The organism is Acinetobacter sp. YH16040_T, assembly GCF_024605785.1.
In the GTDB taxonomy this organism is placed as follows: domain Bacteria; phylum Pseudomonadota; class Gammaproteobacteria; order Pseudomonadales; family Moraxellaceae; genus Acinetobacter; species Acinetobacter amyesii.
This window is the reverse complement of the sequence record NZ_CP094541.1, coordinates 2,479,293-2,709,978: the sequence shown is the minus strand read 5'-3', so window position 1 is coordinate 2,709,978 and position 230,686 is coordinate 2,479,293. Positions and strand designations below refer to the sequence as shown.

The following is a 230,686-nucleotide window of genomic DNA, read 5'->3' as shown; positions in this document are numbered from 1 at the left end:
TTTGCTCGCTTGAGTGAATTTGCATCAAGTCAGTAATCGTTGTAATAAACCTATGCGGAGAATTTTATGTATCAAATTAATGCCCTAAACCCAAAAGATGAAGGGCATCACACGCGTAAGCGGTTTGGACAGAATTTCTTACATGATCAACGTGTTATTGCCAAAATTGTACGTTCGGTAAATCCGCGTACTGGTGACAATATTGTCGAAATTGGTCCCGGTCTTGCCGCGCTTACATCGCCTTTAATTGGTGAATGTGATGCTCTAACTGTGGTTGAGCTGGACCGTGACTTAGCTGCAGGTTTGCCGGGCCGTGTGCCGCATCCTGAGCGCTTGACCATTGTTGAAACCGACGCGCTGAAATATGACTTTACCGAGCTGTTTGCCGAAGGCCGTCCTCTGCGCGTGGTTGGCAACTTGCCGTATAACATCTCGACTCCGCTGCTGTTTCATCTCTTGGAGTTTGGCGACAAAGTCAAAGACATGCACTTCATGCTGCAAAAAGAAGTCGTGGACCGTATTACCGCTTCACCGAATACTAAAGAATATGGTCGTTTATCGGTGATGATTCAATATTTCTGCAAACCGACGTTTTTATTTGAAGTGCCACCGGGCTCATTTAATCCGCCGCCAAAAGTCACCTCTGCGGTATTCCGTTTAGAGCCTTATGCCGTTAAACCGATTATGGCGAAAGATGAAAAAGCGCTTGCGCGTTTAGTTTCACATGTCTTTACTCAGCGCCGCAAGACCTTGCGTAACAGCTTAAAAGGCATGTTGGTTGAAGATGGTTTTGAAAATGCAGGGGTTGATCCAATGGCGCGTCCAGAAACCCTAACACTTGCAGAATTTGTCGCATTAGCAGATCAAATGGTGGCTTAAATAATTATGACTCGCAATATTCGCTATAACTATGTCATTGGTGATGTTCAAGGCTGTTTTGAAGCATTAAAAGCTTTACTGAAAGAGATTAAGTTTGATGCAGACCAAGATTTTATATGGTTTGCCGGTGATCTCGTCGCACGGGGTGAAAACTCGGTAGGCGCTTTGCGGTTCATCAAAAAATTAGTGGATAGTGAAGTTGCGGCGACGGTACTGGGCAATCATGATCTGACTTTGCTGGCATGCGCTCGCGGTATTAAGGATATCAATCCTAAAGACAATATCGATGATGTGATTCACGCTTTAGAAAGTGATGATTTGATTGATTGGTTACGCAAGCAGCCGCTGTGTCTATTTCCGAATGAGCAAACCATTTTGACTCATGCGGGTATTCCTTTGAATTGGACTGCGCAGCAAACCGCAGACTTGGCAAAGGAAGTGGAAGCGGTGATTGGTCATGACGACTTTGATGTGGTCGATGCGTTTCTTCAAGTGATGTACGGTAAAGAGCCGAACCTATGGTCGGATGATTTGTCTGGTCATGCGCGCTTACGCTGTATTACCAACTATTTGACCCGCATGCGCTTAACCGATGTAGAAGGTCGATTAGAGTTCAGTTTTAAAGATTCACTCGATGACCCTATGCCGAAGGGTTTTAAGCCATGGTTTGAGTTTGAGTCACAAGCAGCTCAGACCCATCAAATTCTTTTTGGTCATTGGGCTGCTTTACAAGGAAAAAGCATTTCAGCAAAAATCCAAAATGTGGATGGCGGATGTGTCTGGGGCAATCAGTTGATGGCCTATCGTTTAGAAGATCAGCACATGTTTGCTGTCGATAATCCTGTAATGTAAGTATTTAAAAATAAAAAAGCCGCATTGATGCGGCTTTTTATTGGTGTGAGGATTAGTCTAAACGAATCCAAGTTTGGTTACGACCTAAGACTGAAACGCCAATACTTGCACGGATCGAAATACGTTTTCCTGTGCTGTTTAAGCGCACTTTAGCATCATAAACTTTGCCAGAAAGAGGGTCGATAATACGACCTTTTTCATAATTATTTGTATTATTAATTTGCTTTAAACCTTTAACAATTTCCATGCCGAGAATCGGTTGGTTGGTATAAGGCGCAGGGCACTTATTACAGTTTTTTTGCGGTGTATAGCCCGGACGTGGTGTAATTTTAATAATTTTACCGGTATAGGTATTATTTGATTCTTTGTGAATCGAAATAATTGCTTTAGCCGCTCCTGTTTTATCGTCAATTTGTTGCCACGTGCCAGCAATGTCATTTGCAAATGCACCATTCATCAATCCGAATGTGCAAAGGCTGAATAATATTTTTTTAAACATAATCGCTTGTCCCCGAGAAGCATGATTTATGAGCACGTATGTTAGAAAGTTTACGAGAATAGTCAACTTTAATTTAAAAATAATTTGAAGATATTCGGAATAAGAAAAACCGCCATGTCGGCGGTTTTTTTACTTGTTTGAGGTTACTCTTGGCGAATCCAAGTTTGGCTACGACCAAGTGCAGAAACACCCATATAGCCACGTAGCGTGAGACGTTTGCCACTGGCATTTAAACGGATTTTTGTGTCGTAAACTTTGCCTGAAAGAGGGTCAATAATACGGCCTTTGTCGTAGTTATTGGTCCCTTCAATATGTTTTAAACCTGTTAAGATATCAAGGCCTAAGATTGGCTTGTTTTTGTAGGGTGCAGGGCAGTTTACGCAGGTGTCGCGTGGTGTATAGCCCGGACGCGGCGTCACTTTGATGATTTTACCCACGAATGTGCCATTACTTTCTTTACGGATTTCAATAATGGCTTTTTGTGAACCTGTTTTATCATCAATTTGTTGCCAAGTCCCTGAAAGGTCTTGAGCAAAAGCTGAACCACTCATTACAGCAGCTAAGAATAAGAGGCTCACTTTTAATTTTTTCATCAGATATTCCCTGTAGGTGGTTCACCTATGTCAAATCAATTTACTGAATAAATTTAAAATTTATTCAGCGCGAATCCATGTCTGTGTACGACCAATCGCGGAAATCCCCAGATATCCACGTAAATGTAAGCGCTTACCATTGGCAGAAATTTTGCCTTTTAAGCTGTAAATTTTGCCTGCTAAAGGATCAATAATTTTTCCTTGAGAGTAGGTGTTTTCACTTTCAAGTTTCAGCCCCTTAAATACATCCATCCCTAAAATAGGCTGGTTGGTATAAGGTGCAGGGCAATTCACACATTTTTCCTTTGGTGTATAACCCGGACGTGGCGTCACTTTGACAATTTTGCCGGTATAGGTGTCTTTGGCATCTTTTCGAATTTCGATCAGTGCTTTAGGCGAACCGGTTTTATCGTCAATTTGTTGCCAAGTCCCTGTAAGATCTTGAGCATAGAGTGCAGAGCTTGTGACTACGGCACCGAATAATGCAGCCCATTTCAAACTTTTTTCGATCATATTAATAATCCTTTATCAATACACTTTGTAAGGGTTTATTGATCATACTAGGTAATATTTGAACTTAGAGCAACTACTCTAAGTATAAATATTTACATTTTATTCGGGAAAGTTGACATGTTGCACAAAAGTGACTTTACCAAAAATGTAACATCCACAGCACATCATTCAATGTGTTGTGGCGTACCCTTGAATTTATATTAAGTTTATTTTTTATACAAAACAATCATTTAAAAGTGATTGCTCAGTCACATATTTTGTAGATAGAGTATGAAAGTTGGCAACCAGATTGCTGTGAATACTGCATTTACCGCCATGCCAAATGCCGCATAGCGCCCAGCAATGCTGCCGCGCTGCCAAGCTTGAGCTGTGCCAATCGCATGTGCAGCAAGTCCTAAGGCGAGTCCTGATGCACGTTCATCATGAATATTTTTAAGTATGATGGGTGAAAATGCTGCACCAATCACCCCTGATAAAATCACAATCAAAATCACCAAAGGAATCGGGGAATGCAACAGCGTGGCAATGTTGATGGCAATAGGGGTGGTCACTGCCCGTGTAGCAAAAGCCATAATGGTTGGATCTGACAAATGCAGCAAATAAGCCAGCCCCATAGGGAGGGCAACGGCACTGATACTGGCAAAGACTAAAATCCCGCCCACGGCTTTTAATGGTAAGTCATCGTAACGCATCGCTGCTAAAGGAATGGCTAGAGCCACCGTGACATAGCCGAGTAAGTTATTGAATAGTGGATTCACCTGCGCCATATAACTTTCATAGGAAATGCCAAACAGATAGAGCATACCAATGACGAAAAACATCCCAATCACAATCACGGGGATTTGCGGTAATTTTTTATTAATGGGTTTTGCGACAAGATAGGCGATCAGGGTAATGATGAATCCAGAGATGATTGAAAGCATGTTGATTCTCCTTATAGCCATTTCTTAGACATTTTTGCGTAGACCCACAGCGGTATGAGGGTGCTGACAAAGAGAACAATCAAAAACATTGGAATTTCATCACCTAAATGCATCATCATCAGCAATGAGCCTGCACTAATGGGTAAGAAGGCAAAGGCACTTTCTTTCATGATTTTATTATTGGTATCGACCAAACTGGCTGGAATTTTGTTGAATTTTCTCCAAAATGAAAGCACGATCAGCAAGCTAATCAGTCCGACGAGATTACCTAATTCTGGGTGACTGAATTGCTTCATGACCCAGACCGCACCTTCACGGAAAAGAATAATTAATGCAAGAGTGCCTATCCAGGCTTTCCAGTCGATGCGCTTGATCCAGTCCATTTTTGTCTTTCGTTAAAATTATACAAATCAAGTTTTAACCGATTTAATCTTTAATTTCAAATTCTTCAAGAGGATGTTGGAATTGTTGCGCACGTGTTCCCAAAATTTCATCAATGGGTAAATGCGCCTGTTTAATCAGTTGTTCTAACTTATGTGGGGCAATGATGACATGCAAAATTAAGTTGCCTTGTTCATCATAACTTTCATTTTGGATCACATTGAGCGCATATAGTTGTGTTCTTAATTTACCATAAGCCGGTTTTAGATGGACTTCAAAGCTTTGAATTTGACCCATTAAGCATTCTTGAACCGCTTGGCGTAATAAGGGTAGACCTTTACCACTATGTGCTGAGACATAGACACGTTCCGGCTGATGTGGCTTGCCATAGATGATTTTAGGATCTTCGCCACTGACATCAATTTTGTTATAAACGCGCAGAATCGGAACATCGACACCAATTTCTTTCAGTACTTTTTCGACAGCCTCGATTTGTTCCATCATGTCTGGACTGCTGGAGTCAATGACATGTAACAATAAGGTCGCCTCCAAGGTTTCTTCTAAGGTGGCTTTAAAGGACTCGACCAATGAGTGCGACAAATTACGCACAAAACCTACAGTATCTGCGAGAACTAAGTTGCCGATACCATCCCAATGTAGACGGCGTAAAGTTGGGTCAAGTGTCGCAAAAAGTTGGTCTGCTGCATAGACATCACTTTTTGCTAAATTATTAAATAAGGTCGATTTACCCGCATTGGTATAACCCACCAATGACACGGTTGGAACAGCAGCTTTTTGACGTGCCACACGACCTTGCATACGTGTTTGGCGGACTTTCTCAAGTTTCGCTTTGAGTTGCCCCATACGGAGCTTGAGTAGCCGACGGTCAGTTTCAAGCAGGGTTTCACCCGGTCCACGTAAGCCAATCCCGCCTTTTTGGCTATCGAGATCGCCACGACTACGAATCAGTCGTGAAGCCATATGTTGTAATTGGGCCAACTCAACTTGCAATTTACCTTCATAGGTGCGTGCGCGTTGAGCAAAAATATCTAAGATTAATTCCGTGCGATCGACCACACGACATCGCATGATGCGTTCAAGATTACGTGCTTGGGCAGGGGTGAGGGCATGGTCAAAGATGACCAATTCTACTTCATGCTCTGCAACCACTTCTGCAATTTCTTCCGCCTTCCCTGAGCCGATAAATAATTTGGCATCAGGCTTAATACGCTGAGCATGCACATGTTGCAGAATATTGGCACCTGCAGATTGAGCAAGTAAGTGGAATTCTTCGGCATCAAGGTCTGCAAGCATTTGTACTGCCACACTGACTAAAATTACGCGTTCACCGCTCGCTTGATGTTGATTTAAATTTTCCACTCAGCACACACTCCTGTTTAAAGATTCATTTTAGGCGAAAATGCAGTGCGAGGGTTAATCTAAGTGAGGGATTAATGGCTAAGTTCTGTATGTCGTGCTATTCAATTAGAGAATGCTTCGAAAGCTCAGCGCCAATAAGAAAAGCACACTCACATATATCAATGAAAAACCAGCAATGGCTTTTAACGCTTGCCATGAAGAAATAGGGGGATTGTCTGAATATGAATGATTCATAATTTTAACCTTTAAAACCGATATAAAAATAATATTTGATTTTTAAAAACGATTAAAATGGAAAAATATTATCTTCGACTTCGGTTTTTATGATCAATGCAAAAAAACTGTCTTCGGTATATGATGATGAAAATTTACGCCAAATTGTGGCATCGTGTCCTTTTAGTGAACCGTTTATGAATCAACCTCAAATCGTCAATACACCGCAAATTAATGTATTTTCAAAATTTTATTTGTATTGTAAAAAAGTCGGTGCAGCAGCTGTTGCCGTGACGCAGGGTTTTTATTTGGTTTATCGTCATCAATTGTATAAAGACCCGAATAACCCGCAAAATACCCGCTATGTGCAGTATTTTTGTCGCAAGTTATGCAAAGTATTTAATCTTGAAGTCAAAGTGCATGGCGAAATTCCACGTCAACCAGCCCTTTGGGTAAGTAATCATATTTCATGGTTAGATGTGGCAGTTTTGGGTTCTGGCGCACGTGTTTTCTTTTTGGCGAAAGCTGAAATTGAAAAATGGCCAGTGCTGGGTAATTTGGCGAAAGGCGGTGGCACCTTATTTATTAAGCGTGGCTCTGGCGACTCGATTAAAATTAAAGAACAAATTACAGGCTTCTTAAAACAAGATACGCCGGTACTCTTTTTCCCAGAAGCCACCACTTCAGATGGCAGCAAAATTAAAAAAATTCATGGTCGTATTTTAGGTGCGGCGATTGAAGCCGAACGTCCAGTCCAAATTTGCTTAATTTGCTATGTGAATCAGGACGGTGAACTCGATAATATTGCACCCTACGTCGGAGACATTAGCTTTGATCGACATGTCAAAAATGTCTTAGAAATGCCGAATGTCACTGCGCATCTCATGACATTGCCCGCAATTGATTCGGCAGGTCATACTGTTGACAGTCTGACACAAGAAGTGCAGCAAAAAATGAATCAGGGATTGGCAGAACTTCAAGCCAAAGTCCTTAAAGCGCCAGTTCCAGTTGAAGCTTAATGAATTAATGATTCAGGCTGCAAGGGGATGCCTTTGCAGCACGATGCTTACATAAAGCCTTCGAGCGGCAACCAAGAGATAAATTTCACTCCTGCTTTTTGCCACCACTTGATTTTCGGTTCACGTGGATAAATACGCTTTTGACCATTTGGCAGCTTAATTTTCCAATTGATCTGTTGGTCTGCATTGAGCACTAACTTATAGGCATATTTACTTAAATTTTCATCCATGGTGTAGTGGACGGCTTTGGCTAAGCGTGGGCTATTCAGTAATACCCCAATTTCAGTATTTAAATATGCTGAACGTGGATCAAAGTTAAATGAGCCGATAAAGACTTGTTTTTCATCAATTGCCATCAGTTTGGCATGCAGGCTTGAACGGCTTAAACCTTTTAGACTAACTTTAGATTTTTCCGCCAACTCTTTGGTATTGGTGTTGAGGTTTTCTGCATCAGGTCTAGAGAGAAATTCATAGAGTTGAACGTCGTGTTCCAAGAGATCTTGACGATATTTGCTATAAAAAGCATGAACCAATGGTACGTCATTGGCCTGGAATGAGTTGGTCAAGACTCTGACTTTTACGCCATCTGCACGAAGGTTTTTTAGGCGTTCAGCCCCTTTTTTTTCTGGGACAAAGTAGGCTGAAACGATATCGACACTTTGTTCCGGTTTATCTAAACGGTTGAGGAGCTGAAAGTTAAGGTGCTCTTCTTTTTTGGCTTTAGATTTGATTTTGCTCGGGGAGTCTTTGACGACTTCGGCTTTGACCCAGTCAAATTGGATTTTATTATTGAGCCAGTCATCAAAGGCATGTGAACGATTGGCTAAGTCCAAATAATTGACCACAGTGGCTTCTTGGTTATAGTCATCGAGTTGTTGTTTGAGACTGTCAAAGCGCAAGCTATAGTGGCGTGGATTAACCAATTGGCGTACTGGAAAGGCATAGTCATCATTCCAATATTCGTCAAAAGAATGAATGATTTCATCGGATGCCGCACCGACCAGCATGACGTCAACATCGGAAAATTGATAGTTATCACTGACGTTATAGTATTGGTTACTCATATTGCGACCACCAATCAGTGCGATCTGATTGTCTGCAATAAAGCTTTTATTGTGCATACGGCGGTTGATGCGTTTTAGATCCAGCACCATATCGACAGGGCGGAAATGTCGGAAGCGGTAGGGGTTATACAGTTTGACATCAATATTGGCATGTTGGTCGAGTGCCATATAAATGCCTTCCATTTTTTTGGCATTGTTGTCATCGACCAATAAACGAATTTTGACCCCACGATCTGCAGCTTTGATCATGGCATGTAGGGCCAAAGCACCAATTTTGTCGTTATCCCAAATATAGTATTGTAGGTCTAAACTTTTTTCGGCTTTATTAATCAGCTCAATCCGAGCCGCTAAGGCCTCTAATGGGTCATAAAGAACGTGGTAACCGGTTAAGTCTGGATTTTGTTCACGTAGCGGCAGCACAATTTTGGCGAGGCTAGTATCGTCTGTAGGGGTATTAAAGGCATATTCCACAGGTTGTGGTTGCTGTTTAGGCAAGGTACTACATGCAGATAAAGTCAAAACAAGGCTACAACTCAGCAAAACCGCCTTAGCGTGGTTGTGTATGAAGGGCAAATTTTGCTGTTTCAGTGTAGCTAAGTTCATACTGTTAGACATACTAAAAAATTTGATTTGAGTATAAGTGTCAGCTGTGAAAAGATAAATACAATGACCGAGTTTTCTTGTTAAACAAATTGTAGAGCAAATGTATGTGGGAATTAGATTCCGTAGTGATGTATTTTTATATCGGATTGGCTGTGTTAGGCGTTTGGGCAATTTCCCAAGCTTGGCTAAGTCAGTCGCGCACGGAAACGATTCATCCATTTAAAGCTTTCGTACATTTGTTGGCATTTTATCTTTCTTATTTACTTATCCCTTTATTCTTCTTTAGCTTTTATGCAGGCTGGAGTGGCTATTATTCACTGCATGAAGCGATTTTTGTCGGTGCTGTTACTGGGCTTTTGTGCTATGCCCGCTTTATCGAGCCGCACATGATTCAGGTGAAAAAATGCCAATATCAATTGCATGAAACACGACAACTATTAAAGCCTGTACGCATTGCTTTAATTGGTGATTTACACATTGGTTTATTTTCAGGTCATGAACGTCAGTTAAAAATGATCGTCGATAAAATCAATGCGCAAAATCCTGATTTGGTCGTGGTTGCAGGGGATTGGACTTACGAGCCAGAAAATAAGTTAGCTGAAGAATTGGCTGTACTGAAAAAAATTATTGCTCCAATTTATTCGGTGAATGGTAATCATGATGAGCAATATCCCGGTCCGCCTATTCAAGCGCTGTTAAAACATGCATTAGAAAGTAATCATGTGGTGGATATCGAAGGGCAAGTGGTGGAATTTAATGAGTTTCGCTTATTAGGCGTTGGGGATTTGTGGGCAGGTAAAGCCGATATGCGCTATTTGCCAGAATTGCCACAAGATAAGCCTTGGATCATTTTGTCGCATAATCCAGATACCGTCGATATGGTACCTAAACTTCCGGGACGACCATTGATGTTGTCGGGTCATACACATGGTGGACAAGTGGAATTGCCATGGTTGACCGATTATGTAATGAAAAAAGTGTCGATTTTAGGTCATAAAAAAGGGCTATATCAGCATGACAATGCAGATGTCTTTGTCACTGTTGGTACGGGCATGGTTGGGGTACCTTTCCGTTTTCTTGTGCCACCGACCATTGATATTATCGAGTTGGTTTAATCAAAAACTACCGTTCATTATCGCTAAACGGTTTGGTGACTGTTCCTCTTGATGAAGAGCTACAGACCTTGCTTTGTTAATAAAATTGAACCGTGCCATTAAACATTTGCTGTTTGAAGTTGAGTGAATGACAGTGTCTTGGAACAGATGATGTGTATTGCTCAGTTGGATCTAAGCTGCATTCATGAATTACATCAAAATGCTGTCAACTACAGAGTATTCATCAGTTCATTGACTCAATTTGAGACATAAAAAAGCCAGCAATAGGTGCTGGCTTTTTTATTATGTGCAGATTAAACCTGATTATTCACATCATCATTTTTAGTTTCACGAATCATTAAGAACGCGATCAATGAAAGGATTGATGCTGCAGTCAGGTAGTAACCTACTGCATATAAACCATAGCCAGTTGCAAGTTTAGTTGCGATCAATGGCGCGAAAGATGCACCAAAAATACCTGCCATGTTAAAGGTTAAAGCTGAACCTGTGTAACGTACAGACGTTGGGAAGATTTCAGACAATACCGTACCAATTGGACCATAGGTTAAACCCATGATCGCAAGACCGATACATAGGAATAAGAACACCATCGCAGTACTGCCAGACTCAAGCATGCTTGAGAAGACTAAGCCAAACAATGCAGATACAACACACACCGCAATCGAAGTCGCTTTACGACCAAATTTTTCTGCAAATACAGCAGAAAGTGGAATGAAGGCAGCAAAACAAAGTGTGGCAACCAGTTGAAGTTTTAAAAACTCTTCACGTGTGTAACCGAGCTGAGTTGTACCCCATTGTAAAGCGAATACGGTAGTTAAGTAGAACACGACGAATGTACAAATCGCGGCAATCGTACCGAGAATTAACATCCCCCAGTGCTTAGTGATCACTTCTTTGAACGGAATATTTACTTCTTTTTGCTTATCCAATACTTTTTGGAACGCTGGTGTTTCATGTAATTTTAAACGAATCCACAGACCGACAATAACCAATAGCGCACTTGCAATGAATGGAATACGCCAACCCCATTGCATAAACTCAGCTTCAGACATGAAGTGACCTAAGGTCAAGAATGAGCCTGTTGCAAGAATAAAGCCGATTGGCGCACCTAATTGAGGGAACATACCATACCAAGCACGTTTGCCTTCTGGCGCATTTTCAGTTGCAAGTAGCACGGCACCTGACCATTCACCACCTAAACCCAGACCTTGACCTAAGCGACAAAGTGCAAGCATGAGCGGAGCAGCGATACCAATTTGAGCATAGGTTGGAAGCAAGCCGATACATACTGTAGAAATCCCCATGGTGAGGAGAGCGGCAACTAATGTGGCTTTACGACCGATACGGTCACCTAAATGGCCAAAGAATGTTGCACCAATCGGGCGAGCAATAAAGGCAATCGCAAACGTTGCTAGAGATTGAATCGTTGCGGTTGTTGGATCTGTACTTGCAGGGAAGAACAGATGCGGGAAGATAATTACAGCCGCAGTTGCATAGATGTAGAAATCGAAGAATTCGATTGTGGTACCTACAAGACTTGCTGTAAGTACGCGGAATTTTGAATTTGTTGGTTGCTGTTCAGTGGCAGCAGCACTTGAAGACGCCATGGTGGACCTTACACTTACTAAAAATAATTGAACTTAGTTTTAAAAGCGTAATCTTTTTAAAAAAGGCGTAATTTCTTAAAAAAATACGAAATACCAACTTACGGACTGCGGAATTAGGGTCACTAAAGAATGCAGTGTCAGTGGGTTATATCACGTAGAGATAAATCGACAGGAAATGTGATCCTGCACCTATCAATACAAAAATATGCCAGATAGCGTGTGTATATCTTACCTTTTTTAAGGCATAAAACAATGCACCGATTGTATAAGATAGCCCGCCAATGATCAGGTAGGTTAAAGCTTGATCAGATAAAAAGCGTTGCATATCATCCATTACTAGTACCGCAAGCCATCCCATCACCAAATAAGCAATCAACGAAATCTTTTGAAAACGATGAATGAAAATTAATTTGAATAGTGTTCCAATTGCAGCAATGACCCACAGTGCAATGAGTAAATAATGCGCTTTTGCGGTAGGCAGTGCGATTGCCAGAAACGGGGTGTAAGTGCCTGCAATTAAATAATAGATTGCGGTATGGTCGAGCTTTTTGTACCAACCTCGGCGCTCAGGAGACTCTGCGAAGTGATATAAACTCGAGGCTGAAAACAATAACAGCATACTGAATGCATAGACCCAAAGTGCAAGCCATTGTCCAGTTGGAAGGTATGAGCCTTTTAAAATCAGTAGGATACCTGCGATGGCAGACAACGCTGCACCGAAAGCATGGGTATAGAAATTCAGTCTTTCTTCAGCTGGGTCATAAGCTAAAAGATGGGGAGCATTCATAACGTATCTTTTATAATAATTTAAATATACACATGTATAGTAATTCAATTTTGCTTTTGGTGTAAGAAGATTTAAAATTGTTTTGCAAATTTATCTAGGTTTATATTATGTCATCATTGGCTTCTCCCTCTACGCAAGAGTAGCAATTTTTAGCAGCCTTTCAGCAAGCCATTGAAACACAGCGTTTTGATCGCATGATTTTGAGTCAGTATAAAGGTGAATTAGACCAATTAGAAAAAATGACCTTGCGAGTCATTTCGCTGCAAGGTGAGTCATTTCTCAGCTGTTTATATCGTTACAAAACTCAAGATATCACCAAAAATTATCCAATCGCATCTGCATATCAACAAGTCGAAAGTTTATTGAGTTGTTGTAAGCAAGCCAACCTGATGACCTTGGATGAAGAAATTCAGCTCAAAAAAAATAAAAAGAAAGCGATGCTAAGCATCAGCAAAAAGCAGCCAGCCTTAGGGAAAATTCCTACGGAGCAGCAAGGACATGATCGAGCGAAACATCGCTATGTCGATCAAAACAGTTATTTCTTACAGCCACTCGGTATTACGGATGCAAAAGCACAAATTATTCCGAGCATGGCACGTAAATGGAAACAAATTAATAAATTTGTAGAAATTTTTTCAGGCGCTTTAAGCCAGATCAAAGAGACCGATCAATCTCTACATGTCGTGGATTTTGGTTCAGGTAAAGGCTATCTGACTTTTGCATTATATGATTATTTAGCAAAACACCAGCAAGTGCCTAAAGTGACAGGGGTTGAGCTAAATCCGAAAATGGTGGAATTTTGCCAAAGCGTTGCGCAGCAGTCGAATTTCAGCCAACTTGATTTTTTCCAAGGCGATGTTCGTACCTATGCGCCTGAGCGCTTAGATGTCATGATTGCACTGCACGCTTGTGATGTAGCAACGGACTTTGCGATTCATACCGGCATTCGATTAAATGCGCAAATGATCATGTGTGCGCCGTGTTGTCATAAAGAATTGCGTCCGCAATTGAAAGCGCCGCAAGTACTTGCACCGATGTTGCAATTTGGCATTCATGCGGGCCAGCAAGCAGAGATGCTTACTGACACGATTCGTGCACTTTTATTGAAAGCATATGGTTATGAAACCAAAGTCTTTGAATTTGTGGCACTTGAGCATACCAGTAAAAATAAAATGATCTTGGCAACCAAACGTGCAGACTATGTCGAGCCTGATCAAGCGGTATTGGCGCAGATCCAAGCTTTAAAAGACATGTATGGCATTCAAAAGCATTCCTTGGAATTATTGTTAAATGATCAATGGGACCAGCAAGATATTGGCTGTAAATGCTAAAGGATGAAGGGATGCAGCAGTTAAATATTCAATTCGGTCCGTGGGAGCAACTGGCATCTGCAGCTCGGCCGATACGTGAACAGGTCTTTATTTTAGAACAGCAGATATCGCCCGAAGATGAATGGGATGCAGAAGATGAGATTTCACTGCATTTTATTGTTCATGATGGGATAAAAGCTGTTGCAACTGCTCGTTTGTTGAAAAATAACAGTATAGTGCATATTCTTATCTGAATGGACACCTAGTGGTACGTAGTATTGAACACTGATTCTTATTCTACTTGGACAGTAGTTTCTCCTTCATTAGTTCACCAGTTCACCAAATCAATAAATTTTATCAATTCATCAGACTCAAATTATTTTCAATATTAGATAGCAGTCTAATCTTTTATCTTACTAAAAAAATCTGGCTCTTTTGAGCTGATCCCATATGTACCATGTCTCCATTTTGCCTGTGGTAACCCAAATTTTCCTAGCTTCCCATTCTCATAATATTCTTGTAAATATTTTCGATTACTCTCATTGCGTTTTGAATCAACTTCCTTAAAGGCCTCTAGAATTTCTGAAGCTATTTCAACATCAATGTTGTTAGTACTCTTAAAGCGTTCAAAATATTGTTTCCATGCTTCATAATTAATTGATTCATCACTACCTTTATTTCCCGAGGTAATAACAGGACCTTGCTCCATCTTAGATAAATTTTCTTTATACTTTTTTTTACGCAAGTCATTAATTTTTGGATTTTTCTTATACCTCGATAAATTATGACTGTAATTTGTTTGTTTGCTATCTTCATGACTTGCTAAGTCATCATATGCTTTCTTTTTCAGTTTGGAGGAATAAATGCGTTCATAATTACCCGCAACTTGTATAGTCTCTTTATTTTTTAATACATAAAACTTCTTTTTACGTAATGGGGCGCGATAAAAATTAATTTGTGCTATAAAAATATTTTTAATTTTTAATACATAGATATACGGATCATAGTAGGAATCTAAGTGCTTTTTATAAAGATCAGGGCTAATAAAGTCGACATTTGAACAATGTGGTAGCGGTAAAGATATCTTATTATTCTTCAAAACCTTACTAGGTTTATCAATTTTTAAGTAAGCAGAACCGATATCCTCTTTAAACCATTGTGCTATAGCAGTATTGAGTAACTGATAAACTACTTCTTTATTTTTTGTTCCTATAATGCAATCAATTTTAGGTTTTAAACTTAGTAAGAAAAAATTAATATTTTGAATATTATTACTTTTCTTAACTTCGGAATATATATAATTTAAAGCATCAAAGAAATATCCCAACAGTTCTTTTGCTTTGGTATCTAGCTTCAAGACTATATTCTCTTGAATGAGCGTATAATCTGCTATATCTTTGTTTTTATCTATATGTTTCATAACCTTACTTTTTTAAATTAAACTCTACGTAGCTTAACCTTCAGCATTTGAGATAATCCAAATACGCTTTAATGGTAATTCAGCCTTGATGTCATCATTCAACTTTTCATAATTTAGAAAAACTTGGTTTAACAAATCATTCTGTGTCCAAAGCCTAACTCTAAAGAAGCTAGAGGCTAATTCTTTTTGTACATTAGATTTAAAGCCACCCCAAGCGACAAATAAGCCTTGCTTAGTATTAAACTTTGTCATCGCTCCAATTAACTTATCTACTGTTGGACGATCTACCTGTCCATCTCCTGATTTGACTTCTACACAAATTTGCTGTTGCCCAAATCCCATGGGGCCATCACCAGCTAAAATATCTACACCACCATCGGCACCTTCTGGACTTTGCCAACAAGTATATCCTTGTGCTTCTAATACTGCTTTGACTAATAACGTTAATCTATGACCTTTAAATTTCGATTCGATCACTTTTCTAATTTGATCTTGCCCTATAAATTCCAAATCAACTGAACTAGATTCATCTGAAGCATCTTCAACGGCAATGTCTTTTTGAACTCCTTCAAATTTTATTACCTGATGTATGTTTTCTGGTTGCCATGCGTTTTTTTCCATTGCCAGTAAACGTTCTTCAGCATTATTTCGCTGTATACGGCAAATAGTCATGAAAGCCCCAAAGCTATACAGAATATCCTGAGAAAAATGAGATCTTGGAATTCCAGTAGCTAACCATTTCACTGAACGTGAATGTTTAAATGGATCAATAGCATCAGGGTCATAGGAATATTCAGAAGTGATAATTCCTATATAAATAACGGGCTGTAGTTTAGAGGGTAGAATAATTCGATCACCAATATTCATCGTATGAATAAATGGCCAAATTTGACTGGCATGATTTGAGAGCTTTCTAGGCTTAGCATCAAGGTCTGTTTTTGCTAGTTCAGCAATTAAATCCCCTCGATTAACAATTTTTTTTAAATCTAAATGTAAGTTATCCCAAGTTACATAAATTCTAGATGAACTCAAAAACCTTTCTTCATATTCACCTTGTGAACCAGCTCTTACCAACCATACAGCCATATAATATTTTTCCTATTTACGCCACAGCACTTTCATTAAACGCTTCAACAACCCCAAATATGTTGTCAGCATCTGCATCACCGAATACACCATCAATCCCTTCATAATGGATCTGATTAAATGGTGGTTCATAAAGCTGCGATGCTTCTAACGTTCCCCGTATGGTCAAGTGCTCAATCACCATTTCTATAAAGCGAATTTGCTTTTCGTTATAAGTTGAACCTTGTAGATACTTAGAGAAAGCCTGTTGTACTGCCTGACGATCCAGACCAACAAGAGAACGAATGAAAAGTGGTAACGGTTTCTCAGTACCAAAGCATTCTTCAAACTTCTCTTTACTTTCCACTTCCTGAGCGTCAAACACAAATCGTTCTAGTTCGTTCAGGTCAGTTGGGGTAAGAGCTAAGCCACGCTTCAATTTGGCAATGGTGATGTGATCTTCATTTGATTTGATGAAGCTTTCAACTCGTTTACGGTATTGAGCAATGTTTACACCACTGGAAACCACAGGAATATCCACTTCTGTTGCTTCACCAATTTCATCATCAAGCATCGAGTACACAATCGTTGAGGTAGATTTCTCAATCAGCTTCACCAATCCCCGAATGCGTTTACGCATCGACTCCAGCATTGGAACAGTGATGCCTTCCCAATAGGCTTCAGTTTGTATTTCTTGAATCAGGTTAATCTGTGCCGCTACCACAGGAATATTTTCTTTAGTTTCCAACTTAGAAGCGATTTCAATCACTTTATTGGCATAGCTTTGAGTTGCTGTATTGTTCTTTTCCAATACTGCCAACTCAAGGTTGTAGCAAAGCATATCAAACAGTTTGGCTTCTAAAGTTTCAGGCTCAAGCTGATTCGGGAGTTTCGAAATGTGTTCTCGTAATGTACCGATGGCAAGATCATCTAAGTTGTTCCAAGCATCATCATTTTTGAAATGTTCAACATGCTCAAGCTCAGACTTTACAATGAAATTGTCATTGTTCATTGACTTCACTTCAGTCTGTAAACTTTGACGCATATCTTGCTGTACAGCTTTTAGCTCTTCTGTGGCATCGTCCTTCGCATTCAGTAAACTCAGGATATTTAAACGTGCTTTAAACAAGCGTTGTCCGAGCGGTTCTGTCGTAGATACAGGCGCACCATCTGGATTTTCATTGAAGTATTCAAAGTTAGAACAGTAGTCAAAGATATAAAATTCTTTTTTATCATCTTCAGGGCTGAACAGTTCTTTGCAGAGTCGTGTGCCACGCCCAATCATCTGCATAAATTTCACTTTAGAGCGCACAGCTTTAAAGAAAACTAAGTTGACCACTTCAGGCACATCAATCCCTGTATCGAGCATATCCACTGAAATCGCAATCTGTGGCTCAGGTAAATCTTTCTTGCTAAAGTCATCAATTAAGCTTTGTGGATACTTAGTGGCATGGGTAATGACACGGGCAAACTTGCCATCATATTGCGGATAGTTTTCATTGAAGCGATCCGCAATAAACTGGGCATGTTTTTGATTGACGGCAAAGATAATGGTTTTACCCAAACGATCACCGCCTTCGGTCTTAATACCATTTTCCATCAAGTGCTTGAGCATTAAATCAATCGTGCCTGTATTAAACAGCTCTTTATTAATCTTGGATGCTGAGACTTCTTCAGGTGCATCTTCATCACCCCAATTTAGACTATCCCAATGTTGTTTTTCTTCTTCAGAGAGTTCGTCATATTTCACGCCTTCACGCATAAATTTCAATGGCACTGAAAATGCTTTCGGTGGTACGAGATAACCATCTGCAATGGCTTGATCGAGGTCGTAGTAATCGGTTGGGACACCGCTTTCTAAGCCAAATAGTGCATAAGTGTCACGATCTACTTCATCTCGTGGTGTAGCCGTTAAACCGACAAGTAGGCTATCAAAATATTTAAAAATCTCACCAAATTTTTGGTATACGCTTCGATGCGCTTCATCAATAATAATCAGGTCAAACATGCCTGTACCGAATTTACGTGTGCCATCGGCATTCATTTCATCAATCAAACCCATCATGGTTTGATAGGTCGAGAAATACACTCGACCAACTTGATTTTTATCTTCAAGTAAATTGACGAATGAAGCATCTTTTAAATTGGCTTTAAAGGCATTGTGTGCCTGATTGACCAATGAAGTGCGGTCTGCAAGGAATAATGCCTTTTGCACTACATTGGCTTTCATTAGCACATCGACCAGTGCAATGGCAGTACGTGTTTTACCTGTGCCTGTTGCCATAATCAGTAAACCTGCACGTTCTTTACGTTGGTAGGCTGCAAGCATGGCTTTAATGGCACGAGTTTGGTAATAACGCTCGACAATGTCCGCATTGATCGGGAAGCTGCTTAAATCAGGGTTGTTCTTACGTCTTTCGATCAGACGTTTGAGTTCTGCCTGCGTATAAAAACCATGTACTAAGCGTGGTGGGCCACCTTGCACATCATTCCAAATTCGGGTTTTGTAACCATTGGTATAGAAAATGACAGGGCGTTGTCCTGTTTGTTGCTCTAAACAGTCTGCATAGAGCTTGGCTTGTTGTTGCCCAATATCAGGGTCAGTTGATGTACGTTTTGCTTCAACCACAGCCAAAGGCAAGCCATTGGCATCATAAAGTACATAATCCACCGCACCTTTACCTGATGGACTCGGCATCCCTGTAACAGGCACTTCTTCTCGAACTGTTGTGCCAATTTCCCAACCTGCTTCTTCAAGCATCAGGTCAATTTTAAGTTTTCGGGTTTCGTCTTCTTTATAGTCGGTATGGTCTTCGATTTTGCTGTTGGCAATTTTGGCTTGTTCGACATCTGCACGTTTTTGAGCAAGTTCAGCATCAATATCGGCAAGTAGTTTTTCACGCTCTTCGAGACTTGCAGAGAGTTCAAAGAGTTTCTGTTCTCGCTCACGTAGCGCTTTATGCTGTTCTGCAAATTCTTTTTCTTTAGTTTCTACTTCTTTTTGCAGTTGTTCTTTGTTGGCGGTAATTTGCTGAGTATTGTCAGCATTTGGTATGAGTTTTGGGTTAAATATAATCGACTGAGAACGGTCTTTTGACGGTGAACCGTAGTTACGCTCAAACCAGACATACATCAAGAAAAGATGCTGAATGTGTCTTACCGTTTCTTCAGTAGTGAGCTGCTTGAACTTTTTCCCATGTACGGCACTATTGCCGACCATGCGGATGTTGTCCATTTTGTCCCAAATATAGGGTGGAATCAGGTCTTTAAATTTGAGGTCGTTGAGTAAGTTATGTAGTGAAGCATCATAAGGCTGAGTCAGTTTTTTATCGTATTGATACAGCCAAAGTACAAGGTTTTCGAGTGATGAACGAGCCGCAGCAAGGGCAAATTGTGGGGATATATACGTGAGCTTTTCGGCTTCTTTTGCGGTGGCTGCCAAGCTTTTAAATTCAGGTTCTAAAAACGAGAAGTTACTCATGTATATACCCTCAAATATTAAATTAAATTTTATAGATTCTTGATATTAAGTAATTTACTTATGTGTTAAAGAAAAAAAGTTTAACATTATTCGAGTGTATTCCATTTTATCTGATGCAACTGTAACACTAAGTTCATCATAAATATTGTCTTCATTTGGTCGAAATTTTGCGACCCCATTGGTTTGATATTGTCCTTTTAATTGATACTGATAATAAACAGTTTGTTGATTCGCTCTTACTATGTGTACAGGTGGTGTTGTCCCACTAAACTTAGTACCATATAGTTGATGATTTTGCCTTGCAGCTTCTGGGAAAAATGGTGTTGCGGCATCAAGTCCACAACCGACACAAGCAGGGACAGCATATAAACTTAGGTTTGACTTTTGATCTGTTGATGCAAGTGCTAAAACGGTGTTGCCATTTACACCAATAGCACCTTCCAATCGTGTCCATTCAGCAGGTGCTAAGATCCATTCTTCTGTTTCAGCAATGTTATATACCCTCATGCTGGCAGCAAGTTTTTTTGGTAAATCCATTGCGAAATAGCACTTTGACTTATTACAACTTGCTGTAGGTCTATGTGGTGCATCAGTTTCATCCATACCCTTAGGGACGCTGATCGAATATGCAGGGACTTGCACACCATTTTTAAATATTGCTGTACCTATAGCGGTTATAGGATGCATTTTTCTTTGTTCATTTACGCTGATATCTATTCTTACAGGAGAAAATGTATATTTTTCAGCAAAACTAGCAGTTGAAAAAAAACTTAAGCCAACGGCTACGATTAATTTAAATTTCATAACTATCCTTGTATTTATAAAGTACCGCTAAATGCTTGGTTTTGTAACGAGCTAAAAAGATTTAAATCTTTTAGTTCCATTTTACTTTTTAACTTACGTGTTTGATCACATATATTTGAAAAATATAATTGTTTTTCCAACGGAGGAATTGGTATTTTTATATTCAACAAATCAGACTTAGTTAAGCTAGGGATTGTTACAGTTTTATTTAGTTGCTCAAAATTAAAAAAATGACAGAACCAAAATAAGTAATCTACTTTTAGTAGATCTTTATTTGGCACTAAACCAAAGGCAGTATCAACATTCCAAAAATTTTCAAACATTAAAATGGGTTTATTGATGTTTCCTTTTCTACCAATGATGACCGACTGCGCTGGAGTAAGCCATTCATTAGCATATCCCATGACTCCACCACTACCACATATTGGGAAAGTACCGTTTTGATCAAGAACAGCTTTTTGATTTTTTCCATTAATGATTTTTAGAGCATCTCCCCATTTAAGTACTTCCCAGCCTTTAGGATTACTTACAGGATCGCCAAACATATCAATAAAAGTCGCTTGTAAAAGCTGATCTAACTTTTCAATCGCTTGCTGACGTTTTTGGCGCAACTCATCCGCTTGATCTAAAATAGAAGCAATTCGGCGTTGTTCTGCGAGTGGTGGGAGTGGGATTTTAATCGATAAACAACGCTCTAAATCCATATTAGAAATATTAGTCGTTTGTCGTCCACAATTACGAGCTAATAATTGAGTGTTAGGTGAATTAAACCAATGGTATAAATAGCGTTGATCTAATTTTTCCTGATTAGCTCGTAAAATTGAAATAAATCCGCCTGCTGTTGCAGAATATTCAAGCTTTGGAATCCAACAACATTTTCCTACAAGATTCCAACTATTCGCTGTGGAAACAAGGATATCGCCTTCGATTAAAAACTTATCTTCATTTTTAACTAAATTAACAGGAACTGATAAAAGGTCATCCTGTTTTAGTTGAACTTGTACATTTGCGGTACGCATACATACGGTTGAACCTTCAGAAAAATTTTCAACCAAATCATTCGGCTTGTATGTAATACCCCGAATAAAATCAGCAACATCACCTAATTTTTGATATTCCAAACTCACTTAAGCATCTCCTTAAGTGTAGCCATTCCTTTTAAAATATCCTGCTCAAGTGCTTCTAAATCCGCCAAAATTTTACTTGGTGCTTCATATTCCACTTGCTCATACACCACTTCCTTATAACGGTTAATCGACAGGTCATAACCATTGGCAGCAATATCGGCTTTATCTACCATAAAGCTTTGCTCTGTGGCTTTACGAGTGCTTTCCGCTTCTAAGTTTTTAAAACGCGCAATAATGTCAGGAATATTATTATTTTCATGCTTAGACGCATCTAGTTCATTACGTTTATCATCCAGCGAATAACCATCTGCCTGCATATCATAAAACCAAACTTTATCCGTACCGCCCGACATGGTTTTAGTGAAAATCATAATGGCAGTTGAAACCCCAGCATACGGCTTAAACACACCTGACGGCATCGAAATAATCGCTTCAAGCTTTTGCTCTTCCACAATCTTTTGACGCAAATCTTTATGCGCTTTCGATGAACCAAATAACACGCCATCAGGCACAATCACCGCAGCACGACCACCTGTTTTTAACAAACGTAAGAACAAAGCTAAAAACAGTAATTCAGTCTTCTTGGTTTTTACAATCGCTTGTAGATTTTTGGCACAGCTTTCATTATCCAAACTGCCTGCAAATGGCGGATTGGCAAGAATTAGGCTGTATTTTTCAGCAATATGTGAATGCGCTTCACTTAATGAATCACGGTTTTCAATACTTGGGTTTTCTACACCGTGCAGCATCATATTCATTGAACCAATACGAAGCATGGTACTGTCAAAGTCATAACCAAAGAAAGTTTCTTCACTAAAGCGTTTCGCTGCTTCAGGGTTGGCAAAAATTTCAGTAGCGTAATGATCGTTTAAGTATTCACTTGCCGCTACAAGGAAGCCTGCTGTACCACATGCAGGGTCACAAATGGTATCTGTTGGCTTCGGTTGCATCAGCTCCACAATCATCTTAATGATATGACGAGGGGTGCGGAACTGTCCGTTTTGACCTGCTGATGCAATTTTACCGAGCATGTATTCGTAAATATCGCCCTTGGTGTCTTTATCATCCATTGGCACATCAGCAACCAAATCCACCACTTTGGTAAGTAGCGCAGGCGTAGGAATGGTAAAACGTGCATCCTTCATGTGATGGCTATAGGTGGTTTCGTCTTCAACACCTAAGTTTTTAATGAAAGGAAAAACTTCATTGGCAACGGTGTTATATAAAGTTGCAGCATCACCCAAAGTCACAAACTTCGACCAACGAAGATGATCTTGTTCAGGCGTAAAAATTGGATGTTCTACAGCAGTTTTTAAGCGGTTAGCTTTCTTTTCTTTGGTGATCTGAATTTCATCGAGTCGGCGAATAAACAGCAAATAGGTCATTTGCTCCATGACTTCTAAAGGATTGGAAATACCGCCACTCCAAAATGCATTCCAAATCTGGTCAATTTTGCTTTTAATTTCGCCTGTAATCACGATATGACTCTCAAATTTCTTTGGCTCTATTCTCTTTGATTTCAAAAGTAAAAGCTATATGATCACATTAAAGACCAGTATAGGTCATAAAATTAAAACACTTTAAATCTGGTACTACTCTATGACTAAATTTAATGAGAAGAATCGAAAGCTTTTAGCAAATGTACATGCAATAAAACAATCCGAATTGTCTAGTTTCTTTGATACCCGAAAATTTATAAATTCAACATTAGCGCATCAGATTGCGGTAGGTGCAGCTCATCACTACAAATTTCATAGTGATAGTACCTACATACAGCAAATACTTTCATTATTTGAATTTGGTTCAATTGATTACTTAAAAGCCGTTAGATGGTTTGAGTATCGTACAAATACAAGCTTAAGTATTGTCGATAGAAAAATTAAGAAGAATCCCGAGAATACCATAAATGATGAGAACTATCAGTTATTTGGGGAGTTTATAAAATCATATAAAGGCTCTTTACCAACGATAAAAGGGAAAGGAACTAATAAAATTGATCCAAAAAGCAAAACATTAAGTAATAAAAAAATGAATGTTATTAGAGAATCTCGGGACTCTTTAGACCTTATAGATGGGGCATCCTCAATGTATATTGGAGGACAACGTGTTTATGGTGGCTATGGCACTGGAAAAAGAAAGTGAAAGAAATGCTTTTTAAGGGAGTAACTCTTTAGGGCTCGATTCCAGAGCTAAAGCGATTTCATAGAGTTTTTCGACAGTAATATTTACTTCACCACGTTCAATTCTCCCCATATAGCTGCGATCTATTCCGCACTGTAGTGATAGAGATTCTTGCGTAATATTTTTCTCTTTTCTTTTATTGCAGATTAATTGACCAATTTTGATGGATAATTCTGACATTTGAGATCAACTGTTTAAAAAACAGAAATATCAGCAATTGAGGACTATACATCCACGGACTATAATCCTCTTTTTATGTAGGTCTATGAAACATGGCAAAAAATTTACCTCTACTTGATCGCTTTTTTGACATTTTTGAAGAACATGAAATTATTGATTGGAAAGCTAATCGTTTTTGGCAGCACATGGAATCAGAATTTTTAGATAACACAAACAAAGTTAAGGGACAGATGTATAGATATTTAAAAATATTTGTACAAAAAGGTTTTTTAGTCGCCAAACCATCTAAAATAAATAAAAGAATATATTTATATAGTGCCTCTGAAAATTTAATTAGTATGCAAAAAAAACATAAAGAAGATAGATTGAATCATGTTTTTGAAGAAAATATTATTGATATAAAAGAAAATTTAAAAAATATAGAGATAGAATTGGATTTTATTAATAAATTAATTTTACAACATTCTGAAATTAGTGAGAAATTAGAAGAATATAAAAATAAAATATTAATAGATTTTAAGAAGTATGAAATTCAATTAAAGACAATTGAAAATTTTGTTAGATTTTGTTTTTAAATAAAAATAAACACCAAATAACAAAAACATATATTTAGTTATATCAACAACTTAAATATAATTTCAGCTTGACAAGAGCTGTTTTTTTATTCTAAATTTAGCTCAAATTTAGTCAAGTTTATTCAAATATGATCAAGTCTATTGAACAGGTAAAAGAAGATTTTTCTTCTACTGGAAAATCGATTGCTAAATGGGCTAGAGATAATAAATTTTCTCCTGATTTAGTATATAGAATTTTTAGAAACAACAAGATTCCAAAACGTGGCGAAAGCCATAAAATAGCTGTGAAGCTAGGAATTAAGGAGCAAAAAGATATGGATTAATTTACATTAATTTTTTATTTAAACTGCAGAAAGTATAAAGACCCATGCGGCAACATGAGTCTTTATAGATTTGTCTTTAACTTGCATGTACAAGACAAATTTATTCTAAAAGACATTGATGCTTTTATCAATGTTTAGGGTGCTTTCTGTCTCTTTTTTTATTATTGAGACTATCAAAATGAAAATACCTGTTGTAGTACAACGAAAAATTTGTGAGTTTTTGGCGCAAGGTAATACGCATCGCCAAATTGCAAAAAGAGTGAATGTATCACCAACAACTGTTGGCGTTATTGCAAAAAAATTAAATGAAATCCAAATGCCCGTTGCTGATGTATTAAATGCCTCTAATCAAGAATTTATAGACATCTTACAAACTGGTGTCGTTAAGAATGTTGAGAAGTGTAAACCCGTACCAGATTTTACATATATCAATGATCAAATGAAGATCAGAGATATGACGCTCAAGCAATTGTGGCTTGAATTTAAAGAGACACACCCTGACTGTGTTTCCTATTCTCGCTTTGCCGAATTGTATAAGCAGTGGTTGAAAAAGCTACACCCCTCTATGCGCCAAAATTTTACTGCTGGGCAGACATTGCTAGTTGATTTTTGCGGTAAAACCATGCCACTACATGATCTTAAATCAGACAAAGTACGTCATGTTCAAATTTTTGCTGGAGTACTAGGCGCTTCAAGTTTAATCACTGCTATTGCATCTGAAACCCAGCAAACACACGATTGGTTAAAATGCTTTACAGCCACTTTTGAACGTATCGGAGGTGTTCCAAGAGAAGTTATTACGGATAACTTAAAGGCTGCTGTTATAAAAACTGGTCGAAATGGTACAGTATTTAATAAAACATTTGAACAATTTGCTGATTATCATAATTTTGCAATATTGAATACTCGCCCACGAACACCTCAAGATAAAGGGCTTGCAGAGGTTTCCGTTCAAATTATTCAACGATCAGTTTTGGTCAAATTAAGAAATAGAAAATTTTTCTCACTTGATGAATTACAAAAAGCTCTTGATGTTGAAGTTGATAAAATCAATCGAGCCATTACGAAACGTTTTCCTGAAAGTCGTTGGGATCGTTTTAATCGTTTTGAGAAAAATGAATTATTATCACTGCCTGCGCACCCATACCCATTTTCAAAATGGATATTTCAACAAACGGTCTCTGAATTTTATCAATTTACAGTTGATGGGAATATTTATTCTGTTCCCTATACTCTAATTGGTAAGAAGTTGGATATTGGCATTACAAGCCGTGAAGTACAATTTTTTTATGAAAATGAAATAATTGCTTCACACGATTTACTGATGGGCTATGGTGAAGCAAGTATTCTAGAAGAGCATATGCCAGCTAACCACAGACTTTATAATACTTTAAGCCCAGCGAGCATTAAGCAATGGGCAAAATCTATTGGAAATTATGTTTATGAGTTTGTTGAACAAGTTTTAAATAAGTCCAAACATCTCGCTCGAAATATTAAATCCTTGAATAAACTGAGAGATTATATTTTAGAAAATAAGCTTGATTCTGTACTCAATCAAGCTTGTGAATATGCATTAAAATACAATCTATTAGCAGTTACAGACTTATTGTATGTGCTAAAAAATCGAAAATATATCCAACCTTTAAACACCACGCAAACGATCAATCGTCCTACCCATGCAAACCTCCGCGGTGCTAATTATTTCGGAGGTGATGCTAGATGACCACAAAGAGTGTTGTTGCACAAAAAATGCAAGAATTAAAGCTAAATGGTTGTTTAGATTGCTTTGTTGATCATTATGATGAAATGATCAATAGTAACAAAACTTCGTTAGAAATTCTAAATGAGTTATTAATAGCAGAGCAAAATGCTGTTAGTAATCGCAAAGTTTTGGCTCTACTTAACAAGTCTAATATAAGATATCCATCAAGCAACTTGACAGGAATTGATTGTTCTAACAAACAAGGACTGACAAGCGATATTTTACAAAGTTTTGCTGATTGTGAGTGGATTAGATCAAAACACAACTTAATTTTTACAGGTGCGACGGGTATTGGTAAGACTTGGTTGGCCTCAGCTTTTGGGACAAATGCATGTAAATTAGGCTTTAAAGTGCTTTTTTATAATACTACTGAGCTATTTGAAGAGTTTAATACTGCGGTACATTTAGGGACTATCAACACCTTAAAAAAGAAATTGCTTTCAAATAAATTACTAATTCTTGACGATTTTGGATTATCACAGATTAGTAACTCATGGATGCCTCATTTTATTAGTGTGATAGACAAACACAGTGACAATGGCTCACTTCTTATCACAAGTCAATATGAAACAAGCATATGGCTAAACCATTTTGCGGATCAAACAGTAGGTGAAGCATTGTTAGATCGCATTGTCCATCGTTCCCATGTTTTTAATTTAAAGGGTGAGTCCATGCGTAAGAAAAGAGGTAAAAAAGTCGAGTAAATTTTAATTTTTGTCCAAGTAAAGTGACACTTTAATTTACATATAAGTTTATTAAAGTGTCCAACTAAGATAAGAATGGATGTTCAAGTAAGTGTTGATTTTGCAGTATAGGCCGTGTTGCTGTTTTAAAGGCCTATCGCGGTCAGGGTGTCGGTAAATTCTTGATGCAAGCCATCATCGAACAAGCGAAATTAGAACAACGTGAATATTTAAAACTATCATCACAAGTGCATGCCATAGCGTTTTATGCCGCGTTGGGTTTTGTTGTTGAAGGTGATGAATATTTAGATTGTGGTATTCAGCATCAAGATATGTATATGGCTTTGGCTTAAATACTTAAAATTCGAAGTTTATAAATAAAAAAACGCTTAATATTTTAAGCGTTTTTTTATTGCATAGATTGGGTCAAAGCTTAGTGGCCATGATCATTCGATGCAGTAGGTTCAGGGCTCATGTCATCCATATGTGCATGTTGTTCTTCAGTCATATGTATATCTGCTGCAGTCGGCGCAGAAGCTTCACGAGCTGCTTGATCAGCTTGCGCCTTTTTCAACGCTTCTTCTGACATCACAGGGGCATTTTTAAATGCATGCTGTTGAGTATTGTCTTTTTTCTGTTGGCTCGGCATATAGTCTGGTTCATTGGTCACAGCAAGCCAGAAAATACCCATGAATAGCGCACCTAAAATACAGAAGATAATCAGTGCTTTCCAGCCCCATGGTGATTTTTCAGGAGAAGTATGATCTGTCATAACAAGCTACTCAATCGGATAAAAAGAAATCAAAAAACTTGTTACTTTATAACATAAAACAGATGAGAGTTCGCGTAAAATCTAGACTTGTTTGCAAACACGCGACTGCGAAGGAAAATCAAAAGGAGCCGAAGCTCCTTTTGATGTGATTGAACAGCAAAATTTGCATGCTCAAAATGAATAATTAAATATTCTCAGCTTTCGCCACTTTGTCTTTCAGCAATTGCGGTGCTTTGAAGCGTTCGCCATATTTTGCTTCTAGTGTATTGGCACGAAGTAACGCTTTTTCCAAACCATATTGATTTAAAAATTGAAGTGCACCACCTGTCCAAGGGGCAAAACCAATCCCGAAGATTGAACCGATATTGCCATCGACAGTCGATTCCAAAACACCTTCTTCTAGGCAGCGTAAGGTATCGAGTGACTGTACAAACAGGAAGCGGTCAATCATTTCCTGTTCAGAAATAGCATTATCTTTCTGCCATTTGCTTAATCCATCCCAGAGATGCTTTTTACCGCCTTCAGGGTATTCATAAAAGCCTGCGCCGGCAGCTTTACCTTTGCGTCCGAACTCATGAATCATCGTCTGAATTACCTCATCCGCACCTGAGCGAGGCAAGTCTTTGCCTTCGGCTTGCAAGGCTTTACGTGTCTCGGCCGCAACATGCTCAGAGAGTGTTAAAGACACTTCATCTTGAATCGCCAATGGGCCTACAGGCATGCCAGCTTTTAGTGCAGCCATTTCAATGCGGGCAGGGTGTACGCCTTCAGACAGCAGACGTAAACCTTCTTGCACAAAGGTGCCGAAGACACGGCTGGTAAAGAAACCGCGGCTGTCATTGACTACAATTGGCGTTTTACCAATTTGCTGCACATAGTCATAGGCTTTGGCTAAGGTTTCAGCCGACGTGTTTTTACCTTTAATAATTTCGACCAATTGCATTTTGTCGACAGGACTAAAGAAATGTAAGCCAATAAAGCTACTTTGATCTTGAGATGCATTGGCTAAGCCTGAAATTGGTAATGTTGATGTATTGGATGCCATCACACCATTGGCTGCCAAGTAACTTTCTGCTTCTTGTGTCACTTTGGCTTTCAGTTCGACATTTTCAAATACCGCTTCAATGATTAAGTCACAGCCTTGTAGGTCGGCAGCATCTGCAGTGGCATGAATCAGTCCTAAGACTTGATCACGTTTTTCTGCACTTAAACGGCCTTGAGTTACTTTTTTATCCAGCAGTTTTTGGCTAGAGGCTTTGCCTTTTTCAGCAGCTTCTACAGAGATATCTTTAAGTACAACAGCAATGCCTTTTGATGCTGTGGCATAAGCGATGCCTGCACCCATCATGCCTGCGCCTAAAATGCCGACTTTAGTGGCTTGCCATTTCACGACGTCTTTTGGTCGGCTTGCACCTGACTTAATGGCATTGAGACCATGCCAGAAGGTGCCGATCATATTTTTAGAAATTTGACCGGTTGCAAGGTAAGTAAAGTAACGTGATTCAATCGTGAGCGCCGTATCAACATCGACCTGAGCGCCTTCAACAGCAGCCGACATAATGGCTTCAGGCGCAGGGTAACAGCCCTTGGTTTTGTCACGTAGCATAGCAGGGGCAATGGCGAGCATTTGCGCCACAGCTGGAGTTGATGGCGAGCCACCCGGAATTTTATAACCTTTTACATCATAGGGCTGCTGTGATTTTGGGTTGGCTTTGACCCACGTAATGGCTTTGTCCATCAATTCTTCAAGGCTATCTGCAGTGTCTTGAATCAGCCCCAATGATTTGGCTTTTTCGACACCAATTTGTTTGCCTTCCATCAAGAGCGGAAATGCATTTTGCAGACCCAATAAACGTACCATACGAACAATACCGCCACCACCCGGCAGTAAACCTAAGGTTACTTCAGGTAAGCCAAATTTCGCTTTAGCATCATTAAGGGCGATTCGATAATGACAGCCAAGAGCTAACTCCCAGCCACCGCCCAGCGCTGTGCCATTTAAGGCTGCGACAACAGGAATGCCACGGGTTTCGATATAACGCAGTTTGGCTTTCATCTCTTCAATCATATTGAAGAATTCTGTCGCATGCTCAGGTGTAGCTTGAATCAGTTCGTCTAAGTCGCCGCCGGCAAAGAAGGTTTTTTTTGCGGAACGAAAAATAATCCCTGCAATATTTTCATCTGCTTGCAGTTTGTCTACCGTTTCAGCCAGTGCCGTGCGGAAATCTGCATTCATGGTGTTGGCAGATTGGTTTGGAGAATCTAAAGTTAAAATGACGATATTGTCGGCATTTTTTTCAAATTGAATTGCGCTCATTTTTATTCTCCTTATACCAACTCAATAATCGTTGCGATGCCCATACCGCCACCCACGCAAAGTGTTGCTAAGCCGCGTTTTTTACCTTGGCGTTCTAGTTCATCCATCAGGGTGCCTAAAATCATGGCGCCTGTTGCACCCAGCGGATGTCCTAATGCAATTGCACCGCCATTCACATTGACTTTGGCAGGGTCCACCTTGAGTTCGGTGATAAAACGCATCACCACAGCTGCAAAAGCTTCATTCACTTCAAATAGGTCAATATCATCAATTGTTAGGCCAGCTTTAGCTAAGGCTTTACGTGCAGCAGGAGCAGGGCCAGTCAGCATAATGGTTGGGTCTGCACCCACCAATGCCGTGGCAAGCACTTTGGCACGCGGTTTTAGGCCTTGTTCTTTGATCGCTTTTTCAGAGGCAAGCAATACTACGGCAGCACCATCAACGATGCCCGATGAGTTCCCTGCATGGTGTACATGGTTAACAGCACCCACTTCAGGATATTTTTGCAAGGCGATGGCATCAAAGCCCATTTGCCCCATCATGGCAAAACTTGGGTTGAGCCTGCCCAAGCCTTCTGCTGTGGTCGTTGGTTTAATAAATTCATCTTTGGCTAAAACAGTGACGCCTGCTTTGTCTTTAACTGGAACGACAGATTGGTCAAAATAACCATTGGCTTGCGCTGCGGCTGCTTTTTGCTGAGAGTTGGCTGCAAAGGCATCCACATCTGCTCGGCTGTAACCTTCAATGGTGGCAATTAAATCGGCTCCAATGCCTTGTGGAATAAAGTCACAGGCCATATTGGTTTCAGGGTCAAGCGCCCAAGGACCGCCATCTGAGCCCATCGGCACACGAGACATCGACTCTACACCGCCAGCCACCACCAGATCTTCCCAGCCAGAGCGGACCTTTTGCGCAGCCATATTGACTGCTTCTAAACCTGAGGCGCAAAAACGGTTGATCTGAACACCTGCCACATCATTGTCCCAACCTGCTGCAATGGCTGCGGTTTTGGCAATGTCCGCACCTTGGTCACCAATGGGGGTCACGCAGCCCAGTACAATGTCGTCTACTGCAGCGGTGTCAAATTGATGTCGGTTTTGTAATTCGTTCAATAAACCGGTCAGTAGGCTAATCGGTTTAACGGCATGTAGTGAACCGTCTTTTTTTCCTTTGCCGCGCGGTGTGCGAATGGCATCAATGATGTAAGCCTCGCTCATAATCCTGTCCCTATGATCTATAAATTTTTATTGGTTTTTTGAGTGTACGGATTAATCAAGCCAGTGCAATGATGAGAACGGTTGAGTCGTTTGATATTTTTGGTCAACGCTTGCTGCTGAATAAGGTCAAAATCAACCTGCATATTGAAAGCGAGGATCGGCTAAGATCAGTTGCTATCGATTCAGTACAAATTGAAGATCAGCTTATGCATAAAAATGTGAAGCGAGTGTTAAAAGGTCTGGCTTGGTTAGTACTAGTAGGCTGCTTAGGTTTTGTATGCTTGATCGGTTTTTATATTTATATGATCTATGGCATTCATCCTTCAGATGAAGGGACTGGCGGCTTAGCCTGTGAGTATGATCGCAATGATCATGTGACTAAGGCAGAAATGTATCGGATACAGGATGGCAAACGCGTGATCACGCCCGTCGATCCAATACTTTGCCAAAAACAACGCGCAGATTTTCCGAAATAAAAAAACCTGATCGAGATCAGGTTTTAGAGAATGCTAGTTTTGATTATTGCTTAGTGATAACCATGCAGTTGACGGTAAAGGCCTGGTGTTACACCGGTCCACTTTTTAAATGCACGGTGGAAAGTACTGGTTTCACTAAAACCGACTTGCTGTGCAACATCTTCAAGCGTTAAGTCTGGGTTAAGCAATAAGTGAATTGCAGCATCTCGACGTAAAGCATCTTTTACACCTTGGTAGCTCTTACCTTCAGCGGCTAAACGACGACGTAGTGTTTGCGGCGATAGATACAGCATTGAAGCAACATCGTTCAAGGTTGGCATTTCTTCGCCAATTTGACTCTTCAGCACATCACGGATACGAGATGTTAATGAATTGGTATTTTTAAATTTAACCAATAACTGTGCAGGAGCCGCTTTTAAGAATTCTTCAAGCGTTTCTTCGTTTTGACGAATGGGTAAATCTAAATAATCCGCTGCAAATGTAATTTCAGTTCGTGGTGTATCAAACTGCATTACAGGTGCAAAAAACAAGGCATCATATTCGTCAGCATGTTCAGGACGTTCATAACCGAAGTGTACGCGTTCTAAAGGCAGACGACGTTCAATCAACCAAGAAGCGAGACCATGCCAAATCATCAGCATACTTTCTGTAATGAAATGGTCTGGGTCCATAGATTTCGGAATTTGAGGAACTAAACGTGCTTCGTGTTTATCACGTTCTAGTGTTACCGACCATTCATCACCAAACAGTTTGTAGAACTGTGAAGACAATTCAAGTGCATCACCGAGTGTTTTTGCATGAATAATCAATTGGCACATAATGGCAAAAGTACCCAAGCGGCGCGGCTGAATATCAAAACCGACGTGTTCGTCTTGGGTCACCATCCACAACATTTTAATAAAACGTGTGTATTGTTCAGGTGAAATACGCGCTTTGGGTTGGCGTAGAAGTTCAGCCTCAATGCCAACATGAGACAATAAAGTTTCGACATCCATGCCGAGACGTTTCACACCAGTTAAGGCTGCGTTGACGAAATGGATACTGATCGTATCACGACTCATGTTTAATCCTTCAGTCTCTTTAATGTTCACAAATGTTTGACCTAAATGACGCTAAAAAAAGAAATCATGGCAATTTACAACAGCGGTTTTACCATTTTTACATGGTAAATTGCCGAAACTATCAAGGTAAATGGCTGAACATGACATTGTTTTAATCATTTTATATTTCTACCATGGATAAAAAATCTACACAATTAGAGAAAAATATCCATGGAAGCTGCTTTAAAAGGATTGAAAGTACTCGACTTTTCGACATTACTCCCAGGGCCATTTGCGACCTTGTATTTGGCTGACATGGGTGCGGAAGTTGTGCATATTGAGTCACCGACGCGTCCCGATCTAGTTCGTTTGATGCCACCTTATGCCAATGGGCAAGCCACAGCGCATAGTTATTTAAATCGCAATAAACAATCCATCGCATTAGATTTAAAAGATCCGAAAAGTATTGAATTGATCAAAGCCAAAATTTCAGATTTTGATATTGTGGTAGAACAATTTCGTCCAGGTGTCATGCAACGCTTGGGTTTGGATTATGCAGTTTTGGCCGAAATTAATCCGCGACTTATTTATTGCTCGATTACGGGTTATGGTCAAACCGGACATTACAAAGACCGTGCAGGGCATGACATCAATTACTTGGCTTTATCGGGCATTTCAGGTCATAGCGGACGCCAAGACAGTGGCCCGCCCCCGATGGGGATTCAAATTGCCGATGTGGCAGGCGGATCAATGCATGCGCTTACTGGCATCTTAGCTGCGGTGATTGAGCGTTACCGTAGCGGCTTAGGACAATATATTGATATTTCCATGACCGATTGCGCCGTAGCATTGAACAATATGGCTGCAGCTGGCGTATTGGCTGCCAATGCGGTAACAGCCGCAGAAACTGCACATCTGAATGGCGGAAGTTTCTATGACTATTATCGAACCCAAGATGGTCGCTATCTGTCTATAGGTGGTTTGGAGCCACAGTTTTTACATGGATTGGCGCAAATTCTAGATTTACCCGCTTTAGCAACGCAAGGCATGTCATTTGATCCGCAAGACCAAACTGAAATTAAGCATGCAATTGCCCGAAAAATACTAACCAAAACATGGGCTGAGTGGAAAAAGATTTTTGCCTCTCGAGATGTCTGTGTGGAACCAGTTTTAAGTTTGGACGAAGCTCTAAATTCACAATTGGCCCAAGAGCGGCATTGGTGTGTTGAAGTTCCGCTACAAGAAGGCGACACAATGACACAAACTCAACTGGCATGTCCGATTAAATTTTCTAGATCAGCATTGATTTATACCCATGTGGGTAAAACTTTAGGTGCGGATAATTGGTTATGAATGGTATAAAAAAAGGTGATAAGTTAAACAATAAAACCTTTAAAATCTCTTAATTAGATAAACATCTATGTAAATATTGAGAGTTGTTAACAAAAAAATAAATAAATTATACAAATGTGAGAGTATTATATGAACTATTAACACAATTGGTATATAGGTCTCCAAATGAAAATAGCTGTGAGTAAACTTGGATCTTTATATCTTAGCCTCGGAATAATGCTTGCGGGTTCAGCAACCCAAGCGGCAACTACTGCAGATGCTTTCAGTTCTGAAAGCCCATGGATGTTCGGTGATTGGAACGGTCAACGAACAGCGCTTCAACAGAAAGGTTACGATTTTAGTTTTAGTTATGGTGGCGAATTAGCCACTTTGTTAGATGCAAAGCATGCTTCTAGTCATAGCACTGAATATGCGGACCAATTCGCGATTGGGGCACATCTCGATTTAGAAAAAATTGCGGGTTGGAAAGATACCGAAGCACAAATCAATATCACTGAACGTAATGGTCGTTCATTGTCTCAAACTTCAGATGCATTAAATGGTCATTTAAGTGCAACACAAGAAGTGTGGGGTCGTGGTCAAACTTGGCGTTTGACTGATTTTTGGATCAAGAAAAAATTCTTAGACCAAAAATTAGATATTAAAGTCGGTCGTTTCGGTGAAGGTGAAGATTTCAACAGCTTTGACTGTGACTTTCAAAACTTAGCACTTTGTGGCTCACAAGTGGGTAACTGGGTCGGTGACCAATGGTACAACTGGCCAGTCAGCCAATGGGCTGCTCGCGTGAAATATAACATTCAGCCTGAACTCTACGCACAAGTCGGGGTTTATGAATACAACCCTGAAAATCTAAAACGTGGTAAAGGTTGGAACTTGAGTACCGATGGTTCTAAAGGTGCGATTATTCCTGCTGAAGTGGTGTGGACTCCAAAAGTGGGGACACAAAAGCTTCCGGGTGAATACCGTGCAGGTTACTACTACAGTACCGCTGATGCCGATGTCATTGATAGCCCAGTAAATGAAAAAGATCACCATCAAGGTGGTTGGATTGTGGCGAAACAACAACTGACAGCACACAAAGACGATGCCTCACGTGGCTTAAGCGGTTTTGTGAATGTCACCGTGCATGACTCAGACACCAACAATGTGAGTGATATGCAAAACATTGGCTTGGTCTACAAAGGTGCATTCGATGCACGTCCTCAGGATGAAATTGCGATTGGTTTAGGTCGTATCAGCATTAATGATGATGTGAATGATGCCAATATTGCCAATAACAGCGTTGATGCACGCGGTCTACAAAGTGAAGAGTATGACGCAGAAATTTACTACGGTATTCATGCGGCAAACTGGCTGACTATTCGTCCTAATATTCAATATATCCGTCACGTTGGTGCTTACAAAAATGGTGAGAATGCGTGGGTCGGCGGTATCAAATTTCAAACAGCATTTTAATTGATGTCCAATTAGAGTTCTTATAAAAGCAATTCGGTAATTCTGAGAAGAATTACGACATTTCCCCCTTGAATTGTTTTTGTAACAACTTCTCTTTGCGACATAAAAACGGTGGTGCGTTGAATGAGTTTCACGCACCAAATACAACATTCGACAATAGAGGTGGTCAACATGAGCAACCCATCTACTGGAACTGGGATGCGAACATTTACCGTCGTTGTGATGGCAATTTTCGCCTTGGTTCTATTGATTGGTGGTATCTGGCTGGCAGTCCTTGGCGGTTCTTGGTACTACATTATCGCCGGCCTGTTAATGCTGGCTTCAGCAATATACTTAAGAAAAATTCAAAACAGTTCTTTATACATTTATGCAGCGTTGATGCTGGGTACAGTGATTTGGGGACTATGGGAGGCAGGTTCTGACTTTTGGGCACTTGCACCGCGTTTTGATATTTTAGGCTTATTGGGCCTTTGGTTACTGATTCCTGCCGTGACACGCGGTATGGAAAATGGCAAAACTGCGAAAATTACATTATCAGGCACACTGGTGATTGCGATTATCGTGATGATCTATTCAATTTTTAATGATCCGCAAGAAATTCACGGTGAAATTAAAAATGCACAACCTCAAACAGCCAAAGCGATTGAGGGTATTGCTCCTGAAGATTGGCCTGCCTATGGTCGTACACAAGGTGGTGTACGTTATTCTCCACTTGCTCAAATCAATAGCGACAACGTTAAAGATTTAGAAGTAGCATGGACTTTCCGTACAGGTGAGTTACCAACAGAAAATGACTCAGGTGAAACCACAAACCAAGTCACTCCGATTAAAGTCGGCAATGACATGTTTATGTGTACAACTCACCAACGTTTAATTGCACTTGATCCTGCGACAGGTAAACAAAAATGGGCATTCGATCCTAAACTTAAAGCGGACAATACCTATCAACATTTAACATGTCGTGGTGTGTCTTATTTTGACGCTGCAAATACCACTCAGTTTGCAAAAAGCTTAGAGAACAAACGCTCGACTTCAACTGAATGTCCGCGCAAAGTGATCTTGCCTGTAAATGATGGTCGTTTGGTTGCAGTCAATGCTGACACAGGTAAAGCATGTAGTGATTTTGGTCATAACGGCGAAGTCGATCTACAAAAAGATATGCCTTATCCGTATCCGGGCGGTTATATCCCAACTTCACCTCCAGTGGTTACTGGCACAACCATTGTGATTGGCGGTTCAACAACTGATAACTTCTCGACTAAAGAGCCATCTGGTGTCATCCGTGGTTATGATGTCAATACCGGTGAATTATTGTGGATCTTTGATACAGGGGCGGAAGATCCAAATGCCATGCCAGGCGAAGGTCAAAAATACTCTGTAGCCTCACCGAATGCATGGGCACCTTTAGCATATGACGAAAAACTTGACATCGTTTATGTGCCAACAGGTGTAGGCACACCAGACATTTTTGGTGGTCACCGTACGTCTTTAGATGAACGCTATGCAAACTCAATGCTTGCGATCAATGCATCGACTGGTAAATTGATCTGGAACTTCCAAACCACGCATCATGATTTGTGGGATATGGATGTACCATCACAACCTTCATTGGCAGATATCAAAGATAAATCAGGTAATATTGTTCCTGCGATCTATGTCTTAACCAAAACAGGTAATGCATTCGTCCTTGACCGTCGTACCGGTAAAGCGATTGTGCCAATCACCGAAAAAGCGGTTCCACAAACTGTAAAACGTGGTCCACAAACTAAAGGTGAGCATTATTCTGCAACTCAACCGTTCTCTGATTTTGATTTAGCACCAAAAGATAAATTGACTGATAAACAAATGTGGGGTGCCACTATGTTTGACCAGTTGATGTGTCGTGTGTATTTCAAATCATTAAACTACGACGGTATTTATACACCACCTTCTGAAAATGGCACATTAGTATTCCCAGGTAACCTTGGGGTATTTGAATGGGGTGGTATGTCGGTGAACCAAGACCGTCAAGTTGCTGTGATGAACCCAATTGGCTTGCCATTTGTCACTAAGTTGATTCCTACAGATCCAAACCGTGAGCAAACTGCGAAAGGTGCGGGTACTGAACAAGGCGTGCAACCGATGTATGGCGTACCTTATGGTGTGGAAATCAAAGCCTTCTTGTCACCACTTGGCTTACCTTGTAAACAACCTTCATGGGGCTTTACTGCAGGTGTAGATTTAAATACACATGAAGTGGTCTGGAAAAAACGTATAGGTACAATTCGTGACAGTTTACCGAAATTGTTCCAATTACCTGCTGTGAAAATTGGTGTACCGGGTCTTGGTGGATCAATCTCGACTGCTGGTAATGTCATGTTTGTAGGCGCAACACAAGATAACTATATCCGTGCAATCAATGTAACGAATGGTGATACTTTGTGGGAAGGTCGTCTACCAGCAGGTGGTCAAGCGACTCCAATGACTTATGAAGCAAATGGTAAACAATATGTTGTGATCATGGCTGGTGGTCATGGTTCATTTGGTACAAAACTTGGTGATTACCTTGTTGCGTATGCATTACCAGATAAAAAATAAGTGATTTTACATCGCTAAATAAAAAGCCCGATTTATCGGGCTTTTTATTGGCTGAAATTCTTTATGTAAATTTATGCTAAGTAATGGAGAAATAATTCAATATATTAATAAATAAAAAGTAAATGACCGGAATCCGCTATATCAGTGAAATTGCGACAGTCTTATCAATAAAATCGCTATTAAATATGTAAAAAACGCATTTTCTTGATAGATAAAATCTCGTTATGCTGTGCATTGTTATAATAGAAATTACTAGCTGTACGCCATGTATTTATATACTGATTTTGACCAGCAACTGGTTAATGAACGTGTTGCACAGTTCCGTGATCAAACGGAACGTTATTTAGCAGGTAAATTGACGGAAGATGAATACCGTCCACTGCGTCTTCAAAACGGCCTTTATGTACAACGTTATGCACCGATGCTACGTATTGCAGTACCTTATGGCCTGATGAATTCTAAACAATTACGTAAAATTGCGTCATTGGCTCAGGACTATGACCGTGGTTATGCGCACGTATCTACTCGTCAAAACATTCAGTTTAACTGGCCTGCACTAGAAAATGTGCCTGATATGTTACAAGAGCTCGCATCTGTTCAAATGCATGCGATTCAAACTTCGGGTAACTGTATTCGTAACACAACCACTGACCAATATGCAGGTGTGGTTGCAGGTGAAATTGCTGACCCACGCCCAACGTGTGAATTGATTCGTCAATGGTCAACTTTCCACCCAGAATTCGCTTTCTTGCCACGTAAGTTCAAGATTGCAGTTTCAGCACTGGAAGAAACTGATCGTGCGGCAACGTCTTTCCATGATATCGGTGTGTATATCGTGAAAAATGAAGCAGGCGAGATTGGCTATAAAATCAAAGTTGGTGGTGGTTTAGGCCGTACCCCAGTGATTGGTAGCTTTATTCGTGACTTCTTGCCACGTGAAGATTTGATTGCTTATTTAGAAGCGGTACTTCGTGTATACAACTTACACGGTCGTCGTGATAACAAATATAAAGCACGTATCAAAATTTTGGTGAAAGCATTAACACCAGAAGTATTTGCAGAGAAAGTGGAAGCTGAATTTGCACATACCATCAAAACTTTAAAAATTGATGCTGATACCTTGGCGAAAATGGATGAGAACTTCACACCATTTGATTACCAAGATTATGCGGATGAAGATTTTGCAGAGCAATTTGCCGCAGAGCCGAAATTTAAACAATGGTTCAACATCAACACCAATGCACATAAAGTCAAAGGTTACCGCATCGTTACGATTTCTTTGAAACGTGCGGGTATTGCACCGGGCGATATGACTGTTGAAGAAATGAATCTGATTGCTGACTTGGCTGACAAATATACCTTTGGTGAGTTCCGTACCACACATGAGCAAAACATTGCGCTTGTTGATGTACCGCAAAAAGATTTGTTTGATCTATGGAAAATCCTTGATCAACATAATCTTGCACGTGCGCATATTGGGTTCTTAACCGACATCATTTGCTGCCCAGGTGGTGATTTCTGTTCATTGGCAAATGCGAAATCGATTCCAATTTCTGAAGCCATTACACGTCGTTTTGATGACTTAGATACCATTTACAATTTAGGTAAATTGGATCTGAACATCTCTGGTTGTATGAATGCGTGTGGTCACCACCATGTCGGTAATATCGGTATTTTAGGTGTAGATAAAAAGGGTGCTGAGTTCTATCAAATCACTTTGGGTGGTAATGCCGACCATGATGCATCAATTGGTGACATCTTAGGCCCATCATTTGCAGCCGAAGTTGTACCAGACATCATTGAAGAAATCTTAAATACTTATCTAGACCTTCGTGCAGAAGGCGAAGAGTTTATTGATACTTACCGCCGTGTTGGCATCCAACCATTTAAGGAGCGTGCATATGCTTAATACAGCACTACAAGTCCTCTCTAAAGATGGCTCGATTGCAGACAATACTTACCAAGTCATTGGTGAAGATGGTGTGTTGCCACAAGGTGACGTGGTTTTAACAGTTGAGCAGTTAGATCAACTTGCGAATGTGTCTGGTAAAAAAGCACTTTTCGTAACGGTGGATGCTTCACCTGAAACCAATGAATTCCCGCTTGACCAGTTAGATGCTATTTTCATCGAATTTGCCGGTTTTAATGATGGTCGTGGCTATTCATTTGCTGCATTGTTACGTCGCCAAGGTTTCCAAGGCGAACTACGTGCGACAGGTGATGTATTCAAAGATGTGTTGAACTACATGAAGCGTTCAGGTTTTGATACATTTGTGGTGAAAGAAGGTAAAGATATTGCTGAAGCTGCTGCTGGCTTAGGTGATTTTACCAATCCATACCAAGCTTCAACTGCTGTGCCGCAAGCGCATTATCAAACAGGTGCTTAAGTGCCTTGATCAATAAAAAAGCCTCCATTCGGAGGCTTTTTTATTGATCGAAATACTTTTAATGAGTGATTATTCATTTTTAAGCTGGCAATTGACCATCCATTTAATACCGAACTGATCGGTAAATGCGCCATAGAGTGCACCCCAAAAGGTCTTTTCGAGAGGCATTTCTATAGAGCCTCCTTTGGACAAGCCATCAAACAGTCGTTTGGCTTCAGCTTGTTCACTACTGTCTAAATTAATCGAAATATAGTGATTGCTGCCTACGGTAAAGGGTTGATTGGTTTGTGCACAAAATTGTTCGTTGACATCAGAGGCCATCAGCACGGTAAATTCATTGATTGGCAAGGAAATATGCAGAATCTTTTGCTGATCTGCATCGGACAAAGAAATGCCTTCCTCAGCAGGCATATCACCATAACGCATCACATTGAGGAATTCTCCACCAAATACAGAACGATAAAAATTAAAGGCTGCCTCGGTATTGCCTTGAAAATTCAAGTAGTGATTGAGCTGCATAAAAAGTCATCCATTTTTATTATGTCGACATTTATTTTAAGAGCCTTTACTGAGCTGTATGTGAACAATTTATGTCTAAAATGTAAGCATAAAAAAACCCTCTTACAGAGGGGTTTTCAGTATCCCTCCTGTATTAAAGGAGGGGTTAGGGGAGGATTAAAGAATATTTCCTCTAAATCACTCTTTACGAAGGGAATCTACAGTGCTTTAAAGCAATTCAATCGCCACAGCAGTCGCTTCACCACCACCAATACATAGCGCTGCAATACCACGTTTACCACCAGTACGTTTTAATGCATGGATCAGCGTTAGGATAATACGTGAACCGGTAGAACCAACTGGATGTCCAAGCGCACAAGCACCACCGTTGATATTTACTTTTTCAGCATCTAATTTAAATTCATCAATTGGGCACATCGTTACCATGGCAAAGGCTTCATTGATTTCCCATAAATCCACATCAGCAACATTCCAACCCGATTTATCTAGAACTTTTTGAATTGCGCCCACAGGTGCAATAGTAAATTCTGAAGGATGCTGTGAATTTGATGCATAAGCCACAATTTTTGCGAGCGGATTTAAACCTTTTGCTGAAGCTTGATCTGCTGATGTTAAAACTAAAGCAGATGCGCCATCAGAAATAGAACTGGCATTGGCAGCGGTAATCGTTCCATCTTTAGCAAAAGCAGGGCGCAGCGTTGGAATTTTTTCGATATTAGCGTTAAAAGGCTGTTCGTCTTTATCGATAATCACATCGCCTTTACGACTCGAAACAGTGACAGGCACGATTTCGTCAGCAAAATATCCCTCAGTAATTGCAGTTTGCGCACGTTTAAGCGAGCGAATGGCGAAGTCATCCATTTGTTCACGTGTATAGCCTTTTGTGTTTGCCATATCCTGCGCAAAAGACCCCATGAGTCGGCCCGTTTCTGCATCTTCTAGGCCATCTAAGAACATATGATCTTTAACGTCACCGTGGCCCATACGGTAGCCAGCTCGTGCTTTGGTCAAAACATAAGGGGCATTGGTCATTGACTCCATACCACCTGCAACCACGACTTGAGCCGAACCTGCCTTAATCATATCTGCCGCTTGCATCACGGCCTTCATACCTGAACCACACAGCTTGTTGATGGTTACGGCACCAGTTGAATCTGGAAGACCAGCTTTACGCATCGCTTGACGGGCAGGACCTTGTTTCAGACCAGCCGGAAGCACACAGCCCATAATGACTTCTTCAACATCTGTCGGTTGTAAACCCGCGCGTTCGATGGCTGCTTTAATCGTAACTGCGCCTAATTCTGGTGCAGTGACAGCGGCTAAACTCCCTTGAAAACCACCCATTGCTGTACGGGCACCATTCACGATGACGATATCAGTCATTACATGTCTCCATTTTCTTATACATTAATTTTTGAATACGTCAGCAGTATAAGTAAAATTGAACAGGAATAAAGCAAATTTAAAAGGCTGCTTTGGACTCACCGGTTCTCAAATTAGCAACTGGTTGGGTTTTCAAATCGTAAATGTCCCATTCGACTTAAGACTGCTCGGATCGGTTGAAGCGTTGATTTCGAACAGTAGTAGAAACTACCATTTGAACCATTGGGTAAACCGGAGCTGGCCTGAAAGGTTAGGCTCGGAATGTGTAAAGTCCCACGCCAAGACAGATCGCCATATTTTAAATTGAGTTTATCTTGCAGCAATATTTTTTCATTTGCGTCGACTTGGCGGTTTTTATTACTGTCAATAAATATGATCAGTCCATTGTTCCAGTTGTTAGGTTGGCAAAGTTTAAAGTCAAGACTAGGACAAATCACAATATTGGAATGATAAATAGTGGCCTGAGCTCGTGCGAATGCATTGTGATTTTGAATAGTCGATTTGATGTTATTCGCTTCTCGCTGCGCCATTAAATTGTTGAAATGTGGTAAAGCTATCGTCACGATAATGACCATAATCGCAATTGAGACCAAAAGTTCAAATAACGTAAAGCCGGTTTCTTTATTGTAAAGCATTGATTTAATCCAAAATTTAATATTATTTTTATATGTCTAATGTTATATGTGTTTTTAATGGCGATATTAATTTTGAGTATAGAATTTTATTACTCAATTTTAGATAAAGCTGTTAAAATGAAAATAGCAAGTGACAATAGGCGATTCACTGCTCAAAATTGAGTAAAAATTTACCGAATTACAACGGAAATTGTAAGTAATTTTGTCAATAATTTACTTGATTAGATTAATCAAGCACTTGGAAAAAGAATAAAGTGTTTGTATGATTCAGCGTAAATAGCTTAAAAAAAAACTGGGGTATAAGAAAGCCTATCTCAGGATAGCCAATTTTTCGGCTTGAGCTTGAACAACAATTGTTATCTCTGGAGGATAAATCCATGAAAATGAGTCGTATTGCATTAGCAATGCTCGTAGCTGCTCCTTTAGCAGCTGCAAACGCAGGCGTAACTGTTACTCCATTAATGCTTGGTTACACTTTCCAAGATTCTCAACACAACAACAGCCGTGGTAACTTAACTGAAAGTCCTGAGCTACAAGATGACTTGTTTGTTGGTGCAGCACTTGGTGTTGAATTAACTCCATGGTTAGGTTTCGAAGCTGAATATAACCAAGTTAAAGGTGATGTAGACGTTGATTTCGGCGAATACAAACAAACTCAAATCAACGGTAACTTCTATGCTACTTCTGATTTGATCACTAAAAACTATGACAGCAAAGTTAAGCCATATGTATTGTTGGGTGCTGGTCACTACAAATACAAATTTGACGAAGCTGCTGCTCGTGGTTTAGCTCCATCTGCACAAGCTCGTGGTACTACTGAAGAAGGTACTTTGGGTAATGCTGGTTTAGGTGCTTTCTGGCGCTTAAACGATGCTTTATCTCTACGTACTGAAGCTCGTGCTACTTACAACATCGATGAAGATTTCTGGAACTACACAGCTTTAGCTGGTCTTAACGTAGTTCTTGGCGGTCACTTGAAACCTGCTGCTCCTGTAGTTGAAGTTGCTCCAGTTGCTCCAGTTGCTCCAGTTGCTCCAGCTCCTCAAGAGTTGACTGAAGATCTTAACATGGAACTTCGTGTGTTCTTTGATACAAACAAATCTAACATCAAAGATCAATACAAACCTGAAATCGCTAAAGTTGCTGAAAAATTAGGTGAATACCCTAATGCTACAGCTAACATCGAAGGTCACACAGATAACACTGGTCCACGTGCTCTAAACGAACGTTTATCACTAGCTCGTGCTAACTCTGTTAAATCTTCACTTGTTAACGAATACAACGTTGACCCAGCTCGTTTATCTACTCAAGGTTTCGCGTGGGATCAACCGATCGCTGACAACAACACTAAAGAAGGCCGTGCTATGAACCGTCGCGTATTCGCTACGATTTCTGGTAGCCGTACTGTAGTGGCTCAACCTGGTCAAGCTCAATAATTCGAGTTTAACTTCGGTTAGAAAAAAGCGGCTCTTTTGAGTCGCTTTTTTTTGTTAAAAATTTAAAAAAGGAGATTTAAATTTGGCTAAATGGCACTAACGCAAAAGCGTTGTTTACTTCTAAATAATCGTTGGATGTAAAAGGATTTATCTATTCATGTGGTAATTAAGCATGTAAAAATTCAAACTATTGTATATTAATTAATCATCTGTTTGCCTAAGAGATTTAATTGAACATAACCAGGTTGTATTTTTATTTTTTATAAAAGCAATAAAAAACAATTATTTATATTTGTATTATCTACAATTTATAAAAAATGAATATTTATATTTTTCATTAAAAAAATATTATCATCGAGATTCATGATGCAGTTAAGAATTATTCTAAATATAGTAATGATTCTTATTCAAATAAAACTAATCTTGAAATGATGAATAATTTTGCAAAAACACACTTAGTCCGTGCGATTTCAATCGCGATCTTAGGGGTGGGTACATCTGCAGCAGTGAATGCAGCAGAGCGAACCGTGCTTGAAACAATTGAAGTTGAGGTGCCAGCCGAAAAGCAGCTTGCAAATGGAAAATTGAAAGCGTAGACAGACCTTGGTGCACTGGGAAATAAAAAAATTGTTGATACGCCATTTAGCGTTGCTGCATATAGTGAAAAGTTAATTGAAGAACAGCAGGCTAGGACAGTTGGTGAAGTTTTAAAAAATGATGCGAGTATCCGTATTACAACCAACCAAGGTCATATAAACGAAAACTTTAATATTCGTGGCTTTGACATCAATCACGATGACATTGCACTCAATGGTATCTATGGTATGGCGCCTTATGGACGCGTACCGACTGAATTTCTAGATTCGGTAACGGTTTTAAAAGGCCCGAATGCCTTAGTTGCTGGGATGTCACCAGCAGGTGGGGTCGGTGGTGTGGTCATCGCTAAAACTAAGCGTGCAGATAAAGAAAAAACTCAAGTTTCAGCTTCAATGGAAGAAGGTGGTTTTTACCAATCAGGTTTTGACGTTTCGCGACGTTTTGGTGCTGAAAAAGAATTTGGTCTACGTGTGAATGGTGCTTATGGTCAAGGTGAGCACATTATTGAAGGCATGGAAGATAAACATGCATCAGGTGCAATTGCTGCAGACTATACAACGGATAAGTTAAAACTTAATTTTGATGCCTATGCGGTACGTGATGATCGTAATGGTGGGTCACCTGCAATGGCCGCGTTCGGCGTGAAAGATGCACATGGTCATATCTATAATGGCGTACTTGATGCGCCTAAAGGCGATACCAATTATTTTAGTAATTTAGAAGGTCATACAGATAGTGAGTTTGTAGGATTAAGTGGTGAATATGCATTCACGCCTGATTTAAATGTGTATGCGGGTGTAGGGTATATTGAAAAGGCCTATAGCGGACACATTTTTGGTACGCGTCTTATCGTAGGGCAAGCTGATGGTCATGCTACTTCACAGTACTATCGTACAGGGTCATCTGAGTCGATTACATCAGCCAATACAGGTTTCCAATATAAGTTTAATACAGGTGCTGTAAAACATGCTGTAAATGTTCGAGCTGATTATTTGACCAAAGAAACAGATCAGCATGTTGCGGCAACACAAGAGAAAATTAATTCAACTAATTTGTATGATCCTGATAAGACTGTAGGAATGCCTTCTGCGTACCCAGTGGTTAAACCGAATTTAGATAATAAATATACTAGCTATACGGTATCTGATCAGATTTCAATGTTGGATGATAAGTTACAATTTATTGTTGGTGCACGTTATCAAGATATCGACACCAAGAATTTACAGAAAAAAACAGGCTATCAAGACGATAAAATATCCCCAAGCTTAGGTATTGTGGTTAAACCATTTGGTGAGAATATTTCTATTTATGTAAACTATGTTGAAGGTCTTTCTGAAGGTGTAACGGTGAATAACGTTGCAGATGCCAACAATAATGTCACCTTTGCGCCATTCCAAACCAAACAATATGAATTGGGTGCTAAATATCAAACAGGTAGTTGGTTAAATACATTTGCACTGTATCAAATTGAAAAACCATCGACGATGTCTTCTGATTATTCTGATGGAATTACCGGCAGTAGTGTTAATCAAATCACAACAGATGATGCAGAAACACGTTCACGTGGCGTCGAATGGGTATTTTCTGGAGAGATTTATACAGGACTAAATCTGATGGGTAGTTTGGCGTATATTGATGCTGAATATACCAAAGCAGCGGTGAAAAGTGGCGTAACTAATCAAGGTAATACGGTATATGGTATTCCTGACTTTACCGCAACACTCAGCTTGGATTATGCAGTGCCGTATGTGGATGGTTTGAATGTCAATGCACGTGCAAACTACGTGAGTGAACAGTACTTAAATGAAACCAATACACTTAAACTGCCAGACTACACAATTTTAGATCTTGGTGCGCGCTATAAAACTCAATTAGGTGGTGTGAACACAACGTTCTTAGCGAATATTGATAACGTGACTGATGAAAAATATTGGGAAGGTACATTTAACTCAGGCTATGCCTTAGTGGGTGGTCCACGTACCTATAAAGTTGGCTTAACATTCGACTTTTAAATAACCAATACACGTCAATTCAAAAAGCCACCTATTTAAGGTGGCTTTTTTTCAAACTAATTGAGCAAGTTATTAGCTTAATGAATGTCTAATTTAGGGAATATATTGCTTCACCACACCATCATCCAGCAGCTGCTGAAAATGTTCAACAAGACTGGTTTCAATATTGCGGTAGCTGATGCCTAGCTCGGACTTACTTTTGTCGGCATTGAAGTAGATTGGAAAACCCATATTCAGCTCAACAAAAGACTTGGAAAAACCTGCCAGCGGGCCAAACAATTTAAATGCGGCTTTAGGCAACTGGTTGCGCGGGAAGGGGAATTTTGGACCAAAGTGCTGGCGCAGAATTTTGCCCATTTCCAGCAGGCTGAGCGTGCCGCCGCTGATAATATAACGGCCTTTTGCATTTGGGTTAAAGGCTGCTTGCAAGTGTGCATCCGCAACATCACGGACATCTACAATGCCATTCCACATCGGCGGTACACCTGCGAGGGTCATACCGTTAGCAAACTGCTCAAGCACTTCAACGCTGCCAGACTTGGTCATCGCAGTTAGTGAAGGGCCAAGAACCAGCGCTGGGTTGACACAAACCAGTTCCCAGCGGTTTTGTGCTTTTTGCATATCCCAAGCTTTGCGCTCCGCCATGACTTTTGAATATGGATAGGGCTGATGGGTTTCAGAGCTGGTGGTGTTCCAGTGAGACTCATCAAATTGGTTATTTGCTGTTTGCTTAATGTCGATCGCATCGCCATAAGTTGAAGCAATACTGGATGTCACCACCACGCGTTTTACAGATTCTGTTTGGTTGACGCTGTTTAATACATTTTCTGTGCCTATTACCGCAGGCTCAATAATATCTTTTACTGCATCTTTATAGTTGGTCACTACAAAAGGGGATGCCATATGGATCACAATTTCACAGCCTTGCATGGCTTCATCAAAGGCATGCGGTGTAAGTAAATTGGCTTCAAACAGTTTGAATGTGCCAGTACTTTGGTTTGCGATATTCTCTAAGTGAGCAAAGCTTTTTTTCTTATTCAGATCGCGTACGGTGGCGTGAACTGTATGTCCTTGTTCAAGCAGATTTTTAATGACCCAGCTGGCAATATAGCCTGTGGCGCCTGTAACGAGTATCGGTGTTGTCTTGGTATTCATGTTCTTCAACTTTAATTGACGCATTTTTTATCATATTGAGAATATTTAGTTTTGTCTTTGATTAATTTGAAAAAATATATTTTTATTATTGAGTTTAATGTGCTCTAAATTCAGCAGAAATCTCATGAGAGCGCTACAAAAGTGATTTTTTATTGATCTTAAAAATGCTCAGATGGGATGAGTGTTGGATAGATGCATATTCTTATGATTATGGGCGCAAAATCTCATAAATAAATGGACAAAGAGTCATATCTAACTTGTGAGCTTTAATTTAAAGCCTAGATCTTAGGTCTAGGCTTCTTCTGTTATTCCCAAGTAGAAATGTCCTACCTAATAACCAAATAGAAATGTCCTATATGGACATTTCCAAGTCAAGCACAGGATTTAGATTTCGTTGTTCAATCGCTGTTTTCTGTGCTTGTCTACGTGGCATCTTTTGAGAACGATTGCGTTTGTTTTGGTGTTCCAGTTGTTCATGCTGTTGTTGAATATGTGCCAGCACAGAACCCAAACGTTTATTCTCAACGATCTCTCTCTGGTTGAGCTGACTTAATTTATCAAAGATGCTGTAATTGATTTTTCTTCCCTGATATTCAATGGCTACAGTACCATCCGGATATTCCAAGAACTCAAGATACTTGCCGACCAATCTTTGATTTTCTTCGCTGTTTTCCAAGATATATACGCATTTATCATAAGTAATCGTCAAGCTGTTCGTGACCCTGCGGGGTTCACGCCAGGTAAAAACATCATCTAATTCTTCGGCTGTTTCAGCGATAGGCCGATGTAGATCCTTGGGATTAAAAGCCATCTTGGCGAATTTACGATTAAATTGCTCAATAAAGCACGGCAGCCACTTATTGGCATCTGCAATTGAACTGATGCCTTCTAAACGCATCTCCTTAATCAGACGATCCTGAAGTGTTCTATTCGCTCGTTCTACACGACCTTTGGCTTGAGGGGAGTTAGCGAAAATGATATCGATATTGAGAGTGCTCAGAACACGTCCAAACTGGGTAATCTTGGTGTCTTTCTTGCTACTTTGATTCACCCTAAAAACTGAATGTTTGTCACTGTAAAATGCCAATGGCTTACCATGCTGTTCGATATATAAACGTGTCGAAATCATATAGTCAAAGGCTGACTCTGACGCACAGAAGCGTAAATGCTGCAAGTTTCCTGTGGCATCATCGATGAATACTAGCAGACAGCATTTAGGTGCTCGACCTTCAAACCAATCATGGTGTGAGCCATCAATTTGGATCAATTCACCATAACAATCTCGGTTATAACGAGGCTGATATGGTCGTTTCAGGCGCTTGCAGCGAGGGATCCATAAATCGGCTGCAATCATCCAAGAACGTAGTGTTTCCACTGAAATATCAAATCCATGAACAGTGGTGAGCTTTTCATGCGCTAAAGTGGGTCCGAAACCATAAAGTTGATCTGAAACAATATTGAGACACTTAAGTCTGAGTTCTTCAGGAAGTTTAGAATTGCTGATTTGGCCACGAGCGGCATGGGCTAATGCAGCGGGACCTTGAGCTTTGTATTTCTGCAGTAAGCGTCTGATCTGACGTTCTGAGATATGAAGTAGCTGAGCAGCCTGAGGTTGAGTTATGCGTTGATCGCAGATTTCTTGCAAGACCGACAATCGTTTAAGTTCTTTATCCGACATAGACACCAACATATCAAACCGTCCGCTTCGATAATCGCAAAAGCGCATATTCTAAAAGCGGACATTTTTACTTTGGAGAAACCGGACATTTCTACTTTGGGCTTACAAGTTAGTATTCGTATAGCGTGTATTATGTTAATTTTAGGGGAACTTAATATTCATTATCCATCTAAATCAAATATATCTAGAGAATCAACATACGGTAAGATCATATAATTATGATCTGATAAATGTCGTTTCAACCTACTACTAGTTTCTTGATTATAAGAATAAATGTTATCTAATTCTTCGAAGAGAGAATCCAGTTTCTCTAAGGTAAAGCTTGGCTTCTTGATAAAAAATAATAAACTCGCACCTAAGCCAACATATTCTAGATCAAAATTCTTATCCAAATATTGGATTAAACTGAAAGATTCAAAAGGAGATAGATCACAACTAAAATATCCATTGAGCTGTGCTGCAAATTTTTCATGATCATTTTCAGAATTAACTAATTTAATTTGAATAACTTCATCTAAAATTTTTTCAGGCTGCTCATTAATTTTTAATAAAACAGATAGGTCTTGATCACTATAATTAAATTTTCCATGTAGATCATGAATGTTCACCTTATTTTCAGATCTTAATAATTGATCAATATGATACTTAACCTGAAATGGCAGGGTGTTGTCATAGCTTATATCTTCATCTTCACCCTCTTCAATAATTTCCGATGTATCAAAATAAAGTCCATCTCCCATCGAAGCATGCATAGACGTATATTCACACTGTCCTATATCTTCTAAAAGCATTAACACTTTCTTAGGAGCATTTTTTGCTTTAATTTCTAAATACAAATTGAGAACATCTTTCCAAGATTTAGATTCACTAATTGTTGCAAAACACAACAATTCTTGAGCCTCATCACTTAAAAGGGGATTTGCTTTCTTTTCGATATTAAGTGTAGTCATAAGATTTTTAGAAAGTTAACTGAAGCCAAGAATTATGTCAGATCTCCTCCATTTAACATAATGGCTGTTATACGAAATGAAAATGTAAGCCCAAAGTAGAAATGTCCGGTTTCTCCAAAGTAAAAATGTCCGCTTTTAGAATATGCACTTTTGCAATTTTCTTAGCGGACGGTTTGATATGTTGGTGTCTATGTCGGATAAAGAACTTAAACGATTGTCGGTCTTGCAGGAAATCTGTGATCAACGCATAACCCAGTCCCAAGCTGCTCAGCTACTTCATATTTCAGAGCGTCAGATCAGACGTTTATTGCAAAAATACAAAGCTCAAGGCCCAGCTGCATTAGCCCATGCCGGTCGTGGTCAAATCAGCAATTCCAGGCTTCCTGAAGAGCTCAGACTCAAGTGCCTCAATATTGTTTCTGATCAACTGCATGGTTTCGGACCCACTTTAGCGCATGAAAAGCTCACCACCGTTCATGGCTTTGATATTTCAGTGGAAACACTGCGTTCCTGGATGATTGCAGCCGATTTATGGATTCCTCGCGCCAAGCGTCTGAAACGCCCGTATCAGCCTCGTTATAACCGGGACTGTTATGGTGAACTGATCCAAATCGATGGCTCACACCATGACTGGTTTGAAGGTCGAGCCCCTAAATGCTGTCTGCTGGTATTTATCGATGATGCCACAGGCAAATTACAGCATTTACGCTTCTGTGAGTCGGAATCAACCTTTGACTATATGATTTCAACACGTTTGTATGTTGAGCAGCATGGTAAGCCTTTAGCCTTCTACAGCGATAAACATTCAGTCTTCAGGGTGAATCAAAGCAGTAAGAAAGACACCAAGATTACCCAGTTTGGGCGCGTACTCAGCACCCTGAATATCGATATTATCTTCGCTAATTCACCACAGGCCAAAGGCCGTGTAGAACGAGCCAATAGAACGCTTCAGGACCGTCTGATCAAAGAAATGCGTCTGGAAGGCATCAGTTCGATTGCCGAAGCCAATGCCTGGCTACCCTGCTTCATTGAGCAGTTCAATCAGAAGTTTGCCAAGATGGCCTTTAATCCCAAGGATCTACACCGGACTGTCACTGAAACAGCCGAAGAATTAGATGATATTTTTACCTGGCGTGAACCCCGCAGAGTCACGAATAGCCTGACGATCACTTATGATAAATGCGTATATCTCCTGGAAAACACGGAAGAAAACCAAAGATTGATTGGCAAGTATCTTGAGTTTCTGGAATACCCGGATAGTACAGTCGCGATTGAATATCAGGGAAGAAAAATCAATTACAGCATCTTCGATAAATTAAGTCAGCTCAACCAGCGAGAGATTGTTGAAAATAAACGTTTGGGTTCTGTATTAGCCCATATTCAACAGCAGCATGAAGAACTAGAACAACAAAATAAACGCAATCGTTCTCAAAAGATGCCAAGCAGACGTGCACAGAAAACAGCAATTCAAGAACGAAATCTAAATCCTGTGCTTGACTTGGAAATGTCCATATAGGACATTTCTATTTGGTTATTAGGTAGGACATTTCTACTTTGGAATAACACTAACTTTTATTTCATATAAATCATTATTTTATGCTGATATGAAAAGCCCTATCATCACAGATTGGGCTTTTTTGTTGATTCTTCATCTTCCACGGTTTTTTTAATGAAATCTAATGCTATAGCAACCAAAAATGTACAGATTAAATAAGAATAGATGTCCACGTGGTTATTGATTTGCAGAAAGACAAATAACAGGTTGGGGGAGCAATTGGGGGGTAAATTCACGTACAATATCAACTAATTTGCAGGTAGATATCCTGCCTTATCAGATGATTCTGTTCTCCCGTTGAATATTGGCATACATATGGCGCAAGCAAAGAAATCTTTTCCGCAGCAAAAGTCGGAATTACATGCACGAAATCTGCACCGTAGTCGTTACGATTTTCCTCAGTTAATCAAGAGCTGTAAGGAACTTGCACCTTTTGTCAGCCCAAATAAATATAATGATTTATCGGTAGATTTTTCTGATCCGCACGCTGTGAAAATGCTCAACAAAGCATTGCTCAAGCATTTTTATGGCATTCAATATTGGGATATTCCTCAAGATTATCTTTGCCCACCTATTCCGGGTAGAGCGGACTATATCCACTATATAGCTGACCTGTTGAGTGCAAACAATAAAGGGCAGATTCCAACTGGACACGCCGTTCAAGTCTTAGATATTGGGGTTGGCGCGAACTGTATTTATCCGATCATTGGTCATCGGAGCTATGGTTGGAAATTTGTCGGCTCAGACATACATGCTGCATCGGTTAAAAGTGCTCAATTTATTGTGGAGGCCAATCCGAATCTGCGTAAAGGGATTCAGATTCGATTGCAGAAGACAGCGAGCAATATTTTCAATGGTGTGATTAAACCTTCAGATCGTTTTGATTTGACCATGTGTAATCCACCATTTCATGCCTCGCAAGATGAAGCCAACGCGACAGCAACGCAAAAATTAAGAAAACTGGGTAAGCCAGTTAATCGGACCAAGGTGGTATTGAACTTTGGTGGTCAAAAGAACGAACTCTGGTGTGATGGTGGTGAAGAACGATTTGTCTGCCAAATGGTGCAAGAGAGTATTCATTTTGCTGAGCAATGCCTTTGGTTTAGTACGCTGGTTTCCAAGAAAACAACATTGCCCGTGCTTTTAAAGGCCTTAGCGAAGAGCGGCGCAGTGGATGTGAAAACCATTAAAATGACGCAGGGACAAAAAGAAAGCCGTTTTGTCGCTTGGACTTTTCTAGATTTAAGGCAACAGCAAGCGTGGAAGAATGCACGTTGGACTTCAGCTTAAGTCTGTCTTCGTTGGAGATTTTCGCCTTGTCTTTGACAGCAATGCATAGGGCATCAATATAAAGTTTCCCATAGCGATAAGCTCAGTGTGTTGAATCAATCAGGAGATATTTTTGCTAAACAAGACGCATTGTTAATTGTTACAAAAAACAGCATCCAGCGATTTTTGATTATTTCGTGTTCTAAATGCCTTAAATTTTCTGCAAGGGCTTCTTTTATATGTGAAAAATGCGCGGAATTGAACTGCAAATGCGTATGTTTATCATTTAAATTTTATATAAATCATAAACTTACAAAAATTATATTTTGCATTCATTTTGAAACTTGTCCATAATATTTGAAAAGGGTATGGAGTGAAGAAAATGCGTGGCAATCCAGAAGTCGTAGACTACTTAAATATGCTGATCGGTGGCGAACTGGCTGCTCGTGATCAATACTTAATTCATTCCCGTATGTATGAAGATTGGGGCTTAAGTAAAATCTTTGAACGTATCGATCATGAAAGCCAAGAAGAAGGCTCACATGCAGATGCATTGATTCGGCGCGTATTGTTCCTTGAAGGAACGCCGAATATGAATCGTGATGATATTGAAGTCGGTACAGACGTTGTGACTTGTTTAAAAGCGGATTTGGCGCTTGAATATCATGTTCGTGAGAAACTTGCACAAGGCGTAAAATTGTGTGAAGAAAAGGGTGACTATGTGACCCGTGATATGCTCCGTCAGCAAATGTCAGATACTGAAGAAGATCATACTTACTGGCTTGAAAAGCAAATGCGTTTGATCGAACTTATTGGTCTACCAAACTATATTCAGTCTCAAATGTAATTTAAAAAATATCCAAAAAACCCAGCTTCTGCTGGGTTTTTTATTGGGCCATGAAAACTATTGTTGTAGTTTTTTAATATCTGCCAAGACTTGCGCCGCATGTGTCTGTGTATTCACACTGGTGTAGTGATAAACAATAATGCCTTTCGGATCAATCAGAAAGGTTTCACGTTTGGCAACTTTCAAAATCCCTAAGTTTCGTACAATACCTAACTGTGTCGCCAGCTTATGTTGGAGGTCGGCAAGAATTGGAAAGGGAAGTCCGAGTGCTTTAGAGAACGTTTGATGTGATGCAACATCATCTAAGCTTGCACCCAAAACAACCGCATTACTTTTTAAAAATTGTGGATATAGGGTTTTAAATTGATTGGCTTCTTCTGTACAACCGGGTGAGTTGTCTTTGGGATAAAAGTACAGAACGAGCCATTTCCCTTGATATTGCTTCAGTTCGTGCCATTTTCCGTTTTGATCTTGTAATTTAAAGTTGGGTGCGGGTGTGCCTACCCATTGTTTTTGTTTGTTTTGACTGGTGCTGAGTATTGATGTTTCGGCAACTGTGATTTGGGTAGTTGCTATTAAAGCACATGTCATGAAACAGATTTTTAGCAATGAAGAAACTTTCATAGAGCATCAGTTTATATTGTTCTTTATCCGATCTTAGCAAATTTTAAAGCGCTATAGGCTAGCTGATTTTATATTTATCAAAGTCGATTTCGAATGTCTTTTGGCAAATCGGTTGATGTGCTGAAATGCCACTATCAAACTTGCTCAGAACTTTTATACTATTTGGAATCGGTTAATTTTAGAGTTTGCATTGAATCAACATATTTTACTTATTACTGGCTGGGGCGGCGGTCGTAAATTACTTACTCCTTTACAGCAGGCATTGATCACACAAGGTTATCAGGTCGAATTATGGAATATTTTTGATGCCTTAAATCTAGAAGTGCTCGAACAGAAAGTTGAATTGGCGCAGCAATTTGATGTGATTATTGGCTGGTCACTTGGTGGTCAATTGGCGACGATTTTGGTAGATGAAATTCAAAAAAAATATCAACAACAAAAAGTGCTGATCACACTTGGCTCAAATCCAAGTTTTGTGGCTCATGAAAAGTGGTCTGCTGCGATGGATCAAGCGACTTTTCAAAGCTTCAAACAATCTTTCGAGCAGGATGCAATTTCGACCCTAAAAAAGTTTGGTTATATGGTTTGTCAGGGTACTTATAGCACCAAGCAAGATTTCATCATCTTGCAAAGTTTGATTCAAGCGCAAAATTTAGATGTGCTTCGAGCAGGATTAAACTGTTTGGAGAAGCTTAATAATGTCAGTATCTTGAAAAACTACACAGGTCATCAATACCATATTTTTGCTAAGCAAGATTATTTGGTTAGTTACAAAGTTGAACGCTTACTGCGTAATTTAGCTGTAAAGTTTTTGGAGACTGAATTGGTTTCTGGCTCACATGGCTTTCCATTGTTCGAATCTGAAGTCATAAGTTGCAAAATCTTCCAATATTTAAAGAAAATAGAACAAATCTCTGAATAGCTGGGCTTTATGGCAATTTATTTTTCATTGGCGTGGGGGTAACATCTTGCCACATTGATGTTTTAGCCTGATACATGGAGTGAGGGATGGTCAATTTAACCGATCTACAATTTGATCAGCAGCATATTTGGCATCCCTATACATCGATGACTCAGCCCCTTCCAACGTTTAAAGTGAAACGTGCGCAAGGGGTAATGATTGAGCTTGAAGATGGTCGTCAATTGATTGACGGTATGTCTTCATGGTGGTGTGCAATTCATGGTTATAACCATCCCGAGCTAAATCAGGCAGTGACCGATCAACTGCAACAGATGTCACATATCATGTTCGGTGGATTGACACATGATCCCGCGATTCAACTGGCTAAATTACTGTTAAAAATCACACCGCCCAGTTTAGATAAAATCTTCTTTGCCGATTCAGGTTCGGTTGCTGTCGAAGTAGCCTTGAAAATGGCAGTGCAGTATTGGGCATCTTTACATCAACCGAATAAAACTAATTTTGTCACACCACGTTCTGGCTATCATGGCGACACTTGGAATGCGATGTCTGTGTGTGATCCCGTGACAGGGATGCATCAAATTTTTGGCCCAAGTTTACCAAATCGAATTTTTGTTCCTGCGCCGCAAGTTGGCTTTGACCAAGCGTGGAATCAGGCGGATATTGCTGAGCTAGAAAAGACTCTCTCTGAACAGCATGCGCAGATTGCAGGCCTGATTTTAGAGCCGATCGTGCAAGGTGCCGGAGGTATGCGTTTCTATCATCCTGAATATTTACGTCAAGCTAAATTACTCTGCGAAAAATACAATATCTTGTTGATCTTCGATGAGATCGCGACAGGTTTCGGGCGTACCGGAAAACTCTTTGCTTGGGAATGGGCCGCAGTTGAGCCAGACATTATGTGTATAGGCAAAGGACTGACGGGCGGTTATATGACCTTATCTGCAACCTTAACCACGCAGAAAGTCGCGAATACGATTAGCCAAGGCGAAGCGGGTGTGTTTATGCATGGCCCAACCTTTATGGCAAATCCGTTGGCATGTGCGGTCGCAGTAAAAAGTACCGAACTGCTGCTGTCTCGAGATTGGCAAGCGAATATTCGACGTATCGAAACACAATTGAAGTTTCATTTACCAGCACTTTCATCGCTTGAACATGTCAAAGATGTACGAATACTTGGTGCAATTGGTGTGGTGGAATTGACCTTTAATGTCGATATGAAAACGCTACAACAGGAGTTCGTCCGTCGTGGCATTTGGATTCGTCCATTCGGTAAGCTGGTTTATGTCATGCCGCCATATATTATTTCTGAGCATGAATTAAAAACATTGTTAGAACACATGGTTGAGGTGGTGAAAAACATGGAGCAGCCAGCATGAATCTGCTCAACCATTTTTCAGAGCAGCTTGATCAGCTGAAACAGCATGGCAACTTACGTCAGTTCACGTCAAATCATCAGCACGATCGTTACATTAGTATTCATGATCACAAAATGTTGAATTTGGCGTCAAATGACTATTTGGGCTTGGCGTCCAATGTTCAGCTTCGTGAACAGTTTTTTGATGAGACCCCGAATAATCAACGTTGGATGAGTTCATCATCCTCTCGATTGCTGACGGGGAATTTTCCAGAATATGAGCAACTTGAATCAACATTAAGTGATGCCTTTCATGGCCGATCAGCACTGTTATTTAACAGCGGCTATCACATGAATATCGGGATTTTACCTGCACTGGCAGACAGTAAAACCTTGATATTGGCGGATAAGTTGATTCATGCCAGTATGATTGATGGCATCCGCTTATCAACTGCGAAATATGTGCGCTATCGCCATAATGATTTGGCACATTTATCTCAGCTTTTATGCAGATATCATGAAAATGAGGCTTTTGAGCGGATCATTGTAGTGACTGAATCGATTTTCAGCATGGATGGTGATGAAACCGATTTAGCTGAACTGGTACGGATCAAAAAGCAATTTTCCAAAGTAATGCTATATGTCGATGAAGCGCATGCCATTGGTGTGCGCGGTGAGCGAGGTTTAGGTTGTGCTGAACAATATCAAGTGATGGATGATATTGATCTTTTAGTCGGGACATTTGGTAAAGCACTGGCTTCAATAGGGGGGTATCTCATCTGTCATGCGATTATTCGTGACTATTTGATTAACTCGATGCGACCGTTGATTTTTAGTACCGCACAGCCCCCGATCTGTATGGCGTGGACAGATTTTATCTTCAAGAATGTTTTAAATTTAAAAGCAGAGCGTCAATATTTACAGCAAATCAGTCAAAGTTTGCAGCGAGCTGTGCAAGACAAAGGTTTTGATTGTCCATCTACATCACATATTGTGCCCGTCATTATTGGCGAGTCGAATAAAACTGTAGCAAAGGCTCAAGCTTTGCAAGCAGCAGGTTTTTATATCATGCCTGTACGTCCACCCACTGTGCCGCAGCATAGTTCGCGCTTACGCATTTCACTCACTGCTCAAATTACACAAACTGATTTGGATCAGTTGACTCAATTGTTGTGAGTGACTTGTGAATAATTTTGAGATTGATAAATGCCAAGTGGCGTTGCGCTTTGCTCAGGCAGGGCACAGCTATGCTGAACATGCCGTAGCACAAAAAGAGATTGCTCAACATTTATTTGAGTTGATGCAGCAGTATTGTCCAAAGTTGCAAAATCACCCCGTAGAAACCGTTTTTGAAATTGGATGTGGCTCGGGGAATTTAAGCCATTTAATGCTGGAAAATATGCAAATCAATCATTTGGTTTTAAATGATCTGTATGCAGAAATTCAACAGCATTTTCAGTCAAGTCCGCAGATTCAGTACAGACTTGGAGATATCGAACAACTTGAATTTCCACAGCATATCGACTTGATCGCATCCAGTTCGGCTTTGCAATGGGTAGGGAACTTTGCGGGCATTGTCGAAAAAGCCTTTCAAAGTTTAAATCCAGAGGCATATTTTTGTTTTTCGACCTTTGGACAGCAGAATTTACAGGAAATAAAAGCTTTGACTGGGCAGGGTTTGGACTACCTCGATATCGACATGCTTCAAGCTATATTAAGTCAAAATGGTTTTGAAATTCTGCATCTTTCAGAGCAGACAGCGGCATTATATTTTGATCATCCAAAGCAGGTTTTGCAGCATTTAAAAGCGACAGGTGTGACTGCGACAGCCTCACATTTTCGTTGGACGAAACAATCGCTCTTTGATTTTTATTCAGCATATCAACAGTTTTCTTTGCGTGATGAAACTGGGCAGATGCGTTATACACTGACCTATCATCCGATTTTTTGTATTGCACGGAGAATGCCATGACAGGGCAAGTTTATTTCATTAGTGGGATCGATACAGGCATCGGTAAAACATATACCACGGGCTATTTGGCTAAAATATGGAATGAACAAGGGGCGCGAACGATCACGCAAAAGTTGATCCAAACAGGCAATGTCGATATTTCTGAGGATATAGAACAACATCGTCAAATTATGGGTACAGGGTTGTTGGTCGAAGATGAAACCAAACTCACGATGCCTGAAATATTTAGTTATCCTGCATCGCCACATCTTGCTACCAAAATTGATGGACGTGACATTGATTTTGCTAAAATCGAATACGCGACAAAACGTTTAACTGAAAAATATGACAATGTTTTACTCGAAGGTGCGGGTGGGTTGATGGTGCCATTAACCACGGATCTTTTAACCATCGACTATGTTGTAGAGAAAAAATATCCTGTTATTTTGGTGACATCAGGTCGTTTGGGCAGCATTAACCATACGATTTTAAGTTTGGAAGCACTAAAAAGTCGTGGCTTAGTGCTTTATGCACTGGCTTATAATTTAAATGATGAATCGCAAGATGTATTGATTTCTAAAGATACTGCTGAATATTTAAAAGCATATTTAGCCAAACACTTTCCAGAGGCGTTATGGATTGATGTTCCAGTGATTCCGTCTGTGTTGATTCCGTCAGTATAAAGAAACAAAAAACCGCTCAAATGAGCGGTTTTTTTATACTTAAGAAATTAAAATTTCTTAAAGCCTTTGTTGTTTCCGCTAAATGCGCGACTTGGCACAGAGTCATTACGACGTTCACGATTGCCAAAATTGTCGTTACGACGTTCACGGTTACCGAAGTTTTCACTGTTGCGATCATTACGGTTATTGTTGAACCCTTCGTTGCGACGCTCTGAACGATTAAATCCATTGCCTTGGAAACCACCTTCAGTACGACCAGTACGACGTTCGCCACGATTGTCTTGATAACCATTGCTTTGTTGTGGCTGGTTTTCGTCACTGTCACGACGTTGTTGGCGTAAGTAACCACCGCGACGTGCTGCCATTGGTTTGTCTTGCATACGTTCAGTACGACGTTTCGCCATACCAAACAGGCCAGTACCTTGACGTGGTTTAAGTTCAACCGACTTGGTTAAGTTGTCAATATCTTGTTTATCTAGCTCGATCCAACGACCAGTACGCAGTTCGCGTGGCAGAATCACTGAACCATAACGTGTACGTAAAAGACGGCTCACTTTTAAGCCTTGAGATTCGAAAATACGACGAACTTCGCGGTTACGACCTTCTTTTACGACCACTTGATACCAACGGTTAATACCGTCACCACCAATTTCAGAGAATGACTCAAATTTTGCAGGGCCATCATCTAAAACAACGCCTTGTAACATGTTATTTTTTAACTGAGGAGTGACTTCACCCATGACACGAACGGCATATTCACGTTCGATTTCGCTAGAAGGGTGCATTAAACGGTTCGCCAGTTCACCGTCATTCGTGAACAGCAATAGACCTGTAGAGTTGATATCTAGACGACCCACCATGACCCAACGATCACCTGTAATTTGAGGTAATTGTTCAAATACCGTTGGACGGTTTTCAGGGTCATTTCGTGAACAAATTTCGCCTTCTGGTTTATAGTAAATCAACACACGGCGACGAATTTCGTCTTCAATTTGGAACTGAACTTTACGACCATCGATGCGAAGCTCATCACCCGGTTCAATACGTTCACCCACTTGGGCAACTTGCCCATTTACGCTCACACGACCAGCGGCAATGACTTCTTCCATATAACGGCGAGAACCCAAACCAACGCGTGCGAGCACCTTTTGCAATTTTTCACTCATGACAGCATAACCTTAGAAATTATCATCAACAGTTCACCTATTTATGACTTCGGTGCATTCGCATCGAGGGCCATAAAAGCTTCCTTGGCATCCTGCAGGGGAGGCAATTGGCCCAATGAGGTTAGACCAAAAGCATTTAAAAATTGAGGCGTTGTAACTAACAACGCGGGTCGTCCTGGGAGTTCACGAAAACCAGATTCTTTAATCCAGTTCCAGTCAAATAATGTACGTAAAATTTGACTATTGTTGCTCACCCCGCGGATTTGCTCAATATCTGCGCGGGTTACCGGTTGATGGTAAGCAATGACAGAAAGAGTTTCGAGCAAGGATGGCGATAAACGAGTTGGTCGTTCAGGCCAGGTCTGTGCAATAATATTACGATATTTTGCACGTACTTGAAAACGGAAACCTTGAGCGGTTTCAACAAGTTCAATTGATCTGCCGTGTTGCAGCATTGAAAGCTGCTGCAAATATTGGCGTAATTCGGTTTTACTGAAACGGTCTTGGAAAGCCTCTTTTAAACGGGCAATACTCACTGCCGCTTCACTGGCAAAAATAATGGCTTCAAGCTGCATCAGAATTTCATGCAGATTATCTTCTGAAGACACCGCAGTCATTTGTTTAAGTTCAGTGTTCATGCACGTGCTCCTTGAATTGCAAGCGGTGCTTCTACACCTGATGCGACAATTTGGACTTTTTGTTGGCGTGTCAGTTCCAACACGGCCATAAATGTCACGACAACACCCATGCGGCCTTGGCTTGGTTTGAGTAAGTCCGCAAAGTCTAATACTTCACCTGACTCAAGCTTAGTTTCAATATAAGCAATACGTTCTTCGAGTAAGACAGGCTCTTGCAAAATTTGGTGGGTAACTGGTTCTGGTCGATTAAAAACACAGAGTATGGCATCACGAAGTAATTGAATGTCATAGCCATCATTGGTTTCGACAATAGTTCCTAAACTGACATTGGTATCGAAAGTATCTCGATCCAATACCGACATTTGACCTAATCTTTCCGCAGCTTGTTTAATGCGCAAATAGGTTTCTAAACGGTCAATCAATTCTTGTTTAGGATCTTGTTCATGTGCTGCGGTCGACTTAGGTTTTGGCAATAATAGACGAGATTTTAAATCGGCCAATAGGGCTGCCATCACCATATAGTCTGCAGTTAATTCAATATCTAGAGATTTCATTGCATCCATATAAGACAAATATTGGGATGCAATCGGGGCAATATCGACTTGTAATAAGTCGAAGCCATTTTTTTGAATGAGGTAAATCAGAAAGTCGAGTGGTCCTTCGAAATGCTCTAATAGAATTTCAAATGCAGCGGGTGGAATGTACAAATCTTCTGGAATAGCTTCTTGCCACTCATCCAAAACGCGAATGTGTGGAGCATCTTCCATAGAATTATGGACAGTTTGGTTCATTGCAATTATAGGCCACGCGAATTTTCAAAGGCATGCAGACAGCTTTTACTTTCGATCTCACATCGAAAGTAAAAGCACAAAAGTTATAGGGAATAGTGTAATGGAAAAATGCGTTTAAAGAAATTACTGAACGGTTGAATTGGGTAAAAAACATAAAATTTATAGGGAATAGGCTTTATTTATACACATGTAAAATTTTAAAGCTATGATATCGATCACAACTTGTGTTAATTATAAATAATACACTCATCAATCCATGAACTTATTTAAGCTGTGATGTCTGGATGGTGGGCGTCTATCATGAAATGATTTGAATGAATTGACTAAAAGAATATTTGCTATGCCACAACAATATAATCAATGGGGTCAGGCCGTAGGGATGACGTTGGCGCAGTTTGAACCTTGCCAGTTCAGATGTAAAACCGAAGTCGGGCACTCTGTTCGACTTATTCCAATGCTGCCAGATCAGCTTGATGATAGTCTTTTACAGCGGCTATGGCAGACAGTACAACAAGAACCTAATGAACGCTGTTGGACGTATTTGCCTTATTCTCAAATTCAAAGCATGCAGCAATTGCGTGATTATTTTCAGCAATCCTTTCATTTTACCGGTTCGATGCATTATGTCATTGAGGTCGGTGATGCCATTGTAGGGTGGATTGGATTGCTCAATGTACGCCCAGCACATGCTGTCATCGAAATTGGTAATGTCTATTTTTCAAGTTTAATGAAGCAATCAACCGCCGCAACAGAAACCATTTATCTATTGTTAAAAGCATGCTTTGCAGCGGGATATAGACGGGTGGAGTGGAAGTGTGATGACTTGAACACGCCTTCGAAAAACGCTGCTTTGCGTTTTGGCTTTCAATTTGAAGGGTTGTTTCGTCAACATGTGATTGTGAAAGGTCGTAACCGTGATACCGCTTGGTTTGCGATGTTAGATCAGGATTGGCCAATGTTGTCTCAAGCTTATGCAGCTTGGCTCAATACAAATAATTTTGATGAGCAAGGGCAACAAAAAATTCATTTAAAAGAATTTATGCAGCTTTATCGCGCTTGAGCAAAAGCCAACTATCAAGACTTTGAGCCTGTTAGTCATATCTTTTTTCAAGTGCAAATTCGATGATGTGCTGGCACTGCGCTTGCGAGCAGAGATTTTGACTTGATCGGTGTTTAAATAGTGATTTGACCGTTGATGCATGCAGAAAGTAAGAAAAAGCCTGCGGCTGTGTTGTCGCTGTTGGTAAAATTAAATTTTTATCTATTGCCCTTAGTTGAGCCGTGGATTCTAAAGTCCAAGGCTCAGTGGCATATATAGCAAAATGATTGAGACTGCTTTGCTCGGAGACACTGAGGTCTGTCGCATTTTGGAGTTTGAGTAAAATCTGAAATAAAGTCATCAGGTCGATTCCTTTATCGAAAGGTGCTTTAACTGCGTTTTGAGCAGATGACCTTTACATGCTGTGCCTCTGATCGGTAACAGCATGTATTTAACAGTACATGCTATTCAAAGGCACTGACATCACCGACACCACGGCGAATCACTTCAGGGTATTCACCTGCAAGGTTTACAACGCTAGTGGTATTTAAAGTACCTAAACCGCCATCAATTAATACATCTATTCGTTTGCCGATTTGCAGTTCAATTTCATAAGGATCATCAATCGGTTCTTTTTGGCCAGGTAAAATTAAGGTCGATGTTAATAAAGGCTCACCGAGTTCTTTGAGTAATAATTGGCAAATCGGGTTGCTCGGAATGCGTAGTCCAATGGTTTTCTTTTTAGGATGCATTAAACGGCGAGGAACTTCACTGGTCGCAGGCAAAATAAAGGTAGTGACCGCAGGGGTGTTATTTTTCAATAAACGATACATGGCATTATCGACTTTGGCATAAGTGGCAATGTCAGATAAATCTGCACAAATAATCGCATATTGATGTTTAGCATCGAGCTGACGAATTTGGGCAATGCGTTCCATGGCATTTTTGTTCCCAATTTGGCAACCGATGGCATAGGCGGCATCTGTAGGATAAACCACCACATCGCCGGCACGAATCCGTTCAACGGCTTGCGTAATTAAACGGGGCTGAGGATTTTCCGGATGTATTCTTAAATGCAACATGTCGTTTTCCTCTTATTATTAAAAGCTCTAGACATTATGTCGCGGTCTATTTGCTTTGTGCAATGTGAAATGCAGTCAAATTGTATAATTTAATCAAGCATTTCACGTTGAAATTCATTCGCCTGTAACATTTTGCCAGCACGTGTACAGTGGCAAATGCATTGGATAAAGCGCCAAGCATCGCGTGGAAGTTTGGCTTCGCCCTTAAAATAAGCCTGTAATTGTGCATAGACATTATCTTTAAAGCTGCTGCCATCTCCTCCTTCACCAGTAAGGTTATCAAGTGAGACACGAAACTTGCGCCCAAAGGCTTTTGCAAATAACCATTCGATCGCTTGCGGCTTAATTTCTACCTGTTCAAAGAGGGCTTGTTGCTCTTTACTACGACCATCAGGTGCATACCAATAGCCTAAATCGGGAAGTAAACGACGTTGATCACCAGCAATAGTCCAATGACTAATTTCATGCAAGGCGCTATTGAAATAACCATGAGCAAATTGAATACGGGCAGGGCCGTTTGAATCAGCAGGAAAGTATTCGGGCTCAAAGTCACCTTTCACTAAGCTCACATTCAGGTGGGAAAACCAATGATTAAAGTGTAAGATGAGCCATTCGACGTGTTCTGTTTCTGTGGAAAGTTTCTCCCAAGCCGAGAGTTGCACTTGGTCGGTTGAAATGTCAGAATCAAGCGTTGAAATTGTGCTCATAAGTGATGAAACATTCACTTCTGTTTGCGGCTGCAACAGATGCATAACTTAAGTTACCCAAATGGTCTGTCTAAATAAGTACAAAATTGTATCTTAATCTTTGACAGAGTACTGATGAATTTGTAGAATTGCCGCCTTAATTATGTCAGCAAATACCTTTCCGGCACAGATTGAGCCGTTTAAATGGGCTGAACAGGGCTTTAAATGGTCAGGAACACTGCCATTATCTCGCTTTGTTCGTATTGCTCGTGAAGCTGTTGGATCAATTGATGATCAATTGATTAACATAGACTGTAAGCTATCAATGGATGCTTATCATCGCATTGTATGGCTAGATGGTCATGTTGAAACAAATGTTCCAATGGAATGCCAGCGTTGTCTGGATACTGTTGAGATCCCACTTGTTTCAAGTTTTCATCTAGCTCTTGTAGATGACGAGTCACTGATAGAGCGCTTGGATGAGGATGCTGATTTCATCGTTTTAGGTGAAAGTGAAGCAACAACCAAAGGTTCATATGATGCGCCTGCGACTGCTGATTTACTCTCACTGATAGAGGATGAATTGTTATTGTTGATGCCTTTGTCACCTAAGCATGACGCTTGTGAACATAAGCATCAACCTGCCGCTGAAGAGCTTGTTGAAGAAAAACGGGACAACCCGTTTGATGTTTTGGCAGGTTTGAAGGGTAAACTTAACTAATTTTTGTGTTATACTCTTGAGTATAAGACAATCGAATTTGTTCTGATCCATTTTTTCGATCTTTGTAAGGAGCCATCATGGCCGTTCAGCAAAACCGTAAAAGTCGCTCTCGCCGTGACATGCGCCGTTCACATGACGCTTTAACCGAGAATGCATTAACTGTAGACCAAGCTACTGGCGAGACTCACCGTCGTCACCACGTATCTAAAGATGGTATCTACCGTGGTCGTCAATTATTCGCTAAAGCATCTGCTGAATAATTGGTGATGTATTAAGCGTCAAGCTTAGTAGAAAAAATGGGAGCGTTAAGCTCCCTTTTTTTGTACCGATTTTTTGTTGCATTTGGCAATTACCAAGACAAAAATTAAGTGTTAAATTTCTGTCCCTGAAACAAGCTTACATGGGATTGTGTTGAATAAATGTCCAAATAGCATAAATTCACCAGTCTTGATAAAGGATTTTTTTATGTCTGCTAAACAACTCGAGCAAGCAGCTCAAGCTACTAAAACTGCATTCGTGTTCCCGGGTCAAGGGTCACAGAAAGTCGGCATGCTCGCTGAACTTGCAGAACAGTTTAGTAGTGTGCAAGCAACATTTGCAGAAGCATCAGAAGTAGTTGGCTTTGATCTTTGGCAAATTGCGCAAAGTGGTGAAGGGTTAAACCAAACAGAATTTACTCAACCTGTACTACTGACTGCCAGTATTGCTTTATGGCGTGTGTGGTTAGAGTTAGGTGGTGTTGCACCGAAATACCTTGCAGGTCACTCATTAGGTGAATACAGCGCCTTGGTTGCTGCGGGAGCGATGAGCCTAGGTGATGCCGTTAAACTGGTGAACCTACGTGGTCAGTTAATGCAAAGTGCTGTACCTGAAGGTCAAGGTGCAATGGCGGCAATTTTGGGTCTAGATGATGCCAAAGTCATGGAACTTTGTGCTCAAGCAGAAGGCTCAGGTTCAGTAGATGCTGCAAACTACAATGCACAAGGTCAAGTTGTCATTGCGGGCGATAAAGCCATGGTGGAAGCGGTTATGGCTGCTGCTAAAGAAAATGGCGGTAAGGCAATCGCACTTCCGGTTTCTGTACCATCACATTGTGCATTGATGAAACCTGCTGCTGAACAGTTTGCGACAGCATTGGAACAAACTGCCATTGAGCTGCCTACTATACCTGTAATACAAAATGTAGGCGCTGAAATCGCGACTGATGTAGCGCAATTACGTCAGGCGTTAACTGCACAGTTATACCAATCTGTACAGTGGACAAAGACCATGCAGTATTTGCAAGACCAAGGTATTCAGTACATTGCTGAATGTGGTCCGGGTAATGTCCTTGCGAATCTCGCAAAACGTTTGCCAAATATTGAAAAAGCATTCCCACTCGACACGAAAGGTCGTATGGAAGATGCACTGAATGCCATTTTAGTGGCAGAAGGGAAAATTGCATGACACAAGAACGCAAAGTTGCTTTAGTAACAGGTGCGAGCCGAGGGATTGGAGCAGCAATTGCTCAGCAATTGATTCAAGACGGTTATTTTGTTGTAGGTACTGCAACTTCAGAAGCGGGTGCAGAAAAATTATCTGCAGCTTTTGCTGAAAATGGTGCGGGTAGAGTTTTAGATGTACGTGATGCAACTGCAATTGATGCATTGGTATCAGACATTGAGCAAAACTTTGGTTCTGTATTGGTTTTAGTGAACAATGCGGGTATTACCAAAGATAATTTGTTACTTCGTATGTCAGAAGATGATTGGGATGACATTCTCAACATTCATTTGAAAGCCGTTTATCGACTTTCTAAACGTGTTTTAAAGGGCATGACCAAAGCACGTTTTGGCCGAATTATTAATATTAGTTCTGTGGTTGCACATTTTGCTAACCCAGGACAAGCAAACTATTCTGCTGCAAAAGCAGGGATTGAGGCCTTTGGTCGCAGCCTTGCAAAAGAGATGGGAAGCCGCCAAATCACTGTAAATGCAGTGGCTCCGGGCTTTATTGCAACAGAAATGACAGAACAGTTAAGCGAAGAAATTCGTAAAAAGATGAGTGATCAAGTGGCTTTAAACCGTTTAGGTGAGCCGCAAGATATCGCAAATGCCGTAAGTTTTCTTGCTTCTGAAAAGGCAAGTTACATTACCGGAACTGTATTACATGTAAATGGTGGTTTATACATGAGCTAAGCGCTCAAGTATAAACTTTCAAAACGATTTAGATTCAATTAAACTAACGGCATTAAAAACGCCACAAGCAATGAGGAGAATTCCTGTGAGCGATATCGAACAACGCGTAAAACAAGCAGTAGCTGAACAACTTGGTCTTAAAGCAGACGAGATCAAAAACGAAGCTTCTTTCATGGATGACTTAGGTGCAGACTCTCTAGACCTAGTTGAATTAGTTATGTCTTTCGAAAACGATTTCGACATCACTATTCCTGATGAAGATTCAAACGAAATCACTACTGTACAATCTGCAATTGACTATGTTTCTAAGAAACTAGGTTAATTTTAGATTTCAGCGATGCTGATTTAAAAAGCCACCATTCGGTGGCTTTTTTTATGCTGAATATTTTGTTTTTACATTAGCTTACGTTTCTGTCACCAACAACAACTCAAAAGCGGTTATTTTTTAGCTATAAAAATAGAGTTTGAACAATAGTTAAATTATTTAAAACAGTAAAACCAACGGAGAAAAACATGGGTCTTTTTGATTTTGTAAAAGGAATTGGTAAAAAAAATACAGCGCCTGCAGAACCTCAGGCAGCGCCAGCAACACCTTCTGAACCATCTGCACAAGAAATTGCCAATAAGTTATTGGGTCATATCAAAGCACTGGGCTTACCTGTAACTGGCTTGTCTGTGAGTTATAACGGGACTTCAGATCTAGCAACAGTGAAAGGTCAGGTGCAAAGCCAAGCAGATCGTGAAAAGATTATCTTGGCGGTAGGGAATATTGATCATGTGGCGCAAGTGGATGATCAGTTGACTGTAGCAACGCCAGAACCAGAAAGTAAATTTTATACAGTTAAATCAGGCGATAATCTTTCTAAGATTTCTAAAGAATTTTATGGTGATGCAAATCAATACAATAAAATTTTTGAAGCAAACCGTCCTTTGCTAAAAAATGCCGATGACATTTTCCCAGGTCAGGTGCTTCGTATTCCTGCATAAATATTTGTGTTTAAAGTAAAAAAAGCCATCTTGTGATGGCTTTTTTTTGTATGCGTGAATGGTGAAGTTGAATATAATGCGGCTGAAATAATTCAAAATAAGAAATCAATGAAACAAAAAATCATCTTTATTTTCTTGCTGTTGCTTGCAGTTGTTGTGTGTTTTTGTCTTTGGCTGCGGTGGGATGAGCGTATTGATCCTCGGGTGCTCAAGTGGCAGCAGTCTGAAATTTCTTATCATTCAAATTACACACAAGAGCCGTATTTTAACTTGCTTGGGCTGAATGCCGCAGATCGGTTTTCGGCATTGAATGTTGGGCGCTATCGTTATCATCAAGATTGGGCATTTAGTTTGTTGGGGCAAGAGCATCAGAATGTATTGGGCCAGCCATTGAATGCGAAGCTAACACGTGAAAAGTGGTCAGAAGAACAGACGAATTTAGTTGCGGAGTTTCAGCAATTGCTGGTCGATGATCCTAATGCAGCTAGCGCATTTGTTGTTGAGCATCATCAGGTGCTCGGTGCGCTGATACAGCAAGAAAAGGTGCCGTTGCAGCGCTTTAACACATGGTTGCAGCATGCAGGCCAATACCGCAGTTTAAGTATGCCGAGCAATTCCGCATATCCAGACTTTAAGTATTTAAATCAGTTGGTGATCCTTTATCAGATCAATATTGCGTTAAATAAAGAGGATAAGCTGGATGCATATATGGCTGAATATCAAAGATTGCAGCAGATGCTTGAGCGCCCGATCTCATTGGTTGAAAGGATGCTGATTCAAAGCTGGCTGGCACGTTATGTTCGAATTATACGTAATGAGCAATTAAAGACTGGACAAGTTGTTTATTTAGAGCCTTTAAGTGCCAGTCAGTTAAGTTTGCGCTCAGCAGCGCAATTGGAAGCCTATGGCGTATATGCGGTGTTGAAGCAGGTGCAGCAATTATCGGACTGGAATACCTCGTTGATGTATTGGTTGTATTTGCCAAATCAAACTGCAAATCAATTGTTTAAGCAATATGAAGAGGCGGCACAGCTATCTGAGCTTTCTTATGATTCGTTTAGGATGCAGGCTGGTCAAAAACAGGGACAGTATTCATCTTGGCATATCAAAAACTATTTGGGCAATACTTTGTCCAATATAGAGGGGGTGCCTTGGGAGCGCTATGTGCTTGCAGGGCACATTTTGAATGATCGTATTATGATTTTTAATTTGTTGAATCAGGGTGCGATTGATTTAACGCAGTTGAATCAAAATAGCCACGGCCGACGTTTCTTTAAGAAAGAGGGGATGTTGTGTGCTGAAGTGCCGTATCCGCGTGAGCAATTTAGAGCACACAATTGGAATATTTTAGATAGCTGTGTGCAGTTGCAGTTTTTGAATATTAAATAAGATAAATAAAAAGCCCCAATGAGTAGGGGCTTTTTTACAGTTGTTTAGAAGCTTGGCTTCACCACAACTAAAATAACCACCGCAAATAAAATCAAAGTGGGCATTTCATTAAAATAACGCCAGAACTTATGCGACTTATAATGTGCATTTTCGATAAGCTTTTTACGGTAATAACCACATACAAAATGATATATCACCAATAGTCCAACCAATCCCACTTTTAAGTAGAACCAAAGCGCTTCATGGTAGTGTCGTGTTGCATCACCCCAATCGACGAGGAAGTGCGCCGTGATCAGTGTAGCAATCATTGCAGGCCACATAATGCCACGGTATAGCTTGCGTTCCATGATTTGAAAGCGCTGATGACTCGTAGCATCATCACTCATAGCGTGGTAGACATAAAGGCGAGGGAGATAGAATAGCGCTGCGAACCAGCAAACAACTGAGATAATATGTAATGCTTTGACCCAGAGGAAAGCATCTGATGGAGCATCCATATATTGACCCTTAAAAGGGCGGTGGGTGTGTGCTTTGGCACCAAAGCGCCAAAGCAGCAAACTTTATATTAAGCTTCCCATTTTTTGAAAACGAGGCAAGCGTTTACACCGCCAAAACCAAAACTGTTACTCATCACAGTATTCAATTTTGCGTCACGTTTTTCAAGTACGATATCAAAAGGTTTTGCACCTTCGTCAAGTTCAGTCACGTTGATGTTTGGTGCAATAAAGTCATTTTGCATCATCAAAATAGAATAAATCGCTTCTTGTACACCTGCAGCACCCAGACTGTGACCGGTCATCGATTTGGTCGAGCTGAGCGGAGGAACTTGCCCTTCACCGAAAGCACGCTCCATCGCTTTAAGTTCAGTGACATCGCCTGCCGGAGTAGATGTACCATGTGTATTAACATAGTCGATGGTATCTACACCATGTTGTTTAGCTTCTTCTAAAGCCATAAGGATACAACGCGTCGCACCTTCGCCCGATGGTGCAACCATGTCAGCGCCGTCAGAATTTGCTGCATATCCGACAACTTCAGCCAAAATGTTTGCACCACGTGCTTGAGCATGTTCAAGTGACTCTAGTACAACGAAGCCACCGCCGCCAGCGATCACGAAACCGTCACGGTCAGCAGAGTAAGGGCGGGAAGCAGTTTCAGGAGTGTCATTGTATTTTGAACAAAGTGCACCCATTGCATCAAATAAAAGACTTTGTGACCAATGGTCTTCTTCACCACCACCAGCAAGCATTAAGTCTTGTTTGCCTAATTGAATCAAATTGTATGCATAACCAATGGCATCTGCAGATGTTGCACATGCGCTAGTAATGGTGTGTGCAATACCTTGCATTTTAAATGCAACACCCACGTTTGCAGTAATGGTGTTGGTCATATTACGTGGTACAAAGAATGGACCAACTTTACGTGCACCTTTGGTGTCTAGAAGTTCTTTCATTTCAACAACAGATGCAGTTGAACCACCACCTGACCCACCCGCAATACCGTAACGTGGATTACCACCGATTTGTTCTGCTGTTAAGCCTGCATTTTCTACCGCAGCCAAAGCTGAGTTGTATGCATACATTGCGCATACGCCCATAAAGCGTTTTAAACGGCGGTCAATACCGTCAAAGTTTTGTTCTGCAGCCGCACTGACATGACTTTTAAAATTAAGTTCAGCATAACTTGGGTTGAAACGTGTTCCAGAAATCCCGTTTTGCAAAGAATGAGTGACATCTTCTAATGTATTACCAATGCATGAGTTGATGCCCATACCAGTGATTACAACACGTTTCATCTACAGATCCTTTATAGGTAGTGTGTGAGCAAGCTATAGAAAGTATACGAAGGAAACTTTCTAAATAGGCGAACTCATATAATTTGATTGGAATAATGATAGCAGAAAGCTTTTTGAATTCTTATGGCAAATCCTATGCCTATTGTTGACTGAGCTAATTTGCAACTTTGCAGCAAAAAACTTAACTTAAAGATACATATTCAAGTTGTGATAAAGTTTGACTACACCTAGTATTTATCAATAATTTCAAGAATAGTTTTAATGAGGTAGGGAATGGTGAAAACGAATAATAAACCAACGGCAGGTCTACTCTCAAACGCCTTTGGAGTGGCTAAAAAGCTCAGTTCTACTGGGGTGTCCATCATTAATCATGTCGCACCCGAATCCGTAACTAAGGTCATTCAACCTCAAAAAAATGGTCAAACCTTGGAGGGTCAGTCAAGGCAAGCGGGCGTATTTGATGTAAAAAAATATGATAATCCTCAGCAAATCTTACGTGAACACGTTCCAAATGTTTCTAGACAATTATTCGGTCGACATTTTAATACTGTAAATAATGTGGCTAATTTTGTTGCTCCTCAATTTAGTGACAAAATTTCTGATTATTTATTTGATCGACTGAATCATTTTAGTTCGGATATTTCATCTGTAGATGCTGTACTGGATGAAGCTGGGGTACGTGATTTAGAAGAGTTGACACAAGATGTCGATCGTTCGCGTCGTATTAGTCAGGCTCTGGGTGAGCAAAATAAATGGATTGCTTCGATTCAAGGGGCTTTAACAGGTGCGACAGGTGTCATTGGTTCAAGTATTGATATCCCTGCTTCACTGATTATGACTCTGCGAGTGATTTATCAAGTTGGACGTTCTTATGGTTTCGACTTAAGCAAAGAAAGTGACCAAGATATTGTTCAGTTTATTTTTAAACAGGTCGACTTGAGTTTAATTGCAGAAAAACAAACTTTGCTTATGGCAATAAAAGCTCTGAGTAGTACGCTACAAAATAGTGATTTGCATCAGTTGCAGCAATTGGTGGGTTCAGATACTGATGCAGCAGCATTGAAAAAATATGTACTAGATGAAAATGGTCAGTTTAAGTGGGCATGGCTCAATCAAATGCCAAAAGTTTCATTGTTAAATCAGCTATCACGATTATCTCCTGTGGCGAGTGTTGGTGTAAGTGTGGTGTATAGTCGCCGTTTAGTGGATGAAGTGAATCAGAAGGCACAGCAAGTCTTTTCTAATGCGCGCCAATATATTTTGCAGCATCAGGATATTAGCTTGTCACCTTTACATGCCTATGAGCGTTCTCTTGAGTTGCTTGCTCAAGCAACACCTAAATTACTAGAAGGTATTAAGGCGAAAGATATTGATTTGGCTGAGCCTGTACTAGATGAGACCATAGATGTTACAGGTCATGAGAGTATCCGCGCAGTAAAAGTCACTAAAAAAGCACAAGTTAAAAACTCTGATGCAGCTGAAGTGGAAGTAGAGCAGGAACAAAAAGTCTCAGAAGGTTTGGAGGCACTTGCGGAGAAAGTTGTTGAGCCTCATGCACCCGGGGCTGCGCAAAAACCTGCTTTAGCTGAAAAAGATGAGTTTGATGTGTTGGAATCTGTACAGCAGGAGGATGTCCCAGTGGAAAAAGCTGCACCCAAAACTAAGCCGCGTAAAGCCAAAACAGCAGCCGTAGATAAAGTTACAAAAAAATCAGCAGATTCTTCTGAAAAATAAACTATTTATTTGTGGGTGAAAAATTGCGCAAATCATGATGAATAAATGTTTTCGATGATCGTATATTGTTGACCAATTTTAAGTCTTCGCTTACAATTGTATGCCCTCAAAAAGTAGTATTTTTTGGGGCTTTTTATTAACGGGAGAATTGCCAAATGGCAACAACAAATCAGTTGATCCGTAAGGGTCGTACAACTTTAGTTGAAAAATCTAAAGTTCCTGCGTTGAAGGCTTGTCCACAACGTCGTGGTGTTTGTACACGTGTTTACACAACTACACCTAAAAAACCTAACTCAGCAATGCGTAAAGTTTGCCGTGTTCGCTTAACTTCAGGTTTTGAAGTTTCTAGCTACATCGGTGGTGAAGGCCATAACCTACAAGAGCACAGTGTTGTTCTTATCCGTGGTGGTCGTGTTAAAGATTTACCAGGTGTACGTTACCATACCGTTCGTGGTTCTTTAGACTGTGCTGGTGTTAAAGATCGTAACCAGTCTCGTTCTAAATACGGTGCTAAACGTCCTAAGAAATAATCTGAAAAGATTAACTTCTTAGTTCGTTAGAACTGCAATCCTTTATCGTCTCGCTTGTCTGATTTCTGCATTTTTTGTGAAAATTCCAAGCGACGTATAGTAAGGCCAGCGAAAGCACATGACACTTTGTGCACCTGCTGGAGTAACCTGAAGTGTCATATTTATTAGGTGTATTAAAATGCCAAGACGTCGCGTAGTTGCTGCCCGTGAAATCCTTCCGGATCCTAAGTTCAGCAGCCAAACAATCGCTAAATTCATGAACCACGTAATGCAAGATGGTAAAAAATCTATTGCTGAAAGTATCGTTTACGGTGCTTTAGACCGCGTTCAAGAAAAATCTAAAGTAGACCCAGTTGAATTTTTCGAGACTACTCTTGAAAAAGTTCGTCCTATGGTCGAAGTAAAAGCACGCCGTGTTGGTGGTGCTACATACCAAGTGCCTATGGAAGTACGCCCATCCCGTCGTACTGCCTTGGCTATGCGTTGGTTAGTAGATGCTGCTGCTAAGCGTTCTGAAAAAACTATGGCTTTACGTCTTGCTGGTGAGTTGCTTGATGCAGCTGAAGGTAAAGGCGCAGCGATCAAAAAACGTGAAGATGTGCATCGTATGGCTGAAGCCAACAAAGCCTTCTCTCATTACCGTTTCTAAGCGGATAAAACAGCCCCTATTCAGGAGGGTGACAAATCAGTTGTCACTGTTTTGTCATCGAATCGCTTTAAGTTGCTATGCAGCTTAAAGCGTCCTGTTTTAAACAACAAAATTTAGGAATGCTAGAAATCATGGCTCGTCAAACCCCAATTTCTCGTTATCGTAACATTGGTATCTCTGCGCACATTGATGCTGGTAAAACTACCACTTCAGAACGTATTTTGTTCTACACAGGTGAGAGTCACAAACTTGGTGAAACTCACGAAGGTTCTGCAACTACAGACTGGATGGAACAAGAGCAAGAACGTGGTATTACTATTACCTCAGCGGCAGTAACATGCTTCTGGAAAGGGATGGGTAACCAATTCGAACAGCACCGTATTAACGTAATTGATACCCCAGGACACGTAGACTTCACTATTGAAGTTGAACGTTCTATGCGTGTTCTTGACGGTGCATGCATGGTTTACTGTGCTGTAGGTGGTGTACAACCTCAGTCTGAAACTGTATGGCGTCAAGCAAATAAATATAAAGTTCCACGTATTGCATTCGTGAACAAAATGGACCGTACTGGTGCGAACTTCTTCCGTGCTGTTGAACAAGTTAAAACACGTCTTGGTGGTAATCCAGTGCCAATCGTTGTTCCAATCGGTGCAGAAGAAAACTTCCAGGGTGTTGTTGACCTAATCGAAATGAAAGCGATTATCTGGGACGAAGCGTCTCAAGGTATGAAGTTTGAATATGGCGAAATCCCTGCTGAATTAGTTGAACTAGCTAACGAATGGCGTACTAACATGGTTGAAGCTGCTGCGGAAGCATCAGAAGAACTCATGGACAAGTACCTTGAAGAAGGTGAGTTAACTAAAGAAGAAATCGTTTCAGGTTTACGTGCACGTACATTGTTGAATGAAATTCAACCAATGCTTTGTGGTTCAGCGTTCAAAAACAAAGGTGTTCAACGTATGTTGGATGCTGTAATTGAATTCTTACCTGCGCCGACTGATGTCGAGGCGATTAAAGGTATCCTTGACGACAAAGACGAAACTGAAGGTTCTCGTGAAGCGTCTGACGATGCTCCGTTCTCTGCGCTTGCGTTCAAAATCATGAACGACAAATTTGTAGGTAACTTAACATTCGTACGTGTTTACTCTGGTGTGCTTAAAGCAGGTAGCCCTTGCTATAACCCAGTTAAAATGAAGCGCGAACGTGTTGGCCGTATCGTACAGATGCACGCAAATGACCGTCACGATATTGAAGAAATTCGTGCGGGTGATATCGCAGCATGTGTAGGTCTTAAAGATACTACGACTGGTGATACATTATGTGATGAAAACAATGTAATTACACTAGAGCGTATGGAATTCCCAGAGCCAGTAATTGCGCTTGCGGTTGAGCCTAAAACTAAAGCTGACCAAGAAAAAATGTCTGTTGCTTTAGGTCGTTTGGCGAAAGAAGACCCTTCATTCCGCGTACGTACTGACGAAGAATCTGGTCAAACAATTATTGCTGGTATGGGTGAGCTTCACCTTGACATTATTGTTGACCGTATGAAGCGTGAATTCAACGTTGAAGCGAACATTGGTAAACCAATGGTAGCTTACCGTGAAACGATCAAAAAATCAGTTGAACAAGAAGGTAAGTTCGTACGTCAAACTGGTGGTAAAGGTAAGTTTGGTCACGTATACGTACGTTTAGAACCACTTGCTGAAGATGCTGGCAAAGATTACGAGTTTGCTGAAGAAGTTGTAGGTGGTGTAGTACCTAAAGAATTCTTCGGTGCGGTTGACAAAGGTATCCAAGAACGTATGAAGAATGGTGTCCTAGCTGGTTATCCAGTTGTTGGCATCAAAGCGACATTGTTCGATGGTTCTTACCATGACGTCGACTCTGACGAATTATCGTTCAAAATGGCGGGTTCTTACGCATTCCGTGACGGTTTCATGAAAGCAGATCCTATCTTGCTTGAACCAATCATGAAAGTTGAAGTAGAAACTCCAGAAGACTACATGGGCGATATCATGGGTGACTTAAACCGTCGTCGTGGTCTTGTTCAAGGTATGGACGATTTACCTGGTGGTACTAAAGCTATCCGTGCAGAAGTTCCACTTTCTGAGATGTTTGGTTACGCAACTCATATGCGTTCTATGTCTCAAGGTCGTGCGACTTATTCTATGGAATTCGCTAAATACGCTGAAACACCACGTAACGTGGCTGAAGGCATCATCGCTAAGTTCCAATCTGGCGGTAAAAAAGGTGACGACGAGTAATCTTTCGATTACTATAAGCCCAAACTAATTCATAGTTAAAAACCAAATGCTCATGCAGTATCCCTGCATGAGTAGTTTAAAAAGGAAGATCTCATGGCTAAGGCTAAGTTCGAACGTAATAAGCCACACGTTAACGTGGGTACAATTGGTCACGTCGACCACGGTAAAACTACTTTAACAGCTGCAATTGCAACTGTATGTGCAAAAAAATTCGGTGGTGAAGCGAAAGATTACGCTGCAATCGACTCTGCACCAGAAGAAAAAGCACGTGGTATTACAATTAATACTTCACACGTAGAATACGATTCTCCGATCCGTCACTACGCTCACGTAGACTGCCCAGGTCACGCCGATTATGTTAAAAACATGATTACTGGTGCTGCACAAATGGATGGTGCGATCCTTGTATGTGCTGCGACTGATGGTCCAATGCCACAAACTCGTGAACACATCCTTCTTTCTCGTCAGGTAGGTGTACCTTACATCGTTGTATTCCTAAACAAATGCGACCTTGTGGATGACGAAGAACTTCTTGAATTAGTAGAAATGGAAGTTCGTGAACTTCTTTCTACTTATGACTTCCCAGGCGACGACACTCCAGTAATCCGTGGTTCTGCTCTTGCAGCGCTTAATGGTGAAGCTGGTCAATACGGCGAAGATGCTGTGGTTGCTCTTGTTGAAGCTCTTGACTCTTACATCCCAGAACCAGAACGTGCTATCGACCAAGCATTCCTTATGCCAATCGAAGACGTATTCTCAATTTCAGGTCGTGGTACAGTAGTAACTGGCCGTGTTGAAACTGGTATCGTGAAAGTAGGCGAAGAAGTTGAAATCGTTGGTATTAAAGATACAGTTAAAACAACTGTAACTGGCGTAGAAATGTTCCGTAAACTTCTTGACGAAGGTCGTGCGGGCGAGAACTGTGGTGTTCTTCTACGTGGTACTAAACGTGAAGACGTTCAACGTGGTCAAGTACTTGCTAAACCAGGTACAATCAAACCGCATACTAAATTCGACGCAGAAGTATACGTACTTTCTAAAGACGAAGGTGGTCGTCATACTCCATTCCTTAACGGTTACCGTCCACAGTTCTACTTCCGTACAACTGACGTAACTGGTGCAATCGCGCTTAAAGAAGGCGTTGAAATGGTTATGCCTGGTGACAACGTAGAAATGTCAGTAGAATTAATCCACCCAATCGCAATGGACGCTGGCTTACGCTTTGCGATCCGTGAAGGTGGCCGTACAGTTGGTGCTGGTGTAGTTTCTAAAGTAACTGCATAATCACTAAATGTGTGTAAAAAAGCGCCTCTTTGAGGCGCTTTTTTTTATGCTTATTCAATGTGATAGGGAAATTGTCTGACAATATTTTTTAAAGCTGTCCTTTAGTGATAATTCACTGTCCTTAACTGAAATAATTACGCTTCAATAAAACCGTAATATGAAATCAAGAAAACCAATAAAAGTTTGAGTATTTCATAACTCAAAAAGGAGTTAGGCATGAACGCTAAAGTAAAGATTACTAATCGAGCAGGTGCAAGTTTCCCTGTACGTCGCATGAATTTTGATTTTGATGCGGTACCAGAGTACTGGATGAACGGCTCAGCTGGTTTGACACATTTTATGACCGCATTATCTGCTTTATTTCCAGCGGGTGAAATGTTCTTTATTGATAGTGTGCGTGCCGTACGTAAACACCCAGCAATCGCAAATAATGAAGCCCTACAAAAAGAAATTAGTGCTTTCATTGGTCAAGAAGCGATGCATACGCAAGAGCATGAGGGTTTTAATGCTTCTGCACAAAAATACGGTCATGATGTCGAAACGCTTGATAAGGCAACGGGTCGTGTTATCCAAGGTGTGCGCAAAGTCTTTGCACGTATTGGTAAACCTGTCGGCATTACACAAGAAATGGTGGATCTAACCGCAACCACGGCACTTGAGCATTTCACTGCAACCATCGCTTCACAGTTATTGGTTAACCCGCATATTCAAGCCTTAATGACTGATGAAACCATGAAAAATATGTGGTTGTGGCATGCGATTGAAGAAAATGAACATAAAGCCGTGGCTTATGATGTTTTTGAAGGTGTCTTTGGTCAGGGAATAAAGGCCTACGCACTCCGTACAGGTTCATTGATTGGCGCAATGGTGACTTTATTCTTCGTACAAAGTTATTTTGTCGCTCGTTTATTAAAAGAAGATAACAAGCTTAATTTTGAAGCATTAAAAGATATTTATACCTATGGTTATAGCCCTTCAAAAGGCATCATCACTGGTATGGGTAAAGAAATGCTGATGTATTTTAAACCAGGTTTTCACCCGAATGATTTAGATACTTCTGGTTTGTTAAAAACGTGGAAAGCATATTTGGGTCTCTAATCACAGCGCTGTGGTGACTTTTTCAGAAGGGCGATGTAAATCGCTCTTTTTTTTATTCAACTTTATAGACAAACTTTTTATAATGCGCATACCCTAGCTATAGAAAGATAAACGAAGATGATTCGTTTGATGCAAGACGCTGATGTCCAGCAGGTTTACGATATCGAGCGCCGCGTACAAAGCCATCCTTGGACCATAAAACAATTTCAAGAATCGATTGCTGCCTATCAAAGTACGGTGATTGAGCGACAAGGAAAAGTTGTAGGTTTTTGCATTTTACAACCCGTTCTAGATGAAGCAAATTTATTGTTAATGGCGATCGATCCGAGCCAGCAAGGCAAAGGATTAGGTTTTCAATTACTCGATGAATCTATTGCCTTACTCAAAAATAAACCCATTCAAATCTTCTTAGAAGTGCGAGAAGGTAATCATCCAGCGATCCGTTTATATGAAAAAGCGGATTTTCATCAAATCGATTTGCGAAAGAATTATTATCCAAATGCCGATGGAACTCGTGAGCACGCCATTATTATGGTGAAGACTTGTGGTGATGATTTTGCAGCTTTATTTAAATAAAGCGGTGAAGAGTGATCAAATTTAAAGAAAGCATTCGTGAATAAACGGATGCTATTATATCGAATATCTTTTGTTTGATCCCTTTTATTTAATAATAGGATTGTTCCAGCCGGAAGGTAAGGTGGTCATCAGGGAATCCCCCAGTTGGCTAATTTCTTCTTGGGTCAGTGGTCGGTTGAGTCGACGCCATTGTCCATCAAGCAGAAGTTCCAGTGGAATGTACTGAGATTTATAATTCATTTTTTGCGAATCGGGCACCCAATAGCCCAAGTAGACATATTGCAGTCCAAGCTTTTGTGCATGCTCGATTTGTTTCAGAATGGCAAAAGTCCCTAGTGAGCGACGGCTTTCATCAGGATCAAAAAAGGTATATACCGCTGAAATACCATCATCGAGGGGATCACAGGTAGATACACTGATCAGTTGCTCATCTAACCACAGCTCTAAAAAGAAACTGTCAGTGCAGCTATTAATTAAAAATTTTTCAAATTGATCTTGGCTAGGTGGGTACATATCACCATCAGCATGCCGCTCATTAATGTAGCGTTCGTACAGCGCATAATGCTTTGCATCGGCATCTTGAGGGCGGCTAATTTTCACCGTTAAATCTTGATTCCGTTTCCACGCTTTTTTTTGCACGCTGTTCATTTGAAATTCATGAACAGGAACGCGAGAGGACAAACATTGGCGACAAAGATGACATTCAGGGCGATAGACAAAATCACCACTACGACGAAAACCCATGCGGGAAAGTTCAGATAATGTGACCACATCAATACGATGGACAGGATCAAGAAAGACCATCCGAGCAGATTTATTTTCTAAGTAGCTACAATCATGCGGAGGCGTGATGTAGTACTGTAATTCGTTCAACAGGGACTTCGGTTGATAGGAATTCATCGTAATATCCCTCTTTTATTGTCATGCGCTGAGACTCGCCCATTGCGCTATTGTTTTACTTGAAAATACACTGTCCTGATACTTTTTCCAATCGATTGATGGTTGTTTAACAACATCTTGTAACGAATTAAGGTATTGTTGGCGAGAAAGTGTACTCGCACCTAAGCTTAAGAGGTGATCGTTGACCAATTGGCAATCAATCCATGGCAACTGATTCTCTTGCCCGATGAGCATTAAGGTGTAAAACGCCATTTTAGAGACATCTGTTCGTGTACTGAACATAGACTCACCAAAGCAGCCATGGCCAATATTGACGCCATAGAGGCCTCCGACAACAGTCTCATTTTCCCAAACTTCAATGCTATAAGCATAGCCTGCTTCAAATAGCGCAGAATATCCCTGAATGATATCTTCTGAAATCCATGTTTCATTGGCATAACTACGTGGCAGTGAACATGAGAGAATCACAGTTTCAAACGCACGATTAATGGTGATCTTATAGTCCATTTTTTTCATGCTGCGTAATAACGATTTGCTCGGATGATAGTCCTGCGGTCGAATAATGCAGCGGGGTTCAGGACACCACCAACAAATCGGATCACCTTCACTGAACCATGGGAAAAGACCGTGACTATAGGCTTCAAACAGTGTGGAAGGGGAGAGGTCAGCACCGATGCAAATTAAGCCTTCACCTTCGGGATCGCATTCAACAGGATCGGGGAAAGTAAATTCAGAAGGAGGGAGTATCGGCATGCCAAGCTTCTTATTGAGGTACACGGATATTTATCATACATAAAAAAGCCGACCATCAGGTCGGCTAATTTTTTAAAATTATTTAGCTAAGCAAATGAATGAAGCAAAAGATTATTCGCCGAGTGCATCAAGGTATTTTTCAGCATCGAGTGCAGCCATACAGCCTGAACCTGCAGAAGTAATCGCTTGACGGTAGATACTATCGGCAATATCACCCGCAGCAAATACACCGGGAATAGACGTTTGTGTTGCGTTACCTGCGGTGCCACTTTGAACTTGGATGTAGCCGTCACGTAAGTTTAATTGGCCTTCAAAAATACCGCTGTTTGGTTTGTGACCAATAGCCACAAACATACCAGTGACATCAACATTTTGAGTTGAATCATCTTGCGTAGATTTAATACGTACAGAAGTCACACCCGTCGTATCACCAATCACTTCATCCACTTGGTGATTCCAGATGATGCTGATTTTACCTTCTTTTTCTTTTGCAAAAAGATGATCTTGCAGAATTTTCTCTGATCGTAAAGTGTCGCGACGGTGTACAAGAGTGACATGAGAAGCAATGTTTGAAAGATAAAGCGCTTCTTCCACAGCAGTATTACCGCCCCCGACAACCATTACTTTTTGGTTTTTGTAGAAGAAACCATCACAAGTTGCGCAAGCACTTACACCTTGACCCATAAATGCAGCTTCAGATTCAAGACCTAAGTATTGCGCAGTTGCACCTGTACAAATAATCAATGCATCACAAGTGAACTCTTCCATATCGCCTTTAAGTACGAATGGACGAACATTGAGGTCAACTTCGTTGATATGGTCATACACTATTTCTGTGCCAAAACGTTCAGCATGCGCTTGCATTTGTTCCATTAGGGCAGGGCCTGTTAAACCTTCTGCACCACCTGGCCAGTTGTCTACTTCTGTCGTTGTAGTCAATTGACCGCCTAATTGAATACCTGCGATGAGTGTCGGTTTCAGGTTCGCACGGGCAGCGTATACCGCAGCGCTATAACCTGCAGGACCAGAACCTAAAATAATTAGACGTGAGTGACGAGCGCTCATCCGTAGAATCCTTTTTTTATATGATAATTTGTGGAATTATACGTCAAAGTTTGAAACGATTGTGTGAGATTAAAGTCGATATTATTGATCATCGAAATCGTTTTGAGCTATATACAATAAAGTTAACAACTATACTTAAATTATCTTGCATCTTTTTTATTGAACAGGTGCATAATAACAGGTTTAGATTCAGCCCATTTTGTTGTGGGTAATGACAAAAACATTCATGAAGAATTGGTTACAGGAACGTATATGACAGCGGTGTCGGGTGCATATGCACAGCGCTTAATAATGACATTATTCCTTGTTTCATTTGGGATATATCTGTTCCTTGCAACAGTCACATATACGCCATTTGATCCGGGATGGATGCATTTATCCAGTGATACTCAGCAAGTTTCAAATGCCAGCGGCGTCGCAGGCGCATGGATAGCTGACTTACTCTATGGATTTTTAGGTTGGGCAAGTCTGCTGATACCTGTCTATTTATTTCTCGAAGCAATTCAAGTCTGGTGGCCACGTAGTTTTCTAAACCGTCCATTTCGCTATGCCGCTCAGTTCTTTATTTTACTGGCAACTTCAAGTTTACTTTTCCTATTTTGGAATGTTCCCGAAGATACTTTAGAAAATGCATCGGGCGGGATTATTGGTTATGAACTGGGTCAAAGTCTTGAACAAATTTTAACGGTCTATGGTGCAGCAATATTTCTTATTGCATTTTGGATCATGTTGTTCACTTTGGCCTTTGGCATCAAGTGGAATAAGACATGGGCAACCATGAAATCGACACCGGCTTATCTCCAAGATTTGTTCTATCGCAATGTCCCTGAAGGAGATACTGCTTTTGACCGTACCGTACCATCTACTAAAAAAGGCAGTGTGACTACTAATGTATCAAAAGTGATTGCACCAGTCACACCCGCCCATGAGCATCATGCTGTAGAGGTTGACCCTGTAGTACGTGATCGTGTTGCTGAGCGTTTATTTGATGATATTGCTGATAAAGAATGTGCAGACAAAGAAGGCAATGCACAGCATTTATCTACGGTAAATTCGCCGGAGACTGCTACACCATCCGATGAAGATTTTGAACATACTTTGGAGAAAGTGCGTCAGCTTGAGCAAGATCAACAACGTGTTGTTGCGACGGGAGAGGTTTGGCGTGCCTTGCATTCAAATGATGACCAACGGCACAAACAAGATATTGATGCTTTACTGAAAGCTGCAGAAGAAGAGCAGCCTGCCAATCAAACTGAATATTTCAACAAAGCAGCAGATGTGCATTTGACTTCTCCGACAGAAGCGGCGCCGGCAGTTAAAAAATCAGTGGATTGGGATGATGATGAAATCTTCGATGAGCTGTTAGCCGCTGTTCCAAATGGTAAAACAGCGACTGATGTGCATAGCCCATTTAATACAGCACAAAGTGAAAGTCCTGCAACGCATTCAAATGATTTTGCAACAGGTACTACTGCAACTGTTGTAGGATTAGGTGTGGCAGCTGCACAAACGACAACGCTCACCACACCGAAAAATATCGGTGCTGAAGCTGAATTTAATGATCTCGATGATTTGCTGGTTGAAGAAGCAGAGCGAGCAATAGAACAGTCACAACCGGTTCGTACAACCAGTAGTTATGCGCAATCTACGCCTTTGGTTCGTGCTGAAATCAATACGCAGCCACAGACTTTTATATCTGACGATGAAAAAGCGTTAATCAGCTCGAATAAAGATGCTTTCCGTGAAGTATGGCAAGAAACAGCAGGTAAGCCTGAAGACATCGATTTAGATCTCGAAGATGATTTTGACTTTGATGCGCCTTTAACCGATGCCTCTGGTCGTCCAATGTCTCGTGCGATGCAAGTGGCACAAAAACGTTTGGATTTACCGACTTTGCCGGGATTGGAAATATTAGATCCTGTAGATCCGAATAAGAAAGTTAATTTTACCGCAGAGCAATTGTCTCGCTTGTCTGAACTTTTAGAAATTAAGCTGCAAGAGTTTAATGTCAAAGCTAAAGTTGTAGAAGCACAGCCGGGCCCTGTCGTGACACGTTTTGAACTAGATTTGGCACCCGGTGTAAAAGCATCGAAAGTGACCAATATTTCACGTGACTTGGCACGCTCAATGTCTATGGCTTCTGTACGTGTGGTGGAAGTTATTCCGGGTAAACCGTATATCGGGATTGAAGTCCCAAATAGTTCACGTGAAATGGTTCGTCTTATTGAGCTGTTAGAAACGCCGGCATACCGTGATCCAAATGCCTTACTTAGTATGGCGATGGGTAAAGACATTTCCGGTAATCCTGTCTTGGCAGATTTGGCGAAAGCACCGCATATGTTGGTGGCAGGTACCACGGGTTCTGGTAAGTCAGTCGCAGTTAATGCCATGTTGTTGTCGATGTTGTTGAAATATACACCTGAGCAACTGCGACTCATCATGATTGACCCGAAACAGTTGGAACTTGCCAACTATAACGATATTCCACATTTATTAACGCCTGTTGTAACCGACATGAAAGATGCGGTGAGTGCATTGAACTGGTGTGTGAATGAAATGGAGCGTCGTTATAAGCTGATGTCTTTGATGAAAGTGCGTAAGCTGACTGACTTTAACCGCAAAATTGAAGAAGCAATGGCCAACGGGGAAGATCTCATCGATCCAACTTGGAAGCCAGATGACTCTGCAACCCAAAGTCGTGCGCCACGTTTACAGCCTATGCCGTTGATCGTAATTGTTGCCGACGAATTTGCCGACATGATCATGCAAGTGGGTAAAAAAGCTGAAGAAATGATTACCCGTCTTGCACAAAAATCACGTGCAGCAGGGATTCATTTGCTGTTGGCGACGCAGCGTCCAACCGTAGATGTAGTGACAGGTTTGATCAAAGCCAATATTCCAACGCGTGCTGCGCTACGTGTCAACAGTAAACTGGATTCACGTACTATCTTAGACGCTGGTGGTGCGGAAGACTTACTGGGCCATGGTGATATGTTATTCCTCGGACCGGGGAAAATTGAACCTGAACGGGTACATGGCGCGTTTATTTCAGACGATGAAGTGAACCGTATTTGTGATGCATGGCGTGAGCGCGGTGAACCGAATTATGTCGATGAAATCCTCACGCCTTATGATGAAGAGCCGACATCTCGCGGTTTTGAAGATGGTGATGGCGGATCAGATCGAGATGCTTTGTATGACCAATGCGTTAGCTTTGTACTGGAAACTCGTAAAGCTTCTACTTCTTCGCTGCAACGTAAATTTAGCCTCGGTTATAACCGTGCTGCACGTATCATCGACCAAATGGAAGAAAATGGTATCGTAAGTAGTATGGGGCCAAATGGTAAACGAGATATCTTGGTCTAAGTCCTAAAACAAAAAACCTGCTTCGGCAGGTTTTTTTATTTTTAGATTGAGAACCTATCTTGGTAGAACATGGACTGGGCCAGTTCGATAAAGGCTTTGCAGGCAGGGCTCATGAGTTTTTGATTTTTTACGGCGAGTCCAATCTGCCGTTGGGTATTTGGAAAGAGTGGACGTTTAACCACATGTGGATGCAACGCCAACAGCTCAGTAGGCATCGCCATATCTGCAACAATAGCAATCCCTTCCTGTAAATTCACCATGTTTAAAATGGTTAACAGTTGCGACATTTGATAGGTAATTTTAGGTTGTATGTAGTGTTGTTTAAGCAGTTTTTCAACATGGGACTGGCTGCCTGCACGGGTCATAATAAAGGGGTAATTTTGCAGGTCTTGGATATCTAAATGACTGTGTTTGGAAACTGAATAACTATCTGGAATCAAGGCAATGAAAATGTCTTGAATTAAGGGGAAGGTGAACAGTTGCGGCTTAGGGAGTACGGCAAAACCAACATCAATCTGACGTTCAGAAATCCAACGAGACACTTCTGCATCGGTACCTTCTTCGACATAGATTTCAATGTGTGGATAGCGCTCTCTATATGCCTTTAATAGCTCTGGAAGCAGATGAATCGAACTAGAAGAACCAAAAGAGCCAATTCTCAGCGTTCCTTGTTGAATACCATGTGCGGCATGCACTTCTTGTTGCATGATTTGTGCCGTATTGATGATTTCTTTGGCATGCAGTAATAACTGCTGACCGATGTGGGTAATGCTAATTTCGCCTTGCTCACGGCTAAATAATCTGACATTCCAATGTTGCTCTAAACACTTTAGGGCATGAGAGACAGCTGACTGAGTAATTCCCAGCTGTCGAGCAGCGAGAGTAAAGCTTTGTTGTTCTGCGACTTTAATAAAAATTTCAAGCTGAGAAAATGTCATTGCCATGAGTAATTACTCATTTTGTTATGAGTCTAGATGAGGATTATATTGTGCTACATAAATGGTTAAAGATGAAATAGCTACTTTATTTCAAGGCGTACAGCATGAATATCGTCGTCGCATTGTTTCCCCTCGTTGCATTAATCGCGATGGGCTATGTGCTTAAATATACACAGTTTGTTCAGAATGAATTTTGGGCAAATTCAGAAAAACTCAATTACTACGTTTTATTTCCTGTGCTGCTTTTTTTGAATGTATCAGCCGTGCAATTGGATATGAACACTGTTTCACGAATGTTGACAGTACTGGTTGCGGGCACCAGTTTGATCAGCATTGTGTTGTGGGGGATCAAGCAGTTTATGCATATTCCCGTGAAGCGTTTTGGCGTGTATATCCAAAGTCATATCCGTTTTAATACCTATATTGGTTTGTCGCTCATGGGTGCTTTATTTGGCTCGACAGGCATGCAGATGTTTGCCATGTTAATTGCCGTTGCAGTGCCCTTAGTCAATATTATTTCAGTCTTGGCGTTTTCAAATTTAAGTGTGAAGCAATTGGGGCAGACCTGTCAGTCCATCGCAAAAAATCCCTTAATTTTAGGCTGTGTTGTAGGGGTGTTGTTTAATTTATCAGGTCTCACTTTATTTAATGGTTTACCCGAGCTGCTAAAAATATTGGCGGCAATGAGTTTGCCTTTGGGTTTATTGTCTGTGGGAGCGGCATTACAGTTTCAGCAAATGCGCGCCGATCTGCGTCGTTTAAGTTTAAATACGATAGGGCGTCTCATGTTAATGCCATGTATTGCTTATCTATTGAGTACTTGGATGGGTTTGACTGATTTTGAGCGGATGATTTTAGTGGTCTTTTTTGCTTTGCCAACTGCATCTTCGTCTTATATTTTGACACGCTATTATCAAGGTGATTCACAACTGATGGCGGCCATTATTAGTGTACAAACCATTGGTTTTGGCTTGATGTTTCCATTGCTCATATTGACCATGCATTGATTATGATGATATTCAATAATGCTAATTTTAAATCAGATAAAAAAGCCCACATCATGCGGGCTTTTTTTTACTCGAAATTAAGCAAATTTTGCCAATACTTCGAGGAAACCTGCGCTTTGACGTGGATATTGAGCAATCACGTCATGAATACGCTGACCTTCAGGATTAGTTGCGTTCACATCACGGCCATCGGCAACGAATTGAGTCAAAAGACGCTCATAGTCATTTGGACGCATATGTTTGAAAGCATGGTAAAGCACGTGAAAGTCGCCATTCACTCCTTCAGGAGGAAGCTGAGTAAGGTAGGCAAAAACACGCTCATCTGACCATTCTTCGTTGAACGTTGCTGGCTGAGATAATGCCATCGCAATCTCCTTGCTGGTTTAAAATACAAAAAGGCAAAAATGAGTACGCAAGTAAAATGGTTTTATTCGCCATCTCTAAGTTAAGCGACTCATTTTATGGTTGGATCTAAAGTTATTTTTTTTATCCCGTTTACTCGAAGCAAAGCTTTTGATCTAACAAAGGAATAAAACTAATCCAGCCCACTCGAAGCAAAGCTTCTCATCTTGCGGCTGGGTAAAGCAGCACTTTACTGATCCAGCCTCACATTTTGCCTTGATTCAATTTACTTGGCTAATCAGAATTCAGATTAACGTTCTTCAGGCAAATTGATATTCATTTCAAGCATTTCAATATTCGCTTCAGAACGAACAGACATTTGAATATGTTGCTCATCTACACCACGAACATAGCGGTTTACTACTTGCATGATTTCTTTTTTCATCATGTCAATCTTGTCTTGGCTGAGGCGTTTACCTAAACCATTTTCAGATGCCACGATGACTTTTAAACGGTCTTTTGCCGTTTGTGCGCTTGAGGGTTTCTCGTCGCTGCTAAAAAGTTTGCTCCAAAATCCTGCCATGATTACGCTCCAAATAGACGTGCTAACCAACCCTTAGGTTTTACCGTAATGTGACGGTAAGGGCGCTCTTCACCAAGGAAACGTGCAACAAGGTCATCATACGCTTGGCCAGCCGCTTCTTCTGTAAACAGAATCACTGGTTTACCTTCGTTTGATGCTTGTAGAACGCTTTTACATTCAGGAATAACACCTAAAGTCGGTACGCGTAAAATATCTTTTGAAATATCATCAATCGTCAACATCTCTTGTTTATCCGCACGTTCTGGATTGAAACGTGTAATACAGAGATGCTTACGGATACGACCTTCGTTTTGTTCTACTTTTTTGGTTTTGCTGTCGAGCATACCAATAATACGGTCAGAGTCACGTACCGAAGAAATTTCTGGGTTCGTCACAATGATCGCTTCATCAGCATGATACATTGCTAAAATTGCACCACGTTCGATACCCGCAGGTGAGTCACAAATAATGTAATCAAACTCTTGAGAAAGTTCGTCCATCACACGTGCTACACCTTCATCTGTTAACGCGTCTTTATCACGGGTTTGAGATGCAGGTAGAATGTAGAGATTTTCAATATCTTTATCGCGAATAAGCGCTTGTTGTAATCGAGCTTCGTTATTCAATACGTTTACAAAGTCATATACAACGCGGCGTTCACAGCCCATGATCAAGTCTAGGTTACGTAAACCCACATCAAAGTCGATCACAACAGTTTTGTGGCCGCGAAGGGCTAAACCTGTTGCAAAAGATGCGCTTGTAGTTGTTTTACCTACGCCACCTTTACCTGATGTTACGACAACAATTTTCGCCACCGAATCCACTCCTGTTATGGTTTAAATCCCCTTTTTTAATTAGGGGTTTGGTGATTATTTATACATTAAAATTGCAAAGCTTCAAATACTAGCTCTTGCTGGTCATTCAAATAAATATGTACTGGCTGTTTGACCACATGAGGTGGAATGTCATCAGCGACACAGTAAGTCCCTGCAATTGAAACCAATTCAGCTTCTAATGAATGGCAGAAAATACGTGCAGCCGTGTTCCCACCAGCTCCGGCAATGACTCTACCACGAGCACTACCATAAATATGTATATTTCCTGAAGCAATTACTTCTGAACCGCTATTAATACCAGCATTAATAATGATATCGCCATGGTCTTGGACTAAACATTGACCTGTACGTAAGATTTCATTGTGATACGACGTAGCATGACGAATGGTCGGTACTTCGACTGCAGCAATTTTATCTTCGGTTTTTTCTTCTGCAGGTGCGGGTTCTTCAACCACTTGTTCGCGTGTCGGTTTAACTTGTTGTAGTTTGCGATCCGCAGGAACTACGGGAAATTGGATAGCACGTGCTTGGTCCGATAGCGGACCTTCAGTGACACCAATCGGTTGAATTTCAATACTAATAAGTAGTTGAATCAGTGCAATTAGTTCTTGATCAACCGTACTTTCAATCACGGCTAATGTTCCGGGTGGAAAAGCCTTTTGGAACATTGGAGTAAGTTGCTGGCGGATCGCATCATGATCATTGGTATCGAGGTGAATGCGAATCGCATTGACCATTTTGCCTTTTATCCGTATATCAGCCATATTGAATCCTTGAGACTTCTAACTATTACTTTTGTGCCGAAGTAGTTATGTTGTAAATAGAGCAAATCCTAGAACAATTTGCATGAATACTCTAGCGGAGTTCGCAATTATTTTTGACTAAGTGTTTATTCTGTAGCTTGGTCCTGTTCCTGCATAATCTGCTGCCACTGTTTTACTTTCACTTGCTTACGAATAGCCTCTAGACTTTCAAAAACCGCAGAGCGAACCAACTCATCCAGCTGGACATTATTTTCGATTTCAATACGGCTAACACGCTGTGAAATGTCTAAATATAGATTGGGTTTTTGAGCCGTAGATGTATTGGGATAAGCCAATGGGGAAATTAAACCTTGGGTAATATTTTCACCCAAACGTTGCCCGATACTTTGAATCTGCTGTTCAATGCGGCTGCCAACGATTGGCACTAAGCGCAATAGCTGCGTGAGCTCGGGGGTATCTTCGATGGCCTGACTGACGATTTGTCCGACATTTTTGGCGATCAATTCACGTTCAGTACGTAGCTCTTTGCTTAAATTTTCTTGCAAAATCTCAGCTAAAACTTGGGTGAACATCTCACGGTGATGCTGCACAAGATTACTAATTAGGTCTTTATGGGTTGTACTGGTATTGAGCTCATGCTTAACACCATCTAACACGGTAAGTACCACACGATCTGACAGTTCTTCCATCACGACTCGATAGTAGAACAATGCCTTTTTCTGCCATGCAGAAGGCACGATTTGATAGCCCATTTCATACAGTCGATAAGCAATAATGCCCGCGCGAAATAAACGCAGGAAACGTAAATGCGGCACAATGGCTAAAATTTCGTACCAATGTATAAACGGGAAGAAGAACCAGCGCTGATGGTGCTTGTTGATGATGGCAATCGCCCAACGCACCAACAGTTCTACAATCAAAAAGATAATGAACCACGCTTCGGTGGTAATCACCCACGGATGCAAATGTTCACGGTAAAAACTCAGCACATCGGGCAGGTGGATACTGTTAAAGAACCAACTGCCAAGATTGCTCATGAGGAAAAAGTTCATGCACAGGCAGAACAAGTTAAAAACAATAATAAACACCATGAATATGTCATAAATCAAAAACAGTTTGAATGACCAACTGTTTGGATTGACATGATGATATTTAGATTTCTTGTTTTGCGGCATGCTGTTCTGCGACATAAAACTTCTTCTTAATTATTCAGTAACTGAGTATTTAGCTTTCATACGAGTAATGAGTTGGTCTTTCTCCGTCCACAGCTCATCTACCCAATGCTGAAATTTTTCACGGAATTCTGCATCATCTTCATAGTTGCCGCCATGCACCCACGTTGGAATTTCAATTTTACGTAAATCCACGGCGATACGCGGAACTTCACCGAGCCAAAATTCGCCATAACCTGGTGCACCATTTGGATAGACGATGGTCATATCCACGAGAGCATCAACTTGATCCCCTAAAATATTGAGTGCCAGTGCTAAACCACCCGCTTTCGGCTTAAGAAGGTTTTGATACGGTGATTGCTGTTGCGCATGTTTTTCAGGGGTGAAGCGAGTGCCTTCCAAATAGTTCAGCAGGGTAAAAGGCTGGCTCAATAACTGTTCACAAGATTTACGCGCTTCTTCCATATCTCGATATTTAAGTTCAGGATTTTTCGCGATTTGTTCTTTGCTGTGTCGTTTCATCATTGGAAAGCCTAAAATTTTAAAAGCTTGACCAACAAATGGAATGAAAATGAGTTCCCATTTGGTAAAGAAACGCGTCAGTGGCATACGGGTTAAACCAAAATATTGGTTGACTGTCGTATCGACCCAACTCTGATGATTACAGGTCATGAGATAGCGACCATGCAAATTTAAGTCGAGGCCTTCATCGATGGTGATATCCCATTTTGTGTTGGGTAAAACGTGATCAATTAACCAGTTATTGACCGTGAGCCAACTGTTGGTAATTTTTATGTTGGTTTCATCAACCTTTTTTGATTTTTTAAAGAGTTTGGTTAGACCCAGTGCTAAAACAGGAGGGCCATGGAAAAAAGTACTGCCTGTCATAATAGAACCGACGGTAAGTCCTTTGCTAATTTTTTTTAGTGTCGGTTGCTTATTTGTTTGAGATGACATATAAAAAGTCCTAGCGGAAATTGTCCAAATAATGATTGATTCTAATAAATATAGTTCGAGTTGATTAAATAAAAAAGGGCATCTGCAGAACTGTGAAGAAATTGTGATGGAATTAACAAATAAATCTCGTATTCATATTACAAATTGTAACTAAACGTTTTATTATTAACAAAAAATCAATGGTTCAGCCATTTGTTTTACTTCATCATTTCAACCATACAACAAAACACAAAGAAGGAGGCATGCAATGCGTGCACTAGTAATTTCGGCAGTAGTTGGGGCAATGGCACTTACTGGTTGTCAAAACATGGAATATGACAAAGCAGCAATCGGTACTGGTCTAGGTGCTCTTTTAGGCGCTGGTATTGCTTATTCTAATGCTGATAAAGACAAAATGGGTCAAGCAGCTGCAATTGGTGCTGTAGTTGGTGGTGGTGCAGGTCTTCTTCTTGATAAGAAAGAAAAACGTCTTAAACAAGAATTGGCTGGTACTGGTGTTGACGTAGGTCGTAATCCAGATGGTTCGATCAACCTTGTTATGCCATCAGTAACTTTCGCAACTAACTCTTCAACTATTCAATCTCAGTTCCAATCTGCGTTGAATGATGTTGCTAAAGTATTGCGTGAAGACGGTACTGCAAACAAACTTGCAATCGTTGTACACGGTCACACAGATAACACAGGTTCTGATGCGATCAACAACCCACTTTCTCAAAACCGTGCAAACTCAGTGAAAAACTACCTAGCGTCTCAAGGTATTTCTTCAACTCGTATTACTGCACGTGGTTACGGTTCAACTTCTCCAGTAGCGGATAACTCAACTGCTGCAGGTCGTGAACAAAACCGTCGCGTAGAAATCTCAGTTTACGAAACTAAATAAGTTTTAGTTCGAAACGAAAGGCCACCCTCGGGTGGCTTTTTTTATGGCATTTTTAATGACCGATAAAATACATTTTGCATTAGGCAAGATCGTTTCAGATGACTATAATCATCCTCGAATTAATAAGAGGAAAGACTATGTCACTGGCAAGTCAGTTGAACGACAAGCAACTTGAAGCAATGAAATACACTCAAGGACCCTTGTTAGTACTTGCAGGGGCAGGTTCAGGCAAAACATCGGTTATTACCCGTAAAATTGCCTATTTGGTGAAGCATTGTGGTATTCCTGCGCACCGCATCACCGCGATGACCTTTACCAATAAGGCCGCGCGAGAAATGAAAGAGCGTGTGACGAAGCTGATGAGCCGTGAAGAGGCAAAAGGGCTGTCGGTTTCTACCTTCCATAACTTCGGGCTAAACATGCTCCGTTTGGAATTAAAAAATACACCGCTAAAAAATAACTTTTCAATTTTAGATGCAGATGATTGCAAACGCATTTTGATGGACTTAATGCATCGCGACAATTTATCCGGTGCAGAAAGTAAAGAGCTGATTGCCAAAGCCATGAAAATGATTTCAGATTGGAAAAACGATCTGATTCCACCTGAGCAAGCGCATACCACCTGTGAAACAGCAGAAGACGTTCAGTTTGCACATCTGTATCAACTGTATGAGCGTAATTTACGTGCCTACAATGCTGTGGATTTTGATGATTTGATTGTCATGCCGACGCGCTTATTACAAGAAAATGCAGAAGTGCGTGATCGTTGGCAAAATCGAATCCGCTATTTATTGGTCGACGAATATCAAGATACCAACACCGCGCAATATATCTTGGTGAAATTACTCGTGGGTGTCATGGGACAGTTCACCGCGGTAGGTGATGATGACCAATCGATTTATGCATGGCGTGGTGCTAAGCCTGAGAATATGGCTTTATTGAAGGAAGATTTCCGTAATCTGAAAGTGATTAAACTTGAGCAAAACTATCGCTCGACCAGTCGTATTTTAAAAGCAGCAAATACCGTTATTGGCAATAACCCACATATTTTCGATAAAAAGCTCTGGTCAGATAAAGGCCACGGTGAAGTGATCCGCGTGATTACTTGTCGTAATGACGATGATGAATCAGAACGCGTCGTAAAAGACTTGATCACGCATAAGCTGATGAACGGTAAAAACTGGAAAGACTACGCCATTTTATATCGTGGTAATTTCCAAGCGCGCGCTCTTGAGACACAGCTCCGCCAAATGCAGATCCCGTATAAATTATCGGGTGGTCAGTCTTTCTTCGCTCGTGCTGAAATTAAGGACTTGATGAGCTATTTACGTTTGATCATCAACCCTGAAGATGACAGTGCATTCTTACGAATTATCAATACACCAAAACGTGCGATTGGCCCTGTGACTTTGGAAAAGCTTGGTCTATTTGCGCAGGAAAGTAATTTATCCTTACTCAGTGCAGCAGGCGACCAGCGCTTAAGTATGGCGATTCCGAAAAAAGCCACAACCCAATTGGCCGAATTTGCGGACTTTATTTCGACCTTTACCCGTGAATTATTAGAAGATGATGAACCTGTTCCGATCATTCGTCGCATGATGATTGAAGCAGGTTATATCGACTATGTTAAAGAATCTGCAGCTACACCTGCGCAGGAAAAAACCAAGCTGGATAATATTGAAGTGCTATATAGCAGTATTCAAAGTTTGATTAACCGTGCAGAAGATGTAGATGAAAAGAACATTGAAAGTGTGATTCGTAAGATGGTGCTGCTCGATATGTTAGAACAGCAACAAGAAGAAGAAGACACCGATAAAGTCAATTTGTTAACACTCCACGCGTCGAAAGGTCTGGAATTTCCATTCGTTTATTTGATTGGTCTGGAAGAAGAAATTCTACCGCATAAAAACTCCATTGCTGCTGACACGGTCGAGGAAGAACGACGTTTGATGTACGTGGGGATTACTCGTGCACGTCAAGGCTTAACTATGACTCTAGCAGAGCAACGTAAAGCCGGTGGTCAAATGCGACAAATGACACCAAGCCGTTTCTTGGACGAACTGCCACAAGATGAATTGGAGTGGTTAGGCCGCAAGAAAAAGCTGGCAGGGGATATCGATCCTAAACAGCAAGCACAGCATTATTTAGAAAATTTACGTGCGCTGATTAAGCGTTAAAGCTTAAAGCGTAGAATATTTTATTTATTTTTTGAAATTCGTTTTATTGAAACAGGAATGAACCATGAAAGTTCAAGTTAAAGTTCTCGACACACGTTTAGGTACGGAATGGCCAATGCCAACTTATGCCACAGCAGGTTCGGCAGGTCTTGATCTCCGTGCATGTGTAGAAGAAACCACCGTAATTGAACCGGGTCAAACTGTTCTGGTAAAAACAGGCCTATCGATTTATATCGAAGATACTAACTTTGCAGGTTTAATTCTGCCACGTTCAGGCTTAGGTCATAAACACGGAATCGTGTTGGGTAACTTGGTCGGTTTGATTGACTCAGACTACCAAGGTGAATTGATGGTATCTGTTTGGAACCGTAGCCAAACGGCATTTAGCCTAGAGCCGGGTGAGCGTTTAGCACAATATGTTTTAGTGCCAGTTGTACAAGCTCAGTTTGATATTGTGGATGAGTTTGAAGCCACTGAACGAGGAGCAGGCGGTTTTGGTCATACAGGTAAAAACTAATCAGCGCAAGACTTTTGATCCAGTGTGTTGACAAGTAAATGCCTACAATCAAGTAGCGAATAAAAAAACCATCCTCGTGATGGTTTTTATTTATATCATTTAATTTAAATTTTTAATTTATTCAAATTCAAATCGATATTTAGAATATTTTGGATCTTATCGGGATTTTTAATTCTGATGAATTTACTTGGTTTATATTTTAGAGGTGAGGGTAAAGAATAATTAGAATTTTGTATATTGGTTTAAATTTGATCGATTTACTATATTTATACACATTAGAAAAATGAATTAAAAATGTTTGAAAAGTAAAATATTTAAAACTAAGGGATGATTTGATAATTTTTTTAATATAAAATATTGATTTAATTTTAAAAATAATTTAGCGGATAAATGTTATTGTAATTTTTAGATCAGTATTTAAATATTATTAATTGATTATTAACTAAAATTGTTATAAAAAAGCTACACTTTTTTTCAGGATTTTATCCTTTAATTAAAAGCTTAAATTCTCAATAGAATTTAAGATTTTTTAATTAATAAAGATGTAATTAGAAGAACATAGTATGGGTTCACTGTTTAGTCACTTTCCGCAACATATTTTTCGTGCATATGACATTCGTGGGAAAATATCGCTCTTAAATGCTGATTTAGTTCAGTCAATTGCTTGTGGCTTAGTCAAACAATATTTAGATGTAGGGCAAAAGAGACTTGCTATTGGCTATGATGCGCGTTTAACCAGTCCAACCTATGCAAAAATAATTCAAAAAGTCTGCCATGAGGCTGGCCTTGAAGCGGAAATTATTGGCTGCTGCTCAAGCCCGATGTTGTATTTTATTGCGGGACAATTTCAAGGCAATGGCATTATGGTGACGGCGAGTCATAATCCAAAATCAGATAATGGTATCAAGTGGATTATCAAAGGTGAGCCACCTTGTCCAGAGATGATTCAACACGTTGCAGTCGAAGCACAAAATTGTTTTTCATCGGAACGTGTGCATTTGATGACTGAACTTGAGCCACACGAAATCAAGCCTGAATATTGTTTGGCTTATCAGAAATTTATTTTAGATGACATTCATTTACAGCAACCGCTTAAAGTGGTGATCGATGGCATGCATGGTTCAGCTGGGCATTGTGCAGCCTTATTATTAAATAAATTAGGCTGTGAAGTTTTGGCATTACGTTGCCAAGCTGATGGACATTTCCCTGATCATGCTCCAGATCCATCACAGCTCAAACATTTAACCCATCTCCGCCAAGCCATACAGCTACAAAAAGCCGATATTGGCATTGCTTTAGATGGTGATGGTGATCGTTTAGTGCTGATTGATGAGACTGGCAAAGTCGTTTCTGCAGATCGATTATTGTGTTTATTTGCTGAAATTTGTTTGACTCAAAAACCACATGCAGAGGTGGTATTTGATGTGAAATGTTCAACAATGATTCGGGATACCGTGTCTGATCTAGATGCGCAGCCTGTCATGATTCGAACGGGCAGTAGTTTCTTGCGAAAATATATTTCCCAATCTAAAGGCAAAGCGGTTTTTGGTGGTGAATACGCAGGGCATTATGTTTTTAATGACGGTCGTGGTGGTGGCTATGACGACGGTCTATATGCTGCCTTAAGGGTCTTAGAATATATTCAAACTCAGGGGCTGACATTGTCAGAAGCTTTGGCGAAATATCCAGAGCGCTTTAGTACCGAAGATTTATATGTCAGTACGCATCAGCATGATCCAGCGGAAGTTTTAAAGCAGGTTGAAGCCAATTCTACGCGAATTCTGGCACAAATCAGTAAAATTGATGGAATACGCCTTGATTTTGATGATGGATTTGGCATCATTCGAGCATCGAATACAGGTGAGTATTTCACTTTACGCTTTGATGCCAACTCATCAGCACGCTTAAAAGAAATACGAGATCTGTTTGTTTCCATGTTAGTTGAGCACTATCCAGACATTGCTCATGACATTCCAGATGCTCAATAAGGAGAGGCAAATGCCACATCAACATACTGGCATCGACAAAGCACAAATCCTGACGGAAGCTTTGCCGTATATTCAACGTTTTGCGGGTAAGACGCTGGTAGTGAAGTATGGTGGTAATGCCATGACCGATCCTGAGCTTGAGAGCTCATTTGCACGTGATATCGTGCTGCTGAAAACGGTTGGTTTAAATCCGATTGTGGTTCATGGCGGTGGTCCACAAGTGGATTCATTCCTCAAACAATTAGGCCGTGAGTCTGATCGTATCGACGGTATGCGCGTGACTGATCCTGCAACGATGGAAGTTGTCGAGATGGTCTTGGGCGGCAGCGTGAACAAATCGATTGTGAACTTAATCAATAAACACGGTGGCCGTGCAATTGGTTTAACGGGTAAAGATGGTAATTTGATCCGTGCGCAAAAATTATTGATGGAAAAAACAGCCGAAGATGGTTCAGTAAAACAGATTGATTTAGGTCTAGTTGGCGAAGTGGTTGGTGTGAAAACTGACGTACTTGAAATGTTTACCCAAAGCGATTTTATTCCTGTGATTGCACCATTAGGTGTAGACGAAGACGGCAACACCTATAACATCAATGCTGACTTGGTTGCAGGTAAAGTGGCTGAAGCATTGGGTGCGGAAAAGCTAATTTTATTGACCAATATCACGGGTGTTTTAGACGAAAATAAAAATCTGCTGACTGGGTTAACCACCCAAGAAGTCGATCGTTTGATTGAAACTGGCGTGATCTATGGCGGCATGATTCCGAAAGTTGGCTGTGCATTAGATGCAGTCAAAGGCGGCGTAATCAGCGCACATATTGTTGATGGTCGTGTACCTCATGCAACATTACTTGAAATCTTTACGGATCATGGTGTGGGTACATTAATCACCAATCGAACCAATGTGAAAAAAGCTTAAGATACTTAGCATTTTTTGATATAAAAAAGCCTCTTTTGAGGCTTTTTTATTATTTATCAGTTGGCTAAGTAACTTTTGAAAAGATCAAATAATGTATTTGCCCTGTTGGATTATAAAAACTCTTACAATGGCGCCGATTTTAGATTTACAACAACTAAAACTGTCATGCACAATAGAGAAATCATAGATTTACTGCTGAAATGATCGATATGTGCCAGCTGCTCGGAATGAATTGTGCGACTCCTACCGATATAACTTTTTCGTTTCGGGGATTTTCGCAGCGAGCAGGAATTACCTCAGATCATTGTGATGGCTTTGGTATCGCTTTTTTTGAAGATAAAGCATGTCGTTTATTTGTCGACAATCAATCTGCTGTAGAGTCTCCGATTGCTGAGCTGATCCGAAACTACCCGATTAAATCTCGCAATGTGATTGCACACATTCGTAAAGCGACACAAGGCAAAATTAATCTTGAAAACTCACATCCATTTAGTCGTGAATTGTGGGGCAGACAGTGGATTTTTGCACATAATGGCGACCTACATGGCTTTCAGCCTGAGCTCACAGGGCGCTTCACTCCCGTCGGCAATACCGACAGTGAATTGGCCTTTTGCTATTTGCTCGAGCAAATGGTGAAACGTTTTGGTTATACCGAACCAACACTCGATCAGGTGTTTGATCTGCTATTGGAAATTTCTCCGCAAATTGCAGAACATGGCACCTTTAATTTTTGTTTGTCGAATGGGCAGGCGCTATTTAGTTATGCGATTACCAAGCTGCATTGGCTGGTTCGAGAGTTCCCATTTCAACCTGCACAGTTGATTGATATTGATGTTGAAGTTGATTTTAGTGAAGTCACCACGCCTGAAGACCGTGTTGCCGTGATTACCACTGAACCCCTAACGCAAAATGAAGTTTGGACAGCATTTGAGCCGGGTGAAATGATTTTATTTCAACATGGTCGTCCAATTCGTGCTGCAAAGACGGTTGTTGAACGTTTAGAACGTGAGCGGCTGGACCCATCTTTAAAACGTGTCACACGTGCAGATCAGTATTAATTTTGAATGAAAGATATTCATTATAAAAATGAATATCTTACACTTTATTGAATTAAGGGTGTTTTCTAAGATATTGAATTGATTAAAAAATATCTTAGCTTTATACTCGGGATTAAATAAATTAACATAATAAAAACAATTGATTACAATGTAAATGGCAGTATTTCAATTAAAACCAACCTTTTTACTTCATTTTTATTTAAGTTCTTTAATTATATGATGAAATTTACGTGATAAGTCCTTCATATTTATAGGTGGTCGTAATGAAAATGAAATGGGTTCCAGAATACAATACTGGTATCGATGTGATTGACGATCAACACAAACGGATTCTTGACTACATCAATGAAATTGATGGCATTGACGCAAATACAGATCGTGATCGTGTAAAACAAATTCTGGAAAACATTATTGATTACACGCAATCACATTTTACCTTCGAAGAATCTTTACAAGAAGAAGCGGGTTATAAATATCGTGTGCCACATAAACGCGTACATGATTTATTTATTAAAAAAATTGAATCTTACCGTGACCGTTTTGAAATGGGGCATGCGATTGAAAATGAATTACATGAAGTGCTTTCAAAATGGCTGATTAACCATATTCAGCACGATGATGCTGATTATGTCGGTGCGGTTAAAGAAAATATGATGGGTATCATCAAAGAAAAAGAAAAGAAAAAAGGCAAAAATTGGTTTGCACGTTTCTTTTCATAACCTCAAAAAATGAAATAAAAACAATTAAATTCTAATAATATCATTTGCGCAGCAAATCACCTTTAAGGTGATTTGCTTTTTGTTTTTGATTTTCAAGGCACAGCAAGGCAAAATAGCGCTAGAATTTTCAAAGGAATTTGTCATGCAGGACAATGCGATGTCGAAATGGTTATCGCCACTGATGGCGTTCTGTTTATCTTTTATCATTATTGCAACTTTAGCACCGGTAACAGGTATTCAAATTGAACGTCAGCTAGATTTCTGGCTGTTGTGGCTAGGTACAATGCTTATTTTAGCTTTACCGCTATGTTATTTGGAAATTGCTTTAGCAAAACGTTCAAAAATTACAGCAGTTCAAGCACTGTCTTCGCTAACACGTGATGCGGATGCTTCACCCAAATGGCGTATAGTCGGTTGGCTTGCCGTAGTATTTATTCCATTTTTAGCAGGTGCCATGCTTTCAGCCGCGTCGCAATATGTGGCAATTTTTACAGCTAATGGCTTTGCCTATAGCATTATTTTGGCTGTCCTTGCGGTCATTGCATTTGCATTGTCGTTTGTACCACGCCAATTTTTAGTGATTTTGACCGCTATTGGTGTGATTGCTGCAGTAGTCTTAGCGAATGTTATGGGAACTGCCTTACCAGAGTGGAAAATGACTGCGCTCGAATTTAGTGAGTGGGGCAATGCAACTGTCTTGGCGCTCGTAGCAAGTGGTTTGGGGATGGGCTTGTATTGGCAGTCAAGTTTACCAGCCGTGAAGCAACAAGAGATTGCAAGCAAAACGGTATTTCCGATTTGGATCGCTCAACTTTTGGCAGTGGTTGCTTTTGCCTTTTTCGCAGCAAAAGCACAAGTATCTGCTTTAGCACTGGTTGTGGGTTTAGTCGCAGCTTCAGCATTGCTGATTCAAATGGCACGTGAACAATTACAACAACGCCAATTGGCCATAGTGGTGCAATGGGCGATTTTATTGGTTGCGGTTTTTGTATGGGCACTGAGCACTGTTGTTCCAGTATTTAATATTGCCTTGTTGATTTGGGGCTTAATTATTTGTCTGATTTATGCGATTTTCGCAGGTTGGATTATGAAGATTAGTCATCTACGTAAGTCAATGAACTTCAGTCATGAAACCTTTTATAATATTTGGCGTATTGCTGTACGTATCGTAGTGCCCTTGTCAATAATATTGGCATTGGTGGCTGTGATTGGGCAGTTATTCTAATGACAGCTCAGTTACAAGTGTGGGTGGCTTATGCGAGCGTGGAACAGCAGATATTAATTCCCCTAATCTTTAATCCCGGTATGACGGTTGAAGATGCTATTGTGCAAAGTGGCATTCGAAAACAAGTAGATTTACCAGAAGTATTAACACTAGGAATCTTCGGGGCGCGTGTAAGCGATTCATCTCAGTTACTTGAAGCAGGTGATCGTGTCGAAATCTATCGTGCATTAACCATTAATCCGAAAGATATTCGTCGTAATCGCGCCAAGAAAAATCCCGTTGGTCGTTATTGTCGAGGCAATCGTTTCAAACAATTGTACTTATAAAAAAAACCCCTAAATTTAGGGGTTTATTTTTATCTGAAAGCGACTATAGTGGTGGCGCAGTTAAAATCGCTTCTTTAGAACCTGGTAAGCCAGGTTGAGACTCTGGAATGGTTTCTAAGCCTTCAATTTTTTGAACGATACCGTTTTGGTCAAAGAAGATTTTTAAGTGTTGACCATGTGCAGCAGGAATCTTGGCTTTTTTAGCATATGTTCCTGGGGTATACTTATAAATGTAGTCCCAACGTAACGGATTCATTGGATCGGCAACAGTTGGACTACCTAGCAAAAAGCGAACTTGTTGGTGGCTCATTCCCACTTGAATTTTAGCCGCTTGTGCTTGAGTTAAAGGTGTACCTTGTGGAATATCAACTTTATAAACGCCCAAGGTTGAACAGCCTACGAGCAATGAAGTGACGAATAACGTCAGCATGATTTTTTGCATTTTGCTAAACTATCCCAAATTAATTATGATGCATTTGATCCAAGGATAGATCATACTGCATCTAAACTTTGTTGCATATTCCAACTTTAATTTTGTTGAGAGACCTTTTTTCATGCCTATTTCAAATCAAGATTTACGTAAAGCTGGACTTAAAGTTACACTTCCACGAATTAAAATATTGGAATTGCTTGAAAATTCAAGACAACATCACTTAAGCGCAGAAGATATTTATAAGACTTTACTTGAACAAGGTGAAGATGTGGGTTTAGCAACTGTGTATCGCGTGTTAACACAGTTTGAAGCTGCAGGTATTATTCAACGCCATCATTTTGAAAACAATCATTCTGTTTTTGAGATTATGCAAGAAGATCACCATGACCATATTGTGTGTCAAAACTGCAATAAAGTGGTGGAATTTACTAATGATGTGATTGAGCATGAGCAACATCAAGTGGCAGAAAAATTTGGTTTCCAACTTACAGGTCACTCATTAAATCTTTATGGCTATTGTGATGCGCCTGAATGCCAAGAAGCATATCGTAAAAAATAATCCGATGCGGATGAGAATGAATAAAAAACAGACTTCATATGAAGTCTGTTTTTTATTTCCGAAAGCATTTAAGCAAAATTAATGTTGACCATCAAAGGTAATATTTGAATTTGCACGCAGTAAATGCTCACCGCCTTCTTCAGACAATTTAATCTGTAGACGCAGGTCATTCGGTGAATCGGCATGTTTGAGCGCATCTTTGTAGCTAATTTGCTTGGCTTTATAAAGGTCATATAAGGCTTGGTCAAAGGTTTGCATACCCAGTTCACGAGAACGCTTCATCAGGTCTTTAATTTCATGCACTTCACCCTTACGGATTAAGTCTGAAATTAAAGGTGAGTTGATCAAAATCTCAATGGCAGCACGACGTGAATTACCATCAATGGTTGGAATCAACTGCTGCGCAACCATTGCTTTTAAGTTCAAAGACAAGTCCATGAATAGCTGACTATGACGATCCGCTTCAAAGAAGTGAATGATACGGTCGATGGCCTGGTTGGCGTTGTTGGCATGCAGTGTTGCAAAAACCAAGTGACCGGTTTCAGCAAAGGCAATCGCATAGTCCATGGTTTCTCGTGAACGAATCTCACCAATCAGAATCACGTCAGGTGCCTGACGTAGCGTATTCTTTAAGGCAACTTCGAAAGAGTCGGTATCAATACCCACTTCACGTTGGGTAATGATACAGCCTCGGTGTTGGTGTACAAATTCAATCGGGTCTTCAATTGTAATTATATGACCTTTGCTATTTTCATTACGATAGCCAATCAAAGATGCCAAAGAGGTTGATTTACCTGTACCCGTTGCACCTACGAAAATGATAATTCCACGCTTGGTCATCGCTAATTCTTTTAAAATCGGCGGTAATTTCAACTCATCCATCGTTGGAATAACGGTTTCGATACGACGCAGCACCATACCTGGCTGGTCACGTTGTTGAAAGGCGCTGACACGAAAACGAGCAGATTTACTGGTATTGCTAATGGCAAAGTTACATTCGCGCGTATCGGCAAATTCCTTACGCTGTTTGTCAGACATAATCGAATGTAAGATTTGACCGACAGTCGGGCCCGGTAACTTAGTCGAGCCAATTGGCAAAATTTGCCCATTGATCTTAATCGAGGGTTCAACATCGGCTGTAATGAACAAATCCGATGCTTTTTTCTCCACCATATAATCAAGTAAGCCGTTAAAATCCATAACGATCGCCCCAAAAAAATAAAAAAATTACAAGAAAGATTCGGGTTGCTTCGCTGCAGTCCGTGCAGTCTGCGTACTAATAATGCCTTTTGCGACAAGATTTTTTAGGCTTTGATCGAGTGTGGTCATACCGTAGTTGGCACCCGTTTGAATCGCAGAATACATTTGCGCAACTTTGTTTTCACGAATCAAGTTACGGATCGCAGGAATACCAATCATAATTTCATGCGCAGCCACACGACCGCCACCATTTTTCTTGAGTAGGGTTTGTGAAATTACGGCTTGAAGTGATTCAGATAACATGGCACGAACCATGTCTTTTTCTTCAGCAGGGAATACGTCAATCACACGGTCAATGGTTTTTGCCGCAGAGGTGGTATGTAGAGTACCGAAGACCAAGTGACCTGTTTCAGCGGCTGTCAGTGCCAAACGAATGGTTTCAAGGTCACGCATCTCACCGACTAAGATAATATCCGGGTCTTCACGCAGTGCGGAACGAAGTGCTTCGTTAAAGCCGTGGGTATCACGGTGTACTTCACGTTGGTTGACCAAACATTTTTTAGATTCGTGTACAAATTCGATCGGGTCTTCGACCGTTAGAATATGGTCATATCGGTTGTCGTTAATGTAATCGACCATCGCAGCAAGCGTGGTTGATTTACCCGAACCCGTTGGACCGGTCACCAGTACGATGCCACGTGGATATTCACAAATATCTTTAAAGATTTGGCCCATGCCAAGATCTTCAATGGTTAATACTTTTGAAGGAATGGTACGGAAAACGGCACCAGCACCACGGTTTTGGTTAAATGCGTTCACACGGAAACGTGCCACACCAGGGACTTCAAATGAAAAGTCAGTTTCTAATTTTTCTTCGTAATCACGACGCTGTTTATCGTTCATGATGTCGTAAACCAATTTGTGTACTTCTTTGTGTTCAAGAGCAGGAAGGTTGATACGACGAACTTCACCATCCACACGAATCATTGGTGGCATACCAGAAGATAAATGTAAATCCGAAGCGTTATTTTTGGCAGCAAAGGCCAATAGTTCTGTAATGTCCATAAAATCCCCGAGATAAAAATTAAATCTTAATTATTTTGATAGAATAATAAGGCTTTCCCACAGCTTAACCAACACTTAGTTGAAGGGCAATGCAAAAAAAGATGAATGAAATGAGAACCTCGTCAATGAATAAACTTCAAGAAGCACGAAATCAAGTCTTGCAGCAAATTGAGCAGGCTTGCCAACTTGCGGGTCGACCACAGCAATCGGTTGAATTGTTGGCTGTATCTAAGACGCATCCTGCTGAAATGCTAAGAGAAATGTATGCAACGGGGCAACGCTCATTTGGTGAAAATTATCTGCAAGAAGCGCTTGAAAAAATTGAGGCTTTGGCAGATTTAGAGATTGATTGGCATTTCATTGGTCATGTACAGCGCAATAAAACCAAACATTTGGCTTCAAACTTTGCTTGGGTGCATGGGGTAGACCGTTTGATTATTGCGGAGCGTTTATCAAGCAAGCGAGAAGCGACGCAAGCACCTTTGAATATTTGCCTACAAGTCAATATTGATGCGCAAGATACGAAGGATGGCTGTCAGCCGAATGAAGTAGCAGGTTTGGTCGCACAGATTTCTACGCTACCGAATTTACGCTTACGTGGACTGATGGTGATTCCTGCTCCAAACAATCCGCAAGCGTTTGCTGATGCCAAAATGCTCTTTGAACACGTCAAAGCACAGCATGCGAAACCTGAAGATTGGGATACATTAAGTATGGGGATGTCAGGCGATATGACTGATGCGATTGCTGCGGGTTCAACGATGGTTCGCGTGGGGACAGCATTGTTTGGCGCACGTGATTATTCAAAATAGGACAGAAGATTCAGCCTGCTTTCAAAAACTAGGCTTATAAAGTGTAAGCACAGCAGATAAATTTTCACAATAGATGAAACCTATGGGTTCAAAGTGAGCCTTTTAATTTGAACTTTCCATTAAAGTTGAGTACAAAATAATCAGGATGTTTTTGATATTGAAGTAATTCACACTTGGACAAATAGGGAAGTTCATGACGGCATATTATCAGTTGATTCAACGCGACGTAGATGCGCAAGGCTGTGTCACGGCACATTACCATTCGACCAATTTAGCACAAGGTGCATGGAATGCACATGAGCAACACATGGCACCAGCTACAGGCATTATTTGTGCTGAATTAGACCGTTTTTCACCACGTCATGATATGCGTATCGGGCGCATTAGCCTCGATATTTTGGGCTTAATTCCTGCTGGCGAGTTTGAAATAATCACGCAAGTGATTCGTCCGGGAAAAACCATTGAACTGATTGAATCTGAAATGCGGGCTCAGGGCAAAACCTGCATTGTGGCACGCACTTGGCGCATGATGACGCAAAATAGCCAGTCCGTGAAAGGTTTGGAGGATGCTGATGTGACTGGGCCAGAAACTGCGCCGATTTGGGACGGTATCCGTCAGTGGCCGGGGGGATATATTCAGTCGATTGAAGCAAGAAGCCATGGGCGCCGTGCAGGTCAAGGCATTGTGTGGCTGAGAACACAGCATGACATGGTTGAAGGTGAGCCGACTGCTGATTTTGTCCGTTTAATGGGCATGGTTGATACCGCCAATGGTATTGTTCCGCGTCAGGATTGGCCATTTGGCTGGGGCTTTCCAAATCTGGATCTACAAATCCATTTGCACCGTTTACCACAGGGACAGTGGTTAGGTCTGGAAACCGTGCAGCAGTATGGAGCGGATGGTGTTGGTTTGAGTAGTTCTGTATTGCATGATGTCCATGGCCCATTTGGGCGTAGTGAACAGATTTTAACGCTACGTCCACTCGGGACGTAGCGAGCTAGAGAAGCAAAAATTATACAGCCTGCTTTAAGCAGGCTTTTTTTAAGATACGATTTGGATGGTGCTTGCACCTGCTCCGACAGGATTGACTTGAATTTGCACAGGGATTCGTTCGTGCATTTCTTGAATATGCGAGATCAATACTACTTTACGGCCTTGGTTTTGCAACTGATCTAGAGCATTCATCACCATGTGTAGACTTGAGGCATCTAGCGTGCCAAATCCTTCGTCAATAAATAGGCTTTCGATTTTCGTTGTTCCTGATGCCATGCTTGCAATGGCTAAGGATAAAGCGAGTGCTGTTAAGAACGACTCACCACCTGAAAGCGAAGAGACAGAGCGAGTTTCGCCATCCATGTCATGATCGATAATGGCTAGACTTAAGGAATTTTCAAGGCGCTTTAAGGTATAGCGCTGTGAAAGTATCGCCAATTGCTGGTTAGCATACTCGATTAAAATATCAAGGTTATATTGCTGCGCCAAATCACGGAACTTCTTGCCCGTTGCATCGCCCATTAAGCTCGAAATTTTATTCCAACGATGTTCTTCAGATTGGATCTGTTGAATCTGATCGGCAAATTGTTTTTGTTTGCTGAGGTTAGAAAAATGAACATCTAACTTACTTTTAAGTTGATCTCTAAGTTCTTGCTGTTCTGCAAGGGCTTTAAGATTTAGTGCAATGACACGCTCGATTTGTAAAATTTGTATTTCAGGCTGTGTTTTTAAATGCTGTTTCAACGTTTCTTGAATAGCCTGAATACCTGCTTGAGCATCTGAATAGGCACGTTCTGCATTTAAAACACGCTGTTTAAGCTGCTGTTCTTGTTCATATGAAATTGCACTAAGTTGCGCTAACAGCGTTTCACTAAATTCTGAATTTTGGCTCATCCATTGTTGAAGCGTATTTTCAACATGCCTCATTTGAGTGACTAATTGTGTTTGCTGGGTGAGGTATTCTTTTAAGCGACTTTGACTGGTTTCAAAGGCTTGACGTACTTGATCGAATGTTTGACGAGCCTGATTGAATCTCGTCTGTAACAGTTGTCTGTTTTGGTCAAAATCATTTAACCAATCATGTGGTTTTTCAACTTGTGTTTGGGTCATCTCAAAAATAGTTTGAATCGCAATATCACTATTTTTTTTGCCCTCAATTGTTAAATTTTCAATAAGATTTTGAGCCGTTTGAATTTTTTCCTGACTAAATTTAATTTGTTGCTGATAGTGCTCAAGCTGTTGTGAAGTTTGATTATATTGAGTATTTAACTCGTGGCGTTGCTTTAAGTAATTTTGACGTTGTTGTAGTGTGTGATAAATCTGTTTAGCCGCGCTTAAAGTCGACTGTTCCCATAATTTTTTTTCTACGTCATTCAACACAATGAGAATATGCTGAATATTGATTTCAGCTTGTTGCACACTGGATAAGTGCTGTGTGGTTTGTTGAATTGAAGTTATGAGTGCATGACTTTGTTTTTGAGCATTTTCATGTGAAATTAAGGCATCTTCAGTTTGTTTTTGCGCTTGTTGTGATTCATTGATTCTTGTCTGAATCAGTTGCGCCAAGGCTTCATGCTGATGTGAAAAATCAAAAGAAATATTTAGAATATTTAATTGTTGTTGAAGCGCATTTTTTGCCTGATCTAGTTGTATTTTTAAGGTCGCTAGCTGTTGCGCATTGGCATCCATTAACGCGGTTTGCTGAGTGGAGGTGGTTTGTAATTTTTGCCAAGCTTCGAAAGCCACTTTTTCCAATGCAAGTGCTTGTTGTTCTTGTTGCGTTTGTAGTTTCAGTAATTCATCAGAAAAAGCTTCTTTTTCTGAATAAGGATGATGGGTACTTCCACAGACTAAACACGCTTCGCCATCGACCAAATCTGCACGCAATTTTTCAATATTTTCCGTATTCAGTAAGCGCTGTTGTTGCAACATGTGTTGCAGTTTTTCACGCTCATTTTTCTGCGTTTGATAGGTAAGTTCGGCCGTTTTTAGCTGCGTATGACTTTGTTTAATTTGCTGAGTTAGTGTACGTTTCACCGTCATGAGATTGTTGTTTTCAGCATCAATATTTTGGAAGCTTTGCCATTGTTGCTGAACAACATTGAGCTGATTTAATTTTTGTAAAAGCTGGTCACGTTCGTAACGTAGTGATGAAATTTTCTGATTGAGCGCATCTTCTTGCCCAAATGTTTGCGTTAATTTTTCAAGTTGTTTTTGTTGTGTCTGTAATTGTGTATTGGCTTGTTGCACATTGCCATAATTTTTTTCAAATTGTGCATAACTTTGAATAAATCGTTGAGTCTGTGTGATATGCGCTGAAAGTGCATCATCGAGTGAGGCAAAGTGATTTGAACTTTCTAGCTGTGCCGTGTGTTGAGCAATATTGGTTTGCAGTTGCTCAAGCTGTTCCTTCATCTGTTTTTCATTGTTGATATGCGGAACAAGTTGGTTTTCAATCTCTTTAAAATCACCTTGCGCTTTGCGTAATTGATCTACCAATACAAGACGTTCAGCAATCCGGTCACGCACCAGTTTAATTTTGTCTTGATGTTGAATCTCAAATTGATGCTGTTGTTTTTGTTCTGTATCTATTTTTTCAAAGATGGTTTTTTCAGCATTGAATTGTTGTTCAATCTCTGAAAAATGCTGTTGTGCATGTGTCAATTGCGGCTGTAATTGTGCAATTTCAAGCTTGATATTTTTTTGTTGAATTACACTTGGGCGTATAGATGAAAAGCGTTCAAGTTGTTGCAGTTGTAGCTTTTCAGGCGCAAGTGCATCAAGTTGTTGTTGCTGATTTTGTAGTTGTTGCTGACGTGCTTGCACATCAGTTTCGTATTTTTGCTTTTGTTCATACCACTGTTGATTTTTTTCGAACGCTGATTTTTCTATTTCCAGCTTTTTATATTCTGTAGAAACCGTATTGAATTGATTCGTGGTTGTTATTAGATCTTCATCAGACAATATTTCAATATGTCCTAAAACATTTTCCAGCTCTTTACGCTGATTGGCAATTTGTTTAGTTTTTTCAAAGGCCAATTGACCAATTTTTCCGAAAATACTGGAATTGGTCAGATATTCCAATAGCTCGCCACGTTCATTATCACGCGCTTTTAAAAAAGCGGTCACTTCTGACTGAGCCAGTAAAACAGCACGAGTAAATTGCTCAAAACTGAGTTGAGTAATGCGTAAAATTTGGCTCTCAACCGCTTTAGTTTTATCTGCAACGACACTGCCATCCGTTAAGCATTTCAGTGAACGCTGTACGCTTTGCAATTTGCCATTTGGGTTTTCACGGGCACGTTTAATTTCCCAACGCGCTGAATAGACTTTTTGGTCTTGGGCAACAAAGCTGAGCTCGGCAAAGCCTTGACCTGTGCCACGGCGTAATACGGTTTGCGGTGAGTTGGTTGGCAACTCTGAACCATCGATATCGATCAGTTTACCATCGCTGTCTTTTAAACGTGGCACACGATTAAACAGCGCCAAACACATGGCATCTAAAATGGTTGATTTACCTGCACCAGTTTTGCCAATAATTGCTACTAAGCCTGCACTGGCTAAAGGCTCAGATTCAAAATCAATAAAATGTTCACCCGCTAAAGATGCCAAGTTTTTAATACGTATAGATAAAATTTTCATGGCAATTCCTTAAGCGTTCACTTCATCTTCAAGTGATTTTTGTGCTTCATCGACCAAACTTAAAAAATCTTTCATTACGGTGTCATCAGCACCATAGCCTTGTTTTTCCCAAAGGTTTTGGAATAATTTTTCAGGCGTAGGTGGATCAAGGTTGATTGCGGCTTGTTGCTGATTATTTTGATCTGAGTTTAAATAACGGCGGCTGATGCGCACCAACCGATAACGGTTCGGCGCTAAAGCCTCTTCAAACTGCTGTCTTAAATTAGGTGCAGGCGGGGTGTCGGTATGGTATTCAATTTCGACATATTCACGCTGATCAATATCTTCAATTTCACCGCTCGCCAAAGCAGATAATTGTGCCAAAACTTCTGGAATTGTGCCTTTGATGCGATGCAATTGCACACTGCGCGGAATTGCTAAGGACCCCATTTGAAAGCGTGATTCATCTGTTTGAGTTGGATCAATACTGATCTCAAGCACTTGGTGCTTATAATTAATTTCACTAAATGACAGGGGAATCGGTGAGCCGCTATAACGGATATGGGCTTGTCCAACTTTTTGCGGTTTATGCAAATGCCCAAGTGCGACATAGTCAATTACATCATCAAATAGGGCAGTCGAAAGCGCTTCTTCATTGCCAATAATAATCGGGCGCTCTGAGTCCGACGTTTCACCGCCTTGCATGTGGGCATGTGACATTAAAATTAAGGCTTGATCTGAAGTTTTACGTGCTTTGGCTTCCGCAATTAATTGCTGATGCACATAGGTAATAGCGTTTTGGCTATTGGTGGTTTGATCATTGAATCCGGTGATCTCGGCAGCCCGTAAAAAAGGTAAGGTTAGACACCATGCCACAATATTTTTGTGTTCATCATAAATAGGCACGAGTAATCGGTCTAAATCGAGCTGACCTTCAGTATTTTTATGGACCACGCCAACAGCTTTGGCATGGTATTTTTCTAATAATGGCTCAACTTGTTCAATACGGTAACCTGAGTCATGATTGCCTGCGATCATCAGGGTTTGCATGTGCGGGGCACGCACATGCGCATCGGCTAAAAATTGATAGAGCTGTTTTTGCGCTTTGGAAGCTGGGTTGATGACATCAAAAATATCGCCAGCTATCAGCAGGGCATGCGGCTGCTTTTGTTCTATTTGTTCGAGTAACCAATGAAGAAACTGTTCGTGTTCGTAGTCACGTGAGTGGTTATAGAAGAATTGTCCTAAATGCCAATCAGAAGTATGAAAAAAACGAACAGTCATGCAAGCCCCCAAAAATCAAAAAAATTGATTGGGGTCTAAAGTATCACAGATGTTCACATTTTCGAGGGTGATTAATCATTCATACGTCAAACTAAGTCGTTCTCGACAGTTACAAGGTCATCAATCTAAGCTGTTACTGTGCATTTGGATCGACTTGTACGAGGCCAAAGGTATTGTGGTCTGGGTCTAAGAAATAGCCTTGCCAACATTGACCAGGAATCGCAAATTTTTCCATGGCAATTTGACCACCCTGCGCCAAAATTTTCTCAGCGATATGGTCGAAATCTTCAACTTCAAAACTACAGGTAAATGCATTGGTGCCGCAGTGCGTTGGTGGAGTCTGAGCAGGGCGTTCTAACAGGCCACCATGAATGCCTTGAGTTTCAATACGGAAGTATTGAATCGGTAGCCCTTCAACTGGGATAAATGACCAACCGAAAACCGCAGAATAAAAGGCCACTTCACGCTTTGGATCGGAGCTTTGAATTTCAAAATAGCAGAGCTGGTTCATTGTTATTACTCTTTGTTTGATGGATTGCACATTTCAAATAGCAGAGATTTGAAATTAGGCTAAAAAATACCAAGAACTAGGAATATAAAATGTTGTTCTAATCCTGTATGTAGATCAATTGTTGTACAGCAGGTGTATTACCTGCATTTGGGGTAGCAGGAGATGCAACATGCCAAATAATCCTTTTGATGAAGAAAAACTTGCAAATAATATGGTGTATAAGACTTTATTAGAGTCTACATTAGCCATTCCTTGGTGTATTGATTGGGACAGTAAAACATTTAGTTATATTGGACCGCAAATTGAAAAGTTACTCGGTTGGAAACAAAGTAGTTGGAAAACGGTAGATGATTGGGCATCACGTATGCATGAGGAAGACCGTAATTATGTACTGAATTATTGTGTTTCGCAGTCGATGGCTGGTATAGATCATGAGGCAGATTATCGCGCACTTAAAGAGGATGGTTCATATCTTTGGATACGTGATGTTGTGCATGTCGTGCGTAAACCAAATGGTGATGTAGATTGCCTCGTAGGATTTATGTTTGATATTTCCGAACGTAAAAAACAAGAAGAACAGTTACAAAAATTGCAACGTCAGCTCGAAGAATATTCATATAAAGATGGCTTAACCGGTATTGCCAATCGACGTTTGTTTGATGACTTTTACCAGCGTGAATGGTTAAACGCAATCCGCACGCAAAAACCGCTGAGTCTAATTTTGATCGATTTAGATTATTTTAAACAATACAATGACTTGAATGGTCATGTGATTGGGGATACCTGTCTGCGTCAAATTGCTAAAAGTTTGGAATCTTGTTGTACACGACCTCGTGATTTAGTCGCGCGTTTTGGTGGTGAGGAATTTGCTTGGATTTTACCAGAAACCAATGAGGCAGCAGCAGCAGTGATGGCCGATAGAATTATGGAGGCCGTGCGTGCTGCACGATTACCGCATAAAGCTTCAGCGGTGTCTGAACTCGTCACACTCAGCATGGGGGTAAAAACCATTATTCCATCAGATCTAGATAATCGAATGCAATTTTTGGATCAGGTCGATAAAAACCTCTATGTAGCGAAAAGACAGGGGCGTAATCGCTATTGTGCTGCATAACATGGCTTTGCTGTTGTGACTTATTTTAAAGTTGCAGCAAGTTTTTAGTCAGTCGATATTTTTATCGGCTGATTTTTTTTGGGTGTAGAATATAAAAATAAAATTCGATGCTAAATGCATGAGGCACAAAATAAAAGACCGACGATTCGAGTGATGATGAAATCGTCGGTCAAAAAATCGATTTTAAATTTAAGTGATGGCTGCTGTTCATACTTAAATTCAAAATGAAGCTTATTGCTTTTAAAAAGGTCACCGAAACATTGTGGATGCCGTCCAAATCATCGGTTGCTACAGACCTTGTACCCTATATAACGTAGCCGTTTACAGATTGGTTGACATGAAAATGAAAAAAAATGCATTTTTTTTTATACTAGGTGTCAACTTCTTCTTGGGTTAAGGTCATGGTGTCTTTAACACGTTATTTTTTCTTGTTTTTTTTCATTTGTTTAATCATGACCTGTATTTGCGGTGTGATCGCTGCATTATTGCCACAGGGTGTAGGTGGTATTTTAACGGTCGTACCCTATCTGATTGCCATGATCGTGGTGTTATTTCGGTTTTTAAATAAAAATCAGAGAGCACCGACACAGGCAGAGCGTAAAAAATTTACCTTAGGTTTTAGCCTGATTTTTTGGTTATATAATTTAGCTTTTGTACTTTTGGGTATCGCAATTTTTTCAAGAAAAGATCCTGAAATTTGGCAAAATTTAATGCTCTATGTTCAACATCCTCAGTTTATGAGTTTAATGGTGATCATGTTGTTACTGATGGCTATCCCTTTGTATTTAATCACCTATTGGTTTTATGGTCCGCAAGCACAGCGGATGGCTGCTCAAAAGTTTGGTGCATAATGCTTGATCATCTGGTGATCTTGTTCTATAGATAATAGTATTATTTCATATAGATAGATAAGAACAAATTATGCATCAGCCCACAGTACTGATGACAGGTGGCAGCGGTTTTATTGGCACACATCTCATCAAGGCACTTTTAGCTGCGGATTATAAAGTGATTGGGCTCAGTCGTATGGCTGGGCGTATTTCTAAATCACCACATTTAACTTGGGTACAGCAGCTCGATCAAATTCCTCATGACAGAATTGATTATGTGATTAATCTTGCAGGTGAAAGTATCGGCAAAGGTCGCTGGACAGAGACGCGTAAACAGCAATTATTAGAAAGTCGGGTCAAAACCACAGAAGCGCTGTATCAATATTTACGTAAACGTAAAATTTTTCCGAAATGCATTATTTCAGGTTCGGCTGTTGGTTATTATGGTATTGATATTGAAGAACAATGGACAAAAGTGTGCGATGAAAATGCTGCACCACAAGCCATTTTTATGTCAGAGCTATGTCAACGTTGGGAGCAAGTCACACGCCAATTTCCTGAACAAAATACCATTATCACACGACTAGGTGTGGTCTTGGCTGAAGGTGGCGGAATCTTACCGGAAATGCTGCGACCGATTCAGCTCAATTTGGTCAACAAAATAGGTTCCGGTCGGCAGCCTTTTGTGTGGATACATATACAAGATGTGATCCGAAGTATGCTGTTTTTAATGAAACAAGCAGAGAAAAAATATGGGTTGCTTGAACCCACGCCAATCGATCCGCATATTTTTAATTTAGTTGCGCCGGAAAAAACGACGCAGGCTCAGTTTGCGCAGATTGCAGCACGTCAATTAGCCAAAAAGCCGTGGCTCAATGTGCCTGCAACTATCTTTAAAATTTTATTGGGTGAGCAATCGCAATTAATTTTAAATGGTCAATTGGTTCAGCCAGTTGCTTTATTACAGCAAGGCTTTGAGTTTAAATTTCCGACATTAAAAGAAGCCTTGCAGGATTTATTGGCTTAGTTGAATTTGACGGATTGACCATTATTCGACGCTTAACAATGCATCTTGAAACAGGCGAGTCGGACTATAGTGGTCTGCATTGAATGAAGGTGTTTCACCAGTCATCAGTTCAGCCAATAACTGAGCTGAAGCAGGTCCCATACATAAACCATTTCTAAAATGCCCAAAATTTGCCCAAAGATTGTCGAAATTTGGTATCTGCCCAATATACGGAATCCCTTCAGGGGAAGATGGGCGCAGGCCAGCCCAAGATTTCACAATTGGAAAGTTGGCAAGCTCTGGCACCATGTCAAAGCATGATTCTTGAATATGCTGTAAGGTTGCATCTGTGGTCTGAGTATCAAAACCACATTGGCGCATACTTGAGCCGCAAACCACATGACCGTCTTGGCGTGGAATTAAGTACATGACCTTATTCATGCACATGGTCGGCAACCAATTTTGCGGGGTTTTAAAGAGAAGCATTTGTCCCTGCACAGGTTGTACGGGTATCTCAATGCCCAGTTGTTCACTCCACGCGGCTGACCAAGCGCCTGTGGCAATAACGAATTGATCTGCTGTATGTTGTTTGCCATCTGCGGTGGTGATGGACTGGATACGATTGTCCGAACGGTTTAATTGGTGGATCAGGCAATGTTCATAAATCTGAACTTTAGGATGCTGCTGTAAATAAGCTGTTAATGACTGCAAAAGTCGCGGATTACGGATGTTGGCTAATTGTGAAAAATAAATGCCATGTGCAAAGCGTGCTGAAATGTGAGGATTAATCTGCTCAATTTGCTCGGATTGTAAATATTCCGCCTGTTGCATGGGATCTTGGTGCAAACAGGCATAATCTAAGCCGATTTCAAAATCATCTTCATCAAAAATCAACATGCCAGTTTCATGAATTTCAAAATCAATCCCAGTCATAGGTTTTAATTTTTCATTCCATTTTTGGTAGCTCTGCTTGCCATAACGTGCGAGCGCATTGACTTCATTGGGATATCGCCAAGGATACATCGGGGAGAGGATGCCACCACCGGCCCATGATGCAGCAGAACCTGTGCGTTGTTGGTCGAAAATCGTCACCGTACAACCACGTTCAACCAATTCCAATGCGCTGAGTAAACCACTAATACCCGCCCCAATAATGGCAATATTCATGTTCTTTTAACCGATGAATGTATGAGTTTGATCTTAACTTCAGCAACGCCGAAGTTTTTCTTCCAAGACTGTTTTTTAAATTTTACAGATATAAAAAAAGCCTTCCTGAACGTTACCATTTCAGGAAGGCTTTGCAGGTTATTTCATGTCTTTCAACATGAGTGCTGCATCTTCAGCAAAGTAAGTCCAGATCCCATCTGCACCTGCACGGCGGCAGCTCATCAGCGATTCGATAATCACGTTTTCAGACAGCCAACCATTTTGAATGGCACCTGCCAACATGGCGTATTCGCCACTCACTTGATAGACAAATGTTGGAACACCGAAATTATCTTTGACTTCACGGACGATATCTAAATACGGCATACCCGGTTTTACAATCACCATGTCGGCGCCTTCTTGGATATCCAGTGCGATTTCATGTAAAGCTTCTGCACGGTTACCGATGTCCATTTGATAGTTATATTTATTGCCACCTTTGAGGTTGCTTGAAGAACCTACCGCATCACGGAATGGCCCGTAAAAGCTAGACGCATATTTTGCAGAATAAGCCATGATGTTGGTATAGATATGGCCATTGGCTTCAAGGGCTTGGCGAATTGCACCGATACGACCATCCATCATGTCACTGGGTGCAACCACATCTGCACCCGCTTCGGCATGGCTGAGCGCTTGTTTAATTAAGCATTCAACGGTTTCATCATTCAGTACATAGCCGGTATCATCAATGATACCGTCTTGACCATGTGTGGTGTATGGATCGAGCGCACCATCAGTGATGAGAACCATTTCTGGTAGTTCTTTTTTTAATAAACGGATGGTGCTTTGGACTAAGCCATCTTCATGCCAAGCTGCTTCAGCCGTTAAACTTTTATCTTCCTGTGGTGTAACTGGGAACAAAGCTAATTTTGAAACACCCAATTCGAGTAAACGTTCTGCCTTTTTTAGTAACAAGTCAGCAGATAGACGCTGTACGTTTGGCATGCTTGGAATATCTTGAGTTTGTTGCTGGCCTGGCAACACAAATACTGGATAAATGAGATGATCAGTCGTCAGTTGAGTTTCACGCACCATAGCGCGAAGCTGGTCATTTTTACGAATGCGACGCATGCGAGTGGCAGGAAAAGCTGGACGATTGAACGTATAGGTCATAACAATCTCATTGATCAGTATTAAACTTTGACTATTGTAGACGCATAATGAGGGTTTGGCGCACCCCGTATTATTTTTTTATTCAATGACAGCGATTCGAGTAGGCTATGACAGATGTAAATAAGAGTTGGACCGGTAATATTGACCTAAACTCGAAGAATGAAATCGATACTTTATTAAATAACATTGCTCAAGCATTTAACAGCTCCCCATTTTTTGTACACAATGCAATGAAAATGACGGTGATCGATGGTCAGATCGAAGCACGTGTGGACATGGCCAGTAATTTAATTGGAAATGTCGCATTCCAAATTTTACATGGTGGCGTCGCGGCAACCCTACTCGACAGTATCGGTGGTATCTCTGCGATGGCAGAATTGTATAAAAAGGCCACAGCTGAAGATCTAGCAGAAACGAGTAAAAAGGTATCTCGCTTAGCTACTGTCGATATGCGTGTAGATTATTTGGCGCCAGGACGTGGACAGTATTTCCTTGCACGAGCTGAAACCTTACGTTTAGGCCGTAAGGGTTGCACTATGCGTATGACCATGGTCAATGATGAAGGTAAAGCGATTGCAACGGCGATTGCATCGTATGCTTATTAAGCCATTTTTAAGTTAACACATTCAAAATGATGAAAAAATAAAGTCCAGTATTGGCAGCAGGGCATGATTTTATCCTGTTGCCGACGAAAAAAAGACTGACGAGTTACATTTTCTATTCTCAGGATATGATTTTTTAGCTTTAAAATGCCGGAAAATTGAAGAAGATAGACTTTCTCACGACACCATTATCTGACAGCAAAGTTGACATGCTTTGCAAAGCTCATGATGCCATGACCAAGTCTGCTAGATTTAGGACAAATCTATGACAGATACCGTTAGTAACCTGCCAGAAACCCCATCTACAGAGCAGCCCACCGATCAGGAATTAAAAGCACGCAGAAAAAAAGGCCTTGGTATAGTGGCTGTATTGATCGTGATTGCTTTGGTGATGTATTTGATTTGGTCAATATTTCTAAATCATTCCGTCAGTACCGATAATGCCTATGTCGGTGCAGAAACAGCGTCGATTACCTCGATGGTCACGGGGCAAGTGGCAGAGGTTTTGGTGAGTGATACGCAGCAAGTGAAAAAAGGCGATGTGCTTGTTCGCATTGATGCTCGTGATGCTGAAATTGCCTTAGCTCAAGCTCAGGCTGAATTACTTAAAGCAAAACGCCAATACAAACAAACAGCGGCGAATAGTAGCTCTTTAAACTCACAAATCTTTGTCAGTGATGATGCGATTCATAGTGCAAGCGCACAAGTCGCCAAGGCACAAGCCGATCTGAATAAAGCACAAGATGAATTACAACGTCGTCAACAATTGGCTGCTTCGGGTGCGATTTCTAAAGAAGAATTAAGCACAGCGCAAAGTGCTGTGAATACCGCTAAAGCCAGTTTTGATGTGGCTCAAGCAGGGCTCGCTCAAGCCAAATCTAGTCAAAAAGCGGCGCAAAGTAATAAAGCGGCGAATGATGCATTAATTCAAGACAGCAATGAAAACTCAACCCCAGATGTTTTAGTTGCGCAAGCACGTCTACAACAAGCCCAGTTAGACTTAGAACGTACACAAATCAAAGCACCTTTTGATGGTGTGGTGACACGTCGTAATATTCAAGTTGGGCAACGCATTGCACCGGGAACGTCATTAATGATGGTGGTGCCAGTCTCTCAGTTATATGTTGATGCCAACTTTAAAGAAAGCCAATTGGCAGGGGTGCAAGCGGGTCAAAAAGTTGAACTGACATCTGATCTGTATGGTGACAAAGTTAAATTTAATGGCATAGTCACTGGTTTTTCTGGTGGCACAGGTTCAGCATTTGCCTTGATTCCAGCACAAAATGCCACAGGAAACTGGATTAAAGTGGTTCAGCGTTTACCTGTGAGGATACGTTTAGATCCAAAAGAGTTGGCAGAACACCCACTCCGTGTGGGGCTGTCTATGGAAGCGACGATTGACTTGAAATCGAAGTAATTGCCTATGAATCAGCAAATGCAAATGACTGACCTAAAAGGTGGTCGTCTGATTCTCGCTGCCTTGGTCTTGGCATTGGCGAACTTTATGGTTGTGCTCGACATGACCATTGCCAATGTATCTGTGCCGCATATTACCGGTAGCCTTGCAGTATCGGCATCCCAAGGGACATGGGTCATTACCTCCTATGCTGTGGCAGAAGCGATTTGTGTGCCATTAACCGGTTGGCTCGCTGGACGCTTTGGTTCTGTACGGGTTTTTGTGATCAGCCTGTTTGGCTTTACAGTATTTTCGATACTGTGTGGTTTATCGACCAGTTTGGAAATGTTGGTGTTTTGCCGAATTGGGCAAGGCTTGTTTGGTGGCCCGATTATGCCACTGAGCCAAACGTTGTTAATGCGCATTTTCCCTCCTGAAAAGCAATCCCAAGCCATGGGGATGTGGGCAATGACTACCGTCGTTGGTCCCATTTTAGGTCCAATTTTGGGTGGTACGATCAGTGATAATTTATCTTGGCATTGGATTTTCTTTATCAATATTCCTGTCGGGATCGGTTGTGCAATCGCAGCGATGCGCTTACTGAAAACGGCTGAAACTCCAACACAGAAATTGAAAATTGACCGCGGTGGTTTACTGCTGTTGGTGTTGTGGATCGGTGCCTTGCAATTGATGTTGGACTTGGGTCATGAACGAGATTGGTTTAATCATCCATTTATCGTGGTACTGGCACTGACGGCATTTGTTGGGTTGATTATTTTCACGATTTGGGAGCTGACTGAGCGGCATCCTGTGGTGAATATACTGCTGTTTAAGTACCGAAGTTTTACCATTTCGGTCTTGGCTTTGGCCTTTGGTTTTGGTGCCTTCTTTGGCAGTATTGTCCTGATTCCGCAGTGGTTACAAATCAACTTGGGCTATACCGCAACGTGGGCAGGCTATCTCACCGCAACGATGGGCGTCGGTAGTTTGACCATGTCGCCAATTGTTGCGAAGCTTGCAACCAAATACGATCAACGTGCTTTGGCGAGTTTTGGTTTAAGTATCTTGGGTGGTGTAACCCTTATGCGCGCCTTTTGGACTACGGATGCAGACTTTATGGCTTTGGCTTTACCGCAAATATTACAAGGTTTTGCCGTGCCATTTTTCTTTATTCCCTTGTCAAATATGGCCTTGGCATCTGTATTGCCACAAGACATGGCATCTGCGGCAGGTTTGATGAACTTCTTAAGAACCATGGCAGGGGCAATTGGAGCGTCGATTGCAGTAACCATTTGGGATGATCACACCAAAGTCGCACGCAGTGAAATGGTCAGTAATTTACATGTTACTGAGGTACAAAACACCTTGGTGAATCATGGAATGAGCTCAGAAGCTGCTTTGGGATATATCTCCAGTTTGGTGGATAAAGAAGCCTTAACGCTTTCAGCCAATCATGTGTTTTTAGTACTGGCGGGTGTCTTTATATTCGCTGCACTCATCATTTGGCTCTGTCCACGACCTAAAGCAGGTGTGGGTGGTGCTCATGCACATTAAATATTATCAAGTATAAAAAAACCGCTCGAATGAGCGGTTTTTTATTGCGCACGGTGTAGATTGAAAAAAATTAAAGGTCCGAGCGCGCCCGTTTAAGTGCAGATTGCCACTGAGCCAAATGAAATTCACGTTGATCTGCATTCATTTTTGGTTCAAAAGCACGTTCTAATTGCCATGAAGCGGCAATTTCATCAAGATTTGAAAACACACCCGCTTTGAGTCCGGCCATTGCGGCAGCGCCCCATGCAGTTGATTCTAAAAGTTTAGGACGCAGTACAGGCACATTTAAGATATCGGCCTGAAATTGCATCAGCATATCATTGCTACTGGCACCACCATCGACCCGGAGTTCTTTAAGTGGACTAGACAGGTCGGACTGCATGGCGGTCAATACATCCGACACTTGAAAGGCAATGGCCTCTAAGGCAGCACGAGCTATGTGGGATTTATTAGTACCTCGTGACATTCCACAGAGGAGGGCGCGGGCATCACTATCCCAATGTGGAGCGCCTAGCCCAGTAAAGGCAGGAACCAGAACCACGCCATCGGTGTGTTCAACTTGGCACGCAAGTTTTTCAACATCACTGCTTTTTTGAATAATCCCTAAACCATCTCTTAGCCATTGCACGATAGCGCCAGCCATAAATACACTGCCTTCAAGTGCATAATGGGTTTGACCTTGAGCTTGCCATGCAAGTGTTGAGAGTAATTTATTATGGCTATATTGAACTTCAGTGCCGGTATTAAAGAGCATGAAACAGCCTGTACCATAGGTGTTTTTTGCTGTTCCTGCTTCAAAGCATGACTGTCCAAATAGCGCGGATTGCTGATCACCTAAAATGCCGGTAATGGGAATGTTTGCGCCAAGTAAACCTGTAGCGGTATCTGCAATATATTCATCTGAACTGATGATTTTAGGAAGGACCGACAGGGGAATATCAAATAATTCTAAGAGTTCTTCATCCCAAGCTTGTTGCTGCAAGTTCATTAGCATGGTTCGTGAGGCATTGCTGGCTTCAATCACATGCTCTGCACCTTGTGTCAGGTTCCACACCAACCAACTGTCAATCGTGCCGAAAGCCACATGACCTTGCTCTGCGAGTTCACGTAGACCTTGGGTGTGTTCTAATAACCAGACCAATTTCCCAGCACTAAAATAGGGGTCGATACGTAAACCGGTCTTTTTGTGAATGAGGTCATTGAGGTTTTGTTGAGTTAGTTGCCCACACCACTCGGTTGCACGGCGGTCTTGCCAAACAATTGCAGGAGCAAGTGGTTGACCTGTGCGTTTATCCCAAACCACAGTGGTCTCACGTTGATTGGTCAGGCCAATGGCTTTGATGTCTTTGGCGAGGATGCGAGCAGAGGCGAGCGCTTGTTGTACGACGGCAATTTGGGTACTCCAAATTTCCTGAGCATCTTGCTCCACCCAACCCGAATGTGGGGTTTGAATATGGGTTTCCCGTTGAGCTGTAGCTTGAACTTGTCCATGTTCGTTAAAAATGATCGCACGACTTGAAGTCGTTCCTTGATCGAGTGCCAATAAATAGCTCATATATTTTTCTTTTGCGGTCTTGAAAAATAAAATATTAACGCAATTATGTAATTAAGCGCAGATCAATGTGTAATTGTTTCGAAATTGCATCGCAATTTTTTGCAGTTATGCTATGATGACGCTACTTTGGGGATGTTTCTGGCTTCGACGCTGGTGATGAAACTCATAGATGCATGTCGAGAGCGCATTTTCTCTCGTAAATCAAATTTGCATATTTTAGTCGCAAACGACGAAACTTACGCTCTAGCTGCCTAAGGGCAGCTTGTCCGCATCCCTGAATACTTGTGGTTAGGGGTCCCGACTGAAGCGAACGCACACAAGTCCGTATAAGATCAAGCCTTGGGGTCTTATACTAAATCTTAAAGGATCGCGATTTGTACCCTGTTCGTCGGGTCACAAAGAGCTAAATCAATAGACGATATCTAAGCATGTAGTATTCTCGAGCGTAGTGCTGGCGGACGCGGGTTCAACTCCCGCCATCTCCACCAAAATTCAAAAAAGTCGAACCTTCGGGTTCGGCTTTTTTTATGATTAATTAAAAACATTTTTTGGTACAACAATGACTCAAGTCCAGCTTCAAGAACTGCAAAAACAACTCTGGAATATTGCCAATACTTTGCGTGGTAAAATGGGGGCAGATGAATTCCGTGATTACATTTTGGGCTTGATCTTCTACAAATATTTGTCTGAAAAAATTCAAAATAATGCCAACGAAATTTTGGCGCCTGATCAAATTAAGTTTGCAGAATTGGTCGAAGATACTGCAAATAATCATGCATATTTGAGTGCTGTGCGTGAAGAATGTCTTGCGAGTATGGGCTATTTCTTAGCGCCACAAGAATTGTTCCACAGTATGGCAACATTGGCTCGAGCAAAAAAATACATTTTGGATGATGTAATTAAAACCCTTAAGGCAATTGAGCAAAGTACGCTGCGTACAGATGCGGCAGATGATTTTTCGCATTTGTTTGAAGACATGGATTTAAGTTCGACTAAGTTGGGAAATACGCCTGATGACCGCAATGAGCTGATTAGCCGTGTAATCGTACATTTAGACGATATTAATTTTGATCTGTCGAATACTGAGTCTGATATTTTAGGCGATGCTTATGAGTTTCTCATTGGTGAATTTGCTTCAGGTGCTGGTAAAAAAGCAGGTGAGTTTTATACACCGCAAATGGTTTCGACTTTGCTTGCAAAACTTGTCACCTTAGGTAAAGAACGTCTACGCAGTGTATATGACCCGACTTGCGGTTCAGGATCTTTATTGCTACGTGTAAAGCGTGAAGTTGGTGATGTGGATGCGATTTATGGTCAAGAAATGAACCGTACGACATATAACTTGGCACGTATGAACATGATTTTGCATGATGTGCATTATTCAAAGTTTGAAATTAAGCAGGAAGATACTTTAAAACGTCCACAGCATATGGAATTGAAATTTGATGCGATTGTAGCGAATCCACCATTTTCAGCAAAGTGGTCTGCGAGTGAGTCATACTTAAGCGATCCACGTTTCCGTGATTTTGGCAAATTAGCTCCAAGTTCTAAGGCAGATATGGCGTTTTTACAGCACATGCTTTATCAGTTAGATGAAAATGGGACTTTGGCGATTGTACTGCCGCATGGGGTTTTGTTCCGTGGTTCGAGTGAAGGGCATATTCGTAAGCATTTAATCGAAAAGTTAAATGTGATTGATACGATTATTGGCTTGCCTGCCAATATTTTCTATGGCACGACTATTCCAACCTGTGTGTTGGTGTTGAAGAAAAACCGTGAGCATAGCGACAATATTTTATTTATTGATGCGAGTAACGAGTTTGATAAGCAAAAGAATCAAAACAAGCTCTTGCCTGAGCATTTAGACAATATTATTGGTGCATTTGAAAACCGTCAGAATATTGAAAAATATGCATATGTAGCGAGTCTGCAAGAAATTGCTGATAATGATTACAATTTGAATATTCCGCGTTATGTGGATACTTTTGAAGCAGAAGAAGAAATTGATTTAGATGCAATAGCGAAACAGCTTCAAGCCTTAGAAGTTGAAAGTCAAAAGACTGATGTAGTGATTGCAGGTTTTTGTAAAGAGTTAGGCATTGATTCTCCGTTTGCGGAGGTAAAGTAATGGCTTCGCCAAAGTTACGATTTAAAGAATTTGATGGGGATTGGTCTAAATCTTCATTACTAGATTTAGCAAAAGATAAATCATTAAATAATGGCGTTTTTAATGATCAAAATAAGGTTGGGAAGGGTTACAAACTCATTAATGTCTTAGATATGTATATTGAACGAGATATTGATGAATCTAGGTTATCTTTATTGGATTTAGATTCAAAGGAGTTTGAACGTAATAAAGTAAAATTCGGGGATATATTTTTTACTCGTTCTTCATTAGTTAAAGAAGGGATTGCTTTCTCGAATGTTTATTTAGGACATAGCCAAGATATTACTTATGATGGACATTTGATTAAGTTGAGTCCTGATTTAGAAGTAACAAGTCCTATTTTTCTAAACTATGCATTAAAGACATCAAACGTCAGGAAGCAATTAATTCAAGGTGGAAAAACAGCTACCATGACAACTATAGGTCAGCAGGAAGTTGGTAAAACAACAGTTGATTTTTCAGATTTAGAAGAACAAACTAAAATCGCTTCTTTTCTTTCCGCTGTGGATGAAAAAATTAATTTACTGACCCAAAAGCATGAACTACTGAGCCAATATAAACAGGGCATGATGCAAAAGCTGTTTAGTCAGCAGATACGTTTTAAAGCTGAGGATGGAAGCGAGTTTGGGGAGTGGGATATAGTTCCTTTGAGTCATTATTTATATACAAGTAAAGTAAAAAATAGAGATTTAAAATATTCAAAACTAGATGTGCTTTCTGTATCGGGCGAGTTAGGAATTGTAAATCAAATAGAACTTTTAGGTCGCTCTTATGCTGGAGTCTCAGTAGCTCCGTACGGTGTTGTCGAGAATGGAGACATTGTATACACCAAGAGCCCTCTCAAAAGTAATCCGTATGGCATCATAAAAGTAAATAAAGGCAAAGCAGGAATAGTCTCAACTCTATATGCTATTTATAAGTGTAAAGAGAATATTTGCCCGGAGCTTATAGAGTATTACTTTCAAAGTGATTTAAAACTAAATCATTTTTTAAAACCTCTTGTTAAAAAAGGAGCTAAAAATGATATGAAAGTGAATAATGATCATGTTTTAACAGGTCAGGTGTCATTTCCTTCCTCTCTAGAAGAACAAAGTAAAATCGTTAATTTCCTCTCTGCTATTGATCAAAAAATTGAAGTTGTTGCACAGCAAATTGAACAAGCCAAACAGTGGAAAAGGGGTTTGTTACAGCAGATGTTTGTGTGATTGTTATATGGTTTTATAAAATTCCTGCATTTATTCAAATGTGGGAATTTTTTATTTAACTGATGTTACGCAGTAACATCAGAAGCGCAATTTGATTCAAATAAAAGTACGATACGCGGTAAGGTCATCCGCAAGTGTTTGAGACAGGACTACATCTATTCAAAAAGGTTTTTGCGATACTTTGAATAAGTAGACGCTAGTGAACGAGTTTTGTCGGTGAGGTGCATTGCACCGCAAGATGGTTTCCTTGCGAAGCACGCTTCTCATTTTGCCGAATGAGAAACAACGTTTCGTAAGAGTATCTCCAGCCGAAGGCTAATCCCTTTATTTAAACCCTAGATGTAAGACTCTGTCGAATAGACTTAAAAAGCATTTTAAAAATGCGTAATTACTTTTACGTGCGTAACATCAGTTATTTAAGAAAGTACTGTAAGGATTCCTAAAAGAAAAAACAGTGATCTGTATCATTAGTTTAGATGTTTATTTGATGAATTTAAAAGATTGAAAAATATAATAAATCTATTAGAATCAAAAGATATACATACCAATAGTTAAAAACTGAGCAGTATTATAAATGTCGACCCAAAAAGAACTTGAACTCGAAAACCAATTTATAGCGCACTTAATAACTTTAGGGTACGAACGTGTTCAGTACAGAAACGAGGCAGCTTTACTCACAAACCTAAAAAATCAAATAGAAAAATTTAACGCACTGACTGCACCACTCACACAAGAGCAATGGGAACAGGTGTGGAATTACCTGAGCAGTGAACATACGATTTTCGGCAAAGCCAAACTTTTACGTGGTTCATATCAGCTTAAACATGATGACGGTACGACCCAAACACTGCGCTTTTTAAGTGATGATGCGGCAAAAAATATTTTTCAAGTGACCAACCAAGTGACGGTTCAATACGGTGAGAGTGGTACAGAAACCAGCCGTTTTGATGTCACGCTATTGATCAACGGTTTTCCATTAGTACAAGTTGAACTTAAGCGTAGTGGCGTAGAAATCGCACAGGCGTTTCACCAAGTGCATAACTACAGTAAAAATGCCTATACATCTGGACAAGGTCTATTTGGATACATCCAGCTCTTTGTCATTAGTAACCGTGTAAATTGCTTATATTATTCACACGGTACGCCGCTGTTTGATTTTACATTTCCGTGGGCCGATGAAAACAACAAAGCAATTAATGATTTGAGTAAATTTACCGAAGCATTTTTAAACGCCGCACATATTACGAAAATGATCAGTAAATACATCGTTCAGCATCAAACCAATGAATGCTTAATGGTGCTACGACCTTATCAAGTCTATGCAGTTGAAAACATGATTCAGCATGTAAAAACCTCAACCGATCATGCCTATATTTGGCATACAACGGGTTCGGGTAAAACACTCACGGCATTTAAAGCCAGTGAAATCATGCGTCAGTTGCCAGAAATAGAAAAAGTAATTTTTGTTGTGGACCGAAAAGACCTAGATAATCAAACCACTAAAGAGTTTAATGCCTTTGTTCCCGACTGCGTAGACCAAACGACCAACACCAAAACATTGGTCGAACAGCTCATCGGTAAACGGCTGAATTCACGAAAAAATGAAAGCAATATACTCACAGATAAATTGGTCGTGACGACTATTCAAAAGCTGAATAACGCAATTACACTCCCTAAATTCAGAGAATTGATCGCCGATTTGGCAGATAAAAAAGTCGTATTTATTTTTGATGAATGCCACCGCAGTCAATTTGGTGATACTCACCAAAATATCAAACGCTTCTTTAAGCAGGCGCAAATGTTCGGCTTTACAGGTACGCCTATTTTTCCTGTGAACTGTCAAAGCATTGGTGGGGTGAAATACACCACAGAATATCTATTTCCTAAACGACTGCATAAATATGTGATTGTCGATGCGATTGCAGATAAAAATGTTCTACCTTTTCAAATTGATTATGTGGGGCAATTTACCGCAAATCAGGTGAATGCAGGTGATGAAAAAATACAAGGCATCGATACTAAAGAGCTGTATGACAACCCTGAGCGCTTAGAAAAAATTGTACGTTATATTTTAAAAAATCATGACAAAAAAACGGCAAAACGCGAATTTTGTTCAATGTTTTGTGTCAGCTCAGTAGATGTCCTGCTTCAATATTATGCAATATTTGCCAAAGTCCAAGCAGAGTTGGTTGCAGAAGCGGACAAGAAGGAAGAAATTTATACCCCTTTAGTGATTGGTACGATTTTTTCTTTTGGAGCGCAGGACACGACAAACGACGCCAATGACTCCACAACAGGTACGATTTCTGAAGAAGAACTTGAACAGCCGAGTCAAGTTGATATGGGGCGTAAAGCGCAACTTGAACGGATCATTGCAGAATTTAATACGCGCCATCTGACTAGCTATAACTGTGACGAAGGATTTTATGAATATTATAAAAATCTAGGTGATCGCGTTAAGTACTTCAAAGTCCCTAAACCACCTAAAGAAGTTGGGGAGTTGAAAGGTCCGCCAATTGATTTGCTGTTGGTGGTGAATATGTTCCTGACAGGTTTTGACTCATTGCCACTTAATACGATTTATGTCGACAAAAACTTAAAATATCACGGTTTAATTCAGGCTTTTTCGCGTACAAACCGTATTTATAAACCAACTAAAGCTTTTGGTAATGTCGTGTGTTTTAGAAATTTAAAGCAGGCAACAGATAAAGCTCTTTCTACTTTTGCCGACGACCAAAATTTTGAACCAGTGATTGTGCCACCGTTGGATCAACAATTAGCAGAATTTAATAAGTGTGTTAGTGAATTAAGAAAAATAACACCTGAGTGTCAGTCAGTAGATGATCTAAAACTCGAAAGTCAGCAGTTGCAGTTTATTCAAGCTTTTCGTGATGTGATTCGTCTACATTCACAACTGAAAATGTATACAGACTTTGATGTTGATAAAGCAGTTATAGTGCCGCAAGAACTTGAAGACTATAAATCTAAATATAAAGATTTGTATGACAGAATAAATAAAGGTACAGCAGTTGAAAAAGATTCAGTGCTACGTGACGTGAATTTTGCTTTAGATTTTATTATTAGTGATTATGTAAATCAGGATTATATTTATACATTATTAAATATGATTGCTGCTGCGCCACCATCTTCGATTCAAAGGGCTAAACAGCAGCAACAACTCCAATCTTTACTCAGTAATGACCGAAAAATGTATAAAAAAATGGATTTGATTCAGAAGTTTATTGATGAACAAATGCCACGAATGCTGAATGGTCAAAGTGTTCAAGATGCATTTAAGCAGTTTTGGGATGCAGAAAAACAGCAAGCCTACGATGTTTTTTGTAAAGATGAAAATCTTGTGATTGATGAATTTAAAAAAGTGGTTCAACGATTTGATTTTACTGAACGTTTTCCGCACGCACATGAAATTCGGCCATTACCAAAAACCAAGCCTTCAGCACTGGTGAGTAAAGTGTATTTTGAGGGATTGCATCAGAAAACCAATGCGATTTTAGAAAAATATGATTTACGGATTTAAACGTTAAGCTAAGTTATGAAAAATATTTGCTTAAAAGGAGGGTTCTTTTTTTATGGAATTTAAGAACCTTATCCTGTTTATTCAATAATTGTATGATTAAATTTCTTAGAATAAATATGATTTAAAAACAAATCACAAAGTGAGGCGAAAATTAAATTTCGCGCCAAACTTCATTCTTATCTTTCAATGAAATCATAAAGTTAAATTTGTCATCATTACTTACCAAAAGACCTTCTGGCGTTTGCATAATCACTTTTAGAACGGTACCAGTTTCAAACACCAAAGGACTGCAATTTTCTTTATTTAATGTAATTGGTTTGAGTAATTCAACAATTGCACTTTCCATTTTACTTCCCCAAGCATAGGTTGTTAATTGAACTTAGCATATTATTGGTGAAGAAACATGTTTTGTAAATGACGTGAGCTACATCGCAGAAAATATTTTAGAGAATTCCATAACTTAAGTTTAAATAATGGTTAAATAATTTATGGATTTTAATTTGTTGATATCAAAGAAAATTTATAAAATTACAAATTTTTTAAGTGTATCTGTATGCTTAAGATGCATTTTTAGTTCCACAAACAATGACCAAATCATCAATATGGCTTGATCAATAAAGGAATTTAAGGCAATTTTCAGTTTTCATGCTTAAGCTAACCGAATGATGTGTCATCTTGTATTTGATTGTTAAATTTCAGATTAAACAGCGTTAAATATTCAATCTGAACAAGAAAATTAATGAAATAAAACTTATCATCAGCAACTCAAACTAAAAACAAAGATTCAGGGAAATGTAGGACCAATGTTTAAATCTTTTTTTCCAAATCCAAAATGGTTTTTTGGATCATTCCTTCTATGGTTCGTAATCAATATTGTCTTGTGGTATAGCGGTGGTAATAGTTGGGGTACGATATTTGGTTTACCTGCAAATTATCATATTGCAGAACTACCTATTGGTGTCAGCCGATTTTGGAGTCCCAAATTTTTATGGTTCTATGTTTGGTTTTTTGTAGCAACGGCGCTTTTTGCAGCCTTTTGGAAGATCAAATCAGATAATCCTTGGCAGCGATGGTCAGTGTGGGGAACCGCACTTATTCTGTTTAATGTTTGGTTTAGTGTGGAATGTAATGTCGTGATCAATGCTTGGTATAACCCATTCTATGACCTGATCCAGAAAATGCTTTCAGGTGGTGGGGGCGAAGTGACGATGCTATATTCTGAGATACTGACTTTTCTCTATGTGGCCATGGTGTATGTCACACTGGCTGTATTGAACCTGTTTTTCGTCAGTCATTATGTTTTTCGTTGGCGTACTGCAATGAATGACTTTTATACTGCGCATTGGGAAAAACTGAGAACCATCGAAGGTGCCTCACAGCGTATTCAAGAAGACACGATGCGTTTTGCGAGAACCACAGAAGGACTTGGGGTTAGCTTAGTTGAATCGGTGATGACCTTAATTGCATTTCTACCTGTGCTGCTAACTTTATCAACACATGTAAAGAAATTACCTGTCGTGGGGGAAATCGCCTATGCATTGGTTTGGGCGGCAGTCCTTTGGGCAGTATTAGGGACGGTTATTTTAATGCTGGTGGGTTATAAACTACCGGGTTTGGAGTTTAATAATCAAAAAGTCGAAGCGGCATATCGTAAAGAGTTAGTTTATGGTGAAGATCATGCAGATCGAGCAGACCCTTTCACATTAAAAGAATTATTTACTAAAGTTCGTTTTAATTATTTTAGACTGTATTTCCACTACGCTTATTTCAATCTGGTTCGTATTTGGTACATGCAACTGGATAATATTTATGGATATTTTATTTTGTTTCCAAGTATTGCAGCGGGAACAATTACGCTCGGTATATTAATGCAAATTTTAAATGTCTTTGGGCGTGTACGTGATTCCTTCCAATACCTGATTTCCTCATGGACAACCATTATCGAACTGATTTCTATTTATAAGCGTCTAAGAGCATTTGAAGAAAAAATTAACAATTGAGTTTATAAATTTAAAAAAAACCTGTAATAAAATGCAGGTTTTTTTATGACTTTAATTTTAAGTTAATATATTTCAATAAAATCAATAGATTAATATTTTTAGATGAGCTGTTTTTTTACTCGATTCCATATTGTCGCTCGAATCATGGATAGGCCCAGCTTTATATTATTATTAATAATAGAGGCTTGTTCTGATGGCAGATTTGATAAGCACATAGCGATACATAAATGCTTGCGAAATAACCTAAAAGGGAACGATGATGACCGTTCACCAAGGATAAACAAATACACTTAAATAAAATGTGAAATTCATCAAGTTAAAATGAAGAACATGTGTATGCATCTCAAACGTGTACGATTTTAGTGATTAAATTTATAAAAATAATAAATAAAATCAAAATTATAAAATTGTGAAAGGCACTGAATTACGCTATTTTTTAAAGGTGAAATTTTTGAGATTTTTGCTGTGAATTTAAAGGCAATGTTATGGGTGGGGAGTATTGGATTTGCATTACATGGTTGTACAACCATGCAGAGTTTAAACCCAAATTCATTTAATCATTATGCATCACCACAAGACGTGATTAATCAAAAAGGGCTAAATAGCTCAAATGGGAAGGCGAAAGAATACGTCTATGATTGGGGGCCACAAAAGAAAAATATGGAAGCAGAATCAGTTATACCCAAGCAAAATATGAGCAGTTACTGCCAAGCCAAAAATGGCAAATTTATTCAACTGAATAAAAGCAATTTGAACCAAGTCAAAAATGCATGGAGTCGTAAATTATTAGCGACCTATAGCAGTATAAAACAGGGCACAGGCGTATTTCAGTGTAGTCAGGCAGATGGACAACGCTGGATGGTTGCAATTGAACCCGTTTCAGAGCGTAAATCGAATGACCGTTCTGAAACCCGCTTAGTGAGTTTGTATACAGCAATTATTGGACCCGAAGAACGTCGCAAAAACTATAATAAACAAGAAGAAACTGTAGCTAAAAAAGCCACACCAAGCAAAGCAAAAGCAAAAGCAACGACAACAAAAAGCAATGCGAAAGATGAAGCAAAAAAAGAAGTAGAGACTAAAAAAGAAACCAAAGCCAAAGAGCCTGAAAACAAACCTATAGTGAAACCAGTTGCTGAAACATCTCAGCAGATACAAATGCGCTTATATGTGAATGCACGACGCGATCTGAATGCCGGAAAAAACCAAGTCACCGCTTGTAATAATGCACAGCGCGCTTATAGCTATGGCAAATTAAATGGTGCAAATGCCAATAGAGCCTATGCTGAATCAGGTATGCTCGTTGCAAAATGCTTAACCTCAGTGCCTGCATATAGCAAAAGTTATCCAAACGCCAATGCAAGAGCAAAAGGCATCCTACAAAACTTAGCGACCAACTATAACCACGCAGGGGCAAAAAATATGTTGAATCGTATGAAATAAACTTCAACAGGATAAAAGCCATTTGGGGAAATAAGCTTTTATCCTGATCCAATGATGTACTCAGATAAAATTTTAAAAAATAATAAGGAAAAACCATGAGTTCAGTAAATGAAACTTATTTTAATGCACCATTATTTGACCGAGAATTAACAGAGATTACAGTCAATATCGAGCAAACACCCTTCTTTTTGAATGATCGTGGGCATCCAACATATTTAGCATCACTTGGGGCAGGAATTCATTTAATTACCGAGTCAGCCACCAATGCGAAAATGACGATGGGAAATCCCTACGATGTGCCTTCCGAAATTTCGACTAAAATTACCAATTGGGGGGAGCAAACGGAGCTTGAATTTGAAGGGCAACACTTCGAGTTTATGCCATTGGTTGCGACCAGAGAAACCGCTGCAGCTTTTGGTATCACCTTAGTTCAGGCAGGTGAAGCGATTCAGATTCATTCAAATCAAAAACGACTGTCAGATATTCAATATGAATATGGCATGATGGCAGGGCATTATTTACCTTATGAAAATGCAACATCAAATTTAAATGGCTGTAAAACTTTAACGCCATTTGTCATTACTGATTTAGAACATCATGACTTTCCGCATATTTTTAGCGCGACCGATCAGGATCAATTGCCACTGGTCATCTCAGTAGGACGCTATTTTCCAAATCTAGGCAAGATTTACTTGGCAGATTTATGGGTCAATCCGGGAGATGTTCTCTACATTCCTGCGAAGCCAAAATATTCGAATCCTGAGTTTATTGACCTCCATAATAATCGTAATGCAGCACTTGCATGTTGGCGAGGTGACAGTAATAAATCGACATTGACCACCCATAGTTTGCTCGATACCCACGGACATTTTTACTGGTATTGGAATAGAAGGCCAACGATTCATCCTCTCATCTATGCACCGACTAGCAAAAATGAATAGTTGAGTTACATAGACCAAACAGCAAATACAGCACTTCATGATAAAAAGGTGACTCAAGCTTTTGGGAGTTTGGTCTATGGCTTACGGTTTATCTAATAAATTACATCTACGTTTTTCACGACCAGCAGGTTTGGCTGTATTGACGCTCATGATGCTTGGGACGACGCAAGTGAGTTTGGCGAGTCCGACGGTCGATCAGCTCAGTCAATGTTTAGTGAAATCGACCACTGCTGCAGATAAAACGGCGGTTCTACAATGGACCTTTTCTGCATTGGCAGCGCATCCAGATTTAAAACAATACAGTAATGTCAGTGATGCGCAAAAAACGCAACTCGATAAAAATCTGGCTCAAGTGATGCAGCGAATCTTGGTTGAGCAATGTTCTACGCAAACGCAGGCCGTAATTAAAGCCGACGGTCTACAGGCTGTAGGCGAAAGTTTTCAAGAGCTTGGTAGTATCACGGGGGATGAAATATTAAAGACGCCTGAAATTAAACAACAATTACAAGGCGTACTGCGTTATGTCGATTTAAATAAATTGGTGACCAAATTTTTAACCCCAGAAATTTGGAATAAGTTAGGTGTGGTTCGTTAATTTTATTTTGAGTAAATAAAAAATGCTCCTTTTATACAAGGAGCATTTTTTATGGATTCACCCTAAATGGATGATGATCCAATTTGCTTTAGTTTGGTGGCTAGAGCATTAAATGGTAATCGTTGCGCCTAATGCTTTAACAAACTGGGCCATCCATGCAGGATGAGCAGGCCAAGCAGGAGCAGTAACTAAATGACCGTCGGTCACTGCATCCGTGACTGCAATATCGGCATACTGTCCGCCTGCCAATTTGACTTCAGCGGCACAAGCCGGGTAAGCGGAACAGGTGCGGCCTTTGAGTACATCTGCTGCTGCAAGGATCTGTGCGCCATGACACACGGCTGCAATTGGTTTTTTCGCCGCGTCAAATTCGCGTACGATTTCGATTACACGATTATTCATGCGCAGGTATTCCGGTGCACGACCACCTGGGATCACCAGACCAACATAGTCTTCGGTATTTACCGTACTAAAGTCATAGTTAATGGCAAAGTTATGGCCGCGTTTTTCGCTATAGGTCTGGTCACCTTCAAAGTCGTGTATAGCAGTTGCCACTGTGTCACCAGCTTTCTTGTCTGGACAGACTGCATGTACGGTATAGCCCAGACCAGTTAAAAACTGGAATGGCACCATGGTTTCATAGTCTTCGGCATAGTCGCCAACCAGCATCAGAATTTGTTTAGACATGTTGTTACCCTCTAATTATCTATGATTTATATGAGAAATTTGTTTTTATTCACCATAGCACAGGCAGATTGTGGATTTAAGACGCTTATTGTTCACTTTAGTCGTAGCTAGATAGGTCCAAGATCAGGCAACAAGAAACAGGTTAAAAATCAGGTTGATTTTGCAATGTAATAACAGATGAACTGTCATGCTTTGTGGTACAAAGAACAGACTGTTAATGGAGTTTGCTTATGTCACGCTGTGTTTCCCCTGTACGCCACAGATTTTCTAAAATTGTTCGTTCTACGCTGATGGTAACTGCCTTGTTGGGAACAGTGCAAATGGCAAATGCAGGACCAACGGTCGATCAGTTGAGTGACTGTTTGGAGAAGTCCACCACAATTGCCGATAAAACTGCTGTAATGCAATGGACCTTTGTGGCTTTGGCTGCACATCCAGACCTGAAAGCATTTAGTAATGTGTCTGCTCAGCAGAAGGAAAGTCTGGATAAGAATCTGGCATCGGTATTACAGCGCATCTTGGTTGAGCAATGTTCGGCACAAACTAAGGCAGTGATTCAGGCAGAAGGTTTGGAAGCGGTGGGTAATAGCTTTCAGGCTTTAGGTCGTAGTACAGGTGAGGAAATTTTAAAAAATCCGGAAGTGAATAATCAGCTGAAAGGTGTGCTGCGTTATGTGGATTTGAATAAGCTAATCACCACGTTTTTGACACCGGATATCTGGAATAAGTTGGGTTCGATCAGAGGGAAATAAGGTATCTGTCGGGCTTATCTGAAGATGGCAGCGATGATTTTAATCAGCCAATAAATGGGATAGAAAATAACTTCTATTCCATTAGCAAATCCTAGTCCTCGCTGTTTTCTGCGAGGTTCTGGTTGCATTTCAGAGAGCCACTTACGGCATTTTGGAATCAATAGCAAAATGATGATGATCAGCGCAAATATGCCAATGGCGATCTGAATGATAAAGAGTAAAAGTTCAGGCGTCATTTTTGTTTTTCTTTGATGTTTTTGATTTTATAGCATAAATAATAATCCTTTTTCAACGATCACTTGCACTTTGTTTTTAGAGGTACTTCTCCCCTATGAAGCAATGCTTTAAAACTTGCTCAGGGGAGGGAACCTCGCATATTAAATTGATCAGATGGCAAAGTCTCCCTTTTTTAAAGGGAGACTTTTACGGTTTAAATGATCTTATTTCCAGTTACTTGGGAAGCTAAATAAATCTAAGCCAAAAGTTATTGGAAGTAGTAGATAAACAGATATGACAGGCTTTGTTGCACAAACCTATCTGTAAAGGCTTTTTCAGCGATATAATTTTCAAATGAAGAAGCCTACACACAAAATCTACCGCACAACCAATTGGCCCGCATATAACCGAGCACTCATGAGTCGCGGAAATATTGCCCTTTGGTTTGATCCTGCTACGCAATGGTATGCGCCATCAAAAGGCAAACAAGGGCGAAATCAAACCTACTCCGACGCAGCTATCCAATGCTGCTTAATGATTAAATCCTTATTCCGTCTATCTTTACGTATGGTCACTGGCTTTGTGCAAAGTCTGATTAAACTTTGCGGATTAAATTGGATAGCTCCAGATTACACCACGCTTTGTAGAAGACAAAAGCATATTGATATTGTAATCAGCTACCAAAAAAGTAGCGATGGGCTGCATCTACTCATGGACTCTACAGGCATGAAGTTTCATATCGTCGCCAATGGCGTAAACTTCATATTGGTATAGATGCTAAAACCCTACAAATACGAGCAGTTCAGCTTACAACCAATAATGTCAGTGATTCACAGGTGCTTGGTGATTTACTTAATCAGATTCCACAAGATGAGAAGATTAACTCTGTTTATACCGATGGAGCTTATGACACCAAGCAATGCCGTCAGGTCATTGCAGATCGGCAAGCGCATGCGGTGATTCCACCTAGAAAAAATGCGAAACCATGGAAAGATACAAAGAGTAGCTCGCTAGAGCGAAATGAATTACTTCGAACAATTAAACGTTTAGGCAGGACACTATGGAAAAAATGGTCAGGCTATCATCGGCGAAGTTTGGTTGAAACTAAGATGCATTGCATCAAATTATTAGGAGATAAACTCAGTGCAAGGAGTTTTGATAGCCAAGTGAATGAGATCCATGCACGTGTAGCAGTCCTTAACAGATTTACGGAATTAGGTCGACCACTTACCCAAGTTACGCCTTAAATTTAGCTCAATTAGGTGCGCTTTGCATTTCAAATCTTTGTGCAACAAAGCCGTGTGATTTAGAAAACCATATAAATTTAATACTTCAATTTGTTGAATAGATTTCATAAGTGCCTACTTGTAATAAAAAACCCCGCAATTTGCGAGGTTTTTATAACACAGATTTAATTAACTATGCTGTAAATCAACCAATCAATTTCTTCATCAATTCATTCACTTGTGCAGGGTTCGCTTTACCACGTGATGCTTTCATCACTTGACCAACTAGACCGTTAAAGGCTTTCTCTTTACCAGATTTATACTCTTCAACCATCTTCTCATTGGCAGCAAGTACTTCTTTAATAATTGCTTCAATCGCGCCTGTATCAGTTTCCTGTTTCAAGCCTTTTTCCGCAATAATTTCGTCTGCAGTTTTTCCTTCTTCCCACATAAAGCCAAACACTTGTTTCGCGATCTTACCGCTAATGGTGTTATCAACAATACGCGCGATCATGCCACCCAGTTTCTCACTCGACACAGGAGAATCAGCAAGGTCTAGGCCCGCTTTATTTAAAGCACCTGAGAATTCACCCATCACCCAGTTCGCAGCAATCTTACCTTGTGCAGCACCGCCAGCAGCTTTCACCACATCTTCGTAAAACTCTGACATTTCACGAGTCAGTGTTAAAACGTGAGCATCGTATTCAGTTACACCAAAGTCAGCCACGAAACGTGCACGACGTGCAGCAGGAAGCTCAGGCATGGTTGCTTTAATTGCTTCGATCTGCTCGTCTGCAATGATCACAGGCAACAAGTCAGGATCAGGGAAGTAGCGGTAATCGTTCGCTTCTTCTTTCGAACGCATTGAACGCGTTTCCATCTTCACAGGGTCGAACAAACGCGTTTCTTGGTCAATGGTGCCATCCCATTCTAGGATTTCCATTTGACGTTCAATTTCAACATTGATCGCTTGTTCAATGAAACGGAAAGAGTTCAAGTTTTTCAACTCACAACGCGTACCAAACGGTTGACCCGGACGACGTAAAGACACGTTACAGTCTGCACGGAACGAACCTTCTGCCATGTTACCGTCAGAAATGCCTAACCAACGAACAAGCGTGTGAATCGCTTTAATGTAGGCAACCGCTTCTTCAACCGAACGCATATCAGGTTCAGAGACAATCTCAAGTAAAGGTGTGCCTGCACGGTTTAAATCGATACCAGATTGACCTTCAAATTGGTCATGGATTGATTTACCTGCATCTTCTTCAAGGTGCGCACGTGTTACGCCAATGCGTTTAACCGTGCCATCTTCAAGTTGGATGTCGATATGACCCAAGCCCACAATCGGGTTGTCCATTTGGCTAATTTGATAGCCTTTTGGAGAGTCAGGGTAGAAATAGTTTTTACGTGCAAACACAGATGCTTGGTCGATGTAAGCATCAATACCCAAACCAAAGCGAATCGCAAGATCAACTACTTCTTTGTTGAGTACTGGCAATACGCCCGGCATTGCCAAGTCAACAAGGCTCGCTTGCGTATTTGGGTCTTGACCAAACGTAGTCGATGAACCTGAGAAAATTTTGGTATTGGTCGCAAGCTGAGTGTGAATCTCAATACCAATAACGACTTCCCAACCATCAATCAGGTTAGATTTTGGTTTAGCAGCGTTTTTAGACATTATGCATTCTCCTCAGCAATTGCAGCGCGTTGTGTATGCCAATCGGTTGCTTGTTGGTACTGATGCACAACAGACAACAATTGAGATTCTGACCAGTAGTTACCAATCAGCTGTAAGCCAACAGGCAAGTTGTCTTTGTCAAAACCAACAGGCGCGTTAATCGCAGGAAGACCTGCCAAGTTCACCGCGATGGTGTAAATGTCACCCAAGTACATTTCTACAGGAGATAAGTTTGCACCAATCTTATATGCAGTTGTCGGTGCAGCAGGGGCAGCAATCACGTCTACAGATTCAAATGCTTTTAAGAAGTCTTGTTGAATTAAACGACGTACTTTTTGCGCTTTCACATAATAAGCATCGTAGTAACCGGCAGAAAGCGCGTATGTACCAATCAAGATACGTTGCTGAACTTCTTTACCAAAACCTTCAGAACGTGAACGTTTGTACAAGTCCATTAAGTCCACAGGATTTTCACAGCGGTAGCCATAACGTACACCGTCGAAACGAGATAAGTTAGACGATGCTTCCGCAGGTGCGATCAAGTAATACGTTGGTACGTAGCTTTCAGTCATGTTCAGGTCAATCTCAACCAAGATTGCGCCCATTTCTTCAAGCTTTTTCAACGATTCTTCAACGCGTGCTTTTACGTCCGCATCTAAACCAGCAACATTAAAGTACTGTTTCGGAATACCGATGCGTAAACCTTTTACAGAAGTGCCGTTTAAGTTTGCTACGTAGTTATCTACGTCTTTTTCAACAGAAGTTGAATCTTTCGCATCATGACCTGCCATCACGTTCATGAGGTAAGCACAGTCTTCAGCCGAACGTGCCATTGGGCCGCCTTGGTCTAAAGATGATGCATACGCGATCATACCGAAACGTGAAACACGACCGTAAGTCGGTTTAAGGCCAGTCAAACCGCAGAATGATGCAGGCTGACGGATTGAACCGCCTGTATCTGTGCCTGTTGCGAACGGAGCAAGATCAGCAGCTACCGCAGCAGCAGAACCGCCTGAAGAACCACCCGGAACATGGTTTAAGTTCCACGGGTTCGCAGTCGCGCCATAAAATGAATTTTCAGAGGTCGAACCCATGGCGAATTCATCCATGTTCACTTTACCTAAAGTGACAAGGCCCGCAGCTTTACCTTTCGCTACAACGGTCGCGTCGTAAGGAGAGATAAAATTGTCCAGCATTTTAGAACCAGCAGTGGTTTTAATGCCTTGGGTACAGAAAATATCTTTATGTGCAATTGGTACACCGGTCAACGCAGTTGCATTGCCCGCTTTAATTGCAGCATCAGCCGCATCTGCTTGCGCAAGTGCTTGTTCAGCTGTCACGGTCACGTATGACTTGACTTGAGCATCGATTTTTTCAATGCGTTTTAAATAGTGTTCAGTCAATTCGCGTGAAGAAAATTTAGCGCCAGCCAAACCTTCAGACAATTCACGAATTGATAAGCGATGTAAATCTGTCATGAGAAATATTTCTTTACGTTTAATTTGAAAAAATGTTGATCTGAATAAAAACTATTCAATCACACGCGGAACAAGGTACAAGCCATCCTGTACGGCAGGAGCAACTGCTTGATATGCTTCGCGATGATTGGTCTCAGATACCACGTCTTCACGTAAGGGCTGTGGATTGTCGAATGGACTTTTTAGTGGTTCAACACCGTCAGTATCGATGCCTTTCAGGGTTTCCATCATGCCTAAAATTTTATTTAAACTTTGAGCATAGTCGGCAGATTGCGCTTCATCTAGCGACAATCGAGCCAGATGGGCAATCGCTGAAACTGTTTGTGCATTTAGATCTGCAGAATGCTGTGCATCCGATGTAGACATAACATTACCTAATCAGTATTAAAAAAATTCAAAATATCGTGGCTTATAATAAGCGATTGACTTGTTCAAATCATCACATTTAGTTAAAGTTGCCACCTTGCGTCCATATAAAAGTTTAACTGAGAACGTCCCCGTGATTCTAAAACGACTAATTGGCTTGTTTTCGCCGGATCTTGCCATTGATTTAGGCACTGCAAATACACTTATTTATGCGCCAGGACGAGGCATTATATTAAATGAACCGACGGTGGTGGCAATTCGCCACAGTGGTTCACAAAAAATCGTTGCCGCAGTAGGTCTTGACGCGAAGCAAATGCTAGGTCGTACACCTGCAAATATTTCTGCGATTCGCCCAATGAAAGATGGTGTGATTGCTGACTTTGAAGTCACTGAAACGATGTTGAATCAATTCATTGGCAAAGTGCACGAAAAACGTTTGTTCCCACCTGCACCGCGTGTCGTGGTGTGTGTGCCATGTAAATCGACGTTGGTGGAACGCCGTGCAATCCGTGAAGCTGTATACAATGCAGGTGCACGTGAAGTTCGCTTAATTGAAGAGCCAATGGCTGCTGCAATTGGTGCAGGTATGCCTGTTGAGCAAGCTTGTGGTTCGATGGTTGTCGATGTTGGTGGTGGTACAACTGAAATCGCGATCATTTCACTTCAAGGTTGTGTCTATGCAGACTCACTACGTATCGGTGGTGATGTATTTGATGAGCAAATTATTAACTACGTGCGTAAAGCACATGGTTGTGTGATTGGTGAAACCACTGCAGAAAACATCAAAAAAGAAGTTGGTATGGCGCTTCCAGAAGAAGGTGCAAAACCTTTGGAAATCGAAGTCCGTGGTCGTAACTTGGCTGAAGGTGTACCTCGTGCGATTACCGTAACTTCTGATGAAGTGACTCAAGCGATTTCTGATCCACTGCAAAACATTGTGGCTGCGGTTAAATCTGCACTTGAGCAAACGCCACCTGAGTTGTCTTCAGACATCGCAGAACGCGGTATTGTGTTGACTGGTGGTGGTGCATTACTTCGTAATCTTGATAAGCTGCTTGCAAAAGAAACAGGTCTTCCTGTGGTGGTTGCAGAAGATCCACTATCTTGTGTTACACGTGGTGGCGGTAAGGTTCTCGAATTCTTCGATAACCCAAATCATGATATGTTATTTGTAGGCTAAGAAAAGGACTCGGCGGGTGCAAACGCAACTGTTTTCAAGACAACCGCCATCTTTTCGCTCATTTATCATTGCGGTGATTACATGCTTGGTGGTGCTTTTCTTTGATTGGCGCATGCCACATGTAATTCAACCGGCCAGAGACGTCTTGTATGCGGCATATAATCCAATTTATGCACTTGCAAGCTATCCAGTGTTATCGCGAGAATGGCTGAATCAACAAACCAAGTCTGAAGCTCAATTACGTCGTGAAAATACCGCGATGCAAGCAGAGTTAATTCAGGCTCAAGTCCGTTTACAGAAACTTTCTGAACTTTCTGCTGAAAATACTCGACTACGTGGACTACTCGATACACCACTCATTATTGATGGCCGTATGGAGATTGCCGAAGTCATTGGTACCGATGCTGATCCCTTACGTCATATTATTGTGATTAACCGTGGAGCCAGCAGTCAGCTTAAAGTGGGACAAACTGTACTCGATGACAAGGGTATTATGGGGCAAATTATCAATGTTTACCCACATAGTAGCCGTGTCATGTTGCTCTCAGACAAAGAGCACTCTTTATCCGTGCGGATGGAGCATACCGGTATGCGCGCAATCGTTACGGGTACAGGTGACTTAGGTCGACTTAAGATGGAATACGTGCCAACCAGTGCCAATATCAAAGTCGGTGAAAAAGTCTATAGCTCAGGGCTAGGAGCACATTTCCCAGCGGGTTATTTGGTAGGTACAGTGTCGAAAGTCAGTCGTCACAATAGCGGTGAATTTGCCCAAATTGATATCAATCCTGCTGCCCAATTGGCAGGTGGTCATCATGTGGTTGTGCTATTTTCCGATTCTTTAGCGATGGAGCAACCGCATGTCACTCGCTAAGCTTAGTCGTCATACAGAGCGCGACCCATTATTTCCGATTATCTTTTCCATCATTTTGGCATCCGTGCTGATGGTGTATCCGCTTTCTTATGACTTATCGGGTTGGCGTCCATTATTCATGATGATGATCATGCTATTTTGGGTACTCTGTCAGCCGACATGGTGCGGTGTTTGGTTTGCATTTGCCACAGGTCTCTTTACGGACTTATTGACTGATGCGCCATTTGGCATGAACGCACTGAGTTTTGTGGTCATTGCATTTGTGACACGCTTTTTGACCCGTGAACGTCGTATCCTCACATTTGGTAATTTATGGATTATTGCTGCAATGGCAATTTTCGCGCATTTACTGTTTGTGTGGATTGTTCAAGTGATGGGTGGAGCACAGTTTTCATTTGCCCGCCATTGGCAGCCAATTGTTACTAGCTTACTCATTTGGCCAATCATGTATTACTTCTTGAGAAAATGGCGCATATAATTTTAGCTTCGAGTTCTCCTCGACGACGCGAACTATTGCAACAATTAGGTCTGGAATTTGAAATTTTCAGTCCAGATATTGATGAGTCCGTGTTGGAAGGAGAACCTGTAGCGGATTATGTAGAGCGTTTAGCACGTGCTAAAGCTTGCGCAGTACAACAACAATTCCCTGATGCTATTGTTATTGCCGCCGATACCAGTTTAGGCGTTGATGAGCACATTTTAGGAAAACCAGCGTCGAAAGCACATGCTTTTTCTATGTGGGAAATGATCTCTGGACGAAAACATGATGTGTTTTCAGGTGTTTGTGTCAGTACAAAAGATCAAATATACAGTATAGTAGTGCGCACACAGGTTGAATTTCAAACGCTGAGTCTAGCTGACATGGAAAGCTATTGGGCAACAGGTGAACCAATCGGCAAGGCGGGAGCCTACGCCATTCAAGGAATTGCTGCGCGCTATATTCCTTGTATTGAAGGGAGCTACAGCAATGTCGTTGGGCTGCCTTTGCATGAAACCGTACAGTTATTACAGACAGTTAAGGCATTAAATTAACTGCTGCAACACAAGAATTTTTATAATGTTTTGAGTTTTGATATGTCTGACGAGTTGTTGATTAACGTCACACCGATGGAATGTCGGGTGGCGTTGATTCAAAACGGTACGGTCAATGAATTATTTGTTGAGCGCACCGTGAAGCGTGGGTTAGTGGGCAATATTTATAAAGGGAAAGTTGTTCGTGTGCTTCCGGGTATGCAGGCTGCTTTTATTGATATTGGATTGTCGAGAACGGCTTTTTTACATATCAATGATATGGTCTGGCAGCGCAATCAACCGACCCCGAACGTTTTTGAGCTGTTACAACCGGGACAAGTACTCACCGTACAAGTGATGAAAGATATGTTGGGTACAAAAGGTGCACGACTATCAACTGATCTTTCTATTCCTTCCCGTTACCTCGTTTTAATGCCATATGGCAGTCATACCGGTGTTTCACAGCGCATTGAGTCTGAAGAAGAACGTGATCGCTTGCGTAGCATGATTGAACGCATTCAAAAGGAACACAATTTACCGGGTTCAGTCATCGTTCGTACTGCTGCTGAAGGTATTCCTGAATGTGAAATTGCGCAGGACATGGCTTATTTAGCAAAACTGTGGGAATACATACAACGTAAACAACGCAGTATTGTCGTACCTTCTTTGATTTTTGAAGAGCTACCTTTACCTCAACGCGTCATCCGTGATTTGGCCAATGAAGATACTTCTAAAATTCAGGTCGACTCACGCGAAGTGCATGGCAAATTGCAAGAGTTTGTCCAAGAATTTGTACCGAGTATGCAAAATCGCTTACTGCATTATCCGGGTGAGCGTCCAATTTTTGACTTGTACAATGTCGAAGAGGATATTCAGAAAGCCTTACAGACACGTGTAGCACTTAAGTCTGGCGGCTACCTGATGATCGATCAAACTGAAGCGATGACCACGATTGATGTCAACACAGGCTCCTACGTCGGTGGTCGTTCGCTTGAAGACACTGTGTTTAAAACCAATATGGAAGCCACACAGGTCATTGCACGTCAGCTCCGACTACGTAACTTGGGCGGGATTATCATTATTGACTTCATTGATATGCAAGAAGCACATCATCGTGAAGAGGTGATGAGCCAGTTTGAGAAAATGCTTGAGCGCGATCATGCTAAAACCAAGATCACTCAAGTGTCTGAGCTGGGTTTGGTGGAAATGACTCGGAAACGCACCCGTGAATCTCTGGAGCATCTGCTTTGTGATTCTTGCCCGACCTGTCAGGGGCGTGGTTATGTGAAAACGGCTGAAACAGTTTGCTATGAAATTTTCCGTGAAATCTTGAGATATGCACGTGCTTATGAGTCACAAAGTGGCTTTACCGTGGTGGCACATCCGTCGGTGATTGACCGATTGTTAACTGCTGAAGCACCTGCGGTAGCTGATTTAGAGCACTTTATTAGCCGTGTGATCAAGTTCCAAGTGGAAAATTTATATACGCAAGAGCAATACGATATCATTCTGAGCTGAAATTGTAACAGAATATCGTTAAACACTTGTTACAACTGAGATTTTACTTTTGAACTGTTATTTTGAATACTAGACACATCAAATAGCCAAAGCCATTTTCCTGCATTGGACTTGAAAATGGTTTAGCAAAAAGAGGTGTACTATGGGTGTTAGTAAAACAGTAATGAAAAGTGGTCTTAAAACTGTTGTTGAAGCAAAAGCGATCCATTCAGGTTATATCGTGGATGAACGTGGTAATGAAGTTCAAATTACAGCGTCTATGATTCGTTCTGCTTGTCATCAGTTACTTAAACAGTGCCGAGCTATCAAAGCTTAAATATTGAAATATAAATAATGTAATCCAGAGGGTTAAAGTGCTAACGCGCAATTCTAAAATATTTAATGCGCTAAAATTTTATAAATAATGGAAAATAAACTTAATTATCAGTTCGTATCTACAAGTCATAATTAAACAATAACAACGGATTTGTTCACCTAAATTTTAGCTTATACACGTAAATTGCTCCAAAAAATCACTCAAAGTTCAAATGATAAAAACCCGTCTAGATTGTTTAATTTAGACGGGTTTTTATCATTATGTATGGTTCAAGATGCTGATGAATTGATACCAAATCTAGAAACAGGCGGTTAGCTAACCGCCTGTAACTTTGGGGAATCTTGGTTCACAATAGTTTCAAATCGTTGAATTTCTTCTTCCAAATGCGTGAGTAAATTTTGCATTTTTGGCAGCGCATTACGACATGCCGTTAAACCCACTTCAAGCTTATCTAAATAGCTGGTCATGGTGATATTAAGCGCTTGACCATCCAAAACAATGGACGCAGGGTAGAGCGCTTCTAAACGTGCACCATTCCAATATAACGGCTCTTGTGGGCCGGGAACATTCGAAATGACCAAGTTAAAGGCCTGACGTTTTGGCATAAAGCCTGAAGCAATATTCAAACCTGCTGCACTGTAGACAAAAGCACTGTAGTTTAAAATTTGATTCGAGTTCATACGCTTAAAGCGCTCTTTGGCATTGAGCACGCTACGACGCACAATCTTCAACCGTTCTAGTGGATCTTCTTTATGGGTTCCAAGATTGGCCAAAATCATGGTAATACGGTTAGACATATCTGAATCATCGGTACGCACAGATGCAGGCACCATGGCAATTAATGGCTTTTTAGGTAAAGCATTTTGTGTAATTAAATACTCACGTAATGCGCCTGAACAAATTGCGAGCACAATATCGTTAATTGTTACGCCGAGTGACTTGGCAATATGTGACAAACGTGAAAATTCAAAAGACTGAGCAGCGAAACGACGAGAAGAACTAACCCGTTGGTTTAATATTGAACTCGGCGCTTGGAAACTAGACACATAATCTGGGTTACGCCCCATATCTTTCATTACTGTTTGTGACAGTTCGTACAAAACTCGTGGAGTTGAGTCAAGTTGTCCCTTAATGGTCGATAACAGACCTTTCATACGACTGGATTTAGGCTGTTTCAGGCGTTTTGCACGAGGGCCTTCTACACACCATGGTGGCACAATTCTTTTAGCATCTGGATCATGCGAAAGTGATTTTTCAACTAAACGCATACCTGCAATGCCATCGACCATCGCGTGGTGGATTTTGAAGTACATCGCAAAACGATTGCCTTCAATGCCTTCAATAATATGGCAGGTCCAAAGCGGTTTTGCACGGTCAATCAGCGCACTGTGTTCCTGTGAAATATAAGTCAAAAGTTCACGGATACGACCGGGATGCGGCAGTGCGATATGGCGGAAGTGATGATCTAAATCAAACTCTTCGTCTTCATCCCAAAAGAAGCCGTTGAGTTTATTGTTAAAAGGAGGAATAGGAATGGATTTTGAATTACGAATATCTGCGACTAAATCTTGAATAAAAGTATCTGGTGCATTGTCAGGGATCTGAAATAAAAATAGACCACCTACGTGCATCGGTTGTTGCCGTTTCTCTAAATTTAAGAATATGAAATCAATAGGATGTAATGGACGCATAGCGTTGATTGCCTCACTGCAATTTCTACAGCTGCTCATGTATGAGTAGCATTGTTAGAATTATTAAATTGTCATTTGCAGTATAGCGTTTTTACGTTGAAATGATACGGAATTATGTGTATCGATGCGTTGAAAAAAACCACTGCTATGCAGTGGTTTTGTGATCTTTATTTTTTCATGTTGCCTGCGTGTAAGCCGCATTCTTTATGGGTTGCATCTTCCCACCACCAGCGACCTTCACGTTCGTGTTGATTCGGTAAAACAGGTCGAGTACATGGTTCACAGCCAATCGAGATAAAGCCACGTTCGTGTAGTGGATTATATGGAATTTCCATGAGACGGATATAGTTCCATACATCAGCGCTAGACCAGTTTGCCAAAGGATTATATTTAATCAATTGCTTGCCCGGACCTGAAAAACCTGGGTCAGCTTGTACCACTGGAATTTCATTACGTGTGCCTGGGCTTTGGTCTTTACGTTGACCTGTGATCCAGCCATCTAAAGTGGCTAGTTTTTTACGCAAAGGTTGTACTTTACGGATACCACAGCATTCTTTATGTTCATCTTGATAGAAGCTAAAAAAGCCCTTTTCTGTTACCAGTTTTTGTACGGCATCACTTTCTGGGAAACAGATTTCAATATCAATTTTATAATGTTTACGGACAGTATCTAAAAATTGGTAAGTTTCAGGGTGTAAGCGACCGGTATCTAAACTAAATACACGAAAAGGAATCCCTAAGTTTGATGCAAGATCAATCAGTACAACATCTTCTGCACCAGAAAAGGAAATCGCAACTTCACCTTGCTGGCTAAGCGCAAGTTTCATAATCTCAGAAGGTGATTTATCTGCATATTCAGATGCAAGTGCATCGACAAGGTCAATAGTAGGGATGGTAGTCATGAATGTCCTGGCTATAGGCTTGGAACGTTAAAACCTATATTAATTTATTTCAGAACTATTTTAATGGAAATGCTAAAACACACTTATCACTAAAAAATAGATACTTATGAAAAAAATAGATTTAAAAAAGAACAATGCATTTTTTTATTCTTCCGCTATGATAATGAAAAATTTTTTTCACATAACAGAGGGTAGAGTGCATGGAAGTCGTTTGTTTAGATCTAGAAGGGGTTTTAGTACCTGAAATTTGGATTAATTTTGCGAAAAAAACAGGCATTAAAGAACTTGAAGCAACGACTCGTGACATTCCAGATTACGATGTGTTGATGACTCAGCGTTTAAATATCCTAAAACAACACGGTTTGGGTTTAAACGATATTCAAGACGTAATCGCAGATATGGGGCCATTTGAAGGTGCAAAAGAGTTTGTAGAGTGGGTGCGTACTCATTTTCAATTGATTATTCTTTCAGATACTTTCTATGAGTTTGCACATCCATTAATGCAGCAACTTGGTTGGCCAACGATTTTCTGCCACAAATTAGAAACTGATGAAAATGGTATGATCTCAGCTTATAAGCTTCGTCAACCTGATCAAAAGCGTAAAGCCGTTCAAGCATTGCATGGGTTAAACTTCCGGGTGATTGCAGCAGGTGATTCTTATAACGATACGACGATGCTTAGTGAAGCAGATGCGGGTTTCTTATTTGATGCACCTGAAAATGTGATTGCAGAATTCCCACAATTCCCTGCAATTAATGGTTATGAAGCATTAAAAGAAGCAATTCGTGGTGCTTCGGTACGTGATATTCCAGCTTAATCTGAAGCTGAGTACAACAAAGGGCATCATTTGATGCCCTTTGTTATTTATGCGGTTTTAACAGTGCATTGATTTAGAAGCGGTAGCCGAATTTTAGACCATAACCCAAAGCATAGTTGTCTTCAAATTCACCAACGTCTGTTGTACCCGTACGTGCAGTGGCATCACCCAACCAAAAATATTTTACGCCAGCTTGAATAAAATAGTTTTCTGCTGGGCTATATTGACCACCTAAGCCAACACTCCAATTCCCTTCAACAGGGCCTAAAGTCGTAATAGGGTTGCCAGCACCCGAATCGTAACCTACAGATGCAGAACCAGACCATTTGCTGTTAAATTTATGGCCTACACCAACATTAGCTGACCATTGGTCGTCTGAGTAATCAATAAGATTTTGACGGACATGAGGTGCTGGAATTGAACTTACGTTACCAAGTAAAGTTGGTTTAACCGCAAACTGGCTCCAATGTACCCAACGAACATTGGCAAATGCTAGCGTATCTTTAGCAATACCTGTTTGGAAATCTAAGTTAACTGATTGAGGTGTTGTTGCATCAACAGATGATGTCAGCGCACTTAAAGATAGATACGGTAGAAGCGTTTCATTGGATTTTGTATTATGTTCAATTTCAGAGCGGTAGGTAATAGCCGCTTTTAATGCAATTTCAGGAATCGAATAAGCAACACCTGCTAACCAGCCATAAGCTTCTTCACGTTCCATTTCGATGTTATAAGTACCAAGTTTGTCATTACCACCATAAGCAGCACCACGTAGTTTGATATTGGCTTCTACAGTTTGCCAAACTGGACCTGCATAAAAGTTCCAATTTTCGTTTGGTTGGTAACCAATTAGGGCAGTTAAGCTTTCAGTTTTAACATCTACAGATGTACCTTGAGCACCATTACCAAATACTTGCGATGCAGCATCATATTCAGCTTCTGCACCGTATGGTTGGTCGTAAATTAAACCTAGTGAAATTTTGTCAGTCGCTTGTACTTTGACAGCAGCGGAAGGGAAGTAATATGACTTCGCCATGTCATCGACATTAAGTTCATTTGACTTTACTTCTGCATCTAGAACAGTGATACCTGCTTCTGCATAGTTACCAGGTTGTAAGAATGCTGAAATAGACTGACCTGAACGATCTAGACCCGCTGCAAATAATGATGCTGTTGGTAAAGCGGTAAGTAAAATTGCGTAGCTAAGGTGATTTAAGCGCATACTTTTCCCTGTTTGTAACTTTTGATGTTATTTCAATGTGTGGAAAGTAACATAAATAGAAAAACAGTAAATAAGAGTTGCTACTCTAAAATTGAACTAGGGAAGTTAAAAAATGAGCATGACTAGAGTATTTATTCTAGTGATTGATAATTATCTTTATGATTTTTAAATGAAAAATTAGAGTAAAAAGCTTAGTTTTTGATAAATGTTTTAGTAAATTTAAATGTTTATTGTTTGATCAAACAAGATAGGGAAAGAATAAAAAGTTAGGGCCATAGCGAACTATGGCCCGAATCATATTTAAATTAGAACCGGTAACCGATTTTTAAACCGTATGCCCAAGCATCGTTATCTTCAAATGATGCTACTGATTCATTTGTACCAAACATTGATGCAGGTTGTGCTTCAGCATCACCTAACATGAAGTATTTAACACCACCTGCGATAAAGTAGTTAGGCGCTGGGCTGAATTGTAAACCTAAGCCAACGTTCCAGTAGCCTTCAGTAGGACCAAGTGTTGATACAGGGTTGCCTGCACCAGAATCCCAACCTACAGAAACGTTACCAGCCCATTGTTCACTCAATTTACGACCTATACCAACTGTAGCATTGATTTGATCGTCAGAATAAGCAACAAGGTCAAATCCACCAACAGGACCACGATCAAGGGCACCTAATTTTTCAGATGCTTTACCAAAAGCGGTTGGGCGAATTGCAAAATTTGACCAATCTACCCAACGTACATTTGCAAATGCGACAGTGTCGGCCATGATACCAGTTTGAAAATCAAGGTTAACAGACTGCGGTGTGGTGATCTTAGTGTCAGCACGCGTTGAAAAAGCACCGTCTAGTAGAGCACTGCTTCCAGTTTCAGTGGTTGCAGCTTCGTGATCAATCTCAGAACGGTAAGTAATAGATGCTTTTAAAGCAATTTCTGGGATTTGGTACGCTAATCCTGCTAACCAACCAACGGCACTATCTTCTTTCATATTTGCATTATATAAACCGAGAGCTTGGTTTGCTCCATATGCAATACCGCGTAGTTGAACATCACCTTTTACTGTTTGATAAACACCACCGCCGTATATGTTAAAATTTTCAATTGGTTGAAAACCTAATATCATCGAGATATTTTGAGTGTTAACTTCGACTTCCGTTGTTTCGCCCATTAATTGGAATGCGCCAGGGTTACCTGCAACTGGTAGTGTTTGATCTGTTGCACTATATTTAGCTTCTGCACCAAAAGGTTGATCATATAGTAAACCAAAAGAAAAATTATCAGTTAGCTGTAATTTTAATGCTGCTTGTGGAAAATAGTAATCACCCGCCATGTCATCTAGTGATGTATTAGCAAGAGCTCCTAATGTTGGGTTGCTAGCAGGTGCAGTGCTGTTCATCTTCCCTGAAACATTCGGATCTAAAACCGAAATACCTGCTTCAAAATAGTTCCCTGGTTGTAAAAATGCAGAAATAGATTGTCCTGAACGATCTAGTGCTGCTGCAAAAGCACCTGTCATTGGAACTGAAGCAAGAATCATGGCTGTAGCTAAAGTTTTTAATTTCATTCTTCGTCATTCCTTGAGATACGAATTTGATTTTTATGGTTACTGCATATATTCGTTATGGAAAACTTCTTAATACTCTTAGGCTTAATTGTTACTCCATGTGACAAAAATAGCACAATTAAAATAAGAGTAAATGCTCTAGATTGAAAAATATGGCTAAAAGTTGCTATTTTTAGAGTAAAAGTACTAATTAGTATATATAACATTTTGATTATTATTTAATATTTTCATTTAGCGCATTATTTTCTAAACCTAGAAAAAAATTGAAAAAATTTTGATATGAGCAGTCATAAATTGATTTTTTGGCCTTATGGACCATACTATGTGTCGTTTTTTGCATTGAGAGGTAGGTGGTTAGCACATTTTAAAGCGCTATTTAACTGTTCTTAAAAATAGTCTTTGAACAGTAATCTTTGTAAAAACAATAACTAAGTTAAAAACTGTAATTGATGGGTTTTTAGTGTGAAAGGTTCTTTCTTTATATTTATTGGTATATGGGGGATTACAAATACAGGGAGGAGGGATATCTCAGAAATTGTGCGCTCTGCGGGACTCGAACCCACGTCGGTCGCTTAGGAGGCAACTGCTCTATCCAGTTAAGCTAAGAGCGCAAGACGGAGGCTAATGTACTCCTATTTTAGCTAAAAAAAAAGTTATTGCCGAAACAATAACTTTTTAAATTACTTAGTCTTTATGAACTTCATTGGGGTCAATGTCGCTCAAATCTTTAGGATTAAGATAGTTAAACATTAATAACATGACTGTAATCCAAACAGGGATCATTAGAACAGATTCCATAAAGCCCTGAGTCCACATAATAAAGAGAACTAAAGCAATAAAGATCAGAACGATGTAGTTGCTGACTGGTGCCCAAAGTGCAGGATAAGACGTTGTAAAATTCAAAATACGTTTTGCACGACGGAACTGTAAGTGAGTCATGGTAATCATCGCCCAGTTAAGGACAAGTGCACCAACCACCACATACATTAAGTGACCAAGCGCATCTTCAGGTACGAAGTAGTTTAAGAGTACGCAACCGAAAATCAGGACTGCAGAAAGTAATACCGCTGGAATTGGCACGCCACTTTTGTTGGTTTTAGCGAAAACTTTTGGAGCATTACCTTGCTTCGCCAAGCTGTAAAGCATACGGCTATTGGCATACATACCGCTGTTATAAACAGACAGTGCTGCAGTTAAAATAATGAAGTTCAGTAAATGTGCAGCCCAATCAATACCCAGTTGGCTAAAGATCATCACAAATGGACTTTTGTCTAGACCACCAAGTTCAAGCTGATTCCATGGCACAAGTGATAATAGAATAGTCAAAGAACCCACGTAGAAAATCAAAATACGAAAAACAACTTGGTTAATCGCTTTAGGAATAGTTTCTTTTGGATTTTCAGCTTCCGCTGCCGCCATACCAATCAGTTCAATACCACCGAAGGCGAACATCAAGAATGCCAGCATGAAGAATAAGCCTTCAAAACCATTTGGGAAGAAGCCGCCCTGACTCCATAAGTTGGTAAATGATGCTGTTGAATTGGCATCTGCAGTAAGTAGCAAATACAAACCAAATACGATCATCGAAATAACCGCAGTGACTTTAATAATCGACAGCCAAAACTCTGATTCACCATAAAACTTCACATTACCTAAGTTTACTAAAGTAATGATCACGAAGAAGAACAGTACAGATGCCCACGCTGGAATATGAGGCCACCAATAATTGATGTATTTCGCAACAGCGGTGAGTTCTGTCATAGCCACTAAAATATAGAGAATCCAGTAGTTCCAACCTGTTAAGAAACCTGGAAATTTCCCCCAATATTTATATGCAAAATGGCTAAATGAACCCGCTACAGGTTCATGGACGATCATTTCACCCAACTGACGCATAATTAGAAAGGCGATCAGACCGCCAATGGCGTAGCCGAGAATAATGGATGGTCCAGCAGATTGAATCACATGCGCTGAGCCCAAGAATAAGCCTGTACCAATTGCACCACCCATGGCAATCAATTGAATATGACGATTCTTTAAGCCACGCTTGAGTTCGGAGGAATTGGTAGTCAAGTTACTCTTCCCGAGAATGGTTTAATTTTGGTAATTGTAATGTATAGAGAATGAATAGCCTAGTAGCTCAAAATTTATGAAAAATATTTATAGGTTTAATAACCTATTTTTGGTTTTAAATGCTGAATTAAAAATTTATGAATCAATAGATTAATTTTATTTTAATTGAAATTCTGATGCTTGGCTTTATATAGAAAAGGTATCGAATGTTGTTTTTTTATACTTAAGTCATGTGATTGTTAAAACTTCAATTAAACATTGTATGATGCAAAAGCGCAGAAAAGAATGCTCTGCCAAAACACAATGATAAAGATTAAGGATTCAATAAAAATGAGTTTTGCTCCCCAAATTAAAATTGCAGCGACTTATATGCGTGGTGGTACAAGTAAAGGTGTATTTTTCAAGCTAGATGATTTGCCGCTTGCAGCACAACAAGCTGGAAAAGTTCGCGACCAACTTTTATTACGTGTGATTGGCAGTCCAGATCCTTATGGTAAACAAATTGATGGGATGGGTGGAGCGACATCAAGTACCAGTAAAACCGTGATTTTGGCAAAAAGTTCACAGCCTGAGCATGATGTAGACTATCTATTTGGACAAGTGTCGATTGATAAAGCATTTGTCGACTGGAGTGGTAACTGCGGAAACCTAACAGCAGCAGTTGGTGCATTTGCCATTTCAAATGGTTTGGTTGAGGCATCACGTATTCCTGAAAATGGTTTATGTACGGTTCGTATTTGGCAAGCCAATATTCAAAAAACCATTATTGCGCATGTACCTATTACTGATGGTGCAGTACAAGAAACTGGTGATTTTGAACTAGATGGTGTGACCTTCCCAGCAGCCGAAGTTCAAATTGAATTTTTAGACCCCGCAGATGATGGTGAAGATGGCGGCGCTATGTTCCCTACAGGGAATTTGGTCGATACCTTAACCGTACCCGATGAAGGCAGTTTCCCTGCAACATTTATTAATGCAGGTATTCCAACCATTTTCTTAAATGCAGAAGATATTGGTTATGTCGGCACTGAACTACAAGATGCGATCAACGGTGATGCTAAGGCATTGGCCCGTTTTGAAAAAATCCGTGCTTATGGTGCGCAGCAAATGGGTTTGATTTCAGATATTGCTGAAGCAGAGCAACGTCAACATACACCAAAGATTGCATTTGTTTCAAAACCGAAAGCTTATACATCTTCGAGTTCTAAACAAATTTCAGAACAAGATACGGACTTATTGGTTCGTGCCTTGTCGATGGGGAAACTGCATCATGCCATGATGGGCACAGCGGCAGTTGCCATTGGTACAGCAGCTGCGATACCGGGGACACTTGTGAACTTAGCCGCGGGTGGTGGGGAGCGAGAAGCCGTGCGTTTCGGACATCCATCTGGGACGTTACGTGTAGGTGCGCAAGCGATTTATGAAAATGGTCAGTGGGTCGTTAAAAAAGCCGTAATGAGCCGAAGTGCGCGTGTCTTAATGGAAGGTTGGGTGCGCATACCTGCGGATAGTTTGGATTAAGCATTTAACATCTCATTTGAAATCAGCCTCTGCTTTGCAGGGGCTTTTTTTTGCCTTTATCTTTTATATGAATAAGCAAATCATGAATTGGTATATCTTTTTATATAATATGAACTGCATTTAATATTAGAAAGTTTCTGTGATTTATGCCAGATTAATTTTGTTAGCATTTTGCGTAGCTTTACCCTGAAAAAAAGTAGCGAAACCATGCTTAAAAAAGACTTAATAAAATCGGACCTACCTACTGAACAATTGGCTGTATTAGAAGCGTTGCCAATGCCTGCTGCGTTATTTTCTGCCACAGCTGAGCTGATATGCGCCAATCAAATATTTAAACATCGATTTCAGTCAGACTTACAAGAGATCGTATTAAATCACGTGTCTGAGATGCAGCAAAAGACCAAAGCCACAAGTTCTGAGTTTGATTTACGCTGTTTTGAGAACGATAGCATTGAACCCTTTATGTATAGTGAAAATGAACGGCATTATTGGTTCACGCTCAAACCTAAGTTTCAACAAAGTGGCGATTTGGAACATGTGCTGTTGTGCTGTGCGGACATAACGAATTTAAAGCAATTCGAATTATCGCTGTTGAAACATAACCAACAACTCGAACAACAAGTTCATTTTGATTATCTGACAGGGATAAAAAATCGACGAGGTTTTGATTTAGACCTTTCTCAGTGGCAAAAAAGCTTCGCGGTTGAACAAGCCAATGAAATTTGTTTGATGATGCTCGACTTAGACAATTTTAAGCAAATCAATGATATCTACGGTCATGCGTTTGGCGATGAAGTTTTAAGAAAAAGTGCGCAGCTTTTAAGGATGCAAATTAGTCAACATGCAGATGCACAAATATATCGCATGGGTGGGGAAGAGTTTGCAATGATTTTGCCACGCACGGCTATATCGACTGCATGTTCGATTGCTCAACAATGTTGTGAGCAAATCTATGCTTCTTCGATGAATTATGCAGATAAAGCTCTACAACTGAGTATCTCATGCGGAGTGGCCTTGTGGGATGGTACAGAGTCATTTTTTGAAACATTGGCACGTGCCGATCAGGCTTTGTATCAAGCCAAGAAAGGCTCGAAAAATTGTACCTGTTTTAATGATGGACAAAATGTGGCGCTATTTGAGGAAACGACATTTAAAAAACCATCAGACTGTGGGAAAAACACATAGATTTAGGCCGTAACATAGAGAAAGATTTGAGAAAGCAGTATGATGCAACAGGTCAAAATTGACAGAAAACATTGGCAGTCGATTTGCTAATGAACAAAGCAGTTAAATATTTAAAGTATTTGAGGTGAATGTGTCTTCTTTAACAGACGTTTCCACACATGCCCTGACAGAAGCGCAGCAGCGTATTCAGCAGGATTTACTGACAGCGCTTGATGCATTTTCAATTCCAGAACCCTTAAAAGGGGCGGTGTATCATGCTGTGATGTTGGGTGGAAAACGCGTTCGACCGGCACTTTGTTATGCAACAGCAGCGTTAAAACCCAATACCAATTTTGCAGCCGTACGCCGTGCTGCTGTGGCGATTGAATTTATTCATTGTTATTCATTGGCACACGATGATTTGCCGTGTATGGACAACGATTTACTCCGTCGTGGTCAACCAACCTGTCATGTGGCTTTTGGTGAAGATACGGCTTTACTTGCTGGCGATATTTTACAATCGATGGCTTTTGAAGTTTTAGGCAGCCGTCTCTTTGATCAAGGCCCAGCCGTTGAAGCGCCGATCATCTTAAAGCAAATGCAAATTTTAGCGACTGCAAGTTCCAAAATGGTCAATGGCCAAGTTCTAGACTTACAAGCGGAAGGCAAGCATGTCAGTCAGGATGAACTAGAAAACATTCATCGAAATAAAACTGGTGCTTTAATTTCTGCCGCAATCATGATGGCGGCAGTGACAATATTTAATGGCACAGATCAAGCCATTCCTAAACTCCGTGAATTTGGTCTTGCGATTGGTTTAGCCTTTCAGGTGCAAGATGATATTTTAGATATTATTGCTGACACTGAAGCATTGGGTAAAACAGCGGGTAAAGATCAACAAGTGGATAAATCCACATATCCTGCGTTAATGGGCCTTGATCAAGCGCAAGCATATGCAGAAGAATTACATGCACAAGCACTTCAAGCTTTGGATTATTTTGCAGAAGATGCGGCAGAATTACACAAGATCACGCAGTTTTTATTAAATCGTCAAAGTTAATATGACGTAGTAAAGACATTAGCCCACACATGTAACGTGTTGTGGGCATTTTTATATTTTGTACATTTGGGACAGATGTGAATAAACATCTAAGTAATATCAAAATGGATGACATGATAAAAAACAAAAAAGGACGCTAGGCGTCCTTTTTTGCAGATATTAAAACTTAGAGCTTAAATTTAAGTGCTATTGGTCTTAAATACTTTCTTTATAGATACGATCTGCTTCTTCAAACTTTTCAGTGACTTCAGCAGATGGTGCTTTGCCCATTAAGCTTACAATGATGATTGCAAGTAGTGAGCAGATGAAGCCCGGAATAATTTCATAAACGCCTGTATCGCCCCACAGGTTTTTCCATAGAATGACCATGACTGCACCAACCACCATACCGGCTAAAGCACCGTTCAATGTCATACGTTTCCAGAACAATGACATGATAATCAGTGGGCCAAATGCAGCACCAAAGCCTGCCCATGCATATGCGACGAGACCAAGGACTTTAGAGTCAGGATTACCCGCCATATAGATCGCAAGCAACGCAATCATTAACACCATGAAACGGCCGACCCAAACCAATTCTTTTTGTGAGGCATTTTTACGTAAGAATGATTTATAAAAGTCTTCAGTTAAGGTACTTGAACAGACTAAAAGCTGACAGCTGAGGGTACTCATGATTGCAGCTAAAATCGCAGCCAATACGATACCTGCAACCCATGGGTTAAATAGAATTTTAGTCAATTCCATAAAGACCGTTTCAGGGTTTGCTGTAACGACACCTGCCAGTTCTGGATGCTGTTGGAAATAAGCAATACCGAAGAAGCCTGCTGCAACTGCGCCACAGAGGCAGAGCGTCATCCATGTCATACCAATACGACGTGCATTGGGAATCGATTTAACAGAATCTGCTGCCATGAAGCGGACTAAGATATGCGGTTGACCAAAATAGCCTAAGCCCCATGCTAATAAAGACATGATTGCGACAAAACTTAAGTCAGCAAATACATCCATGGCTTGAGGGCGTGCCGCTTCCAGTGCCAGAGTGAACTGGGTTAAATCCGAGAACGACAACATGACCACGATAGGTGTCAGCAGCAAGGCAAAAATCATAAAGCCCGCTTGAATGGTATCGGTCCAACTGACAGCAAGGAAGCCACCAATAAACACATAGCTCACCGTTGCAATGGCACTGATCCAAAGCGCAGTGCTATACGACATACCAAACATACTTTCAAATAATCGAGCGCCTGCAACCATGCCTGAAGCACAGTAAATTGCGAAGAAAATCAAAATAATCACAGCAGACACGATACGTAAGATTTTCTTTTGATCGTTAAAACGATTTGAGAAATAGTCAGGTAGGGTCAGGGCATTATTTTGAACTTCGGTATGTACACGGAGACGACCTGCCACAAGTAACCAGTTGAGCCAAGCACCAATGATCAGACCAATTGCAATCCACATTTCAGATAAACCTGAAAGGTAAATCGCCCCCGGAAGACCCATGAGCAACCAACCACTCATATCCGATGCACCTGCAGAAAGGGCAGTGACAAAGCTCCCTAATCGGCGGCCACCTAAAATGTAGTCAGAAAAGTTACTGGTCGCACGGTATGCAAGTAAACCGATCACGACCATGGCGACAATATAAAAAAGAAAGGTAATTAGGGTGGGATTCAGGGAGCTCATACGGTATCCGCTTTGGCGTTGGACAATTGCGTTTAATTAGGGGACTCAATGGGATTTGCCTAAGCCAAGTAGGTGAAATCGAACGATAAGTCCTAAAACGTCAAAAAAATAACGTGAAATTTAAACATAAATTCACAAACTTTGCCTTCTTTTTTATTTTGGGCATAAAAATGGGCCGTATATCACGACCCATTTTAATTAATGTGAAGATTTAGTTATTACGACCCATAACACCACGAATCGTATTCAGTACATCTGCAGGTAATACCACAGTTTTGGCATTATTAGATTTAGCCATATCTTGCATGGCTTTGACGTATTGTTCACCCAGTAAGTACGCAACTGGAATTTCTTTATCGCCGACGGCTGAACTCACCATTTCAATTGCACGCTGTGACGATTCTGCCAATACAACTTGAGCTTCTGCATCACGACGAGAGGCTTCTAAACGACCATCTGCTTCTAAAATAGCCGCTTGTTTTTCACCGTCTGCCTTGGTCACAGTCGCACGACGTTGACGTTCCGCTGCTGCTTGCTCTTCCATTGCAGCCTGCATGGTATGAGAAGGTTTAATATCTTGAATTTCTACAGTTTTAAGCGTAATACCCCAGTCAGAGATATCATCAGAAATAGCAGCTTTAAGTTTAGCCTTAATATGATCACGCGATGAAAGTGCATCATCGAGGTCCATTTCACCGACAATTGAACGTAAAGAGGTTTGAACTAAGTTTTGAATCGCCCATGTGTAGTTTTCAATACCGTAAACTGCTTTTTCAGGCGTGGTTAAATTGATATAAGCCACAGCATTCATCAGCAGTACCGCATTGTCACGTGTGATCACTTCCTGAGAAGGAATATCTAACACGATATCTTTGGTTGTCACTTTATAAGCCACTTCATCGACATACGGAATCACAAAGTTCAGTCCCGGATTGAGCGTTGTATGGTATTTACCTAAACGCTGAACAATCCATTTATAACCTTGGGGAACAATACGGACACCTTTAAAAATGGTGACGGCTACAAAAACTAAGAGCGCTAAAAAAACAATAGAAACACCAGACATGTCATTTCTCACTTATTTATGGATTGTCAGTGGGGTGGTTGCTGCTGTGCAGTTGGACGACTAAATCATTGCCTAAAATATCGGTCACGCGAACACGATCACCGACTTGAAGTGCATCTTGGGTACGGCAATGCCATTCGTCTGAACCTAAAACAGGCATCGGGAAGCGAACTTTAACGCTGCCATGATTGAGCTGGGTTTGAATCACCATACCCACTTGGCCAATCGTCGCTTCACGCGACAGACCTGCTTTGGTTTTATCAATGGATAAAGGCTTAATAAATTTGAACCACAAAAATGTGCAGAGCACGGCAAAAATAATCCAAACCACAATTTGGACATTAAAGTCCATGGATGGAAAGATCCAATATAAGATCCCAACCAAAATTGCAGAAACGCCAAACCATAGCGCAGCAAAAGACGGCAAAATCAGTTCAAAAAGCATCAAAACGACGCCCAATACAAACCAGTGCCAAGGTTCTAAAATAAATTCCATACATCTACTCTTATATAAGGGTGAATTGATATAGATGAACCAGTATCTATATCAATGTAGCAGATGTATAACTCAATGAATATAAAAAAAATCGTTGAATTATATTTTCGCTTTTGGTGCTGGTTTAAAGGCCGCAGGGGACTGTTTAAAGTTATCGATCGCCTTAATAATGCTATTCACTTTGAGCTGTGCGGCTTTTTCACCTTCTAAAATCGTCGCATTGCTCGACTTTAAATCGAGTGTGCCAATATGTCCCACTTTAGGTTGAATCACGAAATTGGCATTTTTTAGTTCTTCATTAATACTTTGTTGTCCCATAATGTTAATGGTTTGATCGAGTAAACCAAACATGCTTACGGCTTTGCTACCATCAGGACGCGCAGAAATATCCACCGCAATCACGATATCTGCACCCATATCACGTGCCGTTTTCACTGGAATTGGGCTGACTAAGCCACCATCGACATATTTCACCCCTGCAATGGTTGCAGGTACAAATACATTCGGAATGCTGCACGATGCACGTACCGCTTGGCCGGCATTACCACGGTTAAATTCAGTTTTACTGCCATTATCTAAACGGGTGGCTACAGCAGCAAAGCGCTTTGGAAATTGTTCAATTGATTTATTGCCGACGTTTTTATTGACAAAGTCTTGCAGTTTTTGCCCTTGAATAATGCCTTGGCTATTTAAGGTTAAGTCACGAATATCGGACTCTTTAAAGTTCAGGGCCAATTGCTGCATTTGATATGGTGTTTTACCGCTGGCGTACAAGCTACCGACAAAACTACCCGCACTGGTCCCAGTCACAATCTTAGGTTTAATACCATGTGATTCGAGTACTTTAAGCACGCCAATATGAGCAAAACCTTTGGCACCGCCACCACCGAGCGCAATCGCGATCACCGGTTCACGTGCTTTGGCTGGTGTAGGTGTCGTGGTCGCAGGTGTTTTGGTTGCAGAATCACAGCCAGTGAGTGCCAATACAAAGAGGCTAGGAATCAGGTAATGCAAAAGTTTCATGTGTGAAATCTGATTGTTAAATATACAAAGTGCACATCACATCAAAAAAATAGCCATTTGACTAGGGCTTTTTCCAGTGCTTTTGTAACGGCAAGGCCAACCATTCGGGATTTTTCGGGGAAAATTTGCCATCATAAATCTTCAAAATTTTTTCGAGATCAGTTTCAAAATCTCCACTCGGTTCAAAAACACCCAAGCAATGAATGGTTTTCTTTGCATAATCAAAGCTAAACATCACAATTGGTATCTGTGCTTCATAGGCAATATAGTAAAAACCACTGCGGATTTTATCGGCTTTTTTTCGTGTTCCCTCAGGTGCCATTCCAATCCAAATTTGATCTGTCGCTTGGACAATCTCAGTAATTTCACGCGTCAGTCCATGTGGATTTTCACGCTGCACAGGGATCACGCCGACCCAATCCAAAAGTGGTTTTAAGGGAGTATTGAAAAGGGTGTTTTTGCCAAAAATGGTTATTTTTATCCCGATCCCAAGCAAGGCGAGAAAGCCGTGCCATGCATCTATATTAGAAGTATGCGGAGAAATGATTGCCACAGCTTTGGCAAGGTTTGGAAATTCGCCGTCAAATTTCCATCCTTGTGCCAAGAAAAGTTTTTTAAAAATTGTTCGGCTCAGGATGGAACCGCGTGATGGAACTTGATCGGGCAAAACTGGAAATAATTGAGTCTTTTGATTCATTGCATATTCTTATATAGGTGAAATCCATTTTCGATGTGATGCGCATTTAAAAGTACGGCATCAGCATTGACCTTATCTTAGGTCGATGATTTTTTTAGATCATTGGCAAAATAGCCGCATTTTGACTACTCTAAATGTAACTTCAGCGCATTCAACATTTAGGAACTTATGATCCAGCTTCGTCAGCTCTATCTTTTACTGTTTTCCTTATATTGGGCGCAAGGGTTACCTGTCGGTTTTATGACACATGCTTTACCGGTGATTTTAAGAGCGCAAGGTGTGTCTTTGGCGCATATTGGTGGCTTTGGATTACTCATGCTGCCATGGTCGATCAAAGTTTTTTGGGCACCGTGGATTGATCGACATGGTTCAAGGTCCAAAGGGCACTATCGGAGTTGGATTATTCCAATGCAGTTGTTGTCCGTGGTGGTCTTGGTCTTCCTGTCTTTTTTGCCGATCCAAAGCTTGAATGAACCGATGTATCTGCTGCTGTTTTTTGTGGCTTTACTCAGTATGAATTTGGTCGGTGCGACTCAAGATGTCGCAACCGATGGCTTGGCTGTAAATATTTTAAAAACTGACCAACAGCACTGGGGCAATACCTTTCAGGTGATTGGTTCAAGACTCGGTTTTATCGTCGGTGGTGGTGCTGTGCTTTGGGCCTTGGATTGGTTGGATTGGCAAGCCACATTTCTGTTTTTAGCGGCATTGGTATTCATCAATACGATTCCTATTTTTCTCTATCGAGAACCTTTAAAGCCACAGCTCAACATAATTTCCTCTCAAGAGAATGATAACAACCATAAGCATACTTCAGCCTTGTTCTACGCTATTCGCCAGTATTTGACTTATTTTTCTCAAACTAAAACCCTCACACTGTGGCTCATGATCTTATTGAGTTTTAAGCTTGCAGATGGTCTGGCAGGACCCTTACTTAAGCCGCTGATGGTCGATTTAGGATTGAGTTTTAGTCAAATCGGTCTGTATGTCACCATGTTAGGTGCGGTGGCTGCTTTAATTGGGGCGGGGCTTGCAGGTCTAAGCTTGAAGTATATTTCTCGGGCGCAGGCCTTGGTTTTCTATTCGGTATTGAAAATATTCAGTTTATTGGCCTATGCATGGCTGGCTTTGCAGTTCGAGGCAAAACGGCCCGTCCATGAATGGCTGATCTATGGGATCAATGCTGCCGAAGACATGATTTCAGCCATGCTGCTTGTGATCATGCTGACTTTGGTGATGCAATATAGTCGTAAAGCATTTGCAGCAACGGACTTTACATTTCAGGTTGCCATTATGGCTACGGTGAGTGGGGGGCTGTATAGCATCAGTGGCATAGTGGCCGATCAGTTGGGTTATAGCACTTATTTATTTTGGATCACAGGTTTGGCTGCATTGAGCTTAGTCCCGATTCTATTTTGGGGAAAAGCATCAAAAAATGACCAAAATCACTTCTAAATCATGATTTTGGTTGTTTTTTATCAGCTAAAGCACTAAAAGAGCAATGCAAATATTATTTTAATAATTTTGTAATATGTTTCCCGTGTGTAATATCTGTTACAAAATAATTTAAGGAAAATTTTTGATGAAAACTAAGTTAGCAGCGGCTATCGCATTGAGCCTTTTGGCTGGCTCAACCTTTGCAGCACCAACCTTCTACGGTGAAATTGATGCGTCTGTTGATTATTTACCTGAAGATAATAAAACGGGTGTTTCAGATAAAGATGTCGTTGAAATCAGTTCAAACAGTTCTTTCTTGGGTTTAAAGGGCGATGAAAAACTGACTGACCGTTTAAGCGCAGTTTATGCAATTGAATGGGCATTTAACTCAGACGGCGAAGGCGATGACTGGTCTAAGCGTAACCGCTTCGTTGGTTTGAAAGATGCGAAACTTGGTACATTGAAAGTCGGTGCACACGATACACCATTAAAACAATTGTCTAGTCCGGTTGATACATTCAATAACTACGTGGGTAACCGTGCTGATGTTACAGGCATCATGACGGGTGAAAACCGTGTAGATAACGTTGTTGTCTATGAATCACCAGCTTTTAAAATTGCTGAAGGTGCAATTAAAGTTAATGCATTGCTTGCAACAGGTGAGTCTTCAGGAATCAAGAGCGACAAAGGTGTAGTAAAAACTGCAGGTCGTGGTCTTGGCGATGCTTGGTCGGCGTCTGTTGTCTATGACAGCCCTGTTGTTGTTGCAGGTTTAGCCTATGACAAAGCCATTCCATCGAACTTTGGTGGTGTAGGGATGCTAAATAGTGGTTCATATACCGTGAATGATAAAGTTGTTTCTAATTCTGAAATAACTGGAACTAAAGTATTTGCAGCAGCAAATACAATTCGTGCGATCGGTCGTGTAAATCTTGAGGGTGGTTTGGCGCTCAAAGCACTGTATCAAACATCAGAGGTTGAGGCTGCTAATGGTAATGATGCTGCAGCAGAAAATATTGATGATGCTCAAGGTTGGTTAGTCGGTGCAGAATACAATTTACCCTCTGCAAAAGCTTGGACTGTAAAAGCTCAATATAGTCAAAATACCACGACCTATAAGAAAGAGTTTGGTGATTTCGAAGCTCAGCAATTCATTGCAGGTGCAGATTATGCATTTAGCAAACAAGTGAAAGCATATGGCTATGCGGGTTACTTGGCACTTGAACAAGGTCCAGATGAAAGCAAACAACCCGTATTGGGTACAGGTCTAGAATTTAAATTCTAAAACTTTGATTTAAGTTGTTCAAAAGGCGATGTTTTACATAGCCTTTTTTTATTTTTCTTGCTTGGTTTTGATCAGTTTTAAGTGATTTTTAAGTTTGAATTTTTAGATTAGAGCATCAAAGATCAATAATTGATGCCAATATGCTTCAGGTCATAGCTAAAATACAGCAAAAAATTCCAAGACTTAGTTTAAGTCAATTTAACCTCGTGCTTGCCTTATGGCTTGGGGTGGTTTTGAACCTCGCGTTTTATCAGCAAATCCAGCAGCTCACACCTTATACGGGGCTGAAGGCCGGACTATTTTTAGCGGCAACCGTACTGGTGGTAGTGGCACTTTATAATGTGCTGATGCAACTGCTGCAATGGCGATGGAACTCAAAACTTTTGGCGAGTGTTTTGCTGATCATTGGTGGCTTGAGTGCTTATTTCGTCAATAGTTTAGGCGTGACCATTACATCTGACCAAGTGCAGAACATGATGCAAACAGATGTAAAGGAAGTGCAGGATTTAATCTCGCCACAATTTTTTATCTGGGTCTTTGGACTGGTTATTTTGCCAGTGCTATTGATCTGGCTTTTGCCACTGCATAAAGAAGCCCTAAGCACGGTCGTAGCCAAAAAGGGTTTACATATAGTGCTTTCGATCATCCTGATGGGTGCTTTGCTGTTTGTTTATTTTGTCGATTATGCTGCGATCTTTCGTGAGCATCGTGATTTAAAAGGCATGCTCTCACCACAAAACAGTATCGCTTCGACATTTTCCTATTATCACAAAAAAGCACCGAAACAGAATTTGCCATTGTTGATCTATGGTGAAGATGCACATATGGTTGAAAACGTAAGCGCCAATAGATTGCCAAAATTGATGGTCTTAGTGGTTGGTGAAACTGCGCGCGCGGAAAGTTTTTCACTGAATGGTTATGCTAAAAATACCAATCCTGAACTCAGTCAGCAAAATATTATCAATTTTAGCCAAGTCAGTTCATGTGGCACCGCAACCGCTGTATCTGTTCCTTGTATGTTCTCGGGCATGCCGAGAACCGAATATGACGAACAGCTTGCAAGCCATCGCGAAGGCTTACTCGATATTGCACAGCGTGCAGGCTACAAGGTGACGTGGCTAGATAATAATTCAGGCTGTAAGGGCACATGCACACGTGTTGAAAAATATGAATTTCCTGACGCGCTGAAGAAAAAGTGGTGTGATGCCGATGGCGAATGTCATGATGAAATCTTAGTGGATGGTTTGAAGGCATATTTGGCTTCGATTCCCAAAGCAGATCAAACTCCCCGTTTAATTGTGTTACACCAAATGGGCAGTCATGGCCCTGCTTATTTCAAACGAAGTACCGCAGCGTTTCAAAAATTTAAGCCAACCTGTAATAGCAATGCCATACAGGGATGTAGCTCGACAGAATTAATAAATAGTTATGACAACAGTATTGTCTATACCGACCATGTACTGAATGAATTGATTAACACCTTAAAAGTGACTGACCACTATCAAACAGGACTGTGGTATTTGTCCGATCATGGCGAGTCGACCGGTGAACATGGCTTATATTTACACGGTTCTCCATACGCAATTGCACCGTCACAGCAAACTCATGTGCCGATGTTGATGTGGTTTTCATCGGCGTGGCAAAAAAATAATTCAGCGCAATATACTTGTTTAATGGCACAAAAAAGCCAAAAATTAAGTCAGGATAATCTATTTCCATCGCTATTGAGTTTGCTCGATGTGCAGACTCAAGTGATTGATGAAAAAAACAATATGTTGCAACAATGTACTTCAGTACAGCGCAGGACTTAAGCCATGCACAAAATACTTATTATTGAAGATGATTTCATGATTGCCGAATCGACTAAAACTTTGTTGAACTATCAACAGTTTGAAGTCGAGTGGGTGAATAATGGTATCGATGGCTTAAAGCTCATAATGCAAGGGGGGATTGATATCGTCTTGCTAGATCTGGGTTTGCCGATGATGGATGGTATGCAAGTCCTGAAACAAATTCGTCAAATGCAGCCTAAATTGCCAGTATTAATCATCTCGGCACGTGATCAATTACAAAATCGTGTAGATGGTTTAAACCATGGGGCAGATGACTATCTGATCAAGCCTTATGAGTTTGATGAATTACTTGCACGGATTCATGCACTCCTTCGACGCACAGGGCTGAGTTCAGTCGAAGCACCACAGAAAATTTTAAAACATGGTGAATTGATTTTAGATATTGAGCAGCATCTTGCACGCTATAAGGGTCAATATGTCGATTTATCTAACCGTGAATGGGCCATATTGATACCACTGGTGACGCATCCGAATAAGATTTTTTCGAAAGCTAATTTAGAAGATAAGCTTTATGATTTTGATAGTGATATCAGCAGTAATACCATTGAAGTGTATGTGCATCATCTCAGAACAAAATTAGACAAAGATTTTATTCGCACCATTCGTGGTTTAGGTTATCGACTCGGTTAAGGCAAAGGAATTATCGACCATGCAGCAGCCTTATTCTCTGAAAAAGAGACTAATCATTTATGTGTCTGTTTTCAGTATGCTTTTGGGCTGTCTTTTGGTGTTTTCAGCTTATCGAATTGCACTTGAAGAAATTAATGAAATTTTAGATGCGCAAATGCAAAATTTGGCAGAACGTGTTGCAGAGCATGATCCGCAGCCCATTCGCAGCGAATTTGATCAACATAAGCGTTATCACGAAGAAGATTTATTTGTCGATGTGTGGACTTATCAGTCCAATGCACATCAAACTCATCAATTAAAATTATTGGTCGCGCCTCAGCCCAAAGCCGGTTTTTATACCCACAATACCCAACAAGATGAGTGGCATACCTATATTTTGCCACTTGCAGATCGGCAAATTCAGGTCAGTCAGCAAGAATCGGTACGACAGCATCTTGCAGCAGAATTGGCCAGTAACATGTTTATTCCCTATTTGATTTTTATACCTTTTGCATTAATCGCTTTGGGATGGTTGATTCAACGCAGCTTAAACCCACTGGAAAAATTTAAAAAAGAACTGGCAAAACGGGATGCCTTTGAACTTTCTCCAATCTCTCAAATGCCGTATCCAGAGGAAATTGCACCGACTATTATCGAAATGAACCAGTTGTTTGAACGGATTTCGTTGTCGCAGCAGGAACAGCGCCAGTTTATTGCTGACGCAGCGCATGAGTTACGGACCCCGATTACCGCACTGAATTTGCAAATGCAGATTTTGCTACAAAAATTTCCACAAGATGACGCTCTACAAAATTTGAGTAAAGGTTTAATTCGTATTCAGCATTTGGTGAGTCAATTATTGAGTTTGGCAAAACAAGATGCCTCGGTCTTTGAACTTGAGCGCAAACAACATTTTGATCTTAAGCAAGTTGCAACCAATTGCGTGGAGCAACTGGTACATTTGGCGATGCAAAAAGATATTGACCTTGGCATGGAGCGACAACAGCGCATTGCCTTATATAGTCTTGAGCCAACGGTACATTCAATCATTTTTAATTTGATTGATAATGCCATCAAATATACCCCTGCACAGGGCATGATTAATGTCTCCGTCTTTGAACATGCGGGGCAGGCGGTTGTACAGGTTGAAGATAGCGGGCCTGGTATCGACCCTGCTTTATATGAGCAAATTCGTAAACGCTTTTATCGAATTTATAATCATGAAGAAATTGGAAGTGGTTTAGGGCTAGCGATCGTGGATAAAGCCGCAAAACATATCGGTGCGGATTTGGAATTTTCTAAAAGTGAAACACTAGGCGGTCTGAAAGTGAATTTACAGATCCCATTTAGTCAATCATGAGTGACTCAATCATTTTCGGATCAAGCTCAATTTAGATACTTAAAGATTAGATCCATGTAAATGCTTTGCTGTTTTGCTGCGTAGTTGATGTAGTGAGATGGCGAGAAAACAACACATACATGACACAATTAAATGCCCAAATGATCCATGTGGTCCAAAGGTTATGACTCAGAAAATGCGCACCCCGCATCATTTGCGCCCAGCCAAAAGCAAATCCTAAAATCAGCCCAGCAGATAAAAAGAAGTAAGCACGGGCAGGTCGATGTATTCGATAAACAAAATATCCCGTAATTAGGGCAAAACCAGTCGCAGCATGGCCACCGGGGAAGCAGTGTCCTTGGCGTGCTGAAAAATCCCAAGAAAAGCCTTGGGCTGTGGCGACGGTCATATTCCAAGGGCAGGCATGCGCAGATTGTGATTTGAGCAAACCAATAATTGCCGTGCTGAGTAGAGCCACTACGATAAAATAACCGAATTCAAACTTGCGTGCTTTCAGATGAGGATATTTAAAACTGCATATCCATGCTGCGATATAGAGAACATAAACGCCTATGACGATATTCTTGATATAGCGATGGTTCAGCACAGCAAGTGCCCAATCATTACGATGAGGAAAACCACCATGTAGGTCGACCCAAGGCTGAATAAAAGCTTGGTCGAGCGAACCACCGACGGGAAAAACATAAAGGAGGCCAACCAAACTGAGTGTGAGCAGCAGCGCTTGTCGTAATAAAAAGGAACGGTTCGAGAGCATAAGTCGTGTGATGTGCTGAAATTATTTTGTTTGAATGCTGCTATTTGAAACCACGAAACTTAAATCAGACTTAATCGGCTATTTGAACTGTATCGATATCGATAGCGAAGAAGGTGCATAAAGCAAAACGGGCATTGTGTTAAAGTTTTTGAAAACTCAGTAATAAAGATTTATGAGCATACGTGCAGTCCTTTTTGATTTAGATAATACTTTGACTCATCGAGATCACAGCGTTCAGGCCTATACGCAGTATTTAGCCGAGTCTTATCAGTCGACGCTGGTGGAGGTAGACCTTGTACAGATTAAACGTATTATTAATCGTATAGATAATGGGGGATATCCGAAAAAAGAACTCCTTACTCATCCGAGTATTGGGGCATCTGTCGCTTATGCTCTACAAACGGAGCTGGATTGGATACATCAACCCGATTTTGATGAGCTCACACAATTTTGGTTTCAGCACTTTGGTCAGTTCGCCGTGGCGATGCCGGGAGCATTGACCTTGCTGCAGCAACTAAAACAGCAGCAGTATAAACTGGCGGTGGTGTCGAATGGTGGACATGCCACACGCCTGAATATTTTGAATGGACTAGGTTTTGCATCGTATTTTGATCAGATCATCAGCTTGGAAAGTGCAGGCATCAGTAAGCCCAAAGTTGAAATATTTCAGTACAGTTGTCGTGAGTTGGGCGTGACGGAAACCGAGTGTTTATTTATTGGTGATCATCCTGTCAATGATATTTACGGTGCGAGCCAAGCAGGGATGTCTGCTGTATTGCTTGAAGGCTTTCATACTTTAAGTGCTGAACAACAGCACAGCATTCCGAATAAAATTCAGCATTTGGATCAGGTCTTAGATTTTCTAAAATAAGGTGATTTAAACTCAAGCTTTAAGCGAAGTTTAGGGTAAAAAAAGCGGCATAAATGCCGCTTTAGATTGTGTTGTTTAGAACATGTTTTCTTCAGAGTTTGCCGAAATACGGTGAATACTTAAGTCTGCACCACGGAATTCTTCTTCTTGATCTAGGCGAATGCCCATCGTTACTTTGAGTAGACCATAAATGATGAATCCACCAGCCAATGCAATCACGATCGCGAGCAGCGTACCGATACATTGAGAGATCATTGAAATACCGCCTAAACCGCCCAACCATTTTTGTCCAAATACACCCACTGCAATACCACCGAAAGCACCACAAACACCGTGTAGTGGCCATACGCCAAGTACATCATCGACTTTGAGTTTGTTTTGAGTGTATGTAAATAGTTTGACAAAGATCAGACCTGCGATAGCGCCGATAATTAACGCACCGACAGGATGAACTACATCTGAGCCTGCACAGATTGCAACCAAACCTGCTAAGGGACCGTTATGTAAGAAACCGGGGTCATTTTTACCCATAAAGTTTGCTGCAAGCGTGCCGCCCACCATTGCCATGAGAGAGTTAATTGCAACCAGTCCTGAAATGGCATCTAAACGTTGCGCACTCATCACGTTAAAGCCAAACCAGCCGACGATTAAAATCCAAGAACCTAAGGCAAGGAATGGAATACTTGAAGGGGGGTGAGCGCTGATACGACCGTCTTTTTTATAGCGTCCATGACGTGCGCCAAGTAAAAGTACTGCAGCTAAAGCGATCCAACCGCCCATCGCATGTACCACGACCGAACCTGCAAAATCATGAAATGCTGCGCCAAATGTGCGTTCTAACCATGCTTGTAGCCCAAAATTACCATTCCATGCCATGCCTTCAAAGAATGGATAGACCAAAGCGACCAATAATAATGTGGCAATCGCTTGAGTCCGCATTTTTGCACGTTCAGCAATACCACCTGAAATAATCGCTGGAATGGCTGCGGCAAAAGTCAGCAGGAAGAAACAACGCATTAAGTTGTAGCCATGATCGGCTGCTAAAGTGTCCCCAATATGAAAAAAGTGCTGACCATAAGAGATGTAATAACCCACAAAAAAGTATGCAATTGCGGAAATAGAAAAGTCAGTCAAAATTTTACTCAGCGCATTGACCTGATTTTTATGTCGTACGGTACCTAATTCTAAAAATGCAAAGCCTGCATGCATGGCAAGAACCAAGACTGCACCAAGAAGGAGAAAGAGGAGATCTATATTTTGCATAAGGTGTTCCAGTTTAGTGCGCTAGTTCACGAAAAGAACTTCAGTATATCGAGCGAAAAAAAATGGAAAAGAGATTGGCGCTAGGGAAATTTTGATTAAAAAAACTTAAAAATACATAAGACTCGATATAAAGCAAAGACTTGCATTTAAAGTTTAAAAGTGCACCAAAAAGGTGCGCCTCAATAATTACATGAGAAAATTAACTAAATGATTCTTAAATGGAAAAGGCTGAAAAGTGAATATGTTTGAAACTCTTTTTAATTTTATAGCGCCAAAAAGGGATTAATTCAGGGCATCGAATATTTTTGAATTTTCATCGGAATGCGAGAAATTTGGGCATGTATTTGTGTTTACTCGCTGATATTACGGTGAACGGTCAATTTTTTTGGGCACGTTGTTATTGTGCAAATGGGATGAATGTTGAGAAGAACACAGCTTTAAAATTTGCCTATCATTGGGTCATTTTGCTCAAAGTGACGGTTATTCTGTGGTGCAAATACATGACAAATTATTTCGAAGGACTTTATTTAGAGTGCCATAATTGAAATACAGCTCAGATCCATTTTATCTGATCTGATTCATGGAGCGCACGACTCTTTTAAGCGAGTCGTTGAGTATTGATTGCCTCCGCCCAATCACAGCATCCACATCGTGGGCAAACATCTTGTGCGCCATGGATATACATAGTTTTACCGCAATGTGTACAGGCATAGAGATGATGCATTTTTATGTCAGCAACGGCTTTGTAAGGTTTGGGGAAGAGCGGTAGTCCATAGCGTACTTGCTCAGCTGGATAAAATAAGATGCTAAATTTGCCATCACTTTCTAATAGACCGACGCGGACTTGCCCTAAATGTTCAACATTTTGCTGGCGCATTTCAGAGAAAAATTCATCATGCGACATTTTTCCTTGTTTGATTTTCTCTAAGACCAATTCACCATCTTCAACAATGTATAAGGCCTTACCCTCAATTAAATCTTCAAAGGGCTGATATTTCATCATGAGCCACGTAATGACACGATATAAGCCTATGACAACGGACATCACGATGAGGGCTTGAAGTATGGGTAAATCTTCTTCAAACATCGGATCGCCAGCAATTGAGCCTAAAGCGAGTAAGATCGCGACCTCAAAAATAGACAACTGACGAACGCCACGTTTCCCTGTAAGGCGTAAAAAAACGATAATTAAAACGAACATAATGATGCTGCGTAAGATAACTTCAGCAGCAAAGCTCCATGTCGTGTCATGGATGAAAATTTGAGTGATATCCATCTCTTATCCCTCTTATTGTTATATAGTTAAATTAGCAAATCCTTCTACTTTGTATCTGCTTTATTGTGTTAAGTTTTTAGATAAAATTGAAAGTAAAAAAGCACCGATGAACGGTGCTTTTTGATTAAATCTTCATCGGATGCAAAATTATTTAATCAAGGTTGCAATCTCGCTAAAGATAACACCCAAACCATGTGCGCCAGCATCAGGGTAACCCAGACTGCGGTCGCCCACAGTTCCTGCACGACCCATACGCGCTACAATCGCTTTAGTATTTTCAGCACCTTGAACGGCAGCTTGTGCGCCTAGCGTAAAGTTTTCTTTAAACGATTTGTCGGTATTGGCAGACCATGAATCTGCGCAAGGAACTAAAGCATCAATTAACGTTTTATCGCCAACGACAGCACCGCGACCAAATGAACGTTCACCAGTGGTTTGAATGCCTTTAACCGCATCTTGCAGTAAGGCTGCAAAGTCAGCAACAGAAAGCGTGTCTTTACCTTTGATTGATTTGCTGGCTGCACGGAAGGCTGAACCCCAAATTGGGCCAGATGCACCGCCACAATGTTCCATAATGATCATTGAACAATTTAGTAAAAAATCATCCATACGTTCATATTGAGTTAATTCCGCCCAATGGCGTTTTAATTGTTTAAAGCCTTTAGCGACGCTCATGCCAAAGTCGCCATCACCCGCATGGGCATCAAGTTCACAAAATGGCACTTCATTTTTAATAATGCAGGCACTCATGGCATCAATGACATAGCGCATATTTTCAATGCTAAATTGTTCATCCACAATGGTTGCATGCTCTGCGTGAGTTTCAATTTCTGTATTCAGTGTTTGTTCTGCTTGTGCATTATTTACAGCGAACTCAACTGGAAGGGCAGCTGAACCATCCATTTTAAAGGCAGGGGTATTGGCTTCAGCATCGAGGTAAGCTTTGAGTTCATCATCTAACTCAAGCAATGATACAGATGCACCCGCCATGTCGATGCTGGTCATGAAGTTGCCAACAAAGCTACGGTAAATTTTGATGCCTTTGGCTGCAAGCTGTTGGCATACGTCTTGGTTAAACACATACAATTCTTGCATAGGTGTAGAACCAAAACCGTTAATGAGCACGGCAACTTCTTTGAGTTCAGGGCGGTCTAAAAATAGGTCATCGACAATGCGCTGTGCCAATTCATTAGATGGCAAGATTTTTTTACGACGAATACCGGGTTCACCATGAATACCAACACCGTATTCCATTTCATCTTCAGCTAAAGAGAAGGTTGGTGTACCTTTGGCAGGTACGGTGCATGAGTTAAATGCAAAGCCCAAGCTGGTGACATTATCTGCGGCTTTTTGTGCAACGGCTTTAACTTGAGCTAAATCTAAACCTTTGGCTGCTGCTGCACCGGCAATTTTATGTACAAATACCGTTCCTGCTACACCACGACGTCCGACGGTATATAAACTATCTTTAACCGCTATATCATCTGCAACTTTCACAAAGTCCACTTTTATGCCATCTTCAGTGGCTAAGGCTGCACCATTCTGGAAATTCATCATATCGCCAGAATAGTTTTTGATGATCATCAGCACGCCTTTGTCGGTTGCAACGTATTGCAGTGCTTTATAGACCTGAATTTGTGATGGAGATGCAAAGACATCACCACATACGGCTGCGTCTAACATGCCTTGACCGACAAAGCCCGCATGTGCAGGTTCGTGACCACTACCACCACCACTGATGAGAGCAACATTGTTATGTTTTTCTTTTCTTGAAATGATTTTATAGGCTTCATTAAATTGAAGCTCAGGGTGAGCCAGTACAAGTCCTTTGCACATTTCAACAACCAGATTTTCAGGGTTGTTCATGAGTTTTTTCATTGAAACACCAGGATATATTAATTTGGGAGAATATTAATTTCGTATTATAAGATGTAATGGTATTTGAAGTATGCAAATGGAAGATATTTGAACTATAAATTTTTTTTCATTACAGCCTACACTCAAATTTTATAGATACAGATAATGATTTAGAGAAAAATTATGCATTCTGAGGATCATTTTAGTAAAGAACTATTTGATGTTTTAGCTCAGCAATATATCGATTTGAATTTAACGATTGAGATAGCTCGAAACAAAGAAATTATTATTAGGGAATTTAATGGGAAAAGATTTCATGTTGATTTCAACTTAGTGATCGAAGTAGGTCAAAACAATGAGATCATTATTCTGGTATTCAGTGGTGAAAAGTTTCTTTTGAGGGTGAAATATGTTTATGGATCTTTTGATTTTGGTACGGAGGTTCATGAGTATCATCATCATAAACAATATTTAAGACAATGGAGGTATGCCTCAAGCCGAGAAACTATTTATGAGCATCTAGACCGATTTGGAAATTTATATGAAAAAATTTTTTGAAGTTTTAATTGCTTAATAATAAACAAATATTGGGTTTGCAATTTTATCGGCAGAAACCTTTATTAAATTACATTGTGGATTTTTACTGCCTGCTGCAAATTTATTGATTGAGTGTGATGGTAGTCAGCACTTTACAGGTGAAGGCTTAGAAGCAGATCAAGTTCGAGATGAGGCTTTGGCTCAGCTTGGGTTGAAAGTTTTAAAGTTTGATAATGGGCAGGTGATGGGGCGGATTGATGATGTGGTGGAAGCTATTTTTCAGTGGTGTTTGAAAGCGTCTACGAAGTAATCACCCTAAATCCCCATTTTGCAAAGGGGGACTTGCTGCGAATTTGATGATGGTTTTAGATTCGTGAAGTTCCTCCCTTTTTAAAGGGAGGTTAGGAGGGATTTAATAAAAGAAATATCAGTATAGGAGATTCAGATTTTAGAAAGTTAAAAAATCATTAACTTGCTTCACTGTAGTATCCATGATTTATTGTTTGTTCAATTGCATTAAAAAATTCAGAAAGGTTGTCGTGATTAGTATGTGCCGCTAACTTAACTTTCATGCTTGAATGTGAAAGTTGCATAATATGTTTACAATTTGGATCAAAATTTTTAACAATATGTTGAGCATACCCTTTTAATAAGTAGAGTAATTCATTTTTTCCTGAGATTATTTTTCTGTAGTCTTGTACTGTAAAACCTTCTTTATATTGATTTAAACTATTAAAATCAGTATTGAATTTTGATATACCAATTTTTTCAATGATTTCATTTTTTAGATTATTATATTTTGTGCTCATTTTTTCTGTATTGATGACAGTATAGTTTTTATTTCTATGTAAATAGATAGAATCATCAAAACTATTTACAGTTGGAATGTCTAATCCATTTTTGTAAGAAATAGCAAATAGTATATAAATATCGATAAAAAATCCAAAAATTTCATCAAAGAAATTATCCATTTCTAGTGCTTGTTTGATGATATTAATATCATCCATTTTCCCTGACTCGTTGGATAATAGATTTGCTACAGCATCTTCATTAAATAAGTAGTTTTCGATACAATAAACATTATGTTGAAATAAAAACTTTCTTTTAATTTTTTTACATAAAAATATATCTAAATCACCATCAATGACATAAAGTTCTCTTAGATTATTTGTTTTTTGGTTGCAATATTTTATGACTTCAGTTTTCTTTCCTAAAGGTATAATATTGTCAATTGATATATTGGGGAATTTTTTTTCTAATAGTTTTTTATAGAAATTTCTCATACCTTCAGCTGTGTCTTCGATGTAAATCGTTATATCACTTACTTCAGCTTGTAAAGCACCTATTAGGCTTTTTTCATCTTGGCTATATAAAAAATCATTGATATTCATTTTTACTCACCATCAATCTCATTTCTACCTTCTTTAAAGGAAATCATTTTTTGATTTAACGACATAATTTTATCTTTGTATGATGAAATAATAGATGGTGAATGTGTTGCAACTATTAATTGAATATTTGTTCCTACATTTAAAATAGATTCGATGAGTAATCTTTGCCAAGAAATATGTAATGATAACTCAGGCTCATCGATAATGAAAACTTTTCTACTAGTAATATTATCGTTGAAAATTAAATTACCAATGATAATAATTAGTTGTTTTTCACCCGATGATAGAGCATCTGTACCAAATTTTTTATTAGATTCAATTACATTTATTGAAACTTTTCCAGTGTAGGTAACTTTAATAGATTTACCAGTAGGTTCAAAAAAATTATTAATTGTATTTTTGAATTTTAGTATTTTTTCAAAACTTTCTGTTTGCTTGTTTTCATAATCATTTAGAGCATTTACGATTTTTTCTAATCTAATTAATTCGGGTTTGTTGTTGAAAATTTCTGTAGTAAATTGATTCTTAGCTTCATCAAATTTTTCACTGTTAAGTAAATCAATTGTTTTTTTACTATAACCAGAATAATAGTCTAATTTTTTTTCAATTAAATTAATAATTTCTTCACTAAACTCTAATAATTTTAATGAGTATCTGATTTTTTCAATTTTTTCAAAAGCAGTGTATAAGTCATGGATACTAAAATCAGAATCAGAAGGATTGCTATCTAATAATATATGTAATAATTTATCACGAAGTTTTTTGTTAGCCCCTGACATTTTTAATCTGTGTTTATTTTGTGCACTAGATATTAAATTTTCTACACTTTGTAAAGGGTCATCTTGATGTTGGGTTGTCGATTTATTTTCTAAAAATTTTTCTAATATACTATCGTAATCCTTTTTTGGTTGGTTAAAGGTGAATCTTCTATCTAATGAAAGAAACATTGGTAATTTAATAAATGAAAGTTTCTCCTCACCAAACTTACCTTCTTCTAACTGAAAATCAAATAGTTTTGAATTTCTAAAAAATATTTTGTAATTTACATTGTGTTCATCACATATTAATCTATAAGAAGTTAATTCATCCTGATTATCTGTTTTAATATTACTGTATTCAGTTATTTTTATAGTAGTAGGATCTTGTACTTTTGTATGGAAAAATGATAATTCTAAATAATCAAAATTTAAATTTTTAATGTAATTATAATTTCTAGATAAAATTGCTAATATTATTTTTAATGCAGTGGTTTTACCTTTGCCATTAGGTGCTAAAATAATATTTAAATCATTATTGAAACAAATATCAAAATTTAAATAACCATAAACATTGTGCGCAACAAATTTTTCTAGTTTCATAAATTTAACTTATTTTTAAATTATTGTTAATTATACATTTATTTTGTGTTTGATCAATGTTGAGAATCCCCTCATTTGAGGGGATTTTTTAATTTGATACAAATGGGTCTTCCCCCTTTTCTAAAGAGGGATCGAAGGGGATTAATTCACCGAATCATCCAAATTCGGCGCTAACCAACGCTTCGCCTCATCCAACGTCCAGCCTTTACGCTTCGCATAATCCTCAAGCTGATCGCCTGCGATTTTACCCACGTTAAAGTATTGGCTTTCAGGGTTTGCATAATAGAAACCGCTGACAGATGAAGGCGGCCACATTGCAAAACTCGTTGTCAATTGCGTACCAATCTTGTCAGTAGAACCTAACCAATCAAACAATGGCACTTTTTCAGAATGCTCAGGACAAGCAGGGTAACCCGGTGCAGGACGGATGCCCACATACTTCTCTTTAATCAACTCTTCATTGCTTAAAGTTTCAGAAGCTTGGTTGCCCCAGAACTCTTTACGAATGCGCTCGTGCAAATGCTCCGCAAACGCTTCCGCAAAACGGTCACCTAAAGATTGTGCAAGAATTGCAGAGTAGTCATCGCCTTTAGCTTTGTACTCATTGGCCATTTCTTCTGCACCAAAGATCGATACAGTGAAACCGCCCAAGTAGTCTTCTGCGACACCTTTAGGCGCAATAAAGTCCGCTAATGACAAGTTTGGTTTACCTGTCACTTTATCAGACTGTTGACGAATGTGATGGAAGGTATGCGTAACCGATTGACCATCTTCGCTATACACTTCAACCGAATCCGCTGCAGAACGGTTAGCAGGGTAAATACCAAACACAGCACGAGCATCAAAACGTTTGTTGTCGATGATGTCTTTTAGCATGGTCTGTGCTTGTTCATACAAGTCAGTTGCTGCTTCACCTACAACTTCATCCGTTAAGATAGCAGGGAATTTACCTGCCAAACTCCAAGAAATGAAGAACGGTGTCCAGTCAAAGTACTCAACTAATGTTTCCAATGGATAATTGGTCAGCGTTTGCGTACCAATAAAGTTTGGCTTCACAGGCGCATTGGCAGCAAAGTCAATTTTTAAGCCATTTTCTACAGATTCAGCATATGTCAGCTTGGCAGCTTTTGGCTGTTTATTGGCAATACGCTCACGGACTTTTTCATATTCAGCACGTGTGTCTTCAACAAATTTAGGCTTCATTTCTTTAGAAAGTAAAGTTGTTGCTACACCCACAGCTCGTGAAGCATCGGCAACATAAATGACTGCATCATTTGAATATTGCGGATCAATTTTCACTGCCGTATGCGCTTTAGAAGTGGTTGCACCGCCAATCATCAATGGAACATTAAAGCCTTTGCGCTGCATTTCTTTCGCAACAAAAACCATTTCATCCAGTGACGGCGTAATCAGGCCAGATAGACCAATAATGTCGACTTTCTCATCAATGGCAGTTTGCAGAATCTTCTCGCAAGGCACCATCACGCCAAGGTCGATGATGTCATAGCCGTTACAGCCCAACACCACGCCCACGATATTTTTACCGATGTCGTGCACGTCGCCCTTCACCGTTGCCATTAGGACTTTACCCTTAGATTGGCCAGCTGTTTTTTCCGCTTCAATGAACGGATTCAGCCAAGCTACAGCCTGTTTCATGACACGTGCAGATTTCACGACTTGCGGCAGGAACATTTTGCCCGAACCGAACAAATCGCCCACCACGTTCATGCCGTCCATCAGCGGGCCTTCAATCACATCTAAAGGACGAGCTGATTTTAAACGCGCTTCTTCAGTATCTTCATCAATGAACGTTGTGATACCTTTCACCAAAGCATGCTCAAGACGTTTTTCAACTGGAAGCTCACGCCATTCCAAGTTTTCAACTTGTTTTTGTGCAGCGCCTTGACCACGGTATTTCTCAGCAACTTCAAGCAGCTTTTCAGTCGCGTCATGCTGACTTTCACCTTGGTTTTGGTTCAAGATCACATCTTCAACCGCAGCTTTCAGTTCAGCATCAATATCATCATAAATCGCCATTTGACCTGCGTTGACGATACCCATAGTCATGCCTTGCTGAATGGCATGGTATAAGAACACTGAGTGAATCGCTTCACGTACAGGCTCGTTACCGCGGAATGAGAACGATACGTTAGACACACCGCCTGAAATCATCGCATGTGGTAAGTTTTGCTTGATCCAACCTGTCGCTTCAATAAAGTCCACAGCATAGTTGTTGTGTTCTTCGATACCTGTTGCCACTGCAAACACGTTCGGGTCAAAAATGATGTCTTCAGCAGGGAAGCCAACTTCATTCACTAACACGTCATAAGAGCGCTTACAGATGTCTTTTTTACGTGCAGCAGTGTCGGCCTGACCATTTTCGTCAAAGGCCATCACAATTACGGCAGCGCCATACTGACGGCACAAACGCGCTTTTGCAACGAACTCGTCATAGCCTTCTTTTAAGGAAATCGAGTTAACAACCGCTTTACCTTGTACACATTTTAAGCCTGCTTCAATGATTTCCCATTTAGATGAGTCAATCATGATCGGCACACGTGAAATTTCAGGTTCAGATGCTACAAGATTCAGGAAGTGCACCATTGCGCCTTCTGAATCCAGCATGCCTTCATCCATGTTGATGTCGATAATCTGAGCACCGGCTTCAACTTGCTGCTGTGCAACTTCTAAAGCTTCGGCAAAGTTTTCTTCACGGATTAAACGTAGGAATTTTTTAGAACCTGTCACGTTGGTACGTTCACCGACGTTTACAAACAGCGAATCTTCTGTAATGTTGAACGGCTCTAAACCGCTTAAACGGCAAGCGGGTTTGGTTTCTGGCACTTGGCGTGGCTTAATGTCTTTTACGGCATTGGCAATAGCACGGATGTGATCCGGCGTTGTACCGCAGCAGCCGCCAGTGATGTTAATCAAGCCACTTTCTGCAAATTCTTTAATAAAGGCAGCGGTTTGTTCAGGGGTTTCATCATAACCGCCGAAGGCATTTGGTAAGCCAGCGTTCGGATGCGCCGAAACAAAAGTATCGGCAACGTCAGCAATGGTTTTGACGTGCGGACGCATGGCATCTGCACCTAGGGCACAGTTAAAGCCAATCGACAATAAGTCACCATGACGCACAGAGTTCCAGAACGCTTCAGCAGTTTGGCCAGTTAAAGTTCGGCCAGAGGCATCGGTAATGGTGCCTGAAATCATCAATGGCAATTCGTAGCCAATTTGGTTGAAGACTTCTTTCACTGCAAAAATGGCAGCTTTACAGTTTAAGGTATCGAATACAGTTTCAATGAGCAGAATGTCCGCACCGCCTTCAATCAGGGCATGCGCAGCTTCAATATAGTTTTCTTTTAGCTCATCAAAAGTGATGTTACGGAATGCTGGGTCATTTACATTTGGCGAGATCGAGCAAGTGCGTGAAGTCGGCCCAAGCACACCTGCAACAAAACGCGGTTTTTCAGGCGTAGAGTATTTTTCACAAGCGGCTTTAGCAATACGCGCTGCTTCACGGTTGATCTCTGATACCAAATCTTCCATGTGGTAGTCAGACATTGAAACTTTAGTGCCGTTAAAGCTGTTGGTTTCAATAATGTCTGCGCCAGCATCGAGGTAGGCTTCATGAATGCCTTGGATAATTTGCGGCTGCGTCAACACCAATAGGTCATTATTGCCTTTGAGGTCAGATGCCCAATCTGCAAAACGCTCACCACGGTAGTCAGCTTCTTCGAGTTTATGACGCTGAATCATGGTGCCCATTGCACCGTCGATAATCAGAATCCGTTGAGCGAGCAGCTCTTTTAGGGTGGCAAGCGTGGACATAAATAACCCCAATCCGATGGAATATAAAATCGGCAAATATATTAACAGAATTCATTGCAGTTTTATTGATATTCAACCATCTTTACAGCGCGCAATTATTAGCTTGTTGAATTAATGAGCAATATTGCAACTTGTTAATTTCATATACCAATTTCATATAAATGTATGGAAAGCTTCATGAATTTGTCATATTGCTCAGGCAAGCTTGAAAAACAAACAGTAGGGCTATGCAATATGAAAAAAAGATGACAGATGAAATATAAGTTGAAACATTGGGTTTCAAAGAAATTAAAGTTTGAATATGAAGCTTAAACAACTGATTTACTTTATGAAAGTAGAGTATAAAAGTCGGTTTTTAACACTTTAAAAAAACAAATAAAGCATGAAAAATTGCTTTATATGACACCGCTTTGTCATATAATTGTCATAATTAAATTGAACAATATGGGGATTTTAAAATCCTCTATTCCTGCCTGCATGAATTCTAAACAAACTCCCGTAGATTCAGCGCACACGTCGACTACTCAAAAGTCTACGAATGTTCATGTGCCTACACCGAAATTCTTTATGCCGGTATTTTTAACGGTGATTATTTCAACGTTGATTTATATTGGTTTTCAGGTGACTGCCGATTTAGCGCATGTTCCGCCTTTAAGTCTTTATTCAATGATTTTATTGGGCACAGCCTTATTCATCGCACTTGGCTTTGAATTTGTAAATGGCTTCCATGACACTGCAAATGCAGTAGCAACAGTGATTTATACCAACGCCTTGTCAGCACCGGTTGCGGTAATGTGGGCGGGTTTCTGTAATTTTCTAGGTGTAATGGTTGCCAGTGGTGCAGTTGCTTACGGCATTATTGCTTTATTACCTGTTGAATTGATTATGAACGTTGGTTCAGGTGCAGGTTTTGCCATGGTTTTCGCTATGCTGATTGCAGCGATTTTGTGGAATTTAGGGACTTGGTTCTTAGGCATCCCGGCGTCTAGTTCGCATACTTTGATTGGTTCTATTCTTGGCGTTGGCATCATGAACTACCTGTTAAATGCAGGCGGTGGTGCGAGCGGTGTAGATATGGAGCAGGTGCTTAAAGTCGGTAAGGCGTTATTGTTCTCGCCACTGATTGGTTTTGCATTTGCGGCTCTCGTTTTCTTATTGGTCAAGCGTATTTTCCGCAAACAGCTAGAATTGTTTCAGCCACCAGAAGGCAATAAGCCGCCACCACCACTGATTCGTGCAATTTTGATCTTTACCTGTACAGGTGTAAGTTTTGCGCACGGTTCAAATGATGGTCAAAAAGGTATGGGGCTGATCATGCTGATTTTGATCGGATGTGTGCCATTGGCTTATTCATTGAATAAGAACTTAGATAATCAACATATTCAATCTTTCCATCAGTTATCTGCTCAAACTGCGACTGCGATCTACGCAGAGCATAATGACATTCCTGATGCACAAGCGCGTGATGTACTCACCAAATACATTCAAACCAAAGAAGTCAGCCCAGAAGTTGTGCCAGCTTTAGCAAGTTTGACCGATCATTTAGGTGAGCGTGTTGCACAGTATGGCGACTTAAAAGATATTCCTGAACAAGAAGTATCTTCGATTCGTAATGACATGTACCTCAGTACCACTGCTTTTAAACGTCTAGATAAAGCTGAACAACTACCAGCAATGGCAGAAGCTGAACAAAAGACAGTGAAAGAATATCGTAGTCACTTAGATTCGTTCTTGCAGTACATTCCAACATGGGTAAAAGTCGCTGTTGCATTGGCACTAGGTCTTGGAACCATGGTGGGTTGGAAACGTATTGTTGTGACTGTCGGTGAACGTATTGGTAAAAACCACATGACTTATGGTCAGGGTATGTCTGCCGAGCTTGTTGCAATGTCAACGATTGCTGCTGCAGATGGTTTTGGTATGCCAGTATCGACGACACACGTACTTAACTCTGCGGTTGCAGGTACTATGGTCGCGAATAAATCGGGTCTAAACTTTGCAACAGTGAAAACCATTCTATCGGCTTGGGTCTTCACTTTACCTGCAACGATCTGTCTATCAGGCTGCTTGTACTGGTTATTCTTGAAAGTCTTCTAAGCAACTCAAATTCTAGGTATAAAAAAACGCTGCTTCGGCAGCGTTTTTTTATGGCTTTATCTCAGACATCACCGATTTGAATGTGATGACTGAGCTGAATTGGAATAGTCAAAGTAGCAAGTTGAAGCTTTGAAAAGTTCGGTAATGATTTAGCCCAATGGCAATTACGCTTTCTTGAACAGACCCAATACTTTTTTCACGGGCAGTTTTTCTTCAGCAAAACCATACAGCGCTGCAAAAGGTAAGGCGGTACGCGCCAAATAAGCCACACGCCACAAGCCACCATGGTTGGCACCATGCATCATGAGTTCTAATGGATGGTCTAGTGCTGTTTCAGGGTTAGCAACTGATTGAGGATTTCTCAAGTCGTGAATCCATAAAGCAGCCATGAGTGCATTAGTGGTTTCAGGTTGGAAGGATTCCACATCAAATAAACTCGCACCATTAAATGCGGCCTTTAATAATGGATTCTTCGTCACTGAGCGAGTTGTGGTGGATGGCGCAATATTGATACTAACCCGCTGACCATTTTGACGTGCCACAGTTGCACGCCATTGTTGAATACGTTTTGCAAGTGCGTAGTTAGGACCTTGTTCCACCACCAAACAGTCAGCGATACCATAGGATTTTCCATTGTCTGCTGTGGTGGTTTGCTCATTATTTTGCTTAAAGAAATGCTGACCTGTGACTTTCGCAATGCTTTGCGTCAAAAGCTTTTGTGCAGACGCACGGTTTTGGAATTTGGCTTGCGCTGCCGTAACAATCTCTTCTGGCACCGCATAGACATCGGTCGGAGTACACATAAACATCAAGCTGGTGTCGGCTTTTTGCTGGCTGACATAGGCCATGATGCTGTCCATGGCCATTGCAACACGAACATGCTTTTCACCATCTAAATAGGCAATTGCAGCTAGATCTAGTTGATGTTCACTTTGTGCAAGCCATTGTGCAATTTCAGGAATGTGTGTCAGTAAATTGGCACCCAATTTGTGTTTTAGTTCTTGAATGGGTGTGTCTTCATGCACAGCGTCGAGACTTGGCGCATATAAAGTGGCATTACCGGCCTGAACCGTGCTTAAGATTCGATCCCAAACACGTTCATTATTCAGGTCGATTGCCACAATATTGGCTTTCCATTTTGCTAACCACGTCAGGGGGCCAGCTTCGGAGGCAGCACCAAAAAGCACCATAGTCCGATCTGACAAATCGAACCATTCTGGGTGTGCAATGGCTTCACGTAATGCGTCTGCATGACTGGCTTCAATGATGCCAGCATCTTGCCATTTTTGAATCTGAGCCAGTAAAGCCTCACCTTGCAGTTTTTGGCCATGATAGGGCACATACCACTCAGGCGCTGCGTCACTTTCACCTTTTAACTTCACGGTATGCAGCGGATGTGCAGTTAAAGCCACTGCATCTTTGAGCGTATGCTTTTCTTGATCACGATAAAATTCAAAGACGTGATGCGCTTTATTTAAACCTTGCTCAGCAATGTTGATCGCTGCTTCAGATGATTGAATCCCTTGTTCAACCAAGGCTTTAAAATATTCAGGATATTTTTTACGCCAGTTTTTTTCTTGTTTTGCACGTACAGAAGACTGATGGTCAACTGCAGCTAAGGCTTCAGCGATAATTTCACGACCGGTTTTAGATGTACTCGGCTTTTGGTTTGAAGCCGAAATGGGAAATTGAAGACCTTCAGTTGAACTCGACATGCAAAATATCTCAGCTAATTTTGTCATTAATATACAGATGTATACATTATCTATGCCAAATTAAAAAACAGGGTGGCATAAAATGCCAGATTTATATGATTTGTCATGTGCTTTTGTGAACTTTCGTAGAATATACAGCTTCAAATTTTACTGACGGAATTGAAAAAGCCTTCGGTTTGAAGGCTTAAAAGAAGAGGGCATTAAATCAATAACGGCAAATCAACAACGGCCTTTTTTAGCCTGTCCGGGCGGGCAAAAGTCGCCATGGCGATCTGGGTAATTATAAGGATAGTGATTACGATCTGGGTCGACCACGATACTGCCTTCACGAGTGTGAACGGCACAAGCACTCAACACGCAGGTCAACAGCAAACTTGAGAACATCAGGACTATTTTCATTGGAATTTTCCTTTTTTATTCTGTGTCATTTCAGTTTAAATCAGGGCAAGGGTAGATAGCGTTTCAATCTGCTGTGAAATTGTATAGCTCGATATTCAAAGTGCGGTGCTGTAAATGTGGGAAATTGGCTAAAGAAAAAAATTAAAGGACATTTCGATTTAACGCAGCACAATAAAAAAGCCTAAACTGAAACGGTTTAGGCTGTCATTTTACTGGTTAAATCAGACTGATTTTTTAGACTTAACGTTAGAAAGGAACGTTTAATAACTGACTTAAGAAATGTGGAATGAGCTTCGGTTCAAGAATAATCGTCATGATTACACCATACGCTGCGCCCCAAAGGTGTGCGCTGTGGTTAATGTTGCTGTTGCCACGTTTACCTGACCAGATACTATAAGCCACATAAAGCACGGCAAAAATAATTGCAGGAACAGGAATAAAGAATACAAAAATCAGTTTCCACGGTTCAAACAAGATATACGCAAAAAGTACCGCAGATACCGCCCCAGAAGCCCCTAAACTTGCCCAATGGGTATCATGCTTATGTTTTAAATAACTCGGAATAATCGCAGCGATCAAACCGCCTAAATAAAACAATACAAAGCCCATGTCGAAGAAATATTGGCGATAAAAACTTTCAATCACGCTACCAAAGAAAAATAAGGTAATCATGTTGAACAATAGGTGCGCGCCATCTGCATGAATAAAACCATGGCTAATAAATCGGTCATATTCGCCACGACTGAGGGCTGGCGGCCAAAATAACAAACGATTCATCACTTTCTGATTTGAAAATGCAATCAGTGAAATCACCACCGTAATCAGGATAATGGTCACGGTGTGGTTAAAGGGTAGGCCCAACATATATGACTATTCTACTTGTTAAAATTTATGCTCAATAATGCCATTAAATCTGCCTAAAGCGTGAACTTTCAGAATAATTCCGACAATTTTAGTTGATTTTTTTCTAATGCCCCGCATCTTAAGTTAAAATAGCGACTTCAGCTTGAGGAAATATTGTAATGTCGACTGAGAACAACAGCACAGCAGTTGCTGAAGAAATTCCAAACCTATTGATCACTCCAAATGCCCAAGAGTATTTGAAAGATCTTTTGGATAAACAAAATACACCGGGCATTGGTGTACGTGTTTTTGTGGAAAATCCGGGTACGCCACGTGCTGAATGTTGTATGGCTTACAGTGCACCAGAAGAAGTTGTGCCTACAGACTATAAACAAGACTATCCAGATTTCCCTGCATTTATTGACACACCGTCTATTCCATATCTTTTGGATGCGGTAATTGACTATAACAAAGACCGTTTTGGTGGTCAGTTAACTTTCCGTGCACCAAACTCAAAAGTGCCACGTGTGGGTCCAGATGCCTCTGTAGAAGAGCGAATCACTTATGTTCTACAGTCAGAAATTAATCCTGGCCTTGCCGGTCATGGTGGTAACTGTGCATTGGTAGAAGTGGTTGAAGATGCAGAGCATGGTTTAACTGCAGTGCTTAAATTCGGTGGTGGTTGCCAAGGTTGTTCTTCAATCGATTTAACCTTGAAACAAGGTGTTGAAACAACATTGAAGCAGCATGTAGCTGAATTAATGCGCGTTGTTGACCAAACGGATCACAGTAATACTGAAGGTGCTTATTTCAAATAAGTTCAGTATTGTTATAAAAAAGCCGCAATGATGCGGCTTTTTTATTGTCTAAATCAAATAAAACGAAGATTTTTAAATGGTTTCTGAGGTTTTTACAGTGAGATGATAAGCGATATCACAAATATAAATGAGAACGATTATTAAAATTAATTGCAATATCGTTTGTGTTGGTTACAATGTGCAACACATTATTCTAGATTTCTCCATAAATACGTTCATTTGGAAGCACTCAATGACCAAACAACTATTAAAATCAACGCTTACACTTTCAATACTCTGTGCATTGGTAAGTTTGTCGCATGCAGAAGATGTGCAAACTGAAGCAACAGACGAATCCGTAACGAAGATGGAAACCATTGTTGTTACTGCAGCAGAACAAGTTAAACAATCATTAGGTGCTTCAAAAATTACGGCAGAAGATTTAGAAAAAATGCCGGTTGTGAATGATATTTCAGAGTATGTGCGCCGTATGCCGGGTGTGAATTTGACTGGTAACAGTGCCACAGGCCAACGTGGTAATAACCGTCAGATTGATATCCGTGGTATGGGGCCTGAAAACACGTTGATCTTAATTGATGGCAAGCCAGTAAATTCGAGAAACTCAGTACGTTATGGCTGGCGCGGTGAGCGTGATACACGTGGTGATTCGAACTGGGTACCTGCAGATGCTATTGAATCAATTGAAGTGCTGCGTGGTCCAGCTGCAGCGCGTTATGGTTCAGGTGCGATGGGTGGTGTGGTCAATATTAAAACCAAGAAAGTGACCAACGACGTGCATGGCTCTGTGGAGGTTTTTACCAATCAGCCTGAAGATGCTAAAGAGGGCGCAAGTCACCGTGAAAGCTTTAACTTAAGCGGCCCAATTCTCAAAGATGTCCTTTCATATCGTTTCTACGGTAGTTATAACAAAACCGATTCAGATGCTGCGGATATTAATGCTTTAATGAACAATGGCGCGCGTATGGCGGGTCGAGAAGGCGTAGAGAATAAAGATATTGCTGGGCGCTTGGCTTGGCAGTTGAATGATCAACAAGTCTTGATGTTTGATGCAAGTGTTGGCCGCCAAGGCAACCGTTTTGCAGGCGACAGTCAAAACAGTGTATTTGATCCAGCCGATCCAAACAAAGCACCAATTTTATCGGCTTTAATCGGTGAAGAAACCAATACCATTTATCGTGATAGTTTTGCATTAACCCATGAAGGTACGTGGGGTTGGGGTGACAGTAAACTCATAGCGCAATATGACAAAACCAAAAATAAGCGCTTACCTGAAGGTACAGGCGGTAGTACAGAGGGACAGATTAATAATCTTGAAAATAAACAAACGTCACATCTAGAAACCGTTCGTCTTAATGCAGAAACCAATCTGCCGTTCCAATGGTATGTTCCACAGGTATTAACTTTAGGCGCTGAGTGGGTCGAAGATGACTTTACCGATACGGTTAATACACAAGCTGGCGCAGGCGGTTTTGGTGATGTGCTGACTTCAGGTGACCGTTCACACATGGATTCACGGATTGCGTCGGCCTATATTGAAAACAATATGAATTTGGGCGAGAGCACCGATGTCGTTTTGGCACTACGCTATGATAATCATAGTAAATCGGGTGATAGCTGGAGTCCAAGTCTCAATATTACGCAAAAGCTTGGCGACTATTGGACATTAAAAGGTGGTGTGGCTAAGGCGTATAAAGCACCTAATATGTACCAAAATGCGGAAGGTTATCTGTTAAGTACTCGCGGTAATGGCTGTCCGATTGGGCTGAGCCAATGTCTATTACAAGGTAATGGCGATCTCAAACCTGAAACTTCAGTGAATAAAGAATTAGGTGTACAGTTTGAAAAAGACATCGTAAATGCAAGCTTTGCATGGTTCCGTAATGATTATAAAAATAAGATCGTTGCAGGGGATACACGTCTAGAAGAACTAGAAGTAAATGGAACAACATATAATGTACTGCGTTGGATGAATACGCCAGAAGCCTTGGTGGAAGGTGTTGAAGGAAGTATTTCTTTGGACTGGGGTGATATCACGTGGACCAATAACGTCACCTATATGATCAACTCTGAAGATAAACGTACTGGCAATCCACTTTCAGTGATTCCAAATTACACCATAAACTCTATTTTGAACTACAACATCACGGATCGATTAGACAGTAACTTTGTCTATACCCAATATGGTCGTCAAAAACCACGTCAATATGCAGAAACTAGTCTTGAAAGCAAAAATGGCTTGGCGATGGATAGCGTGAAAAGTTATGGCATTGCAGGCATTAACTTTGGTTATAAATTTAATGCGGCTTTAAGTGCTCGTATCGGTGTGAATAACCTATTTGATGAGCAAAAACTGCGTGATAAAACGGTCAACCAAACATATAACGAGCCGGGTCGAGCTTACTATGCAAGTTTGAAATACCAGTTCTAAGTATGTCCAAAAAAAAGCCGCTTCACGCGGCTTTTTTTATGCTTGGATATTTAAAATTTTCAGTGCTTCACTTGAGTAGTAGAATTGTTCTAAATAGAGACGTGAACGCTCACGCAAATAACCCGACTCAATCATTTGTTGAACGATAGGATTGAGTAAGTTTTGAAGTTCATGCTGAATCAGTGCTTCATCAATATTTAAATCACGTAGCAATAAATCAAAAGGGCGTTCTGCATTGCGCACGTACCAAGCGTATACGCCATCATGCACTTGCTGTTTCATATACTCAGACTGTCGCATAAAGTCCCAAATTTCATGACCCATGGCAACTGTTTGCGGCAAGTCCTGAACTTCAACATAGTTCTTTAATACTGAAACTGGCAGCGCTTTAATTTTATGCCACAAATTGGCTTGAAAATGGTACAGCTTATGATCATCAAAGTGCTGATTTAACACGGTTTCACTCATTTGACTGAGCTTTAAAATATTCTTTTGTAAGTATTTGCTGACTGCATTATCTAAATTGGTATCAGTGACATTTTCCAGTACCGATTTCCCCATTTTCATAAATCGTGAAACACCGGGGACAGATTTCGCAATAACTGAGTTGTCTAAATAATCTTGTATCGCATGTTGAATCAACTGACTGATCATGGCTGAAAATGCAGGATTGTTGACCATGGTATGAATTAAACGTTGACGATGTCCCTGTTTACTCGCCACATACTGTGCAATTTTATCAATGGTCAACACAGGAATGATTTCGGCAATCGTGGTGCTGTCATTTGCAGGATGAATCAGTGCAAATTTGATATGTTCAGCAATTTGCTCAATCAGAAATTGACTTGCAGGGGTATTTAAAATTTGTTTCTGCAACAAGGCATTGATTTGATCAAAACTCCAAATCTGCTGCAAAGATTGTTTACGAAACCATTGATAAAAATGGGTGAATTCAGTGGCTACGGTATCATTGTGTGAAAAGCTCTGATCTAAAAAGTTCAGTTGAGCGTCAATCAACTGCTCAATCATCGGGTTTTTCTGCATACTTTCCCTGAAGCCCCAGTGATGGGTATCTAAAAATGGCGAATGCTCAGTTTAACTGAATCAGTTTATCTACCAAAGGATTTTTAAACTTTTGACTTTTCGCAAGGAAAGGTAAGTAATGGTCTGCAACTTGTTGTTCGGCTTCTAAGATTGGCATATGACCGACGTTATTTAAAATCACTGGGGTTTCTGCACGTTTCAGTAAAGACTTGAGTTCCCCAGCCACTTCCACATTAAAGATTTTATCTTGTTTGCCCCAAAGGATCAGGGTCGGGGCTTCCACTGTTCGTGTTAAACGAGCAAAAGTTTCAGGGGTGTAGATTCGATTGAGCGTGACGACTTGATCGATCATTTTACTGGTGAAGGGCGCACGCGCAATTAAGATATTTTCCTGCGCTTCTTTGAGCTGTGTTGGAACATTGGGCGGATTTTGCATCAGTTTATGCATGACATCATCTAAATCACCCGGTTTTGAAACGATTAAATTTTTAAGTTTATACGGGTCACGGGTATAACTGGTATTGGCTTGTTTATAAATGCCCGCGCTGTTGAGTAAAAATAAACTTTGGGTATCAAAAGGATATTGAGAGGCATATACCGTGGCAATGGAACCACCCAATGAGTGACCTGCAACATTCAGTTTATCTTCAATATCTATTTTAAGGACAAACTGGCGTAGTTGTTCCGTGACATTCGGGACAGAGACATCAAAATCGACAGGGACATGGGTATCGCCATTGGCCGGAAGGTCAGGGATGATCACGTGATAGTTCGGTGTTAAATAATGCGCAACACGGTTCCAATTATCACGTGTGCCGCCTAAACCATGAATGAGCAAGATGGTCGGTTTAGAGCGTTGACCACCTTCGCTATAACTCCAATTCACATTCCCGACTTGAACACTGTGTGTGACTAAACCAGCCGCTTTACGTTCTTGGCTCAAATAATTTTGCACGATAGAGGGTACGGCCAGGTTTTTGCTGATGGGAGACGGATTTGCAGCCAAAGCATGGTTGGCAGTAAACGTCATACAGCAAATTGTTGCTAGCTTGAAAAAGCCAAAAACGCGTGAATGATGTCCTTTCATTGACGTTTACCCCAGTTAAATCGAATCGATATATTTTTTAGATCATTTATATGACTATTATCAGAATGGGCTGAAATAGCAAAAGCGTATATTTATGAAATATATTGTAAATTAAAAATGACCTTTGTCATCCATTGCTTTTTTGACGTGGTTAAACTTGCGTTTTAATAATGTGAACCATTACAGAAAAAATATTTTTTTTTGATGAATGTAGACTAGCATTTTCTATCAAGTAGCATCGTCTTAGAAAAAATTCATAGCAATTGTTTTTGCAAGTGACAATCGATTCGACTGGGATTAAAATATTGCAACTTCGCATAAGGGTAATTAGAACATGCTAGCAGCAGCAGAAGCTTTAGATCGTTTAAAGAAAGGGAATCAACGTTTTGTAAACGGTGAAACGAATCACCCGAAGCTTTTGACGCATCAACAACGTGCTGAAATGGCCGAAAGCCAAGAACCTTTTGCGATTATTTTAGGGTGTTCAGACTCACGTGTTCCTGCTGAAATGGTATTTGACCAAGGCTTAGGCGATTTATTCGTGATTCGTGTTGCAGGTAATATTGTGGCACCGTCTCAAGTCGGTAGCGTGGAATTTGCAGCAGAAAGCTTCGGTTGTCCTGTTGTAATTGTATTGGGCCATACACACTGTGGCGCGATTCATTCTACGATTGAAGCTTTAACTAACCCTGCGACACCACCATCAGCTAACTTGATGTCGATTGTGAATCGCGTTCGTCCATCTGTAGAAATACTTATGCAAACTGAATTGAAAGATGATCTTGAAAAACTTTCAATGCATGCAGTACGTTCAAACGTTTTTGCATCAGTGAATCAACTTCGTCATGGTTCAGCAGTCCTCGAAAACTTAATTGCGCAAGGCAAATTAAAAGTGGTAGGCGCTGAGTATTCACTTGAAACAGGTGAAGTGAGCTTCTACGATTTCTAAGCAAACTACAGTAAATACAAGATATTAAAAAAGGCGCTCACATGAAGCGCCTTTTTTAATGAATCGATTTTCACCAACTAAATTTATAAACTTGCTTTGATCAATGGATAAGCATTGTTCAGCAAAATTGTTTGCGCTTTGGCATTCGGGTGAATCTGATCTTGTTGCATTAAGTTTTTATGTCCCGCAACCCCTTGCATAAAGAAAGGCAATAATTTGACTTTGTACTGTTGGCTCAACACTTGATAGTTATTTTCAAAAGCTTGGCTATATGCCTTGCCATAATTCGGTGGAATTTTCATTCCAAATAAAATGACTTTCGATTTGGCCTGTTGGCTTTTTTGAATCAGCTGCGCTAAGTTTTTTTGAATTTGTGCAGGGGGCTGTCCGCGTAAACCATCATTACCACCTAACTCAATCACCACAAGGTCTGGACGATGGGTCTGCAATAGTTTGGGGAGTCGCGCTAAAGCACCACTGGTGGTTTCACCGCTGACACTTGCATTGACCACTTTATGTTGTTTCGGATACTGTTGGTCTAGACGTTTTTGTAATAAGTGGACCCAACCTTGCTGCACTGCAACACCGTAACCTGCACTTAAGCTATCGCCCAAAATCATAATGGTTTTGGCAGAGAGCAGCATCGGGCAGAACATCAGTGCAATAGCCAGCAAGTAACTCAATAGACGATTATTTTGAATGCGATTTTGCATATAGGGAAGATATGACCCAACTCACGACAGATGTTGACATCATGCCACAGGCGATTATTTCTGCACAGCAATTGACACAAAAGATACAACTTCCACAAAAACAGTTATCGATCTTCGAACAACTCGATCTTGAAATCTTTGCAGGGGAACAAGTTGCGATTACTGGTCGTTCTGGTTCAGGTAAATCCACCTTGTTGGGTATTTTGGCGACCTTAGATCAGGCTAGTTCGGGACAATTACGGGTCTGTGGTCAAGACATTCATCTATTAAATGAAGAACAGCGTGCTCAAGTCCGTTTGGCTCATATTGGATTTGTCTTTCAGTCTTTCCAGTTGTTGCCACATTTAACGGCACTGGAAAATGTCATGCTGCCGCTACGGCTAAAAGCAAATTTTCAGGTCAAAGCCGCCGAAGAAAAAGCATTAAAACTGTTAGCAAAGGTCGGACTAGAACGCCAAGCGCATCAAGCTCCCAAAGTTTTATCCGGTGGTGAGCAGCAACGGGTTGCGATTGCCCGTGCTTTGGTGAGTGAACCCGATCTGATCTTTGCAGATGAACCGACAGGTAATTTAGACAGTGCAACGGCACAGGAAATTGAACAATTGTTATTTCAGTTAAATCGTGAAATGGGAACCACATTGGTATTGGTGACACATGATGCCGATTTGGCCCGTCAATGTCAGCGCCATTTTGAATTGGTCAATGGTCAATTGATTGAGCATCGAACAGGAGATGCTGCATGAATCTTTTGGCACTGTTTCGACCACTCTTACAGCTGAGTTTTAAAACCACGGGTGTGTATTTATTATTGATCGCACTAACCTTGGCGATCAGTGCCACCACGGCTTTAAAGTTTAGTAATGTACAAATTCAAAATGCTGTAGCGCTACAAGCTGCTGAAATGTTGGCAGCAGATTTGGTGCTGACAGGCAATGAACCAATTCCACAAGAGTGGCGACAACAAGCCAAAGCACAGCAATTAAAACAATCGAATGTCACGCTATTTAGCAGCATGGCGCACACTGATCAGCAATTTGTCATGGTTAATGTCAAAGCCGTTGATGCTGCATTTCCATTAAGAGGTGAACTCGAAACAGAACCGAAACTAAACCGCTCCATACAAGCAGGTGAGGTTTGGTTAAGTCCGCGTGCTATGGATTTGTTGGGCGTAAAAGTGGGAGATCAGATCAATATTGCTGATGCTGCTTTTCAAGTCAGTGCCAAAATCATTCATGACACCAATCAAGAGCTTGGCTTCAGTGGTTTTTCACCGACGGTTATAATTGCGCAGTCTGAGGTGGCGAGAACCAATGCCATCCAAGTCGGGAGTCGGATTGAATATCGTCTGTTAATGGCAGGAGATGCACAAAATACCCAGAGATTTGAAAAACTGTATAAGCAGAAATTTGGTGATCAATCTGAAGACCGTGCTGCCAACCCAAATAATACGCAGGTTCAAGATGCGGCTCAAAGCAGTTTAAAACTGAGAAATGCCAGTGAAGGCAATACCCGCTTGATGAAGCCGATTGCCAATCTTGAAACGTTTTTACAACTGGCGAATATTTTAACCATTCTACTTTGTGGCATCGCCATCGCATTAACCAGCCAGCGCTATGTACAACAAAATCAAGATGCTATTGCATTGATGCGCTGTATTGGATCGACCAAACAGCAAATATTAAGTGCTTATCTGGCTTTACTGTTGGTTGTACTCGGGCTTTCAATCCTGTTTGGAAGTTTGATTGGTCTGGGATTGGGCTATGGCTTATTGCAACTGATGCTACAGCTGATTCCAAATTTACAATTAGAGTTTTCAGCTCTTTCCATGCTGCTTGGCCCGCTTCCAATCGCAATATTTACCAGTGCGATTGTGCTATTAGGGTTTGTTCTTCCGAGTCTTTGGCAATTATTAGGGACGCCGCCAGCACGGGTGATACGACAACAAGAGCGTTCTGTACGTTCCATGCTTTGGATGCTAAGTTTCGGAACACTCAGTTTGGTGGTGTTTTGTGTGGTTTTAACTGAAAATTTACAACTCACCCTGTGGTTGATTTGTGCCATCATCTTCCTGTGTATCGGCTTATATATGATGGTCTGGTTCAGTTTAAAGGCCTTGAAAAGTTGGGGGACGAAAATCTCAGCGTATATACGCACACCGTATCTGACGGCATTTCAAATTACCGCATTAGCATTGGGGCTAAGCCTGATCACGGTTTTAGCGGTATTACGTACAGATTTGCTGGAACGTTGGCAACAACAATTGCCACAAGGGACACCTAACCAATTTGTCTATGGGTTACCGCCATTTGAGTTGCAGGATTTTAATCAGCAACTCAAGCTGCATGGTTGGCAAGGGACGCCGATGTACCCGAATATTCGTGGGCGTTTAGTTGCCAAAAATGATCTCCCTTTTTCGGATGCCTTAATTAAAAGCAATAATTCATTACGCCGTGAATTAAATCTAACGCAGGCCGCAACTTTTCCAAAAGATAATCAAATCATCGTGGGTAGTCAGCACTTTCAACAGGTCAATGAAGTATCGGTAGAGGTGAAAACCGCACAGGAGCTGGGTATTCAAATTGGAGATCGACTGAGTTTTAGCCTTCCTGAAGGGATTTTACAAGCCAAGGTAATTAACCTTCGTAGTGTGGAGTGGGAAAGTTTTAGTCCAAACTTCTTCTTTATTTTTTCTCCCAAAACCATGGATGAAAATGCCGGCAGTTACTTGGGGAGTTTCTATGTTCCACCGCAAGATAAAAATCAGTTAATTGGTCTGATTCAACAGTTTTCAAATACCGTGTTTATTGATGTCAGCCTGATTTTGGATGAGATCAAACGCATCGTCAGCGTATTGGTTCAGATTATTACCATCTTGGCGCTGTTGGTCAGTATTTCAGGTATTATGGTCTTGGTTGCATGTTTGAACTTATTTATGGATGAACGTAAAAAAGAAGTGGCATTACTGCGTTCCTTCGGCAGTTCCAAGCAAAAATTAAAGTCGATGCTGAGTTTGGAAGTCGGATTGATGGGGCTAATTTCAGGTGTTGTAGCGTGTATTTTTGCCGAAGTGATCAGTGCGATTGTCAGTTATAAAATGGAACTGGTCATCCAGCTACATGCAGAAATTTGGTTGATCCTCCCACTGGTAATGACCTTAGTCTGTACATTGATCGGACGTTATCGCTTAAGTTATCTTTGCGACATCCCACCCTTAGAAAGCTTGCGTGAACTAAATAGTTAAGGGTGGAGATGGTTAGCAGCCGAGCAAGTTAAGAGCGGAGCAGGAACCCAGTGCGTAGTTGGGTTTTAGACATGATTTCAACATGTCGGTGTTGATAGCCACTGGGTTCATTCCACTGTTTAACGTGCTGCGAGAGATTGCTTCATCAGCAGGATAAAGTGTTCCCAAAGCGGTAAAATCGGTTGGATTAATTGTTGGCAATGCAGATAAAACAGATAGCATCCGACAGCTGCGGCGATTAGACCGATGATTTGAATGAGCAGGGATTGATGTAATTTTTGTCCCACATACCAAATGAAAGCCAAGGCAGCGCCCATCAACATGCCGCCAATATGCGCGGCATTGTTAATCCCACTAATCATAAAGCCCATCGCGAGGTTAATGCCCATCACCATCAATAAGGTTTTTTTATCCGGATAAAATTGCTGTTTAGGTAACATGGGAAGCAGCGAAATAATCGTCAGCGCGGCACCCAGTCCCATCACTGCACCCGATGCGCCTGCACCAATACTCGGGAAAAGCTGCTGATTGGCTGCACCTTCGGCCAATAAAGCATAGCTGTCTTGAATGGTTAAATACCCACTCAATAAGCTTCCCATCAGTCCGGCTAAAACATACAGACCGAGGAAGTAGAAACGACCTAACATTTGCTCGGCAACACTGCCAAAAATATACAAAGCCCACATATTCAACATCAGGTGAATCAGGCCAAAATGAAAAAACATACTGCTGAATAAGCGGATGGGTTCCTCTAAAAAGGTTAAAGGTGCATAATCAGCACCCCAACGCAAAGCATCCAGTGTGTCGGGTTGGCTAACGTTCATTCCATGCAACACTTGCCAGCCAAAGAGTCCAACATTGATGGTAATTAAGAGTACCGTGATCCACCACAGTTGGATTTGCAGCTTACGGGTTGATACAGCAGGAGGGCTGAGTTCAGACATGCTATTCTTGTACTGTGTCAAAATATTTAAAAATAAGCTTAACATGAAAAAACAGAATTTCTGGAGTAACACACTGACATGAAAGCCTTTATTGTTCGTACATTGTTAATTCTTGTCAGTCTTGTGCTTTTGGTGCAGCTTTGGATCTTTGGTAGTCTAGTGTGGTGGCGTACGCATCCTGTGGAATCCACGATGATGATGCGTTTAGATTATTGGTCTGAGCCATCGAAACCGATTAGACACGAATGGCGTGATTACGACCAAATCAGTGATTATGTCAAACATGCTGTTGTTGCCGCGGAAGATGGCAAGTTTTTACAACACAAAGGTTTTGATTGGGAAGGCATGCAAAATGCTTTAGAACGCAATAAAGATAAAGGCAAAGTAGTTGCAGGTGGGTCTACCATTTCGCAGCAATTGGCAAAAAACTTATTTTTATATAATAAGCGTTCATTTATCCGAAAAGGGCAGGAAGCCGTTGCAACATGGATGATGGAACGTATGTGGACGAAGCAACGCATTTTAGAGGTATATCTCAACTCGGTTGAGTTTGGGGACAATATCTATGGCGTAGAAGCTGCAACACAGCACTATTTTGGTAAAAGTTCACGGAGTTTGAGCCGAGAGCAAGCGGCATTTATTGCGGCTATTTTACCTAATCCAAAATATTATGATGAAAATCGACAAGATCGTAAGCTGAATTATCGTAAACGTATGATCCAAAAATATATGCGTTATAGCCATATCCCAGATTAAGAATGATCTAAACACTTGTCAAATGGCATGGTAGCGATTTGAATTACAACAAAAAGCTCATCTTTATGGGCTTTTTTTATGAAATTGTCACAAATTTGAAGCATACTAAACTGAGTACAGCACACATTTTTTAATATGGGTTTGAAATGAATACCGCAGCTGAAGTCGCGCAAGTACCAACTGAATATACTTATAATGATCGTTATATTAATCGAGAGTTATCGATTCTCGACTTTCATCTGCGTGTGCTCGAACAAGCGGTTGATCCGATACATCCATTACTTGAACGCATGAATTTCTTGCTGATCTTTTCACGTAACTTAGACGAATTTTTTGAGATTCGTGTTGCGGGAATGATGGAGCAACTAGACTTAGGCAATGAAAGCCGCAGTCCAGATGGCTTAACACCAAAACAAGTATTAGATGAAATTTCTGCGACAGCGCATGCGGCAATTGAGCGCCAGTATCGTATTTTAAATCAAGAAATTTTACCCAAATTGCGTGAAGAAGACATTTGCTTCTTGCGTCGTGGTGAGTTAACCCCTGCACAGTCGGCATGGGTAAAAAAATATTTCCAAGAACAGGTTGCTCCAGTCTTAACGCCAATTAGCTTAGATCCGGCACATCCATTCCCTCGCTTGGTGAATAAGTCGCTGAACTTTATTGTGACTTTAGAAGGGAAGGATGCATTTGGTCGTCAGATTGACTTAGCCGTTGTACCTGCACCACGTTCGTTGCCACGTGTCGTTCGGCTTCCTGATGAATTAACCGGTGGCAAAGAGCATCATGTGATGCTATCGGCAATTATTCATGAACATGTCTCTGACTTGTTCCCTGGCATGACGGCGACGGGTTGCTACCAATTCCGCGTGACGCGTAATGCCGATTTAGCTTTAAATGAAGATGTTGAAGATTTAGCTAAAGCTCTGAAAGGTGAGTTGAATTCTCGTCGTTTTGGTCGCGCCGTTCGTTTGGAAGTGACAGAAAATTGTCCGCAGCATATTTATGAATATTTGCTTGATGAGTTCGATTTAGAAGAAGAGCAACTTTATAAAGTAGATGGGCCAGTTAACCTTGCACGTTTACTGTCAAACTTTAAACGTCCACATCTACGTTATGATGCGCATATTCCAGTTATTCCGAAAGTACTCAAAAAATCTGAAAACATTTTTAGTGCGATGCAAAAGCAAGATATTTTGCTACACCATCCCTTTGAATCATTCGCACCTGTAATCAACCTACTGCGCGAAGCTGCACGTGATCCACAAGTTTTGGCCATTAAACAAACGCTTTATCGAAGTGGTGCAGACTCTGAAATTGTGCAAGTTTTAGCGGAAGCAGCACGTAATGGTAAAGAGGTTACCGCAGTAATTGAGCTTCGAGCACGATTTGATGAAGAATCAAATATTGCTGTAGCCAATGTATTACAAGAAGCGGGCGCAGTGGTGGTGTATGGCATCGTGGGCTATAAGACCCATGCCAAAATGATTTTGGTGGTACGCCGTGAAAATAATAAATTGGTGCGTTATGTGCATTTAGGTACGGGGAACTATCATGCGGGAAATGCGCGTATATACACGGATTACGGTCTATTAACCACAGATAAAGAACTCTGTGAAGATGTACATCGTATTTTCCAAGAATTGACCGGAATGGGCAAAATGGCGAAGTTGAAAAAACTGCTGCATGCGCCATTTACCTTACATACTCAACTGATCAATTATATTGATAATGAAATTGCCAATGCAAAAGCAGGTAAGCCTGCGCAAATCATTGTCAAGGTCAATGCATTAACTGAAGTTCAGTTGATCAATAAACTGTATGAAGCTTCACAAGCGGGTGTGCAGATTGATTTAATTATTCGTTCTATTTGTTGTTTGCGTCCGGGATTACCGGGGCTGTCTGAAAATATTCGCGTACGTTCTATTGTTGGCCGTTTCTTAGAACATACCCGAGTATATTATTTCAGTAATAATGGCGATGCACGGATTTACTGTTCAAGTGCAGACTGGATGGATCGTAATTTATTTAATCGCGTGGAAGCCTGTTTCCCAATTGAAGATCCAGCCTTGAAAAAGCGTATTTATCAATTAGGTTTAGTGAATTATCTAAAAGATAATCAGCAAGCTTGGTTGCTTCAGAGTGATGGGCGTTGGATTCGTACCCATGTTCAAGAGGGTGAGGAAGCACATAATTCACAGCATGTGCTTTTAGATGCATTTAAATAAATATGCTGAACAAAGTAAAAGGGAGCAATGCTCCCTTTATTTTTTTAAATTTTCTAGATTGTTTTTGAATCGTTTATCTCAGCTAAATTTAGCTGTAGCTACAAATTTTTCTATAGATATTTTTGACAAAACCATCAATTTGATAAGTAGAAAGTTTTAATTCATTGACCATCTGCTCTTGAGTCGCACTATGGCTGACCATATCCAAAATTTGATATTCAGCTGGATTTAGACTGAGCTGTTTCGGCGCTGCATTTTGCGGACTAAAAGTTTCACTCAATAAAAATTTAGCAAAACTAGGATGAAGGGCAGCCCCACCTCTTAAAATGGTTTTCAGTTGGTTATAAGTGTCTTCAATTGGTTGTTGAATCAACATATAGGCAGTTGCACCTAACTGAATCGCATGTAAAGTTAAATCTGCAGACTGTTCATTGACTAAAATGATGAGATTACTCGAAGGATAGATCTTTTTAATTTTATGGATGAAAGAGATATCAGACTGTTGCGTGACCACTAAAAAGATTAAATTGGGCAATTGATTGAAAATTTGTTGTTCCGCATCTGCTAAATTTTCTGAAAATGTAATGAGGTCTTCAGGATAACCGAGGTTTCCTAAGATGTTAAACAGCACTGTTTTTGAAGTCATTGATTGATGATCAATGATCAAAACGGGCACTGGTAATAAAAATTCACTCATCATACATTTCGCTCATTTATTATTTTTAATCAAATTGCATTTCCATAATTTGCACGAATGCGAATCATAAAAATATACCTAGAAGTTGGGATTTATACATCAAAATATAATTAAGTTATTGTGATTTAATAGAATTTAAATAGCGTATATTTTTGGTGTTTTTCATTATTTTGAATGAAAAGATTTATGGTTTTTTGTTTTTAATTTTAGATTTATTGGTTAAATAACAATTAAATTTGTATTCGGATTGAAAAAAATAATCGAAATGTGAATATCGTATTTTGACAACGGATAAATTGGACTGTTTCCGATATGAATTTATTTCTATCTATTGCTTAGTTATTTTAAATATAAAAGATCTCTTTCATAAATCAAAAAACGATCTTCTTTTTGGTTAATATTTGCACTCCGGATTTCTTAGCATTCGTGCATAATCTGCGGATGAAATACATCGATTCAAACAAGCTTTCTGATCCTCAGTTCAAGCGATACACAGGCATCTCATGGTCAACTTTCTATTTGATGGTTGAGCAATTGAAGAAACATGTCCCTGCCAAAGGCAGACCGCCCAAGTTAAGCCTGGAGGATCAGGTTCTGCTCTGTCTGAGCTATTGGCGGGAATACCGAACCTTATTTCACGTTGCGACGAGTTACGGGGTTTCAGAGCCCACAGCCTCAAGAATTGTCCGTCATGTTGAAGACTGCCTGATTCGGTCCAATCTCTTTAATTTACCCAAAGATTTACCCGAGGGCGAAGGCATCGATTGGAATGTTGTGATCGTGGATGCCACAGAAATTCCAATCCAAAGGCCTAAAAAAACAGAAGAAAAGCTATAGCGGCAAGAAAAAGACCCACACTTTCAAAGTACAGGCCATCATTCATTATCAAACTCAAAAAATCCTGAGTTTATGTACGAGTCGTGGTGCCGTACATGATTTCGAACTCTTCAAACGTAACTTGAATCAGATTCCTGCAGGTGCATTTATCCTTGCGGATAAGGGTTATCAGGGAATTTATACAGTGTATCCAAATAGCCTGTTGCCATTAAAAGCCAAAAGACACTGTAAATTGGATCCTGAATTGAAAATCTATAATCATGAAATCAATAAAAGAAGAATCGGAATTGAGCATGTATTTGGCAGCCTGAAAACCTTCAAAATCCTTGCTGAGCGTTATCGAAATAGAGGTAAAAGGCTTGGTTTGAGATTCAATTTAATCGCTGGAATTTATAACTTAGAGCTGAGTGAAAAATGACTTATGAAAGAAATCTAAAGCGTAGTAAATATTTAAAATAATGTGATTGATTTTTAGTCAACATTTATTCTATAGGACCTTATTTTCAATTCGCCTACTTTATCTAAAATACCTGAAACTAGTGATTTTAACGAAGGTTATATTTTAATAAGATGTATTTATCTTCTTACTTATCTGGCTAGTGTGAAGATATTATCGAGGCGATGAATTGAGATATACATCAAGTCATATATTACCTTATCAGGCTACCTATTTGGGTTAGCCTTTTCTTTTTTCTAGATGCTGTATTTCATTTTTTAACTGATGTTATATAGTAACATCAGAAGCGCGATTTGATTTAAATAAAAACCGATATGCGTAAGGCCATCCGCAAGTGTTTGAGACAGGATGACTTCTAATCAAAAATGTTTTTGCGATACTTTGAATAAGTAGACGCTAGTGAACGAGTTTTGCGGTGAGGAGCATTGCTCTGCAAGATGGTTTTCTTACGAAGCGCACTTCTCATTTTGCCGAATGAAGAAACAACGTTTCGTAAGAGTACCTCCAGCCGAAAACTAATCTCTTTATTCAATCCCTAGATGTAAGATTCCATCGAATAGATTTAAAAATGCGAAATTACTTTTACGTGAGTAACATCAGTTTTTAAATTAATATTAACTTCTGCCAAATAAAAAAAGAGAGCACAGGGCTCTCTTTAATTTTCACACTGATTAGTTAGTGCAGATTGTTAGTGATTTTCTGCAAGATTTGAAGCAATACATCAAATTCACTTTGAAGCGGCGTACTTTTACGCGTCACCAATGCTAATGTGCGTGTAGGGCTTGCTTCAATTTCTTTCACAGCCAAATCTTCATTGGCTTTGATCATATTGGTATGAACTGCAATTTCAGGCAATAAGGTAAAGCCTAAATCTGCGGAAACCATTTCAACCAAAGTTGGCAATGAGCTTGCTTTTAAACGATGGTCGTTTTTACGTTCACCAATCGGGCAAGCACTCAAAGCATGATCACGTAAGCAATGGCCTTCTTCAAGCAACATTAAACGAGATAAATCTAGGTCGTCTAAAGATTTCGCTTGAGCTGCATTTTGGTCAGCTTTGTTGTACACCAAGAACAATTTTTCTTTGTTTACTTCTGCAACTTTCAAGCTACGTGTATCGAAAGGAAGAGCAAGTAATACGATATCTAGATTACCGTGCTCGAGTTTCTCAACAATTTTTTCACTTTGTGCTTCATGTAAATGCAATTGAATTTTTGGTAGTTGCTTATGCACTTCTTCTAATAATGGTGCAAGTAAAAATGGCGCAATAGTAGGAATGACCCCTAGATGTAAATCACCCGTTAGAGGTTCGCTCATTTCACGACTTAAACGCATTAGGTCTTGCGCATCTGCCAATAGAACTCGAGCTCTTCCGACAACTTGTTCACCAAGAGGAGTTAAACGCACGTTTTGACGGTCGCGTTCTACCAATACGCCACCTAGTAAACGCTCAAGTTCCATGATCCCGCCAGACAAAGTAGACTGGGTGACAAAAGAACGACGCGCAGCTTCAGTAAAGTGTAGCGTTTCTGACAGTGTTACTAGATATGACAGCTGTCTTAAGGATGGTAATGCAGCCATAGTGTCCTAATTTATGATTTAAAGTGATCAGCAAACAAACCGCTAAGATATGGAATAAAATGCGGTGGGATATCATGCCCCATTCCATCAATTAATTCAAATTTAGCACCTGAAATAGCCTTTGCAACGGCCTTACCATGGCTTGGCGGCAGCAAACGGTCACGAGCTCCATGAACCACAATGGTTTTATGCTGAATTTGTTTATCTAACTGCAGCAGGGAACCTGTACATAATATTGCTAAAAACTGTTGAAGTACACCCGCTGGGTAATAACTCCGCTTATAGAGTTTACGTGCAGTTTGTATCACTTCAAGCTGATTAATATAGCCTGGAGAGCCTATAATATTAAAAACTTTCAGGCTATGGTTAATAATGCCATCTTCATCGTTATATTCAGGTTTTTCAATTAGACTAAATAATTGCTTTGGAAATGGCGGTGGAAGTAAGGGTTGGATGTTACTGGTAAAAAGTAAGCTTAAGTTGTGCACTTTGTCTGGATAGCGTGCTGCCACGATTTGAGCGATCATGCCGCCCATTGAAGCGCCTAAAATATGGACTTTATCGAGTCCCATACGATCAATTAATAGTGCAACATCGTCTGCCATATCGTATAGATCATAGGGCGCACCCTGATTCTCTAGACCTAAGGCAAAACGTCCCATCAATTTAAAGGTGTTAAGACGTGGGCCTGGGTTACGAATTTTACTCGACAGACCAATATCACGATTATCAAAGCGAATAACTCGGTAACCTTGGTCTATTAGGGACTTACAAAAGAAATCGGGCCAATACAACATTTGTGCGCCGAGTCCCATAATCAGTAGGATTGCAGGATCTTCAGGATGACCACCCACCTCGACATGAAGTTCAATGCCATTGCCTAACTCTACGCGAGTTTCATGCATAAAAGAGGCATAAGGTGAAATATTAAACTGAAGGGCACTATTCATTGTTATTTTCCTTTAAAAAGGACGTCTATTATTATCAGGACGTCCTTGTATTTAAACCTTAAACTGAAGCAGGAATCAAGTCCGGAACCTGCTTAGTCAAAGTTAAGCGTTGCTTCCCAGCAGTTGCACCGAGCAGTACAAATCCACGTAATACGCCATCTTGATCGATGGCACGGGCAATCATGCCATCTTCAAGCTCTTCTGTTTCCCATTGGGTTTCTACATCAATTGGCGCAGGAAGGACAGTTAAAGGTGCAGCAGGTGTTTTCACGGCTACAGGCATGGCTGGATAATGCACAGCGGTATGCTCACCATTGAGGGTTTTTGCCAAAGCACGTGCTTGTTGCATGATTGGCATCACGTATGGCAGAAGGGTACCATTAACTTCAGCACAGTCACCGACAGCATAGATATCTGCCAAGTTGGTTTCTAAGCCTTTATTGGTTAATACACCACGACTGGTGTGAATGCCGGCTTGTTTTGCTAAGTTAATCTCAGGCTGTAGACCAATCGCAGACAACACAACATCTGCCACTAAGCTTTGACCATTGGCAAGGCTAACTTGATAGTCACCATTTTCAATACGTGACACTTTGTCGACTGTCGTACCTAAAACGAATTGAATACCCGTTTCTTCTAAATTGCTTTGGAATTTAGCTGCAACATGAGACGGCAGTAGGCGACCTAAAGGTTGCGGAGCTAAATCGACCACCGATACTTTCGCCCCAGTATTTTGGAGGTCGTTGGCAAATTCACAGCCAATCAAGCCTGCCCCTAAAATCACCACACGTTTATCTTCACGTGCTGCAAGCTGTTTACGGAAAGCTTTGTAGTGATCTAAATTGTTGACGACATGAATGTCTTCACTGCCATCACCCGAAATAGCTAAGCGAATTGGATTTGCGCCGACTGCTAAAACGAGTTTTGAATATAGTTGTGTTTGAGTTCCATTTTGGCTTTCAATAGTAAGCTCATGTTTTGCTGCATCAATGGATTTAACCCAACTCTTATTGATGATTTGCATATTGAGTTGAGCCGACATTTTTTCGGCATCCCCTAGAGGGATTTGCTCAGGAGTTTTATTACCAACGAGCGCATTGGATAATGTCGGTTTAGCGTAGTTAATGGCATCATCCGCACAGATCATAATAAGTTCTAGTTCAGTATTTAACTTTCGAAATTCACGTGCAACGGCATATCCCGCCATACCAGAACCAATAATGACAATAGGGCGCATACTCAACTCCAAACACATTTCATATTTTTTAAAGACAAAAAAAAGACCATAACGATGATGGCCTTAGATTCTATTTATTAGATTTCAACCATTTCAAAATCTACTTTTGAGACGCCACAGTCTGGGCAAGTCCAATCATCTGGGATATCTTCCCATTTCGTTCCTGCCACGATACCGTCTTGTGGCCAGCCTTCTGCTTCGTCATAAATCCATCCACAAACGATGCACTGATACTTTTTCATTCCATTCTCCAAAAACTGACACAAAATTAAGTCAGTAAATACTTCATAACTGTATAAGTTTATACCTTAAGGTTAATTAGCCTTATACAGTAGACTCTTATGTTAAATTTTTACGCAGTTCTAACGATAAAGTAAAGTGGCTAAGAGTTTAATGAGTGAAATTAAAAGCAGAATGGCAGTGAGGGACAATAAATATCATCAAAACCCCAGATCTGGGAAAAATTGTCTGACAATATTTATGCCTATTGAAAGCTATATTGGAATTCATTTCCGTGAATTGGGTTCTAAATACCGCTTTTTCTATATTCATAGACTAAAGTCTTGCAGAAAAAAACTCTAAAATCTTTTATTTTATGATTAGGAAAATATATATTTGATATTTTTTAAATAAATACAATATTAATAATCAATAACTTATGTAAATTTGCTGTATCTTAAATATGCATTTTAGTCGGGGGTTAGCTGTTCTTTTCTCTCAAATCGCGTTAAAATTCACACATTCCTTCCTTAATTTATTTTCTCCTATTATGAGTAATTCTACTGCTGCGGCATTGTGGTCTAACATTCGTACTGTCCAAGATTTCCCAAAACCAGGAATTTGCTTCTTTGACCTTACGCCGTTATTTATGAATAACATCGAATCGTTAACTGATGCCCTAATTGCAAGTATTCCAGCTGAGCAATTGGCAGAAGTAGATAGCTTTATTGCGGTTGAAGCGCGTGGTTTTGTTTTGGCAAGTTTACTTGCTCAGCGTACTGGCAAAGGTTTGGTCTTGGTGCGTAAAGCCGGCAAATTACCACCACCAGTGGTCGGTGTTGGTTACAGCCTTGAATACGGTCTAGATCGTCTTGAAATGTCGGCTGAAATCGAATCACAAAAAGTGATTATTGTAGATGACGTATTGGCGACGGGCGGTACGCTTCGTGCAGTGAAACAATTGGCTGAAAAATGTAAACACCAAGTTTTAGGAGCAAGCATTTTCTTAGATTTGCCTGACTTGCATAAAGATTTAGGTTTAAATATCTGGTCTGTTTTAGATGAAAAAACACGTCCTGAAGCAGATGCTGCCTAAGCGTCAGCTTTAAAATGTAAAAAGCCTTGTCTATGACAGGGCTTTTTTATGTCTGATAAAAACGACGTTGCTGCTTATGATGAATATTATGATTTATTTTTTTAAGTAGTTTAATTCGAGATGCTGGATTAAATCATTAATATTTTCAGGGCATTGTAGACGATGGTGTCCGCCATCCATGACTTGAACTTGCATATAATCTTCGAGTTGTTGCTCTGCTTCATACATATCTAAGATTTCATCACCACGTTCGATATAGGCAATTTGTGGAATATCGTGATCCAAATCCATTTCATTGATTGCAGGGTAGTCGTCGCGAAAGTCTGGATGCAGGCTCGGGTTGGCAATTACACACGGAATGCGATGAAACAGCGACATTTTCAAAGCCCAGTATGCCCCGAGACTATGACCGACGATGATATCGGGCTTAATAGTTTCAATACTCTCGTGGTAAAAGTCCGCAACAGTTTGAAAATTTAAGTTGCGATAGTCCACTTCAATGCAGAATTTTTGTTTTGCATCGATGGCATGGAATTTGGTGGATTCACGGGAAGAATCTAATCCATGTAAAAACAGAATTTTCGATAAGCAGGAAGTCATTGTTTTTCTACACACTGTTTTCAGGCATTTTGGATGTGTTGAATATTTTATTTTTCAACAATTTTATGATTTCATTGTAGAGAGAATTGTCAAAAAGAGAATTTAGCTTTTGGTCTAATTTGTAGGCATTTAAAAGACTTTAGTCTTAAAGAAAATAGAGTAAAAGGTTGAATTAAGCTATTGAAATATATTTCAATATATTGATGTTTATGGATGTTTTAAAGTATGTGGTTGTCATTTAGATGTCGCTAAATATTGGCTTACTGAGTTTAAATATTTAACTTTTATCTCGTGCATATCTGAAAGGTATGAATTAAGCAAACCTGAAAGTATAGCTGTCAAAACAACTTACTTTGATAAATTTCAACTTATTGAAAAAATGCGCACATTGCTTACTGCTCAATTCAAAGGAAATCTGCTATGCTATGCAACTTCCGTTTTTTAACTATTTGAGACAGAGATGACGCAACATAACGCTCAATCGACTTCTGAACAAGCCATTTCCGAAAACGATTTAATTGCACAGCGTCATGCCAAGTTAGAGCACATCAAAGAGCACGCCAAGGAAACAGGTGTTAGCCCGTGGCCTAACACATTTAAGCGTGAACACTATGCACAAGATTTACAAGACCAATTCGCTGAAAAATCAAAAGAAGAAATTGAAGCAGGCGAAAAGGTTTATGTAAAAGTTGCTGGTCGTGTGATGTTGAACCGCGGTTCATTCATCGTAATCCAAGATATGACTGGTCGTATCCAGCTTTATGTACCACGTAAAGAGTTGGATGCTGATGTTCTTGCAACTATTAAAGCACTCGATTTGGGCGATATTATAGCCATTGAAGGTTATATTGGTCGTTCTGGTAAAGGTGACCTGTATGTTCATATTGAACATTTTGAGCTTTTAACTAAATCACTTCGTCCTCTTCCAGACAAATTCCATGGTTTGACTGATACTGAAGTTAAATACCGTAAGCGTTATTTAGACCTCATCATGAACGAAGAAACACGTAAAACTTTTGAAATTCGTGCAAAAGTGGTGTCAGGTATTCGTTCATATTTGAGCAATGAGCGTTTCATGGAAGTTGAAACACCAATGATGCATGTGATTCCGGGTGGTGCGTCTGCGCGTCCATTCGAAACTCATCACAACGCTTTGGATATGCCTTTATTCTTACGTATTGCACCTGAGCTTTACTTAAAACGTTTGGTCGTTGGTGGTTTTGAGCGTGTGTTCGAAATTAACCGTAACTTCCGTAACGAAGGTGTATCAACACGTCATAACCCAGAATTCACCATGATCGAATTCTACCAAGCGTATGCAGACTACAAAGACCTGATGGCTTTGACTGAAAATATGCTTGAAAAATTGGCGATCGACATCTTGGGTTCGACTGATGTGCCTTATGGTGATGAAGTGTATAGCTTCAAAGGTCCATTCAAGAAGATTTCGATGTTTGATGCGATTCTTGAACACAACCCAACGTTCACTGCTGAAAATGTAGCTGACCGTGAGTTCCTTGCTAACTTCGTTAAAAATGAACTGAAAGAGCAAGTAAAACCTGGTTTTGGTTTAGGTAAACTTCAAACCATCGTATTTGAAGAAACTGTTGAAACTGAACTTCGTCAACCGACATTCATCACAGAATACCCTGCGGAAACTTCACCATTAGCACGTCGTAATGATGATAATCCACATATTACCGATCGTTTTGAATTCTTCATCGGTGGTCGTGAGTTGGCAAATGGTTTCTCAGAGTTAAATGACCCAATTGATCAAGCTGAACGTTTCCAAGCTCAAGTTGCCGAAAAAGATGCAGGTGATGATGAAGCAATGCATTACGATGCAGACTTCATTGAAGCATTGGAATACGGCTTACCTCCTACAGCGGGTGAGGGTATCGGTATTGACCGTTTGGTCATGTTATTTGCCAATGCTGCAAGTATTCGTGAAGTGATCTTGTTCCCACATATGCGTCATAAAAACTAATTTAGTTTTTGAAATAAAAACCCGCTTAATGCGGGTTTTTTTATTGTTTCAATAGAGGATATTTAATTCTTCTTAGCCAATTTTCAGACAAAAAAATACGCAATGATTGGGGTGTTCATTGCGTATAACAACGAATCTGTTTTCACAGGTTCGGTAAAGGAGAAATGTTATGAATTTAGGTATTCCTAAAACATAAATAGATAATAGAGTGAACGGTCAGTCATTTCATTGGTGTTCACGTTAAGTGATGTTACCTAACGTTAAAACTAAGGAGATTTTGTGAATACCTTCACAAAAAGTGCCTATAAAAAAGCCTTTCACATTGGAAAGGCTTAATTTTATAGAATTTTTTAAATTTAGAAGTGGAAAACACCCAGTCCAGATTTAATTTCATCTAACGTTTGTTGGGTAATATCACGGCATTTATCGGTACCGGTTTTTAAAATATCCATGATGTAGTCAGGATCTTTTTGCAATTCTAAACGGCGTTCACGGATCGGGCCGATCAGCTCTTTTAGCACGCCTTCAAGACGCTTTTTCACAGTACCATCGCCTAGGCCACCACGACGATAGTGTTCTTTCAGCTCTGCAACAGCTTCTTTATCAGGATCGAATGCATCGAGGTAAGTAAATACGACGTTACCTTCAACTTGACCTGGATCTTCAATACGTAAATGATTTGGATCGGTATACATTGCATTAACAGCTTTCTTGATATCTTTATCAGTCGCGTCAAGCACAATGGTATTGCCCAAAGATTTAGACATTTTTGCTTTACCATCAAAACCTGGCAAGCGGCCGACATTAGAGAGTAAAGCTTTACATTCAGGAAGTACGTCACGACCAATTTGACGGTTTAAACGACGAACAATTTCGTTGGTTTGTTCAATCATTGGAATTTGGTCTTCGCCGACAGGAACGACAGATGCTTTAAACGCTGTAATATCGGCAGCTTGAGCTACTGGATAGCATAAGAAACCTGCAGGAATGTCACGCTCAAATCCACGCATTTGAATTTCAGATTTGATGGTTGGATTACGCTCTAAGCGAGACACCGTCACAAAGTTCAAATACAACATGGTCAATTCATTTAATGCTGGTAAGCATGATTGAACGCAAATCGTGGTTTTGGTTGGGTCAATTCCTACAGCAAGATAATCGGTTGCGACTTCAATAATATTGCGACGAACTTTTTCGAAGTTATCGGCATTATCAGTTAAGGCTTGAGCATCAGCTAAAAGAAGATGTTGATGATGCGAATCTTGTAAACCTACACGTGAACGTAAAGAACCTACAAAATGACCTAAATGTAATTGTCCAGTCGGACGGTCGCCAGTCAAAATCACTGGACGATTATCTTGAGTACTCATTATCTGTTCCAAAGTGGTAGTCAAAGCTACGGCTGATTTTCAAAGAATGTCCCCATTGTACGGCATTCTATTTTTGATTGTTACTGACACAGCACAATTGACTGAAAAATGGGTGAATATTTTGTTAATTATTAAAAAACTAAATACAATTTTAGCGTTAAATAGAATTAGAATATTAAAAAATGCCTAAAGGATAAAAATAATGGCGAATAGCTTATTAATCTTACTTGATGATATTGCAACTGTGCTGGATGACGTTGCTGTTATGAGTAAGATGGCAGCCAAAAAAACAGCGGGTGTCCTTGGGGATGATTTAGCACTGAATGCGCAACAAGTCAGTGGTGTCCGTTCAGATCGTGAACTTCCAGTTGTTTGGTCTGTGGCCAAAGGTTCTTTTATTAATAAATTAATTTTGGTTCCGGCTGCTTTATTGATCAGTGTGGTTGCACCTTGGCTGATTACACCACTATTGATGATTGGTGGTTTGTTCTTATGTTATGAAGGTGTGGAAAAAGTTCTGCATAGTTTGCATCATAAAAAAGCCAAAACAGAAGGAGTTGCTCGTGAAGAGATGACTCATATTGAAACGGATTTGGTGACTTTTGAGAAAGAAAAAGTCAAAGGCGCCATCCGGACCGATTTTATTTTATCTGCTGAAATTGTGGTGATTTCATTGGGTACGGTTGCAACTGCGGCATTTGGGACCAAGGTCATGGTACTTTCGGTGATTGCAATATTAATGACCGTTGGTGTCTATGGTTTTGTTGCGATGATTGTCAAAATTGATGACTTAGGGCTTTATCTCACTCAACAAGCATCACAATTTAAAAAGACCGTTGGACAAGGTTTGTTAGCATTTGCACCTAAGTTGATGAAGACATTGACCATTGTCGGTACCATTGCCATGTTTTTAGTGGGTGGTGGCATCATTACCCATGGTGTGCCTTTACTACACCATTTTATTGAAGGCTCTGTAGATTATGCAGAACATATTCCTACAGTTGGCAGTATTGTGGGTGCATTAACACCGACTTTAATCAATTTAGTGACAGGTTTTATTGCAGGTTTAATCGTGTTGTGCGTCGTATCTTTAATTCAAAAAGTATGGCCAAAGTCGCAAAAGGATTAATCTGTAAACGCACGGATATCAACTATTTTATATAAGGAAGATCACTATGCGCTGGAAAGGTCGAAGAGTTAGTTCAAACGTAGAAGACCGTCGCGGTGGTGGCGGTGCAAAAGCGGGTGGGATCAGTATTCTCGGTTTGGTTGTGGCATTTGTTGCGTGGAAGTTTTTTGGTGTAGACCCGCAGCAAGCATATCAGGCGACCAAACAAGTGACTTCACAGGGTCAAACGGCTGAAGTCAAAGGTTTGGATAATCCAACACCTGAACAACAAGAAGCGATGGATTTTGTTGGAACGGTTTTGGCCGATACGGAAGATACATGGACTAAAGTCTTCCAAGAACAGTTAAATGCCCAGTATAAAGCGCCTAAATTGGTCATGTTTAATGGTGTGGTCAACTCGGGTTGTGGTACAGCACAAGCTGCAATGGGGCCGTTTTATTGCCCAGCAGATCAGAAGGTCTATATTGATACTGCATTCTTTAAAGATATGCGTACGCAAATGGGCATCACGGGTGAACAAAATCAAACTGAATTGAGTCGTCAAGATCAGGCGGGTGATTTTGCGCAAGCCTATGTGGTTGCCCATGAAGTTGGACATCATATCCAAACGATTTTAGGTATTTCTGAGCAAGTTCAGCAGGCGCGTGCGCAAGCGTCTAAAGCTGAAGGTAATCGTTATTCGGTCATGCAAGAACTACAAGCAGACTGCTTTGCGGGTATTTGGGCGCATCATAATCAACAGCGTACCCAATTTTTAGAGCAGGGTGATGTAGAAGAAGCGATGGACGCTGCACATAAGATTGGTGATGACTATTTACAGAAAAGTGCAACTGGGCAAGTGGTCCCAGATAGCTTCACGCACGGCACCAGTGAACAACGTATGAAATGGTTCCAGACAGGGTTGAAATCAGGCAATATCAATAGCTGTGATACCTTTAACCAAGCCATTTAAAACAAAAAAAGGAGGATGCAAACATCCTCTTTTTTTCATTGAAAAATAGATTGAAACTTATTTATTAAGAAATGATTTAAAGTTTCGAACAATACGATAGCTGACATACAATGCGGCAAATGCGAATAAAGCCACGCCAAAAACAGTATATTTAAGGCCTGAAATATCGTTTTGATAGAACTGTTTTAATTGGGCATCGCTATAGCGTAATTGTTGTTTTTGTCCAGTGCGGCTATTGGTGAAACTCACATTTTGGATATATTTAAATTGTCCAATTTTTAGTAAATCGAGGTGTTGAATTTGTCGGGTGTGTTGCTGATTAAATTCATCGAGACAAATATCTTGTGCATAGTTTTCACAATTCAGTTTGGCAAGATAACCATTATTCGCCAGCATGATAAATATTGCATGATCAGGTGATTCATTATTGGAGACCAAAACCAATTGTTCTTTGGGTGTTGAATCCAGTGAAACCTTTTTTGCCTGACTAAAATAGTGCTCAGCACGTAAAATTTCCTGTGTCTTGCTAAAACAAGTCAGGATCAGCGCTGCAGTAATGATAAAGATCACAGCAGCAAAAAAGAGTCGAAAAATAGTTTTAATGGTCTGATGCATAGGAGAAATAAATTAGAGGATAAAAATGCATAAAATCGATGCAGGCTTGCTATGTTAAAGGATCTTGATAAAAGATGTGAAAAAAACTGAATTGATACACGTAATTTAGATAAAATTCGTTAGAATATTTTATTTCCAAATACTAAAAAATTTAGTATTTATTTTCAAAATACCTATATCTCACTCTGTAGGCGACACAGCACCAAAATTGGGAACGAAATGGGAAATTATTTTTTTCTACAGGTTTTTACCGTTATTTTTGCACTTTCAATTGCAACCACGATTTTTAATAAACGTATCTTGGGCTTTCCACAAGCCATAGGTGTTCCCATTGTTTCTGCAATTTTTGTCTTTATTTTGCAATGGGGCGCAAGTCTGCTCAATGGCAATCAATTTGTGACGATTAATTTGCACAATATTGAAGAGGCCGTTCGTCATATCGACTTTTATGACTTTTTAATTAATGGCGTGATTTGTTTTATTTTGACCTCATCTGCCTTGAAATTTAAAGTTTCAGATTTACGTTTGCATTGGAAACCAATCAGTATTTTGGCCAGTATAGCCTTGGTGCTCTGTGCGGTGTTTTTTGGTGTTGCTTTATATGGTTATCAGTTCTTAATTGGTCATCATGTTGATTTATTAGTGTTGTTGTTATTAGGTGCTGCTTTAGGTGCGACTGACCCGATTGGGGTCAAAGGTGTATTAAGTTCTGTACGTGCGCCACATCATTTGATGGTGAAATTAGAAGGCGAATCTCTCTTTAATGATGCCATGTGTATTGCCGTGTTTATGACTTTACTCAATGTCTTGCAAGGTGAGCATTTTACCGTCCTTGGTACGCTTGAAACACTGTTATATGAAATTGTTGTTGCAATCATTATTGGTTGGGCATTTGGTTTAGGGATTTTACGTTTACTCCGCGGTAAACATGAAATGGAGTCCTTGATTTTAACCACAGCATTATTGGCAAGTGGTTCATATCTAGTCGCTTTATTCGCACATGCATCTGCACCAATTGCATGTGTTATTGGTGGTCTGATCGTTGGGAATAAATGGAAAGAAATCCTCCAAGACCGAGAAATCAGGGAAGTGAACCATTTCTGGCATACCGTGGAAGGAATCATCAATTCCTTCTTATTTACCCTGATCGGTCTCGAGTTATTTATCTTAGATTTAAGTCTTAGCTTGATTTTAGGCGGTATGGTGGCGTTTATTATTTTGCATGCATCGCGCTTTGCAGCAAACTATTTATCCTTCGCATTTTTCCCGAGTTTCCGCAAAAAAAGCTATAACGGTAGTCTTGCGATTTTATCGTGGGGTGGGGTTCGTGGCGGTATTTCATTGGCCCTAATCCTTGCGGTTGCCAATATTCCTGAACTTAGTGAATACAGTAGTATTTTGATTGGATATACATTTATCGCAGTATTAATGTCGGGCCTCGTGTGTGGCTTAGGTTTACCTGCTGTGATGAATGCTTTTTATTACAATCCGAATGAAGAAACCAAAGGCTTCAAAGGTTGGTACCAAAGAATGTGCCATAAAATGAATAAAAAGGGCTTCCAATATATTGTGGGCGAAGATATCCATGGTAATGAAACCATTACGGTTTATAACCCTGAAGCGTTAATAGATACCAAAGCGGATGATGGTGTAGCTGCGGTACATAACCCAGAAAAAGTGCAAGAAGTTCGTCGTTTGGAGAACCCCGAAAACTTCTAAAACTGATTTGTTTGACTTAAAAAAGGAAATGCGAGGGCATTTCCTTTTTTATTACTAGTTGTATTCCACCAAGTAACATCAAAATGCGTGAAATTATGACTAGTCATTCATCGGTATTATTGTGACTTGCATCACACAAATAAGTGTTTGTTATTACTTGTATAAAGATGGATCTAAAATCTGAGCCTATTGATAAAAATAATACAATATTCAAGCAATTGTGCAAAATAAATACAAAGCGTGATATAACGCACACAATTAAAAAATTATTTTTAATGAGTTGTAATTAAAGAAATTATTAGTCACCAATAACTCATTACAAAACCAAAAAGCATAAAAACGGCCCTAATACAAATAAATGAGGTTTTACCTATGCCGCAAATTTCTGTCATTTCTAAAGAAAGTCATAAAGTTTTGGATCAAGTTGAATCCAATCAAATTGGGCTTATAGAAAATTCTGTCATCGTAGTCAAAATCCGGAAAGAGGATGTTGCTTCAATTACAAAGAATGGTGCTGACGCAATAATCACCTTAAAAAATGGGGAAGTGATTACTGTACAAAACTATTTTAGTGAGGCGACACCAGATAATAGTTTGGTATTTGAGGATGAAGACGGCACATTGTATTGGGCCAAATTTACAACAGTCAACGGTGATATTGCGGATGTTATTCAGTACCAACCTTTAGATGAAATTGAACCGCTGCTCTATAACGATTCTTTGACAGGTGTAATTTTACCTTGGATTACGGGAGCAGCCGGTGCTGGTTTATTGGGTGCGGCTATTGGTGGTGGATCTGATTCATCTGGTGGTTCTAAGGATACGACTAAACCTGAAGCGCCTAAAGATGTAGTAATTACCGATGATGGTGAACATGTCACAGGTAAAGGTGAGCCGGGTACTACGGTAGAGGTGAAAGATCAAGATGGCAAAGTCATTGGCGCAGGCACAGTGGATTCATCAGGTAATTTTGGTGTTGAACTTAAAGATCCTTTAACCAATGGTGAAACTGTTGAAGTCACTGTGACAGACAAAGCAGGCAATGAGTCAGAACCAACAGAAGCTACTGCAAAAGACACCACCAAACCTGATGCGCCTAATGCAACTTTAAATGAAGACGGTACAGCAGTAACGGGTAAAACTGAGCCGGGTGCAAAAGTTGAAGTGCGCGATGAAAATGGCAAATTAATTGGTTCAGGAACTGCAAACAGTCTAGGTGAATTTGAAATCCCAGTATCGCCAGCAGTGACTGATGGTGAGACTGCCAAAGTTACAGCAAAAGATGTAGCAGGAAATACTTCTGATCCAACTACCGTTACAGGTGGTAAAGACACGACCAAACCTGATGCGCCTAATGCAACATTAAATGAAGACGGCACGGTAGTAACGGGTAAAACTGAGCCGGGTGCAAAAGTTGAAGTACGCGATGAAAATGGCAAATTAATTGGTTCAGGAACAGCAAACAGTCTAGGTGAATTTGAAATCTCGGTATCACCTGCAGTAAGCGATGGTGAAACTGCCAAAGTGACAGCAAAAGATGCAGCAGGCAATACTTCTGATCCAACTACCGTAACAGGTGGTAAAGATACGACCAAACCTTATGCACCTAAAGATGTGGTGATTACCGATGATGGTGAGCATGTCACTGGTAAAGGTGAGCCGGGTACTACGGTAGAAGTGAAAGATCAAGATGGCAAAGTCATTGGCACGGGTACAGTGGATTCATCAGGGAATTTTGATGTTGAACTTAAAGATCCATTAACCAATGGTGAAACTGTTGATGTCACTGTGACAGATAAAGCAGGCAATAAGTCAGAACCAACAGAAGCTACTGCAAAAGACACGACCAAGCCGGATGCACCTAAAGATGTGGTCATCACAGATGATGGTGAACATGTCACAGGTAAAGGTGAGCCGGGTACTGCTGTAGAAGTGAAAGATCAAGATGGCAAAGTCATTGGCACGGGTACAGTGGATTCATCAGGGAATTTTGATGTTGAACTTAAAGATCCATTAACCAATGGTGAAACTGTTGATGTTACTGTGACAGATAAAGCAGACAATGAGTCAGAACCGACGGAAGCTACTGCCAAAGACTCCACCAAACCTGATGCGCCTAATGCAACTTTAAATGAAGATGGCACGGTAGTAACGGGTAAAACTGAGCCGGGGGCAAAAGTTGAAGTCCGTGATGAAAATGGCAAATTAATTGGTTCAGGTACTGCAAATAGTTTAGGTGAGTTTGAAATCCCTATATCGCCTGCAGTGACCGATGGTGAAACAGCCCAAGTGACAGCAAAAGATGCAGCAGGCAATACTTCTGATCCAACTACAGTGATTGGTGTAAAAGATACGATTAATCCTGAAATATCTATTGAAGATACAACTTTAACTCAGGATTCAATGCCTTCATTTAAAGGTAAAACAGAAGCTGGCACTGCCGTTAGCGTTGTTATCAGAGATAGTAAAGGCGAAATTGTTAATCAAGGAAAAGCAGAGGTCATCGGTGATCAGTGGAGTTATCGTGCTGATAAAACCCTGATTGATGGAGAATACTCAGTTGAGGCCATTGCTACAGATGCTGCTGGTAATACAGGTCGTGCCACAGACACATCATTTACAATAGATGCTACAGCACCAATTGTCACGATTGACGATTTTAAAGAACCTAATTTTACAGGTACTGTGAATGAAGATGCGAATCTTCAAGTCCAAGTACAAGATTCAAATGGCAAGGATATTGCTGGTACGACAACGGTAAAAGATGGTGCTTGGACATTTATTCCAGATTCACCTGTTGCCGAAGCTGATTATACAGTGACTGTGACCGCAACTGATGCTGCGGGTAATCAACAGACAGCAATCGGAACGGTTAATACCACTTTACCGACGGTTGATATTGACGATTTATTTGGTACATCGAATTTTGCTGCAGCCTTTTCTCGTGTAAGCACATTAAGCGTGCCTGCAAACGTTCCGCAGACCAATCAAACGAAGCCAACATTCTCTGGAACTTCAACCAAAAGTGTAGAAGTGACGGTTTACCTGCGTGATGCCAATAATAAAGTTATCGATTCAGGACTAGCGAAACTAGACACCGCTACAGGTAAATGGACTTATACGCCTGCGAATGAATTGCTCGAAGGCTATTATGTGCTTGAAGCTGTATCAAAAGATGCAGCCGGTAATATCAGTAGCCCAGCATCTAAAACCTTCGTGATTGATATCACTGATCCAGTAATTGAAATCCAAAATGCAGTACTCACCAATGATGTAACTCCTGATGTAAAAGGCAAAACTGAAATTGGTTCTACCGTGATGGTTACAGTTAAAACGCCGAACGGAGATGTTATCGAGACTGGTACCGCGACAGTGGATGCGAAAGGTGATTGGAGCTATAGCGTTAAGGCAAATTTAACGGATGGTGGATATCAAGTTACTGCTAATGCAAAAGACAAAGCTGGCAACATCAGTGATGATGTAAAGACCCAAGTGACTGTTGATAGTTCAGCACCAAAAGCAACAATTACGATTGCCGATAATGGCGATGTGAAAATCAGCTTCAGTGAAAAAGTCGTTGGCTTTGATGCTGACGATGTACAGGTCACTGGTGGCAAACTCAAAGACTTGGCACAACAAGCCGATGGTAGTTGGACTGCTAAAGTCGTGGCGAATGGCACAGATGGTAGTGCAGCGACCGTTAAACTCGATATTGCTTCAGGTAGTTATAGTGATGCGGCAGGCAATGCAGGTCAAGCAGCGACAGCTTCACATAGCGTGGCAAGTGTCGATAGTACAGCACCAAAAGCAACGATTACGATTGCTGACAATGGCGATGTGAAAATCAGCTTCAGTGAAAAAGTGGTCGGTTTTGATGCAGACGATGTACAAGTTTCTGGTGGAAAACTCAAAGAATTGGCACAACAAGCCGATGGTAGTTGGACTGCTAAAGTCGTGGCGAATGGCACAGATGGTAGTGCTGCGACCGTGAAACTGGATATTGCTGCAGGAAGTTATAGCGATGCGGCAGGCAATGCAGGTCAAGCAGCCACAGCTTCACATAGCGTGGCAAGTATCGATAGCACAGCCCCAACAGCAACGATTAGCATTGCGGATAATGGCGATGTGAAAATCAGCTTCAGTGAAAAAGTCGTTGGCTTTGATGCAGACGATGTAGAGGTCACTGGCGGAAAACTGACAGACTTAGCACAGCAAGCCGATGGAAGTTGGATCGGTAAAGTTGTGGCGAATGGCACTGACGGTAGTGCAGCGACCGTGAAACTGGATATTGCTGCAGGCAGCTATAGCGATGCGGCAGGCAATGCTGGTCAAGCCGCAACTGCTTCACATAGCGTGGCAAGTATCGATAGCACAGCCCCAACAGCAACGATTAGCATTGCGGATAATGGCGATGTGAAAATCAGCTTCAGTGAAAAAGTCATTGGTTTCGATGCGGACGATGTACAGGTCACTGGCGGAAAACTGACAGACTTAGCACAACAAGCCGATGGAAGTTGGACTGCTAAAGTCGTGGCGAATGGCAACGATGGAAGTACGGCAAACGTTAAGTTGGATATTGCTGCAGGTAGCTATAGCGATGCGGCAGGCAATGCAGGTCAAGCCGCGACAGCTTCACATAGCGTGGCGAGTGTGGATACCACAGCACCGACCATTACTATCGATGATCTAATCATAACAAATGATCAAACACCAACGATCAGTGGAGAAACTGAGCCGGGTGCATCTGTCTACGTATATATTAAAGACTCTGCAGGCGTGGTGAAATTTGAAGGCCAAGCAAGTGTATTTGCAGACGGTGCTTGGACATTTACACCTCCTCGTAATTTAGATGATGGTGAATATACGGCTGTTGCAATTGCAACGGACAGAGTAGGTAATACAGCTGAAGCAAATGATGGGTTTGAAATCGATACGACTCCGCCAACTGTTGATATTGATGATTTTGATTTCTTTGCAGCTCCAGCTGTGGCTCCGCTCGCTACATTTGTTATGCGAGCGACGACGTTATCCACACCGTCAATTCCACTAACCAACAACAATAAACAGACTTTCTCTGGCACATCGAGCAAAAGTACGGAAGTTCTGATCAATATTTATGATGCTGAAAATAATTTATTGGATTCAGGCTTAGCGAAACTTGATACGGCAACAGGGAAATGGACGTATACACCATCGGTTGCTTTACCAGAAGGATTATTAACTTTAGAAGCTATATCGAAAGATATCGCTGGTAATATCAGTGCACCATCAACTAAACAATTTATTGTCGATACCATTCCACCACTTATTGATATTCATGATGTCGGTGTTATTACAGATCCATCTCCAAGTTTTAGTGGAAAAACTGAAAAAGGTGTAACTGTTACCGTAAGTGTGAAAGATCAACTCGGAAATGTGGTAGAAACAGGACAGGCACTTGTTGATGCTCAAGGCAACTGGAGTTACCAATCAAAATCACATCTGGCAAATGGTCTTTATCATATTGAAGCGATTGCGAAAGATGCTGCCGGAAACTCGAGTCAAAAAGTAGCGACGAGCACAACAATTGATAGCACTGCTGAAGTGAGTATTGCGGTTCAGGCAAATGCCGATGGTTCTGCAACGGTAACGGGTAAAACTGAACCGGGTGCAAGCGTTGAAATCACTACGCCAGACGGTCAAACCTATCCTGCAACAGTTGATGCCAACGGTCAGTTTACAGCAACGATTTCATCACCGGCTGCAGAAGGTACCTATACCGCAACAGCAACAGATCAAGCAGGAAATCAAGGTTCTGCATCAGCAGATCTAGATGACCAAGTTGCGCCGCAAATCGATGATCTAGAAGTCGATGCAAATGCCGATGGTTCTGCAACGGTGACAGGAAAAACTGAACCCGGTGCAAGCGTTGAAATCACTACGCCAGACGGTCAAACCTATCCTGCAAGCGTGGATGCCAACGGTCAGTTTATAGCAACGATTCCAACGCCTGCTGCAGAAGGTACCTATACCGCAACGGCAACGGATAATGCTGGAAATCAAGGTTCTGCAACAGCAGATTTAGATGACCAAGTTGCACCGCAAATCGATGATCTAGAAGTTGATGCAAATGCCGATGGTTCTGCACCGGTGACAGGTAAAACTGAACCGGGTGCAAGTGTTGAAATTACTACGCCAGACGGTCAAACCTATCCTGCAAGTGTAGATGCCAACGGTCATTTCACAGCAACGATTCCATCACCTGCTGCGGAAGGGACATATACTGCAATAGCAACAGATCAAGCCGGAAATCAAGGTTCTGCAACAGCAGATCTAGATGACCAAGTTGCGCCGAAAATCGATGATTTTAAAGTCACATCAAATCCAGATGGCTCTGCAACCATTACAGGTAAAACTGAATCAGGTGCGAAAGTTTCTATAACTGATCCACAAGGCAAAGATATAGATGTTAGTGTCGATGCCAATGATCATTTCATCGCACAAATTCCTGCAACAGCAGCAGAAGGCACATATACAGCGACTGCTACTGATCAAGCAGGGAATCAAGGTTATGCATCAGATGATTTAATGGATGCAACTATGCCGGTAATTCCAACTGCGGAAGTGAACCAAAAAGATGGCTCTACTGTCTTTGGTATAGCTCAACCGGGTTCAGAAGTGACGGTATATGCCTCTGATTCGAAGCAAAAGCTTGGGACGGCTGTAGCCGATGCAAATGGGGTGTATAGCGTTCAACTTCAGCCTGCTTTGGTGGATGGTGAGCAAGTAAACGTCACGGCGAAAGATGCAGGCGGTGAATCACCAGCAATCACAGCGCAAGCCCCAGATCTATTTGCCCCTGATGCACCGACAGCGAAAGTCAATGCAACAGGTTCTGCTGTGGAAGGTGTGACCGAAGCTTTTGCCATTGTTACCGTATACGGTGGTAGCAAAGGCACAACCCCATTGGGTACAGCGACTGCGGATGCCAATGGTTATTATCAAATTGCACTTGTACCTGCACTTGTGGATGGCGAGCAAGTGAAAGTGACCGCAAAAGATGCAGGTGGCGAATCTTTAGCTACACCAGCATTGGCACCAGACTTGTACGCACCAGCAACACCATTTGCAACTTTAGATAGTCAAGGTGCTGTGGTCACGGGTCATGCCGAAGCGGGTTCGGATATCACAGTGTATGCCGCAGATGCTAAAACCATTCTAGGCTCTGCAATTGCTGATCTTGAAGGCAATTTCAAAGTTGTCTTACAGCCAGCAGTGACAGATGGTCAGCACATTTTAGTGACTGCGAAAGATGATGGTGGTGAGTCTGCACCTCAAGAATTAATCGCGCCAACTGTTAGCATTCACGCAGCAGATAATCTAGTCAATGCTAACATCAACTTTGAATATCCAGTTGAAGAAGTCCGTACCAATAAACTATTCAATGTTTTTGATCTGATTAATATTGGTTCAAAAGTACATACAGGTTACTTCTCTATCGGGGATCAAGAAGTTGGTGAGGCAACGATCAGTGTACATACAGGTTCATTGATCAACCTGTTTGATAAAGCAGAAATGCGACTATTTGTGAAAAATGCCGATGGTAGCTGGAAGCTGATCGCGTCGAATAAAGACTATGGTTTATTAGATTTTATCGGCATCTTTGGCGAAGAAACGGCTGTACGCGCGAAAAACTTACAATCAGGTGAATATAAGTTTGAGTTTGTCGGTGGTTCGGCTATTGGTCTTGCAACATCGGTCAGTGCAAATCTATCGTTAAAAGTGTTTGATACTTCAGTAGAACCTGAAGTGAGCCATGTAGAAGAAGCCAAAGGAAATGTCATCTCAGATCATGATGCACTTTATGGTCAGGACGCTGTTCCAGCAGGTGCAATCGTCAACAGTATCAATGGCCAATTGATCAATGGTACGACCACAGTCAAAGGGAACTATGGCACATTAACCATTCATCAAGATGGCTCGTATAGCTATAAACCGAAAGCTGATGTCACAGCGATTGGTAAGGCAGAAGTGTTTAGCTATTCCGTGGTTGATCCGGTTTCGGGCAAAGCAAGTAGTGCTGACCTGATAATTCACATTGGAACGCAAAGCGATTTGGCATTGAATTGGAATGCAGCGGAGCCAAAAGATCATGCAAGTACAGTTGTTGCTACTAACAATGTTGACATGATCGGTTTTGATGCATCGAATACCGTATCTACAGGTCAATCAAATTCAATTAGCTACAGTTGGTCGATTGGATTTGGTGGGACGAAAGCAGGTTCGACCAAAATCACCGTTGCAGACGGTACGGTAGAGAACATCAAAGTTGACTTTGGTTCTTCACAACTGGTTTCATTACTGGGTAATACCACGATTAACGTCTACGACGAAAAAGGTAAATTAGTTGCGACTTCGGGAGCTTCAACAGTAGTGGATGTTATTGGTCTACTACCAAATGGTAATTCTGTCACGGTCACTGGATTGAAAGCAGGAACCTATACGATTCAAGCCGTAACCAATAAAGGCATAAGCTTGGGCGGCAGTGTATCGGCGGTCATTTCACGGAGCATTATTGACCTTGATAGCTTTACCGTAAAATTTGCTGCGAATGCTGCAACCACAGGCAATTTATTAACCGATAATGATGGATTTGGTGTTGATACTGTCGCTTCAAAATATACAGATTTGTATGTGTCTAAAGATGGTGGCTTAACCTTTACCCAAGTGAGTTCGACGGGTACAACCATTACGGCGAAATATGGCGAAATGGTGGTGAAATCAGATGGTAGTTACACCTATACCCTTAAAGATATGAATCTTGCCTCAGGTGCAGCAGAACAGTTTACGTATAAACTGGTTGCACCAAACGGTGATATTTCAGCGGCAACATTGACCATTAAAGCAGGTGTGAACTTCACAGGAAGTGTCGGTAACGATGAAATCACCAGTACTGCGGGCAATGATCAATTCACCACCAAAGCGGGCATTGATACGGTTATTTATAAAGTATTGGATCAAGCAGATGCAACGGGTGGCAATGGACATGATACTTGGAATGACTTTAATGCGTCTGAAGGCGATAAAGTGAATATCAAAGCCTTGTTACAAGGTCAAAATGCCAATCAGTCGAATATTGATCAGTTTGTTTCGGTGAAATCTGATGGCAAGGGCAACACCGTGATCAGCATTGATCGTGATGGAACAGGGTCTAAATTTGGCGATAAAGTTGAATTACTCACTTTGAAAAATACCGATGTGACTTTGCAAGACTTAATCGATCACAACCAATTACTGTACTAATCTGTCAAAATTAAGTATTAATCAAAGAGAACCTTCGGGTTCTCTTTTTTTATGCGGCTCAAAGGAGATCAGATGAAGCAGAGTGATGAATTGGCAACGCAAATTTTGTCGGTCATTCAATTGATACCGCAAGCAAAGATTGCCACTTATGGACAAATTGCCAAATTAGCGGGTTTACCTAAGCATGCACGACTGGTTGGCTATGTACTAAAGCATCTAGATACAACATCAACGATCCCATGGCATCGGGTGGTGAATGCTCAGGGAAAAATCAGCACGCAGCGTTGCAATGAAAAAGGTGAAAATATCCAGCAATTGAAATTGGCAGCTGAAAATGTCTTTGTGGTGAATGGACGCATCTCATTGAAACAATATCAATGGTTACCCTAAAAAATCCTTGCCTTCAACAAGCGTTTTTTATATTGATGACGCAGTCAATAAAAAAGCCCTCTAGGATCAGAAGGCTTTTTTAAGCTATAAATCTAATGGCTTATTTGCGTACAACCAAAACAGGAATGTCTGAAGCACCTAGTACGCTTTGAGCTACGCTGCCCAAGAAGAATTTTTTGATCCCTGTACGGCCATGTGAACCAATAATAATCAAGTCCGCATGTGTTTCTTCTGCAGCTTTAACCAGTTCAGTATGCACCACTTGACCTTCAAGTAAGCGAGTTTCAACAGTGACACCTTCAGTTGAAAATTTCGCTTTTGCTTCTTCAAGTGTATTTAAAATCGATGCACGAGCACGTTCAATTAAATCATTGGTTTGCGCTGCTGAAATATACTCTGCAGCAATATATGGATCGAGCGTCAGTACTTGAACCACAGTAATTTTACTGCCAAAAGTTTTTGCAAACTCGACAGCTTTAGCCACCGCAGCATAAGAAGTTTCTGAACCGTCCACTGGAACTAAAATATTATTTAAAGCCATCTTATTTCTCCTTATCTGATCAATTGAATTTGGATGGAAAAACCTGAAAAAAAGCGCTACTTACATTGATCATAGTTTCATCATACGCTTTTTTATTTGGGAATAAAACCAAGTAAATTCATAAGGATATTGCGAAATTTGCAATAAAAATATTGCAAAAATATAGACTTGTTTTCACCTCGCTTAGCGATAGCAAAAATGCTCAATAATGTAAGCAGCTATGTCTAGATTGTAAGACAATTTGGTGCTGAAAAAATTGAGCCTAGATAATTCATCCATCAGTGGACATGGTTTCAATCACACCGTTTCTCTTGCTCTGTCAGGGTAATATGCAACGCTTGTTGCTCAAGCAAGCTTAATTTATGCAACGCATCTTCAGGGAAAATCTGTTTTTGCAGGCGTTGAATTTGTCGCGCTGATAAATGCTGATTGGCACAATACATCGCAGCTTCATTAGCGCGCGCAACACTGACTAATTTCTCCTGATCATTGAAGTCGAGACGAATGATTGATTGCTGTGCTCGGCTAAGTTGAGCCATGCTGCGCTTTTGTTGCATGCTCAATAAAGGCTGTTTATTAATCCAAGTCGCCACATCACGTCGCACACCATTATAGTCAACAAAAATAGGTGAGACGATTTGGCAGCCCGTTAAGGTCATGACGGCAAGGCTGAGGGTCAGACAGGCTTTTTTTATCGAATTGAATTGCATGATAAAACTCTAATTTTTAATCAAAAAATATAGTAAATAGGGCTAAAAATAGCATAATTTGCTTAAATAGTAACATCTTGAACTTTGCTTGTTTAAACTCTGAACAATTGCAAACAAAAATGCTTGACGATAATGTGTGAAATCTAGATAATGCCACCACAGTTTACGGCTATGTAGCTCAGTTGGTTAGAGCACCGCACTCATAATGCGGGGGTCACAAGTTCAAGTCTCGTCATAGCCACCATTTTTATAGACCAAGCTCTCAGCTTGGTCTCTTTTTTTGTGCCTAGAAAAAGTCAAATAGATTGAAATAATTACAGCACTAATAAAATAATCTATTTACGATGTTAATGTAGAAATAAAAGAGAACTCAAATCTTTGATGTTATGAATTGATGTCCTAACTTTTGAAATACACATCTCAATTATTTTTTATTCTTACTGCTGCGTATTTTGCGCCTATAAAAAAGCCCAGTTATAGAACTGGGCTTTTTTTAATTTGAATCGAGTAATTAGATACCCGGTTTCCAACCATTCACGATTGGGTAGCGTCGTTCACGGCTAAATGCACGTGAGCTAATACGTGGACCAATCGCGCCTTGGCGACGTTTGTATTCGTTTAGATCAACCAAACGGATGACTTTTTTCACGACTTCAGCATCAAAACCTTTGGCAATGATGTCATCTTGGCTCATGTCTTCTTCGATATACGCATACAAGATGGCATCCAATAC

At 40.5% G+C, this 230,686-nt stretch carries 199 protein-coding genes, 2 tRNA genes, 1 other RNA gene and 4 pseudogenes (2 of these 206 only partly in view); 110 read left to right on the top strand and 96 right to left on the bottom strand.

Translation table 11 applies throughout. The features are described 5' to 3' along the window. The 3 genes in view from MST16_RS13240 to MST16_RS13230 are tightly spaced (at most 30 nt apart) and all read left to right on the top strand, a layout consistent with a single transcriptional unit that may run on beyond the window. Positions 1 to 36, top strand: partial view of a pilus assembly protein PilJ gene (locus MST16_RS13240; RefSeq protein ID WP_257245654.1) — the final stretch only. 774 nt of this gene lie to the left of the window's left edge; 36 of the gene's 810 nt are visible here — the last part of the coding sequence; its start codon lies beyond the left edge, outside the window; it ends in the stop codon at positions 34 to 36. Positions 37 to 66: 30 nt separating this feature from the next. Then, positions 67 to 879 (top strand): 16S rRNA (adenine(1518)-N(6)/adenine(1519)-N(6))-dimethyltransferase RsmA, encoded by an 813-nt coding sequence (gene rsmA / locus MST16_RS13235; protein ID WP_180011634.1) that lies wholly within the window; start codon positions 67 to 69, stop codon positions 877 to 879. 6 nt (positions 880 to 885) lie between these two features. Then, positions 886 to 1,731, top strand: a complete 846-nt coding sequence (locus MST16_RS13230) for a symmetrical bis(5'-nucleosyl)-tetraphosphatase (protein ID WP_180011632.1) — start codon at positions 886 to 888, stop codon at positions 1,729 to 1,731. 52 nt (positions 1,732 to 1,783) lie between these two features. Here MST16_RS13230 and MST16_RS13225 read toward each other — a convergent pair whose 3' ends face one another. The 6 genes from MST16_RS13225 to hflX all read right to left on the bottom strand — a co-directional run bounded on the left by MST16_RS13225 (position 1,784) and on the right by hflX (position 5,954). Further along, positions 1,784 to 2,230, bottom strand: coding sequence for a DUF2147 domain-containing protein (locus MST16_RS13225; RefSeq protein WP_078194271.1), 447 nt, complete (start codon positions 2,228 to 2,230; stop codon positions 1,784 to 1,786). A gap of 143 nt (positions 2,231 to 2,373) precedes the next feature. Then, positions 2,374 to 2,823, bottom strand: a complete 450-nt coding sequence (locus MST16_RS13220) for a DUF2147 domain-containing protein (RefSeq protein ID WP_168379558.1) — start codon at positions 2,821 to 2,823, stop codon at positions 2,374 to 2,376. A gap of 60 nt (positions 2,824 to 2,883) precedes the next feature. Continuing rightward, positions 2,884 to 3,336 carry a DUF2147 domain-containing protein gene (locus MST16_RS13215; protein ID WP_111884999.1) on the bottom strand — a complete coding sequence of 151 codons (453 nt, stop codon included), beginning with the start codon at positions 3,334 to 3,336 and terminating at the stop codon, positions 2,884 to 2,886. Between the two features lie 248 nt (positions 3,337 to 3,584). Further along, positions 3,585 to 4,259 (bottom strand): LrgB family protein, encoded by a 675-nt coding sequence (locus MST16_RS13210; protein WP_078190106.1) that lies wholly within the window; start codon positions 4,257 to 4,259, stop codon positions 3,585 to 3,587. Between the two features lie 11 nt (positions 4,260 to 4,270). Then, positions 4,271 to 4,642, bottom strand: a complete 372-nt coding sequence (locus tag MST16_RS13205; RefSeq protein WP_168379556.1) for a hypothetical protein — start codon at positions 4,640 to 4,642, stop codon at positions 4,271 to 4,273. Between the two features lie 43 nt (positions 4,643 to 4,685). After that, positions 4,686 to 5,954, bottom strand: a complete 1,269-nt coding sequence (gene hflX, locus MST16_RS13200) for a ribosome rescue GTPase HflX (RefSeq protein ID WP_216076664.1) — start codon at positions 5,952 to 5,954, stop codon at positions 4,686 to 4,688. 476 nt (positions 5,955 to 6,430) lie between these two features. Here hflX and MST16_RS13195 point away from each other — a divergent pair, with 476 nt between their 5' ends. Next, the gene (locus MST16_RS13195; protein ID WP_180011647.1) at positions 6,431 to 7,252 is read left to right on the top strand and encodes a 1-acyl-sn-glycerol-3-phosphate acyltransferase; all 822 of its coding nucleotides are present in this window, start codon (positions 6,431 to 6,433) and stop codon (positions 7,250 to 7,252) included. A gap of 47 nt (positions 7,253 to 7,299) precedes the next feature. Here MST16_RS13195 and MST16_RS13190 read toward each other — a convergent pair whose 3' ends face one another. Beyond that, on the bottom strand, positions 7,300 to 8,919 hold the full coding sequence (locus MST16_RS13190) for a phospholipase D family protein (RefSeq protein ID WP_257224653.1): 1,620 nt from the start codon (positions 8,917 to 8,919) through the stop codon (positions 7,300 to 7,302). Between the two features lie 104 nt (positions 8,920 to 9,023). On the opposite strand from MST16_RS13190, the gene MST16_RS13185 reads away from it, so the two are divergent. After that, positions 9,024 to 10,034, top strand: coding sequence for a metallophosphoesterase (locus MST16_RS13185; RefSeq protein ID WP_180011627.1), 1,011 nt, complete (start codon positions 9,024 to 9,026; stop codon positions 10,032 to 10,034). A gap of 293 nt (positions 10,035 to 10,327) precedes the next feature. Here MST16_RS13185 and MST16_RS13180 read toward each other — a convergent pair whose 3' ends face one another. Both MST16_RS13180 and MST16_RS13175 read right to left on the bottom strand, forming a co-directional pair. Next, positions 10,328 to 11,641, bottom strand: coding sequence for an MFS transporter (locus MST16_RS13180; RefSeq protein ID WP_180011625.1), 1,314 nt, complete (start codon positions 11,639 to 11,641; stop codon positions 10,328 to 10,330). A 145-nt stretch (positions 11,642 to 11,786) separates the two neighbouring features. Further along, a complete protein-coding gene (locus MST16_RS13175) occupies positions 11,787 to 12,428 on the bottom strand; it encodes a hemolysin III family protein (protein WP_180011623.1) in 642 nt (213 codons plus the stop codon). 170 nt (positions 12,429 to 12,598) lie between these two features. Between MST16_RS13175 and MST16_RS13170 the strand changes: the two genes are divergently transcribed. Next, entirely contained in the window at positions 12,599 to 13,759 is a 1,161-nt protein-coding gene (locus MST16_RS13170; protein ID WP_373691632.1) for an SAM-dependent methyltransferase, read from the top strand. An 11-nt stretch (positions 13,760 to 13,770) separates the two neighbouring features. Then, positions 13,771 to 13,992 (top strand): GNAT family N-acyltransferase, encoded by a 222-nt coding sequence (locus MST16_RS13165; protein WP_180092301.1) that lies wholly within the window; start codon positions 13,771 to 13,773, stop codon positions 13,990 to 13,992. Between the two features lie 146 nt (positions 13,993 to 14,138). Here MST16_RS13165 and MST16_RS13160 read toward each other — a convergent pair whose 3' ends face one another. From MST16_RS13160 to MST16_RS13135, 6 genes are read right to left on the bottom strand one after another with little or no spacing between them, the layout of a single operon-like run. Then, positions 14,139 to 15,158: a hypothetical protein gene (locus tag MST16_RS13160; protein ID WP_180092298.1), complete on the bottom strand. Its 1,020-nt coding sequence runs from the start codon at positions 15,156 to 15,158 to the stop codon at positions 14,139 to 14,141. Between the two features lie 33 nt (positions 15,159 to 15,191). Then, on the bottom strand, positions 15,192 to 16,244 hold the full coding sequence (locus MST16_RS13155) for a restriction endonuclease (protein WP_151839328.1): 1,053 nt from the start codon (positions 16,242 to 16,244) through the stop codon (positions 15,192 to 15,194). Positions 16,245 to 16,260: 16 nt separating this feature from the next. Beyond that, on the bottom strand, positions 16,261 to 19,704 hold the full coding sequence (locus MST16_RS13150; RefSeq protein WP_179988798.1) for a DEAD/DEAH box helicase family protein: 3,444 nt from the start codon (positions 19,702 to 19,704) through the stop codon (positions 16,261 to 16,263). Between the two features lie 54 nt (positions 19,705 to 19,758). After that, positions 19,759 to 20,508, bottom strand: coding sequence for a DUF4850 domain-containing protein (locus MST16_RS13145; RefSeq protein ID WP_180092295.1), 750 nt, complete (start codon positions 20,506 to 20,508; stop codon positions 19,759 to 19,761). A 14-nt stretch (positions 20,509 to 20,522) separates the two neighbouring features. Further along, positions 20,523 to 21,635 (bottom strand): restriction endonuclease subunit S, encoded by a 1,113-nt coding sequence (locus tag MST16_RS13140; protein WP_257245652.1) that lies wholly within the window; start codon positions 21,633 to 21,635, stop codon positions 20,523 to 20,525. Continuing rightward, the gene (locus tag MST16_RS13135) at positions 21,632 to 23,113 is read right to left on the bottom strand and encodes a class I SAM-dependent DNA methyltransferase (protein WP_180092291.1); all 1,482 of its coding nucleotides are present in this window, start codon (positions 23,111 to 23,113) and stop codon (positions 21,632 to 21,634) included. The genes MST16_RS13140 and MST16_RS13135 overlap by 4 nt, the downstream gene beginning before the upstream one ends. A 121-nt stretch (positions 23,114 to 23,234) precedes the next feature. Here MST16_RS13135 and MST16_RS13130 point away from each other — a divergent pair, with 121 nt between their 5' ends. Then, the gene (locus MST16_RS13130) at positions 23,235 to 23,777 is read left to right on the top strand and encodes a hypothetical protein (protein WP_021510876.1); all 543 of its coding nucleotides are present in this window, start codon (positions 23,235 to 23,237) and stop codon (positions 23,775 to 23,777) included. Positions 23,778 to 23,789: 12 nt separating this feature from the next. On the opposite strand, the gene MST16_RS13125 is transcribed toward MST16_RS13130, so the two are convergent. Continuing rightward, positions 23,790 to 23,996, bottom strand: a complete 207-nt coding sequence (locus MST16_RS13125; RefSeq protein WP_179988794.1) for a helix-turn-helix domain-containing protein — start codon at positions 23,994 to 23,996, stop codon at positions 23,790 to 23,792. A 92-nt stretch (positions 23,997 to 24,088) separates the two neighbouring features. Here MST16_RS13125 and MST16_RS13120 point away from each other — a divergent pair, with 92 nt between their 5' ends. The 5 genes and pseudogenes from MST16_RS13120 to MST16_RS13100 form a co-directional block, all read left to right on the top strand. Then, positions 24,089 to 24,571, top strand: coding sequence for a hypothetical protein (locus MST16_RS13120; RefSeq protein ID WP_179988793.1), 483 nt, complete (start codon positions 24,089 to 24,091; stop codon positions 24,569 to 24,571). Positions 24,572 to 24,699: 128 nt separating this feature from the next. Next, complete coding sequence (locus MST16_RS13115) at positions 24,700 to 24,894, top strand: DNA-binding protein (RefSeq protein WP_179988792.1); 195 nt, start codon at positions 24,700 to 24,702, stop codon at positions 24,892 to 24,894. 178 nt (positions 24,895 to 25,072) lie between these two features. Beyond that, a complete protein-coding gene (gene istA / locus MST16_RS13110) occupies positions 25,073 to 26,617 on the top strand; it encodes an IS21 family transposase (protein ID WP_180092288.1) in 1,545 nt (514 codons plus the stop codon). Next, a complete protein-coding gene (locus tag MST16_RS13105; RefSeq protein ID WP_179988790.1) occupies positions 26,614 to 27,360 on the top strand; it encodes an ATP-binding protein in 747 nt (248 codons plus the stop codon). The genes istA and MST16_RS13105 overlap by 4 nt, the downstream gene beginning before the upstream one ends. A gap of 104 nt (positions 27,361 to 27,464) precedes the next feature. Next, positions 27,465 to 27,692: pseudogene (locus MST16_RS13100) on the top strand (GNAT family N-acetyltransferase); the annotation flags it as partial. A gap of 80 nt (positions 27,693 to 27,772) precedes the next feature. Here MST16_RS13100 and MST16_RS13095 read toward each other — a convergent pair. From MST16_RS13095 to MST16_RS13085, 3 genes are all read right to left on the bottom strand, one after another. Beyond that, positions 27,773 to 28,111, bottom strand: coding sequence for a hypothetical protein (locus MST16_RS13095; RefSeq protein ID WP_180011619.1), 339 nt, complete (start codon positions 28,109 to 28,111; stop codon positions 27,773 to 27,775). Positions 28,112 to 28,295: 184 nt separating this feature from the next. Continuing rightward, positions 28,296 to 30,428, bottom strand: a complete 2,133-nt coding sequence (locus MST16_RS13090; RefSeq protein ID WP_180011617.1) for a 3-hydroxyacyl-CoA dehydrogenase NAD-binding domain-containing protein — start codon at positions 30,426 to 30,428, stop codon at positions 28,296 to 28,298. A gap of 11 nt (positions 30,429 to 30,439) precedes the next feature. Further along, positions 30,440 to 31,645: an acetyl-CoA C-acetyltransferase gene (locus tag MST16_RS13085; RefSeq protein ID WP_180011615.1), complete on the bottom strand. Its 1,206-nt coding sequence runs from the start codon at positions 31,643 to 31,645 to the stop codon at positions 30,440 to 30,442. Positions 31,646 to 31,713: 68 nt separating this feature from the next. Between MST16_RS13085 and MST16_RS13080 the strand changes: the two genes are divergently transcribed. After that, complete coding sequence (locus tag MST16_RS13080; RefSeq protein ID WP_257224652.1) at positions 31,714 to 32,121, top strand: hypothetical protein; 408 nt, start codon at positions 31,714 to 31,716, stop codon at positions 32,119 to 32,121. 50 nt (positions 32,122 to 32,171) lie between these two features. Here MST16_RS13080 and MST16_RS13075 read toward each other — a convergent pair whose 3' ends face one another. Continuing rightward, entirely contained in the window at positions 32,172 to 33,182 is a 1,011-nt protein-coding gene (locus MST16_RS13075; RefSeq protein WP_078190094.1) for an AraC family transcriptional regulator, read from the bottom strand. Positions 33,183 to 33,392: 210 nt separating this feature from the next. Between MST16_RS13075 and MST16_RS13070 the strand changes: the two genes are divergently transcribed. The 5 genes from MST16_RS13070 (at position 33,393) to MST16_RS13050 (ending at position 40,933) form a co-directional block, all read left to right on the top strand. Next, positions 33,393 to 34,514, top strand: coding sequence for a CaiB/BaiF CoA-transferase family protein (locus tag MST16_RS13070; protein WP_180011613.1), 1,122 nt, complete (start codon positions 33,393 to 33,395; stop codon positions 34,512 to 34,514). A gap of 216 nt (positions 34,515 to 34,730) precedes the next feature. After that, the gene (locus MST16_RS13065; RefSeq protein WP_257224654.1) at positions 34,731 to 35,969 is read left to right on the top strand and encodes a carbohydrate porin; all 1,239 of its coding nucleotides are present in this window, start codon (positions 34,731 to 34,733) and stop codon (positions 35,967 to 35,969) included. Between the two features lie 171 nt (positions 35,970 to 36,140). Beyond that, positions 36,141 to 38,546 carry a glucose/quinate/shikimate family membrane-bound PQQ-dependent dehydrogenase gene (locus tag MST16_RS13060; protein WP_180011609.1) on the top strand — a complete coding sequence of 802 codons (2,406 nt, stop codon included), beginning with the start codon at positions 36,141 to 36,143 and terminating at the stop codon, positions 38,544 to 38,546. A 265-nt stretch (positions 38,547 to 38,811) separates the two neighbouring features. After that, the gene (locus MST16_RS13055; protein WP_078194255.1) at positions 38,812 to 40,455 is read left to right on the top strand and encodes a nitrite/sulfite reductase; all 1,644 of its coding nucleotides are present in this window, start codon (positions 38,812 to 38,814) and stop codon (positions 40,453 to 40,455) included. Further along, on the top strand, positions 40,448 to 40,933 hold the full coding sequence (locus MST16_RS13050; protein ID WP_168379542.1) for a DUF934 domain-containing protein: 486 nt from the start codon (positions 40,448 to 40,450) through the stop codon (positions 40,931 to 40,933). The genes MST16_RS13055 and MST16_RS13050 overlap by 8 nt, the downstream gene beginning before the upstream one ends. A 69-nt stretch (positions 40,934 to 41,002) precedes the next feature. On the opposite strand, the gene MST16_RS13045 is transcribed toward MST16_RS13050, so the two are convergent. From MST16_RS13045 to MST16_RS13035, 3 genes are all read right to left on the bottom strand, one after another. After that, entirely contained in the window at positions 41,003 to 41,452 is a 450-nt protein-coding gene (locus tag MST16_RS13045) for a VOC family protein (protein WP_180011607.1), read from the bottom strand. Between the two features lie 207 nt (positions 41,453 to 41,659). After that, positions 41,660 to 42,835: a thiolase family protein gene (locus MST16_RS13040; protein ID WP_180011606.1), complete on the bottom strand. Its 1,176-nt coding sequence runs from the start codon at positions 42,833 to 42,835 to the stop codon at positions 41,660 to 41,662. Positions 42,836 to 42,948: 113 nt separating this feature from the next. After that, a complete protein-coding gene (locus MST16_RS13035; RefSeq protein WP_180011604.1) occupies positions 42,949 to 43,470 on the bottom strand; it encodes a GspH/FimT family pseudopilin in 522 nt (173 codons plus the stop codon). A gap of 377 nt (positions 43,471 to 43,847) precedes the next feature. Between MST16_RS13035 and omp38 the strand changes: the two genes are divergently transcribed. Both omp38 and MST16_RS13025 read left to right on the top strand, forming a co-directional pair. After that, the gene (gene omp38 / locus MST16_RS13030) at positions 43,848 to 44,906 is read left to right on the top strand and encodes an outer membrane protein Omp38 (RefSeq protein ID WP_180005113.1); all 1,059 of its coding nucleotides are present in this window, start codon (positions 43,848 to 43,850) and stop codon (positions 44,904 to 44,906) included. Positions 44,907 to 45,337: 431 nt separating this feature from the next. Further along, positions 45,338 to 47,515: pseudogene (locus MST16_RS13025) on the top strand (TonB-dependent receptor). A gap of 93 nt (positions 47,516 to 47,608) precedes the next feature. On the opposite strand, the gene MST16_RS13020 reads toward MST16_RS13025, so the two are convergent. The 3 genes from MST16_RS13020 to MST16_RS13010 form a co-directional block, all read right to left on the bottom strand. Further along, positions 47,609 to 48,670: an SDR family oxidoreductase gene (locus MST16_RS13020; protein ID WP_373683069.1), complete on the bottom strand. Its 1,062-nt coding sequence runs from the start codon at positions 48,668 to 48,670 to the stop codon at positions 47,609 to 47,611. Positions 48,671 to 49,022: 352 nt separating this feature from the next. Then, the gene (locus MST16_RS13015) at positions 49,023 to 50,348 is read right to left on the bottom strand and encodes an ISNCY family transposase (protein WP_180012554.1); all 1,326 of its coding nucleotides are present in this window, start codon (positions 50,346 to 50,348) and stop codon (positions 49,023 to 49,025) included. A 161-nt stretch (positions 50,349 to 50,509) separates the two neighbouring features. After that, positions 50,510 to 51,298 carry a hypothetical protein gene (locus MST16_RS13010; protein WP_180011991.1) on the bottom strand — a complete coding sequence of 263 codons (789 nt, stop codon included), beginning with the start codon at positions 51,296 to 51,298 and terminating at the stop codon, positions 50,510 to 50,512. A gap of 190 nt (positions 51,299 to 51,488) precedes the next feature. On the opposite strand from MST16_RS13010, the gene MST16_RS13005 reads away from it, so the two are divergent. The 3 genes from MST16_RS13005 (at position 51,489) to bfr (ending at position 54,969) form a co-directional block, all read left to right on the top strand. After that, positions 51,489 to 52,814 (top strand): ISNCY family transposase, encoded by a 1,326-nt coding sequence (locus MST16_RS13005; RefSeq protein ID WP_111886140.1) that lies wholly within the window; start codon positions 51,489 to 51,491, stop codon positions 52,812 to 52,814. 354 nt (positions 52,815 to 53,168) lie between these two features. After that, positions 53,169 to 54,143, top strand: a complete 975-nt coding sequence (gene rlmF / locus MST16_RS13000) for a 23S rRNA (adenine(1618)-N(6))-methyltransferase RlmF (protein WP_180011989.1) — start codon at positions 53,169 to 53,171, stop codon at positions 54,141 to 54,143. 361 nt (positions 54,144 to 54,504) lie between these two features. Beyond that, positions 54,505 to 54,969 carry a bacterioferritin gene (bfr, locus tag MST16_RS12995; RefSeq protein WP_067762676.1) on the top strand — a complete coding sequence of 155 codons (465 nt, stop codon included), beginning with the start codon at positions 54,505 to 54,507 and terminating at the stop codon, positions 54,967 to 54,969. Positions 54,970 to 55,026: 57 nt separating this feature from the next. On the opposite strand, the gene MST16_RS12990 is transcribed toward bfr, so the two are convergent. Then, entirely contained in the window at positions 55,027 to 55,560 is a 534-nt protein-coding gene (locus MST16_RS12990) for a peroxiredoxin (protein WP_373683086.1), read from the bottom strand. A 223-nt stretch (positions 55,561 to 55,783) separates the two neighbouring features. Here MST16_RS12990 and MST16_RS12985 point away from each other — a divergent pair, with 223 nt between their 5' ends. From MST16_RS12985 to bioD, 5 genes are all read left to right on the top strand, one after another. Beyond that, entirely contained in the window at positions 55,784 to 56,515 is a 732-nt protein-coding gene (locus MST16_RS12985) for a YqiA/YcfP family alpha/beta fold hydrolase (protein ID WP_180011987.1), read from the top strand. A gap of 86 nt (positions 56,516 to 56,601) precedes the next feature. Then, positions 56,602 to 57,894, top strand: coding sequence for an adenosylmethionine--8-amino-7-oxononanoate transaminase (bioA, locus tag MST16_RS12980; RefSeq protein WP_180011985.1), 1,293 nt, complete (start codon positions 56,602 to 56,604; stop codon positions 57,892 to 57,894). Next, a complete protein-coding gene (locus tag MST16_RS12975; RefSeq protein ID WP_180011983.1) occupies positions 57,891 to 59,048 on the top strand; it encodes an 8-amino-7-oxononanoate synthase in 1,158 nt (385 codons plus the stop codon). Before bioA ends, MST16_RS12975 begins: the two co-directional genes overlap by 4 nt. 7 nt (positions 59,049 to 59,055) lie before the next feature. Continuing rightward, entirely contained in the window at positions 59,056 to 59,844 is a 789-nt protein-coding gene (gene bioC, locus MST16_RS12970; protein ID WP_180011981.1) for a malonyl-ACP O-methyltransferase BioC, read from the top strand. Next, entirely contained in the window at positions 59,841 to 60,506 is a 666-nt protein-coding gene (gene bioD, locus MST16_RS12965; RefSeq protein ID WP_180011979.1) for a dethiobiotin synthase, read from the top strand. Before bioC ends, bioD begins: the two co-directional genes overlap by 4 nt. Before the next feature lie 47 nt (positions 60,507 to 60,553). Here the strand turns inward: bioD and rluB are convergent, their stop codons facing one another. The 3 genes from rluB to MST16_RS12950 are packed head-to-tail and all read right to left on the bottom strand — an operon-like array spanning position 60,554 to position 63,101. Beyond that, positions 60,554 to 61,672, bottom strand: coding sequence for a 23S rRNA pseudouridine(2605) synthase RluB (gene rluB, locus MST16_RS12960; RefSeq protein ID WP_180011977.1), 1,119 nt, complete (start codon positions 61,670 to 61,672; stop codon positions 60,554 to 60,556). A gap of 41 nt (positions 61,673 to 61,713) precedes the next feature. Then, positions 61,714 to 62,310 carry an SMC-Scp complex subunit ScpB gene (gene scpB / locus MST16_RS12955; RefSeq protein WP_180011975.1) on the bottom strand — a complete coding sequence of 199 codons (597 nt, stop codon included), beginning with the start codon at positions 62,308 to 62,310 and terminating at the stop codon, positions 61,714 to 61,716. Further along, positions 62,307 to 63,101 (bottom strand): ScpA family protein, encoded by a 795-nt coding sequence (locus MST16_RS12950; protein ID WP_078190062.1) that lies wholly within the window; start codon positions 63,099 to 63,101, stop codon positions 62,307 to 62,309. Before MST16_RS12950 ends, scpB begins: the two co-directional genes overlap by 4 nt. Before the next feature lie 340 nt (positions 63,102 to 63,441). Between MST16_RS12950 and MST16_RS12945 the strand changes: the two genes are divergently transcribed. Further along, the gene (locus tag MST16_RS12945; RefSeq protein ID WP_180011973.1) at positions 63,442 to 64,161 is read left to right on the top strand and encodes a GNAT family N-acetyltransferase; all 720 of its coding nucleotides are present in this window, start codon (positions 63,442 to 63,444) and stop codon (positions 64,159 to 64,161) included. 31 nt (positions 64,162 to 64,192) lie between these two features. Here the strand turns inward: MST16_RS12945 and MST16_RS12940 are convergent, their stop codons facing one another. The 3 genes from MST16_RS12940 to MST16_RS12930 form a co-directional block, all read right to left on the bottom strand. Next, entirely contained in the window at positions 64,193 to 64,501 is a 309-nt protein-coding gene (locus tag MST16_RS12940; RefSeq protein ID WP_180011971.1) for a hypothetical protein, read from the bottom strand. Between the two features lie 103 nt (positions 64,502 to 64,604). Further along, positions 64,605 to 65,222, bottom strand: coding sequence for an L-threonylcarbamoyladenylate synthase (locus MST16_RS12935; protein WP_078190059.1), 618 nt, complete (start codon positions 65,220 to 65,222; stop codon positions 64,605 to 64,607). A gap of 89 nt (positions 65,223 to 65,311) precedes the next feature. Then, positions 65,312 to 65,974 (bottom strand): elongation factor P hydroxylase, encoded by a 663-nt coding sequence (locus tag MST16_RS12930; RefSeq protein WP_180011969.1) that lies wholly within the window; start codon positions 65,972 to 65,974, stop codon positions 65,312 to 65,314. Positions 65,975 to 66,071: 97 nt separating this feature from the next. Between MST16_RS12930 and MST16_RS12925 the strand changes: the two genes are divergently transcribed. The 7 genes from MST16_RS12925 to MST16_RS12895 all read left to right on the top strand — a co-directional run bounded on the left by MST16_RS12925 (position 66,072) and on the right by MST16_RS12895 (position 71,182). Next, positions 66,072 to 66,629, top strand: coding sequence for a DUF177 domain-containing protein (locus MST16_RS12925; RefSeq protein ID WP_078194223.1), 558 nt, complete (start codon positions 66,072 to 66,074; stop codon positions 66,627 to 66,629). 77 nt (positions 66,630 to 66,706) lie between these two features. Further along, complete coding sequence (gene rpmF, locus MST16_RS12920) at positions 66,707 to 66,889, top strand: 50S ribosomal protein L32 (RefSeq protein ID WP_004279227.1); 183 nt, start codon at positions 66,707 to 66,709, stop codon at positions 66,887 to 66,889. Positions 66,890 to 67,094: 205 nt separating this feature from the next. Continuing rightward, positions 67,095 to 68,075, top strand: coding sequence for an ACP S-malonyltransferase (fabD, locus tag MST16_RS12915; protein WP_180011967.1), 981 nt, complete (start codon positions 67,095 to 67,097; stop codon positions 68,073 to 68,075). Beyond that, complete coding sequence (gene fabG / locus MST16_RS12910; RefSeq protein ID WP_180008197.1) at positions 68,072 to 68,806, top strand: 3-oxoacyl-ACP reductase FabG; 735 nt, start codon at positions 68,072 to 68,074, stop codon at positions 68,804 to 68,806. The genes fabD and fabG overlap by 4 nt, the downstream gene beginning before the upstream one ends. A gap of 85 nt (positions 68,807 to 68,891) precedes the next feature. Beyond that, entirely contained in the window at positions 68,892 to 69,128 is a 237-nt protein-coding gene (acpP, locus tag MST16_RS12905) for an acyl carrier protein (RefSeq protein WP_078190054.1), read from the top strand. A 191-nt stretch (positions 69,129 to 69,319) separates the two neighbouring features. Further along, positions 69,320 to 69,793 carry a peptidoglycan-binding protein LysM gene (lysM, locus tag MST16_RS12900; RefSeq protein ID WP_180008199.1) on the top strand — a complete coding sequence of 158 codons (474 nt, stop codon included), beginning with the start codon at positions 69,320 to 69,322 and terminating at the stop codon, positions 69,791 to 69,793. Positions 69,794 to 69,901: 108 nt separating this feature from the next. Further along, the gene (locus tag MST16_RS12895; protein WP_180011965.1) at positions 69,902 to 71,182 is read left to right on the top strand and encodes a hypothetical protein; all 1,281 of its coding nucleotides are present in this window, start codon (positions 69,902 to 69,904) and stop codon (positions 71,180 to 71,182) included. Positions 71,183 to 71,226: 44 nt separating this feature from the next. Here the strand turns inward: MST16_RS12895 and hemJ are convergent, their stop codons facing one another. Both hemJ and MST16_RS12885 read right to left on the bottom strand, forming a co-directional pair. Then, positions 71,227 to 71,679, bottom strand: coding sequence for a protoporphyrinogen oxidase HemJ (hemJ, locus tag MST16_RS12890; RefSeq protein WP_180011963.1), 453 nt, complete (start codon positions 71,677 to 71,679; stop codon positions 71,227 to 71,229). Positions 71,680 to 71,747: 68 nt separating this feature from the next. Next, on the bottom strand, positions 71,748 to 72,977 hold the full coding sequence (locus tag MST16_RS12885) for a beta-ketoacyl synthase N-terminal-like domain-containing protein (RefSeq protein WP_111885033.1): 1,230 nt from the start codon (positions 72,975 to 72,977) through the stop codon (positions 71,748 to 71,750). A gap of 273 nt (positions 72,978 to 73,250) precedes the next feature. Here MST16_RS12885 and MST16_RS12880 point away from each other — a divergent pair, with 273 nt between their 5' ends. The 7 genes from MST16_RS12880 to rimI all read left to right on the top strand — a co-directional run bounded on the left by MST16_RS12880 (position 73,251) and on the right by rimI (position 81,115). Next, positions 73,251 to 74,711, top strand: a complete 1,461-nt coding sequence (locus MST16_RS12880; RefSeq protein WP_180011961.1) for an EcsC family protein — start codon at positions 73,251 to 73,253, stop codon at positions 74,709 to 74,711. 155 nt (positions 74,712 to 74,866) lie between these two features. Further along, a complete protein-coding gene (gene rpsL, locus MST16_RS12875; RefSeq protein WP_000246374.1) occupies positions 74,867 to 75,241 on the top strand; it encodes a 30S ribosomal protein S12 in 375 nt (124 codons plus the stop codon). Between the two features lie 178 nt (positions 75,242 to 75,419). Continuing rightward, on the top strand, positions 75,420 to 75,890 hold the full coding sequence (rpsG, locus tag MST16_RS12870; RefSeq protein ID WP_005011815.1) for a 30S ribosomal protein S7: 471 nt from the start codon (positions 75,420 to 75,422) through the stop codon (positions 75,888 to 75,890). Positions 75,891 to 76,021: 131 nt separating this feature from the next. After that, entirely contained in the window at positions 76,022 to 78,157 is a 2,136-nt protein-coding gene (fusA, locus tag MST16_RS12865) for an elongation factor G (RefSeq protein WP_180004228.1), read from the top strand. Between the two features lie 93 nt (positions 78,158 to 78,250). Continuing rightward, the gene (gene tuf, locus MST16_RS12860; RefSeq protein ID WP_180002848.1) at positions 78,251 to 79,441 is read left to right on the top strand and encodes an elongation factor Tu; all 1,191 of its coding nucleotides are present in this window, start codon (positions 78,251 to 78,253) and stop codon (positions 79,439 to 79,441) included. 216 nt (positions 79,442 to 79,657) lie between these two features. Continuing rightward, positions 79,658 to 80,539 carry a metal-dependent hydrolase gene (locus MST16_RS12855; RefSeq protein WP_078193116.1) on the top strand — a complete coding sequence of 294 codons (882 nt, stop codon included), beginning with the start codon at positions 79,658 to 79,660 and terminating at the stop codon, positions 80,537 to 80,539. Between the two features lie 117 nt (positions 80,540 to 80,656). Then, positions 80,657 to 81,115: a ribosomal protein S18-alanine N-acetyltransferase gene (rimI, locus tag MST16_RS12850; protein WP_180010018.1), complete on the top strand. Its 459-nt coding sequence runs from the start codon at positions 80,657 to 80,659 to the stop codon at positions 81,113 to 81,115. Between the two features lie 84 nt (positions 81,116 to 81,199). On the opposite strand, the gene MST16_RS12845 is transcribed toward rimI, so the two are convergent. The 3 genes from MST16_RS12845 to trxB all read right to left on the bottom strand — a co-directional run bounded on the left by MST16_RS12845 (position 81,200) and on the right by trxB (position 83,833). Then, positions 81,200 to 82,015: an arginyltransferase gene (locus MST16_RS12845; protein WP_078190044.1), complete on the bottom strand. Its 816-nt coding sequence runs from the start codon at positions 82,013 to 82,015 to the stop codon at positions 81,200 to 81,202. 21 nt (positions 82,016 to 82,036) lie between these two features. After that, complete coding sequence (aat, locus tag MST16_RS12840) at positions 82,037 to 82,768, bottom strand: leucyl/phenylalanyl-tRNA--protein transferase (protein ID WP_180010019.1); 732 nt, start codon at positions 82,766 to 82,768, stop codon at positions 82,037 to 82,039. Between the two features lie 111 nt (positions 82,769 to 82,879). After that, entirely contained in the window at positions 82,880 to 83,833 is a 954-nt protein-coding gene (gene trxB / locus MST16_RS12835) for a thioredoxin-disulfide reductase (RefSeq protein WP_111885274.1), read from the bottom strand. A gap of 252 nt (positions 83,834 to 84,085) precedes the next feature. Here trxB and MST16_RS12830 point away from each other — a divergent pair, with 252 nt between their 5' ends. Continuing rightward, positions 84,086 to 87,199 (top strand): DNA translocase FtsK, encoded by a 3,114-nt coding sequence (locus MST16_RS12830; RefSeq protein ID WP_180010020.1) that lies wholly within the window; start codon positions 84,086 to 84,088, stop codon positions 87,197 to 87,199. A gap of 41 nt (positions 87,200 to 87,240) precedes the next feature. Here the strand turns inward: MST16_RS12830 and MST16_RS12825 are convergent, their stop codons facing one another. Then, on the bottom strand, positions 87,241 to 88,137 hold the full coding sequence (locus tag MST16_RS12825) for a LysR family transcriptional regulator (RefSeq protein ID WP_180010110.1): 897 nt from the start codon (positions 88,135 to 88,137) through the stop codon (positions 87,241 to 87,243). Positions 88,138 to 88,241: 104 nt separating this feature from the next. Between MST16_RS12825 and MST16_RS12820 the strand changes: the two genes are divergently transcribed. Further along, positions 88,242 to 89,144, top strand: coding sequence for an AEC family transporter (locus MST16_RS12820; protein ID WP_180010021.1), 903 nt, complete (start codon positions 88,242 to 88,244; stop codon positions 89,142 to 89,144). 77 nt (positions 89,145 to 89,221) lie between these two features. On the opposite strand, the gene MST16_RS12815 is transcribed toward MST16_RS12820, so the two are convergent. The 6 genes from MST16_RS12815 to MST16_RS12790 all read right to left on the bottom strand — a co-directional run bounded on the left by MST16_RS12815 (position 89,222) and on the right by MST16_RS12790 (position 93,798). Next, positions 89,222 to 89,509, bottom strand: a complete 288-nt coding sequence (locus tag MST16_RS12815; RefSeq protein WP_067766167.1) for a PA4642 family protein — start codon at positions 89,507 to 89,509, stop codon at positions 89,222 to 89,224. A gap of 287 nt (positions 89,510 to 89,796) precedes the next feature. Next, entirely contained in the window at positions 89,797 to 90,069 is a 273-nt protein-coding gene (minE, locus tag MST16_RS12810) for a cell division topological specificity factor MinE (protein ID WP_078190039.1), read from the bottom strand. A gap of 2 nt (positions 90,070 to 90,071) precedes the next feature. Then, entirely contained in the window at positions 90,072 to 90,884 is an 813-nt protein-coding gene (minD, locus tag MST16_RS12805; protein ID WP_067670152.1) for a septum site-determining protein MinD, read from the bottom strand. A 65-nt stretch (positions 90,885 to 90,949) separates the two neighbouring features. Beyond that, on the bottom strand, positions 90,950 to 91,669 hold the full coding sequence (gene minC / locus MST16_RS12800) for a septum site-determining protein MinC (RefSeq protein ID WP_078193110.1): 720 nt from the start codon (positions 91,667 to 91,669) through the stop codon (positions 90,950 to 90,952). Between the two features lie 125 nt (positions 91,670 to 91,794). Next, positions 91,795 to 92,859, bottom strand: coding sequence for a preprotein translocase subunit SecA (locus tag MST16_RS12795; protein WP_373683471.1), 1,065 nt, complete (start codon positions 92,857 to 92,859; stop codon positions 91,795 to 91,797). A 15-nt stretch (positions 92,860 to 92,874) separates the two neighbouring features. Next, positions 92,875 to 93,798 (bottom strand): acyltransferase, encoded by a 924-nt coding sequence (locus MST16_RS12790; protein ID WP_180010022.1) that lies wholly within the window; start codon positions 93,796 to 93,798, stop codon positions 92,875 to 92,877. Between the two features lie 247 nt (positions 93,799 to 94,045). On the opposite strand from MST16_RS12790, the gene MST16_RS12785 reads away from it, so the two are divergent. The 9 genes from MST16_RS12785 to MST16_RS12745 all read left to right on the top strand — a co-directional run bounded on the left by MST16_RS12785 (position 94,046) and on the right by MST16_RS12745 (position 103,607). Further along, complete coding sequence (locus MST16_RS12785) at positions 94,046 to 94,678, top strand: OmpA family protein (RefSeq protein WP_168379081.1); 633 nt, start codon at positions 94,046 to 94,048, stop codon at positions 94,676 to 94,678. 137 nt (positions 94,679 to 94,815) lie between these two features. Beyond that, positions 94,816 to 96,855 carry a UvrD-helicase domain-containing protein gene (locus tag MST16_RS12780; protein ID WP_078193107.1) on the top strand — a complete coding sequence of 680 codons (2,040 nt, stop codon included), beginning with the start codon at positions 94,816 to 94,818 and terminating at the stop codon, positions 96,853 to 96,855. A 64-nt stretch (positions 96,856 to 96,919) separates the two neighbouring features. Continuing rightward, positions 96,920 to 97,372, top strand: coding sequence for a dUTP diphosphatase (gene dut / locus MST16_RS12775; protein WP_111885270.1), 453 nt, complete (start codon positions 96,920 to 96,922; stop codon positions 97,370 to 97,372). A gap of 563 nt (positions 97,373 to 97,935) precedes the next feature. Next, the gene (locus tag MST16_RS12770) at positions 97,936 to 99,360 is read left to right on the top strand and encodes a phosphomannomutase/phosphoglucomutase (protein WP_180010023.1); all 1,425 of its coding nucleotides are present in this window, start codon (positions 97,936 to 97,938) and stop codon (positions 99,358 to 99,360) included. A 10-nt stretch (positions 99,361 to 99,370) separates the two neighbouring features. After that, positions 99,371 to 100,279 (top strand): acetylglutamate kinase, encoded by a 909-nt coding sequence (gene argB / locus MST16_RS12765; protein ID WP_078190033.1) that lies wholly within the window; start codon positions 99,371 to 99,373, stop codon positions 100,277 to 100,279. Positions 100,280 to 100,488: 209 nt separating this feature from the next. After that, positions 100,489 to 101,337 (top strand): class II glutamine amidotransferase, encoded by an 849-nt coding sequence (locus MST16_RS12760; RefSeq protein ID WP_180010024.1) that lies wholly within the window; start codon positions 100,489 to 100,491, stop codon positions 101,335 to 101,337. A gap of 263 nt (positions 101,338 to 101,600) precedes the next feature. Further along, complete coding sequence (locus MST16_RS12755) at positions 101,601 to 102,056, top strand: bacteriohemerythrin (RefSeq protein ID WP_078190032.1); 456 nt, start codon at positions 101,601 to 101,603, stop codon at positions 102,054 to 102,056. 142 nt (positions 102,057 to 102,198) lie between these two features. Continuing rightward, entirely contained in the window at positions 102,199 to 103,281 is a 1,083-nt protein-coding gene (locus MST16_RS12750) for a hypothetical protein (protein WP_180004250.1), read from the top strand. Beyond that, positions 103,281 to 103,607: an RnfH family protein gene (locus tag MST16_RS12745; protein WP_180004252.1), complete on the top strand. Its 327-nt coding sequence runs from the start codon at positions 103,281 to 103,283 to the stop codon at positions 103,605 to 103,607. The genes MST16_RS12750 and MST16_RS12745 overlap by 1 nt, the downstream gene beginning before the upstream one ends. Positions 103,608 to 103,650: 43 nt before the next feature. On the opposite strand, the gene MST16_RS12740 is transcribed toward MST16_RS12745, so the two are convergent. Then, positions 103,651 to 104,049: an outer membrane protein assembly factor BamE gene (locus MST16_RS12740; protein WP_078193102.1), complete on the bottom strand. Its 399-nt coding sequence runs from the start codon at positions 104,047 to 104,049 to the stop codon at positions 103,651 to 103,653. A gap of 112 nt (positions 104,050 to 104,161) precedes the next feature. On the opposite strand from MST16_RS12740, the gene fur reads away from it, so the two are divergent. Further along, entirely contained in the window at positions 104,162 to 104,599 is a 438-nt protein-coding gene (fur, locus tag MST16_RS12735) for a ferric iron uptake transcriptional regulator (protein ID WP_078193101.1), read from the top strand. 78 nt (positions 104,600 to 104,677) lie between these two features. Here the strand turns inward: fur and MST16_RS12730 are convergent, their stop codons facing one another. Both MST16_RS12730 and MST16_RS12725 read right to left on the bottom strand, forming a co-directional pair. Further along, entirely contained in the window at positions 104,678 to 105,799 is a 1,122-nt protein-coding gene (locus tag MST16_RS12730; RefSeq protein ID WP_168379063.1) for a PilT/PilU family type 4a pilus ATPase, read from the bottom strand. A gap of 27 nt (positions 105,800 to 105,826) precedes the next feature. Continuing rightward, complete coding sequence (locus MST16_RS12725) at positions 105,827 to 106,864, bottom strand: type IV pilus twitching motility protein PilT (RefSeq protein ID WP_078190026.1); 1,038 nt, start codon at positions 106,862 to 106,864, stop codon at positions 105,827 to 105,829. A 125-nt stretch (positions 106,865 to 106,989) separates the two neighbouring features. Here MST16_RS12725 and MST16_RS12720 point away from each other — a divergent pair, with 125 nt between their 5' ends. Both MST16_RS12720 and MST16_RS12715 read left to right on the top strand, forming a co-directional pair. Further along, complete coding sequence (locus MST16_RS12720; RefSeq protein ID WP_180010025.1) at positions 106,990 to 107,676, top strand: YggS family pyridoxal phosphate-dependent enzyme; 687 nt, start codon at positions 106,990 to 106,992, stop codon at positions 107,674 to 107,676. Positions 107,677 to 107,869: 193 nt separating this feature from the next. Beyond that, the gene (locus MST16_RS12715; RefSeq protein ID WP_078193098.1) at positions 107,870 to 108,670 is read left to right on the top strand and encodes a thioesterase family protein; all 801 of its coding nucleotides are present in this window, start codon (positions 107,870 to 107,872) and stop codon (positions 108,668 to 108,670) included. A gap of 48 nt (positions 108,671 to 108,718) precedes the next feature. Here the strand turns inward: MST16_RS12715 and MST16_RS12710 are convergent, their stop codons facing one another. The 3 genes from MST16_RS12710 to MST16_RS12700 all read right to left on the bottom strand — a co-directional run bounded on the left by MST16_RS12710 (position 108,719) and on the right by MST16_RS12700 (position 114,086). Further along, positions 108,719 to 112,312 carry an AAA family ATPase gene (locus tag MST16_RS12710; RefSeq protein WP_180010026.1) on the bottom strand — a complete coding sequence of 1,198 codons (3,594 nt, stop codon included), beginning with the start codon at positions 112,310 to 112,312 and terminating at the stop codon, positions 108,719 to 108,721. Between the two features lie 9 nt (positions 112,313 to 112,321). After that, entirely contained in the window at positions 112,322 to 113,575 is a 1,254-nt protein-coding gene (locus MST16_RS12705; RefSeq protein WP_373686313.1) for an exonuclease SbcCD subunit D C-terminal domain-containing protein, read from the bottom strand. Between the two features lie 133 nt (positions 113,576 to 113,708). Then, positions 113,709 to 114,086, bottom strand: a complete 378-nt coding sequence (locus MST16_RS12700; RefSeq protein WP_180008234.1) for a VOC family protein — start codon at positions 114,084 to 114,086, stop codon at positions 113,709 to 113,711. A gap of 169 nt (positions 114,087 to 114,255) precedes the next feature. Here MST16_RS12700 and MST16_RS12695 point away from each other — a divergent pair, with 169 nt between their 5' ends. The 3 genes from MST16_RS12695 to MST16_RS12685 all read left to right on the top strand — a co-directional run bounded on the left by MST16_RS12695 (position 114,256) and on the right by MST16_RS12685 (position 117,057). Further along, a complete protein-coding gene (locus MST16_RS12695; RefSeq protein WP_180010028.1) occupies positions 114,256 to 115,200 on the top strand; it encodes a GGDEF domain-containing protein in 945 nt (314 codons plus the stop codon). Between the two features lie 401 nt (positions 115,201 to 115,601). Further along, the gene (locus tag MST16_RS12690) at positions 115,602 to 116,051 is read left to right on the top strand and encodes an ABZJ_00895 family protein (RefSeq protein WP_180010029.1); all 450 of its coding nucleotides are present in this window, start codon (positions 115,602 to 115,604) and stop codon (positions 116,049 to 116,051) included. Between the two features lie 70 nt (positions 116,052 to 116,121). Further along, the gene (locus MST16_RS12685; protein ID WP_180010030.1) at positions 116,122 to 117,057 is read left to right on the top strand and encodes a TIGR01777 family oxidoreductase; all 936 of its coding nucleotides are present in this window, start codon (positions 116,122 to 116,124) and stop codon (positions 117,055 to 117,057) included. Between the two features lie 21 nt (positions 117,058 to 117,078). Here the strand turns inward: MST16_RS12685 and thiO are convergent, their stop codons facing one another. Continuing rightward, positions 117,079 to 118,203, bottom strand: coding sequence for a glycine oxidase ThiO (gene thiO, locus MST16_RS12680; protein ID WP_180010031.1), 1,125 nt, complete (start codon positions 118,201 to 118,203; stop codon positions 117,079 to 117,081). 138 nt (positions 118,204 to 118,341) lie between these two features. Beyond that, the gene (hemB, locus tag MST16_RS12675) at positions 118,342 to 119,355 is read right to left on the bottom strand and encodes a porphobilinogen synthase (RefSeq protein WP_180010032.1); all 1,014 of its coding nucleotides are present in this window, start codon (positions 119,353 to 119,355) and stop codon (positions 118,342 to 118,344) included. Positions 119,356 to 119,462: 107 nt separating this feature from the next. Here hemB and MST16_RS12670 point away from each other — a divergent pair, with 107 nt between their 5' ends. From MST16_RS12670 to MST16_RS12660, 3 genes are all read left to right on the top strand, one after another. Then, positions 119,463 to 119,960, top strand: a complete 498-nt coding sequence (locus MST16_RS12670) for a thioesterase family protein (protein WP_180010033.1) — start codon at positions 119,463 to 119,465, stop codon at positions 119,958 to 119,960. Positions 119,961 to 120,222: 262 nt separating this feature from the next. Further along, positions 120,223 to 121,374: an efflux RND transporter periplasmic adaptor subunit gene (locus tag MST16_RS12665; protein WP_180010034.1), complete on the top strand. Its 1,152-nt coding sequence runs from the start codon at positions 120,223 to 120,225 to the stop codon at positions 121,372 to 121,374. 6 nt (positions 121,375 to 121,380) lie between these two features. Next, a complete protein-coding gene (locus tag MST16_RS12660) occupies positions 121,381 to 122,907 on the top strand; it encodes a DHA2 family efflux MFS transporter permease subunit (RefSeq protein WP_180010035.1) in 1,527 nt (508 codons plus the stop codon). A 70-nt stretch (positions 122,908 to 122,977) separates the two neighbouring features. Here MST16_RS12660 and glpK read toward each other — a convergent pair whose 3' ends face one another. Next, on the bottom strand, positions 122,978 to 124,462 hold the full coding sequence (gene glpK, locus MST16_RS12655) for a glycerol kinase GlpK (RefSeq protein WP_180010036.1): 1,485 nt from the start codon (positions 124,460 to 124,462) through the stop codon (positions 122,978 to 122,980). Positions 124,463 to 124,590: 128 nt separating this feature from the next. On the opposite strand from glpK, the gene ssrA reads away from it, so the two are divergent. The 4 genes from ssrA (at position 124,591) to MST16_RS12635 (ending at position 131,372) form a co-directional block, all read left to right on the top strand. Further along, positions 124,591 to 124,950, top strand: a transfer-messenger RNA (tmRNA) gene (gene ssrA / locus MST16_RS12650). Between the two features lie 71 nt (positions 124,951 to 125,021). Continuing rightward, positions 125,022 to 126,590: a type I restriction-modification system subunit M gene (locus MST16_RS12645; RefSeq protein WP_180092070.1), complete on the top strand. Its 1,569-nt coding sequence runs from the start codon at positions 125,022 to 125,024 to the stop codon at positions 126,588 to 126,590. Then, positions 126,590 to 127,834, top strand: coding sequence for a restriction endonuclease subunit S (locus MST16_RS12640; protein ID WP_180010069.1), 1,245 nt, complete (start codon positions 126,590 to 126,592; stop codon positions 127,832 to 127,834). The genes MST16_RS12645 and MST16_RS12640 overlap by 1 nt, the downstream gene beginning before the upstream one ends. A 574-nt stretch (positions 127,835 to 128,408) precedes the next feature. Beyond that, positions 128,409 to 131,372: a type I restriction endonuclease subunit R gene (locus tag MST16_RS12635; RefSeq protein ID WP_180092068.1), complete on the top strand. Its 2,964-nt coding sequence runs from the start codon at positions 128,409 to 128,411 to the stop codon at positions 131,370 to 131,372. Between the two features lie 151 nt (positions 131,373 to 131,523). On the opposite strand, the gene MST16_RS12630 is transcribed toward MST16_RS12635, so the two are convergent. After that, entirely contained in the window at positions 131,524 to 131,718 is a 195-nt protein-coding gene (locus MST16_RS12630) for a hypothetical protein (protein WP_078189992.1), read from the bottom strand. A gap of 457 nt (positions 131,719 to 132,175) precedes the next feature. Between MST16_RS12630 and sbmA the strand changes: the two genes are divergently transcribed. From sbmA to MST16_RS12610, 4 genes are all read left to right on the top strand, one after another. Then, entirely contained in the window at positions 132,176 to 133,372 is a 1,197-nt protein-coding gene (gene sbmA / locus MST16_RS12625) for a peptide antibiotic transporter SbmA (protein WP_180010071.1), read from the top strand. 465 nt (positions 133,373 to 133,837) lie between these two features. Next, the gene (locus MST16_RS12620; protein ID WP_257245649.1) at positions 133,838 to 134,815 is read left to right on the top strand and encodes a hypothetical protein; all 978 of its coding nucleotides are present in this window, start codon (positions 133,838 to 133,840) and stop codon (positions 134,813 to 134,815) included. Between the two features lie 95 nt (positions 134,816 to 134,910). Further along, positions 134,911 to 135,756 carry a hypothetical protein gene (locus tag MST16_RS12615; RefSeq protein WP_180010072.1) on the top strand — a complete coding sequence of 282 codons (846 nt, stop codon included), beginning with the start codon at positions 134,911 to 134,913 and terminating at the stop codon, positions 135,754 to 135,756. 148 nt (positions 135,757 to 135,904) lie between these two features. Further along, the gene (locus MST16_RS12610) at positions 135,905 to 136,351 is read left to right on the top strand and encodes a hypothetical protein (RefSeq protein WP_227591924.1); all 447 of its coding nucleotides are present in this window, start codon (positions 135,905 to 135,907) and stop codon (positions 136,349 to 136,351) included. 108 nt (positions 136,352 to 136,459) lie between these two features. On the opposite strand, the gene MST16_RS12605 is transcribed toward MST16_RS12610, so the two are convergent. Then, positions 136,460 to 137,038 (bottom strand): DJ-1/PfpI family protein, encoded by a 579-nt coding sequence (locus tag MST16_RS12605; RefSeq protein WP_180010074.1) that lies wholly within the window; start codon positions 137,036 to 137,038, stop codon positions 136,460 to 136,462. 230 nt (positions 137,039 to 137,268) lie between these two features. On the opposite strand from MST16_RS12605, the gene MST16_RS12600 reads away from it, so the two are divergent. Then, a complete protein-coding gene (locus MST16_RS12600; RefSeq protein ID WP_180010075.1) occupies positions 137,269 to 137,790 on the top strand; it encodes a hypothetical protein in 522 nt (173 codons plus the stop codon). Positions 137,791 to 137,804: 14 nt separating this feature from the next. Here MST16_RS12600 and MST16_RS12595 read toward each other — a convergent pair whose 3' ends face one another. Continuing rightward, a complete protein-coding gene (locus MST16_RS12595; RefSeq protein WP_180010076.1) occupies positions 137,805 to 138,026 on the bottom strand; it encodes a hypothetical protein in 222 nt (73 codons plus the stop codon). Positions 138,027 to 138,360: 334 nt separating this feature from the next. Between MST16_RS12595 and MST16_RS12590 the strand changes: the two are divergent. Next, positions 138,361 to 139,253 (top strand): annotated as a pseudogene (locus MST16_RS12590) (IS5 family transposase). Between the two features lie 184 nt (positions 139,254 to 139,437). Here MST16_RS12590 and gatB read toward each other — a convergent pair. The 3 genes from gatB to gatC are packed head-to-tail and all read right to left on the bottom strand — an operon-like array spanning position 139,438 to position 142,757. Further along, on the bottom strand, positions 139,438 to 140,913 hold the full coding sequence (gene gatB, locus MST16_RS12585; protein WP_180010077.1) for an Asp-tRNA(Asn)/Glu-tRNA(Gln) amidotransferase subunit GatB: 1,476 nt from the start codon (positions 140,911 to 140,913) through the stop codon (positions 139,438 to 139,440). Beyond that, complete coding sequence (gatA, locus tag MST16_RS12580; RefSeq protein ID WP_180010078.1) at positions 140,913 to 142,391, bottom strand: Asp-tRNA(Asn)/Glu-tRNA(Gln) amidotransferase subunit GatA; 1,479 nt, start codon at positions 142,389 to 142,391, stop codon at positions 140,913 to 140,915. The genes gatB and gatA overlap by 1 nt, the downstream gene beginning before the upstream one ends. Positions 142,392 to 142,442: 51 nt before the next feature. Beyond that, a complete protein-coding gene (gene gatC / locus MST16_RS12575; protein WP_078189985.1) occupies positions 142,443 to 142,757 on the bottom strand; it encodes an Asp-tRNA(Asn)/Glu-tRNA(Gln) amidotransferase subunit GatC in 315 nt (104 codons plus the stop codon). Positions 142,758 to 142,890: 133 nt separating this feature from the next. Here gatC and MST16_RS12570 point away from each other — a divergent pair, with 133 nt between their 5' ends. From MST16_RS12570 to MST16_RS12545, 6 genes are all read left to right on the top strand, one after another. Next, positions 142,891 to 143,937, top strand: coding sequence for a rod shape-determining protein (locus MST16_RS12570; protein WP_086178633.1), 1,047 nt, complete (start codon positions 142,891 to 142,893; stop codon positions 143,935 to 143,937). A 16-nt stretch (positions 143,938 to 143,953) separates the two neighbouring features. Further along, a complete protein-coding gene (mreC, locus tag MST16_RS12565; protein ID WP_078189984.1) occupies positions 143,954 to 144,811 on the top strand; it encodes a rod shape-determining protein MreC in 858 nt (285 codons plus the stop codon). Then, the gene (gene mreD, locus MST16_RS12560; RefSeq protein WP_168379038.1) at positions 144,798 to 145,289 is read left to right on the top strand and encodes a rod shape-determining protein MreD; all 492 of its coding nucleotides are present in this window, start codon (positions 144,798 to 144,800) and stop codon (positions 145,287 to 145,289) included. The genes mreC and mreD overlap by 14 nt, the downstream gene beginning before the upstream one ends. After that, a complete protein-coding gene (locus MST16_RS12555; RefSeq protein WP_168379037.1) occupies positions 145,277 to 145,843 on the top strand; it encodes a Maf-like protein in 567 nt (188 codons plus the stop codon). The genes mreD and MST16_RS12555 overlap by 13 nt, the downstream gene beginning before the upstream one ends. A 42-nt stretch (positions 145,844 to 145,885) precedes the next feature. Beyond that, positions 145,886 to 147,340, top strand: a complete 1,455-nt coding sequence (rng, locus tag MST16_RS12550) for a ribonuclease G (RefSeq protein WP_078189981.1) — start codon at positions 145,886 to 145,888, stop codon at positions 147,338 to 147,340. A gap of 142 nt (positions 147,341 to 147,482) precedes the next feature. Continuing rightward, the gene (locus tag MST16_RS12545) at positions 147,483 to 147,656 is read left to right on the top strand and encodes a PA1571 family protein (protein WP_168379036.1); all 174 of its coding nucleotides are present in this window, start codon (positions 147,483 to 147,485) and stop codon (positions 147,654 to 147,656) included. Positions 147,657 to 147,967: 311 nt separating this feature from the next. On the opposite strand, the gene MST16_RS12540 is transcribed toward MST16_RS12545, so the two are convergent. Then, on the bottom strand, positions 147,968 to 149,347 hold the full coding sequence (locus MST16_RS12540; RefSeq protein WP_168379035.1) for a wax ester/triacylglycerol synthase family O-acyltransferase: 1,380 nt from the start codon (positions 149,345 to 149,347) through the stop codon (positions 147,968 to 147,970). Between the two features lie 167 nt (positions 149,348 to 149,514). Next, positions 149,515 to 150,249, bottom strand: a complete 735-nt coding sequence (locus tag MST16_RS12535) for a phosphoadenylyl-sulfate reductase (protein ID WP_168379034.1) — start codon at positions 150,247 to 150,249, stop codon at positions 149,515 to 149,517. A gap of 200 nt (positions 150,250 to 150,449) precedes the next feature. Between MST16_RS12535 and thrH the strand changes: the two genes are divergently transcribed. Then, positions 150,450 to 151,067 carry a bifunctional phosphoserine phosphatase/homoserine phosphotransferase ThrH gene (gene thrH / locus MST16_RS12530; protein WP_180010079.1) on the top strand — a complete coding sequence of 206 codons (618 nt, stop codon included), beginning with the start codon at positions 150,450 to 150,452 and terminating at the stop codon, positions 151,065 to 151,067. A 73-nt stretch (positions 151,068 to 151,140) separates the two neighbouring features. Here the strand turns inward: thrH and MST16_RS12525 are convergent, their stop codons facing one another. From MST16_RS12525 to MST16_RS12510, 4 genes are all read right to left on the bottom strand, one after another. Continuing rightward, entirely contained in the window at positions 151,141 to 152,289 is a 1,149-nt protein-coding gene (locus MST16_RS12525) for an OmpP1/FadL family transporter (RefSeq protein ID WP_180010080.1), read from the bottom strand. A 305-nt stretch (positions 152,290 to 152,594) separates the two neighbouring features. Further along, positions 152,595 to 153,854 (bottom strand): OmpP1/FadL family transporter, encoded by a 1,260-nt coding sequence (locus MST16_RS12520; RefSeq protein ID WP_180010081.1) that lies wholly within the window; start codon positions 153,852 to 153,854, stop codon positions 152,595 to 152,597. Positions 153,855 to 154,392: 538 nt separating this feature from the next. Then, positions 154,393 to 154,465: transfer RNA gene (locus MST16_RS12515), tRNA-Arg, on the bottom strand. Between the two features lie 73 nt (positions 154,466 to 154,538). Then, positions 154,539 to 155,927 carry an amino acid permease gene (locus MST16_RS12510; protein ID WP_078189974.1) on the bottom strand — a complete coding sequence of 463 codons (1,389 nt, stop codon included), beginning with the start codon at positions 155,925 to 155,927 and terminating at the stop codon, positions 154,539 to 154,541. A 330-nt stretch (positions 155,928 to 156,257) separates the two neighbouring features. Here MST16_RS12510 and prpF point away from each other — a divergent pair, with 330 nt between their 5' ends. From prpF to MST16_RS12495, 3 genes are all read left to right on the top strand, one after another. After that, positions 156,258 to 157,448 (top strand): 2-methylaconitate cis-trans isomerase PrpF, encoded by a 1,191-nt coding sequence (gene prpF, locus MST16_RS12505; RefSeq protein ID WP_168379031.1) that lies wholly within the window; start codon positions 156,258 to 156,260, stop codon positions 157,446 to 157,448. Positions 157,449 to 157,655: 207 nt separating this feature from the next. Next, entirely contained in the window at positions 157,656 to 158,633 is a 978-nt protein-coding gene (locus MST16_RS12500; protein WP_180092066.1) for a GGDEF domain-containing protein, read from the top strand. Between the two features lie 130 nt (positions 158,634 to 158,763). Continuing rightward, positions 158,764 to 159,672, top strand: a complete 909-nt coding sequence (locus tag MST16_RS12495; protein WP_180010083.1) for a polyprenyl synthetase family protein — start codon at positions 158,764 to 158,766, stop codon at positions 159,670 to 159,672. 195 nt (positions 159,673 to 159,867) lie between these two features. Here the strand turns inward: MST16_RS12495 and putP are convergent, their stop codons facing one another. The 5 genes from putP to MST16_RS12470 form a co-directional block, all read right to left on the bottom strand. Next, on the bottom strand, positions 159,868 to 161,358 hold the full coding sequence (putP, locus tag MST16_RS12490; protein ID WP_180010084.1) for a sodium/proline symporter PutP: 1,491 nt from the start codon (positions 161,356 to 161,358) through the stop codon (positions 159,868 to 159,870). 211 nt (positions 161,359 to 161,569) lie between these two features. After that, complete coding sequence (locus tag MST16_RS12485) at positions 161,570 to 162,424, bottom strand: SPFH domain-containing protein (protein ID WP_078189969.1); 855 nt, start codon at positions 162,422 to 162,424, stop codon at positions 161,570 to 161,572. 16 nt (positions 162,425 to 162,440) lie between these two features. Beyond that, complete coding sequence (locus tag MST16_RS12480; protein ID WP_111885593.1) at positions 162,441 to 162,920, bottom strand: NfeD family protein; 480 nt, start codon at positions 162,918 to 162,920, stop codon at positions 162,441 to 162,443. A gap of 99 nt (positions 162,921 to 163,019) precedes the next feature. Next, positions 163,020 to 163,943, bottom strand: coding sequence for a patatin-like phospholipase family protein (locus tag MST16_RS12475; protein ID WP_078189967.1), 924 nt, complete (start codon positions 163,941 to 163,943; stop codon positions 163,020 to 163,022). Positions 163,944 to 164,004: 61 nt separating this feature from the next. After that, positions 164,005 to 164,640 (bottom strand): 1-acyl-sn-glycerol-3-phosphate acyltransferase, encoded by a 636-nt coding sequence (locus MST16_RS12470; protein ID WP_180010085.1) that lies wholly within the window; start codon positions 164,638 to 164,640, stop codon positions 164,005 to 164,007. Positions 164,641 to 164,808: 168 nt separating this feature from the next. Between MST16_RS12470 and MST16_RS12465 the strand changes: the two genes are divergently transcribed. From MST16_RS12465 to MST16_RS12445, 5 genes are all read left to right on the top strand, one after another. After that, positions 164,809 to 166,095 (top strand): MFS transporter, encoded by a 1,287-nt coding sequence (locus MST16_RS12465; protein WP_180010086.1) that lies wholly within the window; start codon positions 164,809 to 164,811, stop codon positions 166,093 to 166,095. Between the two features lie 127 nt (positions 166,096 to 166,222). After that, complete coding sequence (locus MST16_RS12460) at positions 166,223 to 167,362, top strand: porin (RefSeq protein WP_180010087.1); 1,140 nt, start codon at positions 166,223 to 166,225, stop codon at positions 167,360 to 167,362. 140 nt (positions 167,363 to 167,502) lie between these two features. Next, positions 167,503 to 169,173 carry a phosphoethanolamine transferase gene (locus tag MST16_RS12455; RefSeq protein ID WP_180010088.1) on the top strand — a complete coding sequence of 557 codons (1,671 nt, stop codon included), beginning with the start codon at positions 167,503 to 167,505 and terminating at the stop codon, positions 169,171 to 169,173. Positions 169,174 to 169,176: 3 nt separating this feature from the next. Continuing rightward, positions 169,177 to 169,845 (top strand): response regulator transcription factor, encoded by a 669-nt coding sequence (locus MST16_RS12450; RefSeq protein ID WP_078189962.1) that lies wholly within the window; start codon positions 169,177 to 169,179, stop codon positions 169,843 to 169,845. Positions 169,846 to 169,864: 19 nt separating this feature from the next. Then, positions 169,865 to 171,184 carry an ATP-binding protein gene (locus MST16_RS12445; RefSeq protein ID WP_180010089.1) on the top strand — a complete coding sequence of 440 codons (1,320 nt, stop codon included), beginning with the start codon at positions 169,865 to 169,867 and terminating at the stop codon, positions 171,182 to 171,184. A gap of 46 nt (positions 171,185 to 171,230) precedes the next feature. Here the strand turns inward: MST16_RS12445 and MST16_RS12440 are convergent, their stop codons facing one another. Continuing rightward, on the bottom strand, positions 171,231 to 171,938 hold the full coding sequence (locus MST16_RS12440; protein WP_180010090.1) for a phosphatase PAP2 family protein: 708 nt from the start codon (positions 171,936 to 171,938) through the stop codon (positions 171,231 to 171,233). A gap of 172 nt (positions 171,939 to 172,110) precedes the next feature. Here MST16_RS12440 and MST16_RS12435 point away from each other — a divergent pair, with 172 nt between their 5' ends. Beyond that, positions 172,111 to 172,809 carry an HAD family hydrolase gene (locus MST16_RS12435; protein WP_180010091.1) on the top strand — a complete coding sequence of 233 codons (699 nt, stop codon included), beginning with the start codon at positions 172,111 to 172,113 and terminating at the stop codon, positions 172,807 to 172,809. A gap of 75 nt (positions 172,810 to 172,884) precedes the next feature. On the opposite strand, the gene MST16_RS12430 is transcribed toward MST16_RS12435, so the two are convergent. The 3 genes from MST16_RS12430 to dhaK form a co-directional block, all read right to left on the bottom strand. Beyond that, positions 172,885 to 174,072 (bottom strand): ammonium transporter, encoded by a 1,188-nt coding sequence (locus MST16_RS12430; RefSeq protein ID WP_180010092.1) that lies wholly within the window; start codon positions 174,070 to 174,072, stop codon positions 172,885 to 172,887. A gap of 598 nt (positions 174,073 to 174,670) precedes the next feature. Then, positions 174,671 to 175,348 carry a DUF421 domain-containing protein gene (locus MST16_RS12425; protein ID WP_180010093.1) on the bottom strand — a complete coding sequence of 226 codons (678 nt, stop codon included), beginning with the start codon at positions 175,346 to 175,348 and terminating at the stop codon, positions 174,671 to 174,673. Positions 175,349 to 175,495: 147 nt separating this feature from the next. Then, positions 175,496 to 177,226: a dihydroxyacetone kinase subunit DhaK gene (gene dhaK, locus MST16_RS12420; RefSeq protein ID WP_180010094.1), complete on the bottom strand. Its 1,731-nt coding sequence runs from the start codon at positions 177,224 to 177,226 to the stop codon at positions 175,496 to 175,498. Between the two features lie 162 nt (positions 177,227 to 177,388). On the opposite strand from dhaK, the gene MST16_RS12415 reads away from it, so the two are divergent. After that, complete coding sequence (locus MST16_RS12415) at positions 177,389 to 177,763, top strand: hypothetical protein (protein ID WP_180010095.1); 375 nt, start codon at positions 177,389 to 177,391, stop codon at positions 177,761 to 177,763. A gap of 8 nt (positions 177,764 to 177,771) precedes the next feature. Continuing rightward, a pseudogene (locus MST16_RS12410) lies at positions 177,772 to 178,052 on the top strand (endonuclease domain-containing protein). 157 nt (positions 178,053 to 178,209) lie between these two features. Here MST16_RS12410 and MST16_RS12405 read toward each other — a convergent pair. The 3 genes from MST16_RS12405 to metH all read right to left on the bottom strand — a co-directional run bounded on the left by MST16_RS12405 (position 178,210) and on the right by metH (position 184,322). Continuing rightward, entirely contained in the window at positions 178,210 to 179,133 is a 924-nt protein-coding gene (locus MST16_RS12405) for a DUF4435 domain-containing protein (RefSeq protein ID WP_180010096.1), read from the bottom strand. Positions 179,134 to 179,135: 2 nt separating this feature from the next. After that, the gene (locus tag MST16_RS12400; RefSeq protein WP_180010097.1) at positions 179,136 to 180,491 is read right to left on the bottom strand and encodes an AAA family ATPase; all 1,356 of its coding nucleotides are present in this window, start codon (positions 180,489 to 180,491) and stop codon (positions 179,136 to 179,138) included. 141 nt (positions 180,492 to 180,632) lie between these two features. Further along, positions 180,633 to 184,322, bottom strand: coding sequence for a methionine synthase (metH, locus tag MST16_RS12395; RefSeq protein ID WP_180010098.1), 3,690 nt, complete (start codon positions 184,320 to 184,322; stop codon positions 180,633 to 180,635). 477 nt (positions 184,323 to 184,799) lie between these two features. Here metH and MST16_RS12390 point away from each other — a divergent pair, with 477 nt between their 5' ends. Continuing rightward, positions 184,800 to 186,419: an inorganic phosphate transporter gene (locus MST16_RS12390; RefSeq protein WP_078189951.1), complete on the top strand. Its 1,620-nt coding sequence runs from the start codon at positions 184,800 to 184,802 to the stop codon at positions 186,417 to 186,419. A 164-nt stretch (positions 186,420 to 186,583) separates the two neighbouring features. On the opposite strand, the gene MST16_RS12385 is transcribed toward MST16_RS12390, so the two are convergent. The 3 genes from MST16_RS12385 to MST16_RS12375 form a co-directional block, all read right to left on the bottom strand. Then, complete coding sequence (locus tag MST16_RS12385; RefSeq protein ID WP_180010099.1) at positions 186,584 to 188,134, bottom strand: hypothetical protein; 1,551 nt, start codon at positions 188,132 to 188,134, stop codon at positions 186,584 to 186,586. A 219-nt stretch (positions 188,135 to 188,353) separates the two neighbouring features. Next, entirely contained in the window at positions 188,354 to 188,533 is a 180-nt protein-coding gene (locus MST16_RS12380; protein WP_180005268.1) for a hypothetical protein, read from the bottom strand. Between the two features lie 246 nt (positions 188,534 to 188,779). Further along, entirely contained in the window at positions 188,780 to 189,397 is a 618-nt protein-coding gene (locus MST16_RS12375; RefSeq protein WP_111884441.1) for a rhomboid family intramembrane serine protease, read from the bottom strand. Positions 189,398 to 189,555: 158 nt separating this feature from the next. Between MST16_RS12375 and nfuA the strand changes: the two genes are divergently transcribed. Together nfuA and MST16_RS12365 are read left to right on the top strand one after the other, a co-directional pair. After that, positions 189,556 to 190,194 carry a Fe-S biogenesis protein NfuA gene (gene nfuA, locus MST16_RS12370; protein WP_180010100.1) on the top strand — a complete coding sequence of 213 codons (639 nt, stop codon included), beginning with the start codon at positions 189,556 to 189,558 and terminating at the stop codon, positions 190,192 to 190,194. A 232-nt stretch (positions 190,195 to 190,426) separates the two neighbouring features. Further along, positions 190,427 to 192,622 carry a TonB-dependent siderophore receptor gene (locus MST16_RS12365; protein ID WP_180010101.1) on the top strand — a complete coding sequence of 732 codons (2,196 nt, stop codon included), beginning with the start codon at positions 190,427 to 190,429 and terminating at the stop codon, positions 192,620 to 192,622. A 36-nt stretch (positions 192,623 to 192,658) separates the two neighbouring features. Here MST16_RS12365 and MST16_RS12360 read toward each other — a convergent pair whose 3' ends face one another. Together MST16_RS12360 and MST16_RS12355 are read right to left on the bottom strand one after the other, a co-directional pair. Next, positions 192,659 to 193,666: a hypothetical protein gene (locus tag MST16_RS12360; RefSeq protein WP_180010102.1), complete on the bottom strand. Its 1,008-nt coding sequence runs from the start codon at positions 193,664 to 193,666 to the stop codon at positions 192,659 to 192,661. 46 nt (positions 193,667 to 193,712) lie between these two features. Next, positions 193,713 to 194,753 (bottom strand): alpha/beta fold hydrolase, encoded by a 1,041-nt coding sequence (locus MST16_RS12355; protein ID WP_373423849.1) that lies wholly within the window; start codon positions 194,751 to 194,753, stop codon positions 193,713 to 193,715. Positions 194,754 to 195,087: 334 nt separating this feature from the next. Here MST16_RS12355 and MST16_RS12350 point away from each other — a divergent pair, with 334 nt between their 5' ends. Further along, positions 195,088 to 195,702 carry a carbonic anhydrase gene (locus MST16_RS12350; RefSeq protein ID WP_078189941.1) on the top strand — a complete coding sequence of 205 codons (615 nt, stop codon included), beginning with the start codon at positions 195,088 to 195,090 and terminating at the stop codon, positions 195,700 to 195,702. Positions 195,703 to 195,785: 83 nt separating this feature from the next. On the opposite strand, the gene MST16_RS12345 is transcribed toward MST16_RS12350, so the two are convergent. Continuing rightward, positions 195,786 to 196,415, bottom strand: a complete 630-nt coding sequence (locus MST16_RS12345; RefSeq protein WP_180010103.1) for an arylesterase — start codon at positions 196,413 to 196,415, stop codon at positions 195,786 to 195,788. Positions 196,416 to 196,426: 11 nt separating this feature from the next. Here MST16_RS12345 and MST16_RS12340 point away from each other — a divergent pair, with 11 nt between their 5' ends. Together MST16_RS12340 and MST16_RS12335 are read left to right on the top strand one after the other, a co-directional pair. Then, on the top strand, positions 196,427 to 197,158 hold the full coding sequence (locus MST16_RS12340) for an ABC transporter ATP-binding protein (protein WP_180005271.1): 732 nt from the start codon (positions 196,427 to 196,429) through the stop codon (positions 197,156 to 197,158). Continuing rightward, entirely contained in the window at positions 197,155 to 199,656 is a 2,502-nt protein-coding gene (locus tag MST16_RS12335) for an ABC transporter permease (protein ID WP_180010104.1), read from the top strand. Before MST16_RS12340 ends, MST16_RS12335 begins: the two co-directional genes overlap by 4 nt. 119 nt (positions 199,657 to 199,775) lie before the next feature. Here the strand turns inward: MST16_RS12335 and MST16_RS12330 are convergent, their stop codons facing one another. Further along, positions 199,776 to 200,600, bottom strand: a complete 825-nt coding sequence (locus MST16_RS12330; RefSeq protein WP_180010105.1) for a rhomboid family intramembrane serine protease — start codon at positions 200,598 to 200,600, stop codon at positions 199,776 to 199,778. Positions 200,601 to 200,678: 78 nt separating this feature from the next. Here MST16_RS12330 and mtgA point away from each other — a divergent pair, with 78 nt between their 5' ends. Then, on the top strand, positions 200,679 to 201,356 hold the full coding sequence (gene mtgA / locus MST16_RS12325; protein WP_180010106.1) for a monofunctional biosynthetic peptidoglycan transglycosylase: 678 nt from the start codon (positions 200,679 to 200,681) through the stop codon (positions 201,354 to 201,356). A 146-nt stretch (positions 201,357 to 201,502) separates the two neighbouring features. Further along, positions 201,503 to 203,584 (top strand): polyphosphate kinase 1, encoded by a 2,082-nt coding sequence (gene ppk1 / locus MST16_RS12320; RefSeq protein WP_180010107.1) that lies wholly within the window; start codon positions 201,503 to 201,505, stop codon positions 203,582 to 203,584. An 88-nt stretch (positions 203,585 to 203,672) separates the two neighbouring features. Here ppk1 and MST16_RS12315 read toward each other — a convergent pair whose 3' ends face one another. After that, complete coding sequence (locus MST16_RS12315; protein WP_180010108.1) at positions 203,673 to 204,284, bottom strand: response regulator transcription factor; 612 nt, start codon at positions 204,282 to 204,284, stop codon at positions 203,673 to 203,675. 438 nt (positions 204,285 to 204,722) lie between these two features. On the opposite strand from MST16_RS12315, the gene MST16_RS12310 reads away from it, so the two are divergent. Both MST16_RS12310 and MST16_RS12305 read left to right on the top strand, forming a co-directional pair. After that, the gene (locus MST16_RS12310) at positions 204,723 to 205,118 is read left to right on the top strand and encodes a transposase family protein (protein ID WP_071851480.1); all 396 of its coding nucleotides are present in this window, start codon (positions 204,723 to 204,725) and stop codon (positions 205,116 to 205,118) included. Next, a complete protein-coding gene (locus MST16_RS12305) occupies positions 205,066 to 205,536 on the top strand; it encodes a transposase family protein (protein ID WP_257245648.1) in 471 nt (156 codons plus the stop codon). Before MST16_RS12310 ends, MST16_RS12305 begins: the two co-directional genes overlap by 53 nt. 714 nt (positions 205,537 to 206,250) lie before the next feature. On the opposite strand, the gene oxyR is transcribed toward MST16_RS12305, so the two are convergent. The 4 genes from oxyR to rubA all read right to left on the bottom strand — a co-directional run bounded on the left by oxyR (position 206,251) and on the right by rubA (position 209,585). Then, a complete protein-coding gene (gene oxyR, locus MST16_RS12300) occupies positions 206,251 to 207,156 on the bottom strand; it encodes a LysR family transcriptional regulator OxyR (protein WP_180007453.1) in 906 nt (301 codons plus the stop codon). Between the two features lie 11 nt (positions 207,157 to 207,167). Further along, the gene (locus MST16_RS12295) at positions 207,168 to 208,106 is read right to left on the bottom strand and encodes an alpha/beta fold hydrolase (RefSeq protein ID WP_218945492.1); all 939 of its coding nucleotides are present in this window, start codon (positions 208,104 to 208,106) and stop codon (positions 207,168 to 207,170) included. A gap of 58 nt (positions 208,107 to 208,164) precedes the next feature. Then, entirely contained in the window at positions 208,165 to 209,343 is a 1,179-nt protein-coding gene (locus tag MST16_RS12290; RefSeq protein WP_180011043.1) for an NAD(P)/FAD-dependent oxidoreductase, read from the bottom strand. Positions 209,344 to 209,420: 77 nt separating this feature from the next. After that, positions 209,421 to 209,585 (bottom strand): rubredoxin RubA, encoded by a 165-nt coding sequence (gene rubA, locus MST16_RS12285; protein ID WP_005179369.1) that lies wholly within the window; start codon positions 209,583 to 209,585, stop codon positions 209,421 to 209,423. A gap of 527 nt (positions 209,586 to 210,112) precedes the next feature. On the opposite strand from rubA, the gene MST16_RS12280 reads away from it, so the two are divergent. Then, complete coding sequence (locus MST16_RS12280; RefSeq protein ID WP_180011041.1) at positions 210,113 to 210,658, top strand: adenine phosphoribosyltransferase; 546 nt, start codon at positions 210,113 to 210,115, stop codon at positions 210,656 to 210,658. 93 nt (positions 210,659 to 210,751) lie between these two features. Here MST16_RS12280 and MST16_RS12275 read toward each other — a convergent pair whose 3' ends face one another. Then, a complete protein-coding gene (locus tag MST16_RS12275) occupies positions 210,752 to 211,258 on the bottom strand; it encodes a YqiA/YcfP family alpha/beta fold hydrolase (RefSeq protein ID WP_078189929.1) in 507 nt (168 codons plus the stop codon). A 460-nt stretch (positions 211,259 to 211,718) separates the two neighbouring features. Between MST16_RS12275 and lysS the strand changes: the two genes are divergently transcribed. Further along, entirely contained in the window at positions 211,719 to 213,245 is a 1,527-nt protein-coding gene (gene lysS / locus MST16_RS12270; protein WP_180011039.1) for a lysine--tRNA ligase, read from the top strand. Between the two features lie 356 nt (positions 213,246 to 213,601). Here the strand turns inward: lysS and trpS are convergent, their stop codons facing one another. Continuing rightward, entirely contained in the window at positions 213,602 to 214,615 is a 1,014-nt protein-coding gene (trpS, locus tag MST16_RS12265; protein WP_168379231.1) for a tryptophan--tRNA ligase, read from the bottom strand. Positions 214,616 to 214,817: 202 nt separating this feature from the next. On the opposite strand from trpS, the gene MST16_RS12260 reads away from it, so the two are divergent. Together MST16_RS12260 and MST16_RS12255 are read left to right on the top strand one after the other, a co-directional pair. Beyond that, entirely contained in the window at positions 214,818 to 215,744 is a 927-nt protein-coding gene (locus MST16_RS12260) for a DUF808 domain-containing protein (protein WP_180011037.1), read from the top strand. Between the two features lie 46 nt (positions 215,745 to 215,790). Next, positions 215,791 to 216,696, top strand: coding sequence for a neutral zinc metallopeptidase (locus MST16_RS12255; RefSeq protein WP_180007459.1), 906 nt, complete (start codon positions 215,791 to 215,793; stop codon positions 216,694 to 216,696). A 57-nt stretch (positions 216,697 to 216,753) separates the two neighbouring features. Here MST16_RS12255 and MST16_RS12250 read toward each other — a convergent pair whose 3' ends face one another. Next, on the bottom strand, positions 216,754 to 217,311 hold the full coding sequence (locus MST16_RS12250) for a hypothetical protein (RefSeq protein WP_180011035.1): 558 nt from the start codon (positions 217,309 to 217,311) through the stop codon (positions 216,754 to 216,756). Positions 217,312 to 217,530: 219 nt separating this feature from the next. On the opposite strand from MST16_RS12250, the gene MST16_RS12245 reads away from it, so the two are divergent. The 3 genes from MST16_RS12245 to MST16_RS12235 all read left to right on the top strand — a co-directional run bounded on the left by MST16_RS12245 (position 217,531) and on the right by MST16_RS12235 (position 228,702). Next, positions 217,531 to 219,030 carry a sodium:proton antiporter gene (locus MST16_RS12245; RefSeq protein ID WP_180011033.1) on the top strand — a complete coding sequence of 500 codons (1,500 nt, stop codon included), beginning with the start codon at positions 217,531 to 217,533 and terminating at the stop codon, positions 219,028 to 219,030. Positions 219,031 to 219,402: 372 nt separating this feature from the next. Next, a complete protein-coding gene (locus tag MST16_RS12240; protein WP_180092283.1) occupies positions 219,403 to 228,312 on the top strand; it encodes a BapA/Bap/LapF family large adhesin in 8,910 nt (2,969 codons plus the stop codon). Between the two features lie 72 nt (positions 228,313 to 228,384). Continuing rightward, complete coding sequence (locus tag MST16_RS12235) at positions 228,385 to 228,702, top strand: MGMT family protein (protein WP_180011029.1); 318 nt, start codon at positions 228,385 to 228,387, stop codon at positions 228,700 to 228,702. Between the two features lie 100 nt (positions 228,703 to 228,802). Here MST16_RS12235 and MST16_RS12230 read toward each other — a convergent pair whose 3' ends face one another. Beyond that, entirely contained in the window at positions 228,803 to 229,243 is a 441-nt protein-coding gene (locus tag MST16_RS12230; protein WP_078189919.1) for a universal stress protein, read from the bottom strand. Between the two features lie 293 nt (positions 229,244 to 229,536). Continuing rightward, entirely contained in the window at positions 229,537 to 229,953 is a 417-nt protein-coding gene (locus MST16_RS12225) for a hypothetical protein (RefSeq protein WP_078193001.1), read from the bottom strand. 167 nt (positions 229,954 to 230,120) lie between these two features. On the opposite strand from MST16_RS12225, the gene MST16_RS12220 reads away from it, so the two are divergent. Continuing rightward, positions 230,121 to 230,197: transfer RNA gene (locus MST16_RS12220), tRNA-Met, on the top strand. A gap of 267 nt (positions 230,198 to 230,464) precedes the next feature. On the opposite strand, the gene MST16_RS12215 is transcribed toward MST16_RS12220, so the two are convergent. Then, positions 230,465 to 230,686, bottom strand: the 3' end of a protein-coding gene (locus MST16_RS12215) for an NAD+ synthase (RefSeq protein ID WP_180011027.1). Its footprint extends 1,404 nt past the window's final position; only the last 222 of its 1,626 coding nucleotides appear in the window; the start codon falls outside the window, past its right edge — the gene reads right to left on this strand; its stop codon occupies positions 230,465 to 230,467.

Bases quoted from the DNA above. Each gene is read 5' to 3' on its own strand.
- lysM (WP_180008199.1), top strand. From the start codon at position 69,320: ATGGGTCTTTTTGATTTTGTAAAAGGAATTGGTAAAAAAAATACAGCG.
- MST16_RS13205 (WP_168379556.1), bottom strand. From the start codon at position 4,642: ATGGACTGGATCAAGCGCATCGACTGGAAAGCCTGGATAGGCACTCTT.
- MST16_RS12375 (WP_111884441.1), bottom strand. From the start codon at position 189,397: ATGTTGGGCCTACCCTTTAACCACACCGTGACCATTATCCTGATTACG.
- mreD (WP_168379038.1), top strand. From the start codon at position 144,798: ATGTCACTCGCTAAGCTTAGTCGTCATACAGAGCGCGACCCATTATTT.
- MST16_RS12255 (WP_180007459.1), top strand. From the start codon at position 215,791: ATGCGCTGGAAAGGTCGAAGAGTTAGTTCAAACGTAGAAGACCGTCGC.
- MST16_RS12380 (WP_180005268.1), bottom strand. From the start codon at position 188,533: ATGAAAATAGTCCTGATGTTCTCAAGTTTGCTGTTGACCTGCGTGTTG.
- MST16_RS12730 (WP_168379063.1), bottom strand. From the start codon at position 105,799: ATGGATTTTAACGGCTTACTTGATTATATGGTGGAGAAAAAAGCATCG.
- dut (WP_111885270.1), top strand. From the start codon at position 96,920: ATGAAAGTTCAAGTTAAAGTTCTCGACACACGTTTAGGTACGGAATGG.
- MST16_RS13080 (WP_257224652.1), top strand. From the start codon at position 31,714: ATGATGAGAACGGTTGAGTCGTTTGATATTTTTGGTCAACGCTTGCTG.
- MST16_RS12245 (WP_180011033.1), top strand. From the start codon at position 217,531: ATGGGAAATTATTTTTTTCTACAGGTTTTTACCGTTATTTTTGCACTT.
- MST16_RS13230 (WP_180011632.1), top strand. From the start codon at position 886: ATGACTCGCAATATTCGCTATAACTATGTCATTGGTGATGTTCAAGGC.
- MST16_RS13055 (WP_078194255.1), top strand. From the start codon at position 38,812: ATGTATTTATATACTGATTTTGACCAGCAACTGGTTAATGAACGTGTT.
- MST16_RS12440 (WP_180010090.1), bottom strand. From the start codon at position 171,938: ATGCTCTCGAACCGTTCCTTTTTATTACGACAAGCGCTGCTGCTCACA.
- MST16_RS12535 (WP_168379034.1), bottom strand. From the start codon at position 150,249: ATGACTACCATCCCTACTATTGACCTTGTCGATGCACTTGCATCTGAA.
- MST16_RS13075 (WP_078190094.1), bottom strand. From the start codon at position 33,182: ATGAGTCGTGATACGATCAGTATCCATTTCGTCAACGCAGCCTTAACT.
- MST16_RS13085 (WP_180011615.1), bottom strand. From the start codon at position 31,645: ATGAGCGAGGCTTACATCATTGATGCCATTCGCACACCGCGCGGCAAA.
- MST16_RS12600 (WP_180010075.1), top strand. From the start codon at position 137,269: ATGTCACGCTGTGTTTCCCCTGTACGCCACAGATTTTCTAAAATTGTT.
- MST16_RS13005 (WP_111886140.1), top strand. From the start codon at position 51,489: ATGTCGGATAAAGAACTTAAACGATTGTCGGTCTTGCAGGAAATCTGT.
- MST16_RS13190 (WP_257224653.1), bottom strand. From the start codon at position 8,919: ATGAACTTAGCTACACTGAAACAGCAAAATTTGCCCTTCATACACAAC.
- MST16_RS12295 (WP_218945492.1), bottom strand. From the start codon at position 208,106: ATGAATAGTGCCCTTCAGTTTAATATTTCACCTTATGCCTCTTTTATG.
- istA (WP_180092288.1), top strand. From the start codon at position 25,073: ATGAAAATACCTGTTGTAGTACAACGAAAAATTTGTGAGTTTTTGGCG.
- MST16_RS13035 (WP_180011604.1), bottom strand. From the start codon at position 43,470: ATGCTTTACAATAAAGAAACCGGCTTTACGTTATTTGAACTTTTGGTC.
- MST16_RS13045 (WP_180011607.1), bottom strand. From the start codon at position 41,452: ATGCAGCTCAATCACTACTTGAATTTTCAAGGCAATACCGAGGCAGCC.
- fur (WP_078193101.1), top strand. From the start codon at position 104,162: ATGCCTATTTCAAATCAAGATTTACGTAAAGCTGGACTTAAAGTTACA.
- MST16_RS12260 (WP_180011037.1), top strand. From the start codon at position 214,818: ATGGCGAATAGCTTATTAATCTTACTTGATGATATTGCAACTGTGCTG.
- MST16_RS13010 (WP_180011991.1), bottom strand. From the start codon at position 51,298: ATGACTACACTTAATATCGAAAAGAAAGCAAATCCCCTTTTAAGTGAT.
- MST16_RS12685 (WP_180010030.1), top strand. From the start codon at position 116,122: ATGCATCAGCCCACAGTACTGATGACAGGTGGCAGCGGTTTTATTGGC.
- oxyR (WP_180007453.1), bottom strand. From the start codon at position 207,156: ATGGCTGCATTACCATCCTTAAGACAGCTGTCATATCTAGTAACACTG.
- MST16_RS12445 (WP_180010089.1), top strand. From the start codon at position 169,865: ATGCAGCAGCCTTATTCTCTGAAAAAGAGACTAATCATTTATGTGTCT.
- MST16_RS12845 (WP_078190044.1), bottom strand. From the start codon at position 82,015: ATGAATTCCTATCAACCGAAGTCCCTGTTGAACGAATTACAGTACTAC.
- MST16_RS12465 (WP_180010086.1), top strand. From the start codon at position 164,809: ATGATCCAGCTTCGTCAGCTCTATCTTTTACTGTTTTCCTTATATTGG.
- MST16_RS12480 (WP_111885593.1), bottom strand. From the start codon at position 162,920: ATGGAATTTATTTTAGAACCTTGGCACTGGTTTGTATTGGGCGTCGTT.
- rluB (WP_180011977.1), bottom strand. From the start codon at position 61,672: ATGAGTGAAAAATTGCAAAAGGTGCTCGCACGCGTTGGTTTGGGTTCT.
- MST16_RS13090 (WP_180011617.1), bottom strand. From the start codon at position 30,428: ATGAGCGCAATTCAATTTGAAAAAAATGCCGACAATATCGTCATTTTA.
- MST16_RS12615 (WP_180010072.1), top strand. From the start codon at position 134,911: ATGAGTTCAGTAAATGAAACTTATTTTAATGCACCATTATTTGACCGA.
- MST16_RS13180 (WP_180011625.1), bottom strand. From the start codon at position 11,641: ATGGCGTCTTCAAGTGCTGCTGCCACTGAACAGCAACCAACAAATTCA.
- metH (WP_180010098.1), bottom strand. From the start codon at position 184,322: ATGTCCACGCTTGCCACCCTAAAAGAGCTGCTCGCTCAACGGATTCTG.
- MST16_RS12665 (WP_180010034.1), top strand. From the start codon at position 120,223: ATGACAGATACCGTTAGTAACCTGCCAGAAACCCCATCTACAGAGCAG.
- MST16_RS12235 (WP_180011029.1), top strand. From the start codon at position 228,385: ATGAAGCAGAGTGATGAATTGGCAACGCAAATTTTGTCGGTCATTCAA.
- MST16_RS12635 (WP_180092068.1), top strand. From the start codon at position 128,409: ATGTCGACCCAAAAAGAACTTGAACTCGAAAACCAATTTATAGCGCAC.
- bioA (WP_180011985.1), top strand. From the start codon at position 56,602: ATGGTCAATTTAACCGATCTACAATTTGATCAGCAGCATATTTGGCAT.
- MST16_RS12750 (WP_180004250.1), top strand. From the start codon at position 102,199: ATGCAGGACAATGCGATGTCGAAATGGTTATCGCCACTGATGGCGTTC.
- MST16_RS13155 (WP_151839328.1), bottom strand. From the start codon at position 16,244: ATGGCTGTATGGTTGGTAAGAGCTGGTTCACAAGGTGAATATGAAGAA.
- MST16_RS12240 (WP_180092283.1), top strand. From the start codon at position 219,403: ATGCCGCAAATTTCTGTCATTTCTAAAGAAAGTCATAAAGTTTTGGAT.
- MST16_RS12760 (WP_180010024.1), top strand. From the start codon at position 100,489: ATGTGCCAGCTGCTCGGAATGAATTGTGCGACTCCTACCGATATAACT.
- MST16_RS13150 (WP_179988798.1), bottom strand. From the start codon at position 19,704: ATGAGTAACTTCTCGTTTTTAGAACCTGAATTTAAAAGCTTGGCAGCC.
- MST16_RS12715 (WP_078193098.1), top strand. From the start codon at position 107,870: ATGACGGCATATTATCAGTTGATTCAACGCGACGTAGATGCGCAAGGC.
- hemB (WP_180010032.1), bottom strand. From the start codon at position 119,355: ATGACCTATACGTTCAATCGTCCAGCTTTTCCTGCCACTCGCATGCGT.
- MST16_RS12545 (WP_168379036.1), top strand. From the start codon at position 147,483: ATGGGTGTTAGTAAAACAGTAATGAAAAGTGGTCTTAAAACTGTTGTT.
- MST16_RS12425 (WP_180010093.1), bottom strand. From the start codon at position 175,348: ATGGATATCACTCAAATTTTCATCCATGACACGACATGGAGCTTTGCT.
- MST16_RS12540 (WP_168379035.1), bottom strand. From the start codon at position 149,347: ATGCGTCCATTACATCCTATTGATTTCATATTCTTAAATTTAGAGAAA.
- fusA (WP_180004228.1), top strand. From the start codon at position 76,022: ATGGCTCGTCAAACCCCAATTTCTCGTTATCGTAACATTGGTATCTCT.
- MST16_RS12610 (WP_227591924.1), top strand. From the start codon at position 135,905: ATGATGCTTGGGACGACGCAAGTGAGTTTGGCGAGTCCGACGGTCGAT.
- MST16_RS13015 (WP_180012554.1), bottom strand. From the start codon at position 50,348: ATGTCGGATAAAGAACTTAAACGATTGTCGGTCTTGCAAGAAATCTGC.
- MST16_RS12555 (WP_168379037.1), top strand. From the start codon at position 145,277: ATGGCGCATATAATTTTAGCTTCGAGTTCTCCTCGACGACGCGAACTA.
- MST16_RS12935 (WP_078190059.1), bottom strand. From the start codon at position 65,222: ATGTTGCATTTAAGAATACATCCGGAAAATCCTCAGCCCCGTTTAATT.
- MST16_RS13185 (WP_180011627.1), top strand. From the start codon at position 9,024: ATGTGGGAATTAGATTCCGTAGTGATGTATTTTTATATCGGATTGGCT.
- trxB (WP_111885274.1), bottom strand. From the start codon at position 83,833: ATGAGCGCTCGTCACTCACGTCTAATTATTTTAGGTTCTGGTCCTGCA.
- gatC (WP_078189985.1), bottom strand. From the start codon at position 142,757: ATGTCTACATCGGATGCACAGCATTCTGCAGATCTAAATGCACAAACA.
- MST16_RS12520 (WP_180010081.1), bottom strand. From the start codon at position 153,854: ATGAAATTAAAAACTTTAGCTACAGCCATGATTCTTGCTTCAGTTCCA.
- MST16_RS12605 (WP_180010074.1), bottom strand. From the start codon at position 137,038: ATGTCTAAACAAATTCTGATGCTGGTTGGCGACTATGCCGAAGACTAT.
- MST16_RS12310 (WP_071851480.1), top strand. From the start codon at position 204,723: ATGAAATACATCGATTCAAACAAGCTTTCTGATCCTCAGTTCAAGCGA.
- MST16_RS12450 (WP_078189962.1), top strand. From the start codon at position 169,177: ATGCACAAAATACTTATTATTGAAGATGATTTCATGATTGCCGAATCG.
- hemJ (WP_180011963.1), bottom strand. From the start codon at position 71,679: ATGGATGCTCCATCAGATGCTTTCCTCTGGGTCAAAGCATTACATATT.
- MST16_RS12335 (WP_180010104.1), top strand. From the start codon at position 197,155: ATGAATCTTTTGGCACTGTTTCGACCACTCTTACAGCTGAGTTTTAAA.
- MST16_RS12660 (WP_180010035.1), top strand. From the start codon at position 121,381: ATGAATCAGCAAATGCAAATGACTGACCTAAAAGGTGGTCGTCTGATT.
- MST16_RS12795 (WP_373683471.1), bottom strand. From the start codon at position 92,859: ATGTCGCAGAACAGCATGCCGCAAAACAAGAAATCTAAATATCATCAT.
- dhaK (WP_180010094.1), bottom strand. From the start codon at position 177,226: ATGAAAAAACTCATGAACAACCCTGAAAATCTGGTTGTTGAAATGTGC.
- MST16_RS12435 (WP_180010091.1), top strand. From the start codon at position 172,111: ATGAGCATACGTGCAGTCCTTTTTGATTTAGATAATACTTTGACTCAT.
- MST16_RS12785 (WP_168379081.1), top strand. From the start codon at position 94,046: ATGCGTGCACTAGTAATTTCGGCAGTAGTTGGGGCAATGGCACTTACT.
- prpF (WP_168379031.1), top strand. From the start codon at position 156,258: ATGAGTTTTGCTCCCCAAATTAAAATTGCAGCGACTTATATGCGTGGT.
- MST16_RS12740 (WP_078193102.1), bottom strand. From the start codon at position 104,049: ATGCAAAAAATCATGCTGACGTTATTCGTCACTTCATTGCTCGTAGGC.
- MST16_RS12930 (WP_180011969.1), bottom strand. From the start codon at position 65,974: ATGCATCTGTTGCAGCCGCAAACAGAAGTGAATGTTTCATCACTTATG.
- minC (WP_078193110.1), bottom strand. From the start codon at position 91,669: ATGGCTGATATACGGATAAAAGGCAAAATGGTCAATGCGATTCGCATT.
- rubA (WP_005179369.1), bottom strand. From the start codon at position 209,585: ATGAAAAAGTATCAGTGCATCGTTTGTGGATGGATTTATGACGAAGCA.
- MST16_RS12350 (WP_078189941.1), top strand. From the start codon at position 195,088: ATGCTAGCAGCAGCAGAAGCTTTAGATCGTTTAAAGAAAGGGAATCAA.
- mtgA (WP_180010106.1), top strand. From the start codon at position 200,679: ATGAAAGCCTTTATTGTTCGTACATTGTTAATTCTTGTCAGTCTTGTG.
- MST16_RS12385 (WP_180010099.1), bottom strand. From the start codon at position 188,134: ATGTCGAGTTCAACTGAAGGTCTTCAATTTCCCATTTCGGCTTCAAAC.
- lysS (WP_180011039.1), top strand. From the start codon at position 211,719: ATGACGCAACATAACGCTCAATCGACTTCTGAACAAGCCATTTCCGAA.
- MST16_RS12820 (WP_180010021.1), top strand. From the start codon at position 88,242: ATGAATATCGTCGTCGCATTGTTTCCCCTCGTTGCATTAATCGCGATG.
- MST16_RS12825 (WP_180010110.1), bottom strand. From the start codon at position 88,137: ATGACATTTTCTCAGCTTGAAATTTTTATTAAAGTCGCAGAACAACAA.
- MST16_RS13130 (WP_021510876.1), top strand. From the start codon at position 23,235: ATGACTAAATTTAATGAGAAGAATCGAAAGCTTTTAGCAAATGTACAT.
- MST16_RS12455 (WP_180010088.1), top strand. From the start codon at position 167,503: ATGCTTCAGGTCATAGCTAAAATACAGCAAAAAATTCCAAGACTTAGT.
- MST16_RS12250 (WP_180011035.1), bottom strand. From the start codon at position 217,311: ATGCATCAGACCATTAAAACTATTTTTCGACTCTTTTTTGCTGCTGTG.
- rsmA (WP_180011634.1), top strand. From the start codon at position 67: ATGTATCAAATTAATGCCCTAAACCCAAAAGATGAAGGGCATCACACG.
- MST16_RS12780 (WP_078193107.1), top strand. From the start codon at position 94,816: ATGTCACTGGCAAGTCAGTTGAACGACAAGCAACTTGAAGCAATGAAA.
- rpsL (WP_000246374.1), top strand. From the start codon at position 74,867: ATGGCAACAACAAATCAGTTGATCCGTAAGGGTCGTACAACTTTAGTT.
- MST16_RS12355 (WP_373423849.1), bottom strand. From the start codon at position 194,753: ATGAAAGGACATCATTCACGCGTTTTTGGCTTTTTCAAGCTAGCAACA.
- hflX (WP_216076664.1), bottom strand. From the start codon at position 5,954: ATGCTTGCAGACCTTGATGCCGAAGAATTCCACTTACTTGCTCAATCT.
- trpS (WP_168379231.1), bottom strand. From the start codon at position 214,615: ATGAGTACTCAAGATAATCGTCCAGTGATTTTGACTGGCGACCGTCCG.
- MST16_RS12305 (WP_257245648.1), top strand. From the start codon at position 205,066: ATGCCACAGAAATTCCAATCCAAAGGCCTAAAAAAACAGAAGAAAAGC.
- MST16_RS12725 (WP_078190026.1), bottom strand. From the start codon at position 106,864: ATGGACATTACAGAACTATTGGCCTTTGCTGCCAAAAATAACGCTTCG.
- MST16_RS12645 (WP_180092070.1), top strand. From the start codon at position 125,022: ATGACTCAAGTCCAGCTTCAAGAACTGCAAAAACAACTCTGGAATATT.
- MST16_RS12315 (WP_180010108.1), bottom strand. From the start codon at position 204,284: ATGATGAGTGAATTTTTATTACCAGTGCCCGTTTTGATCATTGATCAT.
- gatB (WP_180010077.1), bottom strand. From the start codon at position 140,913: ATGTCTAAAAACGCTGCTAAACCAAAATCTAACCTGATTGATGGTTGG.
- MST16_RS12430 (WP_180010092.1), bottom strand. From the start codon at position 174,072: ATGCAAAATATAGATCTCCTCTTTCTCCTTCTTGGTGCAGTCTTGGTT.
- MST16_RS12400 (WP_180010097.1), bottom strand. From the start codon at position 180,491: ATGAAACTAGAAAAATTTGTTGCGCACAATGTTTATGGTTATTTAAAT.
- MST16_RS12895 (WP_180011965.1), top strand. From the start codon at position 69,902: ATGAAACAAAAAATCATCTTTATTTTCTTGCTGTTGCTTGCAGTTGTT.
- MST16_RS12360 (WP_180010102.1), bottom strand. From the start codon at position 193,666: ATGCAGAAAAACCCGATGATTGAGCAGTTGATTGACGCTCAACTGAAC.
- rpsG (WP_005011815.1), top strand. From the start codon at position 75,420: ATGCCAAGACGTCGCGTAGTTGCTGCCCGTGAAATCCTTCCGGATCCT.
- aat (WP_180010019.1), bottom strand. From the start codon at position 82,768: ATGCCGATACTCCCTCCTTCTGAATTTACTTTCCCCGATCCTGTTGAA.
- MST16_RS13060 (WP_180011609.1), top strand. From the start codon at position 36,141: ATGAGCAACCCATCTACTGGAACTGGGATGCGAACATTTACCGTCGTT.
- bfr (WP_067762676.1), top strand. From the start codon at position 54,505: ATGCGTGGCAATCCAGAAGTCGTAGACTACTTAAATATGCTGATCGGT.
- bioD (WP_180011979.1), top strand. From the start codon at position 59,841: ATGACAGGGCAAGTTTATTTCATTAGTGGGATCGATACAGGCATCGGT.
- MST16_RS12940 (WP_180011971.1), bottom strand. From the start codon at position 64,501: ATGACTTTATTTCAGATTTTACTCAAACTCCAAAATGCGACAGACCTC.
- MST16_RS12470 (WP_180010085.1), bottom strand. From the start codon at position 164,640: ATGAATCAAAAGACTCAATTATTTCCAGTTTTGCCCGATCAAGTTCCA.
- MST16_RS12855 (WP_078193116.1), top strand. From the start codon at position 79,658: ATGAACGCTAAAGTAAAGATTACTAATCGAGCAGGTGCAAGTTTCCCT.
- MST16_RS13105 (WP_179988790.1), top strand. From the start codon at position 26,614: ATGACCACAAAGAGTGTTGTTGCACAAAAAATGCAAGAATTAAAGCTA.
- MST16_RS13215 (WP_111884999.1), bottom strand. From the start codon at position 3,336: ATGATCGAAAAAAGTTTGAAATGGGCTGCATTATTCGGTGCCGTAGTC.
- MST16_RS13070 (WP_180011613.1), top strand. From the start codon at position 33,393: ATGGAAGCTGCTTTAAAAGGATTGAAAGTACTCGACTTTTCGACATTA.
- MST16_RS12330 (WP_180010105.1), bottom strand. From the start codon at position 200,600: ATGTCTGAACTCAGCCCTCCTGCTGTATCAACCCGTAAGCTGCAAATC.
- sbmA (WP_180010071.1), top strand. From the start codon at position 132,176: ATGTTTAAATCTTTTTTTCCAAATCCAAAATGGTTTTTTGGATCATTC.
- rlmF (WP_180011989.1), top strand. From the start codon at position 53,169: ATGGCGCAAGCAAAGAAATCTTTTCCGCAGCAAAAGTCGGAATTACAT.
- MST16_RS12595 (WP_180010076.1), bottom strand. From the start codon at position 138,026: ATGACGCCTGAACTTTTACTCTTTATCATTCAGATCGCCATTGGCATA.
- MST16_RS13165 (WP_180092301.1), top strand. From the start codon at position 13,771: ATGCAGCAGTTAAATATTCAATTCGGTCCGTGGGAGCAACTGGCATCT.
- MST16_RS12790 (WP_180010022.1), bottom strand. From the start codon at position 93,798: ATGTCATCTCAAACAAATAAGCAACCGACACTAAAAAAAATTAGCAAA.
- fabD (WP_180011967.1), top strand. From the start codon at position 67,095: ATGTCTGCTAAACAACTCGAGCAAGCAGCTCAAGCTACTAAAACTGCA.
- MST16_RS12695 (WP_180010028.1), top strand. From the start codon at position 114,256: ATGCCAAATAATCCTTTTGATGAAGAAAAACTTGCAAATAATATGGTG.
- MST16_RS12745 (WP_180004252.1), top strand. From the start codon at position 103,281: ATGACAGCTCAGTTACAAGTGTGGGTGGCTTATGCGAGCGTGGAACAG.
- MST16_RS13120 (WP_179988793.1), top strand. From the start codon at position 24,089: ATGGCAAAAAATTTACCTCTACTTGATCGCTTTTTTGACATTTTTGAA.
- gatA (WP_180010078.1), bottom strand. From the start codon at position 142,391: ATGACAGATTTACATCGCTTATCAATTCGTGAATTGTCTGAAGGTTTG.
- thrH (WP_180010079.1), top strand. From the start codon at position 150,450: ATGGAAGTCGTTTGTTTAGATCTAGAAGGGGTTTTAGTACCTGAAATT.
- fabG (WP_180008197.1), top strand. From the start codon at position 68,072: ATGACACAAGAACGCAAAGTTGCTTTAGTAACAGGTGCGAGCCGAGGG.
- MST16_RS12630 (WP_078189992.1), bottom strand. From the start codon at position 131,718: ATGGAAAGTGCAATTGTTGAATTACTCAAACCAATTACATTAAATAAA.
- MST16_RS13020 (WP_373683069.1), bottom strand. From the start codon at position 48,670: ATGAATACCAAGACAACACCGATACTCGTTACAGGCGCCACAGGCTAT.
- glpK (WP_180010036.1), bottom strand. From the start codon at position 124,462: ATGAGCTATTTATTGGCACTCGATCAAGGAACGACTTCAAGTCGTGCG.
- MST16_RS12475 (WP_078189967.1), bottom strand. From the start codon at position 163,943: ATGAAACTTTTGCATTACCTGATTCCTAGCCTCTTTGTATTGGCACTC.
- MST16_RS13115 (WP_179988792.1), top strand. From the start codon at position 24,700: ATGATCAAGTCTATTGAACAGGTAAAAGAAGATTTTTCTTCTACTGGA.
- MST16_RS12460 (WP_180010087.1), top strand. From the start codon at position 166,223: ATGAAAACTAAGTTAGCAGCGGCTATCGCATTGAGCCTTTTGGCTGGC.
- rpmF (WP_004279227.1), top strand. From the start codon at position 66,707: ATGGCCGTTCAGCAAAACCGTAAAAGTCGCTCTCGCCGTGACATGCGC.
- MST16_RS12340 (WP_180005271.1), top strand. From the start codon at position 196,427: ATGACCCAACTCACGACAGATGTTGACATCATGCCACAGGCGATTATT.
- minE (WP_078190039.1), bottom strand. From the start codon at position 90,069: ATGGCAGGATTTTGGAGCAAACTTTTTAGCAGCGACGAGAAACCCTCA.
- MST16_RS12230 (WP_078189919.1), bottom strand. From the start codon at position 229,243: ATGGCTTTAAATAATATTTTAGTTCCAGTGGACGGTTCAGAAACTTCT.
- MST16_RS12710 (WP_180010026.1), bottom strand. From the start codon at position 112,312: ATGAAAATTTTATCTATACGTATTAAAAACTTGGCATCTTTAGCGGGT.
- MST16_RS12755 (WP_078190032.1), top strand. From the start codon at position 101,601: ATGAAAATGAAATGGGTTCCAGAATACAATACTGGTATCGATGTGATT.
- MST16_RS12720 (WP_180010025.1), top strand. From the start codon at position 106,990: ATGAATAAACTTCAAGAAGCACGAAATCAAGTCTTGCAGCAAATTGAG.
- MST16_RS12670 (WP_180010033.1), top strand. From the start codon at position 119,463: ATGACAGATGTAAATAAGAGTTGGACCGGTAATATTGACCTAAACTCG.
- MST16_RS13095 (WP_180011619.1), bottom strand. From the start codon at position 28,111: ATGACAGATCATACTTCTCCTGAAAAATCACCATGGGGCTGGAAAGCA.
- MST16_RS13145 (WP_180092295.1), bottom strand. From the start codon at position 20,508: ATGAAATTTAAATTAATCGTAGCCGTTGGCTTAAGTTTTTTTTCAACT.
- MST16_RS12390 (WP_078189951.1), top strand. From the start codon at position 184,800: ATGAATTCTAAACAAACTCCCGTAGATTCAGCGCACACGTCGACTACT.
- MST16_RS13050 (WP_168379542.1), top strand. From the start codon at position 40,448: ATGCTTAATACAGCACTACAAGTCCTCTCTAAAGATGGCTCGATTGCA.
- MST16_RS13040 (WP_180011606.1), bottom strand. From the start codon at position 42,835: ATGACTGATATCGTCATCGTGAATGGTGCCCGTACAGCAATGGGTGGT.
- nfuA (WP_180010100.1), top strand. From the start codon at position 189,556: ATGTCGACTGAGAACAACAGCACAGCAGTTGCTGAAGAAATTCCAAAC.
- MST16_RS12815 (WP_067766167.1), bottom strand. From the start codon at position 89,509: ATGGCATTATCTCAGCCAGCAACGTTCAACGAAGAATGGTCAGATGAG.
- MST16_RS12365 (WP_180010101.1), top strand. From the start codon at position 190,427: ATGACCAAACAACTATTAAAATCAACGCTTACACTTTCAATACTCTGT.
- MST16_RS13220 (WP_168379558.1), bottom strand. From the start codon at position 2,823: ATGAAAAAATTAAAAGTGAGCCTCTTATTCTTAGCTGCTGTAATGAGT.
- MST16_RS12945 (WP_180011973.1), top strand. From the start codon at position 63,442: ATGCCACAACAATATAATCAATGGGGTCAGGCCGTAGGGATGACGTTG.
- MST16_RS12640 (WP_180010069.1), top strand. From the start codon at position 126,590: ATGGCTTCGCCAAAGTTACGATTTAAAGAATTTGATGGGGATTGGTCT.
- MST16_RS12525 (WP_180010080.1), bottom strand. From the start codon at position 152,289: ATGCGCTTAAATCACCTTAGCTACGCAATTTTACTTACCGCTTTACCA.
- MST16_RS12770 (WP_180010023.1), top strand. From the start codon at position 97,936: ATGGGTTCACTGTTTAGTCACTTTCCGCAACATATTTTTCGTGCATAT.
- MST16_RS12885 (WP_111885033.1), bottom strand. From the start codon at position 72,977: ATGAAACGTGTTGTAATCACTGGTATGGGCATCAACTCATGCATTGGT.
- MST16_RS13160 (WP_180092298.1), bottom strand. From the start codon at position 15,158: ATGAAACATATAGATAAAAACAAAGATATAGCAGATTATACGCTCATT.
- scpB (WP_180011975.1), bottom strand. From the start codon at position 62,310: ATGAACACTGAACTTAAACAAATGACTGCGGTGTCTTCAGAAGATAAT.
- omp38 (WP_180005113.1), top strand. From the start codon at position 43,848: ATGAAAATGAGTCGTATTGCATTAGCAATGCTCGTAGCTGCTCCTTTA.
- MST16_RS12880 (WP_180011961.1), top strand. From the start codon at position 73,251: ATGGTGAAAACGAATAATAAACCAACGGCAGGTCTACTCTCAAACGCC.
- MST16_RS13125 (WP_179988794.1), bottom strand. From the start codon at position 23,996: ATGTCAGAATTATCCATCAAAATTGGTCAATTAATCTGCAATAAAAGA.
- MST16_RS12280 (WP_180011041.1), top strand. From the start codon at position 210,113: ATGAGTAATTCTACTGCTGCGGCATTGTGGTCTAACATTCGTACTGTC.
- rimI (WP_180010018.1), top strand. From the start codon at position 80,657: ATGATTCGTTTGATGCAAGACGCTGATGTCCAGCAGGTTTACGATATC.
- MST16_RS12485 (WP_078189969.1), bottom strand. From the start codon at position 162,424: ATGTCTGGTGTTTCTATTGTTTTTTTAGCGCTCTTAGTTTTTGTAGCC.
- MST16_RS13175 (WP_180011623.1), bottom strand. From the start codon at position 12,428: ATGAATGCTCCCCATCTTTTAGCTTATGACCCAGCTGAAGAAAGACTG.
- MST16_RS13225 (WP_078194271.1), bottom strand. From the start codon at position 2,230: ATGTTTAAAAAAATATTATTCAGCCTTTGCACATTCGGATTGATGAAT.
- MST16_RS12700 (WP_180008234.1), bottom strand. From the start codon at position 114,086: ATGAACCAGCTCTGCTATTTTGAAATTCAAAGCTCCGATCCAAAGCGT.
- ppk1 (WP_180010107.1), top strand. From the start codon at position 201,503: ATGAATACCGCAGCTGAAGTCGCGCAAGTACCAACTGAATATACTTAT.
- MST16_RS12705 (WP_373686313.1), bottom strand. From the start codon at position 113,575: ATGACTGTTCGTTTTTTTCATACTTCTGATTGGCATTTAGGACAATTC.
- MST16_RS12830 (WP_180010020.1), top strand. From the start codon at position 84,086: ATGACAGCGGTGTCGGGTGCATATGCACAGCGCTTAATAATGACATTA.
- MST16_RS12990 (WP_373683086.1), bottom strand. From the start codon at position 55,560: ATGACATGTGCTTTAATAGCAACTACCCAAATCACAGTTGCCGAAACA.
- MST16_RS12925 (WP_078194223.1), top strand. From the start codon at position 66,072: ATGTCAGCAAATACCTTTCCGGCACAGATTGAGCCGTTTAAATGGGCT.
- tuf (WP_180002848.1), top strand. From the start codon at position 78,251: ATGGCTAAGGCTAAGTTCGAACGTAATAAGCCACACGTTAACGTGGGT.
- MST16_RS12690 (WP_180010029.1), top strand. From the start codon at position 115,602: ATGGTGTCTTTAACACGTTATTTTTTCTTGTTTTTTTTCATTTGTTTA.
- MST16_RS12950 (WP_078190062.1), bottom strand. From the start codon at position 63,101: ATGAACCAAACTGTCCATAATTCTATGGAAGATGCTCCACACATTCGC.
- rng (WP_078189981.1), top strand. From the start codon at position 145,886: ATGTCTGACGAGTTGTTGATTAACGTCACACCGATGGAATGTCGGGTG.
- MST16_RS12415 (WP_180010095.1), top strand. From the start codon at position 177,389: ATGCATTCTGAGGATCATTTTAGTAAAGAACTATTTGATGTTTTAGCT.
- MST16_RS12290 (WP_180011043.1), bottom strand. From the start codon at position 209,343: ATGCGCCCTATTGTCATTATTGGTTCTGGTATGGCGGGATATGCCGTT.
- MST16_RS12225 (WP_078193001.1), bottom strand. From the start codon at position 229,953: ATGCAATTCAATTCGATAAAAAAAGCCTGTCTGACCCTCAGCCTTGCC.
- MST16_RS12405 (WP_180010096.1), bottom strand. From the start codon at position 179,133: ATGAATATCAATGATTTTTTATATAGCCAAGATGAAAAAAGCCTAATA.
- MST16_RS12975 (WP_180011983.1), top strand. From the start codon at position 57,891: ATGAATCTGCTCAACCATTTTTCAGAGCAGCTTGATCAGCTGAAACAG.
- MST16_RS12345 (WP_180010103.1), bottom strand. From the start codon at position 196,415: ATGCAAAATCGCATTCAAAATAATCGTCTATTGAGTTACTTGCTGGCT.
- MST16_RS13210 (WP_078190106.1), bottom strand. From the start codon at position 4,259: ATGCTTTCAATCATCTCTGGATTCATCATTACCCTGATCGCCTATCTT.
- MST16_RS13065 (WP_257224654.1), top strand. From the start codon at position 34,731: ATGCTTGCGGGTTCAGCAACCCAAGCGGCAACTACTGCAGATGCTTTC.
- putP (WP_180010084.1), bottom strand. From the start codon at position 161,358: ATGAGCTCCCTGAATCCCACCCTAATTACCTTTCTTTTTTATATTGTC.
- MST16_RS13195 (WP_180011647.1), top strand. From the start codon at position 6,431: ATGAATCAACCTCAAATCGTCAATACACCGCAAATTAATGTATTTTCA.
- thiO (WP_180010031.1), bottom strand. From the start codon at position 118,203: ATGAATATTGCCATTATTGGGGCGGGTATTAGTGGTTTACTCAGCGCA.
- MST16_RS12275 (WP_078189929.1), bottom strand. From the start codon at position 211,258: ATGACTTCCTGCTTATCGAAAATTCTGTTTTTACATGGATTAGATTCT.
- MST16_RS12500 (WP_180092066.1), top strand. From the start codon at position 157,656: ATGCTTAAAAAAGACTTAATAAAATCGGACCTACCTACTGAACAATTG.
- argB (WP_078190033.1), top strand. From the start codon at position 99,371: ATGCCACATCAACATACTGGCATCGACAAAGCACAAATCCTGACGGAA.